The 230686-nt window shown below is 46.0% G+C and carries 189 protein-coding genes, 9 pseudogenes and 2 riboswitches (2 of these 200 only partly in view); of the genes and pseudogenes, 142 read left to right on the top strand and 56 right to left on the bottom strand.

Annotated features, from left to right (window positions below; translation table 11 throughout):
- The 6 genes from ACBP55_RS38015 to ACBP55_RS37990 all read left to right on the top strand — a co-directional run.
- Positions 1-214, top strand: partial view of an alpha/beta hydrolase gene (locus ACBP55_RS38015; protein WP_464648806.1) — the end only. 449 nt of this gene lie to the left of the window's left edge; only the last 214 of its 663 coding nucleotides appear in the window; its start codon lies beyond the left edge, outside the window; the stop codon is at positions 212-214.
- Positions 215-218: 4 nt separating this feature from the next.
- Positions 219-989 carry a DODA-type extradiol aromatic ring-opening family dioxygenase gene (locus tag ACBP55_RS38010; protein WP_464648804.1) on the top strand — a complete coding sequence of 257 codons (771 nt, stop codon included), beginning with the start codon at positions 219-221 and terminating at the stop codon, positions 987-989.
- 216 nt (positions 990-1205) lie between these two features.
- A complete protein-coding gene (locus ACBP55_RS38005; protein ID WP_464648802.1) occupies positions 1206-1787 on the top strand; it encodes a TetR/AcrR family transcriptional regulator in 582 nt (193 codons plus the stop codon).
- Between the two features lie 69 nt (positions 1788-1856).
- The gene (locus ACBP55_RS38000) at positions 1857-2486 is read left to right on the top strand and encodes a VC0807 family protein (protein ID WP_464648800.1); all 630 of its coding nucleotides are present in this window, start codon (positions 1857-1859) and stop codon (positions 2484-2486) included.
- Positions 2483-2983: a GNAT family N-acetyltransferase gene (locus tag ACBP55_RS37995; RefSeq protein WP_464648798.1), complete on the top strand. Its 501-nt coding sequence runs from the start codon at positions 2483-2485 to the stop codon at positions 2981-2983. The genes ACBP55_RS38000 and ACBP55_RS37995 overlap by 4 nt, the downstream gene beginning before the upstream one ends.
- Positions 2984-3027: 44 nt before the next feature.
- Positions 3028-3663 carry a DUF2306 domain-containing protein gene (locus ACBP55_RS37990; protein WP_464648796.1) on the top strand — a complete coding sequence of 212 codons (636 nt, stop codon included), beginning with the start codon at positions 3028-3030 and terminating at the stop codon, positions 3661-3663.
- Between the two features lie 53 nt (positions 3664-3716).
- On the opposite strand, the gene ACBP55_RS37985 is transcribed toward ACBP55_RS37990, so the two are convergent.
- The gene (locus ACBP55_RS37985) at positions 3717-4148 is read right to left on the bottom strand and encodes an SRPBCC family protein (RefSeq protein WP_464648794.1); all 432 of its coding nucleotides are present in this window, start codon (positions 4146-4148) and stop codon (positions 3717-3719) included.
- Positions 4149-4386: 238 nt separating this feature from the next.
- Between ACBP55_RS37985 and ACBP55_RS37980 the strand changes: the two genes are divergently transcribed.
- The 18 genes and pseudogenes from ACBP55_RS37980 (at position 4387) to ACBP55_RS37895 (ending at position 25984) form a co-directional block, all read left to right on the top strand.
- Positions 4387-5028 carry a MarC family protein gene (locus ACBP55_RS37980; RefSeq protein WP_029198114.1) on the top strand — a complete coding sequence of 214 codons (642 nt, stop codon included), beginning with the start codon at positions 4387-4389 and terminating at the stop codon, positions 5026-5028.
- Positions 5029-5088: 60 nt separating this feature from the next.
- Positions 5089-5721: a response regulator gene (locus tag ACBP55_RS37975; RefSeq protein ID WP_464648792.1), complete on the top strand. Its 633-nt coding sequence runs from the start codon at positions 5089-5091 to the stop codon at positions 5719-5721.
- A gap of 145 nt (positions 5722-5866) precedes the next feature.
- Positions 5867-8647 (top strand): hemoblobin-interacting domain-containing protein, encoded by a 2781-nt coding sequence (locus tag ACBP55_RS37970; RefSeq protein ID WP_464648790.1) that lies wholly within the window; start codon positions 5867-5869, stop codon positions 8645-8647.
- A gap of 65 nt (positions 8648-8712) precedes the next feature.
- The gene (locus ACBP55_RS37965) at positions 8713-10413 is read left to right on the top strand and encodes an S-layer homology domain-containing protein (RefSeq protein ID WP_464648788.1); all 1701 of its coding nucleotides are present in this window, start codon (positions 8713-8715) and stop codon (positions 10411-10413) included.
- A 206-nt stretch (positions 10414-10619) separates the two neighbouring features.
- On the top strand, positions 10620-12266 hold the full coding sequence (locus ACBP55_RS37960) for a sensor histidine kinase (RefSeq protein ID WP_464648786.1): 1647 nt from the start codon (positions 10620-10622) through the stop codon (positions 12264-12266).
- Between the two features lie 14 nt (positions 12267-12280).
- Positions 12281-12421: pseudogene (locus ACBP55_RS37955) on the top strand (hypothetical protein); the annotation flags it as partial.
- A 39-nt stretch (positions 12422-12460) separates the two neighbouring features.
- Positions 12461-12760 carry an LPXTG cell wall anchor domain-containing protein gene (locus ACBP55_RS37950; RefSeq protein WP_464653570.1) on the top strand — a complete coding sequence of 100 codons (300 nt, stop codon included), beginning with the start codon at positions 12461-12463 and terminating at the stop codon, positions 12758-12760.
- Between the two features lie 168 nt (positions 12761-12928).
- Complete coding sequence (locus ACBP55_RS37945) at positions 12929-15352, top strand: EAL domain-containing protein (protein ID WP_464648785.1); 2424 nt, start codon at positions 12929-12931, stop codon at positions 15350-15352.
- A 184-nt stretch (positions 15353-15536) separates the two neighbouring features.
- Positions 15537-16244 (top strand): response regulator transcription factor, encoded by a 708-nt coding sequence (locus tag ACBP55_RS37940; RefSeq protein WP_464653568.1) that lies wholly within the window; start codon positions 15537-15539, stop codon positions 16242-16244.
- Entirely contained in the window at positions 16241-17242 is a 1002-nt protein-coding gene (locus ACBP55_RS37935; protein WP_464648783.1) for a sensor histidine kinase, read from the top strand. Before ACBP55_RS37940 ends, ACBP55_RS37935 begins: the two co-directional genes overlap by 4 nt.
- Before the next feature lie 92 nt (positions 17243-17334).
- Positions 17335-18099, top strand: coding sequence for an ABC transporter ATP-binding protein (locus tag ACBP55_RS37930; protein ID WP_464648781.1), 765 nt, complete (start codon positions 17335-17337; stop codon positions 18097-18099).
- Positions 18074-19957: an ABC transporter permease gene (locus tag ACBP55_RS37925; RefSeq protein WP_464648779.1), complete on the top strand. Its 1884-nt coding sequence runs from the start codon at positions 18074-18076 to the stop codon at positions 19955-19957. Before ACBP55_RS37930 ends, ACBP55_RS37925 begins: the two co-directional genes overlap by 26 nt.
- 157 nt (positions 19958-20114) lie before the next feature.
- The gene (locus ACBP55_RS37920; protein ID WP_464648777.1) at positions 20115-21428 is read left to right on the top strand and encodes an ATP-binding protein; all 1314 of its coding nucleotides are present in this window, start codon (positions 20115-20117) and stop codon (positions 21426-21428) included.
- Positions 21403-22296: a response regulator gene (locus ACBP55_RS37915; protein WP_464648775.1), complete on the top strand. Its 894-nt coding sequence runs from the start codon at positions 21403-21405 to the stop codon at positions 22294-22296. The genes ACBP55_RS37920 and ACBP55_RS37915 overlap by 26 nt, the downstream gene beginning before the upstream one ends.
- Before the next feature lie 289 nt (positions 22297-22585).
- Positions 22586-23395 (top strand): transporter substrate-binding domain-containing protein, encoded by an 810-nt coding sequence (locus ACBP55_RS37910; protein WP_464648773.1) that lies wholly within the window; start codon positions 22586-22588, stop codon positions 23393-23395.
- A 97-nt stretch (positions 23396-23492) separates the two neighbouring features.
- Positions 23493-24149 carry an amino acid ABC transporter permease gene (locus tag ACBP55_RS37905; protein ID WP_029198109.1) on the top strand — a complete coding sequence of 219 codons (657 nt, stop codon included), beginning with the start codon at positions 23493-23495 and terminating at the stop codon, positions 24147-24149.
- Positions 24146-24869, top strand: a pseudogene (locus ACBP55_RS37900) (amino acid ABC transporter ATP-binding protein). Before ACBP55_RS37905 ends, ACBP55_RS37900 begins: the two are co-directional and overlap by 4 nt.
- Positions 24870-24994: 125 nt before the next feature.
- Positions 24995-25984 (top strand): asparaginase, encoded by a 990-nt coding sequence (locus ACBP55_RS37895; protein ID WP_464648771.1) that lies wholly within the window; start codon positions 24995-24997, stop codon positions 25982-25984.
- Positions 25985-25986: 2 nt separating this feature from the next.
- Here ACBP55_RS37895 and ACBP55_RS37890 read toward each other — a convergent pair whose 3' ends face one another.
- The 4 genes from ACBP55_RS37890 to ACBP55_RS37875 all read right to left on the bottom strand — a co-directional run bounded on the left by ACBP55_RS37890 (position 25987) and on the right by ACBP55_RS37875 (position 29799).
- A complete protein-coding gene (locus ACBP55_RS37890; RefSeq protein ID WP_464648769.1) occupies positions 25987-26493 on the bottom strand; it encodes a DinB family protein in 507 nt (168 codons plus the stop codon).
- Positions 26494-26497: 4 nt separating this feature from the next.
- On the bottom strand, positions 26498-26893 hold the full coding sequence (locus tag ACBP55_RS37885) for a VOC family protein (RefSeq protein WP_464648767.1): 396 nt from the start codon (positions 26891-26893) through the stop codon (positions 26498-26500).
- A gap of 62 nt (positions 26894-26955) precedes the next feature.
- Positions 26956-27930, bottom strand: a complete 975-nt coding sequence (locus tag ACBP55_RS37880; RefSeq protein ID WP_464648766.1) for a helix-turn-helix transcriptional regulator — start codon at positions 27928-27930, stop codon at positions 26956-26958.
- A 117-nt stretch (positions 27931-28047) separates the two neighbouring features.
- Entirely contained in the window at positions 28048-29799 is a 1752-nt protein-coding gene (locus tag ACBP55_RS37875; protein WP_464653566.1) for a sigma-54-dependent Fis family transcriptional regulator, read from the bottom strand.
- A 240-nt stretch (positions 29800-30039) separates the two neighbouring features.
- On the opposite strand from ACBP55_RS37875, the gene adh reads away from it, so the two are divergent.
- From adh to ACBP55_RS37845, 6 genes are all read left to right on the top strand, one after another.
- Entirely contained in the window at positions 30040-31560 is a 1521-nt protein-coding gene (gene adh / locus ACBP55_RS37870) for an aldehyde dehydrogenase (RefSeq protein ID WP_464648764.1), read from the top strand.
- Between the two features lie 12 nt (positions 31561-31572).
- Complete coding sequence (locus ACBP55_RS37865) at positions 31573-31938, top strand: DUF779 domain-containing protein (RefSeq protein WP_464648762.1); 366 nt, start codon at positions 31573-31575, stop codon at positions 31936-31938.
- Between the two features lie 809 nt (positions 31939-32747).
- Entirely contained in the window at positions 32748-33944 is a 1197-nt protein-coding gene (locus tag ACBP55_RS37860) for an Alp7A family actin-like protein (protein ID WP_464648761.1), read from the top strand.
- Entirely contained in the window at positions 33941-34387 is a 447-nt protein-coding gene (locus tag ACBP55_RS37855) for a hypothetical protein (RefSeq protein WP_464648759.1), read from the top strand. The genes ACBP55_RS37860 and ACBP55_RS37855 overlap by 4 nt, the downstream gene beginning before the upstream one ends.
- 34 nt (positions 34388-34421) lie before the next feature.
- Positions 34422-34880: a hypothetical protein gene (locus tag ACBP55_RS37850; RefSeq protein ID WP_464648758.1), complete on the top strand. Its 459-nt coding sequence runs from the start codon at positions 34422-34424 to the stop codon at positions 34878-34880.
- A 303-nt stretch (positions 34881-35183) separates the two neighbouring features.
- Positions 35184-35276, top strand: a riboswitch (cyclic di-GMP riboswitch).
- Positions 35277-35371: 95 nt separating this feature from the next.
- Positions 35372-42040 (top strand): OmpL47-type beta-barrel domain-containing protein, encoded by a 6669-nt coding sequence (locus ACBP55_RS37845; protein WP_464648756.1) that lies wholly within the window; start codon positions 35372-35374, stop codon positions 42038-42040.
- A 143-nt stretch (positions 42041-42183) separates the two neighbouring features.
- Here ACBP55_RS37845 and ACBP55_RS37840 read toward each other — a convergent pair whose 3' ends face one another.
- The 3 genes and pseudogenes from ACBP55_RS37840 to ACBP55_RS37830 form a co-directional block, all read right to left on the bottom strand.
- Positions 42184-43074, bottom strand: a complete 891-nt coding sequence (locus tag ACBP55_RS37840) for a phosphotransferase (RefSeq protein ID WP_464648754.1) — start codon at positions 43072-43074, stop codon at positions 42184-42186.
- Positions 43058-44128 carry a phosphotransferase gene (locus ACBP55_RS37835; RefSeq protein WP_464648752.1) on the bottom strand — a complete coding sequence of 357 codons (1071 nt, stop codon included), beginning with the start codon at positions 44126-44128 and terminating at the stop codon, positions 43058-43060. The genes ACBP55_RS37840 and ACBP55_RS37835 overlap by 17 nt, the downstream gene beginning before the upstream one ends.
- Positions 44129-44521: 393 nt before the next feature.
- Positions 44522-46072: pseudogene (locus ACBP55_RS37830) on the bottom strand (catalase); the annotation flags it as partial.
- A gap of 167 nt (positions 46073-46239) precedes the next feature.
- Between ACBP55_RS37830 and ACBP55_RS37825 the strand changes: the two are divergent.
- The 5 genes from ACBP55_RS37825 (at position 46240) to ACBP55_RS37805 (ending at position 52746) form a co-directional block, all read left to right on the top strand.
- Positions 46240-47229, top strand: a complete 990-nt coding sequence (locus tag ACBP55_RS37825) for a sugar-binding protein (protein WP_464648750.1) — start codon at positions 46240-46242, stop codon at positions 47227-47229.
- The gene (locus ACBP55_RS37820; protein ID WP_464648749.1) at positions 47226-48689 is read left to right on the top strand and encodes a sensor histidine kinase; all 1464 of its coding nucleotides are present in this window, start codon (positions 47226-47228) and stop codon (positions 48687-48689) included. The genes ACBP55_RS37825 and ACBP55_RS37820 overlap by 4 nt, the downstream gene beginning before the upstream one ends.
- Positions 48664-50031 (top strand): AraC family transcriptional regulator, encoded by a 1368-nt coding sequence (locus ACBP55_RS37815; RefSeq protein ID WP_464648747.1) that lies wholly within the window; start codon positions 48664-48666, stop codon positions 50029-50031. Before ACBP55_RS37820 ends, ACBP55_RS37815 begins: the two co-directional genes overlap by 26 nt.
- A gap of 254 nt (positions 50032-50285) precedes the next feature.
- Positions 50286-51737, top strand: a complete 1452-nt coding sequence (locus tag ACBP55_RS37810; RefSeq protein WP_464648745.1) for a sugar porter family MFS transporter — start codon at positions 50286-50288, stop codon at positions 51735-51737.
- Between the two features lie 355 nt (positions 51738-52092).
- The gene (locus tag ACBP55_RS37805; protein ID WP_464648744.1) at positions 52093-52746 is read left to right on the top strand and encodes a cupin domain-containing protein; all 654 of its coding nucleotides are present in this window, start codon (positions 52093-52095) and stop codon (positions 52744-52746) included.
- A 122-nt stretch (positions 52747-52868) separates the two neighbouring features.
- Here the strand turns inward: ACBP55_RS37805 and ACBP55_RS37800 are convergent, their stop codons facing one another.
- Together ACBP55_RS37800 and ACBP55_RS37795 are read right to left on the bottom strand one after the other, a co-directional pair.
- On the bottom strand, positions 52869-54068 hold the full coding sequence (locus ACBP55_RS37800) for an MFS transporter (protein WP_464648742.1): 1200 nt from the start codon (positions 54066-54068) through the stop codon (positions 52869-52871).
- A gap of 705 nt (positions 54069-54773) precedes the next feature.
- Entirely contained in the window at positions 54774-55802 is a 1029-nt protein-coding gene (locus tag ACBP55_RS37795; protein ID WP_464648740.1) for an NADH:flavin oxidoreductase/NADH oxidase, read from the bottom strand.
- A gap of 178 nt (positions 55803-55980) precedes the next feature.
- Here ACBP55_RS37795 and ACBP55_RS37790 point away from each other — a divergent pair, with 178 nt between their 5' ends.
- The 5 genes from ACBP55_RS37790 (at position 55981) to ACBP55_RS37770 (ending at position 60039) form a co-directional block, all read left to right on the top strand.
- Complete coding sequence (locus ACBP55_RS37790; RefSeq protein WP_464648738.1) at positions 55981-56301, top strand: winged helix-turn-helix transcriptional regulator; 321 nt, start codon at positions 55981-55983, stop codon at positions 56299-56301.
- 190 nt (positions 56302-56491) lie between these two features.
- Complete coding sequence (hxlA, locus tag ACBP55_RS37785) at positions 56492-57127, top strand: 3-hexulose-6-phosphate synthase (protein WP_029198236.1); 636 nt, start codon at positions 56492-56494, stop codon at positions 57125-57127.
- 5 nt (positions 57128-57132) lie between these two features.
- Positions 57133-57690 (top strand): 6-phospho-3-hexuloisomerase, encoded by a 558-nt coding sequence (gene hxlB, locus ACBP55_RS37780; protein ID WP_464648736.1) that lies wholly within the window; start codon positions 57133-57135, stop codon positions 57688-57690.
- 176 nt (positions 57691-57866) lie between these two features.
- Positions 57867-58574: a DUF421 domain-containing protein gene (locus tag ACBP55_RS37775; protein WP_464648734.1), complete on the top strand. Its 708-nt coding sequence runs from the start codon at positions 57867-57869 to the stop codon at positions 58572-58574.
- Between the two features lie 94 nt (positions 58575-58668).
- Positions 58669-60039: a sodium-dependent transporter gene (locus ACBP55_RS37770; protein WP_464648732.1), complete on the top strand. Its 1371-nt coding sequence runs from the start codon at positions 58669-58671 to the stop codon at positions 60037-60039.
- A 136-nt stretch (positions 60040-60175) separates the two neighbouring features.
- Here the strand turns inward: ACBP55_RS37770 and ACBP55_RS37765 are convergent.
- A pseudogene (locus ACBP55_RS37765) lies at positions 60176-60349 on the bottom strand (small acid-soluble spore protein H); the annotation flags it as partial.
- A gap of 305 nt (positions 60350-60654) precedes the next feature.
- On the opposite strand from ACBP55_RS37765, the gene rlmN reads away from it, so the two are divergent.
- From rlmN to ACBP55_RS37750, 3 genes are all read left to right on the top strand, one after another.
- Positions 60655-61752, top strand: coding sequence for a dual-specificity RNA methyltransferase RlmN (rlmN, locus tag ACBP55_RS37760; RefSeq protein ID WP_464648730.1), 1098 nt, complete (start codon positions 60655-60657; stop codon positions 61750-61752).
- Between the two features lie 70 nt (positions 61753-61822).
- Entirely contained in the window at positions 61823-62425 is a 603-nt protein-coding gene (locus ACBP55_RS37755; RefSeq protein ID WP_464648729.1) for a DNA-3-methyladenine glycosylase, read from the top strand.
- A 146-nt stretch (positions 62426-62571) separates the two neighbouring features.
- Positions 62572-63279 (top strand): dioxygenase family protein, encoded by a 708-nt coding sequence (locus tag ACBP55_RS37750; RefSeq protein ID WP_464648728.1) that lies wholly within the window; start codon positions 62572-62574, stop codon positions 63277-63279.
- Between the two features lie 401 nt (positions 63280-63680).
- Here the strand turns inward: ACBP55_RS37750 and ACBP55_RS37745 are convergent, their stop codons facing one another.
- The 4 genes from ACBP55_RS37745 to ACBP55_RS37730 all read right to left on the bottom strand — a co-directional run bounded on the left by ACBP55_RS37745 (position 63681) and on the right by ACBP55_RS37730 (position 69140).
- On the bottom strand, positions 63681-64187 hold the full coding sequence (locus tag ACBP55_RS37745) for a hypothetical protein (RefSeq protein WP_411829449.1): 507 nt from the start codon (positions 64185-64187) through the stop codon (positions 63681-63683).
- A gap of 509 nt (positions 64188-64696) precedes the next feature.
- On the bottom strand, positions 64697-66085 hold the full coding sequence (gene thrC, locus ACBP55_RS37740; protein WP_464648726.1) for a threonine synthase: 1389 nt from the start codon (positions 66083-66085) through the stop codon (positions 64697-64699).
- 134 nt (positions 66086-66219) lie between these two features.
- The gene (locus ACBP55_RS37735) at positions 66220-67260 is read right to left on the bottom strand and encodes a copper amine oxidase N-terminal domain-containing protein (RefSeq protein WP_464648724.1); all 1041 of its coding nucleotides are present in this window, start codon (positions 67258-67260) and stop codon (positions 66220-66222) included.
- A 200-nt stretch (positions 67261-67460) separates the two neighbouring features.
- A complete protein-coding gene (locus ACBP55_RS37730) occupies positions 67461-69140 on the bottom strand; it encodes a hypothetical protein (protein ID WP_464648722.1) in 1680 nt (559 codons plus the stop codon).
- A 275-nt stretch (positions 69141-69415) separates the two neighbouring features.
- Between ACBP55_RS37730 and ACBP55_RS37725 the strand changes: the two genes are divergently transcribed.
- The 7 genes and pseudogenes from ACBP55_RS37725 to ACBP55_RS37695 all read left to right on the top strand — a co-directional run bounded on the left by ACBP55_RS37725 (position 69416) and on the right by ACBP55_RS37695 (position 76800).
- Complete coding sequence (locus tag ACBP55_RS37725) at positions 69416-71161, top strand: ABC transporter ATP-binding protein (protein WP_464653564.1); 1746 nt, start codon at positions 69416-69418, stop codon at positions 71159-71161.
- Between the two features lie 23 nt (positions 71162-71184).
- A complete protein-coding gene (locus ACBP55_RS37720) occupies positions 71185-72936 on the top strand; it encodes an ABC transporter ATP-binding protein (protein ID WP_464648720.1) in 1752 nt (583 codons plus the stop codon).
- A 666-nt stretch (positions 72937-73602) separates the two neighbouring features.
- Positions 73603-74047: pseudogene (locus ACBP55_RS37715) on the top strand (MarR family winged helix-turn-helix transcriptional regulator).
- Between the two features lie 85 nt (positions 74048-74132).
- Positions 74133-74534: a DoxX family protein gene (locus ACBP55_RS37710; protein ID WP_464648718.1), complete on the top strand. Its 402-nt coding sequence runs from the start codon at positions 74133-74135 to the stop codon at positions 74532-74534.
- A 64-nt stretch (positions 74535-74598) separates the two neighbouring features.
- Positions 74599-75552, top strand: coding sequence for a ring-cleaving dioxygenase (locus ACBP55_RS37705; RefSeq protein ID WP_464648716.1), 954 nt, complete (start codon positions 74599-74601; stop codon positions 75550-75552).
- Complete coding sequence (locus tag ACBP55_RS37700; RefSeq protein WP_464648714.1) at positions 75549-76157, top strand: alpha/beta hydrolase; 609 nt, start codon at positions 75549-75551, stop codon at positions 76155-76157. The genes ACBP55_RS37705 and ACBP55_RS37700 overlap by 4 nt, the downstream gene beginning before the upstream one ends.
- A gap of 31 nt (positions 76158-76188) precedes the next feature.
- The gene (locus tag ACBP55_RS37695; RefSeq protein ID WP_464648712.1) at positions 76189-76800 is read left to right on the top strand and encodes a flavin reductase family protein; all 612 of its coding nucleotides are present in this window, start codon (positions 76189-76191) and stop codon (positions 76798-76800) included.
- A 142-nt stretch (positions 76801-76942) separates the two neighbouring features.
- Here ACBP55_RS37695 and ACBP55_RS37690 read toward each other — a convergent pair.
- A pseudogene (locus ACBP55_RS37690) lies at positions 76943-77952 on the bottom strand (LLM class flavin-dependent oxidoreductase).
- Between the two features lie 628 nt (positions 77953-78580).
- On the opposite strand from ACBP55_RS37690, the gene desA reads away from it, so the two are divergent.
- From desA to ACBP55_RS37590, 20 genes are all read left to right on the top strand, one after another.
- Positions 78581-79615 (top strand): Delta(5) desaturase DesA, encoded by a 1035-nt coding sequence (gene desA, locus ACBP55_RS37685; RefSeq protein WP_464648710.1) that lies wholly within the window; start codon positions 78581-78583, stop codon positions 79613-79615.
- A gap of 139 nt (positions 79616-79754) precedes the next feature.
- On the top strand, positions 79755-80381 hold the full coding sequence (locus ACBP55_RS37680) for a TetR/AcrR family transcriptional regulator (RefSeq protein WP_464648708.1): 627 nt from the start codon (positions 79755-79757) through the stop codon (positions 80379-80381).
- 69 nt (positions 80382-80450) lie between these two features.
- Positions 80451-83561, top strand: a complete 3111-nt coding sequence (locus ACBP55_RS37675) for an MMPL family transporter (RefSeq protein ID WP_464648706.1) — start codon at positions 80451-80453, stop codon at positions 83559-83561.
- A gap of 1514 nt (positions 83562-85075) precedes the next feature.
- Positions 85076-86038: an ABC transporter permease gene (locus tag ACBP55_RS37670; protein WP_464648704.1), complete on the top strand. Its 963-nt coding sequence runs from the start codon at positions 85076-85078 to the stop codon at positions 86036-86038.
- Positions 86039-86056: 18 nt separating this feature from the next.
- Entirely contained in the window at positions 86057-86938 is an 882-nt protein-coding gene (locus ACBP55_RS37665) for a carbohydrate ABC transporter permease (RefSeq protein WP_464648702.1), read from the top strand.
- 153 nt (positions 86939-87091) lie between these two features.
- Positions 87092-88675 (top strand): extracellular solute-binding protein, encoded by a 1584-nt coding sequence (locus ACBP55_RS37660; RefSeq protein ID WP_464648700.1) that lies wholly within the window; start codon positions 87092-87094, stop codon positions 88673-88675.
- A gap of 88 nt (positions 88676-88763) precedes the next feature.
- Positions 88764-89804 (top strand): response regulator transcription factor, encoded by a 1041-nt coding sequence (locus ACBP55_RS37655; RefSeq protein ID WP_464648698.1) that lies wholly within the window; start codon positions 88764-88766, stop codon positions 89802-89804.
- Positions 89801-91648 (top strand): cache domain-containing sensor histidine kinase, encoded by a 1848-nt coding sequence (locus tag ACBP55_RS37650; protein ID WP_464648696.1) that lies wholly within the window; start codon positions 89801-89803, stop codon positions 91646-91648. Before ACBP55_RS37655 ends, ACBP55_RS37650 begins: the two co-directional genes overlap by 4 nt.
- A gap of 302 nt (positions 91649-91950) precedes the next feature.
- Positions 91951-92718, top strand: coding sequence for an SDR family NAD(P)-dependent oxidoreductase (locus ACBP55_RS37645; RefSeq protein WP_464648694.1), 768 nt, complete (start codon positions 91951-91953; stop codon positions 92716-92718).
- Entirely contained in the window at positions 92715-94808 is a 2094-nt protein-coding gene (locus ACBP55_RS37640; protein WP_464648692.1) for a heparinase II/III domain-containing protein, read from the top strand. The genes ACBP55_RS37645 and ACBP55_RS37640 overlap by 4 nt, the downstream gene beginning before the upstream one ends.
- A 31-nt stretch (positions 94809-94839) precedes the next feature.
- The gene (locus ACBP55_RS37635; protein ID WP_464648690.1) at positions 94840-97143 is read left to right on the top strand and encodes a DUF4962 domain-containing protein; all 2304 of its coding nucleotides are present in this window, start codon (positions 94840-94842) and stop codon (positions 97141-97143) included.
- Positions 97144-98344: 1201 nt separating this feature from the next.
- The gene (locus ACBP55_RS37630; RefSeq protein ID WP_173185118.1) at positions 98345-99652 is read left to right on the top strand and encodes an extracellular solute-binding protein; all 1308 of its coding nucleotides are present in this window, start codon (positions 98345-98347) and stop codon (positions 99650-99652) included.
- 94 nt (positions 99653-99746) lie between these two features.
- Positions 99747-100637 carry a carbohydrate ABC transporter permease gene (locus tag ACBP55_RS37625; RefSeq protein WP_173184981.1) on the top strand — a complete coding sequence of 297 codons (891 nt, stop codon included), beginning with the start codon at positions 99747-99749 and terminating at the stop codon, positions 100635-100637.
- Positions 100638-100654: 17 nt separating this feature from the next.
- Positions 100655-101536 (top strand): carbohydrate ABC transporter permease, encoded by an 882-nt coding sequence (locus ACBP55_RS37620; protein ID WP_464648687.1) that lies wholly within the window; start codon positions 100655-100657, stop codon positions 101534-101536.
- Positions 101537-101620: 84 nt separating this feature from the next.
- Positions 101621-103468 (top strand): sensor histidine kinase, encoded by a 1848-nt coding sequence (locus tag ACBP55_RS37615; protein ID WP_464648685.1) that lies wholly within the window; start codon positions 101621-101623, stop codon positions 103466-103468.
- A 3-nt stretch (positions 103469-103471) separates the two neighbouring features.
- Positions 103472-104668 carry a response regulator gene (locus ACBP55_RS37610; protein ID WP_464648683.1) on the top strand — a complete coding sequence of 399 codons (1197 nt, stop codon included), beginning with the start codon at positions 103472-103474 and terminating at the stop codon, positions 104666-104668.
- Between the two features lie 162 nt (positions 104669-104830).
- Positions 104831-105352, top strand: coding sequence for a C40 family peptidase (locus tag ACBP55_RS37605; RefSeq protein WP_464648681.1), 522 nt, complete (start codon positions 104831-104833; stop codon positions 105350-105352).
- A 277-nt stretch (positions 105353-105629) separates the two neighbouring features.
- The gene (locus tag ACBP55_RS37600; RefSeq protein WP_464648679.1) at positions 105630-105917 is read left to right on the top strand and encodes a pyrophosphohydrolase domain-containing protein; all 288 of its coding nucleotides are present in this window, start codon (positions 105630-105632) and stop codon (positions 105915-105917) included.
- 13 nt (positions 105918-105930) lie between these two features.
- A complete protein-coding gene (locus tag ACBP55_RS37595) occupies positions 105931-106143 on the top strand; it encodes a helix-turn-helix domain-containing protein (protein ID WP_029196808.1) in 213 nt (70 codons plus the stop codon).
- A gap of 175 nt (positions 106144-106318) precedes the next feature.
- Positions 106319-106519, top strand: coding sequence for a cold-shock protein (locus tag ACBP55_RS37590; protein ID WP_028555213.1), 201 nt, complete (start codon positions 106319-106321; stop codon positions 106517-106519).
- Between the two features lie 134 nt (positions 106520-106653).
- Here ACBP55_RS37590 and ACBP55_RS37585 read toward each other — a convergent pair whose 3' ends face one another.
- The 6 genes and pseudogenes from ACBP55_RS37585 to ACBP55_RS37560 all read right to left on the bottom strand — a co-directional run bounded on the left by ACBP55_RS37585 (position 106654) and on the right by ACBP55_RS37560 (position 114242).
- The gene (locus ACBP55_RS37585; protein WP_051253625.1) at positions 106654-107970 is read right to left on the bottom strand and encodes an ABC transporter substrate-binding protein; all 1317 of its coding nucleotides are present in this window, start codon (positions 107968-107970) and stop codon (positions 106654-106656) included.
- Between the two features lie 146 nt (positions 107971-108116).
- Complete coding sequence (locus tag ACBP55_RS37580; protein WP_464648675.1) at positions 108117-109733, bottom strand: response regulator transcription factor; 1617 nt, start codon at positions 109731-109733, stop codon at positions 108117-108119.
- Positions 109711-111471: a sensor histidine kinase gene (locus ACBP55_RS37575; protein ID WP_464648673.1), complete on the bottom strand. Its 1761-nt coding sequence runs from the start codon at positions 111469-111471 to the stop codon at positions 109711-109713. The genes ACBP55_RS37580 and ACBP55_RS37575 overlap by 23 nt, the downstream gene beginning before the upstream one ends.
- 80 nt (positions 111472-111551) lie before the next feature.
- Complete coding sequence (locus ACBP55_RS37570) at positions 111552-112403, bottom strand: carbohydrate ABC transporter permease (protein WP_464648671.1); 852 nt, start codon at positions 112401-112403, stop codon at positions 111552-111554.
- Positions 112400-113362 (bottom strand): carbohydrate ABC transporter permease, encoded by a 963-nt coding sequence (locus tag ACBP55_RS37565; RefSeq protein ID WP_464648669.1) that lies wholly within the window; start codon positions 113360-113362, stop codon positions 112400-112402. The genes ACBP55_RS37570 and ACBP55_RS37565 overlap by 4 nt, the downstream gene beginning before the upstream one ends.
- 201 nt (positions 113363-113563) lie before the next feature.
- A pseudogene (locus ACBP55_RS37560) lies at positions 113564-114242 on the bottom strand (putative protein N(5)-glutamine methyltransferase).
- Positions 114243-114615: 373 nt separating this feature from the next.
- Here ACBP55_RS37560 and ACBP55_RS37555 point away from each other — a divergent pair.
- The 8 genes from ACBP55_RS37555 to ACBP55_RS37520 all read left to right on the top strand — a co-directional run bounded on the left by ACBP55_RS37555 (position 114616) and on the right by ACBP55_RS37520 (position 123804).
- Complete coding sequence (locus tag ACBP55_RS37555; RefSeq protein WP_464648667.1) at positions 114616-115584, top strand: lysylphosphatidylglycerol synthase transmembrane domain-containing protein; 969 nt, start codon at positions 114616-114618, stop codon at positions 115582-115584.
- Between the two features lies 1 nt (position 115585).
- The gene (locus tag ACBP55_RS37550) at positions 115586-117046 is read left to right on the top strand and encodes an alkaline phosphatase family protein (RefSeq protein WP_464648665.1); all 1461 of its coding nucleotides are present in this window, start codon (positions 115586-115588) and stop codon (positions 117044-117046) included.
- Complete coding sequence (locus ACBP55_RS37545) at positions 117039-117785, top strand: glycosyltransferase family 2 protein (protein ID WP_464648663.1); 747 nt, start codon at positions 117039-117041, stop codon at positions 117783-117785. The genes ACBP55_RS37550 and ACBP55_RS37545 overlap by 8 nt, the downstream gene beginning before the upstream one ends.
- Complete coding sequence (locus ACBP55_RS37540) at positions 117782-119308, top strand: hypothetical protein (RefSeq protein ID WP_464648661.1); 1527 nt, start codon at positions 117782-117784, stop codon at positions 119306-119308. Before ACBP55_RS37545 ends, ACBP55_RS37540 begins: the two co-directional genes overlap by 4 nt.
- A 111-nt stretch (positions 119309-119419) precedes the next feature.
- Positions 119420-120445: a hypothetical protein gene (locus ACBP55_RS37535; RefSeq protein ID WP_464648659.1), complete on the top strand. Its 1026-nt coding sequence runs from the start codon at positions 119420-119422 to the stop codon at positions 120443-120445.
- 42 nt (positions 120446-120487) lie between these two features.
- Positions 120488-121969 (top strand): copper amine oxidase N-terminal domain-containing protein, encoded by a 1482-nt coding sequence (locus tag ACBP55_RS37530; RefSeq protein WP_464648657.1) that lies wholly within the window; start codon positions 120488-120490, stop codon positions 121967-121969.
- 92 nt (positions 121970-122061) lie between these two features.
- The gene (locus tag ACBP55_RS37525) at positions 122062-122985 is read left to right on the top strand and encodes an FTR1 family iron permease (protein WP_464648655.1); all 924 of its coding nucleotides are present in this window, start codon (positions 122062-122064) and stop codon (positions 122983-122985) included.
- Between the two features lie 48 nt (positions 122986-123033).
- Positions 123034-123804 carry a Rossmann-fold NAD(P)-binding domain-containing protein gene (locus tag ACBP55_RS37520; protein WP_464648653.1) on the top strand — a complete coding sequence of 257 codons (771 nt, stop codon included), beginning with the start codon at positions 123034-123036 and terminating at the stop codon, positions 123802-123804.
- Positions 123805-123856: 52 nt separating this feature from the next.
- Here the strand turns inward: ACBP55_RS37520 and ACBP55_RS37515 are convergent, their stop codons facing one another.
- From ACBP55_RS37515 to ACBP55_RS37500, 4 genes are all read right to left on the bottom strand, one after another.
- Entirely contained in the window at positions 123857-124915 is a 1059-nt protein-coding gene (locus tag ACBP55_RS37515) for a YncE family protein (protein WP_464648651.1), read from the bottom strand.
- Positions 124916-125304: 389 nt separating this feature from the next.
- Positions 125305-125541, bottom strand: a complete 237-nt coding sequence (locus tag ACBP55_RS37510; RefSeq protein WP_464648649.1) for a hypothetical protein — start codon at positions 125539-125541, stop codon at positions 125305-125307.
- Between the two features lie 100 nt (positions 125542-125641).
- A complete protein-coding gene (locus ACBP55_RS37505; RefSeq protein WP_464653563.1) occupies positions 125642-126976 on the bottom strand; it encodes a 5'-deoxyadenosine deaminase in 1335 nt (444 codons plus the stop codon).
- A gap of 70 nt (positions 126977-127046) precedes the next feature.
- A riboswitch (purine riboswitch) is annotated at positions 127047-127146 on the bottom strand.
- Positions 127147-127245: 99 nt separating this feature from the next.
- A complete protein-coding gene (locus ACBP55_RS37500; RefSeq protein WP_464648647.1) occupies positions 127246-129357 on the bottom strand; it encodes a multicopper oxidase family protein in 2112 nt (703 codons plus the stop codon).
- A gap of 238 nt (positions 129358-129595) precedes the next feature.
- On the opposite strand from ACBP55_RS37500, the gene ACBP55_RS37495 reads away from it, so the two are divergent.
- The 5 genes and pseudogenes from ACBP55_RS37495 to ACBP55_RS37475 all read left to right on the top strand — a co-directional run bounded on the left by ACBP55_RS37495 (position 129596) and on the right by ACBP55_RS37475 (position 135033).
- The gene (locus ACBP55_RS37495; protein ID WP_029199448.1) at positions 129596-129796 is read left to right on the top strand and encodes a cold-shock protein; all 201 of its coding nucleotides are present in this window, start codon (positions 129596-129598) and stop codon (positions 129794-129796) included.
- A gap of 149 nt (positions 129797-129945) precedes the next feature.
- Positions 129946-130173, top strand: coding sequence for a cold-shock protein (locus ACBP55_RS37490; RefSeq protein ID WP_029199449.1), 228 nt, complete (start codon positions 129946-129948; stop codon positions 130171-130173).
- Positions 130174-130280: 107 nt separating this feature from the next.
- Positions 130281-131696: a M23 family metallopeptidase gene (locus ACBP55_RS37485; protein ID WP_464648644.1), complete on the top strand. Its 1416-nt coding sequence runs from the start codon at positions 130281-130283 to the stop codon at positions 131694-131696.
- A 126-nt stretch (positions 131697-131822) separates the two neighbouring features.
- Positions 131823-134221, top strand: a pseudogene (locus ACBP55_RS37480) (ATP-dependent DNA helicase).
- Positions 134222-134658: 437 nt separating this feature from the next.
- On the top strand, positions 134659-135033 hold the full coding sequence (locus tag ACBP55_RS37475) for a VOC family protein (protein ID WP_464648642.1): 375 nt from the start codon (positions 134659-134661) through the stop codon (positions 135031-135033).
- A 15-nt stretch (positions 135034-135048) separates the two neighbouring features.
- Here the strand turns inward: ACBP55_RS37475 and ACBP55_RS37470 are convergent, their stop codons facing one another.
- The 4 genes from ACBP55_RS37470 to ACBP55_RS37455 form a co-directional block, all read right to left on the bottom strand.
- Positions 135049-135411 (bottom strand): hypothetical protein, encoded by a 363-nt coding sequence (locus ACBP55_RS37470; RefSeq protein ID WP_464648640.1) that lies wholly within the window; start codon positions 135409-135411, stop codon positions 135049-135051.
- Complete coding sequence (locus ACBP55_RS37465) at positions 135395-135706, bottom strand: hypothetical protein (RefSeq protein ID WP_464648638.1); 312 nt, start codon at positions 135704-135706, stop codon at positions 135395-135397. The genes ACBP55_RS37470 and ACBP55_RS37465 overlap by 17 nt, the downstream gene beginning before the upstream one ends.
- Positions 135707-135783: 77 nt before the next feature.
- Positions 135784-136167, bottom strand: a complete 384-nt coding sequence (locus ACBP55_RS37460; protein ID WP_464648637.1) for a VOC family protein — start codon at positions 136165-136167, stop codon at positions 135784-135786.
- Positions 136168-136347: 180 nt separating this feature from the next.
- Positions 136348-137511 (bottom strand): iron-containing alcohol dehydrogenase, encoded by a 1164-nt coding sequence (locus ACBP55_RS37455; protein WP_464648635.1) that lies wholly within the window; start codon positions 137509-137511, stop codon positions 136348-136350.
- A 228-nt stretch (positions 137512-137739) separates the two neighbouring features.
- Between ACBP55_RS37455 and ACBP55_RS37450 the strand changes: the two genes are divergently transcribed.
- From ACBP55_RS37450 to ACBP55_RS37430, 5 genes are all read left to right on the top strand, one after another.
- Positions 137740-138918 (top strand): GGDEF domain-containing protein, encoded by a 1179-nt coding sequence (locus ACBP55_RS37450; RefSeq protein WP_464648633.1) that lies wholly within the window; start codon positions 137740-137742, stop codon positions 138916-138918.
- A 57-nt stretch (positions 138919-138975) separates the two neighbouring features.
- Entirely contained in the window at positions 138976-139371 is a 396-nt protein-coding gene (locus tag ACBP55_RS37445) for a VOC family protein (protein ID WP_464648631.1), read from the top strand.
- 7 nt (positions 139372-139378) lie between these two features.
- A complete protein-coding gene (locus ACBP55_RS37440) occupies positions 139379-140248 on the top strand; it encodes a MerR family transcriptional regulator (protein WP_464648629.1) in 870 nt (289 codons plus the stop codon).
- A gap of 79 nt (positions 140249-140327) precedes the next feature.
- Positions 140328-141260, top strand: a complete 933-nt coding sequence (locus ACBP55_RS37435; RefSeq protein ID WP_464648627.1) for an NAD-dependent epimerase/dehydratase family protein — start codon at positions 140328-140330, stop codon at positions 141258-141260.
- A gap of 133 nt (positions 141261-141393) precedes the next feature.
- Complete coding sequence (locus tag ACBP55_RS37430; RefSeq protein ID WP_464648625.1) at positions 141394-143208, top strand: ABC transporter ATP-binding protein; 1815 nt, start codon at positions 141394-141396, stop codon at positions 143206-143208.
- Positions 143209-143800: 592 nt separating this feature from the next.
- Here the strand turns inward: ACBP55_RS37430 and ACBP55_RS37425 are convergent.
- Positions 143801-144412 (bottom strand): FMN-binding negative transcriptional regulator, encoded by a 612-nt coding sequence (locus ACBP55_RS37425; protein ID WP_464648623.1) that lies wholly within the window; start codon positions 144410-144412, stop codon positions 143801-143803.
- Between the two features lie 166 nt (positions 144413-144578).
- Here ACBP55_RS37425 and ACBP55_RS37420 point away from each other — a divergent pair, with 166 nt between their 5' ends.
- The 8 genes from ACBP55_RS37420 to ACBP55_RS37385 all read left to right on the top strand — a co-directional run bounded on the left by ACBP55_RS37420 (position 144579) and on the right by ACBP55_RS37385 (position 155184).
- On the top strand, positions 144579-145601 hold the full coding sequence (locus ACBP55_RS37420; RefSeq protein ID WP_464648621.1) for a Gfo/Idh/MocA family protein: 1023 nt from the start codon (positions 144579-144581) through the stop codon (positions 145599-145601).
- A 202-nt stretch (positions 145602-145803) separates the two neighbouring features.
- Complete coding sequence (locus tag ACBP55_RS37415) at positions 145804-146859, top strand: ABC transporter substrate-binding protein (RefSeq protein WP_464648619.1); 1056 nt, start codon at positions 145804-145806, stop codon at positions 146857-146859.
- 69 nt (positions 146860-146928) lie between these two features.
- A complete protein-coding gene (locus ACBP55_RS37410; RefSeq protein WP_464648617.1) occupies positions 146929-147843 on the top strand; it encodes an ABC transporter permease in 915 nt (304 codons plus the stop codon).
- Positions 147843-148637 (top strand): ABC transporter ATP-binding protein, encoded by a 795-nt coding sequence (locus tag ACBP55_RS37405; protein WP_307606130.1) that lies wholly within the window; start codon positions 147843-147845, stop codon positions 148635-148637. The genes ACBP55_RS37410 and ACBP55_RS37405 overlap by 1 nt, the downstream gene beginning before the upstream one ends.
- 275 nt (positions 148638-148912) lie before the next feature.
- Complete coding sequence (locus ACBP55_RS37400; protein ID WP_464648614.1) at positions 148913-150265, top strand: response regulator; 1353 nt, start codon at positions 148913-148915, stop codon at positions 150263-150265.
- On the top strand, positions 150262-151353 hold the full coding sequence (locus ACBP55_RS37395) for a HEAT repeat domain-containing protein (RefSeq protein WP_464648612.1): 1092 nt from the start codon (positions 150262-150264) through the stop codon (positions 151351-151353). Before ACBP55_RS37400 ends, ACBP55_RS37395 begins: the two co-directional genes overlap by 4 nt.
- On the top strand, positions 151346-152791 hold the full coding sequence (locus tag ACBP55_RS37390) for a glycosyltransferase family 2 protein (protein WP_464648610.1): 1446 nt from the start codon (positions 151346-151348) through the stop codon (positions 152789-152791). The genes ACBP55_RS37395 and ACBP55_RS37390 overlap by 8 nt, the downstream gene beginning before the upstream one ends.
- A gap of 50 nt (positions 152792-152841) precedes the next feature.
- Complete coding sequence (locus ACBP55_RS37385; RefSeq protein WP_464648608.1) at positions 152842-155184, top strand: hypothetical protein; 2343 nt, start codon at positions 152842-152844, stop codon at positions 155182-155184.
- A gap of 87 nt (positions 155185-155271) precedes the next feature.
- On the opposite strand, the gene ACBP55_RS37380 is transcribed toward ACBP55_RS37385, so the two are convergent.
- Complete coding sequence (locus ACBP55_RS37380; protein WP_464648606.1) at positions 155272-156672, bottom strand: DUF4832 domain-containing protein; 1401 nt, start codon at positions 156670-156672, stop codon at positions 155272-155274.
- Positions 156673-156746: 74 nt separating this feature from the next.
- A complete protein-coding gene (locus tag ACBP55_RS37375; RefSeq protein WP_464648605.1) occupies positions 156747-157730 on the bottom strand; it encodes a copper amine oxidase N-terminal domain-containing protein in 984 nt (327 codons plus the stop codon).
- A 461-nt stretch (positions 157731-158191) separates the two neighbouring features.
- On the opposite strand from ACBP55_RS37375, the gene ACBP55_RS37370 reads away from it, so the two are divergent.
- The 6 genes from ACBP55_RS37370 (at position 158192) to ACBP55_RS37345 (ending at position 164453) form a co-directional block, all read left to right on the top strand.
- Positions 158192-159196, top strand: a complete 1005-nt coding sequence (locus ACBP55_RS37370) for an asparaginase (RefSeq protein WP_464648603.1) — start codon at positions 158192-158194, stop codon at positions 159194-159196.
- Positions 159197-159285: 89 nt separating this feature from the next.
- Positions 159286-160635, top strand: a complete 1350-nt coding sequence (locus ACBP55_RS37365) for an ABC transporter substrate-binding protein (RefSeq protein WP_464648601.1) — start codon at positions 159286-159288, stop codon at positions 160633-160635.
- Between the two features lie 79 nt (positions 160636-160714).
- The gene (locus ACBP55_RS37360) at positions 160715-161608 is read left to right on the top strand and encodes a carbohydrate ABC transporter permease (RefSeq protein WP_464648599.1); all 894 of its coding nucleotides are present in this window, start codon (positions 160715-160717) and stop codon (positions 161606-161608) included.
- The gene (locus ACBP55_RS37355; protein WP_464648597.1) at positions 161608-162447 is read left to right on the top strand and encodes a carbohydrate ABC transporter permease; all 840 of its coding nucleotides are present in this window, start codon (positions 161608-161610) and stop codon (positions 162445-162447) included. The genes ACBP55_RS37360 and ACBP55_RS37355 overlap by 1 nt, the downstream gene beginning before the upstream one ends.
- Before the next feature lie 68 nt (positions 162448-162515).
- The gene (locus tag ACBP55_RS37350) at positions 162516-163217 is read left to right on the top strand and encodes a copper homeostasis protein CutC (RefSeq protein WP_464648595.1); all 702 of its coding nucleotides are present in this window, start codon (positions 162516-162518) and stop codon (positions 163215-163217) included.
- A 69-nt stretch (positions 163218-163286) separates the two neighbouring features.
- Entirely contained in the window at positions 163287-164453 is a 1167-nt protein-coding gene (locus ACBP55_RS37345; protein WP_464648593.1) for an ROK family protein, read from the top strand.
- A gap of 61 nt (positions 164454-164514) precedes the next feature.
- Here ACBP55_RS37345 and ACBP55_RS37340 read toward each other — a convergent pair whose 3' ends face one another.
- From ACBP55_RS37340 to ACBP55_RS37330, 3 genes are all read right to left on the bottom strand, one after another.
- A complete protein-coding gene (locus tag ACBP55_RS37340) occupies positions 164515-164958 on the bottom strand; it encodes a PepSY-associated TM helix domain-containing protein (protein WP_464648591.1) in 444 nt (147 codons plus the stop codon).
- Between the two features lie 189 nt (positions 164959-165147).
- Positions 165148-165855 carry an MFS transporter gene (locus tag ACBP55_RS37335; protein ID WP_464648590.1) on the bottom strand — a complete coding sequence of 236 codons (708 nt, stop codon included), beginning with the start codon at positions 165853-165855 and terminating at the stop codon, positions 165148-165150.
- An 11-nt stretch (positions 165856-165866) separates the two neighbouring features.
- On the bottom strand, positions 165867-166622 hold the full coding sequence (locus tag ACBP55_RS37330) for an MFS transporter (RefSeq protein WP_464648589.1): 756 nt from the start codon (positions 166620-166622) through the stop codon (positions 165867-165869).
- A 118-nt stretch (positions 166623-166740) separates the two neighbouring features.
- Here ACBP55_RS37330 and ACBP55_RS37325 point away from each other — a divergent pair, with 118 nt between their 5' ends.
- Both ACBP55_RS37325 and ACBP55_RS37320 read left to right on the top strand, forming a co-directional pair.
- Positions 166741-167280 carry a PadR family transcriptional regulator gene (locus tag ACBP55_RS37325; protein ID WP_464648588.1) on the top strand — a complete coding sequence of 180 codons (540 nt, stop codon included), beginning with the start codon at positions 166741-166743 and terminating at the stop codon, positions 167278-167280.
- 102 nt (positions 167281-167382) lie between these two features.
- Positions 167383-168036 carry a DUF2306 domain-containing protein gene (locus ACBP55_RS37320; protein ID WP_464648587.1) on the top strand — a complete coding sequence of 218 codons (654 nt, stop codon included), beginning with the start codon at positions 167383-167385 and terminating at the stop codon, positions 168034-168036.
- A gap of 104 nt (positions 168037-168140) precedes the next feature.
- Here ACBP55_RS37320 and ACBP55_RS37315 read toward each other — a convergent pair whose 3' ends face one another.
- The gene (locus ACBP55_RS37315) at positions 168141-168578 is read right to left on the bottom strand and encodes an AAA family ATPase (RefSeq protein WP_464648586.1); all 438 of its coding nucleotides are present in this window, start codon (positions 168576-168578) and stop codon (positions 168141-168143) included.
- 11 nt (positions 168579-168589) lie between these two features.
- On the bottom strand, positions 168590-169084 hold the full coding sequence (locus tag ACBP55_RS37310; RefSeq protein WP_464648585.1) for a hypothetical protein: 495 nt from the start codon (positions 169082-169084) through the stop codon (positions 168590-168592).
- 165 nt (positions 169085-169249) lie between these two features.
- Here ACBP55_RS37310 and ACBP55_RS37305 point away from each other — a divergent pair, with 165 nt between their 5' ends.
- The 3 genes from ACBP55_RS37305 (at position 169250) to ACBP55_RS37295 (ending at position 172678) form a co-directional block, all read left to right on the top strand.
- Positions 169250-170842, top strand: a complete 1593-nt coding sequence (locus ACBP55_RS37305) for an MDR family MFS transporter (protein ID WP_464648584.1) — start codon at positions 169250-169252, stop codon at positions 170840-170842.
- A gap of 76 nt (positions 170843-170918) precedes the next feature.
- Positions 170919-171596, top strand: a complete 678-nt coding sequence (locus ACBP55_RS37300; protein ID WP_464648583.1) for a response regulator transcription factor — start codon at positions 170919-170921, stop codon at positions 171594-171596.
- A complete protein-coding gene (locus ACBP55_RS37295; RefSeq protein ID WP_464648582.1) occupies positions 171593-172678 on the top strand; it encodes a sensor histidine kinase in 1086 nt (361 codons plus the stop codon). Before ACBP55_RS37300 ends, ACBP55_RS37295 begins: the two co-directional genes overlap by 4 nt.
- A 1953-nt stretch (positions 172679-174631) precedes the next feature.
- Here ACBP55_RS37295 and ACBP55_RS37290 read toward each other — a convergent pair.
- Genes ACBP55_RS37290 through ACBP55_RS37280 form a run of 3 tightly spaced genes read right to left on the bottom strand, consistent with a single transcriptional unit; the run spans position 174632 to position 175899 of the window.
- Entirely contained in the window at positions 174632-175018 is a 387-nt protein-coding gene (locus ACBP55_RS37290) for an MmcQ/YjbR family DNA-binding protein (RefSeq protein WP_464648581.1), read from the bottom strand.
- A gap of 21 nt (positions 175019-175039) precedes the next feature.
- The gene (locus ACBP55_RS37285; protein ID WP_464648580.1) at positions 175040-175423 is read right to left on the bottom strand and encodes a DUF2500 domain-containing protein; all 384 of its coding nucleotides are present in this window, start codon (positions 175421-175423) and stop codon (positions 175040-175042) included.
- A gap of 38 nt (positions 175424-175461) precedes the next feature.
- Positions 175462-175899, bottom strand: a complete 438-nt coding sequence (locus tag ACBP55_RS37280) for a GNAT family N-acetyltransferase (RefSeq protein ID WP_464648579.1) — start codon at positions 175897-175899, stop codon at positions 175462-175464.
- A gap of 181 nt (positions 175900-176080) precedes the next feature.
- On the opposite strand from ACBP55_RS37280, the gene ACBP55_RS37275 reads away from it, so the two are divergent.
- Both ACBP55_RS37275 and ACBP55_RS37270 read left to right on the top strand, forming a co-directional pair.
- Positions 176081-176338, top strand: coding sequence for a hypothetical protein (locus ACBP55_RS37275; RefSeq protein WP_464648578.1), 258 nt, complete (start codon positions 176081-176083; stop codon positions 176336-176338).
- Entirely contained in the window at positions 176328-176720 is a 393-nt protein-coding gene (locus tag ACBP55_RS37270; RefSeq protein ID WP_464648577.1) for a retropepsin-like aspartic protease, read from the top strand. Before ACBP55_RS37275 ends, ACBP55_RS37270 begins: the two co-directional genes overlap by 11 nt.
- Positions 176721-176980: 260 nt before the next feature.
- On the opposite strand, the gene ACBP55_RS37265 is transcribed toward ACBP55_RS37270, so the two are convergent.
- The gene (locus tag ACBP55_RS37265) at positions 176981-178057 is read right to left on the bottom strand and encodes a M42 family metallopeptidase (RefSeq protein ID WP_464648576.1); all 1077 of its coding nucleotides are present in this window, start codon (positions 178055-178057) and stop codon (positions 176981-176983) included.
- 156 nt (positions 178058-178213) lie between these two features.
- Between ACBP55_RS37265 and ACBP55_RS37260 the strand changes: the two genes are divergently transcribed.
- Together ACBP55_RS37260 and ACBP55_RS37255 are read left to right on the top strand one after the other, a co-directional pair.
- Complete coding sequence (locus ACBP55_RS37260) at positions 178214-178939, top strand: MBL fold metallo-hydrolase (protein WP_464648575.1); 726 nt, start codon at positions 178214-178216, stop codon at positions 178937-178939.
- A gap of 21 nt (positions 178940-178960) precedes the next feature.
- Positions 178961-179530: a TetR/AcrR family transcriptional regulator gene (locus ACBP55_RS37255; protein ID WP_464648574.1), complete on the top strand. Its 570-nt coding sequence runs from the start codon at positions 178961-178963 to the stop codon at positions 179528-179530.
- A gap of 525 nt (positions 179531-180055) precedes the next feature.
- On the opposite strand, the gene ACBP55_RS37250 is transcribed toward ACBP55_RS37255, so the two are convergent.
- Positions 180056-180769, bottom strand: coding sequence for a DNA-3-methyladenine glycosylase family protein (locus tag ACBP55_RS37250; protein ID WP_464648573.1), 714 nt, complete (start codon positions 180767-180769; stop codon positions 180056-180058).
- A 166-nt stretch (positions 180770-180935) separates the two neighbouring features.
- On the opposite strand from ACBP55_RS37250, the gene ACBP55_RS37245 reads away from it, so the two are divergent.
- The 5 genes from ACBP55_RS37245 (at position 180936) to ACBP55_RS37225 (ending at position 188511) form a co-directional block, all read left to right on the top strand.
- Complete coding sequence (locus ACBP55_RS37245; protein ID WP_464648572.1) at positions 180936-182945, top strand: GTP-binding protein; 2010 nt, start codon at positions 180936-180938, stop codon at positions 182943-182945.
- A gap of 212 nt (positions 182946-183157) precedes the next feature.
- Positions 183158-183715, top strand: a complete 558-nt coding sequence (locus ACBP55_RS37240; RefSeq protein ID WP_029197644.1) for a glycerol-3-phosphate responsive antiterminator — start codon at positions 183158-183160, stop codon at positions 183713-183715.
- Positions 183716-183739: 24 nt separating this feature from the next.
- Entirely contained in the window at positions 183740-185248 is a 1509-nt protein-coding gene (gene glpK, locus ACBP55_RS37235) for a glycerol kinase GlpK (RefSeq protein ID WP_464648571.1), read from the top strand.
- Positions 185249-185380: 132 nt separating this feature from the next.
- Positions 185381-187090: a glycerol-3-phosphate dehydrogenase/oxidase gene (locus tag ACBP55_RS37230; protein WP_464648570.1), complete on the top strand. Its 1710-nt coding sequence runs from the start codon at positions 185381-185383 to the stop codon at positions 187088-187090.
- 833 nt (positions 187091-187923) lie between these two features.
- Positions 187924-188511, top strand: a complete 588-nt coding sequence (locus ACBP55_RS37225; RefSeq protein WP_029197641.1) for a TVP38/TMEM64 family protein — start codon at positions 187924-187926, stop codon at positions 188509-188511.
- A gap of 54 nt (positions 188512-188565) precedes the next feature.
- Here ACBP55_RS37225 and ACBP55_RS37220 read toward each other — a convergent pair whose 3' ends face one another.
- Positions 188566-189447 carry a LysR family transcriptional regulator gene (locus ACBP55_RS37220; protein ID WP_464648569.1) on the bottom strand — a complete coding sequence of 294 codons (882 nt, stop codon included), beginning with the start codon at positions 189445-189447 and terminating at the stop codon, positions 188566-188568.
- A 109-nt stretch (positions 189448-189556) separates the two neighbouring features.
- Between ACBP55_RS37220 and aroA the strand changes: the two genes are divergently transcribed.
- Positions 189557-190912: a 3-phosphoshikimate 1-carboxyvinyltransferase gene (gene aroA / locus ACBP55_RS37215; RefSeq protein WP_464648568.1), complete on the top strand. Its 1356-nt coding sequence runs from the start codon at positions 189557-189559 to the stop codon at positions 190910-190912.
- Positions 190913-191003: 91 nt separating this feature from the next.
- Here the strand turns inward: aroA and ACBP55_RS37210 are convergent, their stop codons facing one another.
- The 4 genes from ACBP55_RS37210 to ACBP55_RS37195 all read right to left on the bottom strand — a co-directional run bounded on the left by ACBP55_RS37210 (position 191004) and on the right by ACBP55_RS37195 (position 194107).
- A complete protein-coding gene (locus ACBP55_RS37210; RefSeq protein ID WP_464648567.1) occupies positions 191004-191858 on the bottom strand; it encodes an SDR family oxidoreductase in 855 nt (284 codons plus the stop codon).
- Positions 191859-192273: 415 nt separating this feature from the next.
- Positions 192274-192408, bottom strand: a complete 135-nt coding sequence (locus ACBP55_RS37205; protein ID WP_464648566.1) for a hypothetical protein — start codon at positions 192406-192408, stop codon at positions 192274-192276.
- A gap of 58 nt (positions 192409-192466) precedes the next feature.
- Complete coding sequence (locus ACBP55_RS37200; RefSeq protein ID WP_464648565.1) at positions 192467-192967, bottom strand: DinB family protein; 501 nt, start codon at positions 192965-192967, stop codon at positions 192467-192469.
- Between the two features lie 195 nt (positions 192968-193162).
- Positions 193163-194107: a helix-turn-helix transcriptional regulator gene (locus tag ACBP55_RS37195; RefSeq protein WP_029197636.1), complete on the bottom strand. Its 945-nt coding sequence runs from the start codon at positions 194105-194107 to the stop codon at positions 193163-193165.
- 183 nt (positions 194108-194290) lie between these two features.
- On the opposite strand from ACBP55_RS37195, the gene ACBP55_RS37190 reads away from it, so the two are divergent.
- Positions 194291-195100, top strand: coding sequence for a hypothetical protein (locus ACBP55_RS37190; protein ID WP_464648564.1), 810 nt, complete (start codon positions 194291-194293; stop codon positions 195098-195100).
- 67 nt (positions 195101-195167) lie between these two features.
- Here ACBP55_RS37190 and ACBP55_RS37185 read toward each other — a convergent pair whose 3' ends face one another.
- The gene (locus ACBP55_RS37185; protein ID WP_464648563.1) at positions 195168-196397 is read right to left on the bottom strand and encodes an aminopeptidase; all 1230 of its coding nucleotides are present in this window, start codon (positions 196395-196397) and stop codon (positions 195168-195170) included.
- A gap of 84 nt (positions 196398-196481) precedes the next feature.
- Here ACBP55_RS37185 and ACBP55_RS37180 point away from each other — a divergent pair, with 84 nt between their 5' ends.
- Both ACBP55_RS37180 and ACBP55_RS37175 read left to right on the top strand, forming a co-directional pair.
- Positions 196482-198146 (top strand): glutamine--tRNA ligase/YqeY domain fusion protein, encoded by a 1665-nt coding sequence (locus ACBP55_RS37180; RefSeq protein ID WP_464648562.1) that lies wholly within the window; start codon positions 196482-196484, stop codon positions 198144-198146.
- Between the two features lie 146 nt (positions 198147-198292).
- Positions 198293-198913, top strand: a complete 621-nt coding sequence (locus ACBP55_RS37175) for a TetR/AcrR family transcriptional regulator (protein WP_464648561.1) — start codon at positions 198293-198295, stop codon at positions 198911-198913.
- A 78-nt stretch (positions 198914-198991) separates the two neighbouring features.
- Here ACBP55_RS37175 and ACBP55_RS37170 read toward each other — a convergent pair whose 3' ends face one another.
- Positions 198992-199738 (bottom strand): SDR family NAD(P)-dependent oxidoreductase, encoded by a 747-nt coding sequence (locus tag ACBP55_RS37170; protein ID WP_029197631.1) that lies wholly within the window; start codon positions 199736-199738, stop codon positions 198992-198994.
- Positions 199739-199989: 251 nt separating this feature from the next.
- On the opposite strand from ACBP55_RS37170, the gene ACBP55_RS37165 reads away from it, so the two are divergent.
- The 3 genes from ACBP55_RS37165 (at position 199990) to ACBP55_RS37155 (ending at position 202774) form a co-directional block, all read left to right on the top strand.
- On the top strand, positions 199990-200694 hold the full coding sequence (locus tag ACBP55_RS37165) for a response regulator transcription factor (protein ID WP_464648560.1): 705 nt from the start codon (positions 199990-199992) through the stop codon (positions 200692-200694).
- Positions 200688-202100, top strand: a complete 1413-nt coding sequence (locus ACBP55_RS37160) for a sensor histidine kinase (protein WP_464648559.1) — start codon at positions 200688-200690, stop codon at positions 202098-202100. Before ACBP55_RS37165 ends, ACBP55_RS37160 begins: the two co-directional genes overlap by 7 nt.
- 68 nt (positions 202101-202168) lie before the next feature.
- Positions 202169-202774, top strand: a complete 606-nt coding sequence (locus tag ACBP55_RS37155) for a hypothetical protein (RefSeq protein WP_464648558.1) — start codon at positions 202169-202171, stop codon at positions 202772-202774.
- Positions 202775-203617: 843 nt separating this feature from the next.
- On the opposite strand, the gene ACBP55_RS37150 is transcribed toward ACBP55_RS37155, so the two are convergent.
- Both ACBP55_RS37150 and ACBP55_RS37145 read right to left on the bottom strand, forming a co-directional pair.
- Positions 203618-205069, bottom strand: coding sequence for an IS1182 family transposase (locus ACBP55_RS37150; RefSeq protein ID WP_464644886.1), 1452 nt, complete (start codon positions 205067-205069; stop codon positions 203618-203620).
- A 132-nt stretch (positions 205070-205201) separates the two neighbouring features.
- Entirely contained in the window at positions 205202-206374 is a 1173-nt protein-coding gene (locus tag ACBP55_RS37145) for a winged helix DNA-binding domain-containing protein (protein WP_464648557.1), read from the bottom strand.
- Positions 206375-206549: 175 nt separating this feature from the next.
- On the opposite strand from ACBP55_RS37145, the gene ACBP55_RS37140 reads away from it, so the two are divergent.
- The 8 genes from ACBP55_RS37140 to ACBP55_RS37105 all read left to right on the top strand — a co-directional run bounded on the left by ACBP55_RS37140 (position 206550) and on the right by ACBP55_RS37105 (position 216061).
- A complete protein-coding gene (locus ACBP55_RS37140; RefSeq protein WP_464648556.1) occupies positions 206550-207383 on the top strand; it encodes a DUF72 domain-containing protein in 834 nt (277 codons plus the stop codon).
- A 406-nt stretch (positions 207384-207789) separates the two neighbouring features.
- Positions 207790-208800, top strand: a complete 1011-nt coding sequence (locus ACBP55_RS37135) for an ABC transporter substrate-binding protein (RefSeq protein WP_464648555.1) — start codon at positions 207790-207792, stop codon at positions 208798-208800.
- A 297-nt stretch (positions 208801-209097) separates the two neighbouring features.
- Positions 209098-209457: a Na-translocating system protein MpsC family protein gene (locus ACBP55_RS37130; RefSeq protein WP_464648554.1), complete on the top strand. Its 360-nt coding sequence runs from the start codon at positions 209098-209100 to the stop codon at positions 209455-209457.
- Between the two features lie 625 nt (positions 209458-210082).
- A complete protein-coding gene (locus ACBP55_RS37125; RefSeq protein WP_464648553.1) occupies positions 210083-212437 on the top strand; it encodes an FdhF/YdeP family oxidoreductase in 2355 nt (784 codons plus the stop codon).
- Positions 212434-212568 carry a formate dehydrogenase accessory sulfurtransferase FdhD gene (locus ACBP55_RS37120; RefSeq protein WP_464648552.1) on the top strand — a complete coding sequence of 45 codons (135 nt, stop codon included), beginning with the start codon at positions 212434-212436 and terminating at the stop codon, positions 212566-212568. The genes ACBP55_RS37125 and ACBP55_RS37120 overlap by 4 nt, the downstream gene beginning before the upstream one ends.
- Positions 212569-212673: 105 nt before the next feature.
- A complete protein-coding gene (locus ACBP55_RS37115; protein WP_464648551.1) occupies positions 212674-215181 on the top strand; it encodes a trypsin-like peptidase domain-containing protein in 2508 nt (835 codons plus the stop codon).
- A gap of 98 nt (positions 215182-215279) precedes the next feature.
- Positions 215280-215747 carry a VanZ family protein gene (locus tag ACBP55_RS37110; protein WP_464648550.1) on the top strand — a complete coding sequence of 156 codons (468 nt, stop codon included), beginning with the start codon at positions 215280-215282 and terminating at the stop codon, positions 215745-215747.
- A 59-nt stretch (positions 215748-215806) separates the two neighbouring features.
- Entirely contained in the window at positions 215807-216061 is a 255-nt protein-coding gene (locus ACBP55_RS37105) for a hypothetical protein (protein ID WP_464648549.1), read from the top strand.
- A 106-nt stretch (positions 216062-216167) separates the two neighbouring features.
- Here the strand turns inward: ACBP55_RS37105 and ACBP55_RS37100 are convergent, their stop codons facing one another.
- On the bottom strand, positions 216168-216938 hold the full coding sequence (locus ACBP55_RS37100) for a pirin family protein (RefSeq protein WP_464648548.1): 771 nt from the start codon (positions 216936-216938) through the stop codon (positions 216168-216170).
- Between the two features lie 165 nt (positions 216939-217103).
- Between ACBP55_RS37100 and ACBP55_RS37095 the strand changes: the two genes are divergently transcribed.
- From ACBP55_RS37095 to ACBP55_RS37085, 3 genes are all read left to right on the top strand, one after another.
- Entirely contained in the window at positions 217104-217520 is a 417-nt protein-coding gene (locus ACBP55_RS37095; protein ID WP_464648547.1) for a BlaI/MecI/CopY family transcriptional regulator, read from the top strand.
- Between the two features lie 2 nt (positions 217521-217522).
- Positions 217523-218362: a M56 family metallopeptidase gene (locus ACBP55_RS37090; RefSeq protein WP_464648546.1), complete on the top strand. Its 840-nt coding sequence runs from the start codon at positions 217523-217525 to the stop codon at positions 218360-218362.
- Between the two features lie 188 nt (positions 218363-218550).
- Positions 218551-218835: a DUF2231 domain-containing protein gene (locus tag ACBP55_RS37085; protein ID WP_464648545.1), complete on the top strand. Its 285-nt coding sequence runs from the start codon at positions 218551-218553 to the stop codon at positions 218833-218835.
- 375 nt (positions 218836-219210) lie between these two features.
- On the opposite strand, the gene ACBP55_RS37080 is transcribed toward ACBP55_RS37085, so the two are convergent.
- Positions 219211-219729 (bottom strand): GNAT family N-acetyltransferase, encoded by a 519-nt coding sequence (locus ACBP55_RS37080; RefSeq protein ID WP_464648544.1) that lies wholly within the window; start codon positions 219727-219729, stop codon positions 219211-219213.
- Between the two features lie 402 nt (positions 219730-220131).
- Here ACBP55_RS37080 and ACBP55_RS37075 point away from each other — a divergent pair.
- Positions 220132-220239, top strand: a pseudogene (locus ACBP55_RS37075) (RCC1-like domain-containing protein); the annotation flags it as partial.
- 220 nt (positions 220240-220459) lie between these two features.
- Complete coding sequence (locus ACBP55_RS37070) at positions 220460-220981, top strand: tyrosine-type recombinase/integrase (protein ID WP_464648543.1); 522 nt, start codon at positions 220460-220462, stop codon at positions 220979-220981.
- Positions 220982-221553: 572 nt separating this feature from the next.
- On the opposite strand, the gene ACBP55_RS37065 is transcribed toward ACBP55_RS37070, so the two are convergent.
- Positions 221554-221730 (bottom strand): hypothetical protein, encoded by a 177-nt coding sequence (locus ACBP55_RS37065; protein WP_464648542.1) that lies wholly within the window; start codon positions 221728-221730, stop codon positions 221554-221556.
- A 556-nt stretch (positions 221731-222286) separates the two neighbouring features.
- On the opposite strand from ACBP55_RS37065, the gene ACBP55_RS37060 reads away from it, so the two are divergent.
- The 4 genes from ACBP55_RS37060 to ACBP55_RS37045 all read left to right on the top strand — a co-directional run bounded on the left by ACBP55_RS37060 (position 222287) and on the right by ACBP55_RS37045 (position 226960).
- A complete protein-coding gene (locus ACBP55_RS37060) occupies positions 222287-224032 on the top strand; it encodes an ABC transporter ATP-binding protein (protein WP_464648541.1) in 1746 nt (581 codons plus the stop codon).
- Between the two features lie 37 nt (positions 224033-224069).
- Positions 224070-226124: an ABC transporter ATP-binding protein gene (locus tag ACBP55_RS37055; RefSeq protein ID WP_464648540.1), complete on the top strand. Its 2055-nt coding sequence runs from the start codon at positions 224070-224072 to the stop codon at positions 226122-226124.
- A 183-nt stretch (positions 226125-226307) separates the two neighbouring features.
- Positions 226308-226388 (top strand): putative holin-like toxin, encoded by an 81-nt coding sequence (locus tag ACBP55_RS37050; RefSeq protein WP_326116494.1) that lies wholly within the window; start codon positions 226308-226310, stop codon positions 226386-226388.
- Positions 226389-226645: 257 nt separating this feature from the next.
- Positions 226646-226960, top strand: a complete 315-nt coding sequence (locus ACBP55_RS37045) for a hypothetical protein (RefSeq protein ID WP_464648539.1) — start codon at positions 226646-226648, stop codon at positions 226958-226960.
- 456 nt (positions 226961-227416) lie between these two features.
- On the opposite strand, the gene ACBP55_RS37040 is transcribed toward ACBP55_RS37045, so the two are convergent.
- Positions 227417-228040 carry an NAD(P)-dependent oxidoreductase gene (locus ACBP55_RS37040; protein ID WP_464648538.1) on the bottom strand — a complete coding sequence of 208 codons (624 nt, stop codon included), beginning with the start codon at positions 228038-228040 and terminating at the stop codon, positions 227417-227419.
- Positions 228041-228201: 161 nt separating this feature from the next.
- Between ACBP55_RS37040 and rluF the strand changes: the two genes are divergently transcribed.
- Together rluF and ACBP55_RS37030 are read left to right on the top strand one after the other, a co-directional pair.
- Positions 228202-228915 (top strand): 23S rRNA pseudouridine(2604) synthase RluF, encoded by a 714-nt coding sequence (gene rluF, locus ACBP55_RS37035; RefSeq protein WP_464648537.1) that lies wholly within the window; start codon positions 228202-228204, stop codon positions 228913-228915.
- Between the two features lie 249 nt (positions 228916-229164).
- Positions 229165-230686: the 5' portion of an S-layer homology domain-containing protein gene (locus tag ACBP55_RS37030; RefSeq protein ID WP_464648536.1), read on the top strand. It continues 839 nt past the right edge of the window; 1522 of the gene's 2361 nt are visible here — the first part of the coding sequence; it begins with the start codon at positions 229165-229167; its stop codon lies off the right edge, out of view.

Genomic DNA, 230686 nt, shown 5'->3' with positions numbered 1-230686 from the left:
AAACCATATATCGGTGTTTATTTCTCATGGAGAATTCGACACGGTATTCCCGATTCGGATCGGCCATGAGACCGCGGCTTATTTTGAAAACCTAACGTCTAACTTGACTTTCAAAACATATCCAACCGACCATGGCGTCTCTGAGGAGAATCAACAGGATTTTGTGAAGTGGCTTAAAAAGGATGCCGATGTGCATGTAGAAAGGAGTGAATGAGCCTATGATACCTTCTTATTTTTTCGCGCATGGCGCGCCTTCGATTGTGCTGGAACAAAATGCCTACACAGCATTTATCCAAGAATTTGCAGCTAGTACAATAAAGCCTAAAGCGATCGTACTTTTTTCGGCACATTGGGAACAATCGATGCAGACCGTTAGCGCGGTCGATACGTACGGGACGATTTATGATTTCTCGGGCTTCCAAGATGAACTTTACCAGATAACCTACCCGGCTAATGGAGAACGTTCGCTTAGCGAACAAATTCATTCGTTGTTTGCGAAGCATGGCATACAGAGCGTGTTAGACGAAGAAAGAGGACTGGACCACGGTGCTTGGGCAGTCCTCAAGCTGATCTACCCTGATGCAGATGTACCGGTGGTTGCTTTATCTGTAAACCGATATCTAACCAATGAGCAGCAGTATCAAATAGGCAAAGCTTTGTCCGAGCTGAGGGAACAGGATGTTCTTATTATCGGCAGCGGTGGGACCGTTCATAACTTGCGGAAGCTAAATTGGCAGACGGAAGGGATCGACGAATGGGCCGAATCGTTCGATAACTGGCTGCAAAACAAGTTAGAAACGTGGGATGTCAATGCGCTGTTTAATTACAGGGAATTAGCTCCTTATGCCGAGGAGGCTGTACCGACTAACGAGCATTTTATTCCATTGTTGCTTGCGATGGGCACGGGAGACGGGAACCGTCAAGCGAAATTGCTTCACCGGAGCTATCAATTCGGCAATTTAAGCTTAAGCTGCTGGCAATTTAATTGATGATCTCTAGAAAGTTGGCGCCAACAGTAAAAAGCAGAATAGCACCAGACAGGAGAGGGAGCGTAATTGCTCTCTCTTTTTGTTGAAATTTAGTGGATATAGCGGGTCTGAGAAACGCTTGACAAACCGTCGGTCGGTATTATATGATCAATTTATCGGCAGACCGTCGGTCGGTTTTTTGATCAAACATTTGCAAAGAAAGCGAGAAAAGACAACATGGAACATGTAAACACAAGTTTTCAAATGATTCTCGATACTACGGAAGAGTTAATCAGAGAGAAGGGCTGCAGACAAACCACACTGCAAGATATTATTAGCAAAACGGGGTTATCCAAGGGGGCCATTTACCATTATGTGACTGGCAAAGATGAACTCCTCGGTCTCGTGCTTAAAGCGAGAATTGAACAAATGAATGCCAAGTTTCATGAAGTTGTAAACAATCCAACATCGCAAGGCTTAGAAAATCCGCTTCAACTTATTGCCACAGGGATCGCGAAAACTTCACATCATGAGGATGTAACGAATAAAATCTTTATTTACTTGCTAAGTCAAATGGATAATCCCAAGGTGTCGGATATTATGAAGGGTGTTTACCAATACACGCTGAACACGTGTGTGCAATGGATTGAGGTAGGACAGCAAAGTGGAGTAATTCCACCAACCGTAGAAAAAGCGAAAGTGGCCGAGGGCATGCTGATGTTCATGTATGGATTACGTGTGCAAAATACAATTAGGCAAGAGGCGGGAAGTATGAATATGCAAGATATGATGCAGTTCATGTTCCGCTCATTACAGTAATAAATTAGTACGGATGCAGCATCTAAAAAAAGAAAGGTTAAAGCCTGCCATCGAAAGGACGTCTAAAACATGTCAAAACGTCAATATATCATCTTAACGCTACTTATTAACGGAATCATCCCTTGGGCACTTTATGTCTGGCTCTCCAATTACATGACGAGCATCGCGGCTCTTTCCGTGGCAACCATGGTCCCTTTGGTAGACAATCTGGTACATCTTATCAAGCATCGAAAGCTCGATGCCTTTGGTTCCTTAATGCTGTTCACTTTTATTGTAACACTAGTCCTTGTTGCATTGGGCGGGAGTGAAAAGGTCCTGCTCATACGCGAATCCTTGATCACTGGTTCTGTGGGATTGGTTTTCCTTGGGTCAATGCTCTTCCATCGACCCCTTATGTTTTATCTGGCTAAGCGCTTTATTGGGAATCCTGATTTCGTCCACAACTGGCAATATGAGTACTTTCGTTATGTGATGAGGCTAATGACTTTTGTGTGGGGAGTGATATTGCTTCTGGAAGCAGCCGTCCGCACTACCATGGTATTCCAGCTTACGACTGCTGAATTTCTTGCTTTATCTAACCTTGTCCTTTACGGATTCATCGGAGCAGCTATAGCTTGGACCGTCATCTATAGGAAGCATTCGGCCAAACGATTGAATGAGATCAAGCGGAATATAGAGCTGAAAGGTAGCTTGATATGACCATTATGCGATTGGAAAGCAAGGATAAGAGCGGGGTTAAGTCCTTATTTCGATCCGTAACGCAGGATTTAAAACGAAAAGGAATCCATCAATGGGATCGATTTTACCCAAACGGCATTGTCATCGGAAGCGACCTACGAAATAAGAATCTTTTCGGGATAAGCATGGACGATCAAATCGTAGCCGTTGTTGTCCTCGACACGAAGCAAAGCGCGAAATATAGTGCATTACAATGGAGCGATACACAAGGGAAGTCAGCTTGTATTCATCGATTGGCTGTGCATCCCGAATATCAAGGTAGAGGGTTAGGCAAGCAGTTGCTGCAATTTGCTGAGAACCTTGCGGGACAGCAGGGAAATAGCAGCATTCGTTTGGATGTCTACACAGGGAATCGCGGCGCTTTAAGCATGTACAGTCGGGCTGGATATCACCAGGTGGGAGAGATCAAATTTCCTTTTCGGGAAGTGCCTTATATGTGTTTTGAGAAAATCTTGTAGGGCCACATTAGAACCAAAAAAGAGATGGCGAGGTGATCACCCGTATGCGAAAGACAAGGATGTTCTTCCTATTCCTGTTTGCTTTCTTAATCGTTGCGTATGCTGTCATTCAATATGGATTTTATGATCCGAAACTAGCAGGATTAGTTCAATTTAAGCTCAAGAGTCCGGACTTCCATGTAACGCCGTGGGTATATTTCTTATATGCCCATATTGCTACAGGGTCTTTGGCCTTACTGATCGGCCCTTTTCAAATCTTCCGGAAACAAAGCAATAATATGGCCCAACGCATACACAGACGCTTAGGGAAGATATACGTCGCATGCATTATGATAAGTGGTTTGATAAACATCTATTTATCGGTTTATGCCAGTGGTGGATGGGTGGCGCGGACTGGTTTTTTTACGATGGATCTCATATGGATGTATACGACGTACATGGCTGTTGCTAAGATAATGAGAAAAGATATTCAAGCACATCGCAAATGGATGCTGCGAAGTTATGCGATTACTTTTGCAGCGGTAACCTTACGATTGTATCAAGTGCCATTGATGATTTTATTCGGGGAATTTGAGCCTGCCTACCGAATCTCGGCTTGGTTATGCTGGGTGGCTAATCTTCTTGTTATTGAACTTGTTATTCGTAAGAGCGCAGTCAAAACACATGCTGTGGAGGTTTAGAATGAACCGTGTCCAAGCGGCCGTACGGATTTAGGCTCAGGATCGTTGTTTACTTAGTGTTCCTCTTCAGCTAGTTTTTTTATGGTGTTCAATGTTTCTTCCCAGTTTTTATCCGAATGTTCGTACATGGTCAATGTGGAAAAGTTACTGTGATTTAATTTCAGCATGGTCTTGTTTTCATTGTCTATTAATGTGAATTCGATCATCGAATAGTTTTCTGGGCTGTCGGCAGTCCCGAAAAGTCCGCTCCAGTAGTCGTAAGCAAAAGCCTGTAGAGCTTCAAGCTTCAATAGATGTCCTTTATCCTCAAATGCTTTCCCATCCCAAGTGAAGGAAAAGGAAATAGGATGTCCTACCATCCAATCCGTCTGGATCGTCACTCCCAACCATTGTTTAATAGAAACAGGGATTGTAAGAATATTCCAAACCGTCTTCGCCGTTGCATGAATTTCTCGTTGCTTTTCAATGGATAGATTGTTGCTCATGATTTATTACCTCTCTTTTAAGTGTTTACCTCGAATTATCGGTTATTAATATGAAATATTAGCACATGGAAAAAAAGGGAGTATCGTAAAAACGCGACAAGGAGCAAAGATTTTTCTATCCGTGATTTGGATGGTATGTAATTGGCTTCGGGTGGTTAAGCAAAGATATGTGATATAATGATCCCATTCGTTAGTCAACTGGAACAAGGACACTGAGCATACAAATAGGAGAGACTATATGGATCTGTACACATCATTTTTATTGCTGAGCCTCACTTCATTCTTTACACTCATTAATCCACTTGCTATCATGCCAATCTTTATGTCGATGACAGCCGATCTTGAATCACAGAAGAAAGTCCATACGGCTCGCAAAGCAGTAGTTGTTTCATTTTTTACATTGCTCATTTTCTCAACAACAGGCGAATGGGTGTTTCACTTTTTCAACATTTCAATTAACAGTTTAAAGATTGTCGGTGGGGTTATTTTCATTTTAATGGGACAGGATATGCTTCAGGCACGACTTGTTCGTACAAAGGTTGATAAAGCGGATGTCGATGCCTATGTAAATGATATTTCCATTACACCATTGGCTATTCCAATGATTTGTGGTCCTGGGGCAATTACGAATGGAATTGTTCTTATGGAATCTACGACAAATTTTATGGAAAAGATTATATTAATAGTTGTAATTGCGGTTGTACTTATGCTTACTTACATTGTCCTTGTTAACTCAGCTAAAATTTATCGATGGATTGGCCCAACGGGCAATAATGTGCTAATGCGTTTAATGGGTCTAATTGTTATGGTGATTGCCATTGAGTTTATGGTAAGCGGAATTACGCCGATTATCCGGCAAATTCTGAAAATTTCACCCTAATTGTTACTGATTGCCAAAGCCAATGGATACTCTTCGGACGAGTTAAGAGGGGAGCACGGGATGAAAGTCGTTATTATTGATGATGAAAAGGCGATTCACTTGATAATGAAACACATGCTTGCCAAGACCGCTGAAGTAGAAATCGTGGGAAATTTCCAGGAGACATCAGCGGCATTTACATTTTTGATGAACAATCATGCAGACTTGGTATTTATGGATATTGGTATGCCAAGGGAAAGCGGTCTTGAGTTTGCGAAACGGTTAAGAGTGAACGGCTGGCAAATGAAGCTGGTATTTGTTACATCGCACAAGGAATATGCTTTGCCTGCATTCGACGTTTATGCCTATGATTACATTGTCAAGCCCCTTTCTCAAGAACGGCTACGAGAAACTGTCCAAAGAGCACTTTCCGAAAAGGCTCCGGAAATCGATTTTGAGCAGACACCGTCGCCTCTTGTTGATCCACTGACAAAACGGGAAACAGATATTGTATTAGCAATCGCAGAGGGGCTATCCAATAAGGAGATTGCCGATCGGTTTGGATTAACAGAAGGAACGGTCAAAGGTCATGTGAATCGCTCATACGGCAAGCTTGGTATTACACGGCGGGTACAAGCTGTTGTAAGGCTAAGAGAGTCTGAAGATCCTACCCTAATATTTTCATGGGTTCACTATACAATCAAATATAAGTAAAAGAACCCATAGACGACATGTTTATGGGTTTTTCGACATTATTTTAAGAGTTATAACTTTAGTTACATCTCATTTTTAGGTACAAAGTCTATAATTGGCAGAAGAAATGGAATATGAAAAAAATTGATAGGAATGAGGTTGTTCCATGTTTAAGCAAAGCAAGGGATTGAGAAAACAAGTTACGGGAAGACTTTTATCTTTTCTATTAGCTTTGACGGTAGTCATTATGCCGCTTAGCACAAGCTTTACAACAACAGCGCAAGCAGCTGCAATTACGGGTTCAGCTATTACACTGGAGAACGCGGCCATCAGCAATGCCAACCACGATGTGACATTAACATTGAATGTGCGAGTGCAAGGGTCTCAAGAGGTTGAAGATTGGAGATCACTGATTGAGGTAAAAGGATCCATTGATGGCGCGTTTAATAGTATTACTAATTATGGCGGCGATGCGTGGATCTCTGACACAGGTGCTGTCATTGTTCACTTCAACTCATCTTTAATAGGCAATTCCAATCAGATTCGCGTCAAAGCGGGTGCTTTAGTAGGCAGTCTGGATTCCAGTTACACAGTAACTTCCGACCAAGTCAGCGGCTTGATTGCCGCACAGGATGTAACTGTTCCTCATCTTGATAGCACGGCTATTAGCAGTGATCTGAAGAATGTAACTTTGACATTTAACACAACAGTACAGACAGCAACATATTCGGTAACATCGGTAACCTATAATGTAGATCTATACGATTTTGTTAAAATCAAAACCATGTACGATCATTCAGATTTCATTCGTTTGAGCAAAGACGATACTATCTCCGTAAGCGGAAACCAAATGGTTATTGCCTTCGCTGCACCACTAAGCGGATACAAGTCGATTCAAGTATTAAATGGCGCTGTGAAGGGTGCCAACAGCAATGTGAACGATACTATGTATGCAGATTTGAACACAGAAGTCATCACTTATTCTAATTACAATTTGTATAATTATAACTCAGATTTAGGTATCACTTTCAGTCAGGGTGTTGTCAACAATATGAGTGATGATGCATTAAAAGCAGCCATTACGATTTCCAAGGATGATGGCGCGTATACAGCGCTAGGTTTGAATGATAAGGCTGATGTAAATAAAAACTTGCAACCTTTTTCCATTAATAGGATAGGAAACGGCAGCTTCAACCTCCATTTCTTCACACCGTTAGCACCAGGCAGCTATAAAGTTAAAATAGCAGCTAATGCTTTAAAAAGCAGCATTGGTCTTGTCGTTGGTGAATTAACGACGGCGTCCATTGTTGCACGTGATATTACGGCGCCAGTCTACCAAAGTTCAGAAATCAGCGCGGACCATAAAGTAGTAAAGTTGACATTCGATAAAACACTTGTAAATAACGTTACACAAAGCTGTCCTTATTTTTGGTGCGTACAATCATTATCTGATTATATTTATATAGAAAAAAGTGAAAGTGGCTCCTTTCAGCCGTTAAGGTATGTTGGAGGTACTGTTGAATTATTAAATAATAAAATGATAGTTACCCTAAATTCACCACTCACTGGAACTAATAACAAAATTGCCATTCGCTCAGGAGCACTTAAGGATGAGTCAGGCAATGTTCTGGACACAGGAGTCGTAACGAAATTTATCGATGTAGCAACAACAGTTCCACCACGTTATTTACATTCAAGCATTGATAATCTAAACCATGATTGGACACTCTTTTTCGACAAAAATGTAAAAAACAACACAGCATCAGTGGATGATCTTAAAGCTGCCATTAAACTAACAATTAATGGAGTGGAGAGATCCATAGAATCATCCACCACAATCACTTTTATTGACAATAAGTTAGTGCTCCATTTCGCAGCACCGTTGGTAGACAACAATATTGAGATTCATATTGCAGCTAATGTAGTTGCAGATACACATAATAATGCTCTGACGGACCCAATTACAACCGAGCAATTAACGCCACATAACATGTACCCGCCTGAATTTAGCAGGGCGTATTTAATAACAAGCCATACCGTAGAGTTATATTTTTATAATAATAACGCTACTGACTTGGTAGATAATACAGTTGATACAGCAGGCTCCCATTTAAAGGAGTATGTCACATATTCAACCGATAAGGGTGCAACCTTCTTACCACTTCAACCGGGTGATGGGGTGACCATTACGAATGGTTCCTTGTATGTCTATTTCCATAATCTTATTCAAGGAAACCTTCAAATCAAAATTGCGGGTAATGTTCTTAAAGAGACATATGGAAATGTGCTAACAACTTCCGTCATCACGGGAGATATTGACACGAATTATACACCTAGTTTAACGGGATCATTATTTAGCAATGTTCCTAGTGTTCTGACTTTTGAAGATAATGCGATTTGGAGAAGTAAAATTCAGAAAGTTGTTTTATCTGAGGCTGCTTACAACTGGTCAGAGAGAATTTTATCACCGGACCAATATACGATAAGTGCGGGCAAACTTACGATTCTTCCAGGCGTATTAGAACAAGAAGTTAATTACAGAGTCATTGTTTATGCGGACGGATTCAATGATAGATATACAGATAACATGAATGCTATTCGAAGCCAGGATTCCTACTATATAACGCCGGTTAAAATGGAAATAGCAAACGGAATTACAGCCAAAGTGAGAATTGCACAAAATCAGTCCAATGGTCATCTACACGTCATTTTCCAATTGATGAATGGACAATTGCCAGTAAGCATTGTTGCTGCAGAATCCGATTATTTCCAATCGGGGACATTTACTGCTAACTTTAATGTAGCCGATGCCACTACGAATCCTAATTATAAGGTCAGAGCTTTCGTCGTGAGCGAATACAGCAATAGCCCGTTATCGGTTGGAGTAAACTTAGCTAGATCAATCACTGATGCCGAATATGATATCATTCAATACCAAAATGATTAATTTTACTAAAAACACGTTGAAACTGCCTCTTCAGGGCAGTTTCAACTACTTAAGAAAGTGAGGAAATGAACATCGTGAAACCGTTAAAGCTTATTCTATGCTCATCGATTGCTCTTTCCATTGCGTTGGCCAGTACAGCACTAGCCCCCGTATCGGCATCAGCAAACCAAATCGCGTCACAAGTCGTGATTTCGCCAATTTCATCTATAAACCTTGGTGGAACGGTAACAATCTCGGGAACATCCACCAATTCCGAAGTCATCGTGAAGGTGATTCGTCCAACAGGAAGTGTATTATTTTTTGATATTGTCAAAGTCACAAATGGAAAGTTCACCGATTCGTTTGTTTTGGGCAGCAATGAGTCCACCGGAACTTATAAAGTGGTTGTTGGGCAAGCGGACACTGTAGACACGAAAGACCTTATTGTTACAGCGCCACCTGCGCCACCTCCACCACCGCCAGCAGGCGGTGGCGGCGGCGGTGGTCCCAGCAACATTGTGACTGATGGAAATGTCGAAATAAGTCCAAGTGCAATTACATCAATTAAAGTCACTGGTCCTGACGGCAAGGTTACAACCACAGTTACCATTGATAATAAATTTTTGGGTGATGCTTTTAATCAGCTTAAGGAACAGGGCAAGACGGATGGAGCGCCAGTCATTGCGATTAAAATCAGCAACTTAGAAGCTGATGGTAAAGCCAATGTTTCTATTCCAGCGTCCATATTGTTGGAAGGAATGAAAAGTGTATCGAATGCAGTGATTCGGATTTATTCAGATAAGGAATCCTATTCCCTTCCTTTACAGGTGCTGGATCTCGAAACCATTGCCAAATCGTTAGGAGCAGACAGTTCGGGCGTGATCCTTCATATTAATATTTCTTCCATGGGGACGGATATCGAGAAGCAGATTCAAGAGAGTGCAGGAAAAAAAGGAGCCGCTTCGTTAGGCCATTCGGTTGATTTCGGCGTTACCGCTGAAGGTAATGGTAAAACAGTGGAGTTGAATAACTTTGGAACCCACTATGTGAATCGGGAAATTGTTTATACAGGATCTATAGATCCGAAAACGTCCACAGGAATTCTTTATGATCCAATTAGCCATGATATTTCCTTCGTGCCGACCGTTTTCGAAGAGAATTCTGATGGAACAACAAAAGCAAATATTAAAAGAAACGGAAACAGTATTTATTCGGTCGTTACTTCCTCCAAATCCTTTGATGACATCAAAGGACATTGGGCTAAATCAGATATTGAACTGCTTGCTTCCAAAATGGTCGTAAGTGGTGCAACCGATACGAGTTTTGCTCCAGACCATAATATTACGCGTGCTGAGTTTGCAGCGTTGCTCGTACGTTCGCTGGCATTAACTTCAAATGCAGAAGCAGCTTCATTCAACGATGTTCATGCAACCGATTGGTTTGCGGGCTCCATTGGGGCTGCCGTTAAAGCGAAGCTTGTTAGCGGCTATGAAGACGGTTCTTTCAAGCCTAACGCGCCTATAACCCGTGAACAAATGGCTGTGATGGTAGCTAAAGCGTTAAGCGCCGCTGGAAAAATAGTCGACAGCCAAGCGGAATTACTGAATAAATTTAACGATAGTTTGAAAATCAGTGATTGGGCGATGTCATCCGTCTCACAATCCGTTAAAGCTGGCATTATCTCCGGTATGACAGATACCACTTTTGTTCCGTCAGCCAATGCAAGCCGTGCGCAAGCTGTTGTCATGCTGAAACGATTGCTTCAGTACACTCAGTTCATCAACTAATTAGATGCACCACTTATTTAGAAAAACAGTATCTGAAGCAGGAGAAAGCCTGCTTTCGATACTGTTTTATTGTGTGTACGGAAGTTTTCTCTAAATGTAGAAAAATTCGAGTTATTCCGACAAATTCTTATGTTTTTTTCCTCCTCTTCTGATAACATAGAGGGTGCAGAGTGAACAGTTATAATCCTGCACGGGGGCTAGCAGTTATGAGCTATAATTTGTATTTATCCGTACTACTAATGGCAGCTACCTGCTGTTCATTGGTAATCACCTACCTCTCTTGGAAAAGAAGAGAGCTTCCCATTGCTATAAGCTATGGCTTGGGTTTGTTAACGGGTGCGTTTTACACATTCGGATATGCTTTTGAAATTGTCAGTACGACTTTAGAACAAATACGCTTCTGGCTGCGAATTGAATATATAGGCATTCCTTTTGGTACAATTCTTTGGTTTGTTCTGGTTCTGCAATACACAGGACGACAAAAATATGTGAATAAATGGGTTATTGCACTCCTTATGATCGTTCCCGCTATTACATTTGTAGCTCATAATACGAACGAATGGCATCACTTATTTTATAAAAGCATGACATTAAATTACTCAGAAGGTTTCCCGCTGGTTACTTTGGAAAAAGGACCTTTATACAAACTTCATGTCGCTTACTCTTACACATTTTTTGTAGTAGGTATGGGTTTACTGATTCAAATGTTCCGTAAAGCAACACCCCGCATGAAGAAGCAAATAACCTTTATGATCATTGGATCATGGGGGCCGTATGGCTTTACGCTGGTTTATTTAAGTGGCGTTATCTATATGCCAATTGATATATCCCCATTTGGATTTGTATTTTCGGGTATATTCTTTATGTGGGGCATTTATCAATTCAATATGCTGAGATTAGCCCCATTGGCACTGCAAAAGGTATTCGCATCGATGCAGGATGCTGTTATGGTGTTCGATTTGGATAACACGCTAACCAGTTTTAACCAGTCAGCCAATCGAGTTATCGAAGGTATAAGTCATAAATGGATTGGGCAGCCTGCTGTTCAAGTATTTTTTCAATATCCCGTGCTGCTTGAGAAAATCATGCAAGGACCCTCTTTGGATAGTAAAGTCCAAATTTCAAGTCAAACTGATGAACAATTTTATAATATTCATATATCATTTATTAGTGATATCAACCAAAAGCCCGTTGGTAAAATGCTTTTATTAAGCAATGTAACGGAAATGGTACGGTCAGAGGAAAGACTGCTTGAAAATGCAAGGCAGTTGAGCGAACTGAACACGTTTAAGGATAAGATGTTTAATGTAGTTGCTCATGATATTCGCGATCCCCTTGCCGTACTCATCAATTTGATGGAGTTAATGGAAGAGGAGATGCAGGCTTGCGGCGAGAACCATGAGGAAATCGTACACGAGATGGGACAGCAAATTCAGAATACATTTACACTGGTAGAAAGCTTGCTGGACTGGTTTCGGAGTCAAAAGGGAGGCATGATTTTTCATCCGGTTGAAAGGGATCTAGCTCACGCGGTTCAGACCAATTTGCGTTTGCTGCATGTTCGCAGCGAGGGTAAGCATATCCAATTGATATCCGACATAGCAATAGGTACGTTTGTCTATGCGGATAAAGAAATGCTCGATTTGATTATCCGAAACCTGCTATCTAATGCTATTAAATTTACCGACTCTGGTGGTACCATCCGATTAAAAGCAGATCGTAGAGATAACAAAATGATTGTATCTGTAAGTGATACAGGGGAAGGTATATCTTCAGATAAAGCTAATACGTTGCTGCAGGAAGCCTATCCGATTTCTTCGACGGGAACAGCGGGGAGCGGGGCGTCGGTTTAGGGCTCACCTTATGTAGGGAATTTGTCCGCTTAAATGGGGGAGAAATTTGGTTTGACAGTACGCCTTCACAGGGTAGTATCTTTTATTTCTCTATCCCAATTCCCCCTGAAGCTATATCCAAACTACCGGTCAGCATGGAAGAGGTAGTGAGATGAAGGAGGTTTTGTGATTGCTGCGTCGAATGATTCTGATTAATAGGTCATTCCAAAGGCAGGGATCAGCAAATGTATTGGTTTTTAATCATAATTGTATTAATAATCGTTCTGATTTTTTTGTTCCTGTTTGCACGCAAGAAAAGGGATAAACTTGAAACAAGAAAAGTAATTCAATTATCACTTAAACAAAAAAAGAGTTCGGCGAATAAACAAACTTGTAGCTTTTGTCGAAAAAAAGCCAAGCGTCTTTATTTTTATTCATCAGAAGGCGGTCAGGTATTGGGCGTATGTGATCAATGTAAACCACAGGCGGAGCGGCGAGCTTTGATGAGATTATAAGTAAAGAGCAGATCAGGAGAGCTTTTTCCTGGTCTGTTCTTTTTATGTTGACTAAAGCCAAGGCTAGCATTATTCAAGCAGGAAAAAGAAGGAAACTAGGCGAATATACTAGTCGAATATAATTGGAAATTGTCGTTTTCTGAGACAAATAAGGAGTTTTAAATATTCATGATGGAGACACTCTCAAACACCTATGACTTCCCCCTTGTCCTACTTTCTATTATTATCGCGATAATTGCTTCGTTTGCTGCATTGGATCTTGGAGTCCGTATACATAAAGCAAAAGGATATGCCCGTTACATATGGTTATCTGGCGGAGCATTTGCAATGGGTATGGGCATTTGGTCCATGCATTTTATAGCTATGCTTGCTTTCCATTTGTCCGTCCCTGTTACCTACAATTTAACGCTGGTCATTGTTTCGATTTTTCCTGCGATTCTTTCATCTGGGTTAGCCTTACATATTGTAAGTCAACCTTCTATGCGTACATTCCAAGTCATTACGGGTGCCCTTTTCATTGGAATTGGTATTGTTTCTATGCACTATATCGGGATGGAAGCCATGGTGATGGAAGCAACAATTACGTATAATCGGTTTCTATGGGCTCTTTCTGCTATCATTGCTTTTGTCGTATCCTTAGTAGCTTTGCTTTTGTTGTTTCTGGCAAGACAAAATTCGAATAAACCTGGTTTTGGATGGAGAAAAGCAGGAAGTGCCCTCGTTATGGGAGTAGCTATAGCGGGTATGCATTTCACGGGGATGTCGGCGGCAACGTTCAAACACGATCATCAACATATTAGCTTGTCGGGATCATCGTTCGATAATACGCTTCTAGCGTATTCGATCGGAATTGGTATGCTGATTATTTTGGGATTGGTGTTTATCAGCACCTTTATTGAAAACCGCTTTGAATCACAATCTTTAGTTTCAGAAAGAAAATTCCGTTCCGTGATCGAGTCCGCTAATGACGCCATTATTTTAGCCGACAGCACGGGCACCATTATTTCATGGAACAACGGAGCCCAGCACATTTTTGGATATCATGAAAAGGACACAATAGGCAAAAAACTGCAAATTATCATACCTGAACGATACAGAGAAGCTCATAAAAAGGGAATGGAACGATACCTTTCCACAGGTACACCTCACGTTATTGGCAAAACCGTCGAATTGCAAGGACTGAGAGAAGATGGAAGTGAGTTTCCTATCGAACTGTCTCTTGCCACTTGGGTAGAAGAGGGAAATACCTACTTCAGCAGCATCATTCGAGATATTACAGAGCGCAAAAAAGCCGAAGAAAAAATCAATCAAATGGTTTATCTTGATCCTTTGACAGGACTGCCGAATCGACATTTACTCAATGACCGCCTCACGCAAGCATTGGATCAAGCAAGGGAAAATAAGCAGATCATAGGGATTATGTTTATCGATTTGGACCGTTTCAAATATATCAACGACACATTAGGTCATGCCATGGGTGATCGTTTATTGATTGAGGTTGCCAAGCGAATTCGAGATAGCATGGGTAAAATGGATACCGTTTCACGCCAAGGCGGAGATGAGTTTATTGTGCTTCTCCCTAATACGACTTCGGATGAGGTTACGAAAAAAGCCCAAAAAATAATCCATATATTCACGCAATCGGTTGTGATCAGTGAACACGAGATGTTCGTAACCCCATCGATTGGGATTAGCCTGTATCCGGCCGATGGCAGGGATATCGAGACTTTGATCAAGAATGCGGATACAGCCATGTACCGTGTAAAAGAGCAAGGAAAGAATAATTTCCAGTTTTATACACCTGACATGAATGAAATTGTGTCTCAAAAAATGAAGCTAGAGATGGGACTGCGCAAAGGTTTGGAGCGAGGTGAGTTTAAGGTTTACTATCAACCGCAGATGGATGTCATTTCCGGTAAAATGATTGGTGTAGAAGCCCTGATCCGCTGGCAGCATCCGGAGTGGGGAAATATTTCTCCCGATGAGTTTATTCCTTTAGCGGAGGAAACGGGACTCATCATCCCAATAGGCGAATGGGTACTTTATGAGGCATGTCATCAAAATAAAATTTGGCAAAATATGGGCTATCCGCATATGCGTATCGCTGTAAATATTTCGTCCCGCCAATTTCAACAAAATAATCTAGTTGAGATGATTAGTAACACGTTAAAAGAAACGGAACTAGACCCTCAATATCTGGAGCTTGAACTGACAGAAAGCATCATCCAAGATTCGAAGTATGCGATTACTACGATGCAAAAACTTAAAACCATGGGAATTCATCTTTCCATTGACGATTTCGGAACAGGCTATTCTTCTTTAAGTTATTTGAAACTTTTCCCCATCGACAGTTTAAAAATTGACCGCTCTTTTACAAGCAATATTTTTGCGGATTCAAAGGACGCAGCACTCGTTCATACCATCATCGATATGGCACACAATCTGGACTTAAAAGTAATTGCGGAAGGCGTTGAAACGCAGGAGCAGTTACATTTCCTTAGGCAGAGACAATGTAACGAAGCACAAGGATACTTTTTTAGTCGCCCAGTGTCCGGTGAAGATCTATCCATTTTCTTAAAGAATCGTTCATAGTAATAGCTCCTCGAGAAGATGAGCCTCATACAAAATGACTGGACAAGTAGATCCTTATCCAGTCATTTTTGCGCTTTCCAACCATTCTGAGTCCTCCCGAAATTGTAATTTACTTGCATTGTTTACTTGGCAGTCTTTTTTATTCATACTAAAAGTGCGCCGCCAATCGGAAGGAGAGACAGATGTGCAAACCATTATGATAGTAGAAGATGATCCTAAAATTGCCGAGCTCTTACAGTCTTACATAAAAAAATACGGCTATAACGTAACAATAGTAGCTGATTTTGATCGCGTAATGGATGATTTTCATAAAAATAAGCCGGATCTCGTGCTTCTCGATATCAATCTCCCCAGCTATGACGGGTATTATTGGTGTCGGCAGATTCGTACGCAATCGATCTGTCCTGTGATATTCATATCAGCGCGAACAGGTGAAATGGATCAGGTTATGGCGCTGGAAAATGGCGGAGATGACTTTATTACGAAGCCGTTTCATGCTGAAATTGTTTTAGCCAAAATTCGCAGTCAGCTTCGTCGTGCTTACGGGGAATATGCGGTGAAGGTTGGCGAGCGAGTACTGGAAAGAGAAGGGCTTAAACTTTATCCAGAAAGGCTGGAATTCATATTCGGTACAAAAGCTGCTTCCCTGACAAAAAAAGAAGCAGACATTATCGAAAGCCTGATGGAGCGCTACCCGCGCGTAGCTGGTCGTGAAGATTTACTTGAAAAGCTGTGGGACGATCAAGCGTATGTAGATGAAAATACGCTCAATGTAAACATTACACGCGTTAGGAAAAAATTTCTTGAGCTAGGCATCGAAGATGCAGTGGAAACGGTGAGAGGCGCCGGATATCGTCTGAACGTTACATGGACGAAGGCGGGAGATCAATGAAGTTATTTATCAAAGAGCATTCTCTTTTGCTGGCTTTGCAGGTCATTCAATTTATTACGATTCTAGGCGTTTACTGGCTTGATGGATATCGCAATATGGCACCGGCTCTTTACGGCATTTTCCTCGGATTTTTCTTTCTTGGCTGCTATCTGTTATATCAATACTATAGCCGCCGCAGCTTCTATCAACGCCTTAGCAACCCACTTGCGTCACTGGATGATTCCTTCCAGAAAACGGAGCAAACTCCGGTGTCGGAAGCTTTCAATCAGCTGTTGCGAAGTCAATATAAGCATTACCAGCAACAAATTAAAACGGCAGAGCATCGACAAGAGGAACATTTGAAGTTTATGGACCAATGGGTACACCAGATGAAAACACCTCTGTCAGTCATCGAACTCACCGCTCGAAATTTGGATGAACCGGAATCTTCTTATATTCGCGAAGAGACGGAACGAATGAAGACAGGGTTAAATACGATTCTGTATATGGCGCGTCTTCGAACGATTGAGCAGGATTTTCATGTCAAACCTGTCGTTCTGTCCAAAATCGTGAATGAAGTGAACCAGGAAAATAAACGTTTCTACATCCGTAATCAGGTGTATCCTCAATTGCAGGAATCTAAGGAAGGAATCGTCGTAGAGACGGATGAAAAATGGCTGTTTTTTATGCTTTCACAACTTGTCAATAATGCGGTGAAATATTCAGCAGGGAAAAGCAAGAAAGTGATCATTTCCCTATACGAGAAAGATAAGGAAGCGATACTAGAGGTAACTGACTTCGGAGTGGGCATCCCGGATACCGATAAAACTCGTATATTCAACCCTTTCTATACAGGGGAAAATGGGCGCAAATTCAGGGAATCGACGGGAATGGGGCTTTATTTAACAAAGGAGGCAGCCGAACATCTGGGGCATCGCATAGAGCTTGATTCGGAAGTTTACGAAGGTACGACATTTCGAATTATTTTCGCGTCATCGCAGAACCTTACATCCGTGTAAGGAAAGTGAAAGAAGAATCAATAGTTGGATTCGGTCGATAGCGGTACACTAATCAGAGATCGAATGACGACTATTTGAAGGGGGCTTTCGTGATGCTGAAAGTGAAACAAGCAAGTAAAATCTATGAGGGGAAGATCGCCTACCGCGCTTTATCGGATATAGATTTAACCATTGAATCAGGTGAATTTGTTGGAATCATGGGTCCGTCTGGCAGCGGTAAAACAACCCTGCTGAATATGGTCGCAACGATTGATGAACCGACAACTGGCGAGATCCTAATCGCTGGCCATAATCCGCATCATCTAAGCAAAAACGACTTGGCTAAATTCCGCCGACGTGAGTTGGGTTTTGTGTTTCAAGACTTTAACCTCCTACACACGTTAACCGTTGAAGAAAACATTGTCCTGCCTTTGACGTTGGATGGTAAAAGAGTCAGCGAGATGAAGCAAAAAGCAAATGAAATAGCCAAGAAACTTGGGATTACGGATATTATGAAAAAGCGGACGTATGAGATATCTGGCGGGCAAGCGCAGAGAGCTGCAGTTGCCAGAGCGATGATTCATACGCCTAAGCTGTTGCTTGCAGATGAACCGACTGGAAATCTGGATTCAAAGGCATCGAAGGATGTTATGGAAATGCTCGAATCCATCAATCAAACCGAACAAACAACGATGATGCTCGTAACGCATGATCCTCAAGCAGCCAGCTATTGCAACCGGGTCGTCTTCATCCGAGATGGAAGGTTTTATTCCGAAATTCATCGCGGCGATAATCGTCAGGTCTTCTTCCAGAAGATTATCGATACACTCTCTTTATTGGGAGGTAACGCAAATGACCTTTCGTCAATTCGCGTTTAATAACGTCTCACGCAATAAGAGACTGTACGCGGCCTATTTTCTAAGCAGTATGTTCATGGTGATGGTATTTTTCACTTTTGCCATTTTTGCTTTCCATCCGGCGCTGAACGGAGAAGCGGTGAATTCCAAAGCAACCTTTGGTCTTAATATAGCTTCAGGAATCATTTATGTCTTTTCCTTTTTCTTCGTTTTGTATTCGATGAGCTCTTTTCTGCAGTCTCGCAAGAAAGAATTTGGGCTATTGATGATGCTAGGCATGTCCACCAGACAAATCCGTTCGATGGTATTTTGTGAAAACATGTTAATCGGATTTTTCGCAACAATAGGGGGCATTGGTCTAGGATTAGTTTTTGCAAAAGGAATCTTGCTAACAGCTGAAAACGTTCTAATTATCGGAACCGAGCTGAATTTCTATGTGCCATTGAAGGCAATGATCATATCGTTTGTTTCTTTTACCATGTTATTTCTGTTCATTTCATTTGTTGTCTCTTTTGTCCTGCGCAGCGGAAAGTTAATCAACCTGATTAAAGGAGATAAGAAGTCCAAAGGAGAACCAAAGGCCTCTGTATTTTTAACCATAACAGCTATTGCATTGCTCGGGATTGGTTACTTCTTCGCTTTGATCGCGAAAGGGACCCTTGTCTTCGTTGTCATGCTGCCGGTTATTATTGTGGTGATCCTAGGGACCTATCTGTTGTTTACCCAATTAAGTGTTTATGTGATTCGCAGTATTAAGAACAGGGATTCCATCTTCTGGCGGAAAACCAATATGCTGCTGTTCGCTGATCTTTCGTTTCGAATGAAGGATAATGCGCGGACATTTTTCATGGTTGCCATTATTTCAACCGTAGCCTTTTGCGCCATTGGGTCACTTTATGGACTTCAATCGGTAACCACAGGTTCAACGAAAGCACAAAACCCCTACACATTGACCTATACGGCAGAAAAGGACAAGAGTAAGGATAAGGAAGAGAAGGATATCGCTTTCATCGACGATCAATTAGGAAGCAAGCAAATCGAGACCGTGAAGGCACAAGCCATACTCAGTTACTATCGCATAAATGAACAAAAGTCGCTTACATTGATCGCTAAGCAGTCTGATTATAATCGCTTTGCAAGTGTAATTGGAGCGGGTAAAATCAACCTGCAAGACGGGCAGTCGGCAGTCGTTCATTTTGAAAGATTAGGGAATAACCGAGATGATAAACAGCTGAAGCAGCCTATTAAGCTGCAATCCGGCATAACGCTGCAGCCTAATACCATTGTCAGTTCAAGAGTTTTTACGGAAATGTATGATTATTATGTCGTCAAAGATGAAGCCTACGAGCAGCTTCCAAATGCAATTGAACAAAAGAGGTTTCATGTATGGCAGGCGAAAGGAAGCCAGCAGCAGGCTGTTATTCAAGCAGGAGAGATTGTAAGTAAACAGGTTGGAAGGCATGAGCTAGCTGCTGTTGATTACGAAGTATATGATTTAAATAGAACCTATGGACCGGTGTTGTTCATTGGATTGTTTATAGGCATTGTCTTTTTCGTTTCGGCTGGAAGCTTTCTATATTTCCGCCTCTATACGGATTTAGACGACGATAAACAAAAGTTTAAAGCCATAGCCAAAATGGGTTTGACTGAAACCGAATTGAAAAAAGTACTTAACAGACAAACGGCGATTCTTTTCTTCGCGCCGATTGTTGTGGCGCTTGTCCACGGGGCGGTGGCCCTTACGGCATTATCCCATATGTTTAACTATAATTTGTTTACAGAGTCCGCCAGTGTACTATGCATCTTTGCCGCCATACAAGTTGTCTATTTTTTCATCGTTCGCTTTTTCTATACCAAACAAATTAAAGCAGCCATTTAAAATGCAGCCGTCATTTGCATGCGAGGTCAACCGCAGCAGAAATGACGGCTAAATTTTTTTTCAAATGAGGGGTCATGTATGCTAGTATAAAGCATTAGAATTTATGTTCATGGGTAGCGGTTAAAATTTGACCTATCAAGTAGGTGCGAATCGAAAGATGCAGAATTTAGTCAAAAACGAAAGATTGCAAATGATCGTGATCGCTATAGCTACGGCCACCGGCGCACAATTCAAGATCAATCCCTTTAGCAACGATTATTTTCGCATTGGTCTTGGGGTTAGTATCTTTTTATTTTTTTTATTGCTCATGCCGCATCTGCCCTATGTGAAAACGGGTATCCTCACGGGGATCCTTAGCATGATCGTTCAAGCGGGAGAATGGATCACTCACGTTCATTCCTATACGATTCTGGAGAGCTTGCAGAATAATGTGGCAGCCGGTTGTTACTATGTTGTGTTTGCATTTGGAATGAGTAAGTTTCAAAAAAGATTGAACGAATTTCATCCCCTCATTTTAGGTGGATATATCGCATTAATTGACTTCGTTTCTAATGAAACGGAGCTCTTACTGCGTGGGGTATTCCTCGGTACGAATACCTTTTATTTTAAAGAATGGTTGCTTATAATGGTCATAGCTGTAGTACGCAGTTATTTTGCAATCGGTCTTTACAACAGTATCGCTATTAGTCAGATGCGGTTACTCCATGCAGAACAGGAAAAGCGGATGGAGCAGATGCTAAACATCAATTCTGGATTGTATGGAGAAGCCTTTTATTTGAAAAAAGCCATGGATACCATCGAGGGGATTACCGCTGATAGCTATGACCTCTATCGGAAATTAAATGAGGATAATCTCAAAGGTTATAGTCAGCGTACATTAGGAATTGCCCAACAAATCCATGAAGTAAAGAAGGATTCCCAACGTATTTTGGCAGGTTTATTGAAATTATTCGATAGCGAAGTTGTCGTTCATATGAGTCTTTCGGAGATCCTGCACTTTGTCGTAAAGGGTAATCAAGAATATAGCGAAATGCTAAAGAAAAAGATTATCATTGAAAATGAACTGGCATTTAATCAGAACACGACGCACTATGTGCCTTTGCTGACCATCATAAATAACCTAGTTGCAAATGCTGTTGAAGCTATAGAGAAAAATGGAACCATACATATTCGGGTCTTTGAAAAAGAAGAAGACGTACATTTTATAGTCCAAGATTCCGGAAAAGGCATTCCTGATCATAAGAAGGCACTTATTTTCGAACCTGGTTACACGACCAAATACAATGAAGAAGGGATAGCAGCAACCGGAATCGGTCTTTCTCATGTCCGCGATATTGTTCATTCCTTCGGGGGAAGTATCGCAGTAGCATCGCCAGAGAATGCAAGCGGTACTCAGTTTGTTGTTCGTCTCCCACTAACAAGTCTAATTAAAGAGGGTAGAGTCGATGGCACTTTCCATTATGATCGTTGATGATGATGTCGTTTGCAGAAGTATGCTGCAAGATATTATTGATGAATGCGGCATTGGCGAGGTTATAGGGACGGCTGAAGGTGGGATTGAGGGGACTCGAATGATCCTTAAATCGAAACCGGATGTCGTGTTGATTGATTTATTGATGCCGGATCAGGATGGTATTGAGACGATCACGCAATTAAAAAACAGCGGGTACGACGGAAAATTCATTATGATTTCACAAATTGAAAATAAGGACATGGTAGGTGAAGCTTATCAAAAAGGCATCGAATTCTTTATTCATAAGCCGATCAATCGCGTAGAAGTAGAGCACGTTTTGAGCAAAGTCAATGAGCAGTGGAAATATGAGCGGTATGTGTCTGAGATCAAGCAATCTTTAGCCAAATTAGATATCGCTGGACCAACCTCTCCCCGTAAAGAACGAAAAGTTCGTGATGTGGTGAAGACCATTCTCATGGATTTGGGAATCATCGGTGAGATTGGCAGTAAAGACATCATAGCTTTAATGGAGAATGCCATCGAACATAGAGAGGCAACGAGTTTCCCTCCTTTAAAAGAATTGTACGAGTCTGTCGCCCACACCTATAAACAAGGTCAGAAAGATATTGAGAAAGAGAGCAAGGCGATTGAACAACGCATTCGACGGACGATTATGGCTGCCCTAAATAATATGGCTTCGATCGGTTTAACCGACTATAGTAATCCTAAATTCGAATATTATGCGCCGCTGTACTTTGATTTCCAGGATATTCGGATGAGGATGAAAGTCATGGACGTAGATATGCAGCCCGATAGAGGAAAAGTAAACATCAAGAAGTTTTTGCAAGTATTTTATATGGAAACCCTAGAAAAATTAAATAGTTGAGCAAGGAATTCAACCTCTCGAGTCTAGAAATGAACGGACGGGGAGTTTGGATTCCTTTTTTTATTTCACTGTGATATATCATCACATGAAATAGATGCCAATCGAAAATGTAATCGGATACAAATTTTTCTAATGATTTTTCTCGTCGGACATGTAAACTTTATTTTCATGTCGTGTGATCGTTTTTGTAGGATTCTGTATGATGCTGTAGAGCGGGAGGTAGTATGTATTACAAGATCATCAAATCATTCGATTTAAAAAATTTAATAGAAGAAAAGGGGTCTTTTACATGAAAAAAGGTTTATCAGTAGTACTGGGAACGGTTATAGCTTTAACACTTAGTGCTTGCGGAAATGGTGCTGCTACGGATAATAAGTCTACGCAGACTACGCAACCTGCACAAACAACAGCAGCAGTTAAGAAATACACGTTCGGTACGGATGCGACGTATCCCCCTTTTGAGTTTCAAAAAGATGGCAAGTACATTGGAATAGATATTGATTTACTCAACGCAATTGCCAAAGAAGAGGGATTTGAAGTTGAATTAAAACCTATGAATTTTAAAGGAATTATCCCTGCTATTACATCCAAACAATTAGATGGCGCTATTGCTGGCATCAGTATTACGGACGAACGTAAACAGGTTGTTGGCCTTTCGGATCCGTATTATCAAGCGGGGCTTTCGCTTATCGTTCGAGACGATAATACAACGATCAAAACCCCAGAAGACTTGAAGGGGAAAGTCATTGCTATTAAAAAAGGTACAGCCGGAGCTAAGCTTGCCGATGAATATGGTAAAAAATATGGCGCGACAGTGAAGTATTTCGACGATAGTCCGGCCATGTATCAGGAAGTTGCCAATAAAAACGCTGATGTAACGATAGAAGACTTTCCGGTGATCTCGTACAAGATTGCAGTTGATCCTAACTCCAAGCTGAAAATTGTTGGGGATCGTTTGAACGGCGATAACTACGGTATTGCAGTGAGTAAAGAAAACGAAGAATTGATGAAGAAAGTTAATGATGGACTCAAAAAGGTAAAAGCTAACGGCAAATATGATGAAATCATCAGCACATATATGGGAAAATCCACTAAATAGATAACACAAGCGCTAACCTTTTGTCACCCAATGTTCGATGGGCTTCAGAAGGTTAGCGTCATTATGAATCCAATAAAAAAGGAAGGGTTGGGATCCGGTGACTTCCTCGTTGCAGGTTATTGTAGATGCACTACCCATGTTGATGAAAGGCGCTCTAATTACCTTTAAAATTGTTATCATCTCTTTACCGATCGCTTTTCTTATAGGTTTAATTACGGGTTTGATGAATGTTTCTTCCAGTAAAATTCTCCGAGCTATTGCTACTTCTTATGTTGATATCATTCGGGGAACACCGTTGTTAGTACAGGTTTTCTTTGAGTATTTCGGTATACCCGCTTTCTTTGATATTCGGATACCGGCAGAAACCGCAGGTATTATTGCCATCAGCTTGAATGCCGGTGCTTATATAGCGGAGATTTTCCGTGGAGGCATCAACTCTATTAACAGAGGACAGATGGAAGCGGCGCGCTCCTTGGGATTAAGTAAATGGTTGACGATGCGATTGGTCATTCTACCGCAAGCCATTCGACGGATGGTGCCTGCTTTCGTCAATCAATTCATTGTAAGTATTAAGGATACTTCCCTTTTGTCCGTTATCGGCATTAACGAATTGACACAGAGCGGGGAGATTATTATCTCTGCCAACTATCGTGCTTTTGAGATTTGGGGAGTTGTAGGTGTCATCTACTTCATTATCATCTATGCTTTATCCCGCTTAGCTCGCGTATTTGAGAGGAGGTATGCATCCAAATGATCGTCGTACAAAACTTGAAAAAGAAATTCGGTACGAACGAAGTGCTGAAAGATATTTCGACTACGATCCAAGAGAAAGAAGTAGTTTGCGTGATTGGACCCTCTGGATCAGGGAAGAGTACATTCCTGCGTTGTCTGAATCTGCTTGAGGATGTGACATCTGGAAAAGTCGTGATCGGCGATGTCGAAGTGACGTCACCTAACACGAATATCGATCAATTACGCCAAAATGTAGGCATGGTTTTTCAGCTCTTTAACTTATTTCCTCATTTGACCGTATTGGAAAATATCATGCTTGCCCCGAAGCACATTAAAAAGACAGATAAGCAGCAAAATGAACAAAAAGCCATGGAATTGCTGAACAAAGTCGGCCTAAGCTGGGAAGCGGGATGCTTACCCTGATCAGTTGTCCGGTGGACAACAGCAGCGTGTAGCCATTGCCCGTGCGCTGGCTATGAATCCGCGTGTGATGTTATTCGATGAACCGACTTCGGCCTTAGACCCCGAGATGGTCGGCGAAGTGCTGCAAGTCATGAAGGATTTGGCCCATGAAGGAATCACTATGATTGTCGTTACGCATGAAATGGGCTTCGCTCGCGAGGTGGCAGATCGTGTCATCTTCATGGATGGAGGGTATATTGTCGAAGAAGGCTCACCTTCCGAACTATTCGATTCCCCCAAACACGAACGTACCCAAGCATTTCTTAGCAAAATCTTATAAATAGATTTATAATATGGTTATACAAATTCACCTCTAGCAGGTCGCTCATTTTTGAACGGCCTTGATAGAGGTTTTCTACTTGTTATCTGTTTATGAAACCGGAAACCACGCGAAAGGAACGTTCTATGAAAAAGATACTTTTGTTAGCTACGGGTGGAACCATCGCATCCGTGGTTGGGGAGGATGGATTGACCCCGGGGATGACGGCCGATGAACTGATCAGCTATTTGCCGGCACACAATCACCTGTACCAGGTAGACAGTAACGTACTGATGGAAATTGACAGCACGAATATGCAGCCTGAATTTTGGGTTCGCATCGCGGAAGCCGTGTATAAGAATTATGATGACTATGATGGATTTGTGATCACGCACGGAACGGATACGATGAGTTATACATCAGCCGCGCTTTCCTATATGCTGCAAAATATGAGTAAGCCGGTTGTTATTACGGGTTCTCAGGTTCCTATCCATAACAATCATACAGATGCCATTCATAACATGCGTAATGCTGCCCAGTTTGCCTGTGAAAACATTGGCGGTGTATTTATTGTGTTTGACGGCAAGGTGATCAACGGGACAAGAGCCGTGAAGGTGAGAACCCGCAGCTATGACGCCTTTGAAAGCATTAATCATCCGTATGTGGCTTACTTTGAAGGCGATGAAATCAAGTACACTGCGTCTGTCTTACCTGTTCAAAATCAAGAGATGAAGCTGGACATATCGCTATGTCCCGATGTTTTTTTGTTGAAGCTGCATCCAGGTACGAAGCCTGAACTTTTTGACTATCTGAAACAGCACTATAGAGGTGTGATCATTGAAGGCTTTGGATTAGGAGGGGTTCCTACCCAAGGTCGCAACCTCCTTCCGAAAATCATTGAGCTTATAGAAGCTGGAGTCGCTGTTGTCATTACGACACAATGTCTGGAAGAAGGCGGCGATCTGACGCTTTACGAAGTTGGACGAAGAGTTGGCAGAGAACAGATTATTTCGTCGAAGGATATGAATAAAGAAGCGATTGTTCCGAAATTGATGTGGGCACTAGGCAAGAGCAATGACCTCAAAGAGATCAAGGAAATGATGGAAATGTCGATCGCCGATGATACCACGCTATAATATTAATTTACATCATACAAATACAACACATAATCACTAGGTACGCCTGCATGTCCGAGTTGACGGAGCATCGAAGTGATGTTGCCGCGGTGGTAAGTGCCATGATTAACGACGTGGTGAACAAGCTCTTCGATGCTGGCATGCAAGATGCCATAGGTGGGATGCGGAAAGTCTTTCACAGCTTGCCAATCGGCACCGCTATTCAGAAAGGCTTTATAAGCCTCGGCTAGCTCCGAGAAGGCGGCCCCTAATTGTTTCAAGCTTTTCCCTTTGGTCTTTTCTTCAACAGTGACGAGCAGCCCTTTGGTTTGCTCATAGCTGCTTCCCTTCATGCCGGACAACCAGACAGTATCCACTCTGTATATATGCACAAGTCCGGCATAGATGGTTGGAAATACATTGCTCATCTCCTGCAGCAAAATCTCCTCCGGCAGTTCCTCTAAACGAGCGAAAACCCGCTTATTAGCCCATACATGATACTCGTAATTTTTGAGAATTTGAGTAGACATCGGATCAATCCTCTTTCATTTTTGCTTGATAAAGTTCTATTAATGTGCCATCTGCATCCCGAAAATGGGCAAGTCGTCCATTCCATGTCGGATGATTAAATGGTTCTTTGACAAATTCGATGCCTTTATCTGATAAACGCTGGTAGGTATCATCTATATTTTCAACTTCAATATTGAGTACAAAATTCGTTGCATAGCTGCCGTTTTGCCCTAAATCTTCTCCCAGTGCTTCGCCCATTGCTTTGCGGGACAGCAGCTCGATTCGAGCAGCGCCTGTGTTGAACAATGCGTATTCCATCGACTCCTCATACCAGTCAGTTTTCAATTCTAATTGATCCCGATAAAAAGCTGCGCTTTTGCGAAAATCATCTACCAAAATACGAACTTGTAATAAATTCATGTTCTTTCCTCCTTAGGTTTCGCTTAAGACCCATTGTAGCCCATCTTCACTGACAGAAACGGTCAGTCAAGCTGCGCGGCCGCATAATAATTGTATAATTGTTTAGTTACCTCAATCATTTGGTTTTGGAGCAGCTGCGGCTCTTTAATTTGAATGGTTCCCCCATAAGACAGAAGAAAGTATGGAAGCTCAGACAGGATGTATCGCTCTTCCAGTTTAAAATGAGCTTCAAGTTGCGAACGTGCTATCAACGCATGGGCTAGATACCAATGACCACATAGATCATCTAGAGCTTGCTCTCTTCCAGTAATTTTGACAGATATGAGTTCTTCTGGTTTATCTGAATCAGGCAGGACACCTGATAGAATAAATTTACGCGCCGAGAAATCAGCAGGTCGATCAAACGTCTTCTCCGTTGAATCCAACTTTCGAATACGATCGATACGAAAGCTTCGAATTTCTTTGCGAAGATGACAATGACCGACCACATACCATTTGCTTTTCCAGCAAACGAGTCCATAAGGATCCAAATGACGAGCTTCGGCTACAGATCCGTAGCCTTTTTGATAATGCATGAATAGCGTTACTCTTTGAGCTACCGCAATTTCCACTTCTTGAAGCAGGGATACTTGCGATGCATCAGCTTGAGGAAGAATAACGTCAAGACCTTGTTCATGCAGAGTGATTTGAGTGCGTTGTTCCTGATTGGTGTACATCTTCAGCTTGGCGACGGCCTGACTCAATTTCTCTCCAAACGGATACCCCGCCTCCTGGGCAAAGGCTGCAGCGTGAATTAACGCTTTTTGTTCATCCAGATCAAATACAAGCGGTGCTTCATTGAACTGACCGAGCAGGCTATAACCGCCATTATGGCCGGAATCCGATATAATCGGGACCCCGCTGGCACATAAGGCATCGATATATCGATAGACGGTTCGGATGTTAATTTCCAGCTTCTCAGCAAGCTGTTTGGCTGTTATTCGCTTCTGAGATTTGAGCAACCACAGGATAGAAAGCATATGATCTGCTTTTGACATAACCCGTACTCCTTTCACAGGAATGCTTTCCATGTGGCTTCATCATATCATTGATAGACCGATGAAAAAAACACCCAATCTCTGAGAGATAGGGCGCTAGTTTCTAATCATATATCGTTAAAATAACGTTATGCCGTACTCCTCAATTTTACGATATAGCGTCGTTCTTCCAATTTTCAATTGTCCGGCCGCCTTGCTAAGGTTCCATTCCGAGGCCTTCAGCGCCTTCTTGATCGCCGTGATTTCCGCGTCCTTCAACGTGAGTGGGTGATCTTTGCCTGATCCTGCTTGTTCTGCCTCGTCGGATTCTTCGAAAGATAGATGCTCAGCGTCAATCGCCTGTCCTCCAGCTAGGAAGACCGCTTGCATAAGAATGCCGCTAAGCTCTCTAATATTGCCCGGCCAGCTGTAGGTTAACAGCTTTTGCTGCGCTGCTTCCGTTATGAATGGACAGGGCGAAGCATGCTTCTGGAGTAAATGAACGGCTAATGTCAACATATCGCTTCTTTCCCGTAAGGACGGCAGCGTGATATGTATCCCCTTCAAGCGGTAATACAAATCAGTCCGAAATCGACCTGCCTTTATCTCCGTGGCCAAGTCCTTATTCGTTGCAGCAATGACTCTGATGTCAATTGCTTTGCTCTTCGCGCTGCCTACCGGAGTAATCGTGCCTTCCTGGAGTACTCTTAATAAAGCAGCCTGCGCACGTAGAGGCATGTCGCCTATTTCATCGAGAAAAATAGTACCCTTATGCGCGGCCTCGAATTTCCCGGCATTGCCGGCTTTGTTCGCTCCCGTGAAAGCGCCGCGAGCGTATCCGAACAATTCACTCTCGACCAGGCTGTCCGGGATGGCACTGCAATTCAGCGCAATGAACGGTTCCGCCGACCGGGTGCTAGCCGTATGAATGGATTGCGCGAACAATTCTTTCCCCACGCCGCTTTCACCCAATAATAAGACAGGAAAATCAGTCGCTGCCGCCTTCTTGGCCAGCTCTTTCTTCTGTATGATGGTCGGACACGTGCCGACAATATCCCTAAACGTATAGAAATGCTGCTCGTTTGCCGCCTGCTTCTCAATGGAGACGGACTGCCACAGCTTCTGATGCTCATTATGAATGGTTTCGACCGAAAAGCCTTCCAACTTCGTAAACACTTTGCCAATTGCGTCACTTCCAACAATGCGGATGGCGGCATGATTAGCACGAAGGATGCGGTTATCCCGGCTTAGAGAGAGCAGCGGTAAAGGATGATTTAGTGAGGAATGCTCGAGTTCTCTGAGGGTAATGAGATGCTCCTTCTTCGACTCTTCCAGCAGAATTTTGTTCTGCAAGGAATGGGCTGCCATACAGGCAAGTGTAAACGTATAGGCGTGGTAATTCTCTTGTTTGCCGCTAATATTGATGATACCGATCAGCTCGCCGATTGAATTGAAGACGGGTGCTGAGGCGCAGGTCAAGAAGTGATTGGAGTTGAAATAATGCTCTTCGGCATGCACACGTACGGGTTTTTTCTCTGCGAGGGCGACACCAATGGCATTGGTTCCTTTTCTTCTCTCGGCCCAATTTGCTCCTACTTGCAGCTGAACCGCTAACGCCCGGCGGGAGAAATCGATATCTCCAGCGGTGTGAATAATGGTTCCCTCCGAATCGATAAGCAGCGCCATCTGGCCGGTTTGCTTGATGCCTGTGTGCATTTGCTCGAATATTTGCTCCGTGTAATGTATGGTTTGCTCGTTTTGCCTTAATAGAGATTGAATGTGGCTTCCGGTTAAGATGTCATCGTCAATGGGGTCGGTGGGCATTAAACCAAGTTCGTGACAGCGCTTCCAAGATGACGCCGCCGCTTCTGATAAAAAGTTATTTTCCACGGATAGCAAAAAACATACACCTCCATTGCAATCGGTTTCCTAACCCGATCATATCATAGTTGCTTTTATTAATGGAGAGCTGAAAGAAAGAATGTCCCAAAATGGAACACTTCTGTTGTTTCAGAGCGGAACAAAAACGAGTAAGCGCTCACTATAAAGCCTTATTGGACGGCATTCTATAGGTTGGCACGATCCTTGCTAATATATTTAACGTATTCCATTTTAAGGAGGCTGAGCTAGATGATTTATGCACAACCTGGACAAAACGGATCAAAGGTTACATTTAAAAAACGGTACGAAAATTTTATTGGAGGACAGTGGACTGCGCCTGTTAAGGGCCAATACTTTGACAATCCATCACCTGTAAATAACCGTGTTTTCTGCGAGGTTCCACGCTCATCTTCAGAGGATATCGAGCTGGCTTTAGATGCCGCGCATGCTGCAAAGGACGCATGGGGGCGCACGTCCGTTGCGGAGCGTGCCGTCATTTTAAATAAAATTGCCGATCGCATGGAAGCGAATTTGGAAATGCTTGCGGTTGCCGAAACCTGGGATAACGGGAAGCCGGTTCGGGAAACGCTTGCGGCTGATCTGCCACTGGCGATCGATCATTTTCGCTATTTTGCAGGATGCATTCGCGCCCAGGAGGGCTCGCTCAGCCAATTGGATGATAATATGGTGGCTTACCATTTTAACGAGCCTCTTGGTGTCGTCGGTCAGATTATACCGTGGAACTTTCCGCTGCTTATGGCGACATGGAAGCTTGCTCCGGCACTTGCAGCCGGAAATGCGGTCGTTCTGAAACCCGCAGAGCAAACGCCGGCCTCCATATTGGTGCTGATAGAGCTCATCCAAGATTTGCTGCCGCCGGGCGTAATCAATATCGTCAACGGCTTCGGGCTTGAAGCGGGCAAACCGCTTGCCTCGAGCAGCCGGATCGCGAAAATAGCCTTTACTGGCGAGACGACGACAGGTCGCCTAATTATGCAGTATGCTTCGCAAAACCTGATACCGGTTACCTTGGAACTGGGTGGCAAGTCGCCGAACATTTTCTTTGAAGATGTGCTCGCTAGTGATGATGCTTTCTTCAATAAAGCGCTCGAAGGCTTTGCGATGTTCGCCCTGAATCAAGGTGAAGTCTGCACCAGCCCGTCACGCGCATTAATTCAGGAATCGATTTATGATCAATTTATGGAAAGAGCATTGAAGCGAGTCGCAGCCATCAAACAAGGCAACCCTCTGGATACGGAAACGATGATTGGTGCACAAGCCTCTACCGAGCAGGTTGAGAAAATTATGAGCTATATCCATATCGGTGCAGAGGAAGGTGCTGAATGTCTGATCGGCGGAGGCCGGGCAAAGGTGGAAGGAGATATTTCCGAAGGCTACTACATTCAGCCGACAGTTCTGAAGGGGCATAACAAAATGAGAATCTTCCAAGAGGAGATTTTCGGACCGGTTCTTTCCGTTACGACGTTCAAGGATCAGGAAGAAGCGCTGGCGATCGCGAATGACACGCTCTATGGTCTTGGCTCCGGTGTTTGGACGCGCGACATGAACACGGCCTACCGGATGGGGCGCAGTATTCAAGCCGGCCGCGTATGGACGAATTGCTACCATGCGTATCCTGCTCATGCGGCCTTCGGCGGATATAAGAGCTCGGGCATTGGCCGTGAGAATCACAAAATGATGCTCTCCCATTACCAGCAAACCAAAAATCTACTCGTCAGCTACAGCCCTGACGCACTGGGCTTCTTCTAAGGGAGCCGCACGATGACGATAGAAGTGAGCAAAGTTGTTGCTACCGATGCCGCTCTAGAGCTGATCGAAATCGTAAAGGCCAAGCATGGCCCTATCATGTTCCATCAATCCGGCGGCTGCTGTGATGGCAGCTCTCCGATGTGTTACCCGCAAGGTGAGTTTCTTATCGGCGACAGCGACGTATGGCTAGGGGATATAGGCGGCGCGCCCTTCTATATGAGCAAGTCGCAATACGAATATTGGAAGAATACGATGCTCATCATTGACGTGGTGCCCGGCAGAGGCGGGATGTTCTCGCTTGAGGGGCCGGAAGGGCGACGCTTTCTGACTCGCTCGAGGATGTTCTCGGATGAGGAGCGGCGTGTGTTAGGACTATAAGCTTTTTATAAGATAGGATCAACAACCCTGTTCTCTTCCTTGACGAAGGGAGCAGGGTTGTTTGAGCTGCAGGCAGAGTTTTACAAGAAAGGCTCTTCCCATATTCGGCTTATGACCATGAAGCAAATCGCAGAAAGGCTGTATGTGCATTGATTCAACGGTAAGCTGTCCCATAAATAATGGAAAGTTTTACAGAAGAGACTGTCGATTAATTCACAATTGGTATTCATAACTCCAAAATACGATTTTAGAGACATTCAGCGTTCGTGAGGGCTGAAGGGCTATCGTGGTTACCAATGTTGTATTTTTTACAACAATTAACACGCCAAAAGGATATTTTGCAACTTGAAGTTGCATTTCGTACAACATTTTGAGCTCATTTGATGCGAAATGGTCTATATTGGGCTAAATTGTTGTACATGATGCAACAATGAAGGGAGATAGGCGAGATTTAGGCATAAATTGTTGCACTTTCTACAACATCATTCAACAGCTAATATGAATTCAATCATCTAGCAACCTAAATTCTGCCTATATAACGATTGATCCCGATTTAAGACAAATCTATGTGGCCCGAAACAAAGTTTAAACTTTACATTTAAATCCTAAACTTTAAACTTTAAATCTTGTCTTTTAAATCGTGAAGTTTAGAGCTTAAATCTTAAACTTTGAATCTTAAACTTTGAAGTTTAAAGTTCATTCCAGCTAACTGCTAAAAATACCAATTACTCCAAATACCCTCTCAATTAGCCCTAGTAGCGCGAATGTTTATATAAACTCAAATAAGGCCTACGGAGAGGGGAATAGACTTGACAAAGAACGAAGTCTTAACCACTACCATCACGCTGTCTATTGATAATGGCAGCAGTCACGTTAAAGTGATTTACGACCATTTGGACAATAACTTTATTTTCCCTAATGTGCTAGCACAACCGTTTGGTGAACGATTTCTGTTGATGGAACAAGGTGATCCCTTGGATTTTCTTGACGTACAAATTACATCGCCTTCGATAGAGAGCGATCAGTACCGACATGTTTACGTGGGTAACTTAGCCATCGGTGACGAAGGGATTATTCATGAAATCGTTGGGGATAAAGCGGTGCAGAAGAAGGCCCAGAGACCCGAAACGATGGTGACTCTCCTTACGGCTGCAGCGTATGCCATTGCCAAGAAACATGAGGATGCCATCAAGCGAGGGAAAAAGCGGATCAAAGCCGCTGTCAATTTGGGTACAGGTCTGCCAATCCGTGAAATAACGAAATTCCGCGAGGAATTTGCTAATAAGATTACAGGAGGCGTACATTCCGTTACTTTCGGGACAACCCCCGTATTTAAAGGGATCACGGTAGAAATGGAATTTTCGCTTCCTACCGATATCAGCATAGACGATGTATCCGGTGTTTACGACCTGGAGGCAACTTCCAAATCGCATCTATCCCACAAAGGCTTCGGCATTGCGGATGTAGGCGGTGTTGATATGGATATCGCGTTCTTCAAACCCGGTCTCGATCTGGATCAGCGGCACTCAACCGGCGCTAAGATCTACCTCAATGATGCATTAGAGAGCATTCGCAACGAGGTTAACTCGCAAGGCGAGGAATTGATCGCAAGCACGGCAGAATTGACCCTCATGCTGGTCAACAAAGAGTATGAGATTTATGCGGAGGGCAAGGTTGTTTTTGACATGACAAGCCTGATTAACCGGCATATGCGTATTTTAGCGGAAAAAGTGCTGAAATACGCCCGCAACTCTTGGAAGCATGTTCGCTATGCCAATGAGTTTTGGTTTATCGGCGGTGGAGCGGTCGTGCTGCAGCCTTGGATTGAGAAGCTAAATGCTGAGCTGGGCTTGCCCATTAAGTTTGATACCGTGGAACACAGCCAATTCCGAAATGTGCGTGGCACCTTTCTTATGCTTGACCACGCGCTGAAGCATGAGGACGAAACCGCAGCGGCCAGTGCTAATTCTGAAGGAGTATCCGAGAGCGGGAGCGGTTCGGATTGAAAAAGCGTAGATCCACCGTTTACGTTCGCTCCGGTAAGGATGTTACCCTGTATATTCCGTCAGATACGCCGCCGGAGGTTATTGATTATTTGAACCAATTGAAAATGGAAGGCATTTTCAGTCAAGGAATCATGGATATTCTGACCAGATATGTTCGTGAAGAGCAATCGAATAAACGACCAGTTGCAGAATTATTTCCCGGGAAAGAAAGGGCCTCGGATAGGGATGAGGCCGTTTCGCTCGCAGAGAACTACAGTGACATGGAGTCGGCAGAGCCTATTGAACCTGCTCATGAAGCGAATGATGATTTCAACCAGCCAATGAAGGAGATCCCGAGTGCCAGTGATCAGAAAAAATTCAGCTTGGCGCAAATTTTCCGGCAGTCTCGGCACAATTCGGGTAAGCTGGTACAACCCTCGGATCAGGGTAACCATAATGAGTAGGTGAACTCCATGATTATGAAAAGGAGGACATCAGATGGACAACGGACAAGCTAAGGACGCAGCGCGTCATTTCAATCTTTCAGATGAAGTGTTTCACCATCCCGGCATGGATATTTATACACAAATGACATTTATCGTCTTGAAATGTTTTTCTTCGGAATCGAACATTCCAGGATTATCTGATATCGCTAAGCTCGGTCGCATGAGTATCAAGCAAGCGACTAAGGCTTTACAGCAGCTTGTGGAGCTGAGAATTGTCTCGCACAAAATCTTCCGCCGCATGGTGGGAGATTTCCAAGACGATCGGCTTTCGTGGGCTGCTAAGGGCTTGCTTACGTTTTGCAAAGAGAACCCGAACATCGACCTAAGCGATTTATTGGAGCTATCCAGCGAATCGGGCGAGGATGAGCATAGCATACGCAAGGCTCTTAAGGAATTGAACGAGTATGGGTACTTGGAAGAGTACCCTGTCTGGAGTAGAATCGCTAACTAAGGTATAGGTAAAAAAAGACCATGTTATCTACGCTTGTAGAAAACATGGTTTTTTTTAAGTTTGAAAGACTAGTAATATTCCATGTTTATAACCTTATGCAACATCATATGTAAGGGATATCAATTCAAATATTGTCGAATTACAATACAAGTTTTATAAATATAGGAGAAACCATTGAATTTCAACTAATAAAGAAGATCAAAAGTACTAGAATACATGCGGAGTATGACTTTCTAGTTAAATTTACCTATTCAAATTATTAGGAATATAGTATTATGGCAGAGATAGAAGTATCGAAATCTCAAGTGAAAAGGGCAAATCACAGGAAACTGTGAGACGCAAAGCCAAGGGCCTGACACGCGTATTAATAAACGCGGATGGCAGCCGGTTACCACAGGGAATCATAGTGTTTTTCTATGAACCTTGTTTAAGGTTCTTTTCTTTTTTTTGAGATCTATCAATCCTTATTATAAGAAGGGAAGGAATGTCAGATGTCAATGAAGAAATCAAGACAAATGTCTATGGTTCTCACGCTGCTTTTATTTGTTCAATTAATTTTTCCAGCATTACATGCGTGGGGAGCAACAGACAACGGAACCATCTTACCTCCAAGCAATCTTGCTGCTCAACTTCTTACTCCTGATGATGTGAAATTAACGTGGAGCCCGGTGTATGGAGCTACAGGATACACTGTATACAGCATCACCTATGGGCAGCTTATCAATGTCGGGACAACGACAACTGCTTCTTTTACCATGAATGACCTGGCAGAGGGCTCCTACAGTTATGTGGTATCTACTTTAAGTTCAAGTGGCGAATCGGGCCCATGTGCTCCTGTGAATATCAATATCACTTATCCGGATATGATTGCCCCGGCCACTTTAACGTACACCATACAGAATGGTAACAATATTGTTTTGAACTGGGGAACAGCTCCTAATGTACAAACATATAATTTGTATGAAAATCAAGTTGGTGGAAGAAAGTTAGTCTATTCAGGGACAGCAAGAACTTTTACAGTCAACAATGCCGCAGAGGGAATATATACATATACGGTAACAGCTAGTCATACTTTGTACGGCGAATCTCCAAACTCTGCTCCAGTAGAAGTTACTGTCGGCTACCCGACGATGACGGCTCCTAGCGGTTTAACGTATACGGTGGCTACCGATGACGTTACATTGAAGTGGAATACTACTGCTTATGCAACTGGCTATAATGTCTATCAAATTATTGATAATCAAAAAGTATTAAAAAGCAGTAAAATAACGGGAACAACCGTATCCTATATGAATTTGCCCGCTGGAAATTATACATACATAATTCACTCTTTCAGTGACCGTTTCGGAGAATCTGTTGAGGGCAGCACGATTTCATTAACCGTAGGATCAATGGTGCCGCCAAGCAACCTCACTTTTAAACTTCAAAATGTGAATGATTTGGTACTAACTTGGAGCGCTGCGACCAACGCGACCTCTTATAAGGTGTATCAAGTTATCAATGGAGAAAAAATATTGAAAAACACAGTAACCGGTACGACGGTTACATTTACGAATATGCAGGCAGGCGATTATGTATATGAAGTTCATTCGTCCAATAACTTGTTTGGCGAGTCGGTTGACGGCAGTACAGTTTCCTTGAGTGTAGGATCGGTTACGATGACTCCTCCGGTAACGTTTACTTCCAAACTGCAAAACCTGACTGATATTGTACTGACGTGGACGGTTGCACCCAATGCTACCTCCTATAATATCTATCAAGTTATTGGTGATCAAAAAGTACTGAAAAGCACAGTGACGGGCACGACGATTACCTACGTTAACATGCCTGCGGGTGATTATGTATACGAGGTTCATTCTGTTAGCACCCGTTTTGGTGAATCAGCTGAAGGAACACAAGCTGCCGTAACGGTAGGGGAAGTAGTCATGGCTGCTCCGGGGAATTTCGCATACAAATTTCAGAATGTAAATGACATCGTACTGACATGGACGGTTGCACCTAATGCTACGGCTTATAAAGTGTATCAAATCGTAGACGGTGCAAAGGTACTTAAAAGTACAGTAACCGGAATGACTGTGACCTATGCAAATATGTCGGCTGGCGATTACCTGTATGAGGTTCATTCCTATAGCGATCGATATGGGGAATCCGTGGCAGGGAGCCAGGTATCGATTACGGTAGATGCTGTAACCATGGCAGCTCCGGGAAATCCGACTGCAAAGGTTCAAAATGTGACAGATGTCGTATTAACATGGACTGCTGTTGCAAATACAACCAATTACAAAGTATATCAAGTTTCAGGCGGTCAAAAAGTATTGAAATCCACGGTGACAGGTACGACGGTAACTTATACAAATCTGGCAGCAGGGGATTACACGTATGAAATTCACTCGAATTCCACACGATTTGGAGAATCGGCTGAAGGTGCTCAGGTAACTTTCTCTATCGTACTTCCAACGATACTGCCACCAACCAATTTGGTGCAGAGTGTAACATCGGCTACGGCGTTTTCTTTAAACTGGGACGCAGCAGCAAATGGTAACAGCTATAAAGTGTATCAAATAATAAATGGTCAAAAAGTATTGAAAAGCACAGTAGCTACAACTACGGTATCTTATACCAATATGCAGCCTGGTGATTATACGTATGAAGTTCATACGGTTTCAACACGATTTGGAGAATCAGTAGACGGCGTGCAATTGACATTCACTTTGAATGGGCAAACGATGCAAGCTCCGGCTAGCCTGACTTACAGTTTGGCAAATGTGAATGATCTGACCTTGAGGTGGACATCAGTACCTTACGCAACGAGCTATAAAGTGTACCAGGTTATTGATAGCCAAAAGGTTCTGAAAAGCACATTAACAGGCCTAACCGTAACCTATACTAATATTCCTGGTGGGGATTATCATTATGTAGTTGATTCCTACTCAACGATTTTAGGAGAATCCCCGGAGGGTGCTGAGGTAAGCTTCAATTTGACTCTTCCGACAATGGTAGGGCCGGGTAATCTGGCAGCTAAAGTACAGAATGGTAACGATGTGGTTTTAACTTGGGATACAGTACCCTATGCTAACAGCTACAAAGTTTATGAAGTCGTGAATGGTGTAGAGGTTCTGAAAAGTACAGTGACCACGTTGACAGTAACGTACACGAATGTAACAGCTGGGGATCATACGTATGTTGTTCACTCTGTGAGTACTAAATTCGGAGAGTCGCTGGAAGGAAGTAAAGTGAACCTCTCCATGGTTTTCCCAGTGATGCAAGCACCGGGAAGTCTGACCCAGACGATAGCAAACGGTAATGACATTACCTTAAAATGGGTAGCTGTCCCTTATGCAAACTCTTATAAGGTATATCAAATCGTTGATGGCCAGAAGGTATTGAAAAGCACTGTGACCACTACTTCCGTAAGCTATCTTAGCTCACCAGCGGGCGATTATAAGTATGAAGTCCATTCATACAGTAGTCGTTACGGTGAATCACAAGAGGGTAGCCAGGTTAGTTTTACCCTTGATCAGAATTGGACAGTTGCACCGGATCAAGTAACCCAAACGATTACGAACGGTAATGATATCACCCTGCAATGGGGGGCCGTCGCAAACGTAGCATCTTATAACATTTATCAAGTAATTAACGGTGAGAAAGTTCTGAAGAAATCACAAGCGGCAACATCAGTTACATTTGCAAACATGCCTGAAGGAGAATACACGTATGAAGTTCATTCTTACGGAACTCGATTCGGGGAATCTCCAGATGGAGCTAGTGTAAGCTTTACCTTGGATTTCCCTGTGATGCAGGCACCTACTACATTAACGCAGACGATTGCGAATGGGAATGATATTACTTTAAAGTGGGGAACCTCAACTTACGCTACATCTTATAAAGTTTATCAAGTAGTTGATGGTGAAAAGGTGTTGAAAAGCACACTGACCGGAACAACTGTAACATATACCAACATGCCAGCAGGCGACTATACCTATGAAGTGCACTCCTATAGCAGCCGTTTTGGTGAGTCCCCAGAGGGACGTCAGCTCACGTTTACGCTGGTACATCCGATCATGCAAGCGCCGGCTAATGTAACGAAAAGTATAACGAATGGCAACGACATTTCTTTATTGTGGGGAACTTCAACTTATGCTAATACCTATAAAGTTTATCAAGTAGTAGATGGCCAAAGAGTGCTGAAAAGTACACAGACGGGCACTGCGATAGGATTTTACAACATGCCTGCTGGAGACTATACCTATGAAATTCATTCATACAGCAGTCGCTTTGGTGAGTCTCCGGAGGGAGGAGAGCTCACATTTACACTGGTACATCCGATCATGCAAGCTCCAAGTAATGTAACAAAAAGTGTGACAAATGGCAATGACATTACCTTATCGTGGGGAACCTCTACTTACGCTACGGCTTATCGTGTCTACCAAATCGTAGATGGTCAAAGAGAATTGAAAAAAACACAAACGGGTACAACCTTAACGTTTACCAACATGCCAGAAGGTGACTACAATTATGAGATTTACTCCTATAGTGATCGTTTCGGTGAATCGCCGAAGGCGGGTGTCTCAGCTTTCACTTTGACATGGCCGGTACTTCAGCCGTCACAATTGAAAGGAACAGTCACGAACGCTAATAATCTGACATTAACTTGGACGACAGCAACTTGGGCTAATGAATATCGTGTATATGAAGTGTCAGACGGAACACGTCAGTTAATCTATAAAGGTACGGCTCTAACAACCCAGATCTATAACCTGAGTGAGAAAACGCATAATTATGAATTAGTCATTTATAATACACGTTTTGGTGAGTCTGCACCTTCCAATCGGTTAACATTTGATATTATTTACCCTGATATGCAGTCTCCAGTGGCAGGTTTGAGGCTGCTAAGTCCAACAAGCGCTGTAATTACATGGAATTTTATCACATACGCTAATGGTTATAACGTATATGAAATTGTAAATGGACAACCGGTACTGCTGGTTAAAAACTTAAACAACCTGTCTTACACAGTAAATAACCTATCTTATGCGAACCACCTGTATTATGTATCATCGTATAGTAATTCATTTGGTGAATCGGATCCTTCCAATACAGTTGAGGCAAAGCTGATCATCGATACTGAGGCACCGGTAACGACAGCAACTGCACCAGCGGATTGGACGAATCAAAATGCAGCAGTAACATTGTCGGCAATCGATAATGAAACGGGAGTGGCAAATACGTTCTATTCTTTGAACGACCAAGCTTTCGTGTCCGGAACTGCCGTTACTGTTAGTCAAGAAGGCAATAATAAAGTATCTTATTATTCTGTAGATAAAGTAGGCAACACGGAAGCGACAAAAATCATTTATGTGAAAATTGACAAAACGGCTCCGGTAACAAAGGCAAGCAATATTCAAGGTTGGTCTAAAGAAGCAATTGTGACGCTGGCGGCTACAGATGATCAAAGCGGCGTAGCCAAGACGCTGTACTCCGTGAACGGCGGAGTCTATGCAGAAGGTACGAGTGTGACAGTGAGCCAAGAAGGCGTGAGCCAAGTGAGCTTCTACTCGGTTGACCAAGCGGGCAACGCAGAGAAGGCACAGAGTGTAGAAGTGAAGATTGACCGCACGGCACCAGTAACTACAGCGACCGCGACAGAAGGTTGGACGAAGTCCGATGCAATCGTGACGCTGGCAGCTGCGGATAGCCAAAGCGGCGTAGCCAAGACGTTGTATTCCGTGAACGGCGGAGTCTATGCAGAAGGTACGAGTGTGACAGTGAGTCAAGAAGGCGTGAGCCAAGTGAGCTTCTACTCGGTTGACCAAGCGGGCAACGTAGAGAAAGCACAGAGCGTAGAAGTAAAGATTGACCGCACGGCGCCTGTAACTACAGCGACCGCGACAGAAGGTTGGACGAAGTCCGATGCAATCGTGACGCTGGCAGCTGCGGATAGCCAAAGCGGCGTAGCCAAGACACTGTATTCCGTGAACGGCGGAGTCTATGCAGAAGGTACGAGTGTGACAGTGAGTCAAGAAGGCGTGAGCCAAGTTAGCTTCTACTCGGTTGACCAAGCGGGCAACGCAGAGAAGGCACAGACGGTAGAAGTGAAGATTGACCGCACGGCACCAGTAACTACAGCGACCGCGATAGAAGGCTGGACGAAGTCCGATGCAATCGTGACGCTGGCAGCTGCGGATAGTCAAAGCGGCGTAGCCAAGACGTTGTATTCCGTGAACGGCGGAGTCTATGCAGAAGGTACGAGTGTGACAGTGAGTCAAGAAGGCGTGAGCCAAGTTAGCTTCTACTCGGTTGACCAAGCGGGTAACGCAGAGAAGGCACAGACGGTAGAAGTGAAAATCGACCGCACGGCGCCAGTAACTACAGCGACCGCGACAGAAGGCTGGACGAAGTCCGATGCAACCGTGACGCTGGCAGCTGCGGATAGTCAAAGCGGCGTAGCCAAGACGTTGTATTCCGTGAACGGCGGAGTCTATGCAGAAGGTACGAGTGTGACAGTGAGTCAAGAAGGCGTGAGCCAAGTTAGCTTCTACTCGGTTGACCAAGCGGGTAACGCAGAGAAGGCACAGACGGTAGAAGTGAAAATTGACCGTACGGCACCAGAAATCACAATGAATTTGAGTGGCGAGTTCAAGCTCAACACGATGTTAACATTAAGTTATTCTACGCGAGATATTTTGTCGGGCATTGTTTCCGAAAAAATGACAATTACGGCACCAGGCGAATCTATAGGCAAACCAATTGCTAATGGAAGTGCAATCAAATTGGATAAGCCTGGGAGCTATATAATCACAGTAACTGCAAGCAATGCTGCAGGCTTAAGTACTACGATTCAAAAACAATTTGTTGTTTACATTGCTGGCTCCATTGAAGTAACACCAACAGTAATCAAAGGCAATAATGGTGTGTTTACCGTTCGTGTGAATTTACCAGAAGGGTTCAAAAGCGAAGGATTTGATCTTAATACGGCTGTGCTCAATGGCGTTAAGGCATTATCTAGCAACAATGGTTATTATAATCAAGCAAAGAATGGACAATTCAAGTTCGAACGCTCCGATTTTACTTGGACAGGACCAAATGAAAACCTAGAATTCCGAGGCTATGTAAATGGATTTTTGGTAATCGGTCAGACCATAGTGAAAGTACAAAAGTAATGTAAGGAAATAACCAAGCGGCGAATAATAAGCATAAAGATCCCCAAGTTCACCCTAATGTGAGCTTGGGGATCTTTGTGCTTAACTTGTAAGGAGGAATGAACAATATATTTTGGTTCCTATGTCTTGTTGTGACTCCCCGATTAAAGCAACGCCCTAAGCTCACGCTGATACTTGTTCAAATGGGCGGCAGTCGGAATAATCTTTTTGGCCAGACGAATACCGCCAATCCTAATGTTTCGGACCACATGATAAGGTGCAGATAAAAGGGCATGAAGAAGGCTGAGATCAGATGAGCTTAACGGACGATATCTCTGATAATAATCGATCCAATGAAGCATCTCCGTACCGTCCCAGAGGCAGTTTCGATGAAGAATATGGGACAAATCCTTCATTCTAGTGTGGAGCGAAGTGTTGTCAAAATCGATCAAATGCAGCTTCTGCCGCTTGTCTTTCATCAGATTGGGATAATTGTAATCGCCATGAACAAAGGCGGAAGCCCTTTGTTCCGTATCGATGGCCTCTATTACTTTGGGTTGTTGTAAATGGTCTAGTACATCCTCAGTAAGTGCTGCTAAATGCTCTGTAATTTTGTAAGAGCTGAGCAGAGTTTTATATTCGGTAATTTCATGTTCCAGCCCTGAATATCGAATTCTTGCTTCCCGAGCTTCGGCTATAGGAAACCCTTCAGCGATGGCATGGAACTTGGCTAAGGTTCGAATGCCTTTCTTTAAGTCCTTTCTCCTCGTAAAGTCCGGCCTCTCCCCGTCAACCCAATTCGTTAACGTGTAGAAATGGCTATCATAAGCCATGTAGGGGGATTGCTCCACCGTAGGAGAAATTTTCTGACCACGAGTAAAACCGCGCTCATCCATATAGGATAGGATACGGGTAATAAAGCGGACTTCCTCTTCAGGGAACGCGTAGCTTTTTAAACAATAGGACCCGTCTGTCGTCCGAATTTGACAAATATCTTTGATTTGAAGGGCTTCTTTTATTTTTATGCCATACATTTGTTCAACCTGTGACATCATGGACATCTTCCTGGACAACTTCCTGGACATTTTCATGCTCATTCTCCTTAGGGATTGATTTTGTCCATTCATCTAATAATTTCATTGCTTTTAATCGGGGATGCCAGGTTTGTTCCAAAATATTGAGCATTTCACGGCTTCTTGAGCGATTAGGGAACCGAGTAGCGTGCCAAGCTTCCCGAGGTAATCCGTATAAATACAAAATTAATTTGCGCTCGGTCTCGTCTAACGGACGGCGTTCTTCGTACCCCTTTAACAACGCTAGTATAAAATCGGGATTGAATTGTGTTGTGTTCATGAGCGCTTTCGCTAGATCCACATAGATGGAGCCCACTTTAACACGGTCCCAATCGATAATGAACAGCTGGCCTTTTCCAGAAATAATGACATTAGGGGAAGTGATATCGTTGTGGATCAATGTGGGGCGTTCCGATTCCTTCTCCAAAAGATCTTCGATCTCGGGACTGCTTAAATAAGCCCAGGCTTGCTCGGTAAGGCGCTTACAGTACTTTCCGTATTTTTTGTACCACTTGCGGCTCCGCTCATGTCTTTGGATAGCTTTTTCCATTCGTGTACGAAAGAGGCTATCTTGGATTTTCCATAATTGGATTTGTTTACGGGTGAAGGGCCCTTTCGTGTCAAGATGACCACTGGGGATCATATGTAGGGTGGCAAGGGCCCGGCCAAGCTCCTCATAATCTTCGGTTGTTTCCAGATTTCTTCCTTTTATCCATTCCGTCATATAGAAGGGGCGTCCGTGGTGTAATGTCCATAACGTTCCTGAGCGGGTTGTTAGCCATTTGGGCATGTAACTGAATCCGCTATTTATCAAGAGTTCTATATTCTCTGCTGTTGATTTCATTTGATTAAGGGTACTAGAGCGGAGGAGTGTATTTCGAAAAAAAGGCTTCACGGCATAGGTGCCCGTTTTCGTTTGTACTTGAATAATCGCATTTTCTTTGTAAAAGGATGCAACCGTGCCTGACCGGAGCGGCCGCAGGCCGAAGTGGCGAGTAATCTTGCGAATTTGGTGTTTCGAATAGGGATTTGCCATGTGGCAACCTCGCTTTATTTAAGATGGGTGAAGGAGTAGTTATTAGCTAGACTATTCAATCATGGGTACATCTGTATGGTCTAATAACACGAGTGCTGCAAAAACTTTCCATTCGAACAGCGGGGATACGAAAAAATGACCGGTCAACATCATTCGGCCGAGAATGTGGATTCTATTTCATACATGTATTCTTCAACGTAAAAAGACCCGAGAGAGGTCACTTTTTTCAGTAGATAAGAAAGTATAAGTTTTATACTTTTGCTTCGCATCTACCTTGACAAACGCGCTCGTCCCAGTGGGACGACGAAGTCGTTTATCCTTGAAGTGTCCATCTTTCGGGTCACAGTTCTATCAGCCTTACTCGGTCATTTCCTGAAACATAACTAGTAATCTTTAATATCCATCCGTCCGCTTTCCTGAGTTCTCGGCCATTTCAGCTCCATCTCTTTCAGAATCGGAACCGAGGTGTGACGAGTCGACATTAGCTTGAGCAAGACCTTCAGAAACACGTCGACCGTAATCAGGATCTGCCTTGGTAAAGTGTTCGATCATTGTACTCTGGATAATTGGCTTACATATCTTCAGTGCATCTACCAAATTCGCAATCAATTCATCGCGTTCCCAATCTTCAAATTTGCGGTAGGTATCTCCGGTTTGCTTGAAGTCGTTGGTTCGGCTGATTTTTTCACGGACCAATTTGTCATTATACATAGGTTGATGTTCTTTGCCGGATGGAGCCGCTTCTTGTAACCCTCCAAGTGAGGAGGGCTCGTAATTCACATGCGGATTCTGCCCGGGTGCCTGATCAACCATGATGGCCATTTGTCCATCCCGTTGGTTCGTGGCTACGCGTGTTTTGGGGGCATTAATCGGCAGCTGAAGGTAGTTCGTTCCCACGCGGTATCGCTGGGTATCGGAGTAGGAGAAGGTTCGGCCCTGCAGCAGCTTGTCATCGGAGAAATCAAGACCATCTACTAGAACCCCCGTACCGAAGGCTACCTGCTCGACTTCAGCGAAGTAATTTTCGGGGTTTTTGTTCAGAACCATTTTGCCCACAGGTAAAAAAGGAAACTGTTCATGATCCCAAAGCTTTGTCGGATCAAGGGGGTCGAAGTCGAGCTCAGGGTGCTCGTCATCACTCAAGATTTGAACACAGAGCTCCCATTCCGGGTATTCGCCTCGCTCGATGGCTTCATATAAATCCTGCGTGGCATGACTTACGTTTTTACCCTGGATGCCTTCGGCTTCCTTCTGAGTCAGGTTCTTCATGCCTTGCTTCAACGGTTCCCAGTGATACTTGATTAATACGGCTTGCCCGTCTTGGTTGACCCACTTGTAGGTATTCACACCAGACCCTTGCATTTGTCTATAATTGGCCGGAATCCCCCACGGAGAGAACAGGAATGTGATCATGTGAGTGGCCTCCGGAGAGTTCGATACGAAATCGAACATTTTTTCTGGGTTTTGCAGGTTGGTAACAGGGTCTGGTTTGAAGGCATGAACCATGTCCGGGAACTTCAACGGATCACGAATAAAGAAAATCTTCAAGTTATTGCCGACTAGGTCCCAGTTACCGTCCTCGGTATAGAATTTGGTGGCGAACCCTCGCGGATCACGAAAGGTTTCTGGAGAGTAATTGCCGTGAACGACCGTAGAAAATCGGACAAATACAGGGGTTTGTTTGCCTGCTTCTTGAAAAAGCTTGGCCCGTGTATAGGTGGAGATAGGCTCATTACCCACTTTGCCATAGGCCTCAAAATACCCATGGGCACCGGCACCTCGTGCATGTACAACACGTTCTGGAATTCGTTCCCGATCAAAATGGGATATTTTCTCGATATAGTGGTAGTTTTCGAGCGTTGAAGGTCCTCGATTTCCAATGGTTCGTATGTTTTGATTATCTGAAATCGGATGACCTTGTCGATTCGTTAAGGTCATCTCTTGGTTTTCTTTGTCCATTGTCCCTAAATCATCCTTCCTTAAATTGTCAGTAGTACCTTTTGCCATGTATAGGAAAATTATTCATCATCGAATACTAAACGTGATTTCCGTTTTATTGGCAGGCTCTGTATAATAAATCTATATTTTTAAGTAAACTTCGGGGGTGCTCCATGTCAAAGAAAAAGTGGACTGTGGGGCTGATAGGCATATTTCTTGTTTTCTGTTATTTTTTATTTCAGTTTGTATCTTCTACGCTTAAGATTGATCATCTGGTCGGGCAAATGGAGCAGAGCAAGATAGAGGATAAACGTATCAAGCACGTTGTACTTATAGCTCAAGAGATCGCCAATCCATTTTGGAGAACGGTGGAACAGGGAGCCAAAGAAGCCGCGGCGCAGTTGGGTGCGAAGATTGACTACATGGGGCCGATTCGCATAAATCCTGCTGAGCAAATGAATCTCCTGGAGAAATCGATTGCTGCCAAGCCGGATGCCATTATCTTGCAAGGAATAAAGGAGCAGCGCTACGATCTTCTGATCGGCAAGGCGATAGATCAAGGTATTCCAGTAATCACAATAGATGCGGATGAGCCGGAGAGTCGGCGACTTGCCTACGTAGGAACAGATAATTGGGAAGCAGGCAAACGCATGGGAGAGCTTGTGGTGAAAGCTGGTGGCGGGAAAGGCCGTATCGGTGTCATAATCGGGAGCGAACTGGCGGATAATCAACAGCTGCGTCTAGAGGGCTTCCGTTCGATTATTCGAAATACGCCAGGATTTGAAATTGTAGCCGTCCGCTCATCGAATATTTCACGGATTCAAGCCGCTAAGCAGACTGAAGCTATGTTAAATCAATACGCAAGTATTCAGACGATGGTGGGATTTAGCTCCTTAGATGCTGTTGGTATCGTAGAAGGACTGAAGGCAACGAATCGAGCAGATGTAAGCGTGTACGGATTTGATGACTTAGATGAAACCAGGCAGGGCATCGCCCAAGGAGCAATCCTAGCTACCATCGTTCAGCAGCCCAAAGAGATTGGATTCAAATCTGTTAATTTGCTAGCGGAAATTTTCAAAGGGGGCTCCATTCCGGTCCAGCACTTCACCACTACGGATATTCTGGATAGAAACCAACTGAAGTTAAGTGTGGGCAGCCCATGAATATACGTAGAATGTTATTTATAGTCATCCCGGTGCTTTTTATATTGAATAACGCGGTCGCTTATTTCATTTTTGAAAGCGGAAGAACGGTGCAGCAAAGCTATAATGTGATGTTGGATCGGGTATTATTGTACAAGCAAATTGCCGGACAAACGCAAGAGAATCTTCGTGCTCTGAATGTTTACTTAATGGATCGAACGGAGAACAGCCGCAAGGTCTATATAAGTCAGATGGATGAGCTCAATCATCTGCGGGAGAGCTTGTCTGCACAGGGGACGACGATTCCAACAACGGATCTTACAGTTCGCAGCTATCGCAATATGATCGATACTTTTATAGGGCAAGAAGCGGGTGTTATAGAGGCATTAAACAGCCAAGGTTCTCTGGCTTATGCGGCTTTCTACGAAGAGGCTGAGCAGACAGCAGCGTTCATCCAAACAGAAGGACATCATCTTATTGATTTGGAACTGAGTTATTATCAACCCTTCTACAGACAAATTCTTATCCAAACAGAAGTTATGAATCACTGGGGAGTCGCTATCTTTATCTTGAATACGCTGATAAGCGTCTTGTTTGCTTATTGGATCTCCCTAGGTATTACCCGACCGATCAAGCAGTTAGCCTTAACGGCTCAACAAATTTCAGACGGGAATTTGCAGGCTCCACCTCCTCAGATTAGTGAGCATAATGAGTTTGGTATGTTATCTAAAGCCTTTGGGCGCATGCAGGATAATTTAAAGGAACTTATTATGAAAGAGAAAGAAAGCTTGGAAAAGGACAAGCTGGTCAAAGAATTGGAGCTGGAAGTTTTGCAAAATCAGATCAACCCGCACTTTCTCTTTAATTCCTTGAATGTCATATCCAAGCTTGCTCTGCTCGAGGGTGCTGAGAAAACAAGCGATCTCACGGTATCCATGTCGAATCTTCTTCGGTATAATCTTCGGAAATTGGATCGTCCGGTGACGCTTAGGGATGAAGTTGAGCATGCCAAGGAGTACTTTACCATCCAACAGGCCCGCTTTCGTGACCGGATTCAGTTTGTAACAGAAATTGACGAGAGCGGACTGGACGTTTATGTTCCCATGCTAACCCTTCAACCGATACTTGAGAACGTCTTCGTCCACGGTATTGAGGGAATGGAAGAAGGGGCGGAGATTAAGCTGGTCATTGCATGCGAGCCTGATGAGGTAAGGGTTGCCATATCGGATAATGGGATCGGTATGAGCGAGGAGGTCCGTGAGTCTCTGCTTCACTTCGAGTCCGAACCGCTGCCTGACCAAGAAAAGGGACAATCCACTGGCTTAGGGACGCGTAACGTGTTTAAACGACTTGAATTATTTTATGGAAAAAAGAATCTTGTAGATATTCACAGTGAGCTGGGCCGAGGGACGACTGTCCTCATCCGGATTCCTGCTGCAGGAAAGGAGGATGGGGATGTATCGCCTACTGATCGCAGATGACGAAGCTTTAGAGAGAGAAGGCATTGAGTGGATCGTTACCCGCATGATGCCGAATACCTTTGAAATTATTCATGCGGAGAATGGTCGCGTGGCTATTCAAAAGGCAGATGAATTTCGGCCGCATATCGTGCTGATGGATATTCGGATGCCGGGCATTCAAGGCCTTGAAGCGTTAAAGGAAATTAAGGCTCATAGTCCGCAGATCAAGATGGTTCTGGTTACAGCCTATGAACATTTTGAATATGCCAAAGAAGCCCTTTCCTTGGGGGTGAAGGAGTACCTAATCAAGCCGGCTAAACGCGATCAAATCGTCGCGCTCCTCCAACGGCTCGTAGCTGAAATTGACCAGGACCAAAGAAAGCGCGACGAGGAGTTCGCAATGCGCGATAAGTATTTCCAGCTGCTCCCGCTGGCGGAAACGGAAATGGCTCTGGTCTTTATGTCCGATCAAGTGAATGAAACCGAGGTGGGGTATCTGGCTGATATCCTCGAGCTTTCCATAGATAAAGGATGTGCGCTTGTGCTAGCCTTGCCGGAATTCGGGCATACCTCCGAGCAGGAATTAGGCATCGAAAAGAAAAAGCTTTACGAAACGGTAAAAAACTTCGCCAAAGGATTTATCAAGAATAGGGTCGGTTGTGTGGTCAGTTCCATGGTCCATTGGCACATGGTCATCTTTCTTCTCGAGAAGGCGGAAATCAAGGATGAGGTATTGCGAGAGGAAGCTCATTTCCTAGGCAATAAGCTGGTCGAGACACTCCACCAACAGCGTAGTATAGACGCTAATATAGGCATCGGGTCTGTTCAAATGGATATTGAAGGAATAAGGCGATCGTATTTTGAAGCCGTCTTCGCATCCACGTATCCTAAAAAGTGGGGTAACCTTTGCTCTTTTGAGGATCTGAAAATGCTCTCCCTAGAAGGAGAGCGTGAAACGGCTGATAAGTTTATTGCAGACAATGCTTCTGAGCGTACTTACGTAGAATTGGCCATCAAACGAATCCGTGAGGAACGTGAACAGCGAACTTGGAGTGTCCTAGACAACGCCATCACGTTCATTCAAGATAAATTCCGCGAGGAGCTTTCCCTCGAAGATGTGGCCGAGCATGTCCACTTGAACCCGTATTATTTCAGTAAAGTATTCAAGCAGCAAACTGGTGAAACCTTCATTGATTATGTGACAAGGCTGCGGATCGAAAGGGCTAAAGAGTTCATAAGGGACGGGCAATTCAGCTTAAAGGAAGTCTGCTATATGGTGGGTTATAAAGACCCTAATTATTTCAGTAGAGTATTTAAAAAGGTAACAGGAGTAACGCCTACCGAATACCGTAACCAATTATAAAAGAGGGTTCATGCTGAGCAGCATGGACTTTTTTGTTTTTACCGAACAAAAATGTGCTAGTCTGCCGCCCTATATCTGACTGAGAATTGCAGGCATCAATATTATGCTTGTAAACAACAAATTAGTGAAGGGAATTGGCCCCTAGCGAGAACAAAACGCATGGTATAATGAGTCTCGCATTAGACGGATTGACTATTTTTCAATGATAAAAGACTCGCATGAAGATGCGGATAAGTCAGAAGGGATAATCGCTTATGAGCTCACATATAAACAATCAAAACCAACAAGTAAGCATGAAGTTTGTCACACTAGTTTCGATGGTTGCCGCTTTGGGCGGTTTATTATTTGGATTTGATACAGCTGTGGTGTCGGGTGCAATCGGTTTTATGAAAGAACGTTTCGACCTAAGCCAGGTGGAAGTGGGTTGGGCGGTCTCCAGCTTAATCATCGGGTGTATCGTTGGAGCAGCAGGATCCGGTATGCTAGGGGACAGATTCGGTCGGAAAAAAGTTCTGATTATAGCTGCGATCCTATTCATTATCGGGTCCATCGGATCTGCCATTCCAAATACGTTCACCGCTTATATTATTGCCCGGATTATTGGCGGACTTGGGATTGGTATTACCTCTACGCTATGTCCTCTTTATAACGCTGAAATAGCGCCTGCCAAGTATCGCGGCCGACTTGTAGCCCTGAATCAGTTCGCGACGGTGACCGGTATCTTCCTCGTGTATTTCATTAACATGGGCATTGCGGGGTATGGCGACAACGCGTGGGACGTTTCTACGGCCTGGCGGTGGATGTTTGGCTTCGGGGTTCTGCCGGGCTTGCTGTTCTTAGTACTGCTTTTCTTTGTGCCTGAAAGTCCGAGATGGTTGATCAAGCAGGGGCGAGCAGCAGAGTCTCTTCCGATTCTACTTAAGATTCACGGCGACGAATTGGCCAGACAGGAAGTGCTGGATATCAAGGAATCGTTCAGACAGGAAAGCGGATCGATCCGCCAACTGTTCAGTCCCGCTTTGCGGCTTGCTTTAATCGTAGGTGTGGGGCTTGCTGTTCTCCAGCAAGTTACGGGAATTAACGCGATTATGTACTATGCTCCGGAGATTTTCAAGGAGACTGGTGCTGGCACGAATGCTTCGCTGATTCAGACCATTTTGGTCGGTTTGATTAATTTCCTCTTCACCATTCTTGCTATCTGGCTCATCGATAAGGTGGGACGTAAGGTCCTTTTACTCGTCGGATCTGCCTCAATGACAGTGTGCTTAGTCGTTATAGGCGCCGCCTTTCACACGGGACAACCCTCAGGGCCATTGGTGCTAATCTTTATTTTACTGTATGTGGCTTCGTTTGCTGTATCGCTTGGTCCTGTCGTGTGGGTGATTATGTCTGAAATTTTCCCGAACCGTATTCGTGGAAAAGCTACGGCGATTGCTTCTATGGCGCTATGGACAGCGGATTATATCGTATCTCAGACATTTCCTCCGATGCTTGGTTCTGCTGGGCCAGCGGTGACATTTTGGATATTCGGTTTCATGTCCTTGCTTACCTTCTTTTTCACTTGGCGTCTTGTGCCCGAGACAAAGGGGAAATCTCTGGAGGAAATCGAAGCCTTGTGGTCTTCGAGAAAAGCTTCTAATTTGAATAAATCCAAAGAAGAAGAGGGCGTCCCATATATAACTTTGCCCAACACACCTAAATCCTGAGCCCACATTGTGGCGCGAGATGGCGGTTGTCGAATCTCATTTACCATGAAAAGGAACGACGATTCGCTATTTTGAGCAAATGAGTGCTAAACAGGCATCTCGCGGAACGAGGATACCTTATTTCTTTAAAAAACACGCTGCAGACGCGAAAACGGATCCAATGACGCCTCCTCGTTCCCTTTAGATAGGTGGAATAGGAACACGTCCCACCATCTGTGATGCGAAAAGAACCTCAACTCCACAAAAAGGAGCTCGAGGTTCTTCCTACTGCCAAAACTAGGCATTTGTCACGAATTCACTCCCGACGCATATCATGCAGATATATGAATCATAGGCGAAATGGAGTTGTTCCGAAGTGGCTACACCTGAGATAGATTATACGAAACCAGACGTTCAATACTTTTTTGATATCAATAAAAATCGATTGAAAACTAGGAATGCCGACAATTTTATTAATCGATTGGGACGAGAAAACCTAAATACGCTCGGTAATGTTTCTTTGCTTGATATTTATTTAAGTAAAGGACGCGTCGTGGAGCCGCATTATCATCAAAATGCATCAGAGCTTGTTTATTGCATTACGGGAACAGCCAGGGTTTCCTTAATTAATCCTTTTAACAATATAATCACAAATGTGACGATAGCCCCAGGCCAAGTGGCGAATATTCCGCAGGGCTGGTGGCATTGGGAAGTAGCTTTAGAAAATAGCACCCACTTGCTCGCAATCTTTGATGCTCCGTATCCAGAGTACATTTTCGGGTCTGATATTCTGACAAAAACACCAATAGAAGTCCTTGCCCATACGTATTGTTTAGATCCTGAACTATTGAGGAAAACACTTAAACCTCTAGATAATGAAACGATTGTCATTGGACCTACGGATGAATGTGTGTCAGAAATGCATAAGCGGCAGGCCACTCCTTCGCATTCCAACACGCCAAGTCAGCCCCAGGCAGCGCCTCAATACCAGTATCCCCCTCAAACCAATTATAACTATGGGAATCGCTAGCTTTGAGCATGTTAAAAAGAATGGGGCTGTCCCATAAGGGGTTCATTCGCTCCGTATCGAAACAAAATAGAGGCTGCTCGCTAGGTTATTAACCTTTTGAGTCAGCCTCTTTTTGTATAAGTCTACGCGTTAGCAGGCTTACGTTCTGCTAGATAGCAAGCAAATCCGAGGATCAGCGCCAGTCCTACGAGTACGGCACCGACCCAAGGGAGGGCTGTTATCGCCAGATGTGTAATGACCCATCCACCGATGAAAGCGCCAGCTGCATTTCCTAAATTACCGGCAGAATGACTGGAGGTAGAGGCAAGTGCAGGCGCTGCTTGTGCTAGGCTCATAATTCGTACTTGCAGCCCAGGAAACACAGCGAAGGATGCGGCTCCCCACAGAAAAATAGTCAATCCGGCAGCTGTTGGGCTATGAATGGTAAAGGTGAAGAGGGTGAGAAGGACGCATATCGTGAGGTAAAGTCCCAGTATGGAAGGCATCAGCTTCCAGTCCGCAAGCTTTCCGCCGACGATATTACCGATGGTTACTCCACAGCCGAAGAGGACTAGAATCCAAGTCACGCTATGTTCAGCAAAACCAGTTACTTGCACTAGCAGTGGCGTTATATAAGTGAATACGGCGAATAGGCCGGCGTTGCCTAGTGCTCCGATCAGCAGGTATAGCAGGAGCTTGGGCTTGATTAGAGCGCTAATCTGCTTAACGATACTTGCTGGTTTGTCATGCCGAATTTGCGGTATGAAGATAAGAATGCCGATTAATGCAATGATGCCCATGATCGCAATCGCGCCAAACGAAGAACGCCACCCCATGTGTTGACCGATGAATGTCCCCAGAGGTACACCGATAATATTGGCAATGGTGAGACCAGCCATCATAATGGATACGGCCCCGGCACGCTTGTCCGGACGTACAAGATTAGAGGCGATAACAGCTCCGACGCCAAAGAATGTCCCGTGTGTCAATGCGGTTATCATACGGGCTCCCATCAGAATGGCATAGCTTGGAGCGAAAACAGAGATTCCGTTACCGAGAATAAATAAGATCATAAGCAGACATAACAGTTTCTTTTGCGGGATTCGGTGGGTGAGAACCGTCAGTATCGGCGCGCCGATAGCTACCCCGAGCGCATACATCGTAATGAGTTGCCCTGCGGATGAGATGCTGACGTGCAAATCATTCGCGACATTAGGCAGAAGCCCCATGATGACAAATTCAGTCATTCCAATGGCAAAGGCGCCAACGGTCAGAGAAAGTATCGAGATGGGGAACGGTTCTTTGGCAGCTTGTTCCTTGGTAATGCGGTGAGATAACTCCATGATGTTAATGTCAACCTTTCTGTTGTGTAGACTAAAGCTCTAATCATAATCAAGTCGTGCCGATCCATAAGACCTTTTTCATATTATTTAGTTTTCTAAGCGTATAATCAAGACATTTCTTTTAAAATATATGTAAAGAGGTGCGTTTTTTTGTAAATTTTTTCCGAACGAAGATCGGGGAAATAGCGAAAAAGAAGCGTTGCAGCCAAGGATCTTTCGTATAATATTTGATTGTTGAAAGGGAAAAAGTGGAGGGATGAATGGGGGGGCGAAAATTCTCATGCTGCTCCGCACATCTTCAGGATCCACGCTTAGGATGAGCGCAACTCTCTTATGCCTGTTTGAATTGCGGCAAAAAGGCTTAGTTCTCTGCAAGAATATCATCTAGTAATGGCTTCGCGATATCAACGGAGCCTACTAAGGGATGTATAGTCAACGCCTGTAGAGCAGATTTATAGTCACCTTAACAGCCGCTTCGATAGCAAGAGAGTGTGGATGCCCCAACACCCGGGGGGGCCGAAAACAAAAAAATGAGAAGGCAAGGTTATTCTTGCCCTCTCATTTTTTTGCTTTTAGTAAGATTGCTTAGGAAAGCCACTCGACCACTCGTTAGCGGAACGTAGAGGCGGCAAATTCGGGTTACTTCCAGAAGGCTAGAGGGGCATAACATCCCAAAATAGCTTTGAGACAGCCCCTTATTTCACCTCAGTAAGCCCTAGCATATTGTTTCGGAATATTGTTCGGCTCATTGCGAAGCGTAATGGCCGCATGTGTAGCCCAGTACGGATCACGAAGCATCCCACGTGCGATCGCTACGAAATCTGCATCTTCACTGCCGATAACGGATTCAGCAAGTGCTGGATCTTCGAGCATACCTACTGCAATGACGGGTATATTCAACGCTTCGCGGATTTTACGTGCGAACGGAACCTGATAGCCCGGGTAGTTGCCAGGTTTTTTCTCTCCAGCGGGTCCTTCCCCGCCTGAACTTACATGAAAAGCATCCACACCTGCTGCTTGGTAGGCTTTGGATAGCTCAATGGCATGATCAATATCATATCCGCCATTGGCATACTCTACTGCAGAGATGCGGAAGATGAGCGGCATGTCAGCAGGCATTTCTTTTTTGACGGCTTGAATGACTTCAACGCCAAAACGGGCAAGGTCTTGACCATAAATATCATCTCGTTTATTCGTTAGAGGTGATTGGAACTGATGAATCAAATAGCCGTGAGCTCCGTGAAGCTCGATCGTATCCACACCGGCTTGCACAGCACGGCGGGCTGCATCACCGAATTTTTGAACCACGTCTTGAACCTCTTCAGTTGTAAGAGCGCGCGGCATTTTGTAAGCTGAGCCTGGAAACTGAATCGCAGATGGGGCAACGGGAACTGCCGCGTCTTCTGCTTTGCGTCCAGCGTGAGCGATCTGAATCCCGATTTTGCCGTTATGCGCGTGTACGCCGTCGATAATTCTGGCGAATGCCGGAATGTGATCATCAGACCATATGCCTAAGTCGAAATCGGTAATGCGGCCATCGGGATCAACATCCGTCATTTCCATGATAATGAGGCCGGTGCCGCCAATAGCGCGGCTAAGATAATGAACGTAGTGCCATTCATTCGGTTTTCCGTCTTTGGCCGTAACCGAATATTGACACATCGGAGCCATGACAATGCGGTTATTTACGTGCAAACCTTTCAAATCATACGAAGCAAACAATTTATGAGTCATTCTTTTAACCTCCAAAGATATATTTTAAACGCCTTATGAAGACAACCCTAACGAGGGTTCCTATTCCTATTTGCAACTAACCGGTACGCCATTTATTATTAGGGGTATTGCAACTAAAAACAAGTACCTACTTTTAAGTACTATAGTAACAAAAAGTATACTAAGGGAGTCGTTTAGCATGGGCGATCAGCTGTTTAAAAACTCGGTAGAAATGACCTTGAAAGTCATCGGCGGCAAATGGAAGTTGGTCATTCTTTGTCATCTGATGGACGGCGTCAAACGTTTTGGCGAGTTAAAAAGGGGGATGCCTGACATTACGCAAAAAATGTTAACGCAACAATTACGCGAATTAGAGGATGACGGCATCATCCATCGGGAAGTATTCGTTCAGGTGCCACCCAAAGTGGAGTATTCATTAACGAAATATGGCCAAACCATGGAGGAAGTGCTCAACGTAATGGCCGATTGGGGGCAGAACCACCAAGAGCGAATTAACTGAGGCTTAAACGCAGCAAAAAATTTAAGTTGTAGAGACCTTTAACTTCGTGTTGAGGGTCTTTTTTTTCGTCCATGGTTTCAAAATGGGTACTACGTCACTGAATAGTGCGTACTTCCTTTTCGAAAAGTATCGTCGTACAATAGGTCCCGTGAACAACACCAAACAAAATTACATGAGGAGTGACTCATCCATGGAACTTCAATTAGCGTTAGATCTTGTCGACATCCCGCAAGCCAAGAAATTGGTGAAAGAAGTGGAAGCATTTATAGATATCGTTGAAATTGGCACACCGGTTGTCATTAATGAAGGCCTTCGTGCCGTCAAAGAAATCAAAGAGGCATTTCCTAATCTGAGAGTTTTGGCTGATTTGAAAATCATGGACGCCGCTGGTTACGAAGTCATGAAAGCATCCGAAGCGGGAGCGGACATCGTTACCGTATTAGGTGCCTCAGAAGATATGACGATTAAGGGTGCTGTAGAAGAAGCTAGAAAACAAGGCAAACAAATCCTGGTTGATATGATCTCTGTGAAAAATCTTGAGCAGCGTGCGCAAGAAATCGACGCTCTCGGTGTTGATTATATCTGTGTGCATACAGGATATGATCTTCAAGCTGTCGGAAAAAATTCATTTGAAGATCTTCTGACGATCAAACGTGTTGTAAAGCAGGCCAAAACAGCGATTGCCGGAGGCATTAAATTAAGTACACTTCCAGAAGTGATCAAAGCGAACCCTGATCTTGTTATTGTCGGCGGAGGTATTACCGGACAAGAAGACAAGCAAGCTGCTGCTGCTGAAATGCAGCAATTGATCAAACAAGGATCTTAATTCGTATGGAAACGAATTTGTATTTAGCTGAAATCCTTCATGAGCTGCAGCAGGGTGCTAACCAGTTGAATGACGATCAAGCTGATCGTTTTGTTGAGCGGATTATGGCGTCCGGCAAGGTTTTTGTAGCTGGGGCCGGTGGATCCGGTTTGATGGGCAAAGCTTTCGCGATGAGGCTGATGCATATGGGCATTGATGCTTATGTAGTAGGCGAGTCAATCACGCCTAATGTCACCGACAAAGACATGCTGATCATCGGTTCAGGCTCAGGGGAAACCAAGAGCCTCCTATCAATGGCGGAGAAGGCCAAGAGCTTGCAAGCTGCTGTCGCGCTAGTAACGATATACCCAGAATCAACAATTGGACAGTTGGCGGATATCGGCGTGAAGCTTCCGGGTTCGCCTAAAGATAAGTCGTCCAGCCATTACTCCACCATACAACCAATGGGCTCGCTATTCGAGCAAACTCTTTTGTTATTCTTTGACGCTGTCATCCTGCGGTTAATGGAGAAGAAAGGTTACGACTCCACGACCATGTTTGGCCGGCATGCCAATTTGGAATAAGTCTCCCGCAAATCAATATGTATAACGATTCAAGCTTCTGTAAGCTATGGGAAATGATTTCCCATTGCAAAGAGGCTTTTTTTTGTAGTTTCTAATTCTTATGATAACCTCTATCCGTGTTTGATTTTTTCTTTTCCATTTAGGAGATAATGACAGGAAAAGGAGGGAACATAAGTATGTTTGCCTATGTGGAAATTCTGATTCGGACTGTTCTAGCTATTTTACTGCTACTGTTTATAGCCAAAGTACTTGGTAAACAGACGATTTCCAATATGACGTTTCATGATTTTGTGACGGGTATTACATTAGGAGCAATTGCAGCTAACTTGGCATTCAATGACAAATTAAATCTTTCACATTTGATTTTATCGCTCATCGTCGTATCCATTACGTCTTATTTGTTGTCTTTCATTGCATTGAAGAGCCGTAAATTGAGAAGCTGGATATCCGGTTCCCCAACGGTGCTTATTGAAGGCGGGAAAATTCTTGAAGATAACATGAGAAAAGTAAGATACACGATGGATTCATTAGACCAGTCCTTGAGGGAAAAAGGGATTTTCAACATTGAGGAAGTGAACTATGCTGTACTTGAGGATAACGGTGAGGTATCGGTATTAAAAAAAGACGAGTACCAATTTGTAACTAAAAAGGATATGAAACTCCATCCTAACGGCCAAGTTTTTCCCATTGAATTAATTATGGATGGAGAAATGATGGAGAAAAACCTGGAGAATAACGGACTGACCAAGGAGTGGTTGGAACGGGAGGTAAGACGGAAGGGGAAACGGATATCGGACGTGTTCTATGCGGCGAGAGGTACGAAACAACAACTCGTCTTTGATTTTTATGAAGATGGCATCCAACAATCGATAGATAAAGAATAAATAGATAACTCTGTGAAATTTTACAAGGTGACGTGAGAAGGATTTTCCAGTAACATTATTGGATCAAAATAATGTTAGGAGTTTATCATTCATCATGAGTAACGATCAGACATCAGGACGAGCAGCAAGCAAGAAAACAGGAACGGTCGAACGTTTTACGTCTACTGGTTTTATTTTAGCGGCGATCGGCAGCTCCGTAGGGTTAGGGAACATGTGGAAGTTTCCCTACATTACGGGCAAGCATGGCGGTGCCGCCTTTTTCCTGTTATTCATCATTTGTTTAATTATTGTAGGTTTACCCATTTTGCTTGCGGAAATGACGATTGGCCGCGGTGGTAGAGGGAATGCTTCGGTATCCTTCTTTAATCTGACGGGAAAAAAATACTGGGGAGCATTCGGATTACTGTCGATCCTTACCGCTTTCATGATCATGTCCTACTACGCGGTAGTCGCGGGATGGACACTCCATTATACGGTAGAGTCATTTACGGGCCTCTTGTTCCAAGAGGGCTCTGACTATAAAAACAAGTTCCTATCGTTCGCTTCCGGCTACTGGCCTATCTTCTGGCAGGCTGTTGTTATGGTGTTTACGGGCGGGGTTCTTGCCAAAGGGGTTTCAGGTGGTATTGAGAAATTCAATAAAATTCTGATTCCTGGTTTTCTTATCATCCTACTTATTCTTATGGTCCGTTCGCTTACGCTCCCAGGAGCAGCGGCGGGGGTATCCTTCTTCTTAAAGCCTGACTTCTCCAAGTTGGACGCGGAGTCTGCGTTAGTTGCTTTGGGGCATGCGTTCTTTTCCTTATCATTAGGGATGGGCTGTATGTTAACCTACGGGTCTTATGTGGAAAAAAGACAATCACTCGGCATGGCGACACTCGCCATTGGTTTCGGTGATTTGGTATATGCATTCGTCGCGGGTCTAGTCATTTTCCCTACGGTCTTTTCCTATGGGCTTCAGCCTGGCGAAGGCGTAGGCTTGGCGTTCATGGCGCTGCCGGTAGCGTTCTCGCAAATGCCATTTGGCTTCTTCTTTGGTGGTCTATTCTTCTTGCTGCTAGCCATCGCGGCGTTGACTTCAGCGATTTCCATCTTGGAAGTTCCAGTCGCCTATGCCATGCATAAGTGGCAGTGGAGCCGCAAAAAATCAGCTATTATCTTGTCCATACTTTGCTTCTTGGTAGGTGTTCCTTCAGGGCTTTCTGTCGGAGGCGTGCTTGGAGACTTCCATCCTGGAGGTAAAACCATTTTTGATTGGATGGACTTCATTACTTCCTACATTCTGATGCCTTTCGGCGGGTTAGTCGTTACCTTGTTTACGGGTTACGCGTGGAAAAAGGCTGGAGAAGAAGCGGGCTTGAAAGGTTTCTGGTATAAAGCTTGGATGTTCTTGCTGCGCGTAGTCGTTCCTATACTCATCGTTTGTGTATTTTTGCACTCGGTAGGTATAATTAAATTCTCATAGACCTGTACGAAACACTAAAGAGGCTGACTCAAAAGGTTAATAACCTAGCGAGCAGCCTCTTGTTCTTCCTTCATTTTCAGCTATTCGGCAGCGGGCATATCATTTTAATATCATCCATCTCCAGCATTTGAGAACTCTCGATTAGACTGCTCAAAGGGACGCTTTGCTCGTTTTCGGGTTGATCCAAAGGATAAATTCTGGCGGTTTCATTCTTTTCGTCGACATTTTGGATGTAGATTGGCGTCCCATTATAAGTGACATCCACCATGACAGGTGACACCGCAATCTCTTGAGCGCGTTGATTGTTCATTTTTTGGCCTCCTTGACGTACTAGTTACATTATTTGTGGATGTGTGCGGATGTATGCATAGAAAGGCTGTCGAAATATATCCTATCCTATGTAAAAATGGTTGGAACTGTATGGATTAGTAGATTAGAAGAAAAGCGTATTTTTCGAAAAAGGATGGTAAAATAAGAGGCAGATAAAGGAACGGGGATGTCTACTTACTCCCCTTGTGTTCATGAGGGATTTTTGGCACAATAATATATAGATGGTAAGCTTCGGCTGCTTAGAAGAATAGGACTGTATGTGAAAGTCTTGAAAAGAGGATAACGATGAATAAAGAATCCATCTATGGATTAACGTTGGATCAATTGATTGCATGGCTTGAGGAAAATGGACATAAAAAATCACGGGCGCTGCAAGTCTGGGATTGGCTATATCGGAAGCGGGTGACCGACTTCTCAGAAATGACGGATGTGAAGCAGGATTGTATTCAATGTTTGGAAGAGCATTTCGTCATTCAAACTTTGACTGAACATACGAGGCAAGAATCAGCAGATGGCACGATGAAGTTCCTGTTCAAGCTGCAGGATGGTAATTTGATCGAGACCGTGCTAATGAGACATAAATTCGGGTTATCTGTATGTGTAACAACGCAGGTTGGCTGTAACATTGGGTGCAGTTTCTGTGCGAGCGGGCTTTTGGCCAAAAGCCGCGATCTGTCCAGCGCTGAAGTCGTGGAACAAATTATGAAGGTTCAGTTTCATTTGGACCAAGCGGGCAAAGACGAACGCGTCAGCCACATTGTTGTGATGGGCATTGGCGAGCCATTTGATAATTTTGAAAATATGGTTGATTTTATCCGCGTTGTGAAAGATCAAAAAGGCCTAGACATTGCCGCTAGACATATTACGGTATCCACTAGTGGGCTTGCTAATAAAATTATTGAATTCGCGGACTCGGATTTGAAGGTAAATTTGGCGATTTCTCTGCATGCCCCGACGAACGAGCTTCGTACCCGGATCATGAAAATAAACAAAGCGATTCCGATCGAGAAATTAATGCAGGCGATCGAGTACTATTTGGAGAAAACGAACCGGAGAATTACATTGGAGTATATTTTACTGAAGGACGTTAACGACGGTAGAGAGCATGCGCTGCTATTAGCTGAGCTTATCCAGCATATTCGCCACCTAGCTAATGTGAACTTGATTCCTTACAATCCTGTGGATGAGCACAGTCAATATCAACGGAGCGAGCGGGAATCCGTGCGGGCTTTCTATGATACATTGAAAAAGCAGGGCATTAGCTGCAGCGTTCGCCTTGAGCACGGTACGGATATTGATGCCGCTTGTGGACAATTAAGAAGCAAACAGATCAAACAATCCGCAGGGGATAATCGGGGTCAGGATAGTTTGGTTGTAGGATAATAATTAGGAACCCATTGGCTGCGGCTGATCGGGTTTCTTTTGCTGTATGACGAAGTTGATTTCTTGAAAAATGGAGGTGGATGCTCTGTCTTCCCAACCCGTAGCTGCTGCATTTTTTGGACAGCCCACACTGCTCTTGGCTCGTTCGCTGCTTGGCAAACTGCTTGTGAAAGAAACCGAATTAGGCATAGCCGCAGGCTGGATTGTAGAAACAGAAGCCTACATAGGTCCCGGAGACCGCGCCGCACATAGCTTTGGCAATCGCAGGACACCGAGGACTGAAGTTATGTTTGGCCCTCCGGGCTATGTCTACACCTACGAAATGCATACCCATTTTCTGGTGAACATAGTAAGCGGGGAGCCTGGTCACCCGGAAGCTGTCTTAATTCGAGCTGTGGAGCCATATATAGGAGTTGATCTTATGTATAATCGCCGCGGTACTGATAAAAAGCTAAAGGAGCTAACCAACGGCCCCGGCAAACTAACAAAAGCCCTTGGTATTGTAAAAGAGGATTATGGAAGACCCATTTTTGAGCGCCCTCTCTACATTGCGGATGGAAGAACGGTAGGATCCACTGCTGCTGGACCGAGAATCGGTATCGACAATAGCGGGGAAGCCAGAGAATATCCGTGGCGATTTTGGGTCGAAGGGAATCCTTTTGTTTCGAAATAGCTAAGTATCTAAGGAGCTGCATTTTTTCGTCTATCCTGCACCTAATTTCAGCAAACTTTAAGCCTATCTTAGGCTAAATTTCAGGGAATTTCCCCCAATTCCATGCTATTCTAATCGTACAAGAGGTTGGAATGGGGGGGACGACAATGGAAGAGAAGCAAACGGAATTGAAATCTTCGAGTACGAAAATAACGCGTCGGCGGTTCTTGGTATCCAGTGTTCTAATGGTCACCAGTGCGACTTTAGCAGCCTGCGGCATCAATTTGGGCGGCGGAGCGACGACTGGCGGAGCAACGACTCAGCCTGAAGGTAATCAAGCGAAGGAAGCGGCGACCGAATCACCGAAAGCGGCCAATCTGGAGCCGACACCTGCGTGCGGTTCACCAGAGGAGTTGACGCCAGCTGTCACCGAAGGCCCGTATTTTACGCCGAACTCGCCGGAGAGAAGTTCTCTGCTAGAGCAAGGAATGAAAGGAACGAAGCTTACGCTTGTAGGCTACGTTGTGTCCACGGCGTGTAAACCGGTTGCGCATGCGTTGCTGGACTTCTGGCAAGCAGATGCCGACGGTCAGTATGATAACAAAGGCTTCACCCTGCGGGGGCATCAATATACGGACGATAAAGGCAAGTTTACGTTGGAAACGATTGTGCCGGGTTTGTACCCAGGGCGAACGCGCCACATTCATGTGAAGGTGCAGGCGCCGAATGGTAAGGTGCTGACGAGTCAGCTTTTTTTCCCGAATGAAGCGGGCAATGTGAAGGATGGCATCTACAACAAGGCACTGCTGATGGATATGAAAAGCAATGCGGATGGCAGCCAGTCAGGCGCCTATCAATTCGTGGTAAAAGTATAAAAAAAGGAGCCCATGAGAATTCATGAGGCTCCTTTTTGTCTCGGTCTCGCTCTATTCCCCGCCAAAGTTGTAAAACATACAACAATTTCGCCGGTTTTTCTCAATTAAGCTGCAATTGTTGTATGCCGTACAACAATTTCGCTTAATTTCAGAGAAAAGAGCTAATTTGCAGGAAAATTGTTGTATTTTCTGCAACATTCGCAAGGGGAACGCGGTTTTTGCCTGTGAGAAGTTGTACAAAATACAACTTCACGATTACCTAGGAGCTTGGACCCAAAATGACTTGGAGCAAGCCACTTTTTGATGATAGTAACTTGCGTCTTCAAATAAACTTTCTCGGCATTGACCCACCGCACAACACTCTCGTCCAAAAGGGAGGGGGTAATCCTTCTCTCGATAGATTACATTGTTTTCCGATTACGCGTAATCATCATCAAGCCGCCAGCTATGATGAGAACGATGGCAATGATCGGTTGGTTGTGGAAAACCATGCTGAAAATAGACCCTATAGAGAAAATGGCGAAGAATAAAAGGGACATGACGGTTAGAATGTTAATCGGGATGAGCAACCATTTATTTCGTCCCCCGAACCAATACAGTTCGAATAAACCCACAGCAACAGCCAGCATGAATCCAGGCCACATAAGGTGCCAGATATCGAACAGCATGGAGATTTGGCAGATGATGCCGGTCGTTAGGAGAATCCCCCCTGGGACTAGCACGCCAACGCCACGCCGCTGCAAAATGAAGAAGTATAACCAGTGGAAAAACACGCCAACGGGTATGACAAATAAGGTAGGCCAGAAATACTCGAAAATGGTACCGGCATTGAACGTATTGTCACCTTTTAGAAACATAAAAACACCTAAGATAATCAAAATAGGGCCAAGAAAGGCGCTGCGATTCAGATTCAACATGTTCACTCCTAAACGTTATTCTCACAATTAGTTTAAGGATATCATGACATGGAAAAAGTGTCTTCCTACTCAGGGGGAGGAGGGTATCGGTCGGAAGTCTGATTTTTTTCTCCGTTGTGGTCTTCCTTTTCTACGTTGGCGGTAATGCGTCTGATTTCGAGAAGTATAATAAGGAATGGTATCGGAATGGCGATGATATCGCCGCATTCCTCAGCAAGGCAAACCCGAATTTGTCTATGAAAACGCTGAAAGATATGTTTTATGTGCACCTGCAATTACTCACAAACAATGTGTCAGCTAGGCTTAAAAAGGATTGAGAAGCGGATATTCACACGTTCGATCAAGGTGAGGATCATATGATTATGTTTGCGAATGTTCTTTCGGACGGAATTATTAAGCAATTTCCTAAAAAGTTTAAGTAACAGGGATAGCAAGCGCTCGAATGTGCATTGAAAATAAAAAGCCTCGAAGACAATCGTCTTCGGGGCTTCTTCGCATCATTAGAAAAACTTAACGAGTTGATCTTTGATCTCATCATTCGTACCGCCAACGACCGTCTGGAACTGCGGCTTGTTGAACAGATCTTGAATTTGCTGCGGATAAGTCTGCTCAATGCTGCGCAAACGGATGGACTCATCGAATTTCGCCGGATGAGCGGTCGAAAGGGCAACCGTCACTTCGCCGTCCACGGCGAGCTTGTCAGCAGCAGCTACCCCGCAAGCGGTATGCGGATCGAGCAGATACGCGTATTTCTCATAGTATTCGCTGATTGTATCCAGGCACTCGTCGTTCTGCACGCCATAGGCAGCAAAGTCGGCTTGCACGGCTTGCAGCTTGTCGGCAGGAATAACAACGCGGCCTTCAGCCTTGAATTGATCCATGATCGCTGAGACAGCTTGCGCATCTTCGCCATAGAGGTAGAACAAGTAGCGCTCGAAGTTGCTAGCCACTTGAATATCCATGGAAGGACTGTGTGTTCCGCGGAATGCTCCTGGTTGGTAGACGCCGTCCTGTACGAAACGCTCAAGAATATTGTTTTCATTCGTCGCAAGAATGAGTTTATGGATAGGAAGGCCCATTTTCTGTGCCAAATAGCCAGCGAAGATATCACCGAAGTTACCTGTCGGTACACTAAAATTGACTTTCTCAGCTTGATCATTTTTCGCTAATTGGAAGTAAGCATAGAAGTAATATACCGTTTGTGCCAAAATCCGGGCAATGTTGATCGAGTTAATCGCGCGCAAGTGGTAGCGGTGCTTGAACTCGACGTCGGCGAACAGCTCTTTGATAATACGTTGGCAGTCGTCGAAAGTGCCTTCAACGGAAAGATTCAGCACATTCGCATCGTCTACGGTAGTCATCTGCAGCTCTTGAACCTTGCTGACCTTGCCGTGGGGGTGAAGAATACAGATCCGGATGCCTTCTTTACCGCGCACACCTTCAATCGCTGAAGCCCCTGTATCTCCTGAAGTGGCTCCGAGAATATGGATAATCGAATTCGTTTTACGAGAAACGTACGAGTAGAGATTGCCCAAAAACTGCAGAGCAATGTCCTTGAAAGCAAAAGTAGGTCCGTGGAACAATTCCAGCACATACGTGCCGTCGTTCAGACGTTTGACCGGTGTCACAGCGTCATCCCGGAAGGTTGCATAGCTGTCGTCAACGAGCTGTTTCAGCTCATTGCGCGGGATTTCGTTATTCACATATAGCGAGAAGATTTCAAGAGCCAACTCCGAGTAGGAAAGCTTTTGCCACTTCTGTAACGTGTCTGCCGATAATTGTGGGATATGCTTAGGAACAAGTAAACCGCCGTCGTCTGCCAATCCCATCAAGATGGCGTCGATGAAGCCGATGGGTTCTACTTTTCCGCGAGTGCTAATGTATTCCATATGAGTCCCCTTACGATTGAATTTTCAGTTATTGTATCAAAAAACAGACCATTTGGACAGTGTAGATACTTTACAAAAGAGCAAAAAAACCCTCCAAAGATGGAAGGTTTCTTCGATATGTTAAAAGTAATAACCTATTCTTGTTTAGCGTCTACAACGATTTTCCATGCATGACCGATAGGTGGAAGGCTTTTCGTCAAAGCTGGTCCATAAAATCCGATAACATTCGCGCCTTTAACAAGAGCGGTTTTCTCCACTTTGTCACCGTTTTTATCGACGATAGCCGTCTCGTCCGTGATTTGTAGAACAACCTCACTCGGAGCTGTTTCCGTTAAACCAGCACCTTTAATGAGAAGACTCATATTACCCTTATCATCGCTGCGAACTTCTTCAACCACGCCAGATGTACCGAGGCTGTTTGCCTCTCTTTTCGTGTCCAAAACCGTAATCTTGGAAGTTGACGTTTGTGGCGGCAAGCTCATGGTAACAGCCATAGAGTGCTCCGCAGTTACGGTTAAGCCAACGTGAAGATCGGAAAGACTAAGCTTAGTACCATCCAGCATTTGATATTCTGTATCCTTGTTCACGTTGAGGACCATTCCCTCCGTGCCAATTCCTTGAATCTGAATCGCTGTATAATCTCCAATAGGTCGAATCGAAGTGATTACGCCCGTCGTTTGAACTTTCTTAACGTCCTCTTTCATCGCGATGGAAACCGAAGCTCCTTCCGTAGTAACAGAACCATGAAGCACTTTGCTGACAAAGGAAGCGGGCACGTAAAGCTTGTTATCGACCAATTCAGGCGCGGTACCAAGTGTTGTCAGCATTTTATTAATGGCATAGCGATCTTCGCCTGTCTTGACGGTTGTGAAAACATTGCCTTTCAACAAATCAACAGAAAGCGTTTCTTGATTCCAAGTGAGCTTGAAGCCCAGACTTTCCGTTACAGCTCGAAGCGGCAGCATAGGTTCAGTCGCTCCAGCTTTCATATAACCTTTCTCGGAAAGGGCTCCTCCATTGACTTGAACTGAAATAGCCGCTGAAGCAGCTTGTGTGGTAACAGGCATAATCGTAGTCGTTTGGGCAGTTTCATTCGTTGCAGCATAGGCTGCGCCCGTCGTCATCATGGCGGATAAGGATAGAATAGCTAGGCTCTTTTTCATTGTACGATTCATAGTTGTAATTCCTTCCTGTATGTAAGTTTTGATGTATTCTTGTCTTCTCGTTGTCTTAAACGTAATGAATTTGGATATTGTTGCAAGGAACGCTCAGTTTATTATCTGAGATCACATGTATATTCATACCTATATAGAAAAAGGCGTTCCCTTCATCACTTTCGTGAATTCGGGGAAAGCCCTTTTCAAAAGGTTGTGGATTATTCGTTAACGCTCAAAAGTTTACTGACACCTGCTGCATAGTCTGTTTTGAATACAGCGGCGTCATCCTCGCTGACACTTCCAGCGGTTACGAAGGCATTCATATTCTCATTCGCTTGAGCTAATAATTGATAGAGCAAGGAGTCGGAATCGGTTTCCGCCGCTTGTGCCAAACTCTCACCTTGTGCTAAACGCTTCGTCAAATCAGCAGCTTCGATATTCGAAACAGCAGAGACATCATTAATTATACGGTCCAAGCGTTCTGCCAAATAGCTTTTCGCATCAATAGGGGCTTTGTAGCTTCGTGTACCTATCGCTCCATTAAGCAGTGCATAAGCGTCTTGTTTCGTCGCATCTTTATCAGCGGCATTCAACCAGCCGTTTTGAACCGCTTGGCTCAAATAGTTATCAACTCTGGATTGCAGAACCCCAAGCAGCTCGCCATCTGCGAGGTTTGTTGCCTCAATCAGCGTTTTTCCTGAACCTAATGCGGCTTGTAAGTCACTTACAGTAGAGCCGATGTACCCGGCGCTATCGTTGATGATGGATCGTATACTTTCAGCGGCGATTGCTTTGTTGCTGCTGCCGGCAATGCTCTGTCCGTATCCATTTTGTGTAATGGCGTCACCTAGTTGTTTGGCAGCACTTTGTTCGAGCTGGGTCGCCAATTTAGCAGAGATATTACCGGCTTGCCACTCGGTTTCAAACCCCTGATTTATATTGCTGGTTAATTGAGAAAGTAAGTCATCATAGGACAGACCCGATGCTGAAACCAAATTTTGTCCAGCTCTCAGAGCGTCGATCACATTGCTATAATCTTTACTTGCGTAGATAGCTGCTCCTTGAATGGTCCAATCCAGCTTATCGGCAAGAATAGATTGCCCATATTTCTCCATCCAGCTCGTGGTTGCTATATCGTAGCCTTTCTCTCTGACAATTTGCCCCACAGCCTCGGCTCCGGTTTGCTCGGTTTTATCGAGAAGGTCAGCCTGGAGCTTGCCGGTCGTTACAGCTGCCTGCAAGTCACTATTCAGCAAGGCTGTCAAGGAATCTGTCAATGTACCGGCGTCAATCCCTGCAGCTTCAGCTAAGCTTTGCCCATTACGAAGGGCAGCTCTTACCTGAGAGGAGTTCGTGTCTGTTGCAATTCCTGCTGCATCCGAGATGATGTTTTGCAGGCGATTATGAAGGATAGCCGATCCATTGTTATGTATAGACGTCGCATAGTCCATTTTTTTCCAACTGCCGGAAACAAGACCGTTAATCTGAGAAGTGTAAAACTGTTGAAGTTGTGTGGATTCTTTCTCGGAAAGGTCGCCTTTTTTAACCTGATAAGCGAGATCCTGTGTGAAGAAATCGGTGAGTTTCGCGACCAAATCAGACTGTCCTAGCCCTGAAGCTTCTACTAGGCTTTGATTATTTGCAAGTGCGTTAAGCACATCGCTACCATTTTTATTTGATGCTCCGGCAGTATACTGGTCTAGGTTGCTCAGCCATTTGTTTAATACCAAAGTAGGGTAATCTACAGTTGCTGATGCAGCCGCGCCTGTTACCTCTTGTGTCTGACTATCAGCCGGCTGAGCTTCACTCGCGTACGCTGAATGTACCGGTAATACAAGGCCGCTAGTCGAGCTGGCTAATACAGCTGCCCCCATTAATACTACGAAATGTTTTTTCATAAAATACGCCTTCTTTCCGATTGAGTTTGCCAGTTTTTTCATCTGGTCTCTACAATTTGAAGTATAGATTTTCCACCTGAAACTGGGCTGAAGTAATCCTGAAAGCAACCTTATTATCAGCTGAATGATTTCTGAGTAAATGCTGAGAAATGGCTGAATATGAAATCGACCCTAAAACGAGCGGGAAGAATCTTTTTAATTTTTTTTTGCGTAGACTTGATCGCGGGTAATCTATAGAATCAATATGTGTACACGAAAAGTGGGAAGGGGTGGAAATCTTGTCTTTTGTAATCAAATTGCGGTGGTTTTTCAAAGAAAGATGGAAGTACTACGTGCTTGCTATCAGCTTAATGATCTGTGTGAATTTATTGGCGACGATTCCGCCTAAAATGATAGGGAATACAATTGATCAGATACGCAGCGGGAATTTAACCGCATCTAGTTTAAGTCAGACTGTCCTTCTGCTTGTAGGCTTGTCTCTCCTTTTATATGTATTTACTTATGTTTGGATCACGACCTTATTCGGCAATTCGGCACTTGTTGAGAAAGTGCTCAGAGGGCGTTTACTGGCTCATCTGACGAAAATGACACCGGCTTTCTTCCAACGCAACAGCACGGGTCAGTTAATGGCATTAGCTACGAATGACGTGCTTGCTATTGGCCAGACATCTGGTTACGGCGTTATGACACTCGTTCACACGTTGGTCGGGGCATCCGTCGTCATTATTACTATGATTTCCCTAATTAGCTTCAAATTAATGATTGCGGCGCTGATTCCTTTGCCTTTTCTAGCCTTGGTGATTAGTAAGCTGGGTCAAAAAGTGAGAGTTCGCTTCCTTGCCGCACAAGCTTCTTTCGGTCAAATGAATGATCATGCCCTTGAGTCTATCTCCGGTATTCGTGTAATTCGTTCTTATGTTCAGGAAGATCATGATCTAGTCGCCTTCGATAAAGTGACATCAGAAGTGATGAATAAGAATAGACGCGTTTCCATGCTGAATGCGCTTTTTCAGCCGCTTACCTCGTTGATTGTCGGTCTAAGTTATTCGATAGGCATTGGCTATGGCTCTTATATGGTCTTTCATGATGAGATCACGCTGGGTCAGCTGATTTCATTTAATATTTACCTAGGTATGCTGATTTGGCCGATGATTTCATTCGGCGAGTTTATTAATGTCCTGCAGCGCGGAAGCGCCTCGGCTGACCGTCTGGATACGGCATTGACGCAGAAAGCGGATATTGTGGATGTCGATGCGCCGATTGCAGTGAGTGTACCGGAACGTATCGAGATGAAGGAACTAACCTTTACGTATCCGACCGCTAACCATCCAAGTCTTGTTAACGTTTCTTTTCAACTAGAAAGAGGACAGACACTAGGGATTGTAGGCAGGACGGGTAGTGGCAAAAGCACACTGCTGAAGCAGCTGCTGCGACAATTCCCGATTGAACCAGGCAAGCTGCTGGTTTCAGGCGTGCCGATTGAGAGAATCGCCTTGGATCAGGTGAAGCGCTGGGTTGCCTACGTTCCGCAGGAGCATCTGCTGCTGTCGAAATCCATTCGCGACAACGTCGCGCTGGGTAAGCACGACGCTTCGCAGGAAGAGATTACGCGGGCCATAGAGATGGCCTCTTTTACCCAAGATATCGAGCAAATGCCGGAAGGCCTTGCGACAATTGTCGGCGAAAATGGCGTCATGCTGTCCGGTGGACAGAAGCAGCGCTTAGCAATTGCTAGAGCCCTTCTGATCGATTCGGAAATCCTTCTGCTTGATGACTCGTTATCCGCCGTCGATGCGCGGACGGAAAGCCGTATTCTCCAGCATATCCGCAAGGAACGAGCAGGCAGAACGACATTGATCAGCACGCACCGACTCTCGGCTGTGAGCCACGCGAATTGGATCCTCGTTCTAGATGAGGGGCGAATCGTCGAAGAGGGTACCCACGAAGAGCTGATGCTGTTCGGCGGTTGGTACCGTGAACAGTGGGAACGTCAACAAATGGAAGCGAGCTTGGAAGAATGACCAACAGAAGAAGGGAGGACGACATGATGCAGAAACCGTCCACGACGAGAAGGCTGATTTCGTATGCACTCGTCTATAAGTTCAGGATTCTCGGCGCGCTGCTCATTCTATGCTGCGCAGTAGGCGCCGAGCTGGGCGGACCTTATATAACCAAAACGATTATCGATCAGCATTTGTCTACAGGCACACACACGATGGCGCCTGTACTTAAGCTGCTTGGTCTCTATATGGGCTTGCTCCTTATAGCAAGCATTTGTAATTTCTCGCAAGCCTATTTGCTCCAATCTACGGCTTTGCAAATCATCAAAAACATGCGCATGGACTTAATGCAGCACATTCAGCGCATTTCGCTGCGCTATTTCGATAACACGCCGATCGGGCAGGTTGTATCCCGAATTGCGAACGATACCGAGGCGATCCGCGATTTATTCATGAGCTTCATGGCTACGTTCGTCGTAAGCATGATGCAGCTAACCGGCATCTTCGTAGCTTTATTCATTCTGGATTGGCATCTCGCTCTTTTTTGCTTGGTGCTGCCGCCTATCTTTGCGTTAATTATGGTCGTTCACTTAAAATATTCGAAAATCTTCATCACCATTATGCGTGCGCGGTTGAGTGATATGAACGCGATGATTAACGAATCGATCGTGGTTATGCCCATTATTCAAGCCTTTCGCCGGGAGAAAGTGACGCTTGAGGAATTCGAGGTGCTGAACAAGGACCGCTATGTGAATCAGCTTAAGCAGTTCCGCATTTTTTCCCTATCCTCTCGTAATATTGTGGGGACCATCGGCAGTCTGGTGACGGCTATGGTCATTTGGTATTTTGGCCGGGAATCGCTGACAGCTGTGATTTCTTTCGGGGTGTTTTATGCTTTCATCGATTATCTGGGGCGGATCTTTCAGCCGATTATCGGGATCTTTGATCAGTTGACGAATGCGCAGAGAGCCTTTGTTTCCGCGGATAAGGTGTTCACCATCCTAGACATGGAAGGCCAAGAGGTAGAGAAAACCGATAAGATCAGCCGCCCGGAAGGCGTTGTGAAGTTCGAGGACGTAACCTTTGCTTATAAAGCTGGGGAAAACGTGCTGAAGCATATTTCCTTCGAAGCTCGCAAAGGGGAAACCGTGGCCTTGGTCGGACATACAGGCTCAGGCAAAAGCTCCATCATGAACCTGCTGCTCGGTTTCTATGAACCGGATGAAGGCAGCATTACGATTGATGGACGCGACATCCGGGGGATGTCCAAGCAAGCGCTGCGCAAGCATATGGGTATTGTTTTGCAAGACCCGTTCTTGTTTGCCGGGGATATCAAATTCAATGTGAGCCTCTATAATGAGGAGATTTCGCTGGAACGCGTGAAAAACGCGCTAAGCGATGTAGGCGCGGCCTCCTTCATCGAGCAGCTGCCAAACGGCTATGATGAGCAGGTTGTCGAGCGGGGAAGCACCTTGTCTTCCGGCCAAAGACAGCTCATTTCGTTCGCGCGTGCGCTGGCCTTCGACCCGTCGATTCTCATCTTGGATGAAGCGACAGCCAGCATCGACAGTGAGACGGAAGGGCTGATCCAGCGTGCGCTGAAAGTCGTCAGCGAAGGACGCACGACCTTGGTCATCGCGCACAGGCTGTCGACGATCCGTGATGCGGATCAGATTCTCGTGCTGCACCGCGGCGAGATTGCCGAGCGCGGCAATCATGAGACGCTGATGGCGCTGGGTGGCCGTTACGCGAAGATGTATCAGCTGCAAAAGGGCGAGTCGGCTGTTGTGGGCTGAGCTAGTCGTATAAAGCCTGCCTATAACTGAAGCATAGGACGTGTTGCAAAAGGATAGGCCTTTCCCGATAGGGGATGGTTTATCCTTTTTTCATTTTGCCGGGATCAGGTCATTTTGTTTTAAGAAGATGCAAAAAGTGCATGTATTTTCCGGTGTGTAGTCCTTTATTAAGAAAGAACCTGCAAAAAGTGCAGCAAAAAAGTACTCTTTTAGCCAGATCGACTTGTTTTGAATAGATTAGCTGTAGTTTTTGCAGCAAAACTTGCTGTCAAAGCCCATTTGAGCCAAATTTGCTGTACTAAATGCATCAAGTCGCTCATGTACCTCCTATCCATCGCGCCAACAAGAGAAGTAATCCGACAGAACATAATAGATCTTCAAAACGACACATGCTTTGACAAAATAGGCTTAGACTCCAGCTATTCTTTCTATTTCGGACTAATTACGAGGATACAACCGCATTATAAGCAGCATGATAAAGAAGAGCACATTATTTTTCAAATTACCTGTTGACATCTATCTCTAAATAGAGTATCTTTAAATCAAGACATTATAAATTAAGATTTCGCAGCACAGTATAGCACAACACAGATCAACACAACACAGATCACCACAACAAAGATCACCACAGCACAGCAAAAAGATAATAGAAATGAGGTGAACCAAATGAGTGAACAGAGAAATGATTCATTAGATCTCTATATTGCACTCTCCAGAGCAAGTGAATGGGTCAACGCCCATGGGGACCGCGATATTCGGAATCATGGATTGAATCGAACAGAATTCGGTGTTCTTGAGACTGCTTTATCATAAAGGCGCGCAGCCGATTCAACAGATTGGCAGCAAGGTGCTTATGAGCAGCGGGAACATTACCTATGTTGTAGATAAGCTGGAGAAGAAAGAATTCGTAAAGCGAAAGACCTCAACTGAGGACCGCAGGCTCATTTTTGCGGAAATTACGGAAAAAGGGAAGCAGTTTATTGAAGAGGTATTTCCTGAGCATACCAAGGTCATTGAGCAAGCGGTGGCTGGACTTACGGCAGAAGAGAAGAAGTTAGCTAGTCAATTGTTGAAGAAACTCGGTAAGTTTGCTCAGGATGGTTTCAAGTAGTTTGCCCCTCTCTAAGAGGTGTTAGCTGCTTAACCTTTTATCATATATCTTAAAATAGAGATTCTTAAAATGGAGGAGATATGAAATGAGTATCGCATTAGGATTACTAATCATTCGTTTGGTTGTTGGATTAAGCTTTGTGGCGCATGGGGCACAGAAGTTATTTGGTTGGTTCGGAGGCTATGGTCCGAAAGGAACAGGCGGCTGGATGGAATCCATCGGCATTAAACCCGGTGTTGTTATGGCGGTTATGGCAGGACTCATGGAGTTCGTAGGCGGTGCGTTATTTGCCGCTGGATTAGGTACAGTCATTGCTTCATTGCTCATCGTTATGACAATGGTCGTTGCAATTGTCAAAGTACACGGGAAGAACGGTTATTGGGCTACCGCGGGCGGCTTTGAATACAACTTGCTGCTGATCGCTATTGCGGTAGGCGTGGCATTCACAGGTGCAGGAGCTTACTCCGTTGACGCTTTATTCAATTAATAAATTTGGATACTTTCAAATCAGGTCTGGACATAATTAAACTAAACTAAAGGAGTTGGATTCAATGACACAACAACAAACAGCAGGTATTCACCATATAACAGCTTTCGTACAAAATGCACAGGAAACCGTAGATTTTTATGCAGGGATTCTAGGACTTCGGATGATCAAAAAAACGATTAACTTTGACGCACCAGAAGTGTACCATCTGTATTTTGGTAATGAAATGGGAAGTCCAGGGACAATTATCACCTTCTTCCCATGGGCACATTCTCGTAAAGGACGTATCGGCGGCGGTCAAGTCGGTATCACAACGTATGCAGTGCCTACAGGCAGTCTATCATTCTGGGAAGAGCGTCTAGCGCATTTCGATATTCCTTTTGAAAAAACACAAAGATTCACAGAAACCTACCTTCAATTCGAGGATAAAGATGGTCTGAAACTTGAAATCGTAGAGCGCGAGCAAGGAGCGCTTAGCCAATGGTCATTCGGCGGTATTCCAACGGATAAAGCGATCAAAGGCTTCGGCGGCGCTGTTCTCTACAGCACTGCACCAGACAAAACTTCTCAGCTGCTAGAGCAGGTTATGGGGCTGCAGAAAGTAGGGCAAGAGGGAGCTTACGCTCGATTCAAATCCTTCGGAGATTTGGGGAACATCGTCGATATTAATGTAACCCCGATGGCCTATGGAGCTGGCGGAGCGGGTACGGTCCATCACATTGCATGGCGCGCCAAAGATGATGCTGAGCATGCACTTTGGAGAAGCCACGTACAGTCGAATGGGTTCCAACCTACGCCGGTTGTGGATCGTCAATATTTTAACGCGATTTACTTCCGTGAAGAAGGCGGCATACTCTTTGAGATTGCAACGGATCCTCCGGGCTTTGCCCGTGATGAAGAGCCTGAGGTGCTAGGTGAGAAACTGATGCTGCCGGAATGGTTCGAAGAGAGCCGTGACCAAATCGTGCGTAATCTTCCGCCAATTCAAGTACGTGTAGTGGAGGCGAAAAAACAATGAAACATATCTTTCAAAAAGGAACAGATATAACGGCTCCGGTACTCGTGCTTTTCCATGGCACGGGTGGCACGGAACGTGATCTTCTGCCGCTGGCTCAGGCAATTTCGCCGACATCGTCGGTGCTGAGCGTAAGAGGTAATGTGCTTGAGAATGGAATGCCGCGGTTTTTTCGCCGGCTGGCTGAAGGAATCTTTGATGAGGAGGATCTCATCTTCCGTACCAAGGAATTGTACGATTTCCTCGATCAAGCTGCCGTGGAACACGGCTTTGATCGTCAGAATCTCGTAGCCATCGGCTATTCCAATGGCGCGAACATCGCCGGAAGCCTCTTATTCCACTATCCAGATGCATTGCGAGGAGCGATTCTCCATCATCCGATGGTGCCGCTGCGAGGCATTCAACTGCCGGATCTCTCGGGAATTCCAGTCTTTATTGGAGCGGGTCGGAACGATCCGATCTGCTCCCCGCAGGAGACAGAGGAATTACAGCAGCTGTTAAGTGAAGCGGGAGCAACGGTCGCCGTTCACTGGGAACAGGCGGGGCATCAGTTGACTCGTTCAGAGGTAGAAGCGGCAGGGACTTGGTTTAAGACGAATTTGGCATGAAACCGAGTCTAGTAAAGGTGGGAGATGCTTTGTGAGATCCATTGATCCCTCAAGTCAAAGCGAGCGGGAAAACTATAAGCTAATGATAGGCAGCATAATTCCTAGGCCGATCGCATTTGTGACATCCCTCTCCTCGGAGGGGGTGCTCAATGCTGCACCGTATAGTTATTTTACAATTGTGACGGCGAATCCTCCAATGGTCGCTATTTCCGTGCAGAGGAAACAGGGTGTTCGCAAGGATACTTCGCGAAACGCCATCGATACGGGAGCATTCGTCGTTCATATTTCTGATGAATCGTACATCGACCAAATTAATCAAACCGCTGCTGCGCTAGCCCCGGATGAAAGTGAAGTTGCTTTAGCTGGATTAACACCAGTAGCAAGTGACAAGATTGCCGTACCGGGCATCGCCGAAGCGAGCATACGCATGGAATGTGTCCTGGAACAAGTTATAACGCTTGGCGGAACAGATGATGCGCCTGCAGCCGATTTATTAATCGGGAGAGTCGTACAGTTTCATATCGCTGAGTCCTTATATGAGAACGGTCATATTGACGCGATTGGACTTAAGCCCGTCAGTCGGTTGGCCGGCAGCTCGTATGCGAAATTGGGCGAACAATTTGCAATGGATCGTCCGGTTTGAATTAATAAATAGGAAAGCCCTCGTGGCCCATGTTCTTTCTTTTTGAAAGAACAATGGATTACGGGGGCTTTCTTTTTAACGCTTTAAGCTGAAGTTCGTTTCTCACGCAGCTCCTGTAATTACAAACTCCATTCCAACCACTCTAAATCTCTTTGACAACCTCAGCCACAATTTCATAGGATCTCAAACGAGCATTATGATCATAAATTTGGCCGGCGATGATCCACTCATCGGCGGCTGTTTGCTGCTGCAGCTTAGCAAGTTTCTCGCGGACGGTGTCTTTACTTCCCACGATGGAGAAGCTTAAGGCCTTGTGAACGTAAGCTTTCTCCTGCGGACTCCATAAGGACTCCATGCTGTCTACGGGTGGGCTCAGCATGCCAGGCTTGCCGCGCACAATGTTCAGAAATTGCTGGTGCTGCGACGTCGCCAAATGCTGGGCTTCCTCATCGGTATCGGCAGCAATAATGTTAACGCCGACCATCGCGTACGGCTTATCAAGCGCGTCCGACGGGCGGAACTGACGGCGATACAGATCAAGACCGCCAGCAAATAATCCGGAGCGAAATGGCTGGCGAAAGCGAAAGGAAGCCCCAGCTGACCAGCTAGCTGGGCGCTGAAGTCACTCGATCCGAGCAGCCAGATCGGGATGTCCAGCCCTTCGCCAGGCACGGCGCGCACGCCCGGTACACCCGTACCCAGCGCCGGGTTGAGATAGCCGCGGAGCTCGCTCAGCTGCTCCGGGAAGTCGTGGCCGTCGCTGCCTGAGCCGCGGCGGAGCGCTCTTGCCGTAGGCTGATCGGAGCCAGGCGCACGCCCTAATCCGAGATCGATGCGTCCCGGGAACATCGATTCCAGCGTCCCGAACTGCTCGGCGATGACGAGCGGTGCATGGTTAGGCAGCATAATGCCGCCGGAGCCTACGCGAATCTTCTCCGTAGCCATCGCAACATACCCGATGACGAGCGATGTGGCGGAGCTGGCAATGCCAGGCATGTTATGATGTTCAGCGAGCCAATATCTATGGTAGCCCCACTTTTCAACGTGTCTGGCTAGATCAACGGAACGGTGAAAGGATTCTCTTGGCGTACCGCCTGCAATAACGGGAGCCAAGTCCAGAACAGATATAGGTATCATTGAATAGACCTCCATTTTTTATATAACCACTATACCAGTATTGTATAAAGTGCAACAATTTCTGCCTAAATCCCGCCTCGATCCCTTCGTTGTTGCATAACGTACAACAATTTGGCCCTATATAGACCATTTCGCAACAAAAGTGCTCAAAATGTTGTACGAAGTGCAACTTCAAGATGAAAAATAGCCTTTTGGCGTGTGAATTGTTGTAGAAACTACAACATTGGTAGCTACTATTGCCTTGATACCCTTACGAAGCTGGTGAATGACTAAAATATTGTTTGTTTAGTTTTTTTGCAGCATTTGAAGGGTATAGCATCGATTTGTTCGCCTAATGTTGTAATAAGTTAAATTTAACCAAGCAGGAGCATGTTCTGTAAGAGCAACCTCTTTTTTATGGGAAAATAGTGGTTAGATTGCCTTTCGCAGGTTGAACTTTGGTCTGTGTAGAATAGTAAAAAAATATGACCTAATGCACATATGACTTATATTGCATTTTACAAAAAGCATTTTGGAACTTATGATGAGAGGGCAATGTAACATTTCTTCTCTTATAACGGGAACTTAATTGAATTCCCAACGTACTACATCAGGTGTCACAAAACAATCCGGTACGAAACGGAGAGAAGGAGCTTTAATTAGCATGAGTCAACAAGACAAAGGTGGGTGGCGGTCTGACATCGCGCCTTACGAAAGACCGCATATGAAGATCAGTGTGTGGCAAATTATTAATACATTAGGACCCTTTTTTTTACTTTGGTATTTCGCCTTCTTAAGTCTTTCGGTTTCGATCTGGCTTACGTTCGTGTTAGACATTATTGCAGCAGGATTCCTCATTCGAATCTTTATTATTTTCCACGATTGCTGCCACAAGTCTTTTTTCAAAAATAAATTAGCGAATGAAATTGTTGGTACATTAACAGGCATTTTGACGTTTGTTCCTTATCATCAGTGGCGTCATACCCACTCCGTCCATCATGCATCCAGCGGTAATTTGGATCGTAGAGGTGTCGGCGATATCTGGACACTAACGGTTGACGAATATATGGCATCTTCTCCGCTTAGAAGACTTTATTATCGGGTTTATAGAAATCCGATTGTGATGTTTATTGTCGGACCCATTTTCATCTTTTTGATCGATTACCGTTTTAACCGCAAACGCGCAGGCATGAAAGAACGAATAAATACGTACATCACGAATCTGGGCATCTTTGGGAGCATTGCGCTGCTTTGCTGGGGTATCGGTTGGCAATCATTTCTCCTAGTCCAAGGTCCGATGTTTTTAATTTCAGGTATGGCTGGGATTTGGCTTTTCTACGTTCAGCACAACTATGAAGATTCGTACTTTGAGAATGACGGGGAATGGGATTATATGAAGGCGGCTATGCACGGAAGCTCTTTTTACAAATTGCCTAGAATTCTGCACTGGATTACAGGCAATATCGGCTTCCACCATATTCACCATCTGAGCCCGCGAGTTCCTAATTATTACTTGGAAAAAGTTCATAACAAGAACGCTGAGCTGCGCAAAGTTCAGACGGTTACATTGAAGACAAGCTTGGAATCCCTTAAGTTCCGTATTTGGAATGAGGAATCCAAGAAGTTCATACAGTTCAAAGATCTCAAGCCTTTCAAGTCGAAAAGAATAATGGAGACTCTCAAAGCTAAGGCGGAGTAGTGTTAAAAGAAGAGTCGACGGCCTCTGGCAGCATACTGCTTAGGTTGTCGGCTTTTTTTGCGATTTTAAGCTTGCAAAATAGGAAGTACGCACGTTATAATCATTCCATTACGCCAAAAAGTGAACGGGTGTTTATTATATGCAGGTTTTAAAAGATGACGTTAAAAAGAGTATCCGCCAAGCGGCATTGTCCGAATTCAAGAAACATGGCTATTTGAAAGCTTCTATACGACATATCGCAGACGCTGCGGGTATTACACCGGGCAATATTTATAGGTATTTTAAAAATAAAGAAGACCTATTCTATGAGCTGATTCAACCGGTCTATGAGCAGCTTGCTGCTTACACCTTAGAGATTAAGAATGAGGTTGATTTCAAATTGTGCACGGAAACTGCCGATCATCTCGTTATATTACGTAAAATTGATGCGACGATTATGCAGCTTTTCAAGCAATCAAGTGTGGAGCTGACCATCCTCTTAAATCTGAGTGAAGGCTCACGCTACGAAACCGTGAAAGAGGAACTTATTACACTGGTGTATCAAATTTTGGAGAACGTGTTCACCATCAAGAAGGAAACGTCGGCCCCGCTCGAAGCGAAAGAGCAGCAATCTGCACGGATGCTAGCTGTTACGCTTATTGAAGGCATGAGCCTTATTCTGCGCGATTATGAGGATGGCGATACGATTAAGGTGCTGGTTGATGAACTGTTGTACCTGTATTCTGCGGGTATTTCAGAAAAAATAAAGCTTCAAGGACTGTGCTAAAATTTTTTTGACTCAAAAATGAACGCTTGTTTACTAACGTTTTGTAAAATCGGAGGAGGAATCAAAGAGATGAAACAAATTATTAAATGGCGCTGGACGATTGTCGCCTTGTGGCTGGTAGCCACTGTAGTTCTGACCGTTTTTCAACCTGATGTGAACGCCATTTTAGGGCTCAGGGGTCAAGATCCGCTGCCAAAGGACAGTCCGTCCAAGGTCGCTACCTCAATTTTGAATAAAATGAATGGGGTTAATGGGACTAGCGATATCATCGTGTTCCACAATCCGAATAAACTGTCAGATGCGGATATGAAGCAGATCGAGTCCGGTATTACGAGTATGAAAAACCATCAAGCGGAGCTTGGCTTTGATCAATTGCTGGATCCGTTCTCGCTGCCTGACGCGAAGTCCTCGCTAATTTCGGAGGATCAGACTACGTTAATGGCGAGCTTTAGTTTGGATAAAAGAGGCCGTCATGTCGATGAGATTCAACAAGAGTTTGAGGGTGTTTTGAAAGATGTGAAGGTGGATTACTACCTCTCGGGTGAGGACTTCATTCAGAACGATTACATCAAAGCTTCCGAGTCGGGTGTGGCAAAAAGTGCGGCTCTAACGGTGATTTTCATCTTAGCCGTGCTGGTCATTATGTTCCGTTCCGTTGTGATTCCGATTGTCTCACTGCTTGCTGTAGGTATTTCCTACTTGTGCTCTATGGGGATTGCCGCGCAGCTGATTGATAAATTTGAATTTCCAGTGACAAGTGTTACGGAGATGTTGTTGATTTTGATTCTTTTCGGAATTGGAACTGACTATAACATCCTGTTATTCAATCGATTCAAAGAAGAATTATCCCACGGTCTGTCCGTGGATGAAGCGATTATCGTGACATATAAAACGGCTGGCAAAACGATTTTTTATAGTATTTTGACCGTATTTATTGCTTTCGCGAGCTTGACGTTCTCGGACTTTGGGATTTATAAATCTGGAAATGTTGTAGCTATCGGTACCGCAGTACTCCTGCTTGAAATTATGACGGTGACGCCTTTCCTCATGAAAGTACTTGGCAATAAGCTGTATTGGCCTTCTAAGGGAGCAACCGGGCATAAGGAAAGTAAATTTTGGGCGAGCTTGACGGCTATTGCGGTGAAAAGACCGGTGATCACAACGCTGCTTATTCTGATTGTGATGATTCCGATTGCTCTTTCGAACCATCAGAAATTGTCTTTTGACCAGTTGAAAGAATTAGGAAATGGCCATGAATCCACCAAAGGATTCAGCCTTGTAGCGGATCATTTTAGCCGAGGCCAAGCGCTGCCGACTATGGTCGTTTTAGAGAATGATAAAGCACTTGATAATAATGACGGATTAGCCGCAATTGATAAGTTGACGGACAAATTAAAGAGTGTTCCGGGCGTGGATAAGGTGTCCAGTGTGACGCAACCACAGTCGAAGCCGATTGATAACTTCTATATTTCGAACCAAACGTCGACCGTCGCTGATGGAATTACGGCTTCGCAGAAGGGCGTTAATCAAATAAAAGATGGTTTGAATTTGATGCAGAGCAAGCTGGTGAGTCCAGATTTGTCCGGCACCGATCAGTTAGTTGACGGAACGGGCAAAGTGCAAGATGGCTACAGCCAGATTACTGTTGCGCTTGGGCAAGTATCGAAAGGCATCGCCCAAGGGGCCAATGGAGCTGGGGAGCTAAGTGCGGGCATTACGAGCTTAAAGGATGGCATGACGCAAGTTGATGCCAATACGTCGAAGATTAGCAGCGGGCTAACGCAGCTGCAGCAGGGTTATAGTGCTTTAGCTGACGGCTATCGTCAGATTGAAGGGAAGCTTCCTGGTATTCAGCAGGGGCTGACCGGGATGAATGGGCTTATTGGTGGGCTGGGGGAAAAGTACAGCCAGTTGTCTACAGATGGTGACTACATCAAGCTGAAGCAGATGGGAGAGGGTCTAGCGTCTGGCCTTGCCCAGCTGAACGGTGGGCTGAAGGAGCTTGGCGCGAATGCCGCCAAGTTGAATGGCTCTTTCGCTGAGGCTGCTGCGGGACTTGCGCAGATTAACGGTGCGCAGGCGCAGCTTGCTGCGGGATTGGCTTCACTGCAGAGCGGCTCGGACGCGCTCGCGAAGGGGCTGAAGCAAGGCAGCGCGGGCAGCCAAGAGATCGCCGCGAACATGGCGAAGCTGAATGACGCGCTGGGCAGCGTCAAGGACGGGCAGCAGAAGCTGAACGAGGGCTTGTCGGGCTTGGCTGGCGGCATGAGCCAGCTGAAGGACGGCCTCGGCCAAAGCGGCAACGGACTTGGCGATGTGTCCGATGGGCTCGGCAAAACGAGCCAGTTCCTGACGCAGTTGAACAGTTCGAAGACGTTCTTCATCCCGAAAGAAGCGCTAACGAGCGCAGATTTCGGCAAATCGATGGACAGCTTCATGTCCAAAGATCGCAAGGGTACGAAACTCATCGTCATTCTGAAGGATGATCCGTACTCGTCAGCGGCTATGAACACCATCGAGGGGATTAACGCCGAGTTAGCGTCTAGTTTGAAAGGCACGGTGCTGGAGAAAGCGAAATTCGGTGCCGCGGGACCAAGCTCGACGACCTACGACACGAACAAAGCACAGCTGAAATCGTTCAACAGCACGGCAATCATCGTAATTATTGGCGTATTTATTGTCTTGTTGTTCGTGATACGCTCATTCTGGCCAGCGGTCTATATCATCGTTTCCTTAGTGATTTCCTACTATGTGGCCATGACCGCTACGAATATCGTTACAGATAAAATCATCGGGGCAGACGGTGTTTCCTCTTTCGTACCGTTCTTCTCCTTCATCATCATCATCGCAGTCGGTGTCGACTACAGTATCTTCCTGATGATGCGATATAAAGAGCTGGGCGAATTATCGCCGTCAAAGGCGATTGTTCAGGCCGCTAAGCACATCGGCGGCGTGGTGATCTCGGCTATGGTGATCCTCGGCGGTACCTTCGCGACGTTGGTTCCATCAGGTTTAGTTCTGCTGATCGAGCTAGCCGTTGCTGTGATCGTGGGGCTCATTGTGCTTTGCTTTATTTTGCTGCCGATGCTGCTGCCGGCTTTGCTCGCTATGCCCGAGGCGCTGCGGATGAAGCGCAAGTCAGCGGCTCGGCAAGTGTCCACGGAGAGTAGAACCGCGTGAGTATGAAGTGAGTGAATTTGATTGGCGCCTCCCACATTGTGGGTGGCGTTTTTTGTTATGTTGTGAACGTGATGGTTTTAACGATGATTTCCATCGTTAAAGTGATGGCATTGAGCGGCATCCCAACTTTAGCGATGAAAACACTCTTACGAGTAGAGAAATTCACAATAAGGAAGAGTAGATGGAAGTATAACGATGAAAATCATCGTTAAAGTGATGGTCTTGAGCAACAACCCGACTATAGCGATGAAAAACATGCTTACGAGCAGGGATATATACTTAAAGGCCGAGTGAATGCGATTTTAACGATGAAATTCATCGTTAAAGTGATGATCTTGAGCAGCAGCCCGACTGTAGCGATGAAAAACATTCTTACGAGCAGGGAAATATACTTAAAGGCCGAGTGGATGCGGTTTTAACGATGAAATTCATCGTTAAAGTGATGATCTTGAGCAGCAACCCGACTATAGCGATGAAAAACAGTCTTACGAGCAGAAAAATTCACTTAAAGGCAGAGTAGATGCGGCTATAACGATGAATATCATCGTTAAAGTGATGGTATTGAGCAGCAGCCCGACTGTAACGATGAAAAACATGCTTACGAGCAGGGAAATATACTTAAAGGCCGAGAGGATGCGGTTTTACCGATGAAAATCATCGTTAAAGTGATGATCTTGAGCAGCAACCCGACTATAGCGATGAAAAACAGTCTTACGAGCAGAAAAATTCACTTAAAGGCAGAGTAGATGCGGCTATAACGATGAATATCATCGTTAAAGTGATGGTATTGAGCAGCAGCCCGACTGTAACGATGAAAAACATGCTTACGAGCACGGAAGTATACTTAAAGGCAGAGTAGATGTGGCCCTAACGATGAAATTCATCGTTAAAGTGCTGAATTTGAGCAGCAGCCCGACTGTAGCGATGAAAAACAACCTTACAAGCAGAAAATTTTACTTAAGAGCCAAGTAGCATGAATTGGGAACTGGACGTGTTGTGAGTTGGAGGGAATTTGGATAATTGGAAGCAGGCCTGAGCGCGAAAACCGTACTACATGCATTTTGTGCATCAAAATTGCATGTTGAATGTCTGTTTGGGGGTTTTATATGTAAAATGTGCAGCTAATTTCTCCCAAAAGCGCTGAAACTCACGGTTTCTGGGAAATTAACTGTAGGAAATGCAGCTAATTCATAAACAAAGCAAGCTGAATCAAAATTAGCAGCACGTTTTGCATCAAAAGGCGTTGAGATCTTACGTATGCCGCGCAATAGACGGGAAGGTGTTCGACGCTTTGAGGACGGATGCTAGTCGCCGAATACTTCTATTATGTGTCCCAGGCTTCTTCGCGGTTTCGCCCCCGCACCTCCCACACGTCAAGCACAAGCCGCACCGCGGCACATTTACCCACCTAAAAAAAACACAAGTGAGGGAAAAGCCAATCCATTGTTGCAAGCGCTTTAGCAGGATACGATATAGGTATAACATCAGCGAAGAATAGTGAGGGGGGCCCAAGAATGGCGGTCAACGCACAAGCGGTTAATAAGATGAATCAGCGCTCGCAGGTACGGAAAGGTAGATCCTTTCTGCGAACGTTCTGGAAGTATAAGGCGTTGTATTTGATATCACTGCCGGGGATTTTGTATTTTATAATTTTCAAGTATGTACCCTTGTTAGGCTCCGTTATTGCTTTTCAGGATTACAACATTTTTGACGGCTTCACGGGAAGCAAATGGGTGGGGTTTGATAATTTTACCCGGATGTTTGCCCATTATGACTTCCTCAAGATTTTGAAGAATACGATTCTGATCGGCGTTTACGATTTGGTGCTGGCCTTTCCGGCACCAATCATTCTCGCATTGCTGCTTAACGAGCTGCGCGTTGTCGTGTACAAGCGTTTGCTTCAAACAGTCGTCTACATGCCACACTTCTTGTCATGGGTTATCGTGAGCGGGATTGCGATCGGCATCCTTTCTCCTTCTACAGGAGCTTTGAACCACTTCATCACTTGGCTTGGCTTCGAACCGATTTATTTCCTAGGCGAAGAATCGTGGATTCGTTCGGTGCTCATTACTTCAGGCATTTGGCGTGATTCCGGTTACGGTACGATCATTTATTTGGCGGCGCTGGCAGGAATTAATCCGGATTTGTATGAAGCTTCTGAGGTGGATGGCGCGAACCGCTGGAGACAAACCATTTCTATTACGCTACCGTCGCTTCTACCAACGATTATGATTTTGTTCCTCCTGCATATCGGTAAGTTTTTGGACTTTGGCTTCGAACGTGTTTACGTGTTCCTGAACCCGCTTAACAAAGAAAATGGTGAAATTCTAGACACGTATATTTACACAGCGGGGTTGTTAGGTCAGCAGTTTAGCTATACGACGGCTATCGGTCTTTTCAAAGCATTAGTTGGCGTGATTTTTATTGTTACTGGCAATATTTTAAGCAAAAAAACAACGGGTGAAAGCTTGTACTAAGACGGAGGTGAACGCTTTATGAATCGCAAGCCGACAGCCGGCTGGCAAGTTTTTAACATTTTTAATGTGCTTTTTCTGACTCTTCTATCGCTAGCGATGCTCCTGCCGTTCTTAAACGTGCTGGCCCAATCGTTCAGTTCTTCGGAAGCCATTGTGAATGGGAAGGTATTATTCCTGCCCGTTCATTTTACATCGATTAACTATCAATATGTGTTTAGCGACATGGCAATCTGGCGTTCCTTTGGAGTGACCGTGTATATTACAGTAGTGGGTACCCTGATCAATCTGATCGCCACGGCCTCACTTGCGTATCCAGTGTCTCGACCCGAGTATGCTGGCCGTAATGTTGTCGTTATTATGGTTCTCATTACGATGGTTTTCACAGCTCCGCTGATTCCTAACTTTATTTTGATGAAAAATTTACATTTAACGAATTCGCTCTGGGCCTTATTGCTTCCTGGTGCCATCAGTGCCTTCAATTTTTTCATTATGCGGTCCTTTTTCTTGCAAATTCCGAGTGAGCTGATTGATTCTGGACGTATCGACGGCTGCTCCGAGCTTCGCATGATCTGGAATATCATTTTACCTTTGTCCAAGCCGGTTATGGCCTCTCTGGGAATCTTTTATGCGGTGGGTCACTGGAATACGTACCAAAGCGCACTGTACTACATTAACAAGCCTGCCTTATGGCCGCTTCAAGTAAAGCTTCGTCAATTGATTGTATCTGAGGATATCAGTATTGATCCAAACTCTTCCCAATTCAGCGGACTTGCTCATATGGATCCGGAAGGCATTAAGATGGCGACTATTATTATTGCGACGATCCCGATTATTCTTATCTACCCGTTTTTGCAGCGTCATTTTGTCAAAGGAATGATGGTGGGTTCTGTAAAATCCTAAAGAAATCGTACTGCATGAAATCAACAATTTTTACAGTATTCTAAAAAAAAGACAAATCGAACTAAAAACAATCCATATCGGCAATTTGTAAACGCTTTTACAATGAAGGTGTGAAAGCGTTTATATCTTAGCGAAATGAAAAGAGGGGTAGAAATGAAAAAATGGATTCCCACCACGATGGCAGCCGTAATGTTGGCAAGTTTGCTGGTTGCTTGCTCTTCTAAAACCGCTGAACAACCGGCGTCAAGCGCGGCGGCTGGCACGACAAGCGCAAAGCCTGCTGAAAAAACGAAATTCTCCATCTCTTTGCGTACACTCGCATTCGGACATGTAGAGAAGTCGCCAGATATTAATCAAGACAAATGGGTGAAAAAGTTAGAAGAACTGACGAACACCGATATGAATATCGTTCTTGTTCCTCACAAAGAATATGAGCAAAAAATGATTCAGATGTTTGCAACCAATGATATTCCTGACGTTGTGCAGGGCAGTGGTGGTGTGAACGGTAAAGAAATGGCTGGATCCGTGAAGGCAGGCGTGTTCACACCGCTTGATGATTTATTGAAAAAGTACGGACCGAACTTGCTCAAAAAAGTACCAAAAGATGCTTGGGATAACGTAACCTACCAAGGTAAGATTTTCGCTATACCTGAATATCTGTCTAATCCATCCCGCCGCGCTATCTTCGTTCGTAAAGATTTGCTCGATAAAGCAGGCTTAGGAGTTCCAAAAACAGTAGACGAGTACTTGAAAGTGCTTCGCAAGTTCAAAGAAATGGGCGTTGAGAACCCGTATATGGGTCGTGAAAACTTCAAGTATTCAGACTCCTTCTTCGGCGCATACGATGTATTCCCTTACCTATCCATGTTCGAGAAGCAAGGCGACCAAATTCTGCCGAAGTTCTTCGACACAGAGAATATGACGAAAGCGCTGCAAACGTACAAAACGATGTTCGATGAAGGCTTGATTAATAAAGAATTCGCAACGATCAACGCTACCGTATTCAAAAACACCATTCTAGCTGGTAAAGCAGGTATGTGGTCCATGAACGCGAATGAATTACTGCAATGGGAAACACAGCTGAAAACAACCGTTCCAACAGGAGATATCGAGATCATCGCATCCCCGACAGGACCAGATGGCAAAGGCGGACACTACTTGTACGGACCTGCGCCGCGTGCTTATTTCATCAATAAAAATGCTAAAAATGCTGCGCAAATTATCCAGTTCTTTGATTGGATGATGTCGGATGAGGCAGAGAAATTCTTTACTTTCGGTATCGAAGGTGACACGTACAAAACGGTGGATGGCAAAATCGACTACAAAGCACCTACGGATACAGCAGGTGTAGATGAAGAGCGTTACCGTCAATCCTTCTTGTGGCTTGTCCAAGATACGACTTATAATAAAGGGACACTAAGCTTGACTGACGAAGGTAAGAAATTAATGAGTGTCTATGATACAACGTTAAAAAATGAAGGACGTGACGGTATCAGCTTCGAGCCGCGTCTAGAATCTTTAATGAAAAATCCTGACATTTCGCCGCTTTCCGACCAAGCACCTCCAGTCATTCTCCAGCACATGGTGAAAATGGTGTACGGCAAAGAGCCGATCTCCGATTGGCCGAAAGTATTGGAAGAGTGGAAATCCAAAGGCGGTAACGAAGTAATCAAGGAAGCAACAGAGAAATTCAATAGTAAAGATTCCGGTACGACCGTGTCGATGCCGCGTAAATAAGCTCATTTGCTGAGCATGACACCTCCTCACGTGCCCACCCGCCCGTGGGGAGCGTGCATTTCATAAGGTTTTGAAAGGAGCGTTCCTCATGTACCGCATACTCATAGTCGATGACGAACCGATGATACGCAAAGGATTACAGAAACTCGTTGAACAATCGGAGCTCCCCATCGAAAGCCTGCGAACGGCTGAGAATGGTGTTGTCGCGCTGCAGCGGATTCAAGAGGAACGACCTGACTTCCTGTTCACCGATATTCGGATGCCTAAGATGGATGGGCTGGAGCTATGTGCTCGTGTTGCAGAAATGGATGCGGACATCCAAGTTGTGGTTATTTCCGGCTATGGTGATTTCGAATATGCGCAGAAATGCGTCTCTTACGGGGTGAAAGAGTACTTGCTGAAGCCCGTCAACATTAAGGGATTTCAGCATGTGTTAGAAAAGCTAATTCGTAACCAAAGTAAAGTAAGCTCCGAATCCTTCGTTGCTGTAACGAAGCTCGAACAGTGGGCAGGCCGCATGGAGCAAGCCGTGTGGATGCTGCAGCAAGCGGAATTAGATGGCATCGTAGAGGAAATTCAGGCGGAGTTGAAGGCCAATAAGCTTAAGCTCAACCGGGTTAGCGATATTTTACAAGAAATCCACACCCTCCTTCACCATAGGTTGAATGTAAGGGATGTATATTTCATGCAAGGTGAGCTGGATTTAACCGGTGCTGTGAACGAGGAGGAAGCTTGGCTTCGTTTCACGACGGCGATCAGCGGGTATCTGGATGAGCTTCGCATCAAACGCAAAGGCAAGCTTAAGGACCCTGTCGAGGAGGCCAAGCTCTATATAGAGACGCATCTCGCTGAGGAAGTATCCTTAGAAGAAGTGGCTGACTTTATCGGTCTGAATCCTTCTTATTTTAGCCAGCTGTTTAAGCAAAGCACGGCAGAAACTTTCGTGCAATACCGCACACGCAGACGCATGGAGAAGGCGAAGAAGCTGCTTCAACAGCCGCAGTGGCGAATTACGGATATCTCGGGTGAGGTCGGTTATGCCGATCATCCCCATTTTACAAAAACATTTAAGAAATACGAAGGCTGCCTTCCTTCTGAATATCGGCAACAAATGGGTATCCGTTCATGAAAAGAAAGACGCTGTCAGGTCAAATATATACGTACTTTCTCATTGTGATCGTGCTGTCGCTTTTGTCCGTTGGCGCTGTATCCTATTGGCAATCATCGCGGGCGTTAGACGACCAGGTGAAGCAGTATATGGAGCAAATGGTCGATAGTGCGAACTATCAGACGGATAGTTATTTACAGGCGTATGAGCTGCTTAGCAATGCCTTTTCTTCCAACTCTGATGTGCGCGCTTTCATGGAAATTAAGCCGGATGACGCGTATGAATATTATTTGTACTCGGATAAAATCAAGAAATTTGCACTCTCTTCTGTGGAATCTATCGTCACGCTGTATAAGCAGTTAAATATGATTTATGTCGTAGGGCAGCATGGGCGTTCAGTTATCTATGAGAACCAAAATCTGTTTAACTTTGATCCCGTGTTGGTGCAAGAGAAATATGATAATTTGATGAAAATGACGCCAGGTGATGGCAAAATAGCGCTGCTGAATATGAACATACGTCCTGTCGATCAAGGGGCTGTCGTGACAATGGCACGTAAAGTAAGAGGACCCTCCTACGGTGATGAGAATCGCGGGGTAGTTGCCATTGAGATCAAATTAGATGAACTAGCAAAGACTTGGGATCGTGTGAGTCTGGGGAAAAAGGGCTTTTTCTTCATCGTGGACGATGCCGGTAACTATATCTACCCTCGTTCGATGAGCGTACGGAAGCCTCAAGATGAACTATCGTCGCTCGTTTTGGCGAGTGGGAATCAGACATTCCTTCATAAATACAATGGAGAAGAACGTATGTTTGTATCCAGGAAATCTGGTTACTCCGATTGGAATCTTGTCGCATCGATGCCAGTTGATGAGCTGCGCCGTCCAGTCAATACGATTCGAACGACGACCATCGTTGTTGGTCTAGTTACACTGGCTATTGCATTATGGCTAGCTTACCGTTTCGGTAGGTCTATCATTGCCCCTATTCGAGGGCTCAAAGACAGCATGCGGGAGACGGAAAAAGGAAACTGGCAGTACATCGACGAAATTGGCCGAACGGATGAGATCGGCGGACTTATTCACAGCTACAACCTGATGGTGACGCGTCTTTCCGATATGATCGAACGGGTATATGAGGCCGAGCTGGAACAGCAAAAGAACCAACTTGAGCTAGGTGAGACGAAGCTTGAACGGCAGCGGGCCGAATTTCAGTCTTTGCAGCTGCAGATCAATCCGCATTTTTTGTATAACACATTGGAAACGATCAATTGTTATGCAATAGTTCAGGATTCCAGTGAGATTACCGAGATGGTAGAAGCAATGGCGTTCATGCTCCGCTACTCAGTGCAGACGAATTTAGAAGAAATTACGGTAGCGAATGAACTGAATCATGTACGTAATTATATGATTGTTTTGCAGCATCGGACGGGAAAAGAGTTTGAAATTGATGTCGCGATCCCGCCAGGCTTGCTTTTGGAAAAGATGGTTCGGTTGACTCTGCAGCCGCTCATCGAAAATATTTTTCAGCATGCATTCCCAGATGGTGTGGAACCGCATCATTTCATACGCATCGATGCCCGCAAAGAAGGCGGATTGTTCCAAGTGTTCATCCAGGATAATGGCACAGGCATCAAGCGGGAAAGGCTCGCAGATCTGCGTACGAAGCTGGAGGAAAACCGCTTGGCGGAGCCGGAAGAGACAGGTGAAACAAAGGGTGGCGGCATTGGACTCATGAACGTCCATCGGCGGATTCAGATGGTGTTCGGCGAGGCCTACGGCCTGTCTATAGACAGTGAGTGGGGACGAGGGACCTGTTTGACGATGACCATGCCGGAGACGGTGAGGCCTCGGTTGCGTGGGTGAGTTGGGTTTTTATCACTGTAGACGGACTTTCGCTAGGTCGTTCCGTCCGCATTAAGCGTGTTTTATATCGTTAAGTGGTCAGACTTCTGCTTGAGCCATCATTTAGCGATGAAAAACATCGTTTCACGTGGTAGTAAGGAAGGAAATGGTCGTTTCCCTCAGAGTTAAGCATGTTTTATATCGTTAAGTGGGCAGGTTTCCGCGGGAGTCATCATTTAGCGATGAAAAACATCGTCTCAGGCGGAATCTACAAAGTGATTTATGTTGAAATTTTAAATATAAGTACATGGGAGGTAATTCATATGAATATCGATTTGACGGGGAAAATTGCGCTGGTGACAGGATCTAATGCGGGGATTGGACGCGCAATTGCACTAGCTCTGGCTAGTAATGGGGCGAAGGTTGGTGTGAACTGCTTGAATAACGTTGCACAAGGTCAGGAAGTTGTAGCAGCTATTCAAGCGGCAGGCGGCGAGGCTGTATTAGTACAGGCGGATGTAACGAATTTGGAGCAAATCGATAGACTCGTTAGCGAAGTTGAGCAAGCTCTGGGTGGTACGATTGATATTCTCGTGAACAATGCAGGCCATCTCGTTCAGCGTGTGGCGAATTCTGAAATGTTCGATGAGATGTACAACCGGATTATGGATGTAAATTTAAAGAGTGCGGTGTTCATGTCCAAAAGAGTACTTGCCGGCATGAAGGCGAAGGGCTACGGCCGCATCGTGAATATGACATCGGTTGCTGCGCATAACGGCGGCGGACCTGGTTCCAGTATATATGCAGCTAGCAAAGCCGCTGTACAAACGTTCTCTAAGGGATTGGCCAAGGAAGTAGCGGCAAGTGGAATTACCGTCAATAACGTCTCACCTGGTTTTATCGGGAATACGATGTTCCACGCGACATTCACGACGGACACAGCGCGCCAAGCTACTGTGAATGGTATTCCGCTGCAGCGTGAAGGAACACCGGAGGATGTAGCAGGCGCCGTTCTTTACCTTGCTTCCGATCTTGCTGCCTACGTAACGGGTGAAACGATCGAAATCAACGGCGGGATGATGATGCGATGAGTACCGCGCTGAGGTTAGGCGAAAAGCTGGAAAAACTAACTTGGGCAGGCCGAACAGCGCATATATTGAAAGAGGAAATTGATAGGCTGCAGCAAGCGGGCAGCCTATCAATTCCGAAGGAACCTGGGGGTTGGTGGCACCAGTATGTCTGTCCACACCATCATACCGAACTGGCGTTCGATTCGATGCAGGTGGATGCGGTCGAATTTCTATGTCCGCACGGCTGCCGAATCGAGGGCGAAGCTTACAGGGGCGCTTGGCTCGTGTTCAAGCACCAGTCACTTGCGCGGGCTTCTTTGCAGTCAGCGGCTGTTTTTGCAGCGCTGGGTGATAAGTCATATGCGCAGATTGGTAAAAGGCTGCTCGTAGAGTACGCCGAGCAGTTTCCGCTCTACCCCGTGCATCCAGAAGCACAGAGCTGGATGCTGAAGGGGCGTGCTTTTCACCAGGCGCTGACGGAGGCGATCTGGTCCACGACTTTGATTCGCGCTTACTTGTTGCTGCGCGATGAGGGTGTTGTTTTTGAGGCGAAGGAGCAGGCGGCGATTGACGCCTTCCTGGGTTTGCTCGCTGGTAGTATGGAAGAATACCGGCACATCCTTATTCATGAGCGGAACAATGCGGAGAACAACTACACCGCTTGGCTGAACGCGTCATTATCTTGTGTCTATGCCGCTCGCGGAGAGCAAGCGGCACTGGAAGAGCTCATTGAAGGCCAAGGTGGCTTCAAGCATCACTTATCGATCGGCGTGAAGGCCGATCAGCTGGAGTTCGAGGGAAGCACGTACTACCACGTATTCGTGCTTCGGGCTTACTTAATATCCGCTGAGATGGCGCAGCGATTCGGTATTGATCTCTACGCCACGACCGGCGCAGATGGCCAATCCATGCGCGGCATGCTCGAGGCGCTGGCCGATCTGGCCGACGACCAGGGCGCGCTGCCCGCCCTGCATGACGGGCCGCTTGCGCGGGACCCTTACGCCCGCGAGATCGCCGAGATCGCTGAGCAGGGGCTCGCGATCTACGGCATCGCTGGGCTCGCGCCGATCCTGCGCGAAGCGTACCGGCAGCTAGGCGCTGTCGGCGGCGAGCAGCTCGAGGCGCTGCTCTACGGCGTTGGCGAGGCCGCTGACCGCGCGCCTGCCCTAGAGCCGCGCGGGTCGCGGCTCTGGCCGGACGCCGGCTTCGTCATCGGCCGCGCAGCCGGGAACCCGCTGTCGTTCCTCGCCGATTTTGGCGAGCACGGCGGGTCCCACGGCCATTACGACAAGCTGCATCTGACCTTGATGCACACGGATCAAACCCTGACGCCCGATTTTGGGATGGTGCCTTACGGCTCGCCCATGCGGAAATCGTGGTTTGCCGAAACCGCCAGCCACAATACCGTGTCGCTGGACGGCCGATCCCAAGCGCCGCATGAAGGGCGCTGCGTCCGCTTTGAGGCCAACGATTCGACCGTGTACGCTTGGCTTCAGTCAACAGAAGCCTACGAAGGGTGCACGTTGAATCGCCATTTGCTGCTTACCGGCGAGTGGCTGCTTGATTGGTTCCAAGTCGAGCTCGCAGGCGAAGAGCCGAGGAGCATCGAGTGGTGGATGCATCCTGCTGTTCAAATGCAATCAGAGCAGTTACGTAGCCGAGATGAAGTTTACAAGCTTCGCATTGAACAGAAGGATGATGCTTCCGCTGCCGCTGCTGTATCAGAGCAAGATCTGCCGATCATCGGCCAGTTCGTTCCTTGCGATTCGGTCGACGCAAGCGGTGCATCTCAATTGCACGCATCTTATGCCGTAGGTTCTGATCCTATCGGCTCCGCCGCGTCCGTTTTCCATACGGCGCTTGTTCAGTCGGGCGATGAGCTCCTCGCTGTACAGACACCGGGCGACTCCGTTGACCCGAGTCGATCGCTCACAGCGATGCTTCACCGTCGCAATGACCGTCAGGCTGACTTCATTCATGTCTACCGTGCAGGCAGCCGTGCCGAGCTAACGCGCATTTCCGCACAGGAAATTGCCATTACAGTTCCGGGACAAACAAACAGCTCAAAACGCATTCAATTAACAGCTCATAATGGCTTGCTTTTTATATAAAAAAGAGAACCCATCCGGGAGGAGAATGGATATGACTTCATTGTCGCCATTATACGAACCGCAGAGCGGCGTTTTAACTGTACAATACGAACCGAATGAGATGACCGTACTGTTGGAAAACCCACCTCGGTTCACGTGGATTCCTGCACAATTGGAGGATGATCGCTATGTACTGCAAATCTCGCATTCTGAGGCCTTCTCTCAGGCTGACACACGAACGATTAAGCCGATTCCATACAACTTATATACACCGGATGATGCGCTAATCCCAGGTACCTATTTCTGGCGGTACGCCCTTCTCCAAGAAGAAGGCACCCAAACCGTCTGGAGTCTCGTTCGACGCTTCGAGGTGCCAGCCGATTTACCGGAAACACCATTACCTAGCAGAGAACGCCGATATGCGGAAGCGTCTTCCCAACACCCTAGATTGTGGCTGCAATCTTCTGAGCTTGATGACTTCCGTAGTAGGCTAGCAACAGATCCGGCTTATTGCGGGTTTGAAATCTTTTACGAGAAATCCGTCAAGCCTTGGATTGAGCGTGAGCTGATTGCTGAGCCTCTGCCATACCCAGACAATAAGCGTGTAGCAAATCTATGGCGCCAGATGTACATGGACACTCAAGAAGCCCTCTATGCGGTTCGCCATCTTGTGGTGGCAGGAACGATTTTGAATGACCAAACGCTGCTGGATCGTGCGAAAACGTGGCTGCTCCATCTGTGCAGCTGGGACGTGAATGGTACAACAAGCCGTGACTACAATGACGAAGCCTCCTTCCGTATGGCTGGAGCTATCGCATGGGGCTATGACTGGCTTCATGCCCAGCTAACAGAGGATGAGCGGAAGCAGGTGCGGCAAGTTCTGCTCGCCCGTACGCGTCAAATCGCCCAGCATGTTATTGAGCATTCCAAAATCCATCATGTGCCGTTCGATAGTCATGCGGTGCGTTCGCTATCCAGTGTATTGGTCCCGTGCTGCATAGCGCTCTTGAATGAAGAGCCGGAAGTTCGTGAATGGCTTGATTATACCCTTGAATACTATGCGTGCTTATATTCCCCTTGGGGCGGACCGGACGGAGGCTGGGCGGAAGGTCCGATGTATTGGACGACTGGGATGGCTTTTGTCACGGAAGCAATGAATTTGCTGAAAAAATATACAGGCATTAACTTTTATAAAAGACCGTTTTTCACGAAAACAGGCGATTTCCCGCTATACACATTCAGTCCGGATACCCTTCGCGCAAGCTTCGGCGACCAATCGACCCTTGGTGATCCGGTTAGTTTAAAGACCGGTTTTAACATTCGCCAGTTCGCTGGTGTGACCGGTAACGGGCTGTACCAATGGTATTTTGAGCGGGTACGTGAAACAGATACCGACTCTGAAATGAAATTTTACAACTATGGTTGGTGGGATTTCCGTTTCGACGAAATGGTCTACCTTCATGATTATCCGCAAGTGGAAGCTATCGCCCCAACTGATGCGAATATCGAGCCGGTCAAATGGTTCCGCGATATCGGCTGGGTGGCGTTTCACTCGCAAATGGCCGATCCAGAGCGCCATATCATGCTGCTGACGAAAAGCAGCAAATACGGCTCCGTCAGCCATAGTCATGGCGACCAAAATGGCTTCCTGCTGCATGCTTACGGGGAACCGCTTGCCATTGAAAGCGGCTATTATGTGGCATTTAGCAGCACGATGCATATGAATTGGCGCAGACAGACGCGCTCGACGAACAATATTTTGATTGACGGTTTGGGTCAATATGCCGAAAAGAACAAAGTGCTGAACATGGCGGCTAACGGGTTCGTTGAAGTTGCCGAGCAGCGCAAAGGCTACGGTTATTCCCGCAGCAACGCAACTGCAGCTTACAAGGAGTACGTTCCTTATTTGGAGCGTTATGTACGCGAGCTCTACTTTTTCGGCACGTACGTTGTTGTCGTCGACCACATCGACCTGTCGCAGGCTGGTTCTGTTGATTGGCTGTTCCAAACGCTGTATGAAATGAAGCTGAGCGGACAGACTTTCAAAGTCCAAGGCCGCAAGGCGGATATGGACGGGCGTTTCGTCTATTGCTCATCTGGTGAAATGGAGCTGACACAGCATCAAGGCTTTACGGATGTGGATCCGGCCGAAATCGAGGGACTGCCGCAGCACTGGCATCTCAAGGCAACGACCAAGCCGGCGCGCAGCCACCGCATTGCAACACTTCTTGTGCCGATCAAGCACGGCGAGCCCAAATACGTGTCCTATTTCATGGATGATCAAGGCTTCGATACGCATATTTATTTCACCGAAGACGGTGTAACGCATAGAGTCGAGGTGCCGAAGGCTTACTAGTTTTTCACGAGCTGCACCCATCATTTATCTATAAAAGATCGATCTCTTCATCGCTAGGCTAGCGAAAGAGGTTGATCTTTTTTGCTTTATAGGAAGCTGTTTATTATATAGGTGTCTGATAGTAATTGTAATGGGTACTTATAGGTTCTGGGTGTGTGAATATGTGTCATTCAGCCGGTAGGGAGGATGAGTTTTGTTTTGTTTTGTTTTTTTCGGGGTGAGAGGATAAGGAGAGGTTAGTCAGACATAGATATGGTTTTGAAAAAGGAAGATTTGAGATGTAACTAGAGGACTTGAAATTGATCAAATAGTTGGAAGTAATCAGAGGGTGGGGGATGGGATATAGGTGAATAGAAGTAGGATGTAAGAAAAAAATAAGAAATAAGAAATAAGAAATAAGAAAAAAGAAAAAAGAAATAAGAAAAAAGAAATAAGAAAAAAGAAAAAAGAAATAAGAGGAAGAAGATGAGTGGTGAGGGTATAAGGTGTGATGGTTGATTGGTGATAGATGAGAGGTTCTGAGCTCAAAATTTCACCTAGTTTATGCTGGTACAGGTAGCCGAATGAATAAATCGAGGGTTCGAAATTGCAATTGAAATTTTTTGACTTAGCAAATCTTCTTATTTTATAGTAATAAAGGAATTTAATATCAATTTATAATGTCTGCAAGTTGTACAACGTACAACATTTTTCTGGATATCATCGCCTTAAACTAGAAATGTTGTACTTTGTACAACAACTTTGCCGCATATCACCCAAAATGGGCTCTTCCAAGCGAAATTGTTGTATTTTCTGCAACATTTGCCTCAAAAACGCCTTTTTTCCTGATTATTGTTGTATAAAATACAACTTGGGGCACTCCCGCCTGCCAGCATAGCACCAGTGCTCCCAATAGTCACTCCGAACCAGCCGCCACCACACCAGCAATCCGATTAGTCACTCCCGCCTGCCTCCACTACACCAGCAAACTCATTTAGTCACTCCCATACTCCCACCAGCACTCACACCCACCAACCCATCCATCATTCCCCCACACTTCCAACATAAACCTATAAAAATCAAACATCATACCTATAGTTCCCACATTGTAAGGGTTACCATATTCGAGCGATAATAAGGATATCAAGAACAACCAACCAAACGAGGGGGATTCACATTGGTAACTAAATATAAAGCACTAAGCGTCGTGGCAGCTAGCTTGATGGCGATCAGCTTAACGGCATGCGGTTCAGGTGGAAGCACGAGCGGCAGCACAACGGATACGAAAGCTACCGCAGCACCGACTGCGACAGCACAAGCTAAAAAACAGGAAAACATTACGATCACGTTCCAAAATATATATCCGGATCCAACGGATCCAAAAAACGGCATGTTGAAGAAAATCGTTAACGATTACCAAACGAAAAATCCGAACATCAAGATCGAGCTTGACTCCTTGAACACGGATCAACAAAAGCTGAAGCTCAAAACGCAAGCCGCTTCCAAAGAGGTTCCCGACATCACGATCGTGAATCCGGCCGCGCAAATGAAGCCTTTCGTCGATGCTGGCCTGTTCGCGCCACTGAACGACATGCTTGATCAAAACGGATTAAAAGGGACGTTCCAAGAAGGTATTCTGAACTGGTACACGTTCAACAACAACATCTACGCTTTACCTGATGGTAACAACATTGCAGTTGTTTACTACAATAAAGATCTATTCAAGCAAGCTGGCGTTGAAGTGCCGAAGACTTTCGAAGAAATGGTAACAGCGGTAAAAACGCTCAAAGGCAAAGGCATTCAGCCAATGGCGATCGGTGAAAAAGATTCCTGGACAGGTTCCTTCTTGTTCATGAACGTATTGCTTCGTACCAATGGCGGCCCTGGCTTCCTACAAGCTGTCGTAGATGGCAAGAAGACGTTTGCTGATCCAGCATTCACTGAAGCCGTAAGCAGCTTCCAAGACCTGGTTCAAGCTGGCGCTTTCCAAGAGGGCGCAACATCTTTTGACTACAACGCAGGCGAAAACTTGTTCAAAACCGGCAAAGCCGCTATGTACTTCATGGGCAGCTGGGCAACGGGCGGAATCGAAACTTCTTCCGTGAATGGTAAAGTTGGCGTGTTCAAATTCCCAACCGTGAAAGGCAAAGGGAACCCAGACGAGTTCATGCTTGCTCCAGGAAGCGCGTTCGCTGTATCTGCAAACAGCAAGCATTTGAAAGAAACCAAAGATTTCTTGAACTATTTCATGCTGAACTTCCCTAAAGAAGCTTTCGCTGTAAAAGGCGCTGTAGGTATCGCACAAAAAGTAGATGGCGACTTCAAAGCCGCTGGTTACTCCGATATGGCGATGGAAGTGCTTGGTTTGTTCAAACAAGTAAAAGGCGGAGATCTTGCGTTCGATAATACGATGAACCCAGGAACAGCGCAAGGACACTTAACAAGCATCCAAAACCTTTTTGTACAGAAGAAAGACCCTGCTGAAGTAGGCAAAGAGCACCAAACCGCTTATGAAACGAATAAAAAATAAGATGAATTAGCAGCCGAATCGGAATTTATCTTGAGCGCCTCGATGGGCTGAAGGTAGATTCCGATTGGTATATGTCAGGAAGGAGGCGAGCCAAGTGAATGTGTTAAGAGTCTCCAAGTGGACAATTGCCATGTTTGTATTACCGTGTTTGCTGATCTATGTGAGTCTCGTTTTCGTCCCGATTCTCGTGTCTCTGTACAGTGGTTTGCTGGATTGGAACGGAATTGGCGATTCGACATTCGTCGGTTTCAAAAATTTTCAAACTCTGCTATTCGCAGACCCGGTGTTCTGGCCGTCCGTTCGCCGTACATTGATGTTTGCTGTATTTTCCATGGCCGAAATTCCGGTCGCTTTAGGTGTAGCTATTCTTCTGAACCGATTTATCAAAAAACCAAATTTTCTCGTTTCAAGTTACTTTTTACCTGTTATTCTATCCGTCGTCATCATCGGTCAATTGTGGAAAACCATCTATAACCCCGCCGCGATGGGGGGGATGCTCAATCAAGTGCTCGATATGCTCAATTTACATGGTTGGACGAGATCGTGGCTGACTGATCCTAAGATTGCGATGTATTCTCTTTATTTTGTAGCCCTATGGCAGTACTTGGGTTACCATACGCTGATCCAGTTTACCGGTATTCAGAACATCCCTGCTGATATCTATGAGGCAGCCCGGATTGACGGAGCAGAGGGGCTTAAAGCCGACTGGCATATCACTTTCCCTATGAATATTCCGATTTTTAAAATATCGATCGTCCTCGCCTTCATCGGCTCACTGCAAGCGTTCGACATGGTCATGGTCATGACCGCAGGGGGACCGGCACACGCGACAGACGTGATCTCCACGCATATGTACAACATGTCCTTCCTCTCCATGAAATATGGGTACGGAAGCGCGATTGCGGCTTTCTTGGTCGGCATGTGCTTAATCGCAACGGTTATCATTAATGCGGTTTTCAACCGACTAGAGAGAAGATTTTCATGAAGGAGGGGAGTGTTACCATGCAGACCGCACGGGAAATAGCTTCGGTTAAGCCTGCAACCATTCGGAGACGCAAACGCCTCTCTATCGTCAAAATCATCGTGGTCGCCTTTCTTTCCCTACTTGTGGTCACGCAAGTATATCCGCTGATTTGGCTAGCTATTTACTCATTAAAAAGTAATGAAGAAATCCTGTCGGGCCAGTTTTTCGCGCTCCCTCACACGCTTCAATGGAAGAATTTCACGGATGCGATCAAGGCAGGACACTATTTTCAATATTTGAAAAACAGCTTATTCGTCACTTCAATTACGATGGTGAGCGTCCTGCTGCTCAGTTCTCTTACCTCGTTCGCGATCGCCCGATTCCGTTGGAAATACGGTCAAATCGTGATGGTTATCTTCCTCATCGGGATGATGGTGCCGCTGCAGGCAACATTATTGCCGCTGATGATTATTTTCAAAAATCTACACTCATTGAATACTCATCTTTCGATCATTCTTCCTTATATAGCGTTCCAGACGCCGATTGCGGTCTTTATCCTCAGTGGATTTATGAAATCCATTCCGAGTGAGATTGAGGAATCCGCTGTCATGGATGGCGCGGGGGTTTTCAGGATCTTCCGCAGTATTATCTTACCGATTTCGATTCCACCGATGATGACGGTTTGTATTTTAACTTTCATTAGCATCTGGAATGAATACATTCTCGCGGCGACTTTCATTTCGTCCGAGCGGCTTAAGACGCTTCCTTTCGGTGTTAACAGCTTCGTCAGTCAATATTCGGTTAATTACGGGGCTATCGGTGCCTTCCTTGTGCTGGGCGCGCTGCCGGTCATTCTTATCTATTTCTTGTTAGCTGATAAAATTACAAAAGGTATGGTAGCGGGAGCGGTGAAGGGTTAATTTCACCCCTCTCTTTTTGCTGTTTCTTGGGATGCCTGTGATAAAATAGGAAGAAGCAAATAACGAAAGGGGACCTACACCTAAGTGACACGAGGCCTACACTCCATTCATAACCGGCTATTTCTGCTATTTATCTCCTGCATGCTAGTTCTCGTGCTTCTTTTAAGTGTGCTCTATTATCAGAAAACAACGCAAATTATCCATAGTAAAATTAGTGATTTGGCGGAGAAAAATATTTCTCAAACGGTAGGTTTATTTGATTTGCTGCTGCAAGGCTATGATAGTATCACGAAGTCTCTGAATAGCAATTATGAAATGCTAAGGCTTATCGAAGATCGCGATACGAATAAGGATCAAGCGGTTAGTATCATCAATGAGCGAACCATTACGAATATTCTAGGCGCTATTTATTATTCGCGCGATGATATCGTCGGGATTCATGTCATCACGAATGCGGGTAAAAACTACAACTACGAGCGAGGGTTCGATAGTGTCATCGATACGAATTATTCGTCCTCGGAGTGGTATCAGAAGCTGCAAGATTCATCCGGAGAAATGGTGTGGTTCGGGTTATTCCAAGGCTCTGTGATCAATCGGTTCCAGAAGGATCAGTTGTTCGTATTCGGGCGCAAGCTGTACGATTTAACAGACCATCGTGTGATCGGCGTCATGCTCATCGAGACGAATCCGCAGCCGATACTAGCTGCACTTTCGAATGTGACGATAAGCCCGAACAGTCGTGTATACATTGTTGACCGCGAGAATCGGATGATCGCCTCTACCGCGGAAGAGAAGGTCATTCCGCCTTCATTCAGCGGGCTTCCGCGTCCTCAATCCAATGAGATCATCGTCGATGATCGGACGGATCAGCTTATCGTCGCTGCGAAGGCGAAGATGTCGGATTGGACCGTGCTTGGTTTGACTCCAAAAGGGGATATCAACGCCGAGGTCGTGAAGACAAGAGAGTATTTGTACGTAGTTATTGTAGTACTCGTTATTTTGTCTACGGCTTTGGCAAGTCTCATTTCCCGCAACATCGCTTCGCCGCTCAAGCTGCTCATCCGCGAGATGAAGCAGGTGGAGATGGGGAATTTCAAAGGCTCGGTGACGGTGAAGTCATTTGAGGAAATCAATTCGTTGGTTTCATCGTTTAACCGCATGGTGAATCGGATGGAGGAGCTTATCGAGCGCATTACGCTCTCTTCCATCAGTGAGAAGAATGCGGAGCTGCAGGCCCTTCAATCGCAGGTCAACCCTCATTTCCTCTACAACACACTGGATATGATTTATTGGATGCTTGATGAGCGGGAGAACGACCGGTTGGGCAAGGTAATCTTAGCCCTGTCTCACATGTTCCGCTACAGCAGCGACTGGCAGGAAGCGTCGAAGACGACGCTGCGGCAGGAGCTGGACCAAATGAGGCATTACATCACGATTATCGAAAGCCGTTTGGAAGGTAGAGTTAGTACTGACATACAAATTGATCCTGATGTCCTTGATGTCATCCTACCGAAAATGACCTTGCAGCCGATCATCGAGAACGCTGTTAAATATGGGCTGGAGCCTCTCCGTGAGCCGGGTATTCTCCGTGTACGTACGGAAGTTCATGAGCAAGAGCTCCATATCATTATTCAGGATAATGGGGTCGGCATCGAGGAGAGCACACTTATGGAGATGCAGGAGCTGCTGCGCGCGGATACAACGGAAGCGGGTGGCCTGGTGGCTTCGATGAAAATGGAGCAGCAGACAGCTGCAAGCTCCGTCCAAGCGGCAGGTCCTTCTGTTAAAACAAGGCGGGGCATTGGGCTCACCAATGTTCACCGCCGTATAGCGTTAATGTTCGGAGATGCCTATGGGCTCCGTATTCATAGTAAACAAGGGGAAGGAACAACGGTCATCATCGCGATGCCGCTTCCTAGGAAAGGAACCTAAAACATGGACATTCTCATCGTAGATGATGAAACGGTCATACGAGAAGGCATTCAGCGTACGCTGCAGAATCGTTTCCCCGAGCATCGGGTTCATCTGGCTGCGAATGCAGAGCAAGCCGTTACGCTGCTGCGGAGCCATCCGATTCATATCGTTCTCACGGATATTTTGATGCCGGGCATGACCGGTCTAGAGTTTATGAATATGTCTCGGAGCCGACACCCCCATGTGAAATGGGTTGTCATTTCGGCCTATTCGGAGTTTGCTTACGCCCAGGAAGCAGTGAGGCTTGGGGCTAAGGACTATTTGCTTAAGCCGATCGGCAAAGAAGTTTTAATTGACATGATCAGCAAGCTAAGCGAAGAAATTACGCGTGAAACGGAGCTGACCGAAGAGGCTGAACTGTTGAAGGCTAACCGCAAATATTTGCAGGAAGCCGTATTCCAGCGCTTTGCGCAGGGTTTGGACACGGGTCGCATCGACATGGGCCCCTTCATGGAGCAGCACCCTTATTTTCATCTTATCATGGTTAAAATGGAGACCGATAAGCCCGTCTTCCTCGAAAATTTCATTATCGAGAACGTCATGCTTGAGCTTATCGAGCGCTACGGCAAGGGCTTCGTGACGGTGCACGACAGCAAAAGCCTGCTAGGTCTCGTCACGCTGCCCGAAGGCGGCAACCTGACCCTTCTGATTGATGAGCTGCGCAGCCATCTGGTGAAGTACCTGAAGGTGCCCTTCCAGATGATGAGCTCCGAGCTAATCGACTGCTTCCAGGCGGTGCCTGCGGAAGTACAGCGTATGAGGCAAGCGTCTACGACGCAAATCTACGAGCATCATGCCAGCGGCAGTGATCGCTCTATAGACGTCGCCTTGCAATATATCCGCACGCATTACCATGCTGATCTATCACTAGAGAAGGTCGCTTCGATCGTTTACCTAAACTCGGTTTACTTTAGCCAGCTTTTTAAGCAAAAGACGGGTCAAGGCTTCAAGGAGTATGTTATTCACCTTCGTTTGGAGCAGGCAAAGCAACTGCTGGTGAATCCCAAGCTCAAGCTCGCTGACGTAGCTGAACGTATCGGCTACCATGACATGCGCCATTTCTCGCAAGTTTTCCGCAAAAAGTATGGTGTAACCCCTTCGGAATATCGCCAGGAGAATTCGGGGGATAAAGCGGATAAATTTGTGTCAAGAGACTGATGCTCATCAAATTCTCATGAAATTCTAAGAATGGCGGATAATGCTAGGTGTGGCGTGACTTTCTCCTAATTCGGGTAAATACTGGGTGATCGTAGTGTGGTAAGGTGGAATCAGGGCAAACAAGCCCATCACAACACGATCCATGAAGGAGGAAGTCAAGTCATGCAAACATTGAAAAACAACCGCCTTAGCAAATCGTTAGTGGGGATAAGCCTTAGCCTTTCCTTGTTAACTTCAGGAACGATGTTCCTTACTCCACAGTCCGCTCATGCGGCAGCAACCTACAGCGCAACCGCAACTAGTGCTAGCAAAGCAGATAGTATCGTACGTACAGCACAATCTTATATAGGTAAAGTTCGCTACGTATTTGGCGTAAGAGATACGAAACGTTTAATCTTAGACTGCTCTGCTTATACGCAAATGGTATTTAAACAGAATGGCATTTCGATCCCTTGGGGATCAAGTGCACAAGCGAAGTTAGGAACTCCTGTTAAGAGTAAATCGCAATTACAAAAAGGCGATCTCGTTTTCTTTAGTGTTAGCAAACCAGGCCGCATTAATCACGTTGGCATCTATGTAGGGAATGGCAAATTTATTAGCAACACGAAAAGCTCCGGTGTAGTCATTCGCGATATGAATACGGGATATTGGAAAGATAAATTCATTACAGGTCGTCATTTGTAGAATTGCGCCTTAGCTGATTCCTCCCCTGACAAAGCGGCAATCCTAAGCCCTCACTCGATCCTTCTATCAAATAGGAGGATCGAAGTGAGGGCTTCTTGTTGACCAAGCATACTTTTAAATGGTATATAAAAGAAAACCGTTTACAAGGGAGCAGAAGAATCGAAATGACCTTACAACAAGCATTTGAAGATGTTAAAAAGTTTCATGAAACGTTTGAGCATCCAGTAGGCACAACCCCACAGCGCCTTTCTGACAGCCGCAAAGCTGCTCGTCTAGCTTGGATGCAAGAAGACTTCAGGAGTTCAAAGAAGCAGTCACACTGGAAGACGAAGTGGATGCGATGATCGATGAGTTATATTTTGTCCTAGGTACGTTGGTTGAAATGGGCGTGGAGCCCGGACCGATCTTTGACATTGTTCAGCATGCAAATATGTCCAAGGTATGGCCTGATGGACAAGTTCATAAAAATGAGACCGGCAAGACCATCAAGCCCCCCCATTGGCAGGACCCATTCGACAAAATAAAAGCCGAAATTCGCAGACAGCAAGGCAACCAAAATGGCTGAGGAGGGCGCAGCAGTGGCGTTTCACACGAAATTAAAAGAGCTCAGACAACAGCAAAATCTAACTCTCCGTAAGCTCGGAGAGAAGGCGGGAATCAGCTATTCTATCCTGAATTCTATCGAAAATGGTCGAATCGAACCGTCGAAAGATGTCGCATTAGCACTAGCTATTGCCTTGAAAATAGAGGACAGGGAAGAGTTCTTATCTTTAGCAAGAAATCCCTTCTAGGGATAATTGCATTACATGATATTGTGTGGTAAAGTAATGTTAAGTCTTAAAGATTCAACCTGAATTGCGTATTGCAAAGGGTTAGCATTAAGTTAATGAAACCTTTTCCAATGTGTAATTTTTTTGTTCGAAACAAGAAAAAAGACATGTTAATAAAACTTTGGAGGTATTACCCATGGCAGTAGGAACAGTAAAATGGTTTAACGCAGAAAAAGGATTTGGCTTTATCGAAGTTGAAGGCGGCAACGATGTATTCGTACATTTCTCCGCAATCACTGGCGAAGGTTTCAAATCTTTGGACGAAGGCCAACGCGTTGAGTTCAACGTAGTTCAAGGCAACCGCGGACCACAAGCTGAGAACGTTGTAAAACTGTAAGCTGAGCTTGCACAAATAGCATTCTCTAAGAACGGCCTCTCAACTTATGTTGAGGGTCGTTCTTTTTTGCGTCCATCTCCAAAGGCAGCCATACAAAAATAAAGAGCCTCAAAGAGGCTCCCCATTCACATAATTTATTGATAATCCTTCGCCTTTTTCACAAGCTCATCATAAGCAGCTTCAGGCGTTATTTTACCGAACATCACTTTTTCACCGATACTCTTATAATCTTTAGCTGTATAGTTACTCCAGCCCTTAGCTCCAGCATTGAAAGGTTGAGCGTCAGGAGCAACATTTTTAATGAGTTCAATTTGCAATTTATCAGCAGGTGTTAACTTAGGTGTTAGGTAATCAAGCATTTTCTTGGAAACCGGCACGCCTCTTGTTGTCGTTAGGATGTCTGCGGCTTCGCTATCGTTCACGAACCAATCGATGAATTTCTTGGATTCTTCGGCATACTTGGAATCAGCACTCACTGACCAGAACATGGAAGGCTTCAGCCAACCGCTAGACTTTGGCCCTTTCGGCTGAGCAACAAGTGAGTAAGCACCTGGTTTAACACCCTCGTAGCCTGGGAATAGCGCGGCGAAAGTACGTTTCATCAATACGCTGTCATTGTTCATCAAGTCGAGCTTAGCGTCAGACTCTTTGTCTGTGCTAGCGATTTCTGCGGGAGGAATGACCCCGGCTGTTCTCAGCTCCGCATATTTCTTAACAAAGGTCAGCCACGTATCTTTATCGAAGTTGAATTTGCCGTCCTCGGTAATTGGGTAGCCTTTGCCCTGACTAATTTGATAGGCGGAATACGTGGTATAATCGGATGTTGCATCCATCAACACATATTTGTCTTTCTCAAGCTTAGCTTTAGCATCTTTACCGAATTGGAAGTATTCGTCCCATGTCCAACCGTTTTTGGGAGGCGTAATCCCTAATTTATCAACGGCATTCTTATTGTAGATCATGCCAGTTGCATTATTGCCAAGCGCAATGGCATAAAGCTTATCTTTAAATTTCCCTGAATCCACGAGTGATTTGTCGATATCTTCGGTACGAATGCCTTTGGATAAGTCCGCCAACTGGTTTCTGCCTGCGTACTCGGCTAACCATGCTGGATCCATTTGGATAATGTCCGGAGCATTTTTAGCTGCAGCTTGGGTAGCCAGCTTATCCGCGTAGCCATCAAACCCAGAGAATTCTGGCTCAAAGGTCACATTCGGATGTTTCTTTGTATACGCATCTAATGCTTTTAATGTAGCGTCGTGCCTCGCCTGTGAACCCCACCATACGATACGAAGCTTAACAGGTTGGGAGGTTGTAGCCGCGGGTGCTGCTGTTGCAGCAGGACTGCTTCCCGTAGTACTTGGTGTATTTCCGGAACCACATGCACTTAGGGACAGCGCTATCATGGCAGTCATCGAGAGCATGCTCCATTTTCTCATCTGCACTTTCATTGAAAATCCCCTTTCACTACCTCATTATCTTTACAAGTTAATTATAGGACAACTGAAAAGAAGAAAAAGGAGAGTAATGAACACACTTCTTTCACTATTGATCACAATTTGGATCTCAATATGACAACGAATAGGTACATTCCCGGCTATAACCCGCTCTTACTTACTTCACTCGGGCTAATGCCATTATATTTTTTGAAAATTGAGCTAAAATAAGGGACGTTTTTATAGCCAACTTTTTCGGATATCTCATAAATCAAATATTTGCCTTCGGCCAGAAGGGCTTGTGCCTTCTTCATCCGCACTTGGATAACGTAGTTCGTGAAGGTTTCACCGGTCGCTTTCTTGAATATTTGATTCAAATAATTACGAGACAAGTAAAGCTGCTTCGACATATCTTCCAAGCTGATCTCTTCGGCATAGTGATCGTGTGCATATTGAATCATGAAATCAACCGCTTCTTTATGCTTGGAATTCTCGTTCCAATGCCGGCTGGTAGCAATAATATGAATTTTTCCCCGCAACCATTGCTGCAATTGTTCGGGTGTTTGGATTTGAATAATTTCCGACTGCAGCTTCATTTCAGGAAACAGCTCATCAAGCACAATACCTACGCTATATAAGGAATAAGCAAATATGGTCCACAGCTCTGTACATAAATACTGCAAATATGCTGGAGTTATGGTTGACATGCTTTGCAAGCGATTGATATAAGCTTCCACAATCTGTGCAGCGGTTTCTTCTTTGGAATAGACAATTGCTTCCGCAAGCTCTTGGTAAAACTTAATTGGACGAATAGCCAGTTCTTTCTCGGATGGAACGGTAGGTAGCTGATCTCCTTTAAGTTGCGGGATGTTGGACATTTGTAATAAATCTAGAAAGGCTTCCTCGGTGGAGTCCGATATTTCCTGCCAGGATTCCTTCATTTGGCCTAGCCCCAAGCGGATCGTTAGCCGAAGGTAAGTAAGCACACAGTCCGTGATATGCTCGCCAATCAACTGAATCCGACGCATCGCATCAGCTGTCACACTCGAACGCTCAACATGAAACATAATCGCAGCATGATGGCTGTGAAGCTCAATAAAGTCGGACTCCGGCCAATCTTCGGCCAAGATTTCTCGAATAATATTGGCTAATGCAAAGCGAAATAAGTTCCAATCGATTAGCGATAGGTTAGCCGTGCGAACAGTACTCATAAGCTCTATACCCATCACGACGTGGTTTCTTTGCAGCCAGTAGGCTTGTTCAGATAGCAGAATGCTTTCCGCGGCAATCGTTTCATTAAAGGTGCCGGTCATGACCGACTTCAACCATTCTTGCTGGACAAAGGGTTCATACATCATCAGCCTTCTTTTGACTTCTTCTTGCTCTATTTTTTTCAGTTCTTTCGTTTCCAGTTCTTTAATGACTTTGGCCAGAACAGCCCCCAGCTCTTCAATGGTCACGGGTTTGGACAAATAGTCGCTCACCTGCAGCCTCAGAGCCTGCCGTGCATACTGGAAGTCGGCGTAGCCGCTTAGGATTATCAGCTCACCGGGAAAGTTATTCTCGCGGAGTTTCTCAATCATTTCTAGCCCGTTCATCACAGGCATGTAAATATCCGTAATCACGATATCCGGCTGAGTTTGCCGGACCATCTCTAGACCCTCAGCGCCATCACTCGCTTCACCAACTAATACGGCGTCAATGGACTCCCAGGGAATCGCCTTCTTCATACCTTCCAACACTTGAAAGTCGTCATCAATAATGAGTATTTTCCACATGATACCTCTCCTCGACTTCTTCTTTATTTTGGATTTGCGGCAGTAGAATGGTGACTTCGGTGCCCCTGCCTTCCGTACTTGTAATATGGACCCCATAAGGGGGCCCGAAATAAGCCTCAATGCGTTCTTTCACATTTCGCAAGCCATAACCGCCAGTTTTCCTTGCCTTCGGTTGATCCCAGTCGGGTCGCAGCCCAACGCCATCATCCCAAACTTGAAATTGGATGTCTTGCCCTAGCAGATGCACATTCACGCGGATTTCGCCTTTCTTGCGTCCGTGAAAACCGTGAATAATCGCATTTTCGATAAAAGGCTGCAGGGTTAGTCTCGGTACATAGAGGTCTTTGGCTGTTTCATTGACAGAGATGGTGAATGCCAAGCGATCGCCCCAACGAATTTGCTGTATTTGCAAATAACATTCGATATGCGTGATTTCGTCTGCGATGGGAATCAATGTTTCACCATTGGAGAGGCCGATGCGAAACATTTTACCCATTAAGGATAGGATCTTGCTGATTTTCGTTTGACCGGAATCAATAGCTAACCAGTTTAATTGATCCAATGTGTTGTACAGAAAATGGGGATTAATCATGGCTTGCAGCGCCTTAATTTCGGCTTCGCGTTGGCGTTTGTGCTGAGCTTTCAATGAGATTAATAGTTCCTCAATTCGTTCCATTTGTTTCCGATAACCGTTAAATAAATTGCCAAACTCATTGGTATAGTCCGTAGGCAAGTCCGAAACTAGACCCCGATCAGGAAGCTTATTCATAAAAGCAACCAAAAGTCGAATGGGGTTGGTGAATTGTCTGGATATAAAGAATGTGAAAAAGGAAGCGATAAAAATGGCGGATAAGCCAACGGTTAAGAGAATCAGTGCTAATCGAATACTGCCATTGACAATGCTCTTCCATGGTGTCACTTCAACCAGTGTCCAGTTCGAAGGGGATTTACTCCATACGAGTAAGGATTCACTTTCTGGTTTGGCTGTTAAATGAACACTTCCGGACTTCTTCTGAATCAGCTGAATGTTCTCCAACTCGCTTTCTGGCAGGTTGGGATCACCAATTGCGGCGATTTTCCTGCCACCTGCGTCAACCAGCACTCGGCTCCTCCCCTCCGTCTCCCCTCGAATTAAATTCTGGATCTCGGAGGACTTCACATTGAGCAGCAGCATACCGTAATAGATGCCCGAGTTATTATACAGCTTTCTTGCAAAGCTAATAACAGGCAGCGAGCCTTGGTTGGTTGGAATCGTACGTTCTTTTACCCAGGCAAAATCATTATTTTGGATGTCCAAAAACCAATCCTCGTCCTTCAATTTCCGCCAATCATAAACGCGAATGGGTCCCTGAGCATCTGTTACAAACGGACGATCAATATATAAATAAATGGATTGCACCATTGTCGTGCTGTACGTAATGCTAGCAAGAAGATTACTCAAATCTACTTTACGTTTGTTTCGTTCAAATAAGTCACTCTCCAGCGGATCATACCCAATAATATCGATATTTCTAGAGGCTGCATTAGACATCTGCTCAATAGAGTTCAACTGAGTGGCCAAGCGCTTATTCAATTCATTTAATAGATCCTGCTGATAATTAGCCGTATTGTCAGCTAACTCGCGTGAAGTTAGACTGTAGCTGATCCAGGAGGAAATGAGCAGCAGCACGGCAATGAATGCGGCGAAGCTTCCAAAGAACAGGCGACCGATTCGTATGCGCTTGAATAGGTTAAACACTTCAGCTCCTCCTCATTTACTTCCATAAAAGTGGAAAAAAGGCTGCAGGTAGCAACCTTTTTCATGATATTTAATTTATTTTATCCTTTCACTGCACCCGAAGCAATGCCATCGACAAAATGGCGCTGCGCCATAAAAAAGAGAATCAGTGAAGGAATAATAGAAACGAGCGACATGGCAAGTAATTGTCCCCACGGAAGTGCAGATTGGCTGTCAACGAACAGCTTCAAGGCAAGACCGACGGTGTATTTGCTCACAGAATTGATATACAGCAAGTGTCCGAAGAAATCGTCCCAATTCCAAAGGAAACAATAAATGGCGACTGTTACGAGTGCCGGTTTCGTTAAGGGCAGCACAATACGTAAGTAAATGCCGAACCAGCTGCAGCCGTCCATTTTGGCCGATTCATCCAGCTCCCGCGGAATTCCGCGTATAAACTGCACCAATAGGAAGATAAAGAAGGGTCCTCCGATACCGCCTGCTAGGGCATGTGGAACATAGAAAGGCAGATACGTATTGATCCAACCCCAAGTGTTAAACATGATGTACTGTGGAACCAGTGTCACTTGACTTGGCAGCATCAGGGTGACCATCAAAATGGAAAACCAGAAATTTTTCAGCGGAAAATCCAATCGAGCGAAACCAAAAGCAACTAAACTGCAGGAAATGATAGACGTTACGAGAACTCCAGCAATCAGTTCAAAGGTATTCAAATAAAAATGAGTAAAGGTAAACTTAGGAATGGCTACCCATCCTTGGCTGAAGTTGCTCCATAACCACTCCGTAGGAAAGAAGCTGGGTGAGCTCATCTCCGCGTTCGATTTAAAGGCAGCTCCTACCCACCATAGCATGGGATATATCATGATTAGACTAAAAAGCGCTAATAAGAAATGCGTTCGAAAAGTCCGTACTCCAGTCAGATGGTTTCTCATTTTCTTCTCGCTCCTTCGGTTTCATAGAATACCCAGTAACGGGATGAGGCGAAAATTAAAGCCGTTACGATCGCAATCACCACAAGGAGTATCCAAGCCAGAGCGGAAGCATAACCCATCTCATATCTAGAAAAGGCGCGATCATATAGGTATAAAGCGTACATGTACGTGGAGTTAATGGGTCCGCCTTTTGTAATGATGAAAGCTTGCGTAAACATTTGAAAGGAACCGATCGTCTGCAGCACGAGATTAAACAATAGAACAGGCGACAACATAGGTAAGGTAATACTGAAAAACTGTCTGACTTTAGATGCCCCGTCCACGGAGGAAGCCTCGTATAACTCGGTAGGTATTTGTTTTAATCCGGCTAGGAAAATAACCATCGAAGAACCAAACTGCCAAGCAACCAGAATAATTAAAGTGCCTAAAGCCGTACTGGGATTGCTGATCCAACTGATCCCCTCAATACCGAAATAACTTAAAAATCGATTGATAAAACCGTTGATACCGAAAATATTTTGCCAAAGAATAGCTACAGCAATGCTGCTTCCTATTAATGAAGGCAAATAGATGAACGTTCGATACACAGAAATCCCTTTTATTTTCTTATTGAGCACCATCGCAACCATTAAGGCGCTGAAGAGCTTGATGGGCACGGATAAAACGACGAAAAGAATCGTTATTTTCAATGATTGACGAAACATTTCATCATCTGCAAAAATACGCTCATAGTTTCTTAGGCCAATCCACTCTGGCGCATCTAACAACGTATATTTAGTGAAAGAGTAATACATCGATTGAACCATCGGCCATAAGGTTAACAGCAGAAATCCAAGTAACCACGGGGAAATAAAGAGATACCCAGCTATGGGCGATTCCCAGCGTCCTTTCAGGGTAAATGCTGTTGTTTTTTTGCGTGAGGAAAGCTTTTGGTGAGCAATGGTAGTTTCAGGCTTCATCCGGAAAAACCGCCTTTCATTTCAATAACACCTTTATGTTTAGTATAAAAGGAATTGCTCCCCCGAAAAATGAGAGTAATGAACACAATTCATTCACAATCGAACAAATTGGTTCTGAGATCTAATAAACAAAAACCCAGTCAAAACACCAAAATAAAGTGTTTGACTGGGTTTTTATTTTGCTGCTCTGCCGAGCAGGGTTCAACTCTCGTTTGCGGTCAGGCGTGGTCTGGTTCCTATTACGACTGTGGCGTCCATTTCGTCTAATCTGGCCACCTGCGGGATCAGCCCATTGCTAGCGAAAATTTTGGCTGTCTGCGTCGCCTGCCGCTGGCTAGTCTCGACCAGAAGATGGCCACCCGGTGCCAGCCAGAGTGGCGCCGCAGCCGCCACCCGGCGCTGGACGTCAAGCCCATCTGCGCCTCCATCGAGCGCCACTGGCGACTCGTGAATCCGAGCCTCTGGTGGCAGCAGCCTGATCGCCTCGGTAGGGACGTAAGGTGCGTTGGCGACCAAGATGTCTACGCGGCCTCGCAGTATGACGGGCAGCGGCTCGTAGAGGTCGCCTTCATATACGTGACCACTGGCGGAAGTGACGTTGCGGCGGGCACACCGTACTGCGGGCTGGGTCGATATCGGAGGCGTACAAATCGATTCGTTCTAAGGCGGCAGCCAGCGCTGTGCCCACCGCGCCCGAGCCGCAGCATAGGTCGACCACTACGGCTCCTGGCTGTGCGAGGGCTGCGGCCTGGCGAACGAGAAACTCTGTGCGCTGGCGAGGTACGAAGACTCCTGGATCCACGGCTATCTTTAGACCGCAAAATTCCGCCCATCCGATGACGTGTTCGAGAGGCAAACCGGCGACGCGACGATCTACCATGGCGATGAGATCGTCCGGCGTCCGAGCTGCTGAGACGAGTAACCGGGCCTCCTCTTCAGCGAAAACACAACCAGCTGCTCGAAGCCTGCTGACATAGATTGTTTCATTTATAATGTATCTTCACTCTCTTTCGAATAAATCCATCATGTTTCCTTATAAATATGATAACAAAACATAGAACGACAATGCGGATAAAGAATCGCTATAGTCATTCTGTCCGTTATCCACCTGAGTAAGATTTGGTTGACGTAGCCCCCTAAACCGCCTATACTGAGCATGATTCTCATTCTCATACATAACTAGTTTGAGGTACCTAATATAGGGATCTTTGAGCGTAGCTCAAAGTCTCTCAGCAAAGAAGGTCACAACAAATATGCCAACAAAGAAACAAATGATTCGTTTCATGGCGATCCTTTTGATCGTTTGTTCTATTGTTTTAACGTGGCAATGGTTCGATTCAAAAGAATGGCTCCGCGACGTAGAACTTCTTTTCCATCAACCGCAATGGTTGGTCTTCATGTTCGTCGTGTACCTAGTTTCCTTCCTTCTAAAGGCCGCGGCTTGGCGAATATATACAGGCTCTGAGGTGCGATTCAGCATTTATTTTCATGCCATTAGCTATAGCTTGCTCGTGAATCATCTGCTTCCGGTTAAAGCGGGAGATGGCGTTCGTGCTGGCTTATATATGAAGCATGGGAGGAAATCGTGGGAGGAAGCGTTCCACTCCGTTGCGGTCATGCGATTGCTTGATATGCTCGTGCTTGCTAGCATTGGGGGAATCGGCATCGTAAGGTTAGGACTACCCTCTTCTTGGATCTGGGTGACAGTCCTGGCTGGGGGGACCGTGATTCTCGCAACAGCGCATTACCTGCCAGTGATTCGTAAAATTCCGTTCATAGCCAAGCATTCGGCTTATTTTCATCTTAAAATGCTGTCTGGCAAAGGGCTCGTCATTGTAGGATTAATTGCGATAAGTTGGATCCTGGAAGCTGGTGTTATCTTTGCTATTGCTCATATGATCGGCTTACAGCTTGGAACAATCTCGCTCGTTTGGGCGAATAGTATGACGATCGCTGGACAAATCTTTCATATTACCCCAGGTGGGATAGGCACTTATGAGAGTACAATGAGCGGGTCACTTGCCTTGCTGGGTGTGGACGGTAAGGATGCTTATAGGGCGGCGCTAGTGTCTCATACATTTAAATTTCTTTTTGCCTATACGTTAGGGGCGTATTCTCTTGTTCGAATGCCTTTACGTTGGCAAGAGATGAGAACCTGGATTGGACGGCTAACGGGTCACAAAAAACCATCATTGCATGGCAACGCACGGAAGGATGATTAATATGAAAAAAGCTTCATCGTTTGAAATAGTCGCAGCTCGCTGCTGGAATTTGTTAAATGAGGGAAAACCTTTTACCCCGATTTTTGTTGTGGGTGTTTTTCTGCTCTACCATATCCGCGTTTGGTCTGATCCTAGCTTTTGGAGTGCCGCTGGTTTGGGGCTGCTTGTGACCCTCCCTCTTTTTGTGCTTTATTATTGCTTTGATTTTCCGCTTTTTTTGCGAAATTATTTATGGATGCCGTTAATTGCTGCGCTGCTGATATGGGAGCGGTCTGATTTCTCGCTGTATTTGCTAGCGCTTGGTTTGTTCTACTTCTTTACGGTGTATTTTTGGGGCACTTTTTATTATCATCTGCGAATTGGGACGACTTGGTGGAATTTCACACGGTTCTGGAAGCTTGTTTTGAAAAATAGTGACTCAACTAGCGGCAATGCGCAAGAGCAGATGCCTAAGTTTTTGCTGCTGCTTTTCGTTTGGAATCATTATTACCGTCAGTTTGAGGCGGGCGCTTCCGCTGATGTGGGTACGGGGCTTCTATTTGCGGGCGGCTTGCTGATATACAGCTTCATTCTCCACCGTTATTTGTTTGACTGGAAACCAGCCGAAATCCCTACATACACGCGCGATTCAAGCGATGTGCAAGCGGGCGGACAAGCACTGAACAAGAAGGTCATTGTGATTGTCGTAGACGGGATGCGCAAAGAGCGCTTTGAAGAAGCCGACGCGCCATTTATGAAGAAACTGCGAGCAGAAGGCACGGAGTATGCCCAAATGGAAACCGTGTATCCTGCGCGTACCGTTGTCTGCTTCTCTTCGATGTTCACGGGTACTTACCCGCGCGAGCACGGTATTCGCTCTAATATGGTGTGGAGACTTGGAATCCGGGTTGAAAGTATTTTTGATTCGCTCCGTAAGGTAGGGAAAAAAGGACGTCTGCTCGGCATTGCGCACTTAATTGACTCCATGGGAGACGATGTTGAGAGTGTGACCGCTGTGATGCACAACGATGTCGCAGATCGTAATATTATCGAACGGGCGAAGAAGATCATGGCGGAGCAAAATCCAGATTTACTCGTTGCCCAATTGATTGGTGTTGACCAAACGGGTCACAGCCGAGGTGTTTTATATGATGATTACACACAAAAAATCGCCGAAGCCGATAAATTAATTGAAGAGTTCGTCGGCTGGCTTGAAGAGCGCGGCATGATGGAGAATACGACGCTCATCATTTGTGCCGATCACGGACAGGCTGATGGGATTGGCGGGCATGGCCACTTGGACGAAGGTGAGCGCTATGTGCCTTTCTTCCTGCATGGTAGAGCCATTAAGGCCGGCCATCGCATTGATGAAAAGCATTCCCTCGTATCCATGGCTCCAACTTTGGCCTACCTGCTGGGAGCGCCATTCCCTAGCCATAGTCGGGGACCTGTCCTAACGGAGGCTATCAAGCATCATGACTAAGAAGAAAATCATCGTTTTTATGCCTGCGCATAACGAAGAAGAGAATATTAACGGGGTCATTGCCCGCGTACCGAGAGATTTCCACCCTCAGTATGAGGTGGAGGTGCTGGTGATCGACGACGGGTCTATGGACCGCACGGTCGCCGCCAGCAAGGCAGCGGGAGCCGACCACATCGTGTCGTTCCCTCACAATAAAGGGCTCGGCGCTGCCGTTCGTGAAGGGCTGAAGCAATGCTGCCTGCTAGGTGCCGACATCGGCATCATGATTGATGCGGATAATGAGTATCCGCCGGAGCAAATTCCCGATGTCCTTGCGCCCATCATCGCCGGGCGCGCGGACTATACCTTCGGCTCACGCTTCAAAGGGCAAATCCAAGGCATGAAACTGCATCGCCGTTTAGGCAACTATACGTTCACACTGCTGCAGGCGATTCTGCTTCGCAGATGGATTTATGATGGCCAGTCAGGGATGCGCGGATTTGCTCGCGACGCCATGGAGAATGCCGTTATTGTCCACGATTACAACTATGCCCAGGTGCTCACGTTGAATCTGGTTCGCCAAGGATATCGCTTGGAGGAGATTCCAATCACCTATCAAGTGCGTACGAAGGGGCAATCCTTCATCAAATTCAGACAGTATGTAACTTCTGTACTCCCGGCGATCTACAAAGAAATGAGACGCCCTGTCTCCAAACGCGTTGTAAAACTACAGATGAATCGAGATGATGTGGGCGTATGAGACGCAACTCCGTATGGATGGCGTTGTTCGCAGCTGCGGTTATTGCTGGAGTGACGTGCCTGAGTATTGTCTACGCCAGCCCCTTTGCGCGAACCTGGGACGAGGTCGATTTCACATTGGCTCTGCATCGATATGATCTACTCGCCATGCAGCCTCATTTTCCGGGTTATCCGTATTTTATTCTAGGCGGATGGTTTATTAACCAGTGGATGAATAACCCCGTTAAAGCTTTATCTGTCTTCAATACCTTAGCAGCCTTAAGCTCTGCGCTTCCGATGTTTTTACTGGCAAACCGTCTGACGGGCAGCGGTATGAAGAGTCTTTTACTGCCTGCCCTCTTATTAAGCAGCCCCTACATTTGGCTCATGTCCTCACGTCCCATGTCGGAGTGTGCAGGTATGGCCTTATTGTGGTGGTTTCTTTGGAGTATCCGCTTTGCGATGGACCGTCCCGGTTCCATGCTTCGTCATGGTCTGGCCCTGCTGATATTCGGCTTCCTGATGGGTACACGCCTATCCTTCTTTCCATACGGTCTAGCGCTAGTGCCGCTCTGGTACGGAATTTGGCATTACGGTGCGAGCGATTGGCGGAAATGGTTGAGGCTGGGGTGCTCGGCCTTCGCTGCGCTGCTATTTCAGCTGCTTTGGGTAGCTGGTTTGGTGCTTTCCGAAGGAACTCTCGGAGGTTTCTGGAAGCTCTCTCTAGCCTTCGTTGAAGGACACTTCTCCGAATGGGGCGGCGGTGTCATTTCTACCCCGATGCCGATTGGAGAACGAATCTACCAGCTTATTGGACACAATTTACTGGGATCAGCCCTGCTAGGCGGTTCCATTCTCATTGGCATATGGCTCGTCATTATTGTCGCTGCGGCGTTTATTGGTCGGAGATTTGTGCCTGCTAGTGTGCAAAGCAATGAGAATCGACAGTATATCTTTTGGCTCGTTGCCTGTGCCGTTTTGTATACTTTATGGGCTCTTTTTGGTCAAAATATTGAGAAACCGCGTCATATTGTTCCTGTCGTTGCCCCGATATTGCTTCTTATGTTTACTTTTATCATCCGAACCGCAGAGGGATTAAGGACATCCCCGCAGGGGGCACGTCTATTGAGAATAGCGCCAACGATTCTGTACGCCCTTCTTATTGGCCTCATATCGTTTCAAGTTCTCTACGGAGCTCAGCTGCAGAAACGGCAGGCCGTAGAAGAACCAGCGGTTTATCAGCTTCATGACTATGTAAGCCGTCTGCAAGGGCCTCTCCTGCTGTTTACATGGGAAGAAACGAGAGTACTGCAATACTTGCAGGCCGGCTACGATCATCAGCGCATCTATACGTACGGGTACTTTCAAGCCGTGGCTGGGGCGAATCCCGAGCGGCGTGTGCTGCTAACCGATCATGTCGTTCAAGGCTTTGTGCAGCAAGGCAAATCGGTGAAGGAGCATGTAAAGCAGCTTGCTGAGTTTGAGTCGGACGCGCTATTTGACCCGGCGTATGGCCGCATTATTTTATATGAATGGGTGCGCTAAGGCAGGATTCATCTTTTCAGCAAAGTAAAATAATGGTTGACACAAATATAGACAATGATTATCATTATCAATGACAACGAGGTTCCAAACAATCATATCAGGGGTGAAGACATGAAACGATGGCTACTAGCCGGTTTGACTTTTGTTCTAGCGGCATTGATGATACTGCCGTCCTCCGCGTTAGCCTATTCGTATGGTGACGCCAATACAGAAGCTGTCGCTGAAACCTTTAAGCTGGTTCAAACCAATATTGGCGATGGAGCGAACAATTGGGGTGCTGCGGAAGGTGCTTACAAAGAGATAAGAGCAGAGCTCGTATCGCACTTCGGTGAAGGAATAGCTGCTACACTGGATGCTAATTTCCAGGCCAAAGATAGCAAAGCAGTCATTGCTAATTTCAAAGCTGTCCTCGTAATGAACTTGGATCGACGGTTTACCTATGCTTCCAAAGGTCTTGATGATTATGCGGAGTCCAAACTCTTGCTAGCCAAAGCTAAGGCGACCTTTGAAACGCTGGAGCCTTATGTGGGGGCGGGTTCGAGTGAAATGAATAAAGCTTTCGAAGCCGCGCTTGAAGCGCTAGGGAATCCTGGATTGTTTGGTGTTGGGAAGAAGGATGTACAGCCAGAAGTATTCAAGGAAAAGGTCAATTTTATCTATGGTAAAGTGAAGCCGCTTTTCCCTTATACGGCTTACGTCAAGCCAGCTGCTCCAAGCGAGCCTACTCCCGTACCTAAGCCGCAGGCAACAACTGCGCCCGTTAAGAATGAGCCAGGGGTCAAGACAGAACAACCAGTATCACCGGCCAAAGATGCCAAGCCGACAGAATCTAAGGCACCGGATGCCGCAGCTGCGGTGGAGACGAAGTCGCCTGAGCCTTCTGCAACGGCTAGTGCTAGTCCAGTGCCAACAACTGATGCGGCTCAGCCTACAGCTACTGTAGAAGCGCCGGCTAAAGCTGCGGAAGCAAAAGCTTCGGATGCTAAACAAGCTGATTCGGTGAAAGAAGCGACTGCACATGCACCTATGGAGCGTTCCGATAAAACGAATCCGTTGGTCAGCGTAGCTGTAATCGGAGGGGTTATCGTTCTTCTGGGCGGAGGCGTATGGTTCGCTCGTAAAAGAAAGTGGATTTAATCATTTTTTACAAATTTGAGATGAATAGAGGAGAAACTTATTATGCGTAAATTTCTAGCAGTAGCTTTAAGTGTTTCACTAGCTTTATCTAGCGTTGTTACCGTTACATCTGTTGCTTTTGCAGAAAGTAAGTACCAAATCACGGAAGATCAAACGATCGCTGCCTCCATCAAGTCTTTCACGGATATCAAAGCTCTTTTCACGGATAAAACTGTACTTGCAGACGTTCAGAAATTATACATAGATAAATTCCAAACCGAAGTTAAACGTATTGATACAACGATTAAAGCAGACGATCCTAAGATCGATGCGAATATCACACTTGTCCTAGACAGCGCTATCAAAGGTGACTTGAAAGTCGACCAAGCGAAACAAGCGATTGATAAAGGCCTACAGTGGTACTACTTCTTGGCTGTACGTGATTTGGTAAACAACCAAGTACGTCCTGCTTTGACTAAAGGAGATACCGCTGGAGCGAAAGCGGCTTTTGATAAAGTTGTACAAATTTATGAAGCTGTTCTAGAACCAAACGTTGTGAAACGCGACGCGAAATATAGCTTAAACATGGTTGCACTTTTGAAAACAACAATTGAACTTATGCAAAAAGATATTAAAGAGAATAACTTGAATGAATTCAATGTTCACCGTCAATTCCTAGACAAAACGTTGATCAAAAACTACACACTCGCTACATTTACATACGCAGAAAGCATGGCGACAAAGGCTCCTGCTGACCAGCCTGCGGCGATGACAGAAGCTTACTTCCTCTACATGCCGGTATACACATACCTCAGAGGCGGCAGTATCGCAGATGCTAACTTCGTGAAAGATGCCTTCGCATCTGGCGATGTAAGCAAAGTCAAAAAAGAAGAAATCCAAAACGCTTTACATCGCACGATGATCGGTAAAGTATCTGAATATGTGAACCAAGTTTTCACGAAGCTTGAAGCTGGTGATCTGCAAGGTGCACGCGGATATGTGGCTGAAGCTAACATGTTCCTGGCAAGCCAAGAAGTCTTCTTAGGCAAAGAGAAATATGCGGCAGCGGTTGAAGTGGCAACGAAATTCTCCAATGCTGTGGATAAATCCGATATTGCCGGTGCGAAAGAGTATGGCTTCCAATTGCTTAAGTTCCAAGTTGGTAAAGATGGTTCGAGCTTGAAAATTAGCAGTAAGGATTACCAAGTAGACGGAGCTGCTTTCACAGCTGAAAATGCGCCTTTCATTAACACAGAAAGCGGACGTACATTGGTGCCGGTTCGTGTTATTGCACAAGCGATTCAAGCCCAGGTTGAATGGGTAGATGCAACGAAAACAGTTGTTATCACAAAAGATGGCAAGAAAACAGAAATTACATTAGGATCCGATCAAGTCGTTGAAAATGGTAAAGTGAATGAGAAAGTCAAACTGGATCAACCGGTTATTATCGAAAACGGAAGCTCATTCATTCCATTGCGTGCTGTAGCTGAGTTGTTCAGCAAACGTGTCTTCTACCAAAATGGTGAAATTATCATTCTTCGTTAATCATTTCGTTCATAGCGGAGACACTTGTGCCTAGCAGGCGCAAGTGTCTTTCAGCATGCTGAAACAAGGAAGAGAACTGGGGGCGGCGGATTATGGATTTACAGGCATTTCTCATTACGTTTCGTGAGGCGCTTGAGGCCATTCTCATTGTTGGTGTAATCGTTACGTATTTAACGCGTATTGATGCTGTGCACTGGCATAAATGGGTTTGGGTTGGTGTGTTTTTGGCTTTGATCGTGAGTTACGGCTTAGCCCTGGCTTTCCAGGTTTTATTGACCGGATTTGCCAGTATGGGCAGTCAAAATTACTTGAAAATCGGCATCATGCTCGTCTCTTCCGGGCTGCTGACACATATGATCATGTTCATGGGCAAACAAAATAGCGAGCTGCAAGGCAAGGTTCAGAGCAAGGTTGCACATATTCTAACCATTGGCGGCGCCATCAATATGGTCGTCCACTCTTTCTTAGTCGTTGTGCGCGAAGGCGTGGAGACGGTTTTCTTTTTTGCTGCAATTACGGGTGGGAACATACAGAAAGCACTCCAAAGCTGGGGAGCACTGGGCGGACTCATCCTGGCCGTCGTCATTGGTCTGCTTTTTTTCAAAGGGACGAAGAGAATTCGACTGGGCACTTTCTTTCGCATCACCGCTGTGTTTCTGATGATGATTTCTGCGGGATTGTTCGTGCAAGCTATTGGAATTATGCAGGATTTGGGCATTATTGGGAGTTTGTATCGAACAGCCGGACACCAAATTGGTGAAATTTATAATATAACGGCAATTATGCCGGAGCATCCTATCGATGGTGTGCAATATCTCCGTGATTTTGGGGAAGAGCCGCTTATTAACGGCCAAGTCGGCATTTTCTTCAAAGCGTTCCTAGGCTATACACAGAACCCTTCACTGGAAGAATTCGTCGGTTACTGGGGATACTATTTCTTGGTATTCATCTTGCTTGCCGTTCAGAAGAAGCGTCAAGAACAGGAGCAGGTAGAAGAAGAGAAAGCGGCTGCGTGATAGCTGCAGTAGGAACTTCGAATGGTTAAGCATAAGGAGCGAGGACATATGATGAACATAGGAATTGTTGGATACGGTCATGTTGGGAAGGCGATACATGCTTTGTTTCCAAACGCTGCGGTTTATGATGCACCCATGCAGATTGGCAGCCAAGATGAGGTAAACAAAAGCGAGGTCGTCTTCGTCTGTGTTCCGACTCCCTCCCTCCCGAGCGGCAAATGTGATACGTCTATTGTAGAAGAAGTGATCATGTGGCTGACAGCCAAAGTCATCGTGATCCGCTCGACAGTTCCCGTAGGATTCACTGACGTTATGAAGGAACGAACGGGGAAAAGAATTGTGTTCCAGCCGGAATACTATGGAGAAACCGTGGATCACCCCTTCTCGGATCTGCGTCATCGGACGTGGCTCACATTTGGTGGCGAATCTGAGGATGTTAGCCTTGTGATCCGTGCCTATCAGCAGGTGTATAACGCAGAAGTGAGAATCCGGCGGACGGATGCCCGCACAGCCGAAATGGCGAAGTATATGGAGAATTGCTTCCTTGCGCTTAAAGTGTCGTTTTGCAATGAGTTTTATGATATTGCCGGAGCACACGGGATTGATTACAATGAGCTGCGGGAAGTTTGGCTCGAGGACCCGAGAATCGGCCGCAGCCATACCTTCGTGTATGAGGATAGCCGCGGGTACGGCGGGAAATGCTTACCGAAGGATGTTGATGCGCTGATTAGCATGGCGGACGAGAAAGAAGTTAATGCTGATTTGATGAAGTCTGTTCAACGGAAAAATAATGACCTTCGTGCTTCATTCGAAGGTTAGTGAAGTTAAGCCCCTAAGTCCACGGATTGATCGTGGGTTTTGAGGCTTTCTTTCATATACCGTCTTGAACAACTGTAATGGTGCCCATATTTCCTACATAGACTCGGTTCGTCCGTGTGTTCAATGCCATATCCCCCGCAGATTCCCCCGTGCGAAGCGTTGTTAAACGCGTGTCGGTTCGTCCACTGTAAACAAATAAATTTCTTCCTTCGGAATCCCCGACGAAAAAGTGGTTCGTGAGCGGATTGACGAGAATCGATGAAAATGTCGGGATCTTTAAAGTCTTTTCGATCTTATTCGTTTGTCCGTTAAGGACGAAGAGCTTGCCGCCGCCTTCCTGCTGCGCGCTTGTGACATAGATGCGATTCGACAGCGGGTTCAAAGTGATCTCACTTTGCCTGCTTCCTAGCTGAATGGGGACGCTTTTCCCAAGGGTGCGGCCCTGTATCACAGATGCAAAACGGCTCAGGTTATTAGCCACGTAAATACGATTGGTCACGCTATTGATAGCAGGTGTAATAATGGGATTACGGCCTACTTTGATCGTCGAAACGACTTGAAATGTCTTCCCATCAATCACATGAATCGAATCCGTGCTTACATTCGTGACATGAATGCGGTTCGTCCGCTCATTCACGGACACAAGCGCTGGTGATCCGCCAACCCTCAACGTCTTGAGGATACGGTTGGTGCTGCCGTCTATGACGCTAATCGTGCCGCTCAGATTGGCTACATAGATTCGATTGCTGCCTCGGTGGATACCAAGGCCATAAGGGCGCTGTCCGACGCGTACAGCTGTCAGCACGCTGTTTGTTTTTCCGCTGATCACGGAAACGGTAGCATCCCGGAAGTTCGTGGCGTAGATGCGATTGGTACGGGAATTCACCGCAAGGAACGTGGTGCCATCGCCCGCCTTCACATTTCGGAGGACTCGGTTAGTCTTCCCATCAAGAACGCCTACTTGGCTTTCACTATGAACAAAATAGACACGATTCGTTACTGAATTCGTTTGGATATCACCGACAGCCCCGGCTACTTTAACAATTGTAATGACTTGGGGCAACGTCTGCGACAATCGGGCAAGGCTTAGGGAATCTCGTCTACGATCCATGGAAGGTCCCCTTTCAATGAACATATTCGTACACATTTTAGTACTACTATATGAGCAATCGTGTAAGGGGGAACCTTTGGCTAATCCCAATAATCCAGTCTCCCAAAAATCTAACTACAGTACACAAAACTAGCTACTCCAAGTGATCTAAACACAGTGCACAGAGCTAGTGCTCCAAGTAATCTAAACACTGTGCACAGAGCTAGCTACTCCAAGTAATCTAAACATAGTGCACAGAGCTAGCTACTCCGTTTGATCTAAACAACCTCACTAGCTAGTAATGGCCATTTTTTGCAGCAGAGGGTGGGTTCTTCACACAACTAGATGTAAAAAGTGCATCAAAATATAGGCTATTTTTGATTTTGAGCAGCGATGATGCATTTTGTGCATCAAATATCGGGAATTCGACTCAAAGTGGGCAGAATCTGACTGATTTGATGCGCTTTTTGCAGTAAATCTGTTGAAATCGCCAATATAGATTGATTTTGATGCACTTTATGCATCTTCGATGGATAATTGTTTAGCCACCAGCCACCAGCCACCAGCCACCAGCCACCAGCCACCAGCCACCAGCCACCAGCCACCAGCCACCAGCCACCAGCCACCAGCCACCAGCCATCAGCCACCAGATGTGCTTTCCGATTTGCATCTAAAGGGGGATGCAAAAAAGCCTGCAATCCAACTAATGATACACTAGTTGGATTGCAGGCCTGTAACCGCCGCCGTTTAGCGCAGGTTGGCGCGCTTGAGCAACCGCTGGATGGAGCGGTTCGCTTCGGGCAGGACGATGTCCTTGTCGATCGTCCGCATGATGCGGTTTTCCATGACGATACGACCGTTAATGATCGTCGTTTCTACGTCAGCTCGCGTCGCGGAGTAAACGATGCGAGAGATCGGATCCACGTCGAAGGACGGATACGTGTGGAAGTTGTTGAGATCGAGAATGGCCAGGTCGGCCTTCTTGCCGACCTCGAGGCTGCCGATCTCCTTCTCCATGCCGACCGCGCGGGCGCCTCCGATGGTCGCCATGCGGAAGACCGTCTGCGCATTCATGGCCGTCGGCCCGTGTATCGGCTTCTGGATTAGCGCAGCCAAACGCATCTCGTTAAACATATCGAGATTATTATTGCACGGCGCGCCATCAGCTCCGAGGCTGACGGAGATATCGAGCTTCAGCATGTCTGGTGTCTCGGCAATGCCTGAAGCAAGCTTCAGGTTAGAGCCGGGACAATGGCTCACATGCACGCCTCGGTCATGGATGATGCGCTTCTCTTCCTCATCAAGCCAAATGCAGTGCGCCAGAATCAGGCGCTCATTCGCCAAACCGAGATGATCGAGATAGACGATATTGCGCATGCCAGTCTCGGCCTGCACAATCTCGATCTCGCCGAGATTCTCTGATGCGTGCGTGTGCACTTTCACTTGGTACTGCTCCGATAGGCTGCGGACCTCACGCAGCAGCTCTTCCGTACACGATATGACGAATCGTGGAGAGAACGCGTACTGGATGCGGCCATCGTCGTGGCCGTTCCATTTCTCCAATAAATCGACACTTTGCTGGAGCGATTCGGAGGTCTTCTCCTGCAAAGCAAAAGGAACTTCGTCCCCTTTGTCCATCATCACCTTGCCGGATAAAGCGCGCATGCCGCTCTCCGCGATAGCTTGAAAAGCAAAGTCGGTGTGGTGCACTGTCTCCATATCGACGATCGTCGTTGTACCGCTTTGAATCAGCTCGCCGATGCCAAGCATGGCGGAATAATAGATCGATTCCTCATCATGCGAGGCTTCAAGCGGCCATATCCGCGTTTTCAACCAATCCATTAGTTCCAGATCGTCCCCTTTACCGCGGAATATAGTTTGACATAAATGAATATGGGTTTGAATGAAGCCTGGAATGATCGTACGATGCTTGGCGTCAATCACCTTATCCACCTGTGAGGGATTCAAATCCGGACCCATTGCTGTAATTCGGTCATTTTCGATAAAAATATCCCCAGTAATAATATCTCCATTGCCGTTCATGGTCACAATTTGCGCATCTTTAATTAGAATGGTTGTCATCATTAAACCTCCTACTCCTATTATTGTATGAAGCAATGGACACAAAAAAACTAGCCATGAAAAATATGCCTGACATGCGCACATTTTTCGTAGCTAGAAATTTACGGTTTCTAAGTAGAGACCCTTAATCCAATTATTAAGGTTATACGAAATGGGTAGTATTCAGTTCCGTTCCTGCTTTCCTATAGCGTAATCGGATACAGGCCATTTTGTCAACAGTGTGTTACGTAATCTAACATCCCCTCCCTCTTTTATGAAAACGGAGTCAATCATTCTGGATGATTGATCGTTCCACTTCCTACCGAGAATGGCGTCGTAATGCCTTCATACATAAGATGCATCGTCATTCCAGCTGCGGCGTGTACGAGGTTATGGCAATGATCCATCCATAGTCCTGGATTATTTGCAACGAAAGCTACCTCATAAGTTTCTCCTGGCAATACAGCCAACGTATCGGACCACCAAGGGCTGCCCGTGGATGGTTTGCCATTGCGAGACAGCACAAGCACATGATGACCATGTAAGTGCATGGGATGTTCGACGTTACCGCGGTTCACAATAGTCGTTTTGACGAGATCGCCTTCTTTCACCATTAGCATGGGTGTAGTCGGGAACACTTCGCCATTCAACGTATAAAGGAAATTCAGATTACGATTGTAGAATCCCAGTTTATTATCCAAAATTAAGGTGAAATTTCGATCAAACCGACTATTTGCATCAATGGGTGTTGAGGTCGGGGTACCATAGTGAAGGGGATCGAAAGCGACCGTTTGAGGAAGCTCGGGAAGTTCTCCCTTTCCGTCTGGTGACATCAATATGCCGCTGCTGCGGTTATCGCCAACCTTCAGGTACACAGGACGCTCTGGCATGATGAACGTGATGTCATACCGACCACCTGTAGTCACTACCAAATGTGTATTAGTCAATACATCAGGCTTATTCAGTTCCGTTCCGTCAATCGCTGCCACCTCAAAATGAGTGCCGACAAGGGTGTATTTTTGCTGCACCCAATCGTCTGTGTTAATAAGTCTCATGCGGACAGGCGTCCCTGGCGCGATTGTCATGCGTTCTAATTGATCTGACGCGCCAATGGCGAAATTATTGCCTTTCCAGCGATGTGTCATGACCGTGATGTCCTTCACTTGCTGCAGGGTTTCCACCTTCGGCTCAACGATTAACGCTCCGAAGAGTCCCATGCTCACTGCCTCTTGTGAATCTTGGTGAGAGTGATACCAGAAAGTGCCCACTTGCTCTGCGCGGAAGCGATACGTGTAGCTCTCGCCCGGCATAACCGCATTTTGCGTGGCTCCGGCAACGCCGTCCTCGGCATTCGGCACATCCAAACCATGCCAATGCGCAGTAACGCCATGCTCGATATCCTCGTTGACCAAAGTGATCTCGACCAACTCTCCCTGTTTCATACGCAGTTCCGGCCCTGGAATTTGCCCATTGTACGTCCATGCATCCACGGTTTTGCCAGAGCTAAGTGTGACCGTTTTTTTCTGAGCTGTAAGTGTAAAATGGCGATCCGGCGTCCCTTCGAGCGGACCCTTAAGGTCAGCAACAGACACCATTTTGGCAGAAGAGGAGCCGTTCGTACCCTCTGTTCCGTGATTGTGCGGACTCATATTCGCCGTTACTGCCTGCCCGCCATAATCGTGTGTCCCGCTTGCCATATCAATTTCCGCTGGCAATTGACTGTTGTTCATTGCCAGTATAAATAAATAATAGGCAGACCCAGCCACAACAGCCCAAACTCCTACCATTGTTAAGGCGCGTTTCCATAACGTAGGAACGACATAAGTTTCCATTTTACTTACCTGCTTGAAGCGAATTTGATGTCTCGACCAAAGTCCAACCGTTGCGAGTACAAAGGCAGCCAGAGGTATGGAAATGTCCAACCATCGAAATGGAACCGGAGGCACGAGTGAGAAATATAAAGCGGTTAGCGCGCCTAGAGCCGTCATTTGAAAAGGAATAATGAGACCGGGGCTAGCAGCTCTATGGTAAATAGTTGGTTCAATTGCAGCACCGGGCTCGGTTAAGTTTTGTTTCGTTAAGGAACGCAATTTGATCAGTTTAGGAACCGATACGAACCATATGGTCAAAATAGGAAGAACTACCAGTGGAGCTTGAATAAACACACGGTCTTGCCAGAAGACCGGATCCATGGATTGCTGCATCCAGACAATAGCTCCAATGATTATGGCAGCTGGAATAGCTGGAAACCATGACCAGAAAAGCAGCTTGCTTGCCTTGCGGTGCATCCGTTCCAGACTCTGGTTATATAGTAATCGGGACGCTTTGACGCTCCCTATCCAGGTGAATATGAGGAATAATAAACTAACAAACAGTATGATTAGAACACTTATGCTGTACAATGAAAACCCTCCTAAGAATCGATAACTTCTTGAGGTAAGCGGTTACTTTGTATGTAATCAACTGGAAATAGTTTGCGTTTTCATGAGGGGTATGGTATGATGAATCCAATCGACAAAAAGAACCTGAATTCACATATTGTAAAGGGTTTTCATTTTTGTTAGTGAACCTTATACAATGTGTGAATTTTTTCTCTTTGAAGAATAAAAAACATGTTAATAATTTTTGGAGGTATTTCTCATGGCTACTGGTACAGTAAAATGGTTTAACGCAGAAAAAGGTTTCGGTTTCATCGAAGTTGAAGGCGGCAACGATGTATTCGTTCACTTCTCCGCAATCCAAGGCGACGGTTTCAAAACTTTGGACGAAGGCCAACACGTTGAGTTCAGCGTTGTTCAAGGCAACCGCGGACCACAAGCAGAAAACGTTGTAAAACTGTAATATAATTAAAAAGACTGCCTTTACTTGTGTAATGGCAGTCTTTTTCAATTTAGCTTATGAGGGCGGAGAACGTTTTGCCAATAGCAGAACGCTGCGTCACTGCTTACCAAGCTAGTTTTACTAACGTAAAACTCTAAGGAGGTTTATCCATGTATTCCAGAAAAAAGTCGCTTGAAGAGATGCCTCTAGAAAATGTGACGGTATGGTCTTGTGAAAAAGAAGGCTGTAAAGGCTGGATGCGAGATAATTTTGCATTCGATCACGTGCCGACTTGTCATTTATGTCAGTCCACTATGGTTCGAAGTGTCAAGTTACTTCCTTTAGTTAATAACACGAATACGGATCAGAAGGCGCTCAAAAAGGGCGTGCAAATTTAATATAACGAAACCCGAAGGCACGGATGTCTTCGGGTTTTTTGTGTTCCCACGGAAGAAGTAGGCATATAAGAAACAACTCACTTGTAAGCTGGGGAGGATAAATGTCAGTGAAATCAACAAAACGTCGTCATTGGCCGCTTTTGGCCGGCGCTTTCCTACTTGCCGCGTGTGTGGTGGTTTTGATTGGCAAATCGCCATTCGGTGCACCATTCTCTTGGAAAGACAATACGCCTGCAGTTGCAGTAGCGACACCGCTGCCAACGCCACCACCGCGAGAGTCTGTGGAATTTCGAATGTTGGACTTTGATCGCGGCTGGGTGAAATATGCAGATGGGATCGCGAGAACAGAGGATGGCGGGGCAAAATGGCAAGAAGCGCTCGGAACAGACATCTCCGCTGAGGAAGCGGGAGGCTCCTTGCCAACAGACGGGCCGATTACGGAACTGCTTAGCCTTGAGGCAAGTTTAGGCTCGACCGGTCAGGACAGCCCCAAACCGCTTACGGTCACAGTGGGCAATGCCTCTTTGCAAGTGAAGCAATCGCAGTTCCTGACCCCTCGCATCGGATGGGTGCTTCTCGCTAGCACGAAGGATAGCAAGAACCCGCTGCTCATCACGACTGATGGTGGACAGACCTGGGTGGACGGTATGACGGCTGAGGTCAAAGAGGCCATTCTGAAGGAGAAAAAGCATCTGCAGGAATTGAAGATGGAATCGGCGCTCTACGGGACCAAGGAGGATGCCAAAGCGGTCATCGGCTCGAAGTGGAAGCTGGTTCCGGATAGCGCAGCCCCAGGAGATGCGGTGTTGGTGCGGCATAACGAACCTGGGAGTATCACTTGGTTGGATAAAACGTATACCCTTCAACCTTATGGGACGGGATATTTTACGTATTTGCCGATTACGATGAGTGCAAAGCCAGGGAAATATCCGATCGGTGATCAGACGCTGACCATTCAACCGAAGAAGTTCGAGACGCAGTATCTGAAGGTAACTGCCCAGATGGAAAGCATGAAGCAGGACACGGGGCGCATTGCAGCCGACCAGAAGAAGATCGATCTGGCGCGAAGTAAGTCCGAGCCGGAGTTTCTGTTCAGCGGGCCGTTCGTGCAGCCCGTCGAGGGGATTTTGACGACACCGTATGGGTACACCCGTTATGTAAACGGGAAATACGACAGCTCTCATCTGGCCATTGATCTGGCCGCGAAGGAAGGTACCCCGATCAAAGCAACGAACGACGGGGTCGTCGCGCTAGCGGAACCCTTATATTTGACCGGCAATGCCATTTATATCGACCATGGTATGGGGCTTTTCTCGCAGTACGCCCATCTCTCGGAGCTGCGCGTGAAAGCAGGGGATCGGGTCAAGCAGGGCGATATCATTGGGCTCGTCGGCACGACCGGTTTCTCACCGGGCCGCATTTGCACTTTGCCTTTTGGGCGCACAATGTGCAGGTCAATCCGAACTTGTTTTTTAATACGACACCTTTTCGCTGGGTTCAGCCGAAGGGGTAAAATAGTATAGGACACCAACTCTCAGCATGAACAGAGAGAGGGTGTCCTTTTTTATGTGATCGTGAGAGAAGTAGCTATTTGGTGCCGGCGCATGCTACAATAAGGAACAAATGTTCTAGGACGGAGAAAAAGAGAGATGACCTCTAACGTCAACATTTCCGTGCGCTCCTTGGTGGAATATGTGTATCGCAGCGGCAGCATTGAGTCAGGTTTTCGGACAAGCCGGGCGCTGACGGAAGGGACCAAAGCGCATCAAAAAGTGCAGAAGCAATACGGCGAGTCGGACCAGCATGAGGTTTATGTTTCGGCAGAGATCCCCTATGAGGATCTTTTATTTGTCATTGATGGGCGCTGTGACGGGCTTCTGATGGATGTGGATGGCGTGACGGTTACCGTGGACGAAATCAAATCAACCTCATCCGATATTGGACAGATCGAGGAGGATTCCTATCCAGTTCACTGGGCACAAGCCAAATGCTATGCCTATATGGTGGCCAAGGATCGAGGGCTAAGCCGAATGCGAATTCAACTTACGTATATGCAGGTCGATACGGAAGCGACTCGGCGATTTGTTGTGGAAGCATCATCGGACGAGCTTGAGCAGTTCATGCTTGACGTGGTGGAGCGGTATTATCCTTATGCGCAGGCGAGATACGAGCATGAACTGGGTAGGAATCAGAGCATCAAGGAGCTTTCTTTTCCGTTCCCGAGTTATCGTGAAGGGCAGCGTAAGCTTGCCGGTGCGGTGTACAAAACGATAAACGAAGGACGCAAGCTGTTCGCCAAGGCGCCTACAGGCATCGGGAAGACGATGTCGACCCTATTTCCATCGGTCAAAGCAATTGGTGAGGGACTGCTGCAGCGGATCTTTTATTTGACGGCGAGAACAACGACCCGTACCGCTGCGGAAGAAGCCTATTCGCTACTGCAGGCCGGGGGCTTCAACTGCAAGTCGTCACGATCACAGCGAAGGAGAAAGTCTGCTTTAAGGAGGAAGTGCGGTGCTCGAAGGAGCATTGTGAGTTCGCCGACGGCTATTATGACAGAGTTAATGAAGCTGTGCTCGATCTACTGAGACATGAGACGATCATGACCCGCACAGTCATTGAGTCATATGCGCGAAAGCATCGGGTGTGTCCTTTTGAATTTTCACTCGATGTCGCCTATGCAGCAGATGCTGTCATTTGCGATTACAATTATATTTTCGATCCTCGTGTGAATTTAAAAAGGCTGTTTGAGGAACAGAAGCGGCAAACCTTGCTCCTGGTAGATGAGGCACATAATTTAGTAGACCGTGCGCGCGAGATGTATTCAAGCAGTTTAAATAAATCGGATTTCCTTGCGCTGCAGCGGGAGTTCAAGGGCGCTCGAGCCGAGCTGCATGATGCGGCCAAGGCTATTAATCAGTACTTTATTGCGATGCGTAAGCAGATCGGGGATCGCCAGATGCAGGTGGAGCAGGAACTGCCGGAGGCATTGATTGGGCTGCTGGACGTGTTTATTGCAGCAGCGGAAAAAGAGCTGGCCGGAGCAGGCGCCAGAGGTTTGGCAAGCGGTGGAAGCCTGCAAGGCGCAGAGATCGAGCCCGCGACGGCAGCACCTCCTGCGGCTCCGCTGCTGCTGGAGGCTTACTTCGGCGCACAAAATTTTGTGCGCATTGCGAAGCTGTACGATGAACGGTATGTGACGTTCATGGAATGTGACAGGAACGAGGTCAGCGTGAAGCTGTTCTGCCTCGATCCGTCCCATTTGCTCCGGCAGATGGGCAAGGGGTATCGGTCGCATGTGTTTTTCTCAGCTACCCTCTCGCCGCTGTCCTACTTCATGGACACGCTTGGAGCTGGGGAGGACGACTATTCCGTGACGGTGCCGTCCCCTTTTTCCAAAGAGCAGCTGGATGTCTTCGTTCAGCCTCTTTCAACTCGCTACCAGGATCGTGAGCGCAGCCGCGAGCCGATTGCCCGCTCGCTGTATGAGCTGCTGGCGAAGCGTTCGGGTAATTATTTGGTGTTTTTCCCTTCGTATGCTTATATGAGCAGCGTATATGAGGCTTTCACTGACCTCGTTGGTGAACAGGAGGCATTGTATCCAGAGGAAAGGGAGCTCCGAGTTCTCGTGCAGCAAACGCAGATGTCGGAGGAGGAGCGGGAGCACTTTCTGGCGGAGTTTCAAGCGGGATCGGAGAAGACGCTTGTAGGCTTTGCAGTGATGGGCGGCATCTTCTCGGAGGGCATTGATCTGGTAGGAGACCGGCTAACAGGCGTGGCCGTCGTCGGGGTCGGTTTGCCGCAGCTTGGGCCAGAACGCAACCTTATCAAAGCGTACATGGACAGAACCGGCAAAAACGGCTACGAGTATGCCTATGTGTTCCCGGGTATGAACAAAGTGCAGCAGGCTGGCGGGCGCTTGATCCGCTCCGAAACGGATCGCGGCGTTCTGCTGTTGATCGACGACCGCTACCTTCAGCCGCTGTATCAACGTCTACTGCCAGAAGAGTGGCGCGACTACACGGTGCTGCAGGCACAGCGTCAGTAGATTATGTTATGCTTTGCAAAAAGGCGAAGAACCCTTTTATCTAGAGGGATCTTCGCCTTTCGTTGCAGCAGGAAGTAAATCTCTGAAATTGTGGGAATCAATGGATTCCATTGGATTTTTTACAGTGTTTTTTTGATATAGTTTCATGGATACCTTGTGCTATTGGAATTTTTCCAATAGAAGTGTTTTGAAAGAGCGATTTAGGGTGAAATCAATGCCCTTCCATTGGATAAATTCCAATGAAATTATGATTTTTACAGCTTGAATAGAGAATCTATTGGATTATTTCCAATGAAATGAAATGTCTAACATGCCATAGCTCACCAAACTCATTAATCACAAAAAAACAGTGGAATTTATAGGAAGTTATTGATAAAATTAAAGAGAAAATGAAACCGTGTTTCACCGTGTGAAATTTTTCTTTGGAGGGGTTATGTATGAATTTTTCATTTCATGGGATTGACCACATTCAATTAGCGGCTCCTGAAGGTTGTGAAGATGAGGCGAGAAACTTTTTCGCCAAATTACTAGGCTGGACAGAAATCCCGAAACCTGAGAACTTAAGAAAACGCGGCGGTGTATGGTTTCAATGCGGTATTCATCAGGTTCACATCGGGGTTCAAAAGGATTTTGTTCCTGCGACTAAAGCTCATCCAGCCTTTCAGGTCAGCCAATTAGACGAGCTGCAGCGATATTTGATGAATCTTAACATACAAACCATCCCAGACGATGTAAGAGACGACGAGGGCGTAAAACGATGCTATTTGAATGACCCATTCGGCAATCGCCTTGAATTTATTGAATGGCTTTGATAAGAATACGCGGTATTAAAGCTCATGTTCTTGTTTCCATTTTTGAATAGCTAAAATGAATTCATTTCGATGGTTGCCAGGAAAATGGTCCAATGCCTTATAATTAGGCGCGTCGGCAGCCATTATTTTAGAAACGTGGGCAACACGCAGAATTTCTGCCATATCGTTTGTTATCTTAAAAACAATTCGGATACCAGCCTCTTGTAGGGTAATCGCTTTACAACCTGCGAATTTAGGATTTGAACTAAAGCTAAGCTCTTCGCCAACCTCATTCGCTCGGTAACTCAATTCATCAATGGCTTGATTCACTTCATCTAATACGGAATTATCCAACTGCCAATACTCCTGAGCTGCTCCTGCATCAAAACGAATAGCCAATCGCTCCTTCGTGTGGTTCTTTGCGGATTTCATTCCAATTCAACATGGAGGCTGGGTCTTGTGTAAGTCGATCTATTCGTTCATTCAGGATGCGCTCTTCCTCCTGTTCTTCAAGCTGAGCCAGTCGTTCAAACATTTGCTCGAAGTAAGGGTACCCAACCAAAACTGTATCGACGACACTATTCTCGGTGATGAATTGGGGCAGATTCTTGGCTTTTTTACGCAGTTCGCCAAATTTTTTGGAAGCCGTGGTGGAACTGACTAATTGATCGGCTGTAAAAGTAAGTTTTGTCATGGATATAGTATGATCCTTGTTGCATTAAGTATTCAGATGCTGATGGAGACTGTCTACTCATTCATTCATGCTTACGTTTATTTACAAACCATAAGTAGGTTACCGTCCGGATCTCGAAATGCGAACCATTGCTCATTTTGGATCTCTGTAACAAGCTCCACCTCATTATTTTTCATGAATTCATAAGATGCTTGAATATTCTCGGTTTGAAACATAAAAGCAGGTGTTTGATAAGTTGGAGGGCCGCCAGGCTCGTTGCCGCCCCACATGGGCATTTGATCTAGCACAAGGGATGTTCCATCCATGGGAAGAGCGTAGAGGTGCCCGAACAAGATATCCCCGTCAGGAGCTACACCAAGTAACTTACAGTACCAATCTCGTGCAAGCATAATATTCCGAACGGGAATAAAGACATTGCTAATTCGATTCTTAATCGGACTTGACACACGAACCTCGCTCATATCAACCCAACCTCCATAAAAGGGATAATTTCCCTCTAAGTATTTCATAGGAAACCTTGTCTGTAAATGATTTGCAGCTTTTCACCAGAAAGAAAAAGAGTGAGCTGACAATAATGTCAACTCACTCCTATTTTTATCACATAAGAAAGTATAAGTTTTCGATTCCCGAAAACCGCTTTATCATAAGGACATCCGATAAATATTCACAACATCTTCGCGATTCAGCTTCTTAAAGTTGCCAAAGTCCCCATAAACCATGGCTTTATCAGCCATGAGCTCAATGGTTGAGTCGTCGATGTCATAATCGGACAGTCGGCTTGGCGCGCCAATGGAGGCGAGAAATTCACGGAGTGCCGCAATACCTTCCTCCGCAACTTGGCGGTCCGACTTGTCAACCGCATCAATGTCAAAGACGTTCTGTGCGAACTGTTTGAACCGAGCCACGTTGGCATCGAGTGTGTAGGTCATCCAGTTCGGGAAGAGGATCGCAAGACCGCCGCCGTGCGGAATATCGTGAACGGCTGATACAGCATGCTCCAGATTATGGGTCGCCCAATCGCCGCGAACGCCCATGCTTAGGACTCCGTTAAGCGCCATTGTACCGCTGTATAGAATTGTTGCGCGTTGTTCCAGATCATCTAGATCTCGCAGCAGGCGCGGAGCCGTATCAATAACCGTGCGAAGGATTGTTTCACAGAAGCCATCCTGCAACGGTGTGTTAGGCGTATGATGGAAATACTGTTCAAACACGTGAGACATGATATCAACCATGCCATAAACGGTTTGATTTTCTGGCAAGGAAGTCGTATGGGCGGGGTCAAGAATCGAAAATTTAGGGAATGAGAACGGGCTGCCCCAACCGAGTTTCTCTTTGGTTTCCCAATTCGTAATAACTGAACCGGAGTTCATTTCTGAACCCGTTGCCGCGATTGTGAGGACAGTTCCCAAAGGCAGCGCATCCGTTGCAGAAGCCTTCCGTGTAACGATATCCCAGAAATCACCTACGTACTTTGCTCCAACAGCAATCGCTTTGGCGCAGTCGATGACGCTGCCTCCGCCGACGGCAAGGATGAGGTCAATGTTCTGGCTGCGGCACATTTCAACACCACGATGAACAGTTGTAAGCCTTGGGTTAGGCTCTACACCGCTCAGTTCGAAGATATTTACATCCAAGCCTTTCAATAGATGAACGACATTCGTATAAATGCCATTCTGTTTAATGCTTCCGCCGCCATAGACGAGCAGCACGTTCTTACCATATTTGGATACCTCAGCTGTTAATTTCTCCAGTTGTCCCTGACCGAAATGCAGTGTGGTTGGATTATAAAACGTAAAATTATTCATTAAATTACCTCCTCAGTGAGTCTGTGGGTAGAATGTTCTTACCCTTTCATTGTATCGAAGAAACAGTGAAAAACAAAATTTAGCCTCTACTAAGGAATGACGACAGCCTCTGCCTTAGATTCCTAGCGCGTGAAAGACCGATCTCTCCGAAACAGTAAATAGTCCCATCCTTCGTAACAAAATGAAGAAAAAAGTAAGCTCTTCCTTTAATCAGGAAATGATATTAAGATGAAGCTGTGGCAAGTAAATCGAAGGTACTCGGCAAGAAAAGTTGTAGATAAATCGAACGAGGCAGGACTTCCTCTTATTTCCATAGAATTTCAAATGTCTACAATGCCATATCAAGGAAGTGATTGCACCGTGCGTGTGACTAGAAGATCTGACCGCATTTTGGAAATTGCCTATTGTTGTGTACGGTGGTTTTTTGTACCGACGTCAACCATTCTATTTATGAAGTATTATCATCAAACGACATTAGATCTGATCATTTTTATGAGTCTATTTGTCTTTGCTGTTATTTATATGGGAATAACGGAATATGCCATACATCGCAGTCCCATTGACTCTGCCTTCTATCACTACACAACGAGGACGGGAGTGCTGTTAGACTACGTGGCCTTTGTAGCGATTATTTCGCTAACCGGAGGTACCCAGAGTCCCGTATATCCAATTGCTTATCTGGTTATTTTGCATGCGTCATTATACTGGAGTCTCGTTGGGGCCATGGTGGCAACCCTCATGGTGATTCTTGGTTATATCGGTGTTGTTATCACGGTCGATGGCGGTTTTATAATAGAAGATCTGCCGCGGCATTTTTTCAATTTTGCCTTTTTGATCATGATCGGTGTGATTGGCGGCATCATCGTGGCGCGGGAGCGAAAGCACTTTGTAGAGAAGGGCATTTTTGAGAATTTAGCTAAAAAAGACTACCTAACCGGGCTCTATAATCACCGCAGCTTCCAAGAGGAGATCAAGGAAACGATTGCGAAGCAGCAGCATTTTACCCTCGTTATGGCAGATATTGATTATTTCAAACGCATTAATGATCAGTATGGTCACCAGGCAGGGGATGCGGTTCTGCGGTCGATCGGAACATTGTTTGAATCGAGCATTCCTAGTGAGCATGGCAGTGCCTTCCGCTATGGTGGTGAGGAGTTTGTCATCATTTTATACACGCAGGATCGGCATTTCGCTAGTGATCTGCTGAATGAATTCAGAGAAAGGCTGCGCGTGCTTGAGTTCGGTACTGACGAGGACAAGTTCCATATTACCATGAGCTTTGGAGCAACGGTGCGTGACAAGGAGCAAAGGGCGACAGAACTCGTAGCTGCAGCGGATGCACTTTTGTATGAAGCGAAGGAGCAAGGAAGAGACCGCTTAGTGTGGGGATCGTATTCACTTCCCTAGGCGAGAGATGGTATGATCGGTCTGTATCCAACGATTACTAATTAGGAGGGAAGCAGCATGGCAACGTTAACTCCATACATTTACAGCAGTGATGCAAGAAAACAAGCTGACTTTTACGTGAAGGCACTAGGCGGGGAATTGGTTAGCCTTCGTACTTTCGCGGATATGCCGGATGCGGATGAATCTATCAAAAATCGCGTCATGCATCTAGAACTGCAAGCTCTTGGCCTTCGCTTCTTCATGGCTGATTCAGGTAAAGATACAGTGGATAGAGGCCACGGATTGGATTTGACGCTGGAATTTAAGAGCGAAGAAGAAGCTCGTCGTATATTTGAAGGACTTTCAGATGGCGGCATTGTGAAAATGCCTTTCCAACGTATGTTCTGGGGAACGATGTTCGGTCGTCTGGAAGATCCTTTCGGTGTGATCTGGCAGATAGCAACTGAATCGTAATCATCCTATGAAAACTATGCCAAACAGCCAGGGATATACCGTTGGACAGACGGCAAAAATATGTCAGACCTCGATCCAGACCCTCCATTTCTATGACAAAATTGGGCTTGTGAAGCCGCACCGTGTGGATGGGCAGAATGGCTATCGATACTACTCCAGTCAAGATATTCTTGCGATTAAAATTGTTCAAGACCTGCAGAGTATGCAGTTCACGTTAGAGCAGATCGGTCAGTTTCTCAAAAGCAAAAGCATGGACGGTATCCCGGAGCTAATGCGTGGGAAGAAGGCGGAAGCGGAAGAAACGATTCGCACGCTGGAAACGGTCGTCGGCACGATTGATCAAAGGCTGCGGCATTTGGACGCCCAAAGGCAGCTGCGTAACGAATTCGAGCATTCGCAAGTCGTGGTAGAGCTGAAGACATATCCGGATCGCTTCGTTGCTTTCGAACGCAAACGTGACGAATGCGGGATGGAGGCTTCGGTTATACGCTTCATGGCGCTGATGGACCGGATCAAAGAGAGCGGATTGACGATGGATGGACACATTTTGACCATCTACCATGAAGATCTACTGACGTTTGACAGAGGCGACTCCGATATTGAGATCTGTGTGCCGCTGCTGCCAAGTAAGCCCGAACCTGCCTTTACCCGGTGGCTGCCAGGCGGGGATTACATATCCGCGGTATACCCGGGTTTTCCTAATGAAGATACGTGCAAGTCACTGTTCCAGCGTTTAAGGGATTGGATGAGCTTGAACGGCTATGAAGAAAACGGTCCTGTGCTGGAGCGGTATTTGATTGATTTTACCCATATGATCAATACAGATGACTTTATTGTTGATCTTCAAATTCCTGTGAAAAACGTATTGACCCTATAGCTGCTATAGGGTTTATTGTTGTTTTCATAAGAAGAAGCCAGCCGGTCATTCTGGCGAAAACCATTTGGGAGGATGCAGCATGGAAGTCATATTGGGAGCGGGTCCGCTGGGCAGGGCCGTCATGAAAGAGCTTTTGAGGAAAGGGAAGAAAGTCAGAATGGTTAACTCCTCGGGCAGGGCAAGTGTGCCTGATGGTGTTGAGGTGATGCAAGCAGATCTGATGAGTGAAAGCGGTGCTCTAACTGCACTAAAAGGGGCAAAAAACGTTTTTCAATGCGCGCAGCCTCCTTATCATAAGTGGGATGGGTTGTTTCAGCGAATGATGAGCCATATTACGAAAGCAGCTGCCCATCATCGGACGGATCTAATCATGGGGGATAACCTCTACATGTACGGCGAAGTTAAGGGGGCGATCCATGAAGGGCTGGCTTATGAGGCTTCCACGCGTAAAGGCAAGGTAAGGGCTGAAGTTGCTCGCGAGCTGTTGGATTTACACCAAAAAGGGACCGTGAGAGTAACGATCGGCAGAGGGTCTGATTTCTTTGGACCGCAGGTAGAAAACTCGTCCGTTGGTTCGCGCTTTTTCACACCGGTAGCGGCTGGGAAGTCGATTTCACTGCTTGGGAACCCTGATGCGCTGCATACCTTTACGTATATAGACGACTTCGGTCGAGCCCTCGTGACCTTGAGTGAGCATGAAGATGCCTTCGGTCAGGTATGGCACGTCCCAAATGCAGAGACCGTAAGCGCTCGGCGATTCGCGGAACTAGCCTACGAGGCTGCAGGGCACTCTCCGCGCATTGGCACGATGGGCCGTGGAATGCTCCGTCTGGGCGGTCTATTCATACCGGCAGCCAAGGAGGTTATCGAGATGCTTTATCAATTTGAGCAGCCTTTTGTCGTGGATAGCAGGAAATTTGTACAACGTTTTGGCGGAGAAGCGGGACCTACGCCGCTGCGTACAGCGCTTACCGAGACAGTCGCGTACTATCGCGAGAGGATAAAGAAATAAGAGGCTGCTTCTCCGCCTGGAGGCCGATGGGATCTTGTTTATATTCCGTTTAAAATAGAAGTGTATGATACCTAGGTAAGGAATCATACCAGAGAGACGGATGAACATCCAATCGGTAAAGGAGTAGAGATAGATGACAGCTACAAGGAAAGAAGAGCTAAAGGGTAAGAGCAACTGGCGTGGATTCGCTCGTTTGCTCGCACAGGCTAACCCGCCCAAGCTCGTATTAAGCATAGCACTAGGGTTAAGTATTATTTCAACATTGGTGGGGTTGGTAATCCCGCTGTTTACGAAGAATGTCGTTGACAGCTTCTCCATTAGTTCCCTGAATTGGGGACAGATTGGCGGTATGGCGATCGCTTTTGTTGCATCGGCTGTAGCTTCCGGGGTTTCAGTGTACTTACTGAACTTTGCGGGACAGCGCGTTGTGGCCGGCATTCGGGATCGTTTGTGGAAGAAGCTGCTCGTTCTGCCGGTTAGATACTACGATAGCCATCAGACGGGGGATACGATTTCTCGAATGACGAATGATACAGCTGTTATTAAGGGACTCATTGCCGAGCATATGGCGGGTTTCGTCACGGGGATCATCTCGATCATTGGATCTATTGTGGTGCTTCTGTTTATGGATTGGAAAATGACGCTCATCATGTTCAGCGTATTCCCGATAGCCTTCGTCATTCTTTTTCCGCTGGGGCGGCAAATGTTTAAAATATCCAAAGGCATGCAAGCCGAGACAGCCAGCTTCACCTCCGTGCTGAATCGAGTGCTATCGGAAATGCGCTTAGTGAAGGCAGCCAACGCCGAGCCTGTTGAGTATAAAGAAGGTGCCGCAGGGATTCAAAAGCTCTTCAAATTCGGGCTGAAAGAAGGTCGGATTCAAGCATTAATGGCGCCGCTTGTTACTTTTGTCATGCTGATGCTGTTTGTTGTGCTTTTCGGATATGGCGGCATGCAGGTTGCCTCCGGGGCTATTTCCGCTGGTCAGCTCGTTGCTTTCATGCTGTATTTGTTCCAAATTGTTGCGCCGATTACGCAAATTACACAGTTTTTCAATCAGGTACAGAAGGCGATGGGGGCGACTGATACGATCCTGAAGGTACTCGATTATGAAGAAGAGAATCCGCATGCCGGAGTACCTGTCACGAATGCCTCGCAGTCGATTCACTTCGATCAGGTATCTTTCAGCTACAAAGAAGGGGACTCTGTTCTAAAAAATGTCAGCTTCACCATGGAAGCGGGCAAGGTTACGGCAATTGTAGGACCGAGCGGCAGCGGTAAGACGACGATGTTCTCTCTTTTGGAAAGATTTTATGCGCCGCAAAAGGGTTCAGTCACGTTGGGGGCCGACCGAATTGATCAATTCTCGCTCATCTCTTGGAGGAGTCAGATTGGCTATGTTTCGCAGGAGAGTCCGCTGATTGCCGGGACGATTCGGGACAATATCTGTTACGGACTGCAGCATGAAGTGACGATGGAGGAGCTGAAGCGGGCTTCACAGATGGCGTATGCCGATGACTTTATCGAGGAGCTGCCGCAGAAGTATGAGACCGAGGTCGGTGAACGCGGCATCAAGCTGTCAGGTGGACAGCGTCAGCGGATCGCCATTGCGCGAGCCTTGCTGCGGGATCCGAAGATACTGATGCTGGACGAAGCGACATCGAGTCTGGACAGTAAATCGGAGGTTGTTGTGCAGCAAGCCCTGCAAAATTTGATGCAAGGACGCACCACGCTAGTAATAGCGCATCGCTTGTCGACGGTCGTAGATGCCGACCAAATTATCTTTCTGGACAAAGGCGTCGTGACAGGCAGCGGTACACACCAGCAGTTGCTGGAGTCCCACGAGATGTACCGCGAGTTTGCTACGCAGCAGCTGCAGCTGCAAGATCAGATGTCTTCGGATCACTCGCAGTTAGAATCTGTGGCAACTGTGGAGGTTCATTCGTAAAATAGGATGAGCCAAGAATGCGAAAAGCGTTTCAAACCCTGGTATGATGGGGTTTGGAACGCTTTTTTAGTAGCTCGGATAGTTGAGGGGCTAGCGTATATGCGCGCTTTTTTGCCATTGAAGCCTATGGGTGAAGTTGTTGGGGGTCTTGAGGAGCAGTATCACGACATGGTGTTGGCCGACGGCAGTTTCACGATAGGTCCAATCTCCGCTGCTTCACAAGACAGGTCCAAGTTGCACAATGTACAACAATATACTGCTTTAGGACCATTTCAGCTCGACATGTTGCATTTCGTACAACAATTTGAGCTAGAAACGAGGTTTCCTAAGTGAAATCGATCGATTTGTTGCAAAAAATACAACATTTCACCAATTTGCCTGATTAAACCCGCCTATTGTTGTACGAAATACAACATCTCACTACTTTGCCCGATGGAACCTGCTAATTATTGTGCGAAATGAAGGTCTTTTGAATTAACGTTCCCAGTCTGTTCGAATCAGGGATGTACTTCTACTTTTGGTAGTATGGGTCCCAATTGTTGTAGATTTTACAACAATGGAGTAAGAGAGGCGGGATATAGGCAGTAGGGATTCAAGTTCCAAGATTTTCTCTCATAAGAGAGGCAATCTTACGTTCATCTTCACCAGGCTTATTTTCTAACCTTTGAATAACAAGCTCTTGGCGCTCTGTTGGATGGTTTTGACTCAATTTAGCCTTTCCTTCGATGCGAGTAATTTTAATTCTAAATCCTTGAATACCTTTACTCAAACCTGCTAAATAACTAGCATCTACTTGGTCTAATTGATAGGAACTGCTCGGTTCTTCATATTTTAAAACCAAATCAGTTAACGAATTCATCACTACTTGTGCATCTTCTATAAGCTCAACCTGGCCATATACATGAACAGCAACGTAATTCCAAGTGGGAACTGTAGTAGAAGTCTCATACCAAGAGGGAGAGATATAGCAATGCGGACCATGAAAAATCGCTAAGACCTCCTGCTTTTCGATCTCCTTCCATTGCGGATTAGGGCGTGCAAAATGTCCAAATAAGTATTTTCTTTTCTTATCCAATGATAGGGGTAGGTGAGTTGCGAATGGACTGCCTTGATGCTGAGAAATCAGCGTGGCAAAGCCATTTTGCTCGATAATATTGTAAATAATCTGGTCATCCTTTATTTCGAAGTGTGATGGAATGTACATATATTCACCGTCCTAGATTAGTTTCCATAAATTATAGCCATTCAGGTGGCATAGAAAAAGTGCCAATTTATCATAAATCTATTAGACCAATGATGTTGTCAGCTGCATTTATAAGAAAAGGTCACAAGGAGGAGACGATCTCATGTCGAATATGTAGGATAAAATCATGTATCACTGTGACCTGTTGGGAGGCTTGGACAGATTGGATAAGGTACGATGGGGTATTATTGGTTGCGGGGATGTGACCGAGGTCAAAAGCGGACCTGCCTTGCAGAAGGCGGAGGGTTCTGAGCTTGTTGCTGTCATGCGAAGAAATGGTGCGCTAGCAGAAGATTACGCCAAAAGACACGGAGTTGCTGCCTGGTACGATGATGCGGAAGCGCTGGTCAACGATCCGAATGTCAATGCGATCTATGTCGCGACACCTCCAGGTTTTCATCGGGAATATGCGCTGCTGGCAGCACGGGCGGGAAAGCCTGTCTATGTGGAAAAGCCGATGGCGAGGAATCATGCGGAATGTTTGGACATGATAGCTGCTTGCGAAGAAGCAAAGGTACCTTTATTCGTGGCCTATTATCGCAGAGGCTTGCCCAAATTTGTTGAGATCAAGAGATTGCTTGACAGCGGTATCATTGGTGAGGTCCGATTCGTACAGACGACTTTTCTCCAAACCATGAGGCAAGATGATGGACAGGAACTGCCGTGGCGGATTAGGCCAGAGCTTTCCGGAGGCGGTTTGTTCGTTGATTTGGCGAGTCATACGCTGGATGTTCTTGATTTTTTACTTGGCCCAATTGGCGAAGTAAAAGGTTTTGCCAGAAATCAGTCGGGGCAGTATCAAGTTGAAGATATCGTAACAACGACCTATGCATTTGAGTCTGGTGTCATGGGTGTTGGGATTTGGAGTTTCAATGCGTTCAAGCGCAGTGATGTTACTGAAATTACGGGGAATCTTGGGAAAATTTCGTTTTCGACGTTCAGCGATGATATTCGCGTGGAGACGGCAAATGGTCGGATCGAGGAGTATGCAATTCCTTATCCGGCTCATGTCCAACAGCCCCTTATTCAATCGGTGGTTGACGAGCTGCGGGGTAGGGGTAAAAGCCCTAGTACGGGTCGGACTGCGGCGCGTACGAATCGGGTGATGGATGAATTGCTACGTGACTTTTATCTTCCTCTGCAGTCCTGAGCACAATCTCCTCCAGATGTTTACAGAAAACTTATAAATACGGATAAAACAATTGACGGAAACCCATGAGCCCTTTAAACTATGGTTAATTAATATGGAGCCTTGGGTGTTTCATATCCGCACACTGTGTCCCGCAAAAGCGTTAAAGTGGTGAGTGAGCAATGAGTCCAAGCGATAAATGGGAACTTAGAGAGGGGTAATTATGTTGAAAAAGAAAGCACTCGTATCATTCGTATTATCAGCAGTTCTTATGGTCGTAGCAGGTTGTGGGCAAAAGGCGGCTCCGGCCCCGGCAGCAAGCGCTGCGGCTTCAGCAACTCCGGCAGCAACGGCAGCCGCGCAAAAGTCTTATAAAGTCGCGATTTCCCAAATTGTCGAACATCCGTCTCTGGATGCAACACGTCAAGGTTTCCTTGCAGCGCTTAAAGATGGCGGTATCGTGGAAGGTACCAACTTGAAAGTCGATTTCAACAATGCGCAAGGCGATCAACCGAATAACTTATCCATTGCTCAAAAAATTGCTTCCGCCGACTACGATTTGGTACTTGGTATCGCAACACCATCCGCACAAGCTCTGGTACAGCAAGTGAAGAAATCTCCAATTTTATTCGCAGCTGTTACAGATCCGCTTGCAGCTAAAATTGTTAGCAATGTGGACAAGCCGGGCGGTAATGTTTCTGGAGCTTCGGACACGAACCCAATGGCTGTTGCACAATTAATGGATTTCGTTGCTGCGAACTTGCCTAAAGTGAAAACTGTTGGTCTTGTTATTAACGAAGGAGAGCCTAACGCGGTTATCATGGCCAAAAATGCAGAGCAAACCTTAACGAAACACGGCATTAAGCTCATTAAAGCGCCGGTTACCAATACGTCTGAAGTAAAACAAGCTGCACAATCCCTCGTTGGGCGCGCAGATGCTTTCTTGATTACGCTTGATAACACGGTCGTTAGCGGTGTGGATGGAATCATTCAAATTGCTAATGATAAACACATTCCGTTCTTCTCCAGTGACCGCGATACAGTGGAAAAAGGTGCTTTTGCAACAGTTGGCTTCAAATACTATGATCATGGCTACCAAGTTGGTCAAATGGCTGTCGACATTCTCAAGAATGGTAAAAAACCAGCAGACATGAAAGTAACTGTTCCTGAAAAAATGGATCTGATCTTAAACCTGAAGGCAGCAAAAGCTCAAGGAATTGATGTAACAGACGCGATGAAAAATGCAGTAAAAGATAAAGAGAAAAACATCATTCAGTAAGGTTAAGACACAAAAGGGGTGAACGTCGCTTTCGTTCACCCCTTTTTTTCAAAGTAGGAGGTTATTCACATGATGGATTCAATGAATGGTGCCGTCGAGCTAGGTCTTCTCTATGCGCTGATGGCGCTTGGTGTTTATATCACGTTTCGCATTCTCGATTTCCCTGATCTAACGGTGGACGGGAGTTTTACAACAGGCGGAGCTGTTGCAGCTATCATGATTGCTCATGGCTATTCGCCGCTGCTAGCTTGTTTGGCTGCTTTGGCAGGCGGGCTTGTGGCTGGAGCTTGTACGGGATTGCTCCATACGAAGGGTAAAATTAATGGGCTTTTATCAGGGATCCTTATGATGATTGCCTTGTATTCCATTAATATGCGGATCATGGGCAAGCCGAACATTTCACTTCTCAATGTCGATACAATATTTACTTCCATGTCGCCGATTACAGTTGTGCTCATTATTGTCATCGTGTTCAAATTGCTGCTGGATGCGTTCCTGCATACCGACTTGGGACTTGCTCTGCGAGCGACGGGCGATAACGCGCGAATGATTCGCAGCTTCGGAGCGAACACAGACAGAACCACGATTCTAGGTGTTAGCTTATCGAACGGATTAGTAGCGCTATCCGGAGCGCTCATCGCGCAGCAGTCGGGCTTCGCCGACATCTCGATGGGGATCGGGATGATCGTCATTGGACTGGCTTCCGTTATTATCGGGGAAGCAATTTTTGGTGCCCGTACGGTTTTTCAAGCGACACTGGCTGCTGTACTCGGTTCCATCGTGTACCGTATTGTTGTGGCATTGGCTCTGCGAGTCGAATGGCTAAAAGCATCCGATTTGAAGTTAATTACCGCGATTATCGTTATCATCGCGCTCGTTCTTCCTTCCGTGCAGCGAGCGATTAAGCAAAAAGCAACAGCGAAAAGGCGTTCGGCTGAACTCATCGCCCTTGCTGTGAAAATGAACAAGGGAGGTGATCGTTAATGCTTCAGCTCTCGAACGTTTCTAAGCTATTTAACCCCGGTTCCGCAGATGAGAAAATCGCGCTAATCGGTATTAACTTGAACCTCAAGCCCGGTGACTTCGTCACGGTCATTGGCAGTAATGGCGCCGGTAAATCGACGCTGATGAACATCATTTCCGGCGTCATGACGCCGGATGCCGGCGAAGTGCGTATCGGCGGCGAGGTCATCCACCACCTGCCGGAATACGAGCGCAGCCGCTGGATTGGCCGCGTCTTTCAAGACCCCATGGCGGGGACCGCTCCTCGAATGACCATCGAGGAAAATCTCGCCATGGCGTATGCCCGCGGCAAGAAGCGCGGGTTAAGCTTCGGCGTCACCGCGCGCAAGCGCGCGCTGTTCCTGGAACAGCTGCAGCGCCTCGGCATCGGCCTGGAGGGCCGGCTGCGCGCGAAGGTGGGCCTGCTCTCCGGCGGAGAGCGTCAAGCCCTCAGCTTGCTGATGGCGACGTTCACCAAGCCGCAGATTCTGCTGCTTGATGAACACACCGCCGCGCTGGATCCTTCGCGCGCGGAGCTCATCACACGATTGACCGAAGACATCGTGCGCGAAATGAAGCTGACCACGTTGATGGTCACGCACAACATGGAGCAGGCGATTCGTCTTGGCAACCGCCTGATCATGATGGACAAAGGTCGCATCATCCTGGATGTGAGCGAGGAACGGAAGAAGGACCTCACCGTGGAGCAGCTGCTCGGTGAGTTCGAGCACATCAGCGGCAACAAGCTGTCGGATGACCGCGTGGTGTTGGGTTAAAGATAGAAAGCCTTCGGCGACAGGGATGGATTCCCTGGGCTGAAGGCTTTTTCTTATGAAAAATCGAATCATACTGGTGGAAGGAACTTGCAGCACAGCAAATTTCTTTAACGTCATTTTTTTGCGAGACTTACGCAAAAATCACTATTTTTCGACATTTCAATAGGTTATACTAGTTCTAAAGGACTACGTTCGGGTTGACCGTGAACGAGTAGCAGCGTACAGTACTTCGTATTTAGGAGAAAATTATGAGCCAGTCAAGGAGTCAATGAAACATGAATGATGTCAACTTAAATTATGAAGCAAAAGACCGTAGTCATTCAACATTTGAAAACCAGCCTCTTTTACTAGTTCTTAATGATGACCCAGAATTTCTTTCCTTTTACAAAGAACATCTGGAGAAAGAAAACGGGATGGTTATTTTCGAATCGGATAACCAGTCGAAAGCCACGGAACTCTTCTATCAGTTATACCCTGATTATGTCATTATTAACGCAAGCCTTATAGCAGATGATGGCGTTCATGTATTGAATGGATTCGTTCAACTGTGTCAAGATAACCATGTTCCGATCCTGATATCGTTGGATAAGGAAGATTTGAAGCTGTGTTACGCATGTATGGCCTTGGCAGATGATGTTATAGGTTCACGCGTTGAACCCGTTGAATTAGTCACAAGGGTGATCAGAAACTTGAGGAAACGAAACCGAATCTTAGATCAGATTCTTATTGATCCGATGACCGGAATAAAAAATTACAATAATCTTCAACAAGAAGTCGAGCATCAACTTAATGATTTGAAACGCTCCCATGAGCCGTTCGCAATGGTCTATGTACAGGTGGATGATCTCCCTATCGTTCAGGAAACGTATGGCTATGCTATAGGATATCAGTTGGTGAAGGAACTAGGGGGATTTATCCAAAATAGCATCCGACCTGCGGATTCCTTATATCGATTTCATAGAGAAGGATTTGTTCTCGTTCTTCCGAAAACCGTCAAAGAAGATGCTATGAAATTAATGCGCCGGTTGATCGAAAGATTTGCTCAGCTCCGTTTCCAGACAACAGCAGGAGAGATCAGCGGTACCTTTTCGGCTAGGGTGTTGGACTTTATGGATCCCTTACAGACCATAGAACAATGTTTAACACTTATGCCTTTTCCGAAGGATCAGGCTGTTGCCGACAGGAAAGCGTGGGTTATGGACGGGATGGCGACTTTCACCTCCATCACATTGAGGAAGCTGAAAGTCGGAATTATTGATGACGACAGGTTAATTCGTGAAATGTTGAAGCATCAATTAGAGGATATCGCGGATCAAGATTTTGAGGTAGAGATTAGAGCGTATCCGGACGGAGAGGAATTTTTCAACGACCCTTGGCATCGCCAGAATGAACGATTTCTTCTCATTATTGACAGAATCATGCCTAAGATGGATGGTTTGGAGGTTCTGCAGAAGATCCGCACGCAATACGACCGACGCAGGTATTTGTGCATGATGTTAACCAGCAGGGATTCCGAAGAGGAAATCTCAATGGCGATTCAAAGAGGCGCCAATGATTATATGATCAAGCCATTCAGCATTAAAGAGCTGCGCGCCCGAATAAGACGATTAATCCGGGGGACGCGATGATTAATCTCTTCACTGTCATAGCACTCACGGTCGTTTTCTCTCTGCTGTTATGCTTTGTTTATGTATATTTGGTTTTGAGAAAAATAAGGACCAACCTGTTTCAGAAACGGAAAAAGGCATGGCTGGAACAGATCATGAACGAGCTCCAAGAATACTTTGTCGCTGGGAAGAGGAATTATTCCTTAATAAGCCGTCGGTGTCGCCCAATTGAACTTTATCAGTTTGAAGCCCTTGAAGACTTTTTCGGCGATTATCTGAGTAATTTCAAAATCGAGCCTAGTTTTAATCCGGTAAAACCGTTTGTCGAGGAATATTTTGTTCCGTGGTACAGAAAAAGGCTTTTTCATTCCAAATGGAGTACCCGAATGAATACGCTGTATTTCATCGATCTTTTTAAGATTGATAGGATGCAGGACGACTTATTGAAGCTGTTGGAGAGCAAGAAGTGTTCATCGGAAGAGAGATATCAGATTTATCTCCTTTTGGCCGATTTCGGATACGCCCATCTTCAGGACCTGTTCAAGAAATCGAAGGGGCTTCCTCCTTTTCTGTTAAACGAGATGATTAGCCTGGTTATTACTACAGATAATTTCGACAGCTATGTAGATATTTTCTATGATCTCCCTTATGAATGGCAGTTAAGTATGATAGACGTACTTAGAGATAAAAATTTCCGCTCGTTGAAACTTCAAGAATTGTTGGAAAGCTTGTTGAATGCAACCGATCAGGAGAAGAGGGTGCGGGCAACCAAAACAATTGCGAGCCTTGGTTATATTAGCTCTCCTGACGTAATTACGCAGATTATTGATGAGCAGTCCCAAAGGGGAGAATGGCAGAGCCCGCAGTACACGGGGGAAAAACTGATGTATGTCAGGCTCATGGGGAATATCAAAACAGAACGTTTTTTGCAGTATCTAGAGCAGTTCATCAGCGATAGAAGCTATGTCATAAGATCAGAGGCTGCTAAAGCCATTCGAAAATACAAGAATGGAAGAGATATCCTTCTCTCTATTACCACGACACACCCTGACAGTTATGCCAGAAACATTGCTAAGGAATGGTTAGAGAGGAGCATAGATTATGAGTAATTATTGGGATCTTGCTGTTTTTCTCTTCCAGATCGTGAATCAAGTGATCTTTTTTTATCTTGTATTCGTTTGTTTGTTTTATTTTATCCTTTTCTTTCTGGCTTTCAATCGGTTAAAGCGAGAACGTGGCCTTCATAATGTGGAGCCTTATAAGAAAGTCAAAAAATCTGCGTTCACTCCCCCCTTATCAGTTCTGGTTCCGGCTTACAATGAAGAGATAGGAATTATCGGTACTGTGCTGTCACTAGTCACAGGAAGCGGACGATTAGACTATCCCGAATATGAGGTCATTGTGGTCAATGACGGATCTAAGGACCAAACTCTGCAAAAAATGATTGAACGGTTTAAAATGGTACCCTTGAAAGATAAAGTATTTCAAAAACGCAACGGAATCGAAACCAAACCGATCAAAGCGGTCTATAAGTCGGAAATTTATCCTCAATTATTGCTTGTTGACAAAGCAAATGGCGGAAAGTCGGATGCGTTGAACGCTGGCATTAACCTGTCCAAATATCCGTATTTTGCTTCTATTGACGGGGACACAGTATTGGAGCCGGATTCTTTCCTCAAGATTATGAAGCCGATCATAGAAAATACCGAGCAGGAAATCCTCGCCACGGGGGGAAATGTGCTGATTGCGAACGGAAGCACGATCGTTCATGGGCAGATGAAGGAAATGAGGCTTTCCAGGAATCCGTGGGTCATTATGCAAACAATCGAATATATGCGCGCTTTCCTTATGGGGAGAATCGGGTTGAGCCGAAACAATCTCCTTCTCATCATTTCCGGCGCATTCGGGGTATTCAAAACAGCAAGAGTCATTCAAGCGGGCGGCTATAAGTTGGGAACAATTGGCGAGGATATGGAGCTTGTAGTTCGTCTTCACAGAATGAACATCGAGAATAAATGGGGAGCCAGAATCGAATACGTCGCAGATCCAGTGTGCTATACCGAGGCGCCTGAGGATATAAAAATATTAAGAAACCAGCGGGTTAGATGGCACCGGGGGTTGTTCGAAAGCTTGTGGACTCATCGAAAAATGGCTATGAATCCAAAATACGGGGGGATCGGATTAATCGCCATTCCTTATTTCCTTTTTGTGGAATTATTTGGTCCTGTCATTGAAATGATAGGTTATCTTGTCGTATTAATCGGTTGGATCTTGGGGGAAGTCAATATTCTATACTCGTTGGCTTTACTTCTGTTCATGGTTATTTACGGGTCATTTCTGTCCATGGGCTCCGTGCTTCTTGAGGAGTGGAGGCTAGGAAAACATAAGCGGGTATCCGAACTCAATCGCTTATTTTTCTTTGCTTTGTCGGAGGCGTTTTGGTATCGGCCGATTATGACATATTGGCGGGTAAAAGCACTCATGTCAGCGATAATGGGGAAAAAACAGAGTTGGGGCGAGATGAAGCGAAAGGGCGTTTCATCATAGTATCTGGACTTGTTGAACGATCGAAAGAGAAAGTAGGGGGAAGTTTAGATATGGGGTTGTTTAAAGGGAAAAATGCACTGGTAGGCATCATGTTGGTTCTTGTGCTGGGGGTTCTTGCTTATATTGTGCTGCGAGGAGATAAAGATGTAGGACCAATAGTACCTGAAACATCTGTTCAGCCAATATCGACGATAACACCAGTAACCATAGATGGAGTTAAAGTTCCCGCTAAAGTCGGGGGTTCATACATACAGATTAACCATAATGGCGAGTGGCAGGATATGCTGATTAAAGGTGTGAACTTAGGGGCTACTAAACCGGGATTATTCCCTGGGGAAATGGGGATTGCCAAGGCTGATTATTTGCGGTGGTTCAAACAAATGGGGGATATGAATATAAATTCCATAAGGATTTATACCTTGCATCCACCAGCATTTTACGAGGCTTTGCTAGAGTACAATTCGAAAGCGAGCCAGCCCATTTATTTGTTTCATGGCATATGGGTCGATGAAGAGGATATGGTTGCGTCGAAGGATGTATTTATCGGTCATACAGCGGATGACTTTAAGAAAGAAATGCAGAATGTAGTGGATGTCATTCATGGACAAGTCAATCTGCCTGAACGGGCGGGGCATGCCGCGGGTGTATACAAAGCCGATGTCTCCCCTTATGTCGTAGGCTGGATCTTGGGTGTTGAGTGGGACCCGACAGTAGTCGACTCCACCAACAACAAGCATAAGGGCATGGAGAATTATAACGGAAAATATTTTAGGACAGAAAATGCACAACCTTTTGAGATATGGCTCGCGGATAAAATGGAGTCTATCGCCGTCTATGAATCAGATCGCTATCAGTGGCAAAGACCAATCAGCTTCACTAACTGGGTAACAACCGATTTGATGAAACACCCTACGGAGCCTTTGGAAACAGAAGATATGGCTGCCATAAACCCGAATCTCATTAAAGAAAATCCGAGTTATAAAGGGGGATATTTTGCATCCTATCACGTGTATCCCTATTACCCCGATTTTCTCAATTATGAACCTAAATATACCAATTACATCGATTTTCGCGGAGAAAAAAATAGTTACGCCGGTTATTTAAAGGACCTGAAACAAAATCATCAAATTCCCGTTCTGGTTGCTGAATTTGGCGTGCCTTCTTCCCGAGGGATGGCCCATCGAAATATAAGTGGATGGAATCAAGGGAATCATGATGAGACGGAACAAGGGAATATTGACGCGAGATTATTTGAGGATATGACCCGTGAAGGCTTGGCTGGGGGACTTCTTTTTAGCTGGCAGGATGAATGGTTTAAGCGAACTTGGAATACTGCGGAACTGGATAATAGCGACCGCCGTCCTTTCTGGTCCAATGTACAGACCGGAGAGCAGCGTTTTGGGCTGCTTAGTTTTGATGCAGGCCCAGCTGATAAGCCGATTTATGTGGACGGTGAGACTAGCGACTGGGATTTCCGTAAAATCAATCCGATAAAAGTCGCCGATTCCTCCACAAGTACCTCAGGTAATCAAGATGATGAGCAGGCACGCTTGAAGCAATTTTTCGTCACTAGTGATGAAAGCTATGTTTACTTTCGCTTGGATTACATGGACAACGGCAAGCCGTTAGAATGGTCAAAAGTGAATACGATGCTCTTGCTCAATACAATTCCTGATCAAGGCCAACACCGGATTCCAGGTGGTTCCGACCTCTCTACTGAAGAGGGGATTGACTTTGTTATTGACCTGAAGGGAGATAAATCATCAAGAATCTGGGTAGACAGCTACTATGATACGAATTATTTTACCTACGGACATACGTTAAATATGATGCCTAAGTTGGACTATGCTAAGAATAAGGATAATGGCATTTTCCATACGATGCAGTTAGTTCTAAACAGACCCTTGAAGATCCCCAATGTAAACGGGAGGACGATTGATTTACCATTGGAAAGCTACGAAACAGGGGTGCTGCGAACAGGGGACGGAAACCCGAATCATTCGAACTTTAATTCGTTAACGGATGTAGCTCTAAATTCGAAGGATCGTGTATTGGAATTGAGGATTCCTTGGCAATTACTTAATTTTAGAGATCCAAGCAAACACGAGATTACCGGGGACATTTGGGGAAAAGGACTGTCAGCGTCAGAAACCATAAAAGAAATGAAGATGGCGATTGTAACCTATAAAACGGATGGAGCACAACAAAAAGAGGGTCCTGGAGGGCTTGTGATCACATCCACTTATCCGAATGCAATAGAAAGAAAGATCCATTCCTCCGATATGTATCGGTATCAATGGGAAGACTGGGATAAGCCTCAGTATCATGAAAGATTAAAGAAATCTTACTACATAATGAAAGACCTTTATGGGAATATCGCTATAAACCATTAGTTTCGGAATGCCGCTTTTTTGCGCATTTATGAAATCCTTTGCAAACAGAATCCCATACAGTTTGCCGATTATTTTCTATGAATGCAATTAATCAAGTACCCTGACTGTTCCAAGCGAATAACGGCCGTCACTTCTCCTGCCGTCGTTAGCGAAGTCCACTTCCGGTTTGCCAGTTTGCAGGTTGAGGATCGCAGCGTTGACCTTATAGTTTCCAGGCGCAAGGTTCTTAGGAATTGGCAATGTGCCCGTTACATCCCTTTCTCCTGGAAGCCATTCGCGAATATCTATGGTTGACCGCATTTGGGAGACGATGGCTCCCTGTTCATCAGTTAGGGAAAGCTCCAAGGGCCAAGCAAAGTAAAAGGGGGCTACTCCTCTGTTGATCATGTTAAGTTTGACATGCAGCGAGTTTCCCGTATGAATATCCCTTTCGTGAGATTCCTTTACAATGACAAACCGATAACCAATGGTTTTCAAAAATCGGTCAATATTCGGCTGAAGGCTGCCGCCGAATGGCTCTTGAGAAGGAGCGCTGGGGCCGAGCCAGCTTACATGCGTCAGCTTCGACTGTAACAGGGTTTCCTCAATACGAGCGTCATTGAAGTAATTTCCACCAGACGTAAACTCTCCGCCGCTGGGCGCCAATTTCCAGAAATCCGGCATGGCTGGCTGATTATTTTGAGTAAGCCAAGACTTATATCCGTAGGTGTACCATTGCAGAAACCCGTCAATCGTTGACTTGTGTGAGCCAAAAGCGTCATTAAACAACCCGAGCCCATGCTTCAATGCGATTTCATGAGGCCTTCTCATCATCAGTCGTTTTTGGTCGAAATAATGCAAATAATGCTGGACGTATTGATCGGAAACATCTTCTTTGGGAAATTCGATTGGTGTGTTTCCTTCGTTATTGGTATGCCACTCGCCCCAGTGTCCAACGCTGCCCAGCTCGATAAAAGCAATTTGCGAATCGTTGTTATAGCGGTTTCCTAAAGCTTGGATCAGACGTTCGTGGTTTTCGATCAGAGTAAGATTATTATAGTCGGGGCTAAATCCCTTCCCATAGCCAGAATCGTACTGAACCCCCTTTTCGCCGATTTCTTTAAATAACCAGTCCGGAATATCTTTATGCGGTGTATGACTTGGGTAATCGAGAACCACTCTGAGAATAAGGGATACACCCTTTTCCTTCCATAGTGCAAATTGAAATTTTTTTTCAATCGCATCAAATGCATACTCCCCTTTTTCCGGTTCCAGATCAGCCCATGTCAAATTTGCATAAGCTAGCCGAAAGGGCTGCTTGGCTTCATTATCTCTTGCATCTATAACAAGCCCCATAAAGGGATTATTCAGAACTTGATCCGTTTCCGAAGGAAAGTAAGATACTCGGTGTATAACTTCCATTGCCATAAGTTTTCGGTAGCCGAATACGCACAATATCCCTAGAACAAGGCTAAAAGCAATAAGCACACGATGAAGACGGAAATTCATGAGATATACCTCCTTCATGATGAACTATCAAGTAAAATCGAAAGCTCTATAAGGCCTCTGCTTCGCATGTATGACTAGCTGATAATCTGAATGGTTCGAGTCGCATTCTCCCATATTACGGTCGCGCCAAGCGCTTCTCCAACGAAGCGCAGCGGTACGTACATGCTTCCCTGATAGAGGATCGGAGGAGCATCAAGTTGAATCTTCTTGCCGTTTAGCAGTGCCTTCTCGCTATCGCGAGTCAGGCTGATTGTCCGATTTCCTTTTATGGCTGTTACTGTTTGTGTCTCCTGATTCCAGACTACCTTTGTATTCATAGCCTCGAAGATCGAACGAAGCGGAACGAATGTGCGGTTGTTCATAATTTCTGGACGTTGTGGAAAAAAGCGCTCCTTGCCATCGATGATGAGACGAGGGGCGTTTATTTTTTCGCGTACGGCAAGAATGCCGAGGCTTGGTGACGTACAAAAGGCGTCTCCTGAAGGCGCAACCTTGCACATGAGCTGGCTGTCAGGTGCTTGCAGAAGCAGCTTGTAGCGCTCATTCCCGTTGTGGTCAAGCGAATACCAACTGCCGTTGTTATCCTGAAAATAGATATGCTCGGCAGCATCATATTGAAGGGTGCTTGGACGAATCTGATTGGACTCAGGAAGGGAGTAGGTCCAGCGTTCTTTTTGATCTTCGAGCAGGGTCAGGCTTCGCTCAGTTGCTTTCAAATTTAGCGAAATCGACGGCTTCACGGCTTCGGGGAGCTTCGCGCTTGGCTTAACCTGCAGCCGCTCTCCGCTTGGCAGGACAGATTGCCACTGACCATCGGACTGGTAATAGGCGGTGCTGTCATTAGCGATAAATAGCTTTTGAGGAGAAGAGTTCTGCAATCTCCAAGCGACCTCAAATTGGTCTGCGCCCTGAAGAGAGGCGTTAATTGGCTCTGTGTTTGACGTAATTTGCGAACGGAATTGCAGCATTTCTATATCCGGATTACGGATTTCTGAAGGGGAGTCAGCCCCTAGAAGGAAAATGATAGGTAGGGATGCAATAAAGGGAATCCACCGCATGTTCTCATCCTCTTCGAAGTAAATTGAAACGGTGGCAATAGGTTACACCGGATTTCTACTTCTAATATAGCAAGAATACTGGTTGATTTAAATCAATTTCAAACTAATGCGTACAGCTTGGTGAGTCCAATCGCCGACAAAGTCAACTTAGTTAACATCGATTAATTTTGAAATTATCTCTTACTCTATGAAACTTCACTAAGAAAGCGCTGCCTGTTAGTTTACTTAACAAAAAAATAAAAAATGTTTGACAACAGATAGGTGAGTTGTTAATATTTAATTATTAACATCACTGGAATAAATAAAAGCTGATAGCTAAGTTATTGCCTTTTATAGGTCTTATTTTTCTATCTATATGATTATTTCATTGTTTTATTTCGAAAATTAATAACATCTGTGGAATAATTGGCTTCATAACAGCATAAGACCACGAAATTAAACGCAAAAGAGGGGAAGACGAAATGGATAAAACATTAGTTGAAGAGTATCGTGGAGGTGCTTTGGAATGCGTGCATAGCGGGCATATTTGCGGAGTCTCAATCTCAGGTGCTGTTAAGTACGCAGTAGGGGATGTAGAGTCATTAACATATTTAAGGTCATCCGGGAAACCATTTCAAGCTATTCCTGTCATTCGGCATGGTGCAGACAGAAAGTTTGGACTTTCTGATAAAGAAACGGCTATTATGATCGGGTCCCATCGTGCGGAGACCTTCCATGTTGAAGCGTTGGAATCCATGCTAACCAAAATTGGAGTGGGAGAGGAAGCGCTTGTCTGTCACCCCACTTACCCCTTAAGTGTGCCTGCTTCAGAAGCGATGCTTAGAGCACACAAGCCTAAACGTTCGATTTATCATAATTGTTCTGGGAAGCATCTTGGCATTCTTGCATTGTGCAAAACAATGGGATATCCAACCGAAGGCTACTTTGAACCTGATCATCCTGCTCAAATCGAGATCGTAGACACGCTCGCTTACTTATCTGAATGTCCTAGAGAACAAATTCACATTGGTACAGATGGTTGCGGATTTCCGGTGTTCGCTATTCCTCTTAAGCATTTGGCGATTGCTTTCATGAAGCTGGCCTGTCCCGAGGTGATTGAAGATCTTGAGATTCGATCCGCTGTTATCCGAATAACCGCTCTAATGAACGAGCATTATGAGATGATTGCCGGTTCAGATCGAATTTGCTCCAGTCTACTTATGGATCCCAATATTGTCGCTAAGGGCGGAGCGAAAGGCGTGTACTGCTTTGGATTGAAAAAAGAAAAGCTTGGTTTCGCACTTAAAGTGATGGATGGTTCTGAGGATGAGTGGCCGATCATTACGGCATCCATCCTTGAGCAAATTGGTTACAGCAACCAAGAGACGATTGACCGTATGTATCAACTCACGCCAACTGACATTACGAACGATAATCGTAAGATTGTTGGAATGAACAAAGCGGTGTTTACTTTAGAAACTGTGTAAAAACCCAGGCTTAGTTACTAAATTATGTTGGAGAAGCTATCTTCAGCAAGATTTTATAACATAGATCAAATTACAGGAGGGGTTATAAAATGAAGAAAAAAGCTACGATTCTAGCCTTATGTACCAGTCTTGTACTTACTTTTGCCTTAGCAGGCTGCTCTACGAATAGCGGGCAAAATGATGCAGCAAAAGCTACCGGAGCCGCAGGCGCCAAAGAAGCCACAGGCAAGAAAGCGAAAATCTCGTATCTCGATCCGCTTCCAAGCCCGGAGAGAACAGCGCTTATGCAGGGGCTTTTGAAGAAATTTCAAGAGAAAAACCCGAATATCGAAGTTGAATATACGTCTGTTCCTTGGGATGATGCGAATAAGAAATGGATGACCATGGGCGCAGCTGGCATTCTTCCTGACGTATTGAGTATTGATGACACTTCCTTAGTGGCGATGGCTTCAGCTGGTTATATTGAGAACTTGCAACCCTTTTATGACAAATGGGATCAATTAAATAATTTGACGGAAGCCACTAAGCAAGCGAGAAACAAATTCAAAGGCAATGTCTATGCGATTCCAGATGGATTCTTGTTGCAAGGCTTATTTATTAGAAGCGATTGGTTTAAAGAACTGAATATGCCCGAGAATATTGCGACATGGGATGATTACTTTAATCTAGCACAAAAATTTACAGATTCTGCGAAAAACAGATACGGTATCTCCTTTAGAGGAGGAGCCAATGGTGTTATTCGAGCCATGGAATATGTGATGGCGGCAGTTCACTCCGACAGTTGGTTTGATAAGGATGGCAAATCGATTTTGTATAAACCTGAAGCACAAGCTGCCTTTAAGAAATTCTACGATGTTTACTTAAACGGGAATGCTCCCAAAGAGTCTGTAAACTGGGGCTTCAACGAAATGGTTCAAGGGTTCTTGAACGGTCAAACGGCTATTTTAAATCAAACGCCTGAAGTTATTATTACAGCTCAGAAAAATATGAAAGAAGGCACATGGAACGTCGTTCCAATGCCAAAAGCAGATGACGGAAAACGCTATATCTTCTGGGGTTACACCGCTGCTTATGCTATGTCTTCCAAATCACAAAATAAAGATGCTTCTTGGAAGCTAATCGAATTCTTAAGCTCTCCTGAGAACAACCTAGCGTACAGCATCAAAAATTCTACGATTCCTATTTACAAAGAAAACCTGAAAGATCCGTTCTTCAGCAAAGGTCCTATTGCTGGGTATGCGGGTTCTATGGCGGATTCCAACATTGTGTTTGCCGGCCCTCCGAGCCATTTAGCGAAGCTTGGTCAATTTACGGGAACGTTCGCTGTGGAAGAAACGCAAAAATATTTGACAAAAGCGCAATCGCTCGAGGATACTGTTAAGCATCTTGCAGATTTTCTAACAAAAGAACAACAAGCTTATATGAAGGAAAATCCATAAAATAGAAGGCAGATAACCGGGGACACGGATGAATCCCCGGTTATCTATTCTAAGTATTGAAAAGGCGGGGAGAGAAAGCATGCTGAAAGCAATTCGATGGAAATCATTCGAGCCCTATTTATTAATCGCTCCTGCTGTTCTAATTATTCTAGCTTTTTTTGCTTATCCATTACTCTCAGGACTTAAGCTTGCATTTATGCATTATGTCTTATTTGAACCGGGGAATATCCACTTTTCAGGTTTTGAAAATTTTAGCGCTTTGCTGACCGATAAGAATCTCCCTCAAATATTAGGCAATTCCTTGCTTTGGGTCATCTTAACGGTAGGTTTGCAATTCGTGCTTGGATTTATTTTGGCACTAGCGCTAAATAAACAGTTTAAAGGGAAAAACATCTACCAATCTATTGTTTTCCTGCCTTGGGCTGTGTCTGCTTTTTTAATCGGAATGATTTTTAAATGGCTGTTTAATGAACAGAATGGGCTTATTAATTACTTATTGGTGAAACTCGGAATTCTGGAAAAAGGCATCCCCTTTTTGGCTATTCCACATGTCTCTATTTTCCCAGTCATCGCTGCAATGGTATGGTATGGAGTGCCTTTTTTCGGGATTATGATTCTTGCTGCTCTGCAAAATGTACCTAAAGACATCTATGAATCTGCGGATATGGATGGGGCAGGCCGAATGACCAAACTGTTTCGAGTTACGATTCCTTATATCAAACCGACGATTATTATTACCTTGCTGCTCCGAGTGATTTGGGTATTCAATTCAGCCGATTTGATCTACATCATGACCAATGGGGGGCCAGCGAATACTTCTCACAACTTGCCTTCCTATATATTTAATAAAATCTTTTATACGACCGACTACGGGCAAGCCTCCGCTTTGGGAATTATGATGCTAGCGATTCTTATTCTTTATACGTTAATTTTCTTGAAGACGACTAAATATGATGATGCAGGTGATTTCTAATGGCCTCCTATGTTCGGAATGCAACCCCGACCGTTTCTCGAGTCATTGCGCTAACCTTGTTCCTAATCGGTGCTTTGTTTCCTTTTTATTGGATGTTAGTCACTTCTTTAAAGGATAGACAAGAAATTTATAGCGGGCAGCTAACGCTTTGGCCCCGGAATTTAACGTTTTCGAACTATATAGACACTTTCCAGAATTCTAGCTTTCCGCACTATTTTATGAACAGTTTTATTGTAAGTATGAGCAGTTCAATCCTGGTGTTGATTGTATCCATTCTAGGTGGCTATAGTATGGCTAGACATTCATTTCGAGGCAAGAAGTTATTTCTAATATCTTTTTTAGCTACTCAAATGATTCCTGTGATGGTCATTCTAGTCCCGCTTTTCATTTCATTCAGCCAGTTGCACTTGTTAAATAAACTGCCTTCGTTGATCATTACGTATACGGCCATGAACATTCCTTTTTGTTTACTGACGATGTCCAGTTTCTTTCAGAGAATTCCCGTATCACTTGAGGAAGCGGCTCTTATTGACGGATGTAATAAGTTTCAAACGATGATCAAAATTATTCTGCCCATTATGCGGCCCGGAATTGTTGCTACTCTTGTATTTGCATTTACAGGCGCGTGGAATGATTTGTTTTTCGGGGTTATGTTTACGAATAGCGAAAGCACCAAAACCGTCCCTGTAGGACTAAGCAGTTTTGTACAAAAATTTGATATTAACTGGGGTCAAATGAGTGCAGCGGGTATTTTATCCTTAATTCCGGTTGTGATTATGTTCGCTTTTGCCCAAAAATACATTGTGTCAGGTCTTACAGAAGGTGCAGTCAAAGGATAACGACATCAATTGGTGAAGCGGAGAGACTTTGAGCTACGCTCAAAGATCCCTATATTAGGAGGAGATTTATGCTGCTGGAAGTTATTGCAACTACCGTAAGGGATGCTTTATTGGCCGAACAGAGCGGAGCGAATCGTATCGAGCTCATAACGGGGATTCTGGAGGGCGGCTTAACGCCTAGTTATGGCTTAATTGACGAAGTCGTGCACAGCACGAACATCCCTGTTCAGGTGATGATTCGCCCGCATAGCCAATCTTTTTGTTATGACCAGAGAGATCTGGGCGTGATGATAAAAGATATACAGACAGTTAAACGGATAGGCGCTCATGGCATTGTACTTGGGGCGCTTACTCCAGACAGCAGCATTGATCACGAGGCGCTGCGCCGATTATTAGATGAGGCAGAAGGGTTGTCTGTGACTTTTCATCGTGCATTTGACGAAGTGAGCAATCTGGAGAAGGCTCTAGAGGAACTTCTATCTTATAGCCAAATTGATCGGGTGCTCACATCCGGAGGAAAGCCAAACGTGCTTGATGCGCAAGAAGAAATCAGACAGCTTGTTAAAAAAGCGGAGCATTCTCACCTGCAAATTTTGGCCGGAAGCGGCTTGACGGTAAGTTCAATTCCCTCCTTCCTGCAATCGACAGGTGTGAAAGAGATTCATTTCGGTAGAGGCGTGCGAGTGGATAATCATCCGTTAAATGAGATCGATATGGACAAAATAAAAGCAATAAAAAATATAAAGATAGATCATGTTGCTAATGGTTGACTGCGGTGTAGTAGCTTGATAACATGAATTTATTAACATGGGTGGAATAAAGAAGAGGAATCCAAGTGAATGAAAAAAATTGAGAAACATGACCAAGATGTGATCAGACTCCACAATAAGCAGATGATTTTGGAAATCATTAAAAAGCGTCGGCCCATCTCCCGTGCGGAAATCACCAAAATCACCAAGTTGAGTCCTACATCTGTTGGACGCATCGTAGCTGAGTTATGTGAACAAGGATTGGTGAGGGAGACCGCGTTAACCTCGGTTGGCGTTGGACGTAAGGCGATTATGTTAGATATCGATCCCCAGGCGGTTTATACCATTGGAGTGGACATCGGTAAAAAGGCGATTAAGTTCGGCGTTATGGAGTTCAGCGGCGAACTTCTCCATGAGGAGCGAGTTGAGCATATCGCTTTGCAAACAACCCCTGAAGCTACGGCCGCCATCATTTCAGAAACCATAAACTTGATGATTGCGCATAAAAATCTCGACAAGTCTAAAATCATTGGCATCGGTATAGGCGTGCCCGGCGTGATCGACCATGAACGGGGAATCGTTCAATATTCGTCGACCTTGGGTTGGCGAAATATCCCTTTCGCCCAGTTCATCCAGGACAAGCTGCATATTCTTACAGTCATTGACAATGATTTGAAAGTGAAAATCCTTGCTGAGTATTTACTAGGTTCCGCGCGCGGCTCGAGAAAGACAGCGTTGATCGAGCTGGGCACCGGAGTCGGCTCCTCTTTGATCATCGATGGCGACATTTTCCGCGGGGGTTCAAACAGTGCCGGGGAGTTAGGGCATACAACGCTGGATCCGAATGGCAACATGTGCGAATGCGGCAAAAGAGGATGTCTGCAAACGTATATCGACGAGTCGGCTATTCTGCATGAAGCCAACCGAATCAAGGAGACTGCCGATATCCAGCAGCTGTTCGCTGCGGCACAGAATGAAGAGAACTGGGCCCAAGATATTATCTCCAGAACTTCGCTTTACATTGGCATAACCATAAACAACATCGTCTGCATGTACAATCCCGATGCCGTCATTTTGTGTGGTGATTTGGTGGAAAATTACAGTGAGATTGTCCCTTTAATCGAAGAACAGTGCGGGCAGGTGGTATGGGAACCTTTTCGTGACACCTTCAAAATCCTGACTTCCGAGTTGAAGAACAAATCGATCGTTGTAGGCGCAGCCATGTTAGTGATGAATAACTATGTTGATAAGGTTTAAAATAAAGCGTTACGGATCTTTGTGGCTGCAGCCCCATGTTCGTAACGCTTTTTTCTATTAATTAGACTTCTAAGGGCCTGCGCTTTTTCCTTTGAATTCCTTGTGCACGAAGTGTTTTGATCGATAAAATAATGCCCGTGATCGTTAGGAAGATCATACTAATCGCCGCTATATCGACAAGCCACTTCACATTGGTATTCCCGATTTTCCCCTCATGAAGTCCCTTGATGAACCCTGTCAGACTATTGGCTCCATCCTGATCTGGGCCGGGGCCGTTAAATGCAGGTCTATTTCCCTGCCTAGCTCCAGCTGTTCCTTGGTCGCCTGCGGCAGGAGGAGTCATTGAATTGGAGGATTGAGACATAGCCCCAGGAGGTCGCATTTCTGTTTCTCCCGAGCCTGTCAACCACTTCTCTGATAAGAGAAGCCCCGTAATTGATTGAATCAAAATAAAAACCGAGCAAATCAGGCCAATCCATAAATGCAGTTGACGTGTTCTTTTCATGTGAAACCCACCTTTTCCAAATTTGTTGGTAATAGATGTAAGTATAGAGGCTTATCCTGAAAAAAATCTGAGGCTTAGCTGAGGGAATGCTGAGTGTAGTTAACGCAAAAAAACCTACTTATGCACAGTTGCATACAGTAGGTTTTTTCAATATATTGCTTGGCAGTCTGATTTAAGCCACAGGCTTTCTTATTTAGCTGTTTTGACGACGGGAGCCGGAGAAGCGGTAGCTTTCTCCGTCGGAGCTTTCTGCTTGCCGATAAACAAGCTGAGCGGCAGCGCGGCTAGCACGATGAATGTGGCCAGCAAGTAAACATCATTCACGCTCATGGTGAATGACTGCATCCCGATCACAACCTTATCCTTCAAACCGCTGCTGGCCAAATCCTTGGCATGCGTAGCTGTTTGAGTTGAAAGGACAGAAGTGAAAAGGGCAATAGCGAAGGAGCCGAACACGTTTCGTACCCAGTTGCTGATCGAAGTCGCATGACCAGACAACGTTCTCGGAATCTGCTCCATACCAGCGTTGCTCGATGGCATAGTGGCAAAGGCGATCCCAAGGTTCCGAACGATCATCCAGAACACGATATAACCGCGAGATACATCGACACTTAGCCAGCTTAGGGTTAATGTCCCTATGGCGATTAAGGAAATTCCGATGAAAATGAGAATTCGCGGACCTACAATACTATATAGTTTGCCCACAATTGGCATGCTTAATGCCATCACAAGTGAGGCAGGAAGCAGGATTAAGCCTGTATCAAGCGGCGTCACGTGCTGAATATTTTGCAGAAATATAGGAGTCAAAAAAGTGCCTGAGTATAAACTAATCGTGACAATACTAGAAATAATTAGTGTTAATGTATAGCGTGAATTAGATAATACACGAATGTTCAACAGCGGTGTTTCTACGCGCAGTCTCTCCAGATGAAGAGAAGAAGAACGAGAATACCGGTCGCAAACAATCCAATCACTTTACCTGACGTCCATCCCCAAGCATGACCTTGAGAGAAAGCGACGAGTAAGGAAAGACTGCTGACGATGACCGTTAATAAGCCAAGTAAATCGAACTTTTTCGGTACTGAAAGACGATAGTAAGGAATCAATTTAAATACAAGAAGAATGGCAATGATACCGACAGGCACGTTCATAAGGAACAACCAATGCCAGCTCCAATTTTGCAATAGCCATCCGGCTAAAGTAGGTCCAATGGCAGGAGCCATCATGGCAGATAAGGACCAAAGGGAAATCGCAATCGGCTGTTTTTCCCGCGGTATAACTTGGTACACAATGGTCATCGTCGCGGGCATGATGAGTCCGCTGAAGGCGCCCTGCGCAATGCGGAAAGCAATGAGAGAAGGGGCGTCCCAGGCTACCGCGCATAAAAAGGAAAACACCGTAAAGCCCGCAAGTGCCGTGGCATAGAGCAGCTTATAGCTAAACCGCTCACCCAAATAGCCTGTAATGGGAGCGATCGTACCGCTAGCGAGCATGAAGCCTGTAATTGTCCATTGAATTTTGCTTAAATCTGAATGAAAATGATCACTTAAAATCGGTATTGCAATATTTATTGTACTCATACTCAGGATCGCAACGAACGACCCGAAGAAAATGGCTATCATGATCGGCCAAAAACGTACCTGCTGTAATTCATCCTTGCTCAAAGTAATACCTCCACTCTATCCATTGATCTTATCTGTAGTATTCTCTATAATTTGAATGAAAATTATCATACTACCAAAAGAGTGTATATGTCAATAATGACATAACAAAGGAGTGACTATGAATACCCTTTCATATGGCTTGCTAAGCCTTTTAACCAAAAATTCCCGAACGGGCTATGAGCTAACGCAGACCATTCAGCCATTCTGGCAAGCTAAGCATAGTCAAATCTATCCTCTCCTCGCCCAATTAGAGCAGAAGGGGTACGTTGAATTTGTGCATGTTCCTCAGTCGGATAAACCGGATAAAAAGGTGTATTCCTTAACGGATAAAGGCCGGGAAGCACTCCAGCATTGGATTGCACAGCCTACAGATGAGCCCGTCGTCAGGGATGAGTTGGCACTGAAGGTATTCTGCATTGGCCTTGTAAACAAGGAACAAGCGCTGAAAGTACTTCATGAGCGTGAGGTATACTACCAGAAGAAGAAAGAGAAGTTTGCACAATCTTTTGAACGAATTAAACAAGATAGTGTTAAACCGCTCGAGGAACTGGAGATCCATGATCCGTTATTCGGGCTCTATGTGCTGATCCAGAAAGCAACGCTGAAAATAGATGCAGACTTAGTCTGGTGCGAATGGATGAAGTCAAGGCTGAAATAATAATGTAACGAGTTTAGATTTATTTAAGAATTCATTTAGCGGGGTTTTAGACTTGAGAGATAAGATAGCAGAAGGAGTGAGGAACATAAACGGGGGCTGTATATGAGTAAAAAACTAGGAATTTTCTTTGTGATCATCATTATTGGCGTGGCGATAGCCGCGATATTTCCCTATGTCACCTTGAATCCAGCCGACAGCCGAGTCAAGCTAAATACGGCATTTTCCCTACACTATACGGTACTGGTTCTACATATTGGATTCGCGTTCGTTGCGCTTGTTAGTGGTTTATTTCAATTTCATAAGCGCTTCCGGCGGACCAATTATTCGGCATGGCATCGGGCTTTGGGCCGAGTGTATGTGGTCAGCGTTATATTGGGAGGTCTCTTGGGACTTGTTATGACCTTGTATATCGAAAGTTTTACGAAAGCCATGGCATTTCTAGTGCTTAGTCTACTTTGGTTATTTACAACCTGGAAAGGCTTCCGCTACGCTGTCCAGAGGCAATTTGACGAGCATCGTGTATGGATGATTCGCAGCTACGCCATTACACTCGTCGCCACATCGGCAAGATTGGTTGTCCCGATCTGTATTTTGCTGTACATCGCAATGCAGGGGTTCCATCTTCCCGCCGGCGGTCGTGAGCAAATGGTCGCTGACATTTTAGAAATAAATATTTGGATCGGTTTGCTTATCAATCTTATTGTAGTGGAATGGTTCTTGTTAAGACCTCGGAGAGATAAGGGACCACTAAGATAGCCCCATTTTAAAGTTCGTTTAGGATATTTTCTTTAAAATAATGCGTAGGATATCTTCCGTTTCCAAATCATCCGTACTAATATGATCCTCAAAAACAGGGTCCTTTAAGGCGGCCACACACTTGTCCACTTGCTGAAATTGCCATCCCCCGGCTCATCGCCACGTTTGGTTAAACGTCTATGCAGTGTATCCGCGGCAGCGCTAAGGCAGAAATGAAAGACATTTTTGTCTATTCCTTTGAATCCATCATAGATATAGTCAAAATTTTGACGTTTATAAATCGTCATTGGCACGATGAGATGCTTGTTGTATGTCGATTTCAACTCAGCGGCAGTCTTGACCGTAAGAACCCTCCACAGCTTCATATCTTGAAAATCATCCGTTCGCTCATGGACGAGTCGATCCTCTACAGTAACAAGCTTTCTAAGCATATAACCGATTTCTTCCGGGTCAAAAATCATGCTGTTTGGGATGAAGGGAAGTAGCTCATTAGCAGCTGTCGTCTTCCCTGCTCCAAAAGCTCCATTGATCATAATGATCATGTTATTCCTCCTTATGTCAGATCCCCGCCAACTTCCTGAATGACCGTTTGGATCTTCTGCAGCCGGATATACTCGGACTTTTCTAGCTGAGGCCGGAAATAGGCGTACAGATAGGCGGCGTCATGGAATTCCAGACCCGGGTAGCAAACAACCTCTTGTACCACTTGAGGGTTATCCATAATAACCTGCCACTCGCCTTTGCGGTCTGTTGGAGTTATGGTAGATAAGACATGCTTTTTTGCTGCTAAGGTAGCATGAAGTTCAGACCAAATGCATTCCCACGAGGGGCTGAAGTTAACTGGCTCAGGGAACAGACGGCTTGCTTTGGCAATGGTTTGCTCAATGCCCTCGATGTCAGCATCTCCGGCTGTTTTGATCTCCTCCGTCATGCCATCTAACAGTCGGCGGAACCCGGAGTATCCCTCGGAGAGGACTTCGTTTTGAAATGCTCTTTCTGTTTCAGCGGTGGTAAGCGTTTTGAAATCTGCGTATGTAGGATTGGCCATATAGGTTTGTACCCCCAAATCGTTTCCTTTTCCCAAAAATGTATCATAATTTTTTTTCCAATAAAAGCCTTTACATATTAAAATGCCCTTTTTGGTTTAAATTCAGTTTATAAATGTCCCTTATGCTGATTTCATTCGAAGGAAATGGCAAAGGAGCGATTATTAATGAGTAGTGAACCAAAGAAAGTAGCGTGGATTATTGTTGGGCTAATGCTTGGGATGCTGCTGGGAGCCCTGGATCAGACGATCATCTCGACAGCGATGCCAACGGTCATTCGAGATCTGGGCGGGATTGCGATGTACAGCTGGGTGTTCTCCATCTACATGTTAACCTCCACGACAAGTATGCCCATTTTTGGAAAATTGGCGGATCTGTATGGCAGGAAGCGTATTTACCTCGTAGGGATTGGCATCTTCGTAATAGGCTCTGCGCTATGCGGGCTGGCGACGAACATGACGGAGCTGATCATCTACCGCGGACTGCAGGGTATTGGCGCCGGTGCATTAATGCCGATAGCCATGACGATTATTGGCGATATTATGCCAGTAGAGAAGCGCGGGAAAATGCAAGGTTTGTTCGGCGGTGTCATGGCTTTGTCCAGCATTATCGGGCCGGCTATCGGCGGTTTTATCGTGGAACATTTGAACTGGAGCTGGATTTTCTATGTGAATCTACCATTTGGCATCGCGGCGATGGTGATTATCGGTTCAGCACTTAAAGAAAGCCGCACCAACGAGAAACGCTCCATAGATTGGTTGGGCGCACTAACCTTAAGCGGAGCTATTGTTTCGGGTTTGCTCGGTCTGGTGCTAGGGGGCGATCCGAAGGCAGCGGGAAGCCTGCATTATGCGTGGGGTTCTCCACAAATTATCGGTCTTTTCTCAGCGGGTGCCATTCTTCTAGGGCTGTTCCTCTGGGTTGAAACCAAGGCCAAAGAGCCAATGATCCCTCTGCATTTGTTCAAAAATAAAGTCATTTCCGTCACCAGCATGATTGCCGTTTTGATGAGTGTGGGCATGTTCGGTGCCATTACTTACATTCCTTTATTCGTGCAAGGCGTCATTGGCGTCAGCCCTTCGATTGCTGGATATATCTTGACGCCTCTTATGTTATCCGTTGTGGCATCAGCCATTATTGGCGGAAGGATGTCGAGCAAAGTTTCCTATCGAACCTTAATAGGTACGGGAATGATTCTCATAGGTATCGGATTCGCCTTCATGTCGACGATGGATGCGGGTACTTCCAAGCTTCTTATCATCCTCTATATGATCGTGGCTGGGCTCGGTATGGGACTTATTATGCCAACACTAAACATTGCGGTGCAAGGTGAAGTTGCGGCGACTAGTCGCGGTATCGTAACATCGCTCGTTCAGTTTTTCCGTTCCATCGGAGCAACGGTGGGGGTGAGCATCATGGGGGTCATGATGACGAATCGGATGACAGAAGGACTTTCCGGTATGGGCGAAAAATTCCGCCAAATCCCTGCGGAGCAGCTGGGGAAATTTGCAAATCCACAGCTGCTGCTGGATGCGAATGCGCGATTGAAGCTGCCTGCCAAAATTTTGACAGAGCTCCAGCAGGTGTTTGTGCATGGCTTGAGCGGCATATTCTTAACTGGGAGTCTCATTGTTTTTGCCGGAGTTATCATCACGTTTTTCTTAGGCAAGGCAAGGATGCTGCCGCAAGAGACAAAGCCCATCGACAACGATGTACGTCCGAATAAAGACTCGGTACTGCAGCAATCTGAATTCGTCTAAACCTGATTGCTGTTGTATGCTAGAAGGAATAAAGATCTAATAAAAGGATACAAGACTTAAAAAGTGAGGCTACACTATGGCACCTATTATGATCGTAGATGATGATCCTTATATACGCGAGCTGGTCCGCGTCTTCATGCTGAAAGAAGGCTTCGATGTCATCGAAGCCTCGGACGGCGCCGAAGCGCTCAAACAACTCGAAACCGTCCAAGTCGACATGGTGATCATGGATATCATGATGCCGAATATGGACGGGTGGGAGCTGTGCAAAGAGCTGAGGGAGCATTACGATATTCCTCTGCTCATGCTCACAGCCAAAGGCGAAACCTCGCAGAAGGTCAAAGGCTTCGAGCTGGGCACCGACGATTACCTCGTCAAGCCATTCGAGCCTGTGGAGCTGGCGATGCGAGTGAAAGCCCTGCTGAAGCGTTACAAAATCGCTTCTTCCCAAACGGTTCAGGTCGGAGACCTGAGCATGAACCGCAAAACCTACGAAGTAACCGTAGGCTCGGAGAGCGTCACCTTACCGCTCAAAGAATTCGAGCTGCTATACAAGTTGGCGAGCTACCCAGGCAAAACCTTCTCACGTGACCAGTTGATCGAGCAGATTTGGGGCTTCGATTACGAAGGCAACGAACGCACCGTTGATGTGCACATCAATCGGCTCCGCGAGCGGTTTCCCGAGGAGCGGCATGCTTTTCGAATCGCGACCATTCGCGGGTTAGGTTATCGGATGGAGGTGCTGCGAACATGAGCAGGAAGAAGCGGATGAGGTCAGTGAAGAGCACAATGACAAAAGCTCAGCGGGTAAATGGCTTTTTGTCTGCTGTAAGCATTTTTTTGCTTATTATTCTGTATTGGTTGGGAGCCTTTTACGGAACAGAATGGCTATATACTTCTATCAACAAACGCCCTTCCGTGGTATTTGTCCAATTGATCAACTCGCTTAGCGGCATGTTTCTTTGGGGATTAACCATGGCCTTCCTAGGCAGGTTTTTCCGCAGTAAGCAAATGCTCTTTTTTAAAACGATGGTTCAGGCGATTCAAAGTATGTCTAGAGGGGATTTCAACGTGTCCGTCGATAATAATCCACATGGTGGTCCTTTCGTAGAGCTGGTGGATTCGATCAACAACATGGCCGTTGAATTAGGGCAGTTGGAGAAAATGAGGCAGGAATTCATCTCCAACGTATCTCATGAAATACAGTCGCCCTTGACCTCGATTAGCGGCTTCTCTCGCGCTCTACAAAATGAACAGATTACACTTGCGGAACGTAAACATTATCTAGAAATCATTGAAGCTGAGAGTACACGGCTATCCAAGCTTAGCGATAACTTACTGAAACTATCATCGTTAGAATCTCAGCACCACCCATTTGAGCCGAAAAATTACCGGCTGGATAAGCAAATACGCAATCATATTCTGGCCTGCGAACCGCAGTGGGTGGATAAAGACATAGAAATGGACGTTGACCTAGAGGAGATTACGCTAATTGCTGACGAGGACCTCCTAAGTCAGGTATGGACGAATCTGATTCATAACGCAATCAAATTCACGCCTAATGGCGGCATGATCGGCGTTCATCTCACAAGCAGCGGGAAAGAAGCGGTTATCCGAATTTCGAATAATGGAGAGGGCATTTCGGAAGAGGATCAAGCGCATATTTTTGAACGTTTTTATAAAGCGGATAAATCCAGAAATCGAACGTCCGGCGGTAATGGACTTGGCTTGTCTATCGTGAAGAAGATCATCGATATGCATCAGGGGACCGTTACCTTACACAGCTTGCCAGAAGAGAAGACTACTTTTACCGTTCGACTTCCACTGCTGGAGTAAGAAGTGAACGCAAATAGAGACCCCCGCTTATCTATGATAACCGGAGGTCCCTAAGGGTCAATAATGGTATTCAATTGTACCTACACAACTCCAATCAATCAACTAACGTTGCAAATTACGACTTTACTTACGAACGGATCCTTTCCTCGAATAAACGCTTTTCACATTTACCGTGTTGGATTCCCACATGCCCCATGAACGAAAAACCGTTCCCGCACCTTTTCTTCCGTCGTTTTGAAGTAAAAGTGGGCATGTTTCGCTAACGTGGTCCATTGGACTATCCCCTTCCTAAGTTGAGAATATCCTGGCTCCTATCAGGGTGCCGTACCGTCTGTGCGGCTTGTCCTTCAAGTGGGCCTGCTTTTATAATAGCCCATTATTAAAATATTGTAAATATTCAGATTATTCGATAAATTCCTATTTTTGCCGACAAATTTAGGTTATTCGTGGAATTCCTTCGGTATACTTTGTTTTTTGGCGAAATCCTGATTTCTCGTTTATGGCACTGAGTCATACCAGCAATTCGGGGTGGAAGAGACTTTGTGAGAGTTGATGGCGCGGGAAAAGACGAGGGAAATGTTCTTGGGGCGAACGAGGTAATGACTGGCTTGCAGGGACAGTTCAACACAATCAAACTTCATGGTGGGTGTGGGGTATCAAATACATTCCGCTCGCCCACAACACGCTCAGGACTGCCCGAACACCATTTGATGTATAACATGCAGTTAATTTCGCTACGGTCTGGCTTTGCGATTCAATTTGCTGCATTTCCTGCATCAAAATCCCCTGAAACAACCCTTTTGGAGTGATTCTGGAAAAATTTACTGCACATTTTGCATATAAACCCTTCGAACAGACAATCAACGTATAATTTTGATGTACAAAATGCAGCTAATGTGGTCTTCGCGCTCTACCAAGCTTTCTTTGGAAACCCCTTCTTCCAACCGCAGCACGAACCAATTAGCGCCATTCCTGTCTACCTGGCTCTCTAATGTGAACTCTCCAGCTCGTAAGGATGTTTTTCATTGTTAAAGTTGGGATACTGCTCGATTGCATGACTTTAACGATGAAAAACATCGTTATACTTCTAGCTACTGGGCTTTAATGTGAATTCCACCGCTCGTAAGGATGTTTTTCATATTTAAAGTTGGGATACTGCTCGATTGCATGACTTTAACGATGAAAAACATCGTTATACTTCTAGCTACTGGGCTTTAATGTGAATTCCACCGCTCGTAAGGATGTTTTTCATATTTAAAGTTGGGCTGCTGCTCGATTGCATGACTTTAACGATGAGAATCATCGTTATAGTTCTAGCTACTGGGCTTGTATGTGAATTCCCCACTCGTAAGCGTGTTTTTCATTGTTAAAGTTGGGCTGCTGCTCGATTGAATGACTTTAACGATGAGAATCATAGTTATATTTCTATCTACTGGGCTTTAATGTGAATTCCCCACTCGTAAGCGTGTTTTTCATTGTTAAAGTCGGGCTACTGCTCGATTGCATGACTTTAACGATGAAAAACATCGTTATACTTCTAGCTACTGGGCTTTAATGTGAATTCCACCGCTCGTAAGGATGTTTTTCATATTTAAAGTTGGGCTGCTGCTCGATTGAATGACTTTAACGATGAGAATCATCGTTATAGTTCTATCTACTGGGCTTTAATGTGAATTCCACCGTTCGTAAGGATGTTTTTCATCGTTAAAGTTGGGATGTTGCTCGATTGCATGACTTTAACGATGAAAAACATCGTTATAGTTCTAGCTACTGGGCTTGTATGTGAATTCCACCGCTCGTAAGCGTGTTTTTCATCGTTAAAGTCGGGCCTGCTGCTCATCACTCATCGCATAATAGACAGAGGCTTAGAAATCTAGGCTAATCGGGGGAGGCACTCTGAGTACTAGACGCCTAAAACTGGGTTAGTGGCAAGTAGCCATCCCAAACATGCAACTATTTCCGAGCAGCTTGCAGCTGGCTGAGGAGCTTTTTTGGAGCTGTTCGGGCATAGCCTTCTAATATCAGGTCTTCGATTTCACTCCAAGGAACCTTGTCTGTATCTAGAATCGATACCCAGCCATGCTGTCCGATATAGGCCGTTTTGTGGTAGGGTGTATCCTCTTGCTGAAGGAGGAACTCTTGTGTGGTCAGGTTCGTTTTGATAGCTGTAGAGGGTTGACCGTCCGTTTCACCCATCATCACGAAGGGTTTATCTTTCACGCGGAAGGTGATATGACCGAAGCCATCCACCTTTTCTTCAGCTTCCGGCAGTTCCATGCAGTAAGCTCTAACTTTGGCGACTAATTCTAAGCCCTTAACGCTCACAAACTGATGTGTCATATGAAGCACTCCTTAGGAATTTTATAAAAGAGGACGAGAAAAATCCTTGAATCTTGTGCCCTGATACGTTAGTGTTCCCTGGTCACCCTCTACGATATAACCAAACTGTTCCCGTCCTACCCATAATTCAAGCCGGTTTCGGTCTTCAAATTCAAAGGTGGCATAATAACTCGTACTTGCACTTGAATCTCCAGAACCACCGCTGACATGCATTCTCTTGGCTACGACCTTACAGATCCGACTTTGGATGGGGGAGGCATTATTGGAGGACCACGTCATAAGTGATTTGATAATCAAAATGATAATAGTTCCAATGATGAGAACGAATACACTCGTAAAGATAATTAAAAAAATATTTCCGCCGCTTCCACCAGGAAAAGGCCCCATGTTAAACCCAGATGACATGTCTTTCACTCCTTAGCGTAAGCATATTCCTCGTTTTTCTACAGAAATCGTTTAACGAATCGGTAACCCATCTCATGAAAGCCTAATGGCTCACTGGAGGCTCGTGAAGCATCGTTCTTCTCTGATCCAGTGATCCACCACATACCGGAGCAGGCGTGCTTACTGGTTAGCTGCTCGGCGTAGCTTTTTAATTTATCTGCGGCTGCTTGGCGACTCTTCGTTTCATCTACAGAAATGACGGAGATTTCACTGAATTTCAAAATCATATCGGCACCATGGCGAATGCGAAAGCCTAGCGTACCGAGAATTTGATTCTGCTCCTCATACACATAGAGTGATTCATCCGGGTTCTCACGCATAAAATGCAGCCTATTTTCAATATGTAACGGTGAAATGGCCTTGCCGGTACGCTCTGAAACAAAGCTGCTAATTTGTTTGGTATCTTGGGATGTAGCCTCCCGAATGGTATACGTCATAGTCGTCCTTCTTTCTATAATCCAATGATTCTGTTAATTATACCATATATTGGAACATAAGTTCTATATTTGCTTGAAAGAAGGAACGTTACTTAAGAAATCAGCATCCTAGAGAAAGAGGTTCTTTTTCTGTTCGCATTCCAAATGTTCTGATAAAATAAATGAAAGGGAGGTGCCAGCCATGCAATGGGAAGAAGTCCGCAAAATTTATCCAGACCAGTATGTTAAAATTCAAATTCTTACGTTCCATATAGTCGGGAACGTCAAATTTGTAGATGAGGTTGCCCTAATTCGAGCTATTCAAAATTCCAAAGAAGCAACGCAAGAATTACTGAATTCGAAGGACGGCGTTATCGTATCTCACACTTCAAATGAAGAATTGAAGATTGAACTGCGTTCACTTCGAGGCTTACGAGGAGTCGTGCAATATGAAAATTGATTATTTGGATGGTCTATTGCAAACCTCCGTTACCTTAAATTACAAAGGACGAGCCCTCACCATCGACAAATTAGTTATCGATACAGGAGCATCACATACCTTGCTTTCCGCAGACATTGTTGCTGATATAGGAATCTACTTCGAAAATGGTGATGAGATTGTTAATTCTTTTGGCGTTGGTGGTGAAGAAAGTTGTTTTCGAAAATTGTTCGATATCGTCGAGTTAGGGTCTTTTCAAGTTGAGAGCTTCAAGCTTGATGTAGGATCATTACATGAAAATCTCTCGATCAATGGCCTTATTGGTTTAGATTTGCTAATGGCAGCAAACCTCATCATTGACCTTTCAGAACTTCTCATGTACCCAGCTGTTAAAAGAAAATAGTTTGGCAAATTGAAGCGACTATAGCATGCTGAGCACCCAATACCTACGTAAAATAACCGCTTGTTATTCTAACTACATCAGAATTACTCCGAAACCGCATGTATCCTCACTTTTAAAGTACTGTCTCCCACCTACATAAGAAAGTAACGATGAATCAAATCAAAAAGTGGTTGAGCAGGAAATACATTCTGCTCAACCACTTTTCGTTTATTATCTCAAACTTTGGCTAAAACCTATTAAAAAGCGTAAAAAGAATGCGATTACGCTTGAGCGTGGATCGTATTCAATGTTGTGCGATCACTAGCCTGCACGAGCTTGATCAGCAGTTCCTTCGCGGCGGCATAGTCATCCACGTGAAGAATGGACGCGGATGTATGAATGTACCGCGCGCAAACACCGATAACGGCAGAAGGAATGCCGCTTCCTTGCACGTGCACCTGTCCGGCGTCTGTCCCGCCCGCCGAGATGAAGTACTGATACGGAATCTTGTGCGTCTCCGCCGTATCGAGAATGAACTCGACCATCCCACGGTGGGTGATCATCGTGGGATCAAAGATACGCAGCAGCGCCCCGCGCCCTAGCTGCCCAAAGGCATTACGGTCGCCGGTCATATCCCCGGCGGCACTGGCATCCAGCGCGTAGAACAAGTCCGGCTGGATGAGGTTCGCAGCCGTGCGTCCGCCGCGCACGCCAACCTCTTCCTGTACGGTCGCACCCGCGTACAGGATATTAGGGAGCTTCGGCCCGCCGTGAAGCTCCTTCATCAGCTCAATCGCCAGGCCGACGCCGTAGCGATTGTCCCAAGCCTTGGCCATAATCCGCTTCGGATTGGCCAGGGGTGTGAACGGGCAGATGGGAACAATCTGCTGCCCGAGACGAACGCCGATGCGCTGCGCATCGGCTTTATCTTCAGCGCCGATGTCAATATACATCGTCTTGATATCTGCAGGCTTGCTGCGGGCCGCTTCGTCCAGCAAGTGCACGGGTACCGAGCCGATCACGCCGATGATCGGCCCTTGATCCGTCATGATCTGCACGCGCTGCGCGGGCAGTACTTGACTGAACCAGCCGCCGAGCGGCTGGAACTTGATCGTGCCATGCTCCGTGATTCCGCTTACGATGAAGCCGACCTCGTCAAAATGGCCGGCTACCATAATGCGCGGGCCAGTCTCATCGCCGCGCACGACGCCAAACAAGCTGCCGAGTCCATCCTGAATGAACTCGTCTGTATATTTCTCCAATTCACCGCGAACAAACTTGCGGATTTCCCGCTCAAAACCGGGCGCTGCTTGCATTTCAGTCAGCGTCCGAAAAAGCTCTAACGTTTCTGTATTCATGTGGGTTCCTCACTTTATCGAAATAGGCTTGGGTACAAATATGAGATCTATTTTACCATAATGGAGAAAAAAATGGGTTTAAGGCAGTTTCCCTCTTTACAAAACTAATGATATTAGTTATTATACTAATATAAATAGTAATCGGGAGGCGTTATTATGAAAATCACACGAATCGGTTCTTTGTATCAACTGGCTTTTATGCCGAGATTTTTTCCGGTGAACTGTTATTTGGTGGAGGAAGAGAATGAATTAACGCTTATTGATGCGGCGCTGCCGTTCAGTGTCAAAGGCATTCTTCAAGCGGCAGAGCAGATTGGAAAGCCGATCACTCGCATCGTCCTTACACATGCACATGGAGACCATATTGGGGCACTTGACGGTTTGAAAAAGGCGCTGCCGAATGTTAAAGTTTTTATCTCAAGAAGAGATGCCAAGCTGCTCTCGGGCAGCAAAGAATTAGAAGCTGGCGAACCGAATTCGCCGATTAAGGGAGACGTTCCTAAGTCAGTACAGACGAAGCCGGATGTCCTGCTGGAGGATGGCGACCGCGTAGGATCGCTGCAAGCTGTATCAGCTCCTGGGCATACGCCAGGGATGATGGCTTTCCTAGATGTGCGCAGCCGGGCATTGGTTGCTGGGGATGCTTTTCAAGTTCGTGGCGGTGTAGCGGTCTCGGGTGTAATAAAGTTCTGGTTTCCGTTCCCAGCGATGGCGACGTGGAATAAGGAAGTGTCATTGGAGAGCGCACGAAAGCTGAGACAGCTAGAGCCAAGCCTTCTGGCCGTCGGACATGGACGGATGATTGAGCAGCCGATCCCAACTATGGATCGTGTTGTGGAAGAAGCAGCCAAAAAGTTTCATCCAGATACAGCAACAATTTAGAGACAGAAAAGAGGGACTTTCGTGGCATATAGACAGGGGTTAGACGCAGAGACCGTACTCCAAGCAGCAATTGAAATGGCCGATTTACAAGGTGTTGAGCAGCTTACACTAGCCGCATTAGCCGCTAAATTAAACGTAAAAACACCGTCACTATACAATCATATCAAAGGCTTGCCCGATCTCAGAAAGCAGCTTTCCCGGCGCGGCCTCGTACTCATTAAAGAAGCAATGGTCGAAGCTGCTATTGGCAAAGCCGAAGATGACGCGCTGCTGGCAGCAGGCTTCGCTTACGTCATGTTCGCTAGGAAGCAGCCAGGATTATACGAGGCAATATCCTCATTGCCTGACTACGAGGATCCTGAGTTAAAGGAAGCGGGCAACCAAGTTGTGCTCTTCATACTGCGCATTTTAACGCCTTATGGACTCAGTGAAGAAGATGCGCTGCACGTGGTGCGCGGATTTCGGAGCATGGTGCATGGCTTTGCCTCACTAGAGCATAGAAACGGCTTCCGTATGGAGCTGGAAAGAGACGAGAGCCTGCGGCGTTTGCTCCAAACGTATTTAAGAGGATTGCGAGTAGCGGTGAAATGAGAATAAGCGCGAGGGGCCGTGGTGGCTTCTTGCGCTTTTTTTAGTAGAAAAGAAAGTATAAGTTTTATACTTTTGCTTCGCATCTACCTTGACAAACGCGCTCGTCCCAGTGGGACGACGGAGTCGTTTATCCTTGGATATAGGCTTTGGAATAGGGGTAAGCGAGGCTGTCGATTGGATCCCAATCCGATTTTAAAGTCGTGTAGCAGATTGTGAAGATAAATAGGCTATCGTGGGAACCAATGTTGTAAAATCTGCAACAATTCGCACGCTCAAAGGCTATTTTGCAAGTAGAAGTTGTAGTTTGTACAACAATTCGAACCCATTTGTCGCGAAATGGCCTGAAAGAGGCTAAATTGTTGTACAGTATGCAACATCGAAGGTGGAAAGGCGGGATTTAGGCATTAATTGTTGTATTTTCTACAACATCATTCGGCCGAGAATGTGAATTCCGGCGTAATTTGCTTAGAATCAACTATGACAAACTCGCTCGTCGAAAAGAACGGCTTAAGCCAAATATCCTTGCTACAAGTTGGGTTCAGTACAAGCCTCCACCTGTAGGCCAGAATCCACAAACCCCCTATCAATCGCACGCCATAAATATAGCGAGGCAAAGCTGCGATAAGGCGCCCAGTTCGGTGCGATTTCGCCTAAGTAGTTACCATCCTTGCGGTCGGTAAGGGTATGCAGCCATTTGGCCGCACGCTGGAGACCGGCATCGCCAATCGACATGACATCGGGTCGGCCTAAGGTGAAAATGAGGAACATTTCCGCCGTCCAGGCGCCGATGCCTTTGACATTTGTGAGCTGTTTGAGCAGCTCTGTGTTATCTAAAGCTTGCAGATTGTCGAGTTCAACTTCCCTGGCTAACACTTTTGTACTGAGGTCCCGGATGTAACGGATTTTGGGATAGGAGACCCCGCATTGTCGGATAGCCTCTTCTTCAACAGCGAGTACAAGCTCAGGCGTGACGTCCGGTAGAATTAGCTTTACTCTGGCTTTAATCGTTGCAGCCGCTTTGGCAGAGAGCTGTTGGGAAATAATCGACATCACGAGCGACTCAAACGGCTTGAAGCTGGGCGTGAGCGTAAGATCGCCGATCAGTTCAATGAGACTAGCAAGCTTGCTGTCTGCTTGGAATAGGGTCATTATGGCTGGATGCTGTTTATTCAGCAGAATTGTAGATACCTCAGGTTGGATAGATTGACGTTGTGACTCCTCGAATTCCGTAGTTTCCATGGCGAGAAAACCTCCTTAGGTTCAGTATTTCCATCATAATGGTCAACAGACTATTAGGCCTAGTAAAATTTGTTAAGAGCTTAATGGTGATAGGTAAGCTTATCCAATCGTACGCTCTTTTAGTATAATGAAAGTAAGATAGTGATAGAAGGGGATCCGAGCTCTGATGAGGGATGATAATCAAGCAATATCCAGAAGAAATGTGGGCATTTTTGCCCACGTGGATGCGGGTAAGACGACAACGACCGAGCATATTCTTTATCATAGCGGGCGAATTCGCTCATTGGGTAGTGTAGATAACGGGACAGCACAGACGGATTCTATGGATGTGGAAAGAGAGCGGGGGATTTCGGTTCGCAGCGCAACGACCTCTTTTTCATGGAAGGATACGTTGATTAACCTTGTGGATACGCCAGGGCACGTCGATTTCTTGTCGGAGGTGGAGCGTTCACTTCGGGTGATGGACGGGGCTATTCTGATTGTTTCTGCGGTAGAAGGTGTGCAGTCACAGACGGAAATGATCTGGCACACGCTGCAATCCCTCAAGATACCAACCTTGTTGTATATGAATAAAATGGACCGCGTCGGCGCGGATCCCGAGCGCGTGCTGCGCGACATTCACAAGCAACTCACGGAGATGGCGGTGCCGATCTATGCACCGCTGGGCAGAGAGGACACGTTTCGCGGTGCGGCGAACGTGCTCATGGATGACGCGGCGGAGACGGTCGCCGCGGAGGGGGTGCGCGGATTCGACTTGCCATCCGCGGTGGAGAAGTTATCGGAGCTCGACGAGCGGATGCTCACGAGCTACATCGAAGGCGCGCAAGTCGAGGCGCGCGAGGTGAAAGCGACCCTGCAGCAGTATGCGCGGCAGGGGCAGGCTTTTCCTTTGCTGGTGGGCGCCTCCAGCAAAGGGCTTGGTATCAAGGAGCTGATGGAAGCGATCCTTGATTATTTGCCTGGGCCGAGCGGCTCTGCGGAGCAGCCGCTTTCGGCCGTGGTGTTCAAGGTCGAGCGGGACAAGACCATGGGGAGAATGGCGTACGTCCGCCTCTACGAGGGGACGATCCGCAACCGGGACACCGTCGTCAATGTCACGCAGGGCGTGGAGGAGAAGGTGACCCAGATTCGCAAAATCGACGGCCGCAAAGCCGAAGATATCGGGTTTGTCACGGCCGGTGACATTGCAGCCGTCTGCGGCTTAACGCAGGTGCGGATCGGCGATGTGCTGGGTCGGACAGACAGTGTGCCGCCTGCGCCGCAGATGGCGGTTCCGCTCTTGACTGTGCAGGTTCACGCCGAGAGTGAGGCGCAGTATCCAGCACTCGTCGCAGCGCTGCAGGAGCTAACGGACGAGGACCCGCTGCTCGATCTGCAGTGGCTGCAGGAGGAGCGCGAGCTGCATGTGAAAGTGATGGGCGCGATTCAGCTCGAGATTCTCACGAGTCTCTTGAGCTCGCGTTTTGGACTACAAGTAAAGTTCGACCAACCTTCCGTGATCTACAAAGAGACGCCTTCGCAAGCGGGTGAAGGCTTCATTGCCTATACGATGCCCAAGCCGTGCTGGGCGATCTTGCGCTTCCGTATCGAGCCTGGTGTGCCGGGCAGCGGGCTCGTGTATGAGTCGCTGGTACGCGGCGAGCATCTGCTCGTGCAGTACCAGAACGAGGTGGCGCGCCGCGTGCCGGAGGCGCTCCAGCAGGGGCTGCTCGGTTGGGAAGTCACCGACTTGAAGGTGACGCTCGTCGAGGGCGAGCATCATGTGTGGCACACTCACCCGCTCGACTTCGCTGTCGCTACGCCGATGGGCATCATGCAAGGCCTTGCGCAGACGGGCACGACGCTGCTCGAACCGATGCTTCAGGTTCGTATCACCGTGCCTGAAGAGTTCGGTGGCAAGGTGCTCAGCGACCTTGTGCAGATGAGGGCGGCTTTTGATCCGCCGCAAATGACAGGAGGCAGATTCGTAGTTGAGGGTCGTCTGCCAGTCGCTACGTCACTGGAATATCCAGTGAAGCTGAGTGCGATGTCCGGTGGTCGAGGCGTCATTACCTCCTCTTTCTCAGGCTATCAGCCTAGTCCGCCGGACGTTCATGCGGAGCGCAAGCGGCGTGGCGTCAATCCGCTTGATCAGTCGAAGTATATTTTGGCCGTGCGTAAGGCACTGTCGACCTAATTAGATGGATGAAGGATGATCATTGTCATTGACATGATGTACTCGCCTCAGTACAATGAAGGTAAGTTAATAACATGTGACGGAGCACTGGAGACTCACTTGGATTGCCCATTGAATATCATTGGCAATACTTGGTGAGTCTTTTTATTGTCATTTCCGCTCATTCTGGGATAGCTGCAGATGTGCATTTTAATAAGACGGGGGCGATGGTTATGTCTTTGCAAGAGCAGCGGATTTTACCGGCCATTCGCAAAATGAGAGACCTAGAGAAGCTATTTAAGTCAAATTATACGTATATTGTTCTGTTGGATTGTCATATTGCGCAGTTAAAAAGCATCGTGGATCTGGGCAAAGCAAACGGAAAGAAGCTTCTGCTGCACGCTGATTTAATAGAAGGGCTCAAAAATGACGATTATGCGGCGGAATTTCTGTGTCAGAGTATTCGTCCTGCCGGTATCATTTCGACGCGGGGGAATGTAATTACGAAGACGAAACAGAATGGCTTGATTGCCATTCAGCGGCTTTTTCTCTTAGACAGCAGTGCCTTGGATAAAAGCTACACGCTTTTGGAGAGGACAAAACCTGATTTCATCGAGGTGCTTCCGGGTATTATTCCGCACATTATCACTGAAGTGAAGGAGCGTTCGGGCATTCCTATTTTTGCAGGGGGGCTCATTCGTACAGTGGAGGATGTGGAGCTTGCGCTAGGAGCTGGAGCTACGGCAGTCACTACGTCAAATGCGGAGCTTTGGCAGCACTATCATCAATGATCCTGAACATTTGGAGGCATGGAAATGACAATTACGGAGACGAAACCTTCTTATATCCTTTCCCTGGATCAGGGGACAACAAGCTCTAGGGCTATTTTATTTAATCACAAAGGGAGTATTGTGCACGTAGCCCAGAAGGAATTTAAGCAGTATTTTCCGAAGCCAGGTTGGGTGGAGCATGATGCGAACGAAATTTGGCTGTCGATTCAGGGCGTCATTGCTGCGGTTTTATCGGAGTCTGGGGTGCAGCCTGCGGAGATCGCGGGAATTGGCATCACCAATCAACGGGAAACAGCGGTTGTCTGGGATCGGCACACAGGAATGCCTATCTATCATGCGATTGTGTGGCAGTCGCGGCAGACAGCTGATATTTGTGAAGTGCTAAAAGCGCAGGGGCTTAGCGACCTGTTCCGGAAGCGTACGGGGCTGCTGATTGATGCTTATTTTTCGGGGACCAAAATTAAATGGATTCTCGATCACGTTGATGATGCCAGAGAGAAAGCGGAACGTGGGGATTTGCTTTTTGGCACGATGGATACGTGGCTGATCTGGAAGCTGACAGGCGGGAAAGCGCATGTGACGGACTATTCCAACGCTTCGCGCACGCTCATTTATAACATTCACGAGCTGAAGTGGGATGAAGAGCTGCTGGGGCATTTGGACATTCCTGCTTCCATGCTGCCGGAGGTTCGCTCCTCTTCTGAGGTATACGGCTATACGCAGGAAAGCTTCTTATTCGGTTCGGCGATTCCAATTGCCGGTGCGGCAGGGGATCAACAGGCGGCTCTGTTCGGGCAAGCTTGTTTTGAAAAAGGAATGGCCAAAAACACGTATGGCACAGGCTGTTTTATGCTAATGAATACGGGCAATCATGCGATTCCGTCGCGCAGCGGACTTTTGACTACCATTGCTTGGGGATTGAACGGGAAAGTGGAGTACGCGCTGGAAGGCAGTATTTTCGTGGCAGGATCGGCGATTCAGTGGCTGCGGGACGGTCTGCGGATGATAAAATCGGCGAAGGATAGTGAAGATTACGCGAAGCGAGTTGCTTCGACAGATGGTGTGTATGTGGTGCCGGCTTTTGTCGGACTAGGTACGCCATATTGGGATAGCGATGTTCGAGGCGCGGTATTCGGGCTCACTAGGGGGACGTCGAAGGAGCATTTTATTCGGGCAACGCTCGAATCTCTCGCGTATCAGACCAAAGACGTCCTGAAAGCGATGGAGGACGATTCCGGCATTCAGCTTACGAAGCTGCGCGTCGATGGTGGTGCTGTGAAGAACGACTTCCTTATGCAGTTCCAAAGCGACATGCTGGGTGTCACGGTGGAACGTCCGTTGATTAGTGAGACGACAGCGCTTGGCGCGGCTTTTCTAGCGGGTCTGGCTGTAGGTTTTTGGAAGGATCAAGCGGAGATTGCGGCGCAGTGGCAAGTGGATGAGGCTTTTGAACAGGAAATGGAAGCTGAGCTTCAAGAGAGTTTGTACAACGGTTGGAAAAAAGCTGTAAATGCCGCAATGGCTTTTAAATAAGCGTGAGCAATGATATACTAATAACAAGTTAATATTCGGTTGGAGACTAGGAGAAGCCACAGCGGCCTATACGTGTAAACGTGTTAGGTGTGTTGTGGTTTTTTATTTTATATCCGCGAGGGAGAGAATGAGATGACGAAGGAACATAAGCAAGCCAATGGGATAGGGCAACAGGAGTTTAATGCGCTGAAAAGAACAGAAATGCTGCAAGCCATGTCGGAGCAAAAGCTTGATCTTATCGTAATAGGCGGGGGGATTACAGGAGCGGGCATTGCGCTCGATGCACAAAGCAGAGGGCTTCGCACCGCGTTGATTGATATGCAGGACTTCGCCGCAGGGACGTCGAGCCGTTCGACTAAGCTGGTTCATGGCGGGCTGCGCTATCTCAAACAGCTGGATGTGAAGGTTGTTGCAGAGGTTGGTAAAGAGCGTGCGATTGTGTATGAAAATGGGCCGCATGTGACGACTCCGGAGTGGATGCTGCTGCCTTTCTATAAAGGGGGAACGTTCGGGAAACTGTCCACCTCGCTGGGGCTGCGGGTTTATGATTTCCTGGCAGGTGTCAAAAGATCGGAGCGCCGTAAAATGTTCCGCCCAGAGGAAACGCTCACTCACGAGCCTCTTTTGAAGAAGAAGGATCTCAAAGGCGGCGGCTACTATGTGGAATACCGCACAGATGATGCGCGTTTAACCATTGAAGTCATGAAAAAGGCTGTCGAGCTGGGCGCTTTGGCGGTGAATTACGCTAAGGTTGAAGAGCTGCTGATGGAGAATGGCAAGCTGGTTGGTGTGCGTGTGGTGGATCAGATTGGTGGCAAAAAGACGTCATACTCGCTGTACGCAAGTAAGATTGTTAATGCGGCTGGGCCTTGGGTCGATACGCTGCGCGAGATGGACCGCTCCAAGCACGGCAAGACGCTGCACCTGACGAAAGGGGTGCATCTGGTGTTCGATCAGAGCAAGTTTCCGCTGCGGCAGGCGATTTATTTTGATACGCCGGACGGGCGGATGGTGTTTGCCATTCCGCGTGACGGCAAAACCTACATCGGGACGACGGACACGAATTACAAAGGGGATATCGCGAATCCCCGTATTACCGAAGCGGATCGCGCCTATGTGCTGCGCGCCGCGAACGAGATGTTTCCGTCCCTCGGGTTGACGGAGGCTGACGTTGAATCGAGCTGGACCGGGCTGCGCCCTCTGATCCATCAAGAGGGCAAAGATCCTTCTGAGATTTCGCGCCGCGACGAAATCTTCGTGTCGGACTCCGGCCTCATTTCGATGGCCAGGGGCAAGCTGACCGGCTACCGCAAAATGGCGGAGTCGGTCGTGGACAAGATCGCCGCCATGCTGCTGGCGGAGGGCAAGGTCTCGGCGGCGCTGCCGCCGAGCCGCACCCGGACGCTGCCGATCTCCGGCGGCGATGTAGGCGGCTCCGCGAAGCTGGCGCCGTTCTTGCGGGGCAAGGTCAGCCAAGGCCTGCGGCTGGGGCTGACCGAGGCAGAGGCTGCGCTGCTCGCGCGCAGATACGGCTCCAACGTGGACGCTGTATTCGAGCTGCTGGAGCAGCACCGGGCAGAGGCGGCGCAGCGGGGCATGCCCGCCGCCGTGCTCGCTGCGCTCGTGTACGCGACCCGGTGCGAGATGGTCGTGAAGCCGGCGGATTTCTTCATCCGCCGCACGGGCGCCCTCTTCTTCAACATCGCGTGGGCCAAACAGTGGAAGGCGCCTGCGATCGCCTTCATGGCTGAGCGCTTCGGCTGGGACGAAGCGCAAACCGCGGCCTACACCGCTGAGTTGGAGCAGCTGCTCCATGAAGCGGTGAACCCGCTGGAGGCGTAAAGCTCCAGCGGGTTCTGCTGCTCCTGCTATATGTTGTTCTAGCAGTTCCAGCCGTTCCTGCTATAGCTGTTTCGGCTGTTCTAACTGTTCCTGCTATATGCTGTACTAGCAGTTCCAGTCGGTCCTACTTTATGCTGTTCTAGCACTTCTAGGTGTTTCAACTATTTCTGCTATATGCGCCACGGCTACTTTTCCCGCCAATAATTATTGCTGCTCCACGAGTCGGTCCATGCCCACTATTGGGCATGGACGACTATTGTTGTATTTCGTACAACAAATTGGAGCAATTCTGACCGAATTAGATAAATTGTTGCAAAAAATACAACAATTTATCCAAATTCAGGAAAAAATGCGTGTTTTCAGCTGGAATTGTTGTACGAAATGCAACTTTCTAGCCTAAAGTAGGGAAGAAGAGGATATATTGTTGTACGAAATACAACTTTGAAGGCTAGGCAGAGTAGAAGAAGGCGGTTTTAGTTCGGAGTACAACTTGGTGGCTAAGGTAGAGTAGAAGAAGGCGTTTGCTGTTGAAGAAGATGATATATTGCTGTACGAAATACAACTTTGGAGCCTAAGGTAGAGCAGACGAGGATGTAATCTTGTACAGAAAACACTTCCTCAATGGTTAGCCAGTGAATTTCACCAAACATACATGAGTTTTTGCTTAAGCATCCACAGGCGTCATCCTTTATGTGTCAACTTAGTGATTTTCACTTAAAAATAAGCAGCCTGAACCTCCATGTGCTATTATGCCTTTGGAGGTCTTTTTTCTTTAATTCAAAAGTTTATCCTAATCTCCAACTAATTTGTTAAGCGAGTAGGTGTGCATACATATGGGAATAACAGAACTTTTGTCCTACCTCACGGAAGAAAATTTGGCGATGATCTTGGACAAGTATCGTTCACTCGGCCCTTTGCCCGGTCTGCTTCTACCATTTATGAAATCGTTCGTTCCGCCGCTCCCTACACTTGTCATTATTAGTGTAAATGCAGCTGTATATGGACTGTGGCTCGGTTTTCTTTACTCTTGGATTGGTATTGTGTGCGGGTGTTTGGTGACTTTTGCAATCGTTAAAAAAGTAGCCGGCCATCCTTATCTAGAGCGCTGGGCACAAAAGCCCAAAGTTCAAAAAAGTCTCCTCTGGGCACGCCGTCAGGCTTTCAACTATGTGTTTATACTCAGTCTTTTTCCGATAGGACCTTTCGTGGTGATTAATATGGCTGCCGGGCTGGTTGGCATGAGGTTTCGTTCTTTTTTGGTTGCGGTTGCGGCGGGAAAAGCGGTCATGGTGCTGTCGGTTAGCTTCATCGGACATGATCCTAAGCGATTCATTGAGAATCCGTATGAGTTGATCTATGTGGCCTTATTTATTGTGATCTCCCTTGTGATTAGCAAAAAAATTGAGAAGCGTTTTATGTAGATTACGTGTACGTATCATTTGCATCTCGATTTTATATATCGGTTGTTTAAGCGGTTAAGACGAAAGCATTTCAAGAAATTTAGCCGCCGCCACAGACGACGTCATATCTCGACGAGTGGTGATTCCGATGCTGCGGGCAGGAATGGCTTTGGCAGGCTTTAGCTCATGCAGCGTACCTTCAGCCAATTCTTTGACGACATATGACCGAGGGACGAAGGCAACGCCAAAACCGAGTTTGGCAAACTCGATAAGCAGATCAATGCTGCCGAGCTCGATGTCGGCTTCGATCGTGACATCTTGGGCAGCAAACCATTGCTCAATAAAACGCCTAGTGCTGCTTTCGGGGGATAGGAGCAGTAAAGGAAATTGGCTGATATCCTGCGCGGAAAGTAGGTGTTCTGCTTGATCGCGGTAGGCTTCGCCACCCACGAAGCAGTCTTGGAGGGTCATAATCGTTTGGACATCGAGATGGGGATCATCGGCCGTTGGCAAATGAATAAGTCCGAAATCGATACTGCCCTCCTTGACTCTAGCTGTAATTTCGGATGTTTTGCCGTGAGAAAGCCGGATGCGTACGCCGGGAAATTGTTTACGATAAGTGTCCAAATAAGGAAATAAGAAGTGCTTGAATAACGAATCACTCGCTCCGACACGAAGCTCGCCTCCTGTGAGGTGCTTGAGTGCGGACATTTTTTTCTCCCCTGCCTCCAAAAGCGCAAAAGACTGCTCCACATAAAGTAATAATTGCTTCCCCTCAGTTGTTAATTCCACGCCCTTGGATTTCCGATGAAAAAGCTTCATGGATAAAGCTTCTTCCATTTGTTTAATTGCATAGCTGACGGATGGTTGGGTAATGTAAAGCTCCTCGGCTGCTTTAGTTAGATTGCCCGCTTTGGCGGCATGTAGGAAGATTCGGTACCATTCCAAATGGATCATGATATAGAGCTCCTTTATGGGAAGGTGCTTATTTGGTGATTTCATCTATGTCTGTACCTCCCATTATAATTGGATTACAGGATATGCACAATTGGAGAGGGTGGATGAGATGCAGGAAACAACTATGCACGAACCAGATCGGAGAGCTAGATCTCCATGGTCACAACATCTGGAAGGGCAGGAGGTACGGCTGTCGCCGCTTCATGGAGCGGTAGATGCGACTATTACGATACCGGGCAGCAAAAGCTTCACCAATCGCGCACTCCTTATTGCTGCTCTAGCGAAGGGGACCACACGACTGCAGGGTATTTTACAAAGCGATGATTCCTATTGGTGTATGAAAGCGCTCGAAGAGCTGGGAGTTGAAATCGAGAGGGATAGGGACTCGGTTACGGTCAAGGGGAATGAAGGTCATTGGTCTGTCTCGAAAGCGGATTTGTACGTTGGAGCTGCTGGTACGGTAGCACGCTTTTTGCCTGGGGTGCTTGCCGTTGGTCGTGGGGAGTGGACACTTGATGGTAGTAAACGTATGGCCGAAAGACCTCTTGCACCTTTGTTGGATGCGTTATCCAGTTTGGGAGCGGATATCCGATATAAGGGCAATCCGGGATGTGTACCGCTGACGCTGCATGCGGACGGTCTTAACGGAGGAGAAGTGACGGTTTCCGGAGCGGTTTCCAGTCAGTTTACTAGTGGATTGCTGCTCGCAGCTCCTTATGCGAAAGAAACTCTAACTATTCGAATCGCCGATCAAATTGTGCAGCGGGACTACGTCGAGATGACATTGGATATGATGTGGGCGTTCGGTGTGAGGCCAGAGGTTCATGAGGATGGGCAGGCGTTTACGATTCAGCCGAGTGTTTATGAGGCACGAACATTCAGGTTGGAGCCGGATGTATCCACTTGCGGTTACTTCTGGGCACTTGCTGCTCTGACGAATGGACGTGTGCGTATTGAGGGGATTTCCGCGCAGACACGGCAACCGGATATTGAGCTATTGTCTGTTTTGGAGAAAATGGGCTGTTCGGTGACGCATGGTGAACATTACATTGAAGTTAGGGGTACAAACCGTCTTAAAGGCGGCTTCACGGTGAGTATGCAGCGTTGGTCGGACCAGACGCTTACACTTGCTGCGCTGGCCCCTTTCGCGGATGGTCCCATTACACTCACGGATGCTGCACATATCAGGCATCACGAGTGCGACCGCATTGCGGCGATGTGTGAGGAACTTGGTAAGCTTGGTATTCAGGTTGAGGAACATGCGGATGGGTTAACGGTGTACCCAGGTGTGCCGCAACCTGCGCTGCTCGACCCCCACGACGATCATCGAATGGCGATGGCGCTTTCGTTGATCGGCGCAAAGGTAAATGGCGTCAGGATTTCGGATCCGGGGTGTGTTTCGAAAACCTGCCCAGACTTTTTTGATCGTTGGCGCGAGCTAGGTGTCGGGGTGGAGGTTATTTAAGCAAGATCACTCCATACCTGAATATGCAGCTTCGGATACAAAACGGCAGAATCCTCGGCTTGTTTCTCAAGCATTCTGGGGATTCCAACGCCTACTCTTTGGCTGGTGTTAATCCCACTTCGCGTTCGCTCCAAGTCCAAAACTTACGAGCTAGCTCCTCGTCTTGGGCTCTGGCGGAGACAGGCGCAATCTTCCGCCTGTAGAAGTAATCGCCGCTGACCGTGCGTACGTCCGGGCTCGTGGCCAAATACACCGCCGTCTCTGCGCCTTGCGCCGGCGTCAAGAAGAACGGCCGCAGCATCGCATGCACGGCCTTGCCGAATCCGGTGTCGCGATCGACACCGAGGTTTGTGCCAACAGCCCCGGGGTGCACCGAGTTGACCGTGGCAGAAGTGCCTGCGAGCCGCTTCGCGAGCTCGCGGGTAAACAGGATATTCGCCAGCTTCGACTGGGCGTATCCGTTCCAGACCCGATACCCTCGGGTGAGGTGAGGGTTGGTTAGATCGATGCGCCCGATTTGATGGGCGCCGGAGGAGACGTTCACGATCCGCCCCTGCGGGGAGCGGACGATGGCGTCCAGCAGCAGGTTGGTCAGCAGGAAATGGCCGAGATGGTTGACACCCATCATCGCCTCGAAGCCGTCTGCTGTAGTCTGCCGCTTCATGGTGACGACCCCCGCGTTATTCACAAGCACATCCAGCACATTGTGCTTGGCGTGGAACTCCGCGGCGAAAGAACGGATGCTCGCAAGGGAGCCGAGGTCGCAAAGCATAAGCTCGATGCGCTCCGAGCCGCTTTGCTTCCGCGCCTCGATCAGTGCCTGCTCGCCTCTTTGGCGGCTGCGGCACAGCATGATGACGTTGGCGCCTTGGCTGGCTAGCGCCACGGTGGTGGCTAGGCCCATTCCTGAGTTAGCGCCCGTTACGATGACCGTTTGATTTTGCATAGGTTCGTCTCCTTTTTTTGGCATAGCTCATTGCGTCAGGCCTTGTATTGTTAGATGGGTTATCATCAAATCCCGTACAAATAGAGTGGTGTCCGAGAGTAAGGAAGCTGTAGGAGTTTCAGTTTCTGTTGTAAATTATACAATGGAATTTACGATTTATTGAGTAAAATTGGTGTTTCAGGAAATTTCATTGTATAGAATGCAATGGAATCGACTCTTATGCTTCGAAAAGCGCAATTCTGTTAGATTTGATCCAATGGAATTGGCAAGCAGGCTGTCAAATCCCTACTTCCATTGGATTTGATCCAATGGAAGTGCATCCAGGCTTCGAATTCACAAAGTGGGAGCTAAATATACCAAATATGACGTTTGGGAAAGTCCCATCGAACAACGTTCGAGATACTTTTGATCTATACTATCCTTTAAAAGCCAAAAAGAGCACATGGATGTGCTCTTTCATCTCTTCAAGCCCTTCAAGCCCTTCAAGCCCTTCAAGCCCTTCAAGCCCTTCAAGCCCTTCAAGCCCTTCAATCTCTACCTGCTCCTTCAAACTTTTCCAGAGTTAAGTTCGTCTATACGACTTCATGCTACATTCATCTAAACTGAACTTACACCAGCGGCTGCATGCCGCGCTCCAACCAATCCTCGCGAGTCGGACCGTAAATGTCCGGAACGCGTAGTCCGGCTTGACGCATTAAGACGATCATTTCACCGCGATGGTGAATTTCATGCGAAATGAGGATGCGCAGTGTTAAGCCATTGAGCCACTGCTCGCCATACATGTCAGTGCTTTCAGCAAGCTTAGCATCTGTCCACTGGGACTGGATAGCTTCGGCTAGCCCGGCTGAAGAGGAGCGGTAGGTGTCAGCAATTGTCTTGGCGGATGCAGGCGCGATTTCTTCGCCCTCGGGCGCGTCGAATTTGAGACCTGTACGTGAGGACATTTCGTGAATTGTTGTGGCGATATGCCAACCTATTTGACCAAGTGTGCGGAGCTCAGGCCCAATTTGCTGTTTAAGTGAAGCATCTGTCAAAGTGTCCAACACGCGCTTAGTAGCTTTTGTTTCATTATTCCATTCATTTACAAAATCTTCGATTGTTCTAAACATGGGTGAGCCTCCTTAGAGTTTTTCGCCAGAAAAACTGGCATTATAAGCATTAGCTTGAGTTTTTCGCCAGAAAAACTGGCATCGTAAGCATTGGCTTGAGTTTTTCGCCAGAAAAACTGGCATCATAAGCATTCTTTTATTGATTGTGCCTACTTCATACCCTCATTATAAATAAAGAACACTGACAACGTCCTGTCAGTGTTCTTTTGCGTAGAGTTGAACAATTTTTTCAGCTTTATCTTTGATGATGGCTGCAATATGGGCCGGCTCGAGAATACGCAGGTTAGGACCATAGCTAAGAAGCATGCCGTGAAGCCACGATTCATCCGGTTGGGTGGAGGTAATCATCAAAGTGCCGTCAGCTTGTACGGTAATTTGCTCAGGACGGAAATAATCCTCTACTTGAGCGCGAACATTCGGCTGTGCATGCAGCACGAGCTTGATGAGCGAGGATGGGTCTCTTTTACCCCAACTATAATCTAGCTGTTCTAAGTTTCCTTCTTTGCGTTCAAAGGTTCTCTGAAGCACTTCAATATCTTTCATTCGAGATAATCGGAAGATGCGAACATCTTGACGCAGAAGGCAGTAGGCATACAAATACCAGCCAAACCCTTTGACCACAATGCCCATAGGTTCTACTGTTCTCACAGACTCCTCACTTTGGGAAGTAATATAATGGAAGGAAATCAGCTTGGATTCCTTAATTGAAGTACGCAGGGTATTCATTTTCTCTTTGTCCTGATCGTTGCCACGCCAAGGATTCATATCTATAATAAGTTGATTGTTTAGGTTAGCGACGGTATTCTGTTCCGATTTTGCTACGAGAGCTCCGACTTTATCAAGAAGGTTGCTGATCTCTTGGTCGCCGACGGTATAACGGATTCCTTTGAGGCCGACAATGATAGATTGCAGCTCATCAAGGGACAGGAATTGGCGATCCAGTCGATATTGGTCCATAATCTCATAGCCACCGCTCATCCCAGCATAGGAAACGACAGGTACGCCAGCTTGATTAATTGCCTCAACGTCGCGATAAACGGTACGCAGTGACACCTCAAAACGCTCCGAAAGTTCTTTAGCGCTAATTCTTCTTCGGTTTAGAAGCAGCATAGTTATGGCAAGCAGACGATCTATTTTCAAGAATAGCACCTCATCGATTCATGTGTGTAGTTAACTTTAACATTTGATTCCAGAGAAGGAATTCCTTTTTGACATAAAGAAACCGACCTAGACACACGATAAAAGTAATTAGTATTCGAATATCCAATGGAAGATTTTGAAATAATAAGCCGAATTCAAATCTATGATTAGGAGTCGGATTACATGTTTAGTAAATATGTTAAAATCGCCTTACAAACAGCCGTAATTAGCTTACTATTGAGCAGCTCATCCTTATGGAGAGGGGGACTCGTGTCCGCAGAAGAGATGCCACCTCCGTCGCAAACTGCGCAGCAAGGCGAGCTTATACAAACGCGTGAGATTGATGTCACAGGTGACGGCAAACCTGATACGGTTTCCCTGGTAGGGATGAAGTCGGATATTAGCAGTCCGTACTATGATAAGCTTTTCATTACCGTCATAGGACAGGCACAGACCCATGTTGTCATCCCTCTTGAGGGTGGATATAATCCGCAGATGGATTTCTGTGACTTTATTCAGGATAAACTGCCTCAAATCTATGTTTCCGCCGAAACAGGTGGCAGTGGGGGGCTGTCCAACTACTATATTTACTCACTGAAAAATAATGTTCCGACTGCAATCCCGCTGCCTAGTCCCCTTCATGTAAAGGCTACCTTCAAGAAAAATTATGTGGTAAAGATGAAGCTTGAGGAGACTGGGAAGACTTTCAAAATTGATATTAAGGACCGCAAGGACGATTACGAGAAATTCGGTGTTTACAAAAATGGCATAGTAGTGAAGCCGATTATTGTGGATGTTCATGCTTATGGCGCCCTGAAGCCGATGGATGTAGATCGTGATGGGTACTGTGAGTTGAAGGGTGTTCAGCGAATCACCGGTATTGCGAATGCAGATACACTTAGATACGTTATCTCTGTTTGGAAATGGCAAAAAGGAAAATGGATTTTAAAAGACGCCTCGATTGTCAAAACACTGCCAGGCAAGTTACGTTAAAAAGACCGCCATCTCACGGAGTGCAATGGTTCCATGATGTGGCGGTCTTTCTATTAAATCCATGTTCTTATGCCCAATTACCTTTGCGAAACAAAGCTTCACGGCTTCCATCTGCCAATATGCCATCGATCTCCATGTCAGCTGCGCCGATCATGAAATCAACGTGGATTAGACTTTTGTTGTAGCCATTCTGGGTTAGCTCCTCGGGGCTCATCGTCGTTCCGCCTTCAATCGTGAACGGATATGAATTACCGAGCGCTACGTGACAAGAAGCATTTTCGTCGAATAAGGTGTTGTAATAAATGAGCCCTGACTGTGAAATGGGGGAGTCGTGAGGCACTAGTGCCACTTCACCCAAGTAACGGGCGCCCTCATCCATGTCCAGCATTTTATTTAACACTTCTTGACCTACCTCTGCGGTCGCTTCGACAACTCGGCCATTTTCGAATTTCAAGCTGAAGCCATCGATTAGGGAACCTTGGTAACTCAGCGGCAACGTGCTGCGAACGGTTCCGTTCGTGCCATTTCGCGCAGGCATCGTAAAGACTTCTTCCGTTGGGATGTTCGGCACGAAGAAAATGCCTCGCTCCGACTCGCTCCCTGCGGCAACCCATTGATGCTTAGGGGCTAACTCTATGTATAAATCTGTACCAGGTGCTTTGAAATGAAGCTGCTTGTACTTTTTGTTGTTCAGCAGGTTCTGTTTTTCGGTCAGTGTCTCGATATGCTGTTTCCATGCGGCAACCGGATCTTCTTTATCCACGCGAGTAAGCTTGAAAATCTGCTCCCACAGCTTCTTGATACGCTCGGCTTCACTCAAATCAGGGAATACCTTAGCCGACCATTCCGCTGTCGGGAAGGAGACCATCAGCCAGTTCACCTGGTTGCTGCGCAAATATTTCAAGAACCCTTCACGCGCCGTAGCCGTCGTTTTGCTGGCAATGGCGACCCGCTCAGGGTCTACATCTTTGAGCAAATCGGAGTTAGGCGCGTAGATTTGGAGGAAGGCTGCACCTTCCTTCGCCATCTCTTCCAGGCCGCTTGCCCGCCACATAGGGTACTCGTGCAGTGTGGATTCCGGGGCATGCTTGAGGCGCAGCGCCTTCACTTCATCGTCGTCCCAGTCGATGACGACATCTTTGGCGCCAGCGTCGTAAGCCTTTTTCGTCAGCTTGCGCACAAAGTCTGCGCAGGCGATCGGCGTCATGATGACGACGGTTTGGTCCTTTTGTACGTTTAATCCTACACGAATTGCAAGCTCTGCATATTTATCTAAATAATGTTCGAATGTCTCCATATCGCTGGCTCCTTTATATTTTAGTGAGATATAGTGTATGATAGAAAATAAAACTTTAACCCGTGGGAGAAAGGCTGGGCGAATATGGAAACGAAGAGCGCAACAATAAGCACTCCATCCAATTTCATTAAGAACATTGTAAACGAAGATCTGAAATCAGGCAAAGTCAGTCAGGTTATTACCCGATTTCCCCCGGAGCCGAACGGTTACCTTCATATAGGACATGCGAAGTCGATCTGTCTTAATTTTGAACTTGCGGATGAATTCAAAGGGTTAACGAACCTTCGCTTCGATGATACGAATCCGGTAAAGGAAGATACCGAATATGTAGAATCCATTAAAGCCGATGTGGCATGGCTCGGTTTTCAGTGGGATGGCTTGTTCTTCGCTTCGGATTATTTTGAGGAAATGTACAACCGCGCACTGGTATTGATCCGCAAAGGTTTGGCGTATGTGGATAACCAAACAGCGGATGAAATTCGTGAGACCCGCGGGACGCTTACACAGCCGGGTACGAACAGTCCTTACCGCGAGCGCAGTATCGAAGAGAATCTCGATTTGTTCGAGCGTATGCGTGCCGGTGAATTCAAAGATGGAGAGCGTGTTCTTCGTGCCAAGATCGATATGTCTTCGCCGAACATCAACCTTCGCGATCCAATCATCTACCGTGTCGTGCATGCCCATCACCATAATACGGGAGATGCTTGGTGCATCTACCCGATGTACGCTTTCGCGCACCCTTTGGAAGATGCCATTGAAGGTGTTACGCATTCCATCTGTACGCTCGAGTTCGAAGACCAACGGCCGTTCTACGATTGGGTTGTTCGCGAGTGCGAGATGCCGAATGTGCCTAGGCAGTATGAATTTGCACGCCTCAACCTGACGAATACGGTGATGAGTAAAAGAAAGCTGAAACAGCTTGTCGACGAGAAAGCCGTTGACGGTTGGGATGATCCGCGGATGCCCACCATCTCCGGTCTGCGCCGCAGGGGCTTTACGGCTGAAGCGATCCGCAATTTCTCTCGCGAAATCGGCGTAGCTCGCAGCTACAGCGTGGTCGATTCGAAGATGTTGGATCATTTCATCCGTGAGGACTTGAAGTTGAAGGCTCTGCGTACGATGGGCGTTCTGAATCCACTCAAAGTCGTGATTACGAACTACCCTGAGGATCAAGTCGAAATGCTGGATATGGAGAACAACGCAGAGAATCCGGAGATGGGCACTCGCCAAATCCCGTTCTCCCGCGAGATCTACATCGAGCAAGACGATTTCATGGAAAATCCGCCGAACAAATATTTCCGGTTATTTCCCGGCAACGAAGTGCGGTTGAAAAACGCCTACTTCATTAAGTGCAATGATTTCATCAAAGATGAGAACGGCAAAGTAGTCGAGCTGCACTGCACCTATGACGTGGAAACGAAAAGCGGCAGCGGCTTTACCGGCCGTAAAGTCAAAGGAACGATCCACTGGGTAGATGCGAAGAGCGCTGTACCTGCGGAATTTCGCTTGTATGAGCCGCTGATTCTTGATAACGAAGAGAACGAGGATGCTTCGTTCTTGGAGAACTTGAATCCGAACTCGTTGCAAATTATCCAAGGTTTCGTGGAAGATAATATGAAGCAAGCGCAGCCGCATGATAAGTTCCAATTTTTCCGCCACGGCTATTTCAACGTAGATCCGAAACATACAACAAGCGACCGACTGGTGTTTAACCTGATTGTCTCGCTGAAAAGCTCTTTTGAGATATAAGATATTGGGCTCGCTTGAATCCATAAGATTAGACAGGAAATCCTAGTGAAAACTAGGATTTTTTGTTGTATAGGAACCTCTGGTATAATGAGAGCGATAGGGTCTCTTTGAATATCCATACTTTGTTATAGATAAGGATCAACACAATGAAAGTTAAAAAAATGGATCCCCGCGTCGTGCGTACGCATCAACTTCTCAGAAGAGCGTTGATTGAATTAATGGAAGAACGGGATTTCGAACAAATTACCGTGCAGGATATTTCAGAACGCGCAACGGTCAAGCGAGCGACGTTCTATTTGCATTTTGATGATAAGCAGGCTTTCGTCCAGCAGTATATGAATGAGATTTTGGAAGATCTTAGAGAGCATCTATTTGTCTCCGAAGCTAGTGATCCAGAAGAATTCGATATGCTGAGTGGTAAGGCGCATCCTAGCTTTGTTCGATTGTTTCATCAAATTGCCGAAAATTTCAACCTCTACTATGCACTTTTGGTGAGAAATCGAGTGCCGTATTTCGCTTCCGCGTTACTGGAGGTCATTCATGAGTTCATCTCCAAAGGCGTGGATTTTACAGAACCGGATGACCGCAATTTAACAGCTACAAGGGAAATCGTCGTTAAATACGTTGAGTCCGCTTTTCTTGAGGTCATTATTTGGTGGGTTGCGAACAATATGCCCTATTCGGAAGAAGAGATTGCGGCACATCTGATGAACCTTTCGATTCGAGGCCCTTACAAGCATATTCCCGAAAGAAAAAGCCGGATATGAACCGGCAACCCAAAAACCGCTTCATTTATGACATTCATAAATGGAGCGGTTTTCTTTGGTGAAGAGCTCATCAAGTAATTACAAAGCAGTCCAACCGCCATCGATGACAAGCTCCGAGCCAGTCATAAAGCGCGATTCATCGGAAGCGAGGAATAGAACGCCGTACGCCACATCTTCAGGTTTACCGAAGTAAGGGAGCTGCGTGAACGTTTTGTAGTAAGGCATAGCATCCTTCATGGATGGTTCTGTCATTGGTGTTACGATAATGCCCGGGTGCACAGAGTTGACACGAATGTTTTGTTTCGCGTATTCAACCGCGGCGGATTTCGATAAGGCGCGTAGGGCACCTTTCGCTGCTGTATAGGGGCTTGACCCTGCCATACCTACGATGCCGCCGATGGAGGAAATGTTGATGACAGAACCTGCACCGGCTTTTTGCATTTCGGGGAAAACATATTTCATCCCCAGCACACAACCCGACAAATTGATGTCCATCACGCGATTCCACTCACTCATTTCGATATTCGCGATCGTTTTCGTCGACGAAATACCCGCGTTGTTCACGAGGATGTCCACTTTGCCGAACCGGTTGACCGTTTCTTGCACGATCTGCTTCCACTCTTCTTCCGAAGCGACATTATGTTTGAAACCGATGGCTTCGCCACCGCTTTCGTTGATTTCACGAATGACTTCTTGCAGTTCGTCGTCCTTAATGTCTGTTCCAATCACTTTAGCGCCTTCTTGGGCAAAAAGCTTCGCTTCCGCAGCCCCCATGCCTAATGCAGCCCCTGTAATAATAGCTACTTTTCCACTTAAACGTCCCATCTTATATCAGACCTTTCTTGAATAAAATTAGAATGATAAGCCACTGCGTACCCAAGTGCAGTTAAGTTGAGTACCTATTTGTATTATACAACATAAGCATCTAATATGTGAAGTTTTATACAACATGTAAAATAAGTTAAACAAATGGACATAATGAAGCTTTTTTTTCAGTTCATTGGAGAAAATATATTTTGTTCACAAATATCCAGTAATATGAATGATATATTCCTATTTTTTAAGGAGAGTGCCGCGTGACAACCGTTTTGGTGGTAGATGATGATATTAATATTTGCCGAATTACGAAGTTGTATTTGGAAAAAAACGGCTATAGGGTGGTAACCGCAAATGATGGTGAGCAGGCGCTAGCCCAGTTCGATGAGCTGCACCCAGACTTCATTGTACTCGATATTATGATGCCCAAACGCGATGGCTGGGAGGTCTGCCAGAAAATTCGTGCGAAGAGCGATGTGCCTATTCTTATGCTGACGGCAAGAGGTCACGTGGATGAGCGAATTGAAGGTTTGCAGATGGGCGCCGACGATTATTTAGTGAAGCCCTTTGACCCGAATGAACTGGTTGCTCGTGTGACCACGATTCTCCGCAGGACGCTGCTTCGCACAGAAGCTGCTGCGCCTGCTCATCTATATGAAATGGGCAGCTTGAGAGTGGATAGCTTGTCTCATGATGTGACTGTAGAAGGGCAGTTTGTTGCTTTACCCAAGAAGGAGTATGAGCTGCTGCTGTTTTTCGTACGAAACCCGAATCAAGTTTTTACCCGGGAGGACCTAATCGCCAAGATATGGGGTTGGGATTTCGAGGGAGAAGACCGCGTCGTGGATTTATATATTAAACGTTTGAGACAAAAACTTTCTGCTTTGACGGAGAGGAAAGAGGACTGGAGCATCCGTACCGTATGGGGTGTCGGGTATAAGTTTGAGGGGCCCGGAGCATGCTGAACTCTTTTTACCGCAAGCTATTATTTATTTATATTTCGATTACGGTTGTGTCCATTCTTGCCATTTCAGGAACCATTGGCTATACGATGAAACAGAAAACCTATGAGCGCAGCGAGAAGCTCCTGCTCGAGAAGGTGGAGCAAGTGGGTGAACTAGCCAAGGATTTGTTCGATAACCCGACACAGCTGAAGGATTTCCGTAAGCAGATTAGCGCCATTGAGAAAACGTCGAACGTTCACGTTGCCGTTATCAAGCATCCAAAAGCAAATCAGGATAAGATTCAGTCGGTGGGCGAGACTCCAGCGCGTAAGGAATGGGTGGATAAAGTGCTGTCGGGTAATCAAGTGACGGTGCGAAGCAATTTTGCTCAAAATAGTACGGTGAATATGCTCATTGTCGGGCGGCCAGTAATGCAGGAGAATCGCGTTATTGGCGGGATTTTCTTATATACACCAATTGAAAATATTCAAGATACGATCAATGGCATTAATCGAGCGATCTTCGTATCTGCAATATCGGTTGCGTTACTTGCGATTGCTGTCCTGTACTTCGTTTCTAGACATTTTGTGAAGCCGATTCAGCTCATGAGTAAAACCGCAGAGGCTTTGGCCATGGGGGATTTCAGCGGAAGGGTACCCGTTAGAGGCAAGGACGAAATCGCTTCACTGTCAGGATCTCTGAATCGCATGGCAGGTAAATTGCAGAAGGTAGAAGAGGGACGCAAGCGATTCCTATCCGAAATTTCCCATGAGCTGCGGACGCCGTTGACGACCATTCGAGCTTCCTTGCAAGGGATAACGGATGGCGTTGTTGAGCCGGAGGATGCGAAGGAATTCATTCAAGTTTCACTTCAGGAGACCCTTCGACTGAGCCATTTGGTTGATGATTTGATGGAACTGTCGTCTTTTGAGGAGAAGCAGGTCAAATTAAACCTCCAGGATGTCGATGTACCTGACTTAATAGGGCTGGTGGTTACCCAACTCAAGATGAAAGCCAAAGCTAAGCAGATCGAACTGAGCTCGGAGGCAGAGGGACCATACTTGGTTTATGCGGATGCTGACCGGTTGAGACAGGTATTTATCAATTTGCTGGACAATGCCATCAACCATATTCCTGAGGGGTCATCGGCGGGTATTCGAGTAAAAGTAGTCAAAAATGAACGCTGGATCGAAGTGTGGGATAACGGCCTGGGTATCGCGCCAGAGAAACTGCCGCATCTATTCGATCGTTTCTATAAATCGGATGAAAGCCGCTATCGTTCCGGCGCTGGCCTCGGTTTGCCCATCAGTAAACACATCGTAGAAGCTCATGGCGGTACCATTCGAGTGGAATCTCAACTTCAAATGGGTACGGTATTTAAAATATTTTTGCAGTCGCCAATGCTTCGCAGCATGACAAACTTATGACATAACTCTTCGGTAAGATAGGGTTCGTAAGGTAAACATAACCATAAACGAATCGAGGAGCGATACTTATGTTGAAAAAATTAACAGGCCTTGCGTTGGTGGGTGCGATTGTATTGTCTGTTCCGATGGCTGCTTTTGCTGAGAACACACAGGGAGCGGCTACTGCAGCGCCAACAAGCAAGTCCACTAAACCAGTCAAACAACTGCTTCTGGATAAAGCGCAAATTTTTGGCATATCGACAGAAGGTAAAACGAGTGAGCAGATCAAAGCGGAGCTTAAAGCTTTAAGTGCGGCCAAACATACAGAACAATTAAACAAAGCAGCAGCTAAACTGGGGATTAGCACAGACGGCAAAACTGCGGAACAGTTGAAAGCTGATATTCAAGCGGCTGTTCAAGTGAAGCTGAAAGAGCAGGCAACCAAGCTAGGTCTTAGCACAGATGGGAAAACGAATAAAGAGCTAAGAGCAGCGCTCAAAGCGGCAGCTTTAATGAAACTGCAGGAACAAGCGGCGAAGCTCGGTCTCACCACCGATGGAAAAACAAGTAAAGAGATTAGAACAGAGACTGCAAGCGGCCGCTTTAGCGAAACTGCAAGAAAAAGCAACAAAAGCAGGTATTGCAACAGAAGGCAAGACAGCCAAAGAACTACACGCTGCTTTAAAGGCGAGTAATGAAAGTAAAAGGGCAGAAGCAGTGAATAAAAAAGCCGCTAAATTAGGTATCTCCACGGAAGGTAAGACCACCGAGCAGGTATTTGCTGAAATTGAAAGTGCGATGAAGGCGAAATGGGCGAAGCAGGCCCAGAAGTAGGTTTGGATGTACTGGAGTTGTACTGACAAAGTACAGGGAAAGTACTGGAGATGTACAGGAAATGTACAGGAAAAGTACGGAAAAGTACAGGGAAAGTACTGGAGAAGTACAGACAAAGTACAGGAAATGTGCAGGAAATGTGCAGGGAGAGTAAGGAAAAGGGTAAGGACAGGAATAAACCTCGAGGGCGGCCTCGGGGTTTGTTTCTTGAGATCACGGGTAAATGAAATCTCACTCGGTGAGTGATTTTGTTTTCAGTGTGTCAGTTTTTTTGTGGCTTAAATGGGCTAAAGTTGTACAACGTACAACAATTTCGGGGGTTTCTTTTCACCAAGCAAGTAGTTGTTGTATTTTGTGCAACAATTTAGCTTGATTTCATCAAATAGAGCTACTTTTGGGAGAAAATGTTGTATTTTCTACAACAATCGTCGAGATAATGCGGAATAGCCGGCCGATTGTTGTACAAAATACAACATTCCTCCTTGATCAAGCATTGGGCCGAGGATAAATCCAACTTAGGCATAATCTGGAGAAACTGAAAGGTATCAACTCCCCATAAAATAAAGAAACCCAGAGGGCAACCGAGGCCACTGAAGAACTAGCCTTTTAGTTTAATTGGTGGTTCATTTACAGAAAAAAGAAGACATCCTCCTAAGTGGTCGATGTCTTCTTTCGCTGTTTTTGGCCTTTTGGGACTTTCAATTTTAATCATTTAGCTTCAAGATTCGTTTTAGATTCACCGCAAAAATCGCCATTGCTCCCTGAAGTTCCATACCTAATAGACCCGCGGAAGTGGCTACATCATACCCGTGTCTGTGCTTCAATTCACTGTTCTTCGCTTCAATTTTGTAGCGTTCTTTCGACTTCGCTTTGAAATCTTCACTCTCTTGAAATGCCATTTGGTCGGAATGTTCGTCGGACTTTATGCTGACGGAGTAGCTCTTTGACTTGGCTCCTTCCTTGTAACACCCTTCCCGAAGAGGACATCGCTTACATTTCGACACATCAAAATAATAGGTAGTCACTTGGTTCTTGCTGACACCTTTTTTCCCCTGCCTCGCTTTTCGCGTCGCCAAATGACCTGCTTTGCAAACATACAAACCTGCGTCTTTGTTAAACTCAAACTCCTCTTCTTTTTTCCGGTTTCCCTGGGTAACCACGGGATTCAGTTTGGCTATTAATTCAATATGGTTTGTATTGCTGTAGATGAGATTGTCCTTCTCCGAGTACGCCATGTCGCCGATCACTGTTCGGACATCCATGCCTGCCACTTTACTTTTTTCAATGAGTTCTTGTAGTTGCTTACCGTCGTTCTTTTCACCTGTTGTAACGATGGCTGCTGTAATAATTCGTTCCTCGGTCATGGCCAGATGTGTCTTGTACCCAAAAAAAGCGGAGTCCGCACTCTTGTGCCCAACCCGTGCGTCAACATCTTCTGAAATTCGAAGCTGCTCTACATCATCTAGAACGGTTTCCTTCAACATGTTGAGGGTCTCTTGAAGTTTGGGCACTAAAGCAATACCTAGCTCATTTTCTACGGTATGTATGAGTTTTTGGCAATAACTGATCTCATCTTTCAAATCTGCATTGGTATTTTTGGCTGGGAGCTTGCCCTTTAAGCTTTCATCTATCATATAGAGAGCTTTGCGCACCTTACGTGCCCGATCCTGCAAGATTTCTTGAGGAGACTTCTGGTTGTAACGCGCTTTGGTGTGGGTGGCATCAACAATAATAGCCTTGCTCTTAATAATTCCCTTTTCGGTGGCAAGTTGCACAGTTTTCTGAATGAGCAAATCCAGCAAATTCATGTCTTTCAAACGAAGTTTGCGAAATTTGGTCAAGGAACTAGGATCCATAACAGGGTCTTCTGGCGCCATTCCAAGAAAATATTTGAAGGACATATCGTAACGAGAACGGTCAACAATGTCCACATCGGACAAATCGAAAATAGCTTTCAACAACAAGTATTTAAACATTCGGATTGGATCAATGGCATTACGACCATTATCGAGACAGTAATTTACCTGAAGTTCTTCGTATATGAATGTAAAATCCACGAGTTCATTTATTTGTCGAAGCAAATTATCCTTAGGCACAATCAAATTATAGAGTTCAACATAAGGACTTAACAGCAAAGTTTGTTGTTTTTGGATCACTCGACTCACCCTTATTCCAATGATAATAAAAGTATACAAGAAAAAGGTGCAGTCTCCTCACATTTTTCGCGAGAATACTACACCTTTGTTTGGTTTTACTTTTTCAGTGGCCTCGGGCAGCCTCGGTTTTTTTTATTGATTCATAAAGAGAATATCTCGCGTATTGGCATCAGGGGCGATGAAATCAAACAGGTGTTCCGCTTCCTCAGCAATCTCATCTTGATCAACTTGGGATAAGGGCTCGAATAAGTTGATGGTCAAAATAGCCGATTTGCGCTTCTGGGTGATGGACCAAATGCCGCGAACAAAACCATCGACAATCAGTGTGGCCCGGATGATGCCATTGTCCGTGAACACCAGATGCTTGTCTTCATCGCGCATGATACGGGTGCGATCGTCGTAGGACAGGAGCATATTGTCGAACTCCGATAGGAAACGTAGCGGAGCTGGGGTTGCAGGGTCCGGTCGAGGAGCGTCCGGCAGGTCGAAAAGCTCGTTTCCTTGCTCGTCGCGAAAGGAGAGCAGGCTGGGGCGCAGCCGCTCGATCACCTCGCGCAGCCGAGTAAGCCCGGACCAGACCTGCATATCCTTGACGGATGCAGGTCCGAAGGCCGCCAGGTAGCGCAGCAGCATGGCTTCGGGGTCTTGCCCTTGTGCCAGCGGGCGGCCGAGCCAAGCTTCCGCTGTGGTATGGGCGGCCTGCCCGCTGGCGCCCCAGATGCCGCGGGGCGGCACCTGGACAAGCGGCAGGCTGCAGCGCACCGCTTGAGAAAGAGCAGTGGCATCGCTCTGCGGCCACTGGGCTTGAAGGCGCTTGCCGAGCTCACTGAAGGTGAGCGGCTGCGCCTCTAACAGCGCTCGCCCGGCGGCGGCGAGCGCGTCTAGATCCAGTTCGGCAAGCTTCTTGCCGAACGTGCCCTTTAAGGCGCGGTCCTGCACGGACTGCAGGACGGGGCGCAGCGTCAGGCAGTCTTCGGCCGTGACGAGATGAATCGTCGAGCGCATGAGAGCGATGCGCACGATGCTTCTGTCCATGATGAGCCGAGAAAGCTCCTCATGGCGAAAGTTCTGCAGTCTAGTCCACAACGCCACGTAAGGTGGGTTAGGAGCTTGCGCCTGCAGCCCGACGAGGTGCTCGACAGCCTGGAGGACAGGCATGTTCGAGCGCTCCAAGAGTAATTGCCGAGCTAGTAATGCTCGGTTTAAGGCACGCTGACTGAGGATGGGGCTGGCACAGCCGGTCATGTCGGGTTCAGCAATGTCCATTTTAGCGCAGCCCTCGTCTGAAGAATTAAATAAAGACATGTACATGCCTCCTATGAATTGAACGATCATTTGCTATATTAATTCCATTATATAACAACTAAGTGACAACGTATTGTCAGGGAGGAATACATGTGTTAAAACCAGACAAGTTGTTTCCGTTGGTATCAGCACGCTACAATGGGATTAACGTACGAATATCCGAGAGGTGAAGGGCATGATCAACATCGGTCTAGCCGGCTGGGGTGACCATGAGTTAGGCGGCAGCAAAGGGAAGCTGCGGGAGTATGGCGCACACTTTCCGATTGTGGAAGTGGATACATCTTTTTACGCTATCCAACCGGAGCGCAATTATATAAAATGGAACCAAGAGACGCCAGAACGCTTTGGTTTCATTATTAAGGCATACCAAGGAATGACGGGTCATTTGCGGGGGGAGAACCCTTTTACCGGTGGGATGGAGCAAATGTTTGAGGTGTTCCTACAGTCGATCCGACCTATTCAGGAAGCGGGGAAGCTTAAAGCTGTTCTGTTTCAATACCCGCCATGGTTTGATTGCAGTAAGACGAATGTGGATGTGCTGCGTGATGCCAAAGAGAAGATGGGTAATGTGCCCGTAGCGCTGGAATTCCGCCATCAGAGCTGGTTTACGGAGGAAATGCGCGACAAGACGCTCACCTTTATGCGGCGAGAGGGTTGGATGCATAGCATCTGTGACGAGCCGCAGGCCGGGATAGGTTCGGTGCCGACAGTGCTGGAGGCTACACATCCCGAGATGACGATGGTTCGATTCCACGGCCGCAATGTTGGCGGATGGGTGCAAAACAACGAGGTGAATTGGCGCGACGTACGGTATTTATACAATTACAACCAGCAGGAGCTGCTGGAGTGGAAGACATGGCTGCTAGAGCTGCAGCAGCATACACAAGAGGTATGCGTGATCTTCAATAACAATTCAGGCGGACATGCCGCAGGGAATGCCAAGGAATTGATGGGGCTGCTTGGTTTAGAATATGAAGGGTTGGGACCACGGCAGTTGGATTTGTTTTAGCAATCACATAGGGTTGTTCATTTGCGTGTTGCAAGATTTTCGGGCTATAGTAAGGGTAATAAGTAATTGGGGCTGAGTATAAGCAAATAAGGAGAGTTAGACAATGGTTGGTGCCATCATCTTAGGTATTATTGCCCTTTTGATCATCGTGGGTTTGACATTCTGGGTAACGAAGAAAGCGTACTCCCGTAAATGGGAAGAAGAGGATAACGATTGAGTCACTGAATACGAAATGGAATGCTAAAAAGCGCCAGCCTTCAAAATGAAGGTTGGTCTTTTTTTTTATAAAGAGGGCCATGAGCCTGTAGAGATATTGACATTTGTTAGTAAAGGAATTAGGATGTTAAAAGATAATGATAATCATTCTCATAATAATTTTAATAATTTAAAGGGGAGATAACTATTTATGCATAGCCATTTTTCTGCTGCAAATCGTACATATGGAGGTAATCTGCTTGTTCTTATCACGATATTTACGCTGATCCTAGCTGGTTGCGGACAACAAACGGATACTTCGAAGTCAAATGCTGCAGCTACCACGAATACGAAGAAAGAAAGCAAACCTGTTCAGTCGGAAGAGTATACCGTTAAACATGCCATGGGCGAGACAAAGATAAAAGGCACTCCCAAAAAAGTTGTCGTATTAACAAATGAAGGTACAGAAGCCGTACTCTCGATGGGGATTAAGCCTGTTGGTGCGGTGAAGTCTTTTACATTAGGAGATTGGTATGATCATATCAAAACGGATATGGAAGGCGTGAAAGTAGTTGGGGACGAAAATCAACCGAATTTAGAAATGATCGCTTCCCTGAAGCCTGATTTAATCATCGGAAATAAGGTGCGTCAGGAAAAAGTATATGAGCAGCTGTCAGCGATTGCTCCTACTGTATTTTCGGAAAGACTATCTGGCGATTGGCAGATCAACTTCAAGCTGTATGCGGAAGCTTTGAACAAAAAGGCTGAGGGCGATAAAATCATTGGAGATTTCGAGAAACGCATCACAGATTTCAAAGCGAAAGCAGGCGATCAGCTAAAGACGAAGGTATCGATTGTTCGTTTTATGCCGGGTAAAGTTCGTATCTATATGAAGGATACCTTCTCAGGGGTTATTCTCAATAAACTGGGCTTCCAGCGTCCTGCTTCGCAGAATCAAGATAAATTCGCAGATGATCTGACGAAAGAACGTATTCCGGATATGAACGGGGACATTCTGTTCTACTTCACATGGGATAACGAAAAGGGCGAAGCGAATAAAATTGAGCAAGAATGGACGAATGATCCGCTTTGGAAAAACCTCGATGTCGTGAAACAAGGCAAGGTGTATAAAGTAAGTGACGCGGTTTGGAATACGGCAGGCGGAATTAAAGCGGCTAATTTATTGCTGGATGACTTGGAGAAATATTTTCTGAAAAAATAATTCGCTTAAAGCAGAATTACTTATAGCAGGAAGTGAGAGAGTGGGCAAAGTTGTCCGCTCTTTTTTTACCACATAAGAAAGTATAAGTTTTCGGTACCCGAAAACCGCTTTCTTATTGGCGATAAAACATAATATAGGGATCTTTGGTCGTAGACCAAAGTCTCTCCTCGTTAAACGCGGTCGCTCATCTTAGATGGCGTCGATAGAGGTTTTCTCATAGATGAGTCTAGCGACTCGGTTGTCAGGTATACGCTTTCTTGCTATGATTGAAGCAGTACATATAAAGGTGGCTGGCCGATGAACCGAATGGAGGCCGAATTTAGTAACCTAGTGAAGGCTTATCGCAAAAAGCATATGGGTAAGGGGCCGGAGCGCGTGATGACGACCTTCTGTAAATGCTGGGCGATATGCGAAATGGCAGGAAACCTCTCTCCCGTAGAAAAGTTTATAGCGAAAACCGGCGATGGCAGACAAATGCTCCGCACGGCTCGCACGGAAATGGTGAAAGAGATTTATAAAGAACACCCCCCTATCGAGATGGAGGAGCTGCTTGGCGCGAAGTTCGTTAAGCTGTTCGTCGATATCGATATTGAGCTGGATGAGGGGATGTCGGTGTTCGTTTTTGATCAGGATTTGGAAAAGAAGTTTTGTAGGTAGAGATGATGTAAAAAGTGCATCTATTTTCGGCTAAATAGCGGTGATATCAGAGAAAGCTGTAAATTGTGCAGTAAAATTAGCTGCTTTTGACGTTTTTGCCTGAATCGGGTCAGATTAGCTGTAGGAAATGCATCAAATTCATTAAATCTAGGATGTTAAGACGAATTTGCTGCACTTTATGCAGCTGCGGTTTAAATGGAAGTCATTAAGTAAGAGAATTTCCGTAAATAACAGCTCAAATAGCAGCATATACATAGGTAAAGGTGCTTGGCACTTGGTAGCGAACCTGCCGGAGACTAACCACTGTAAGACAAGACTTGAGGCTTCCTCTGATGAGAGGAGGTCTGGGTATTGTTTTGCGGTGGTTTTTTGCTTGCTGGGGTGATTGGAGCAGCTATCGAGTGTACGGAGTAGGGGGAAGCGATAGTGAAAGGATGCTGTGCGAGCTGGACGTGGGGGAAGTGACTTGAGGATCTGAGCCAATGGGATAGCGGTTATAGTGGAGGCTGAGCGAGCTTTATTAATGATTTGTTTGTTGGTATGAAGTTGGGAAAATACTAGAGCAAAAACAAGAGAAAAAAGACTGAAAGAGATATAAATATAGAGCCAAAGGAGCGTTTTTTAGATGGGGAAAACGAAGCATACGGGGCCAATCAAGCTGCCCGCTAAACCAGATCCGAAGCTATGGGTCAGCAAGGTGCCATTCGGACTTGGGAAAATAAAGCCGCAGCATATTCGTGAAACGGCAAAAATCGCCTGGCAGAATCGCGATAATCTGCCCTATGCGTATCGCATTCTGACGCAAGGGGTATGCGATGGCTGCGCGCTAGGCGTATCAGGACTTTACGACCAAACGCTGGCGGGACCGCATCTCTGTACAACGCGGCTGAATGTGCTGCGTTTGAACACGATGCCGGCGATTCGTGAGGAGCTGCTGCATGCGGACATCGATGAGCTGAGCCGCATGAGCAGCACCGAGCTCAGACAGCTCGGGCGTATCCCTTATCCGCTCATCCGCCGCCATGGGGAGCGGAAATTCAGCCGAGCCACATGGGATGAGGCGCTGGACACGATTGCAGGAAAGATTCGTACGATTGATCCGAAGCAGATGGCTTTTTATTTGACGGCTCGGGGGATTACGAACGAGTCGTACTATGTGGCAGCGAAGGTGGCTAGGTTGCTCGGTACGAACAACATCGACAACGCCTCGCGAATTTGCCACTCTCCGTCGAAGACGGCTCTTAAGCGCTCCGTTGGCGTTGGCGCTTCGACGTGCAATTACAAGGACTGGATCGGTACGGACGTCCTGGTGTTCTGGGGCAGCGTGGCCGCGAATAACCAGCCGGTCTCGACGAAGTATATGTACGCGGCCAAGCGCAAAGGGACGAAGATCATTGTCATTAACCCGTACTACGAGCCGTCCATGGAGCAGTACTGGATTCCTTCGATTCCCGAATCCGCGTTATTCGGGACGAAGCTGGCTGACGATGTGTATCAAGTGAACATCGGCGGGGATATCGGCTTCATGAACGGCGTCATGAAGGTGTGGTTCGAGATGGAGGAGCGTGAGCCGGGCTCCGCGATTGATCATGCGTTCGTGCAGGCGCACACGAACGGGCTAGAACAGCTGCGCGCACACGTGGCGCAGCAGGACTGGACGACGCTGGAACAGTCGTCCGGCCTCACCCGCGAACGCATGCGCGAGTTCGCGGAGCTGCTGGCGCGTGCCAAGAGCGCGGTTTTCGTGTGGAGCATGGGGCTCACACAACACCGCTTCGGCACGGACAACATCTCGCAGGTGGCGAATCTCGCCCTCCTGCGGGGCTTCCTCGGCCGCGAGCACTGTGGGCTGATGCCCATCCGCGGCCACAGCGGCGTACAGGGATCTGGCGAAATGGGCGCCGATCCCTTCAGCCTGCCGGGCGGCGAAATCGCCAGCGCCGCCGACCGCGCAAGAATCGAGCAGCTCTGGGGGTTCGAGCTGCCGACATGGCAGGGTGACATCGTCGGTGTCACCCTGGAGAACGCGCTCCTGCCCGAGGAGCAGGAGCGGAAGCTCCGGATGTTCTACACATCCGGCGGCAACTTCCTCGAGACGATGCCGGACCCGGCATTCGTCCGCGAAGCCCTCACAAGCATCGATGTCCGTGTTCACCAGGACATCATCCTGAACACCTCCACGCTGCTTGACGCGCGGGAGGCTGTGGTGGTGCTGCCCGCGATGACGCGTTACGAGCAGCCCGGAGGGGGCACGTCCACCTCCACGGAGCGGATGGTGTACTTCTCACCCGAGATCGCCGGCCCTCGGATCGGCGAAGCCCGCGCGGAGTGGGCGATCTACGTCGATCTCGCTCGCCGCGTGAAACCGGATGCCGCCGAGCAGCTCGGCTGCGGCACCGCAGAAGCCATCCGCGCGGAAATCGCTCTAGCCGCGCCGAGTTATGGCGGCATCCAACACCTGCGTGAGCGCGGTGATGTGTTTCAATACGGCGGCGCGTGGCTGTGCGAGGACGGCGTCTGTCCGACGCCGGATGGCCGCGGCGCGCTGCTGCCGATTGAGCTTCCGGAGCTGCGGAAGCCGGAAGGGCATTTCGCGGTGACGACGCGCCGCGGCAAGCAGTTCAATTCGATGATCTACAGCGACATCGATCCATTCAATGAAGCAGATCGCTACGATGTGCTTATTCATAACGACGACGCTAGCGCTCTTTCTTTGAATGAAGGTGAGGCGATCGTCATCTACAACAGCTACGGCAGCATGCACGGAAGGGTAAAGCGTGCCGACGTAAAACCAGGCAACATCGAGGTGCATTGGCCCGAAGGAAACTCTTTGATTCCCAAAGGTGTTTATGAACAGTATGCAGGCATCCCGGAGTATAACACGGCAGTCATTGTAGAGAAGGCAGAAACCTACCACGCTCACAAGGATACACGCTATGTGGAACGGCGCATTCAAGAACTGGAGACAGAAGTAGAGTGAAGCTATTTTTGTCGAAATCTGCCCCAACAGATCTGGCACTTCGCTTGGCTCTGGATCAAGGTATTACGGTTGTTGGCTTCACCCCTATGGAACAATTATCGGGGTATTCGCACCCCGAACGCATAACGTAATGTCGATAATGCCCTCATTTTGTGGAAATATTTGTATTGTTTCTCTATCTTAATTATGCTAGATTCTAGCTATTGCCATCTTTTGTTAAGAGAGGAAACACAACAATGGGGAATTGGAATGCTTTTACGAAAAAAGGAATCACCGTGTTGATTGCAGCCTTCTTACTTGTCTCTCTGCAGGGACCTGCAACCATTTATGCAGCCGAAGTGAATGCTGAGGTTCCGAAGGTCATTGAGAAGACATCGCCTTCTGTGGTAGCTATTATAGGAAAGCCTTCATCTGATTCGGATAAATCGTTAGACAAGAACCGTTTTAATCTCGCGCATGGAACGGGAGTCATTGTGGAATCGAATGGCGTCATCGTGACGAATGCGCATGTGGTCAAAGATATGAAGAATATCGTCGTCGTTACGTCGAATGGTACCACTTATAATGGACGTGCAACGAATATCGATGAAGAGAGCGATTTAGCCTTGGTCAAAATCGATGCGACCGGCTTGTCGCCTGCGAAATTCGCTTCTTCCTCTGATATCAAAGTGGGTGAAACCGTGGCCGCCATCGGGACTCCGATTTCTTTTGCCCTCAGGAACTCCGTTACCGTTGGGATTGTCAGCGGGCTTGACCGTTCCGTGAGCTCGCAATATCAGCTTATTCAAACGGATGCGGCCATTAACCCTGGTAACAGCGGGGGTGCTTTGATCAACATGAATGGTGAAGTCATTGGGATTAATACGATGAAATATGCGGATATCGGTGTCGAAAACCTCGGGTTCGCAATTCCGGTGGATACTGTCAAATATGTATTAAAGCATTTTCAGCTTTACGGCAAAGTAAAACGTCCTTATCTCGGTTTGGAGCTGGAAGAAAGCTGGGAAGCGGTTGTTGGGTTACCAAGTTCTACGGGTTTAAGAGTTGCCTATGTTGAGCCCGATTCACCAGCAGCCAAAGCTGGCATTCAGCAAGATGATCTATTCGTATCGATCGGCACAAGTAAAGTGAAGACGCTGGTGGATTACAATGAGGCGATTAAAAAGTTTTTGCCAGGTGAAACGATCGAAATAACCATTCAATCAGGAAATTCCACCAAATCGAAGTCAGTTACACTAGGGGAAGCGCAGCAAAAGGAAATGAAACGTACGCAGGACGCAGAGGGTTCTTACTTGGATGCGGACCGCGGCAAAACGAAAATCGGCGATAGCCACTACGGATGGTCTATGAAATACCCGGCGGGCTTAGTAAAAGGTCATCAATCCGATGATGGCGACTCCGTCAGTTTCGTGGATGCGAAAGGGGACTTCTCCCTATCGATTAAAGTAGAAAGCAATCAAACCGACGAGCTGTCACCTTCAGCGCTTCTGAACAGATTGGCGAGCGGTGATGAAGACAGTTATTCCGGCGCTTCGACCATTTTGGAACGTCAGTATGTGAAGCGTGAAGGTAATCCCTATGCCAAAATTGTCGGTCGCTCAGGGGATGAAGGCTATATCCAGACCCGCGGATACCTTCACCAAGGCAGCTTATACACGGTGCAATTATTTGTATCGAAAGAGCATTACAACAACAATTTTAAGCAAAATAGCTACAACGATCTGCTGGATAGCTTTAAGGTTTCCTTTAATGATAAGGATGAGTCGCTGAAAGACATTTCAGTTTACTCTGGCGGCAATACAACCTACAAGAACGAGTATGGCTTATCCTTTGATCTGCCCTCCAATTGGCAGCAAGGCGGTTATTCGAGCAGTTCCTCCTTCTTTAATGATGACTATTCCCAAACGCTTCATGTCAGCGTAACCTCAGCCTCATCCGGTGATACACTGGGGGCGTGGGTGGATCGTCAGCGTAAGCAGTTTGAAGATTCCTATGCGCCCAAATACCGCAGTATGAAAGAGCCCGAGGAGATAACCTTAGCCGGAGTGCCTGCGCTGAAAGTAACCTTTGCAAGTACATTGGGCAATAAGTGGAACGCTGGCATTTCCCTCTTTTTTATTAAGGATAAGTATAAATATGAGTTGGATATGAACTATCCGCAAGAGGAAGACAAGGCAACGCTTGAGGATATCATGAAAACATTAACTGCTACGATCAAAGTGGATAAAGAAAGCATGGATCAAGAGCTTGGCTTCATTCAGGATCTGGATGAACTCATGGATCCCAATCGTACGGTTGCTTACAGAAATGAGAAATTCAAATACGCGCTGCAAATTCCAGAGATCTGGACCAGCAGCAAGTCGTACGATAACAAAGATCAAGTGAATAAGACGTTCCTCTTCACAGGCGGGCACTTGAGCGTTGGTGCAGAAACCAAAACCACTTACGAAGAGATGGTTAAAGAGGAAGATGCCGCTCAGAAGAAGAGTCACGATAACGATAATGACTATACGTTTACCGATGCGGATGTCATGCTATTCGGTAGTGTAAAGGCTAAGAAGTATGAGATCAGCTATGCAAGCGCCAAGATTCCTTACAAGGAAACGATCTACATTTTCAATAAAAATAATATTTCTTACACCGCTACGCTCCGTATGGATGATGCGGTTCGCACCGAAGCCAATCTGGCTCGGCTGAACAAGGCTTTTGAGTCATTCAAATTTTTGGATGGTGTAAAAAAATAGAGATGTCGCTAATCGAGAAACCTCTCATCGGTCATCAAGGCTGAAGGGAGGTTTCTTGTTTTAACCTTGGATGACTTCTCTAAAAGGGGATACAAACCATGAAAATGAAGGTTGTTCGACCGCTCATTTGGCTGCTTTTCATAGGCTACACGAGCTGTTTGCTGTATTGGATGTTTCTAGGCTTCGGGCGACATATGCACACGACAGGGCAACTCGCTTACAATATCGTCCCTTTTCGAACGATTGGTATGTATGTGCTGCATGTTGATTCGTTTTCTACCCGAACTTGGATCATTAATTTGTTTGGCAACATTGGTGTTTTCACTCCTTATGGTTTTTTACTGCCTTATTTATTTCGCTCCGCCAAACGTTATGGTCCGTTCCTTCTGTACTTTGGATGTCCTCTTTTAGGCTTGGAATTGCTGCAAATGCTGCTGCGGGTAGGCAGCTTCGATGTTGATGATGTGATACTGAATGTGCTTGGAGCCAGTATATCCTTTGTTCTTTTTGGGGCTGTTGGACGAGGCTTAACGGGAAGAGAATCAAATAGAAGGTATAAAATGTGACCAAATGCCTCAACATAGCGGGTGTAACGAATTAACCCCAGAGGAGGAATTTAATCACCATGACTCAGCCAGATTCAAGTCTACAATCACAGAATCCGATATCCTCAGCTCAAAACTCAGTAGATAATGTCCATGCAGCCGTTTCTCGTGCGATGTCTCATCCAACGTCGCAGACGACGCAAGAAGCTCAGAATTCAATCGCCCATGCGGAAAGAGCGCTGGATCAAGCGATGGATCAATCGGATTCGCCAGCAGTGCAGCAGGCTGTCCAATCACTGAACGATGAAAAGGCAAGGCTGCAGAGTAACCAATAATATAAAGAGGCTCGTCCCTTTTACCAAAGAACACTTTCTTTTTGTTTTAGAAAAATGAGAGGCTGCCCCTCAGTCATTTTTTATGACTTTTGGGACAGCCTCTTGCTTATTTATGATATAACGCATAGCCGGGATCTTCTGGAACTTCAATGGCAATGATGCGCAGGCCTTGATTGCTATCCGCCTTCAGTTGAAGAATTTCACCTTCCGTGGTAGCTTGGATTATCGCAAAGTCCTTGTGGGACCAAGTTTGCAGCTCACCCGCGGCGGTCTTACTGGTTCCTTGTCCTCGAATAACGAGGAAGGATAGCGGGCGGTTTGGCGTAAGGGTGTAGCTGAATTCGGAACCAGGCTCAAGGCTCCAATCGTACATGTTAACGTCCGTATCCAGCTTAATGGGGGAATCCCCGCCGATTACGGTTTTCATCGTTGCTCCACCGCTATGGCGGGTTGAGAATTTCTCATGCTCATATTGATGATAAGTGGCAGGCTTTTTCACAGTCTGACTCAGGTGCGGCTCGAACCAGATTTGCATCGCTTCGCTGCCTGCTCGGCGGAACGCCTCTGCGTGATAAACACCGGAACCGGCTTGAATGACTTGCGCACCGCCATCTGTTACTGTTTCCAAGGAACCCAGGGAATCCTTGTGCTCTACGAGACCATCGATGACATAAGTGACAATTTCGAACGCTTTATGAGGATGCATTCCGATCTCCGAAACCTCGGAAGCTTTGCCCCAAGCCCAGTAGAATAAGGGACCGACGCGGTCAACAGCCGTTTTCTCACCCGGAAAGCTGATGGCTCGTTGTTCCAGGAATTTGCCTCCGTCAAATGCGCCAACGCCCTGTTGCTCAGCTGAAAATACTTGGATTTTCATAGTAACAGCCCCTTCGCTATAAAATGTTTAATTACTTACTATATGTAAGTTATTATAAGTCTTTTCTATCCGGCTGTCAAAGCCTTATCGATTATCCAACTGGGGTAAATCTTGACTTCGCATCTACCCCGAACTACAATTTCTAATGTAAGGAGTGTGACTATAATGAAAATGCAAAACTTTAAATATGAAGGAAGCGGACTTAACCGCTTTTTCGGCCCCTTAGAAGCAAAGATTATGGAAATTCTCTGGACCAACTCCCTTGAAATGACGATTAAAGATGTCCAACAGAAATTGGATCAAGACAAAAACATTAATTTCAATACCGTTATGACGGTTATGAACCGCTTGGTAGTCAAAGGAATTCTGCAAAAGAAATCCGTTGTCAGATCGTTTAAGTACAAACCCGTCGTTACGAGAGATGAGTTCATGGAAACTCAATCCAAAGAGCTTACTTTTGACCTTATCGAAGAGTTTGGTTCTTTGGCCGTCACTCATATGGTGGATGCGCTTGATAAAGTAGACCCCGATCTGCTCGACAAGCTGGAGCAAAAAATTAAAGATATCAAAAAGGATCGATGACGATGTTGGAAACACGGTTCAAATGGTTGTATGCTGCGTCACTCGCCTTATCGGGGGCTATTTTAGGACAAATGTTACTCTACGCGCTCCAGCAAATTTTCAAATGGAAATCGTTATATAATATATTTGATTTATGTGTCATTTTATTCAAAGATCTTCATGTCCCTGCTCCCGTTGCTTGGCATGTAGTGAATGCCATTATCCTCTACTCATTTAGTGCAGTCCTTTGGATTTCGGCTCGTCATTTTCTCGGTTCCATTAAATCTATGAAGCTCGTAGAAATGTATCAAGACCCTCATCTAACAGAGCAATACCGCGATAAATTTCAGCTTGCTGAAGGTCGTTTCCAGATCATTTCCTACAAAGCTCCCATCGCGATGACGATAGGGCTGTGGAAGCCACGGATGATCCTATCATCCGGACTTATGGACATGCTGGAACCTAACGAGCTGCACGCTGTTATCGAGCATGAGAAGTGCCATATGGAGCATAGAGATCCTCTCGCTATCTTCCTGCTTTCGATAATATCCAAGTCCATGTGGTACATTCCAATATTCGCTTGGTTGGCAGATAAATACCCTATTATGATTGAACTTAGGGCAGACAAATATGCCATTACACAAATGAAACAGTCCGCACATTTAGGCAGTGCTCTCCTCAAACTACTCAAACAATCACCAACACCGCATGTATCCTTATCTCACGCCTCATTCGCCGAAACATCAATGAATGTTCGCATCATGCATATTCTCGATCCACAGATGAAAATCTCATTCAAATGGCCCCTTGTACGGCTGCTCATTTCTCTCTTAACAATTATTTTACTTGTGGGACTTATTTAAGATAGGATGCTATTGGTTTACATTTAGCAGTCGGAGTCCATGTCAGATAAGTTGACGGGCTTCGACAAAAAATGCCGAAAAGTCTTGACTTTTCGGATATCCAAAACTACACTTTGTAGTGTGAAATCGGCGCGCTCGGGGCTATCGCAAGTGTCCTAACAGGCCCATCCCCATGGCGTAATCCACTAGTGGTTCCGCATGAGTTTTATGCGAAATTAACGATGGTTTTGTCAATCGTGTTAGCGATTGTACGCGTTGGCTTACTGATCTGGAAAAAGAAAGAATTGGGTCGTAACCCTATCTACTTGATTGGTTCGCTCGCGGCAGTTATCCTAGTTGGCTATACAGGACATATTGGCGGACAAATGGTACATAAACCGGTTCCAGCTAAGACGGCTGTTCCTGCTGCATCACCTGGAGCATCACCTGCAGCATCCTCGGCACCGACGCCAACAGTAGCACCAGCGAAATAATGAAAAAGGGTTATCCAAAGGCTTGCGGCCTTTTGGATATCCCTTTTTTTGTGTTGCTTGACGAGGGTGGACAAGCCTGGTCAAACAATGAATAACCCTGGCGTACGATCATTTTTAAAAAAATGAACATCGAAGGCTTAGTTTTCCATAAAGTTCTAGTTAATTTACTAGGCTAAATATATCATAAGGTTAGTAGGGAATTTTCGAATATTGATAAACGACCTAACCATCTATCGCAAGAAGTTATTGTGAAGTTGATGGAATCTAAAAAAGTCGATTACTTAAAGTTTAGGGAAGCGGCTTTTTTGGATGAAAATCTGCTTAGCGTACAAAATTTCCGGAATATTGGCGGTATTCCTGGATAAAGAAATATTTTCAATCAATTTTTTTAATCATTATATAAAGTAAGTGTGTTACATCCCCTACATAAACGTTATTACTACCATTAGTTTCAAACCCCATTTTTTCATAAAATTTAATTGCTTCTTTATTTTTCTCCAAAACTTCTAACCAAATAGATGTTTTATTTCGAATTTTCGCTATTTCTAACACTTTATTTAAAAGGAATTTTCCAAGTCCTTTTCCTTGAAAATTCTTTCTTAAATAAATTCGCTGAATTTCAAGTGAATGGGAATCAGTTATATAAGTTTGGGCTTCATCTACATTGACCTTCAAATATCCAGCAAGTTCTTCATTAACATATAAGAAAAGGAAAGTTGATGAAACGTTGGACAATTCCTTTTCTAACTGTTCTGAATTAAAGGATTTTTGTAAATAAGATTCCATATTTTCGGGCGTATTTAAATGCTTAAATGAATCAATATATGTTTCACAGCCTATTTCATGAAGCGTATGTAAGTCTTCAATTGTACACTTTCTAGTATTTGTTTTCATTCTAAAATCCTTCTCCTCATAATTATTTTTCATTATTTTACCATATTTATTAGTTAGGAACGATAGCGAAAGACTCCTTGTTCAAACATCGCACACTTAAGTATTAGGCTTCTTTTAATCCTTTTCTTTGTTGAACTAACTTGTTTAAAGCATTTACCCTTTGAGGTTCCTGCTTAGGAAGTATACTTACCCGTTGTGTTTTAAGTATAGGGACACTTCATTTTTGAAATTAGAATCCACAAGTTTCAGTCCGATTTTAAACAACTTTATTATCATAATTATTGGTTTATCTTCTTATGATCATCGAAATGAAACAACTTAATTTATTATTTGATTTAAAATTTAAACGGTATTATACGAGTTTGACACTTCAAAATTAAACGACTTTATTGTTATTACACAATTGTGGCGATAGCGGTGGGTAGTAATCATACCATCGGCCTTAAATCGGACGGCACGGTGGTTGCAGTGGGTGATAATGAATATGGCCAATGCGATGTAAGCGGTTAGCGAGACATCCAACTGCCCGGCAATTAGTTTTCAATATTATTAATACAAATGTTTTACAGTCCTTTTCATGTAAAATTCCGCTATCAAAGAACGGTAGTTCAAAAATACAGCGACAAGTCTAGGACTTTATATTCTCGTCCAAGACTGTCGCTGCGTTTCTCAAAGCCCGTAATATCAAGCAATACAGTCTATAACTTTATTTTCATCATACAACTATGAAGTGGTTTGGAAGGCTAAGAATTTTCAGGACATGATGATCGTGAAAACTCTCATGTATACAGGTGTCCGGGTCAGTGAGTTAATCAACATTAAGCTGGCGGACATCGATTTTCATTACTGTCAGATCAGGATCAACAAAGGGAAAGGTAGCAAAGATCGCATTGTTCCATTTCCTCAGAATTTCAAAGGACTGCTGGCCATGCACGCGGATTCGATGAAAAAGAAGCAAGCGGCCTATTTGTTTGAGTCCTCATGGAAGAAAAAGTACACGGACAGGGGAATTCGCATTTTGGCCAAATATTCAGAGGAGGCTAAGTTATTTCAAAATCTGTCTCCTCATAAATTACGTCACTTTCTATTGACCTGGCTAAAAAAACAAGGTATCGATGACGCGCTGATTCAACCGTATTCTGGCAATGAAAGCAGAAAGTCATTAGAAGTTTATTCTAAGCTTGCGATTACCGATGCGCAAAATTCCAGCGGTTGTATATTTCGAGTCAACTCCAAACATCTATTGAAATAAATTTTAAGGAATGATTAAATGACTGTGATAGCAATTTCTATTGCATTTTTCCTTTTACTTTTTTCCATTTTTCATTAAATAAAAATGGTCATAAATCTACAAAATATTTTTATATCGGAATTATATTAGTTTCCTTGTTTGTGACTGCATGGGTAGTAATGCAAGGAAATAATCAGGCATTAGCTGGATTCTTTCTCCTTATAGTAGTAGCAGTAGGAGTAGGGAAAAACATCAAACGCCAGAATCGTTAAGTTTTTAAAAAAAGAAACCGAAATGTAGGTTTCTTTTTTTTGTGTAAGTTTGGGTTAGAAGAAATAACAGAAATAATAAAATTAAATTTTCTCATCAGAAGTAAAAGGAGCTACCATTTTAGGATGCAGCTCCTTTTACTTCTTCACAAAATAAGCGATTTTATACATATGTCTGAACATACACGTTTAATAATTTCCGCATTCATTTAAACCTCCAATTTATAATGTCATGATCTAACCATAGAGCATAAATTGGCTCACCTATATCGTCGATTAGATGAAGCCTAAACTGGCGGGATTGTGCGGGTAAGCGCGCCAGAGCTACTTGTCCCGAACCAATTCCAGCTCCTCCAGCGTATAACGATGCTCCCACAAAAATATCATATCGTACTGTGTCGAATCTCTTTCGACAAAGCGCGCGATGCCGGCGATGACTCCCCCGATAACAACTCCAAAAGCGACAATCCAACCCATCAGAGCAAACACTTTATCGACCATGCACATCCACTCCTCTATGCGCTATGAACCTATATACTATGGATATGCCGCCATATTTTGAAACATGTGTGACAATTCAATGGGGTTAAAAGGCGAGTAAATTCATCCGAAATAACGAGGTAAGATAGTTTGTTTATAGTCTTTTTCTCCGATTGACACAGACTCGCCAAGGATGGTAAGATCACCTCTGTAAGCAAGAATATACAACTTTTGGAAGAGAAGTTCCTACAATGCATGATTTTTAACAACAACACTAAAGGAGGGTTTCAAAATGATTGATATGGTTATGGATCCTATTACCCATCGCAGATTTACAGATAAAAACCATACAATTTCATATTTGGTAACCCGAATGTTAGCCGGAAGCGCATGATTTGTGCTTGTTCGGCTGCTGCCGCCCCTTCACATACGCTATTCAAAAGCGCGGGTTACGAAGAAGTTCGTAACGAGCGCTTTTCTGTTTCATAGAAGGCATATCGCTGCGTGCGGTGTGCCTTTTTTGTGTGGATTTTAGGTCATTTTGGACAGCACCATTTGAGAGGAGTGACATCATTACATGTTTACGGTATTAAAAAAATTAGCTTGGTTTTTCCGAATGAATTGGATTCGTTACACGATCGCCATTGGACTGCTTATTATTGTTGGAATCATTGATGTAATTCCACCGAAATTGATTGGCTATGCGATTGATGGCATACACATGGGAACTTTGACGGGCAGTAAATTGATCCAATTGCTCGCTTTTTGGGGGGCGCTAATTGTAGCTGGATATGGGTTATCCTACGTCTGGCTGTATCAGCTATTTGGCGGTGCTTTCGTGCTGGAGCGCATTCTTCGATCCCGATTAATGAGGCAGCTGCTGCGGATGACGCCAACCTTCTATGAGCGTAACCGCACGGGTGACCTGATGGCGAGAGCGACGAACGACCTGCAAGCGGTGTCGACGACAGCGGGCTTTGGGATATTGACCTTCGTAGACTCAACGCTATTCATGCTTACGATCCTAGGTATGATGGGCTTCTTCATTAGCTGGAAGCTGACGATTGCCTCGATTATCCCGCTGCCCATTATGGCCGTTGCGATTACGATCTATGGGGGACGCATCCATGAAAGGTTCTTGCTCGCTCAGAATGCCTTTGGAGAAATGAACGATCGCGTGCTGGAGACGATAGCCGGGGTTCGCGTCATCCGCGCTTTTGTACAAGAGAAAGCTAGTGAACAAAGCTTCAAAACGATGACAGACGATGTATATCGCAAAAATATTGCGGTTGCCGTGATCGACGCCCTTTTTGAACCAACGGTCAAAATCCTAGTGGGCATTTCCTACTTAATTGGATTATGTTACGGCGGATATTTGGTATTTCACAGTGAACTGACGCTCGGAGAGCTCGTGTCCTTTAATACATTCCTTGGAATGCTGATCTGGCCGATGTTCGCCATTGGCGAGTTAATGAACATTATGCAGCGCGGGAATGCCTCCCTCGATCGGGTGAATGAAACACTTGGTTATAAACCGGATGTAAAAGAGGATCCCAAAGCGACGACGCTGCTGCTGCCGAACTCAATTAGCTTTAAAGATGTTACATTCCGCTATCCTTCTTCTTCAATCGATAACTTGGTGAATATTAATTTCCACTTGCAGCGTGGACAGACGCTTGGAATTGTAGGACGCACGGGAAGCGGAAAATCAACGCTGCTTAAACAGCTGCTGAGAGAGTATCCATTAGGTCAAGGTGCGATTGTTATATCGGAAACGCCAATCGAGAAATTAACCATCGACACGCTGCATGGCTGGATTGGTTACGTGCCGCAAGAGCCGATTCTATTCTCCAAAACAGTAAAAGAGAACATCATGTTCGGACGCAGCCAAGGAACGGAGGAAGAGCTGATACAAGCGCTTGAGCTGGCCGCATTCCGCAAGGACGTGGAGTTCTTGCCAGAAGGCCTTCAAACGTTGGTGGGTGAAAAAGGCGTCGCCTTATCCGGCGGTCAGAAACAGCGCGTTTCCATTGCTCGTGCGCTTTATGTAGACCCCGAAATCCTCATGCTGGACGATGCGCTTTCTGCGGTGGACGCCAAAACAGAGGCAGAAATCATCCGCGGCATTCGGTCGGAACGTGCAGGCAAAACGACACTTATTACAACGCACCGACTCTCTGCTGTTCAGCATGCGGATTGGATTCTTGTGCTGGATGAGGGGTATATCGTGGAAGAAGGCACACATGAGCAGCTTGTCGCTCTCGGCGGCTGGTATAAGGAACAGTATGATCGTCAGCAGTTAGAAGAACAGACAAAGGTTTAGTAAATAGATATCCGATGAAAAGAAGGTGAGAACCCTCATGAAACAAACAGGTAAGCGGTTATTTCAATACGCGACGTTATTCAAAAAGCCCCTGCTCATTGCGCTGTTATTCTTATCGGTTGCGGTGGCAACGGAACTGGCAGGACCTTTTATTGCGAGACAGATGATTGATACACACATTCTCGGTATCGAGAAGCCGTGGTACGAGACAACGTCTGCGACGCAAACTGATAAGGCCGTCCCAGCGGGTGGAGTTTTTTATAAGCGAAGCGATAACTTCGCAGAAGGCGAGCCGAAGGGGAAGGAAGTTCGCATTTTGCAGGTGGGGAGCCAATTCGTATGGGTGGATCAGCAGATCACCTTTGATGGCGTACGCAAGCTAGCAGACAATGGTAAGCTTACAATTACACAAGGGACGGAAGAAGCGGAGTATGCCGTTAAGAAGCTGAGTATTCAAGAGCTTTACACGTTCTATAAACCGGAATTTAACAGTCTAATGAAGCTTGCGGGCTTATATTTTCTGCTAATTATTATTGGTGCAGGCTTTACTTATGGACAAAAGTATTTACTTCAATCGGCGGCGAATCGGATTATCCAGCGCATGAGAAGTGATGTTTTTGCACAAATCCAGCGACTGCCGATCAACTATTTTGATAATCAGCCTGCGGGCAAAATTGTGTCGAGGATTACCAATGATACGGAGTCTGTCAGGGACCTGTATGTACAGGTGCTTGCGAACTTTTTTACAGGTACGATCTATATTGTGGGCATCATCGCGGCTTTATTCGTTCTAGATTACAGATTGGCTTTATTCACACTTCCGGTTATTCCGCTGCTTTATGTTTGGATCATTGTTTACCGTAAATATGCCTCCTTTTATAATCATGAAATTCGGGAGCGGATCGGCTCGATCAATGGGATGATCAATGAGGCGATTCAAGGCATGACGATCATTCAAGCTTTTCGCCGGCAAAAGGAAACGATCCAAGAATTCGAACAATTGAACGATGAATATACGAAATATCAAAATAAACTGCTTAGCTTGAACTCGCTGACCTCTCATAACCTGATGAATGTGGTTCGGAACTTATTCTTCTTCGGTCTGATCTGGTATGTCGGGGGCAGTTCAATCAACACATTGATCACCGTCGGTGTACTGTATGCTTTCGTCGATTACCTGAACCGGATGTTTCATCCGATGGTCGGGATTGTAAATCAGCTGCCGAATTTGGAGCGTGCGCTAGTATCCGCTGACCGTGTATTCGAGCTGCTCGATGAGCAGGGTATTGACGTGGCCACGGAAAAAGCGGATCGCTATCTCGGCAATGTGAAGTTCGAGCACGTTCGATTCGCCTACAAAGAAGGGGAGGATGTGCTCAAGGACATCTCTTTCGAGGCGAAACAGGGGCAGACGGTGGCGCTTGTCGGCCATACCGGATCGGGCAAAAGCTCGATCTTGAATCTGCTCTTCCGCTTCTACGATGTGAATGAAGGCCGGATCACAGTGGACGGCCGTGATGTGCGGGAGATGCCCAAACAGCTGCTGCGTCAGCATATGGGCATCGTGCTGCAAGATCCGTTCCTGTTCACAGGGACGATCGCGTCCAATGTTAGCCTGGACGATCCGTCCATCACCCGAGAACGGGTGGAGGCTGCGCTGCGCGAAGTAGGCTCAGATGAGATGTTTAAGAGCCTGCCGCACGGCATCGATGAGCCCGTGATCGAGAAGGGCAGCACGCTGTCTGCCGGGCAGCGGCAGCTGATTTCTTTTGCCCGGGCGCTGGCGTTCGACCCGGCGATTTTGATCCTCGATGAGGCGACGGCCTCCATCGATACGGAGACCGAGGCCATCATTCAGGCCGCGCTCGAAGTGCTTTCGAAGGGGCGGACCACCTTCATCATTGCCCACCGCCTGTCGACGATTAAGAGCGCCGACCAGATTCTTGTGCTCGACCACGGGGAGATCGTCGAGCGTGGCAACCATGAGGAGCTGATGGGGCTCCTCGGTCGGTACTACCAGATGTACCAGCTGCAGCAGGGACATCCGGAAACAGCCTCGGCCGCTGAAAGCGAAGTGCGCAGCGTGTTGTAGGGCAGGGAGCCAGCCGTCGGACTTATTGTCCGGAGGCTGGCTTTGGCTTTTCTGAGAAACGGTATATGAAATGCTGCTGTCATCGTATAATTGATCGTATAGATTAGTTGTGTATTTCTAGAATTTGATCAGCAATAGTTTCACTACCCTTTAGGAAATTGAGGTAAAGAAAAAGCCTACCGAATGGTAGACTTTGTAATAATCATGCTTGCGTTCGGTAGCTTTATACTGGCGCTATTGACATACATCGATAAACGAAAGTAACCCACTCGTATAGGTTGACGACCTAGTGGGTTACTAACTCTACAATTCGGAGGGTATTCACACCCAAGTCTGTGCAGGAGATGGTGTTGGTCGCACCGTCTCTTTGTTATTATAATCATACTACGTATGCTTTAGACACGCAATATAAAAGGAAAACAACCTCCAACACGGACAAGGCTCTTTAACCGCACTAAAGACTATCTGTCGGCTCTATGCTACAATAAGTAATATTTCCCTATTTGAAATGGAGGAGCACCATGCGTCCAGAAACGATTCGATTGTTAAACCTGCTTCAGCTGCTGTCCGAAATAGCAATTGCTGTCGGATACTTACTTGGTCTTATTCCGTTTGTATATTTGTGGTCGTGCTCGTGGGTGATCCCACTCGTGTTCGTCAACCTGGTCTTTGCCATCCTCACAAGCAATGGGACCACGACCAAGACGGTCATCAATATTGTTATGGCTTTCTTGAGTTTTATTCCAGTCGCGGGATACCTTTTCCGTGTGGTTGGGATCGTTATTTCGTGGATCAACATCCAGGCATTGGCGAAGGGAAGAAGCAGAGGTTACTAGTTGTACAAAAAAGACGGGTGAAGGCCAGTTTAGCTGGCTTCCATCCGTCTTTTTTACATAATTTTGGTTATGGGGTGTGTGGTGACGAAGTTAAAAAGGTAAGGCAAGTTGTACTGCGTACAACAATTTCCTTGATTTCTGCTTGGAAAGCTCAGATTGTTGTATACTCAACAACAATTTAGCCAGTTTATAGGCTATAGAGCTACTTTAGGCTAATATTGTTGTATTTTTTGCAACAATCACGTGGACAACAGCGGATTAGCTTGCCTAAAGTTGTACAAAGTACAACAATCACACGGATGGGTAAGCGAATGTTTCAGGATTACGTCTCTTGGGTGTAGCTTGCTTTGCCTCAACCATAAATGAATCTCAACCAAGGACGGCGTAAGCCGTTTGTAATATTTGTTTGCTCTGTTTCTGCTCTGTTTCTGCTCCGTTCTGCTCCGTTCTGCTCTGCTAATAAGCAATCCCCACACGACACCTCACATACTCGCCCTCGAGAGCAACTCGGTACGTGAAAGCCGCGGTATCGCCCACGGAGATGGACATCCCGCCATCGGGCAAATAGTCCCTTTCGATGCGGTACTGCCCTTGTGGCTCGCCGTCGGGCAAATAAGTTGGACAGATGACTGTCCAACTTAAGCCCGAGGCAGCGAGCTGCTCCCACGCCTTGCGATGCTCTTCGGCAGCTCGTGTTGAAGAGCGCCGGGAGTCCGGCGCCTCATAGCCAAGCAAGCCGGGATGCTCTCTGCTTTGCAGAATGCCGGCTGTACCGACAGTGACTATTCGGCTTACGCCGTGTGTCTTCATAGCCTCTATGAGTAGAGGCGTAAACTCTGTCAGCACCGTGCCGCCATCGGTGCCGAGGCAGCTTATGACCAGCTCCGCTCCGCGGAGGGCACTATGTAGATCTACTCCGTTACAAGCGTCCCCTTGAAGCTTGGTTAAGCCTTCGGAGTGAATCCCCGAGAGCTTCTCTGGGCTTCGAACGAGTACAGTGACTTCGTGTCCGTCCACTAGTGCTTTTTCCAATATTCTTCTTCCTACTCTACCTGTGGCTCCTAGTATGAGAATACGCACGTTGGTGCCCCCTTGATTCGTTAATGGTTACCATTATTATACGCCTATCACACTCGGGGAGGGAATTTACGTCGATCCCTTTGAATGCTACTTGAACCGAGTGAGCGAATCCAGCATAATAGTAGGTACTTGATTACGGCATAGAAGGGAATTTCCCAAGCATGAGAATTAATAAATTTATTAGCGAAACTGGTGTTTGCTCCAGACGTGAAGCGGACAAGTGGGTAGAAGCGAAGCGTGTTACGATTAATGGTGAGCTTGCTGGGTTGGGAAGCGTCGTGGGCCCTGGAGACGAAGTTCGGATTGACGGTCGGCCAATCGGTGAGAAGAAGGAGCATGTGTATATTGCTCTCAACAAGCCTGTAGGGATCACGAGTACTACCGAAGCGCATATCAGGGGCAACATTGTTGATTTCGTCGGGCATTCGGAGCGTATTTTTCCGATTGGGAGACTGGATAAAGATTCCGAAGGGCTCATCCTTCTGACCAATAACGGAGATATTGTGAACCAGATTCTGCGAGCGGAGAATAACCATGATAAAGAGTACATCGTGACGGTCAATCGGCCGATTACACCGATGTTTTTGCAAGGAATGGGCAGCGGGGTTCGCATTCTGGGGACGATGACGAAGCCTTGTGAGATTTACCAAGTTGGCGACCGCGTTTTCCGAATCATTCTCACGCAAGGGCTTAACCGGCAAATACGCCGGATGTGCGAGGCGTTCGGGTATCGCGTAGTGCGTCTGCAGAGAGTTCGGATCATGCATATCCATCTCGGTAATTTGAAGGTGGGCAAATGGCGGAATTTGACGCAAGGTGAAATGCAAGATTTAATGCACACACTTAGCAAAGAGAACACCCAGTCGAGTCGATAGTTCAGTTAATAAAAGCACATGTATGAACACCTGATAAAAGGGTTCTCAGACATGTGTTTTTTGTTAGTTATCCTAGATTTTTTAGCCATGAACCGTTTCGATCTAGTGGCATTTCGTGTAAATAAAAATATATAGCGGTTATCTAGTTTCTAAAGCAACTTTTTTCCAGGTTTACACGTCGAGGATTATTATGGAAACTCTATGTCTCTAAAGCTTTTGGAACGTAAAACGTTGAGGAGGAAGATGACTTTGAAATTAATCAAACAAGCAGGAACGTTGGTGCTCGCTTCTACACTGTTGCTCACTGCTGCGCCTGGGGTTTGGGCGGTTGAAGCTGGTGTTGGAAGTACGTCGATTGCACCCCCTGTATATCCAGGTAAAGAGGATAAGCAGTTGGATGCCAAAATTACCAAAGAGCAAGCCATTGAACGAGTGAAGACCTACATAACGCTGCCTGAAGGCTATACATTTCAATCCATTAGTCTGAATGCTTATTACAACATGAATGGCCGGAATTTCCCGACGTGGAACATTAATTACACTAAAATGGTGAAAGATCGGAATTACGGCTCTTTAAACGTATCGATTAACGGCTTGGACGGAACGCTGACTTCCTTTTCCATGAATGATAATGACCCTGACCACAAGCCAAGCTATCCGCCAAAGGTGGATTTCAAAGCTGCCAAGGAAGTCGCTTCTGCCTTCATTAGCAAAGTGAATCCAGATAAGCAGAAGGAGCTTGTATACAATGATGCAGAGGAGAATGCATTTCGTACGCCGCTGAACGGTAATTACCAGTACAATATTCGCTTCGATCGCTCTGTTGGCGGTGTGCCTTTTGCTCCAAATGGTATTAATGTGACTGTCAACGGGGAAGGACAAGTTACGAATTATAACTATAATTGGGATGACAATGTCACGTTTCAGCAGAATGTAACACCGATTTCTAAGGAGAATGCTGCCCAAAAGTTCCGCGATAAGGCGAATCTTTCTTTACTTTACCAGATTCCATACGGTGCCAAAGGCAAGAAATTGCCGATTACTTCTTACATGATGGGAGGCTTCTCCCTGAATGCAGAAACAGGCGAAATCTGGAGTCCAGTCAAAGGGATGGAAGATACAGAGGGGAATAAGCCGTTAACCGACAAGCCTCTAGCTGCTAAGCCGGCTGCTAATTTGGACCTGACGAAGGAAGAGGCTATTAAGAAGGTAACAACGGTTTTCAACCTATCACCTGACTACAAAATCCAAGAAGCCTCCTATAATGAATCGACGAACCCTGAAACGGGGGAAACCAATTCGAACTGGAATTTAAGTTGGAATGAGACGTCTGAAAAGGATTCCAAGGTCAAAATCGTTGGCAAAGGCGCATGGGCTAGCGTGAATAGTAAATCTGGAGAGATTACAAATTTCAGCAGCTACATTCCTTACGGTCCTGACGCCAATAAAGATGTAGAGGGTAAAATTGCCCTAGAAGATGCGATAACAACAGGTGTTGATTTTGTGAAAAAGCAGCTTCCTGCCTATACGGATCAGTTGTCGCTTCGTGTTCAAACGGTTAAAAATTATTCGGAAGATCAGCTGAAGCATATGCGCAATTGGGATATTAGCTTTAAGCGCGTGATTGATGGCGTAAATGCCGGGAATGAAGAAGTGACGGTGAGCATCGATCGTGTGACTGGTCAAATTGTTGGCTATCACTTCTCCATCAGCAATCTGCCATATCCTCAGCAAAAGCCGCAGGTGTTGGCTATCGATAAAGCCAAAGATC

The organism is Paenibacillus sp. WG02 (genome assembly GCF_055396115.1).
This window is presented reverse-complemented; position numbering and strand designations above follow the sequence as displayed.

Bases quoted from the DNA above. Each gene is read 5' to 3' on its own strand.
- ACBP55_RS38010 (WP_464648804.1), top strand. From the start codon at position 219: ATGATACCTTCTTATTTTTTCGCGCATGGCGCGCCTTCGATTGTGCTG.
- ACBP55_RS38005 (WP_464648802.1), top strand. From the start codon at position 1,206: ATGGAACATGTAAACACAAGTTTTCAAATGATTCTCGATACTACGGAA.
- ACBP55_RS38000 (WP_464648800.1), top strand. From the start codon at position 1,857: ATGTCAAAACGTCAATATATCATCTTAACGCTACTTATTAACGGAATC.
- ACBP55_RS37995 (WP_464648798.1), top strand. From the start codon at position 2,483: ATGACCATTATGCGATTGGAAAGCAAGGATAAGAGCGGGGTTAAGTCC.
- ACBP55_RS37990 (WP_464648796.1), top strand. From the start codon at position 3,028: ATGCGAAAGACAAGGATGTTCTTCCTATTCCTGTTTGCTTTCTTAATC.
- ACBP55_RS37985 (WP_464648794.1), bottom strand. From the start codon at position 4,148: ATGAGCAACAATCTATCCATTGAAAAGCAACGAGAAATTCATGCAACG.
- ACBP55_RS37980 (WP_029198114.1), top strand. From the start codon at position 4,387: ATGGATCTGTACACATCATTTTTATTGCTGAGCCTCACTTCATTCTTT.
- ACBP55_RS37975 (WP_464648792.1), top strand. From the start codon at position 5,089: ATGAAAGTCGTTATTATTGATGATGAAAAGGCGATTCACTTGATAATG.
- ACBP55_RS37970 (WP_464648790.1), top strand. From the start codon at position 5,867: ATGTTTAAGCAAAGCAAGGGATTGAGAAAACAAGTTACGGGAAGACTT.
- ACBP55_RS37965 (WP_464648788.1), top strand. From the start codon at position 8,713: ATGAACATCGTGAAACCGTTAAAGCTTATTCTATGCTCATCGATTGCT.
- ACBP55_RS37960 (WP_464648786.1), top strand. From the start codon at position 10,620: ATGAGCTATAATTTGTATTTATCCGTACTACTAATGGCAGCTACCTGC.
- ACBP55_RS37945 (WP_464648785.1), top strand. From the start codon at position 12,929: ATGATGGAGACACTCTCAAACACCTATGACTTCCCCCTTGTCCTACTT.
- ACBP55_RS37935 (WP_464648783.1), top strand. From the start codon at position 16,241: ATGAAGTTATTTATCAAAGAGCATTCTCTTTTGCTGGCTTTGCAGGTC.
- ACBP55_RS37930 (WP_464648781.1), top strand. From the start codon at position 17,335: ATGCTGAAAGTGAAACAAGCAAGTAAAATCTATGAGGGGAAGATCGCC.
- ACBP55_RS37925 (WP_464648779.1), top strand. From the start codon at position 18,074: ATGACCTTTCGTCAATTCGCGTTTAATAACGTCTCACGCAATAAGAGA.
- ACBP55_RS37920 (WP_464648777.1), top strand. From the start codon at position 20,115: ATGCAGAATTTAGTCAAAAACGAAAGATTGCAAATGATCGTGATCGCT.
- ACBP55_RS37915 (WP_464648775.1), top strand. From the start codon at position 21,403: ATGGCACTTTCCATTATGATCGTTGATGATGATGTCGTTTGCAGAAGT.
- ACBP55_RS37910 (WP_464648773.1), top strand. From the start codon at position 22,586: ATGAAAAAAGGTTTATCAGTAGTACTGGGAACGGTTATAGCTTTAACA.
- ACBP55_RS37895 (WP_464648771.1), top strand. From the start codon at position 24,995: ATGAAAAAGATACTTTTGTTAGCTACGGGTGGAACCATCGCATCCGTG.
- ACBP55_RS37890 (WP_464648769.1), bottom strand. From the start codon at position 26,493: ATGTCTACTCAAATTCTCAAAAATTACGAGTATCATGTATGGGCTAAT.
- ACBP55_RS37885 (WP_464648767.1), bottom strand. From the start codon at position 26,893: ATGAATTTATTACAAGTTCGTATTTTGGTAGATGATTTTCGCAAAAGC.
- ACBP55_RS37880 (WP_464648766.1), bottom strand. From the start codon at position 27,930: ATGTCAAAAGCAGATCATATGCTTTCTATCCTGTGGTTGCTCAAATCT.
- adh (WP_464648764.1), top strand. From the start codon at position 30,040: ATGATTTATGCACAACCTGGACAAAACGGATCAAAGGTTACATTTAAA.
- ACBP55_RS37865 (WP_464648762.1), top strand. From the start codon at position 31,573: ATGACGATAGAAGTGAGCAAAGTTGTTGCTACCGATGCCGCTCTAGAG.
- ACBP55_RS37850 (WP_464648758.1), top strand. From the start codon at position 34,422: ATGGACAACGGACAAGCTAAGGACGCAGCGCGTCATTTCAATCTTTCA.
- ACBP55_RS37845 (WP_464648756.1), top strand. From the start codon at position 35,372: ATGTCAATGAAGAAATCAAGACAAATGTCTATGGTTCTCACGCTGCTT.
- ACBP55_RS37840 (WP_464648754.1), bottom strand. From the start codon at position 43,074: ATGATGTCACAGGTTGAACAAATGTATGGCATAAAAATAAAAGAAGCC.
- ACBP55_RS37835 (WP_464648752.1), bottom strand. From the start codon at position 44,128: ATGGCAAATCCCTATTCGAAACACCAAATTCGCAAGATTACTCGCCAC.
- ACBP55_RS37825 (WP_464648750.1), top strand. From the start codon at position 46,240: ATGTCAAAGAAAAAGTGGACTGTGGGGCTGATAGGCATATTTCTTGTT.
- ACBP55_RS37820 (WP_464648749.1), top strand. From the start codon at position 47,226: ATGAATATACGTAGAATGTTATTTATAGTCATCCCGGTGCTTTTTATA.
- ACBP55_RS37815 (WP_464648747.1), top strand. From the start codon at position 48,664: ATGTATCGCCTACTGATCGCAGATGACGAAGCTTTAGAGAGAGAAGGC.
- ACBP55_RS37810 (WP_464648745.1), top strand. From the start codon at position 50,286: ATGAGCTCACATATAAACAATCAAAACCAACAAGTAAGCATGAAGTTT.
- ACBP55_RS37800 (WP_464648742.1), bottom strand. From the start codon at position 54,068: ATGGAGTTATCTCACCGCATTACCAAGGAACAAGCTGCCAAAGAACCG.
- ACBP55_RS37795 (WP_464648740.1), bottom strand. From the start codon at position 55,802: ATGACTCATAAATTGTTTGCTTCGTATGATTTGAAAGGTTTGCACGTA.
- ACBP55_RS37790 (WP_464648738.1), top strand. From the start codon at position 55,981: ATGGGCGATCAGCTGTTTAAAAACTCGGTAGAAATGACCTTGAAAGTC.
- hxlA (WP_029198236.1), top strand. From the start codon at position 56,492: ATGGAACTTCAATTAGCGTTAGATCTTGTCGACATCCCGCAAGCCAAG.
- hxlB (WP_464648736.1), top strand. From the start codon at position 57,133: ATGGAAACGAATTTGTATTTAGCTGAAATCCTTCATGAGCTGCAGCAG.
- ACBP55_RS37775 (WP_464648734.1), top strand. From the start codon at position 57,867: ATGTTTGCCTATGTGGAAATTCTGATTCGGACTGTTCTAGCTATTTTA.
- ACBP55_RS37770 (WP_464648732.1), top strand. From the start codon at position 58,669: ATGAGTAACGATCAGACATCAGGACGAGCAGCAAGCAAGAAAACAGGA.
- rlmN (WP_464648730.1), top strand. From the start codon at position 60,655: ATGAATAAAGAATCCATCTATGGATTAACGTTGGATCAATTGATTGCA.
- ACBP55_RS37755 (WP_464648729.1), top strand. From the start codon at position 61,823: ATGGAGGTGGATGCTCTGTCTTCCCAACCCGTAGCTGCTGCATTTTTT.
- ACBP55_RS37750 (WP_464648728.1), top strand. From the start codon at position 62,572: ATGGAAGAGAAGCAAACGGAATTGAAATCTTCGAGTACGAAAATAACG.
- thrC (WP_464648726.1), bottom strand. From the start codon at position 66,085: ATGGAATACATTAGCACTCGCGGAAAAGTAGAACCCATCGGCTTCATC.
- ACBP55_RS37735 (WP_464648724.1), bottom strand. From the start codon at position 67,260: ATGAATCGTACAATGAAAAAGAGCCTAGCTATTCTATCCTTATCCGCC.
- ACBP55_RS37730 (WP_464648722.1), bottom strand. From the start codon at position 69,140: ATGAAAAAACATTTCGTAGTATTAATGGGGGCAGCTGTATTAGCCAGC.
- ACBP55_RS37720 (WP_464648720.1), top strand. From the start codon at position 71,185: ATGATGCAGAAACCGTCCACGACGAGAAGGCTGATTTCGTATGCACTC.
- ACBP55_RS37710 (WP_464648718.1), top strand. From the start codon at position 74,133: ATGAGTATCGCATTAGGATTACTAATCATTCGTTTGGTTGTTGGATTA.
- ACBP55_RS37705 (WP_464648716.1), top strand. From the start codon at position 74,599: ATGACACAACAACAAACAGCAGGTATTCACCATATAACAGCTTTCGTA.
- ACBP55_RS37700 (WP_464648714.1), top strand. From the start codon at position 75,549: ATGAAACATATCTTTCAAAAAGGAACAGATATAACGGCTCCGGTACTC.
- desA (WP_464648710.1), top strand. From the start codon at position 78,581: ATGAGTCAACAAGACAAAGGTGGGTGGCGGTCTGACATCGCGCCTTAC.
- ACBP55_RS37680 (WP_464648708.1), top strand. From the start codon at position 79,755: ATGCAGGTTTTAAAAGATGACGTTAAAAAGAGTATCCGCCAAGCGGCA.
- ACBP55_RS37675 (WP_464648706.1), top strand. From the start codon at position 80,451: ATGAAACAAATTATTAAATGGCGCTGGACGATTGTCGCCTTGTGGCTG.
- ACBP55_RS37670 (WP_464648704.1), top strand. From the start codon at position 85,076: ATGGCGGTCAACGCACAAGCGGTTAATAAGATGAATCAGCGCTCGCAG.
- ACBP55_RS37665 (WP_464648702.1), top strand. From the start codon at position 86,057: ATGAATCGCAAGCCGACAGCCGGCTGGCAAGTTTTTAACATTTTTAAT.
- ACBP55_RS37660 (WP_464648700.1), top strand. From the start codon at position 87,092: ATGAAAAAATGGATTCCCACCACGATGGCAGCCGTAATGTTGGCAAGT.
- ACBP55_RS37655 (WP_464648698.1), top strand. From the start codon at position 88,764: ATGTACCGCATACTCATAGTCGATGACGAACCGATGATACGCAAAGGA.
- ACBP55_RS37650 (WP_464648696.1), top strand. From the start codon at position 89,801: ATGAAAAGAAAGACGCTGTCAGGTCAAATATATACGTACTTTCTCATT.
- ACBP55_RS37645 (WP_464648694.1), top strand. From the start codon at position 91,951: ATGAATATCGATTTGACGGGGAAAATTGCGCTGGTGACAGGATCTAAT.
- ACBP55_RS37640 (WP_464648692.1), top strand. From the start codon at position 92,715: ATGAGTACCGCGCTGAGGTTAGGCGAAAAGCTGGAAAAACTAACTTGG.
- ACBP55_RS37635 (WP_464648690.1), top strand. From the start codon at position 94,840: ATGACTTCATTGTCGCCATTATACGAACCGCAGAGCGGCGTTTTAACT.
- ACBP55_RS37630 (WP_173185118.1), top strand. From the start codon at position 98,345: ATGGCGATCAGCTTAACGGCATGCGGTTCAGGTGGAAGCACGAGCGGC.
- ACBP55_RS37620 (WP_464648687.1), top strand. From the start codon at position 100,655: ATGCAGACCGCACGGGAAATAGCTTCGGTTAAGCCTGCAACCATTCGG.
- ACBP55_RS37610 (WP_464648683.1), top strand. From the start codon at position 103,472: ATGGACATTCTCATCGTAGATGATGAAACGGTCATACGAGAAGGCATT.
- ACBP55_RS37605 (WP_464648681.1), top strand. From the start codon at position 104,831: ATGCAAACATTGAAAAACAACCGCCTTAGCAAATCGTTAGTGGGGATA.
- ACBP55_RS37590 (WP_028555213.1), top strand. From the start codon at position 106,319: ATGGCAGTAGGAACAGTAAAATGGTTTAACGCAGAAAAAGGATTTGGC.
- ACBP55_RS37585 (WP_051253625.1), bottom strand. From the start codon at position 107,970: ATGAAAGTGCAGATGAGAAAATGGAGCATGCTCTCGATGACTGCCATG.
- ACBP55_RS37580 (WP_464648675.1), bottom strand. From the start codon at position 109,733: ATGTGGAAAATACTCATTATTGATGACGACTTTCAAGTGTTGGAAGGT.
- ACBP55_RS37570 (WP_464648671.1), bottom strand. From the start codon at position 112,403: ATGAGAAACCATCTGACTGGAGTACGGACTTTTCGAACGCATTTCTTA.
- ACBP55_RS37565 (WP_464648669.1), bottom strand. From the start codon at position 113,362: ATGAAGCCTGAAACTACCATTGCTCACCAAAAGCTTTCCTCACGCAAA.
- ACBP55_RS37555 (WP_464648667.1), top strand. From the start codon at position 114,616: ATGCCAACAAAGAAACAAATGATTCGTTTCATGGCGATCCTTTTGATC.
- ACBP55_RS37550 (WP_464648665.1), top strand. From the start codon at position 115,586: ATGAAAAAAGCTTCATCGTTTGAAATAGTCGCAGCTCGCTGCTGGAAT.
- ACBP55_RS37545 (WP_464648663.1), top strand. From the start codon at position 117,039: ATGACTAAGAAGAAAATCATCGTTTTTATGCCTGCGCATAACGAAGAA.
- ACBP55_RS37540 (WP_464648661.1), top strand. From the start codon at position 117,782: ATGAGACGCAACTCCGTATGGATGGCGTTGTTCGCAGCTGCGGTTATT.
- ACBP55_RS37535 (WP_464648659.1), top strand. From the start codon at position 119,420: ATGAAACGATGGCTACTAGCCGGTTTGACTTTTGTTCTAGCGGCATTG.
- ACBP55_RS37530 (WP_464648657.1), top strand. From the start codon at position 120,488: ATGCGTAAATTTCTAGCAGTAGCTTTAAGTGTTTCACTAGCTTTATCT.
- ACBP55_RS37525 (WP_464648655.1), top strand. From the start codon at position 122,062: ATGGATTTACAGGCATTTCTCATTACGTTTCGTGAGGCGCTTGAGGCC.
- ACBP55_RS37520 (WP_464648653.1), top strand. From the start codon at position 123,034: ATGATGAACATAGGAATTGTTGGATACGGTCATGTTGGGAAGGCGATA.
- ACBP55_RS37515 (WP_464648651.1), bottom strand. From the start codon at position 124,915: ATGGATCGTAGACGAGATTCCCTAAGCCTTGCCCGATTGTCGCAGACG.
- ACBP55_RS37505 (WP_464653563.1), bottom strand. From the start codon at position 126,976: ATGACAACCATTCTAATTAAAGATGCGCAAATTGTGACCATGAACGGC.
- ACBP55_RS37495 (WP_029199448.1), top strand. From the start codon at position 129,596: ATGGCTACTGGTACAGTAAAATGGTTTAACGCAGAAAAAGGTTTCGGT.
- ACBP55_RS37490 (WP_029199449.1), top strand. From the start codon at position 129,946: ATGTATTCCAGAAAAAAGTCGCTTGAAGAGATGCCTCTAGAAAATGTG.
- ACBP55_RS37475 (WP_464648642.1), top strand. From the start codon at position 134,659: ATGAATTTTTCATTTCATGGGATTGACCACATTCAATTAGCGGCTCCT.
- ACBP55_RS37465 (WP_464648638.1), bottom strand. From the start codon at position 135,706: ATGACAAAACTTACTTTTACAGCCGATCAATTAGTCAGTTCCACCACG.
- ACBP55_RS37460 (WP_464648637.1), bottom strand. From the start codon at position 136,167: ATGAGCGAGGTTCGTGTGTCAAGTCCGATTAAGAATCGAATTAGCAAT.
- ACBP55_RS37455 (WP_464648635.1), bottom strand. From the start codon at position 137,511: ATGAATAATTTTACGTTTTATAATCCAACCACACTGCATTTCGGTCAG.
- ACBP55_RS37450 (WP_464648633.1), top strand. From the start codon at position 137,740: ATGAAGCTGTGGCAAGTAAATCGAAGGTACTCGGCAAGAAAAGTTGTA.
- ACBP55_RS37445 (WP_464648631.1), top strand. From the start codon at position 138,976: ATGGCAACGTTAACTCCATACATTTACAGCAGTGATGCAAGAAAACAA.
- ACBP55_RS37440 (WP_464648629.1), top strand. From the start codon at position 139,379: ATGAAAACTATGCCAAACAGCCAGGGATATACCGTTGGACAGACGGCA.
- ACBP55_RS37435 (WP_464648627.1), top strand. From the start codon at position 140,328: ATGGAAGTCATATTGGGAGCGGGTCCGCTGGGCAGGGCCGTCATGAAA.
- ACBP55_RS37430 (WP_464648625.1), top strand. From the start codon at position 141,394: ATGACAGCTACAAGGAAAGAAGAGCTAAAGGGTAAGAGCAACTGGCGT.
- ACBP55_RS37425 (WP_464648623.1), bottom strand. From the start codon at position 144,412: ATGTACATTCCATCACACTTCGAAATAAAGGATGACCAGATTATTTAC.
- ACBP55_RS37420 (WP_464648621.1), top strand. From the start codon at position 144,579: ATGTATCACTGTGACCTGTTGGGAGGCTTGGACAGATTGGATAAGGTA.
- ACBP55_RS37415 (WP_464648619.1), top strand. From the start codon at position 145,804: ATGTTGAAAAAGAAAGCACTCGTATCATTCGTATTATCAGCAGTTCTT.
- ACBP55_RS37410 (WP_464648617.1), top strand. From the start codon at position 146,929: ATGATGGATTCAATGAATGGTGCCGTCGAGCTAGGTCTTCTCTATGCG.
- ACBP55_RS37405 (WP_307606130.1), top strand. From the start codon at position 147,843: ATGCTTCAGCTCTCGAACGTTTCTAAGCTATTTAACCCCGGTTCCGCA.
- ACBP55_RS37400 (WP_464648614.1), top strand. From the start codon at position 148,913: ATGAATGATGTCAACTTAAATTATGAAGCAAAAGACCGTAGTCATTCA.
- ACBP55_RS37395 (WP_464648612.1), top strand. From the start codon at position 150,262: ATGATTAATCTCTTCACTGTCATAGCACTCACGGTCGTTTTCTCTCTG.
- ACBP55_RS37390 (WP_464648610.1), top strand. From the start codon at position 151,346: ATGAGTAATTATTGGGATCTTGCTGTTTTTCTCTTCCAGATCGTGAAT.
- ACBP55_RS37385 (WP_464648608.1), top strand. From the start codon at position 152,842: ATGGGGTTGTTTAAAGGGAAAAATGCACTGGTAGGCATCATGTTGGTT.
- ACBP55_RS37380 (WP_464648606.1), bottom strand. From the start codon at position 156,672: ATGAATTTCCGTCTTCATCGTGTGCTTATTGCTTTTAGCCTTGTTCTA.
- ACBP55_RS37375 (WP_464648605.1), bottom strand. From the start codon at position 157,730: ATGCGGTGGATTCCCTTTATTGCATCCCTACCTATCATTTTCCTTCTA.
- ACBP55_RS37370 (WP_464648603.1), top strand. From the start codon at position 158,192: ATGGATAAAACATTAGTTGAAGAGTATCGTGGAGGTGCTTTGGAATGC.
- ACBP55_RS37365 (WP_464648601.1), top strand. From the start codon at position 159,286: ATGAAGAAAAAAGCTACGATTCTAGCCTTATGTACCAGTCTTGTACTT.
- ACBP55_RS37360 (WP_464648599.1), top strand. From the start codon at position 160,715: ATGCTGAAAGCAATTCGATGGAAATCATTCGAGCCCTATTTATTAATC.
- ACBP55_RS37355 (WP_464648597.1), top strand. From the start codon at position 161,608: ATGGCCTCCTATGTTCGGAATGCAACCCCGACCGTTTCTCGAGTCATT.
- ACBP55_RS37350 (WP_464648595.1), top strand. From the start codon at position 162,516: ATGCTGCTGGAAGTTATTGCAACTACCGTAAGGGATGCTTTATTGGCC.
- ACBP55_RS37345 (WP_464648593.1), top strand. From the start codon at position 163,287: ATGAAAAAAATTGAGAAACATGACCAAGATGTGATCAGACTCCACAAT.
- ACBP55_RS37340 (WP_464648591.1), bottom strand. From the start codon at position 164,958: ATGAAAAGAACACGTCAACTGCATTTATGGATTGGCCTGATTTGCTCG.
- ACBP55_RS37325 (WP_464648588.1), top strand. From the start codon at position 166,741: ATGAATACCCTTTCATATGGCTTGCTAAGCCTTTTAACCAAAAATTCC.
- ACBP55_RS37320 (WP_464648587.1), top strand. From the start codon at position 167,383: ATGAGTAAAAAACTAGGAATTTTCTTTGTGATCATCATTATTGGCGTG.
- ACBP55_RS37315 (WP_464648586.1), bottom strand. From the start codon at position 168,578: ATGATCATTATGATCAATGGAGCTTTTGGAGCAGGGAAGACGACAGCT.
- ACBP55_RS37310 (WP_464648585.1), bottom strand. From the start codon at position 169,084: ATGGCCAATCCTACATACGCAGATTTCAAAACGCTTACCACCGCTGAA.
- ACBP55_RS37305 (WP_464648584.1), top strand. From the start codon at position 169,250: ATGAGTAGTGAACCAAAGAAAGTAGCGTGGATTATTGTTGGGCTAATG.
- ACBP55_RS37300 (WP_464648583.1), top strand. From the start codon at position 170,919: ATGGCACCTATTATGATCGTAGATGATGATCCTTATATACGCGAGCTG.
- ACBP55_RS37295 (WP_464648582.1), top strand. From the start codon at position 171,593: ATGAGCAGGAAGAAGCGGATGAGGTCAGTGAAGAGCACAATGACAAAA.
- ACBP55_RS37290 (WP_464648581.1), bottom strand. From the start codon at position 175,018: ATGACACATCAGTTTGTGAGCGTTAAGGGCTTAGAATTAGTCGCCAAA.
- ACBP55_RS37285 (WP_464648580.1), bottom strand. From the start codon at position 175,423: ATGTCATCTGGGTTTAACATGGGGCCTTTTCCTGGTGGAAGCGGCGGA.
- ACBP55_RS37280 (WP_464648579.1), bottom strand. From the start codon at position 175,899: ATGACGTATACCATTCGGGAGGCTACATCCCAAGATACCAAACAAATT.
- ACBP55_RS37275 (WP_464648578.1), top strand. From the start codon at position 176,081: ATGCAATGGGAAGAAGTCCGCAAAATTTATCCAGACCAGTATGTTAAA.
- ACBP55_RS37270 (WP_464648577.1), top strand. From the start codon at position 176,328: ATGAAAATTGATTATTTGGATGGTCTATTGCAAACCTCCGTTACCTTA.
- ACBP55_RS37265 (WP_464648576.1), bottom strand. From the start codon at position 178,057: ATGAATACAGAAACGTTAGAGCTTTTTCGGACGCTGACTGAAATGCAA.
- ACBP55_RS37260 (WP_464648575.1), top strand. From the start codon at position 178,214: ATGAAAATCACACGAATCGGTTCTTTGTATCAACTGGCTTTTATGCCG.
- ACBP55_RS37250 (WP_464648573.1), bottom strand. From the start codon at position 180,769: ATGGAAACTACGGAATTCGAGGAGTCACAACGTCAATCTATCCAACCT.
- ACBP55_RS37245 (WP_464648572.1), top strand. From the start codon at position 180,936: ATGAGGGATGATAATCAAGCAATATCCAGAAGAAATGTGGGCATTTTT.
- ACBP55_RS37240 (WP_029197644.1), top strand. From the start codon at position 183,158: ATGTCTTTGCAAGAGCAGCGGATTTTACCGGCCATTCGCAAAATGAGA.
- glpK (WP_464648571.1), top strand. From the start codon at position 183,740: ATGACAATTACGGAGACGAAACCTTCTTATATCCTTTCCCTGGATCAG.
- ACBP55_RS37230 (WP_464648570.1), top strand. From the start codon at position 185,381: ATGACGAAGGAACATAAGCAAGCCAATGGGATAGGGCAACAGGAGTTT.
- ACBP55_RS37225 (WP_029197641.1), top strand. From the start codon at position 187,924: ATGGGAATAACAGAACTTTTGTCCTACCTCACGGAAGAAAATTTGGCG.
- ACBP55_RS37220 (WP_464648569.1), bottom strand. From the start codon at position 189,447: ATGATCCATTTGGAATGGTACCGAATCTTCCTACATGCCGCCAAAGCG.
- aroA (WP_464648568.1), top strand. From the start codon at position 189,557: ATGCAGGAAACAACTATGCACGAACCAGATCGGAGAGCTAGATCTCCA.
- ACBP55_RS37210 (WP_464648567.1), bottom strand. From the start codon at position 191,858: ATGCAAAATCAAACGGTCATCGTAACGGGCGCTAACTCAGGAATGGGC.
- ACBP55_RS37200 (WP_464648565.1), bottom strand. From the start codon at position 192,967: ATGTTTAGAACAATCGAAGATTTTGTAAATGAATGGAATAATGAAACA.
- ACBP55_RS37190 (WP_464648564.1), top strand. From the start codon at position 194,291: ATGTTTAGTAAATATGTTAAAATCGCCTTACAAACAGCCGTAATTAGC.
- ACBP55_RS37185 (WP_464648563.1), bottom strand. From the start codon at position 196,397: ATGGAGACATTCGAACATTATTTAGATAAATATGCAGAGCTTGCAATT.
- ACBP55_RS37180 (WP_464648562.1), top strand. From the start codon at position 196,482: ATGGAAACGAAGAGCGCAACAATAAGCACTCCATCCAATTTCATTAAG.
- ACBP55_RS37175 (WP_464648561.1), top strand. From the start codon at position 198,293: ATGAAAGTTAAAAAAATGGATCCCCGCGTCGTGCGTACGCATCAACTT.
- ACBP55_RS37170 (WP_029197631.1), bottom strand. From the start codon at position 199,738: ATGGGACGTTTAAGTGGAAAAGTAGCTATTATTACAGGGGCTGCATTA.
- ACBP55_RS37160 (WP_464648559.1), top strand. From the start codon at position 200,688: ATGCTGAACTCTTTTTACCGCAAGCTATTATTTATTTATATTTCGATT.
- ACBP55_RS37155 (WP_464648558.1), top strand. From the start codon at position 202,169: ATGTTGAAAAAATTAACAGGCCTTGCGTTGGTGGGTGCGATTGTATTG.
- ACBP55_RS37145 (WP_464648557.1), bottom strand. From the start codon at position 206,374: ATGTCTTTATTTAATTCTTCAGACGAGGGCTGCGCTAAAATGGACATT.
- ACBP55_RS37140 (WP_464648556.1), top strand. From the start codon at position 206,550: ATGATCAACATCGGTCTAGCCGGCTGGGGTGACCATGAGTTAGGCGGC.
- ACBP55_RS37135 (WP_464648555.1), top strand. From the start codon at position 207,790: ATGCATAGCCATTTTTCTGCTGCAAATCGTACATATGGAGGTAATCTG.
- ACBP55_RS37130 (WP_464648554.1), top strand. From the start codon at position 209,098: ATGAACCGAATGGAGGCCGAATTTAGTAACCTAGTGAAGGCTTATCGC.
- ACBP55_RS37125 (WP_464648553.1), top strand. From the start codon at position 210,083: ATGGGGAAAACGAAGCATACGGGGCCAATCAAGCTGCCCGCTAAACCA.
- ACBP55_RS37115 (WP_464648551.1), top strand. From the start codon at position 212,674: ATGGGGAATTGGAATGCTTTTACGAAAAAAGGAATCACCGTGTTGATT.
- ACBP55_RS37110 (WP_464648550.1), top strand. From the start codon at position 215,280: ATGAAAATGAAGGTTGTTCGACCGCTCATTTGGCTGCTTTTCATAGGC.
- ACBP55_RS37105 (WP_464648549.1), top strand. From the start codon at position 215,807: ATGACTCAGCCAGATTCAAGTCTACAATCACAGAATCCGATATCCTCA.
- ACBP55_RS37100 (WP_464648548.1), bottom strand. From the start codon at position 216,938: ATGAAAATCCAAGTATTTTCAGCTGAGCAACAGGGCGTTGGCGCATTT.
- ACBP55_RS37095 (WP_464648547.1), top strand. From the start codon at position 217,104: ATGAAAATGCAAAACTTTAAATATGAAGGAAGCGGACTTAACCGCTTT.
- ACBP55_RS37090 (WP_464648546.1), top strand. From the start codon at position 217,523: ATGTTGGAAACACGGTTCAAATGGTTGTATGCTGCGTCACTCGCCTTA.
- ACBP55_RS37080 (WP_464648544.1), bottom strand. From the start codon at position 219,729: ATGAAAACAAATACTAGAAAGTGTACAATTGAAGACTTACATACGCTT.
- ACBP55_RS37065 (WP_464648542.1), bottom strand. From the start codon at position 221,730: ATGGTCGATAAAGTGTTTGCTCTGATGGGTTGGATTGTCGCTTTTGGA.
- ACBP55_RS37060 (WP_464648541.1), top strand. From the start codon at position 222,287: ATGTTTACGGTATTAAAAAAATTAGCTTGGTTTTTCCGAATGAATTGG.
- ACBP55_RS37055 (WP_464648540.1), top strand. From the start codon at position 224,070: ATGAAACAAACAGGTAAGCGGTTATTTCAATACGCGACGTTATTCAAA.
- ACBP55_RS37050 (WP_326116494.1), top strand. From the start codon at position 226,308: ATGGTAGACTTTGTAATAATCATGCTTGCGTTCGGTAGCTTTATACTG.
- ACBP55_RS37045 (WP_464648539.1), top strand. From the start codon at position 226,646: ATGCGTCCAGAAACGATTCGATTGTTAAACCTGCTTCAGCTGCTGTCC.
- rluF (WP_464648537.1), top strand. From the start codon at position 228,202: ATGAGAATTAATAAATTTATTAGCGAAACTGGTGTTTGCTCCAGACGT.